This window comes from Streptomyces mauvecolor (assembly GCF_039532965.1).
GTDB lineage: Bacteria > Actinomycetota > Actinomycetes > Streptomycetales > Streptomycetaceae > Streptomyces > Streptomyces violascens.
In genome coordinates, this window is record NZ_BAAASQ010000009.1 from 224,582 (window position 1) to 447,755 (window position 223,174).

General features: G+C 71.4%; 224 protein-coding genes and 3 pseudogenes (2 of these 227 cut by a window edge). 145 read left to right on the forward strand and 82 right to left on the reverse strand.

Annotated elements, in window-relative coordinates; genetic code table 11:
• The 9 genes from ABD346_RS13465 to ABD346_RS13505 all read left to right on the forward strand — a co-directional run.
• Window positions 1-84: the 3' portion of a YkoF family thiamine-binding protein gene (locus tag ABD346_RS13465; protein WP_344374759.1), read on the forward strand. Its footprint begins 168 nt before the window's first position; 84 of the gene's 252 nt are visible here — the last part of the coding sequence; the start codon falls outside the window, past its left edge; the stop codon is at window positions 82-84.
• Complete coding sequence (locus tag ABD346_RS13470) at window positions 81-458, forward strand: helix-turn-helix domain-containing protein (RefSeq protein WP_344374760.1); 378 nt, start codon at window positions 81-83, stop codon at window positions 456-458. The genes ABD346_RS13465 and ABD346_RS13470 overlap by 4 nt, the downstream gene beginning before the upstream one ends.
• Before the next feature lie 167 nt (window positions 459-625).
• Window positions 626-1,138, forward strand: a complete 513-nt coding sequence (gene uraD, locus ABD346_RS13475; protein ID WP_344374761.1) for a 2-oxo-4-hydroxy-4-carboxy-5-ureidoimidazoline decarboxylase — start codon at window positions 626-628, stop codon at window positions 1,136-1,138.
• The gene (gene uraH, locus ABD346_RS13480; protein ID WP_344374763.1) at window positions 1,138-1,527 is read left to right on the forward strand and encodes a hydroxyisourate hydrolase; all 390 of its coding nucleotides are present in this window, start codon (window positions 1,138-1,140) and stop codon (window positions 1,525-1,527) included. Before uraD ends, uraH begins: the two co-directional genes overlap by 1 nt.
• Before the next feature lie 5 nt (window positions 1,528-1,532).
• A complete protein-coding gene (gene pucL / locus ABD346_RS13485; RefSeq protein ID WP_344374765.1) occupies window positions 1,533-2,456 on the forward strand; it encodes a factor-independent urate hydroxylase in 924 nt (307 codons plus the stop codon).
• A 68-nt stretch (window positions 2,457-2,524) separates the two neighbouring features.
• On the forward strand, window positions 2,525-3,925 hold the full coding sequence (locus ABD346_RS13490) for a nucleobase:cation symporter-2 family protein (protein ID WP_344374767.1): 1,401 nt from the start codon (window positions 2,525-2,527) through the stop codon (window positions 3,923-3,925).
• Window positions 3,926-3,981: 56 nt separating this feature from the next.
• Window positions 3,982-5,373: an 8-oxoguanine deaminase gene (locus ABD346_RS13495; protein WP_344374769.1), complete on the forward strand. Its 1,392-nt coding sequence runs from the start codon at window positions 3,982-3,984 to the stop codon at window positions 5,371-5,373.
• 191 nt (window positions 5,374-5,564) lie between these two features.
• Entirely contained in the window at window positions 5,565-5,774 is a 210-nt protein-coding gene (locus ABD346_RS13500) for a hypothetical protein (protein ID WP_344374770.1), read from the forward strand.
• An 18-nt stretch (window positions 5,775-5,792) separates the two neighbouring features.
• Window positions 5,793-7,205, forward strand: a complete 1,413-nt coding sequence (locus ABD346_RS13505) for a nucleobase:cation symporter-2 family protein (protein WP_344374772.1) — start codon at window positions 5,793-5,795, stop codon at window positions 7,203-7,205.
• A gap of 107 nt (window positions 7,206-7,312) precedes the next feature.
• Here ABD346_RS13505 and ABD346_RS13510 read toward each other — a convergent pair whose 3' ends face one another.
• Both ABD346_RS13510 and ABD346_RS13515 read right to left on the reverse strand, forming a co-directional pair.
• Entirely contained in the window at window positions 7,313-7,786 is a 474-nt protein-coding gene (locus ABD346_RS13510) for an excalibur calcium-binding domain-containing protein (RefSeq protein WP_344374773.1), read from the reverse strand.
• Between the two features lie 186 nt (window positions 7,787-7,972).
• Entirely contained in the window at window positions 7,973-8,839 is an 867-nt protein-coding gene (locus ABD346_RS13515; RefSeq protein WP_344374775.1) for a chitosanase, read from the reverse strand.
• 289 nt (window positions 8,840-9,128) lie between these two features.
• Here ABD346_RS13515 and ABD346_RS13520 point away from each other — a divergent pair, with 289 nt between their 5' ends.
• Both ABD346_RS13520 and ABD346_RS13525 read left to right on the forward strand, forming a co-directional pair.
• Window positions 9,129-9,758: a TMEM175 family protein gene (locus ABD346_RS13520; protein WP_344374776.1), complete on the forward strand. Its 630-nt coding sequence runs from the start codon at window positions 9,129-9,131 to the stop codon at window positions 9,756-9,758.
• 51 nt (window positions 9,759-9,809) lie between these two features.
• Window positions 9,810-10,649 carry a pentapeptide repeat-containing protein gene (locus tag ABD346_RS13525; protein WP_344374777.1) on the forward strand — a complete coding sequence of 280 codons (840 nt, stop codon included), beginning with the start codon at window positions 9,810-9,812 and terminating at the stop codon, window positions 10,647-10,649.
• Between the two features lie 21 nt (window positions 10,650-10,670).
• Here the strand turns inward: ABD346_RS13525 and ABD346_RS13530 are convergent, their stop codons facing one another.
• Complete coding sequence (locus ABD346_RS13530; RefSeq protein WP_344374779.1) at window positions 10,671-11,279, reverse strand: TIGR03086 family metal-binding protein; 609 nt, start codon at window positions 11,277-11,279, stop codon at window positions 10,671-10,673.
• Between the two features lie 231 nt (window positions 11,280-11,510).
• Window positions 11,511-12,713 (reverse strand): FAD-dependent monooxygenase, encoded by a 1,203-nt coding sequence (locus ABD346_RS13535; protein WP_381229995.1) that lies wholly within the window; start codon window positions 12,711-12,713, stop codon window positions 11,511-11,513.
• 158 nt (window positions 12,714-12,871) lie between these two features.
• Between ABD346_RS13535 and ABD346_RS13540 the strand changes: the two genes are divergently transcribed.
• Both ABD346_RS13540 and ABD346_RS13545 read left to right on the forward strand, forming a co-directional pair.
• The gene (locus ABD346_RS13540) at window positions 12,872-14,230 is read left to right on the forward strand and encodes a M20/M25/M40 family metallo-hydrolase (RefSeq protein WP_344374782.1); all 1,359 of its coding nucleotides are present in this window, start codon (window positions 12,872-12,874) and stop codon (window positions 14,228-14,230) included.
• Entirely contained in the window at window positions 14,227-15,846 is a 1,620-nt protein-coding gene (locus ABD346_RS13545; protein ID WP_344374783.1) for a YfcC family protein, read from the forward strand. Before ABD346_RS13540 ends, ABD346_RS13545 begins: the two co-directional genes overlap by 4 nt.
• Before the next feature lie 82 nt (window positions 15,847-15,928).
• Here the strand turns inward: ABD346_RS13545 and aceB are convergent, their stop codons facing one another.
• Together aceB and ABD346_RS13555 are read right to left on the reverse strand one after the other, a co-directional pair.
• Window positions 15,929-17,548 carry a malate synthase A gene (gene aceB / locus ABD346_RS13550; RefSeq protein ID WP_344374785.1) on the reverse strand — a complete coding sequence of 540 codons (1,620 nt, stop codon included), beginning with the start codon at window positions 17,546-17,548 and terminating at the stop codon, window positions 15,929-15,931.
• A gap of 265 nt (window positions 17,549-17,813) precedes the next feature.
• Window positions 17,814-18,428, reverse strand: a complete 615-nt coding sequence (locus ABD346_RS13555) for a nucleotidyltransferase family protein (RefSeq protein ID WP_344374786.1) — start codon at window positions 18,426-18,428, stop codon at window positions 17,814-17,816.
• Between the two features lie 153 nt (window positions 18,429-18,581).
• On the opposite strand from ABD346_RS13555, the gene ABD346_RS13560 reads away from it, so the two are divergent.
• On the forward strand, window positions 18,582-18,899 hold the full coding sequence (locus ABD346_RS13560; RefSeq protein WP_344374788.1) for a DUF5955 family protein: 318 nt from the start codon (window positions 18,582-18,584) through the stop codon (window positions 18,897-18,899).
• 58 nt (window positions 18,900-18,957) lie between these two features.
• Here the strand turns inward: ABD346_RS13560 and yczR are convergent, their stop codons facing one another.
• Window positions 18,958-20,445, reverse strand: coding sequence for a MocR-like transcription factor YczR (gene yczR, locus ABD346_RS13565; RefSeq protein WP_344374790.1), 1,488 nt, complete (start codon window positions 20,443-20,445; stop codon window positions 18,958-18,960).
• A gap of 100 nt (window positions 20,446-20,545) precedes the next feature.
• Between yczR and ABD346_RS13570 the strand changes: the two genes are divergently transcribed.
• The gene (locus ABD346_RS13570) at window positions 20,546-20,674 is read left to right on the forward strand and encodes a hypothetical protein (protein ID WP_344374792.1); all 129 of its coding nucleotides are present in this window, start codon (window positions 20,546-20,548) and stop codon (window positions 20,672-20,674) included.
• Window positions 20,671-21,162, forward strand: coding sequence for a universal stress protein (locus ABD346_RS13575; RefSeq protein ID WP_344374793.1), 492 nt, complete (start codon window positions 20,671-20,673; stop codon window positions 21,160-21,162). The genes ABD346_RS13570 and ABD346_RS13575 overlap by 4 nt, the downstream gene beginning before the upstream one ends.
• 64 nt (window positions 21,163-21,226) lie before the next feature.
• Here the strand turns inward: ABD346_RS13575 and ABD346_RS13580 are convergent, their stop codons facing one another.
• From ABD346_RS13580 to ABD346_RS13600, 5 genes are all read right to left on the reverse strand, one after another.
• Window positions 21,227-21,787: a hypothetical protein gene (locus tag ABD346_RS13580; protein ID WP_344374795.1), complete on the reverse strand. Its 561-nt coding sequence runs from the start codon at window positions 21,785-21,787 to the stop codon at window positions 21,227-21,229.
• An 8-nt stretch (window positions 21,788-21,795) separates the two neighbouring features.
• Window positions 21,796-22,605, reverse strand: a complete 810-nt coding sequence (locus tag ABD346_RS13585) for a papain-like cysteine protease family protein (RefSeq protein WP_344374796.1) — start codon at window positions 22,603-22,605, stop codon at window positions 21,796-21,798.
• Window positions 22,606-22,614: 9 nt separating this feature from the next.
• Complete coding sequence (locus ABD346_RS13590) at window positions 22,615-22,941, reverse strand: hypothetical protein (protein ID WP_053725847.1); 327 nt, start codon at window positions 22,939-22,941, stop codon at window positions 22,615-22,617.
• A gap of 109 nt (window positions 22,942-23,050) precedes the next feature.
• Entirely contained in the window at window positions 23,051-23,692 is a 642-nt protein-coding gene (locus ABD346_RS13595) for a response regulator (protein ID WP_344374798.1), read from the reverse strand.
• Window positions 23,689-24,873 carry a sensor histidine kinase gene (locus ABD346_RS13600; protein ID WP_344374799.1) on the reverse strand — a complete coding sequence of 395 codons (1,185 nt, stop codon included), beginning with the start codon at window positions 24,871-24,873 and terminating at the stop codon, window positions 23,689-23,691. The genes ABD346_RS13595 and ABD346_RS13600 overlap by 4 nt, the downstream gene beginning before the upstream one ends.
• A gap of 133 nt (window positions 24,874-25,006) precedes the next feature.
• Here ABD346_RS13600 and ABD346_RS13605 point away from each other — a divergent pair, with 133 nt between their 5' ends.
• From ABD346_RS13605 to ABD346_RS13615, 3 genes are all read left to right on the forward strand, one after another.
• On the forward strand, window positions 25,007-26,050 hold the full coding sequence (locus ABD346_RS13605; RefSeq protein ID WP_344374801.1) for an ABC transporter permease: 1,044 nt from the start codon (window positions 25,007-25,009) through the stop codon (window positions 26,048-26,050).
• Window positions 26,047-26,742: an ABC transporter ATP-binding protein gene (locus ABD346_RS13610; protein WP_344374802.1), complete on the forward strand. Its 696-nt coding sequence runs from the start codon at window positions 26,047-26,049 to the stop codon at window positions 26,740-26,742. The genes ABD346_RS13605 and ABD346_RS13610 overlap by 4 nt, the downstream gene beginning before the upstream one ends.
• A 162-nt stretch (window positions 26,743-26,904) precedes the next feature.
• Entirely contained in the window at window positions 26,905-28,554 is a 1,650-nt protein-coding gene (locus ABD346_RS13615; RefSeq protein WP_344374803.1) for an alkaline phosphatase family protein, read from the forward strand.
• Window positions 28,555-28,604: 50 nt separating this feature from the next.
• Here the strand turns inward: ABD346_RS13615 and ABD346_RS13620 are convergent, their stop codons facing one another.
• Window positions 28,605-29,408 (reverse strand): IclR family transcriptional regulator, encoded by an 804-nt coding sequence (locus ABD346_RS13620; RefSeq protein WP_344374804.1) that lies wholly within the window; start codon window positions 29,406-29,408, stop codon window positions 28,605-28,607.
• A 329-nt stretch (window positions 29,409-29,737) separates the two neighbouring features.
• Here ABD346_RS13620 and allB point away from each other — a divergent pair, with 329 nt between their 5' ends.
• Together allB and alc are read left to right on the forward strand one after the other, a co-directional pair.
• A complete protein-coding gene (gene allB, locus ABD346_RS13625; RefSeq protein WP_344374806.1) occupies window positions 29,738-31,075 on the forward strand; it encodes an allantoinase AllB in 1,338 nt (445 codons plus the stop codon).
• Window positions 31,076-31,079: 4 nt separating this feature from the next.
• Window positions 31,080-32,195 carry an allantoicase gene (gene alc, locus ABD346_RS13630; RefSeq protein ID WP_344374807.1) on the forward strand — a complete coding sequence of 372 codons (1,116 nt, stop codon included), beginning with the start codon at window positions 31,080-31,082 and terminating at the stop codon, window positions 32,193-32,195.
• Between the two features lie 104 nt (window positions 32,196-32,299).
• On the opposite strand, the gene ABD346_RS13635 is transcribed toward alc, so the two are convergent.
• On the reverse strand, window positions 32,300-33,040 hold the full coding sequence (locus tag ABD346_RS13635; RefSeq protein WP_344374808.1) for a 3-oxoacyl-ACP reductase family protein: 741 nt from the start codon (window positions 33,038-33,040) through the stop codon (window positions 32,300-32,302).
• 181 nt (window positions 33,041-33,221) lie between these two features.
• On the opposite strand from ABD346_RS13635, the gene ABD346_RS13640 reads away from it, so the two are divergent.
• The 3 genes from ABD346_RS13640 to ABD346_RS13650 all read left to right on the forward strand — a co-directional run bounded on the left by ABD346_RS13640 (window position 33,222) and on the right by ABD346_RS13650 (window position 35,848).
• Complete coding sequence (locus ABD346_RS13640; RefSeq protein WP_344374810.1) at window positions 33,222-34,049, forward strand: AIM24 family protein; 828 nt, start codon at window positions 33,222-33,224, stop codon at window positions 34,047-34,049.
• Window positions 34,050-34,151: 102 nt separating this feature from the next.
• Complete coding sequence (locus tag ABD346_RS13645; RefSeq protein WP_344374811.1) at window positions 34,152-34,781, forward strand: dihydrofolate reductase family protein; 630 nt, start codon at window positions 34,152-34,154, stop codon at window positions 34,779-34,781.
• Between the two features lie 113 nt (window positions 34,782-34,894).
• On the forward strand, window positions 34,895-35,848 hold the full coding sequence (locus tag ABD346_RS13650) for a DMT family transporter (protein WP_344375136.1): 954 nt from the start codon (window positions 34,895-34,897) through the stop codon (window positions 35,846-35,848).
• Here the strand turns inward: ABD346_RS13650 and ABD346_RS13655 are convergent, their stop codons facing one another.
• Window positions 35,849-36,055 (reverse strand): hypothetical protein, encoded by a 207-nt coding sequence (locus ABD346_RS13655; RefSeq protein ID WP_344374813.1) that lies wholly within the window; start codon window positions 36,053-36,055, stop codon window positions 35,849-35,851. It abuts the gene before it with no gap.
• A gap of 146 nt (window positions 36,056-36,201) precedes the next feature.
• On the opposite strand from ABD346_RS13655, the gene ABD346_RS13660 reads away from it, so the two are divergent.
• From ABD346_RS13660 to ABD346_RS13670, 3 genes are read left to right on the forward strand one after another with little or no spacing between them, the layout of a single operon-like run.
• Window positions 36,202-37,425: a sensor histidine kinase gene (locus tag ABD346_RS13660; protein ID WP_344374814.1), complete on the forward strand. Its 1,224-nt coding sequence runs from the start codon at window positions 36,202-36,204 to the stop codon at window positions 37,423-37,425.
• Window positions 37,422-38,099, forward strand: coding sequence for a response regulator transcription factor (locus ABD346_RS13665; protein WP_344374816.1), 678 nt, complete (start codon window positions 37,422-37,424; stop codon window positions 38,097-38,099). The genes ABD346_RS13660 and ABD346_RS13665 overlap by 4 nt, the downstream gene beginning before the upstream one ends.
• Window positions 38,100-38,124: 25 nt before the next feature.
• Window positions 38,125-39,309 carry a cytochrome P450 family protein gene (locus ABD346_RS13670; protein WP_344374817.1) on the forward strand — a complete coding sequence of 395 codons (1,185 nt, stop codon included), beginning with the start codon at window positions 38,125-38,127 and terminating at the stop codon, window positions 39,307-39,309.
• Between the two features lie 18 nt (window positions 39,310-39,327).
• Here ABD346_RS13670 and ABD346_RS13675 read toward each other — a convergent pair whose 3' ends face one another.
• Window positions 39,328-40,101, reverse strand: coding sequence for a hypothetical protein (locus ABD346_RS13675; RefSeq protein ID WP_344374818.1), 774 nt, complete (start codon window positions 40,099-40,101; stop codon window positions 39,328-39,330).
• 90 nt (window positions 40,102-40,191) lie between these two features.
• On the opposite strand from ABD346_RS13675, the gene ABD346_RS13680 reads away from it, so the two are divergent.
• The gene (locus tag ABD346_RS13680) at window positions 40,192-40,620 is read left to right on the forward strand and encodes a PaaI family thioesterase (RefSeq protein WP_344374820.1); all 429 of its coding nucleotides are present in this window, start codon (window positions 40,192-40,194) and stop codon (window positions 40,618-40,620) included.
• Window positions 40,621-40,631: 11 nt separating this feature from the next.
• Window positions 40,632-41,834, forward strand: coding sequence for a cytochrome P450 family protein (locus ABD346_RS13685; protein WP_344374822.1), 1,203 nt, complete (start codon window positions 40,632-40,634; stop codon window positions 41,832-41,834).
• 1 nt (window position 41,835) lies between these two features.
• Here ABD346_RS13685 and ABD346_RS13690 read toward each other — a convergent pair whose 3' ends face one another.
• The gene (locus ABD346_RS13690) at window positions 41,836-42,837 is read right to left on the reverse strand and encodes a Gfo/Idh/MocA family protein (protein WP_344374823.1); all 1,002 of its coding nucleotides are present in this window, start codon (window positions 42,835-42,837) and stop codon (window positions 41,836-41,838) included.
• A gap of 124 nt (window positions 42,838-42,961) precedes the next feature.
• On the opposite strand from ABD346_RS13690, the gene ABD346_RS13695 reads away from it, so the two are divergent.
• From ABD346_RS13695 to ABD346_RS13725, 7 genes are all read left to right on the forward strand, one after another.
• The gene (locus tag ABD346_RS13695; protein ID WP_344375137.1) at window positions 42,962-43,711 is read left to right on the forward strand and encodes a GntR family transcriptional regulator; all 750 of its coding nucleotides are present in this window, start codon (window positions 42,962-42,964) and stop codon (window positions 43,709-43,711) included.
• A 157-nt stretch (window positions 43,712-43,868) separates the two neighbouring features.
• Window positions 43,869-44,873 (forward strand): substrate-binding domain-containing protein, encoded by a 1,005-nt coding sequence (locus tag ABD346_RS13700; RefSeq protein ID WP_344374825.1) that lies wholly within the window; start codon window positions 43,869-43,871, stop codon window positions 44,871-44,873.
• 98 nt (window positions 44,874-44,971) lie between these two features.
• The gene (locus ABD346_RS13705; protein ID WP_381229970.1) at window positions 44,972-45,985 is read left to right on the forward strand and encodes a sugar ABC transporter substrate-binding protein; all 1,014 of its coding nucleotides are present in this window, start codon (window positions 44,972-44,974) and stop codon (window positions 45,983-45,985) included.
• Window positions 45,982-47,019, forward strand: coding sequence for an ABC transporter permease (locus ABD346_RS13710; protein WP_344374826.1), 1,038 nt, complete (start codon window positions 45,982-45,984; stop codon window positions 47,017-47,019). Before ABD346_RS13705 ends, ABD346_RS13710 begins: the two co-directional genes overlap by 4 nt.
• On the forward strand, window positions 47,016-47,858 hold the full coding sequence (locus tag ABD346_RS13715) for an ATP-binding cassette domain-containing protein (protein ID WP_344374828.1): 843 nt from the start codon (window positions 47,016-47,018) through the stop codon (window positions 47,856-47,858). Before ABD346_RS13710 ends, ABD346_RS13715 begins: the two co-directional genes overlap by 4 nt.
• A gap of 75 nt (window positions 47,859-47,933) precedes the next feature.
• Window positions 47,934-49,103 (forward strand): ROK family glucokinase, encoded by a 1,170-nt coding sequence (locus ABD346_RS13720; protein WP_344374829.1) that lies wholly within the window; start codon window positions 47,934-47,936, stop codon window positions 49,101-49,103.
• Window positions 49,103-49,690, forward strand: a complete 588-nt coding sequence (locus tag ABD346_RS13725; protein WP_344374831.1) for a hypothetical protein — start codon at window positions 49,103-49,105, stop codon at window positions 49,688-49,690. Before ABD346_RS13720 ends, ABD346_RS13725 begins: the two co-directional genes overlap by 1 nt.
• A gap of 53 nt (window positions 49,691-49,743) precedes the next feature.
• Here ABD346_RS13725 and ABD346_RS13730 read toward each other — a convergent pair whose 3' ends face one another.
• Window positions 49,744-50,556 (reverse strand): hypothetical protein, encoded by an 813-nt coding sequence (locus tag ABD346_RS13730; protein ID WP_344374832.1) that lies wholly within the window; start codon window positions 50,554-50,556, stop codon window positions 49,744-49,746.
• Window positions 50,557-50,770: 214 nt separating this feature from the next.
• Entirely contained in the window at window positions 50,771-51,229 is a 459-nt protein-coding gene (locus tag ABD346_RS13735) for a hypothetical protein (RefSeq protein ID WP_344374834.1), read from the reverse strand.
• A gap of 738 nt (window positions 51,230-51,967) precedes the next feature.
• Between ABD346_RS13735 and ABD346_RS13740 the strand changes: the two genes are divergently transcribed.
• The 11 genes from ABD346_RS13740 (at window position 51,968) to ABD346_RS13790 (ending at window position 62,491) form a co-directional block, all read left to right on the forward strand.
• Entirely contained in the window at window positions 51,968-53,125 is a 1,158-nt protein-coding gene (locus tag ABD346_RS13740) for a PLP-dependent cysteine synthase family protein (protein WP_344374835.1), read from the forward strand.
• Window positions 53,122-54,390 carry an MFS transporter gene (locus ABD346_RS13745; RefSeq protein ID WP_344374837.1) on the forward strand — a complete coding sequence of 423 codons (1,269 nt, stop codon included), beginning with the start codon at window positions 53,122-53,124 and terminating at the stop codon, window positions 54,388-54,390. Before ABD346_RS13740 ends, ABD346_RS13745 begins: the two co-directional genes overlap by 4 nt.
• Before the next feature lie 266 nt (window positions 54,391-54,656).
• Window positions 54,657-55,643 carry an MsnO8 family LLM class oxidoreductase gene (locus ABD346_RS13750; RefSeq protein WP_344374839.1) on the forward strand — a complete coding sequence of 329 codons (987 nt, stop codon included), beginning with the start codon at window positions 54,657-54,659 and terminating at the stop codon, window positions 55,641-55,643.
• A gap of 179 nt (window positions 55,644-55,822) precedes the next feature.
• Window positions 55,823-57,115 carry a bifunctional 3-oxoadipate enol-lactonase/4-carboxymuconolactone decarboxylase PcaDC gene (gene pcaDC / locus ABD346_RS13755; RefSeq protein ID WP_344375140.1) on the forward strand — a complete coding sequence of 431 codons (1,293 nt, stop codon included), beginning with the start codon at window positions 55,823-55,825 and terminating at the stop codon, window positions 57,113-57,115.
• Between the two features lie 36 nt (window positions 57,116-57,151).
• Complete coding sequence (locus ABD346_RS13760) at window positions 57,152-57,799, forward strand: MBL fold metallo-hydrolase (protein ID WP_344374840.1); 648 nt, start codon at window positions 57,152-57,154, stop codon at window positions 57,797-57,799.
• 30 nt (window positions 57,800-57,829) lie between these two features.
• Window positions 57,830-58,609 carry an exodeoxyribonuclease III gene (locus ABD346_RS13765; RefSeq protein ID WP_344374842.1) on the forward strand — a complete coding sequence of 260 codons (780 nt, stop codon included), beginning with the start codon at window positions 57,830-57,832 and terminating at the stop codon, window positions 58,607-58,609.
• Between the two features lie 82 nt (window positions 58,610-58,691).
• Window positions 58,692-59,126 carry a DUF6278 family protein gene (locus ABD346_RS13770; protein WP_189963532.1) on the forward strand — a complete coding sequence of 145 codons (435 nt, stop codon included), beginning with the start codon at window positions 58,692-58,694 and terminating at the stop codon, window positions 59,124-59,126.
• A gap of 164 nt (window positions 59,127-59,290) precedes the next feature.
• Entirely contained in the window at window positions 59,291-60,034 is a 744-nt protein-coding gene (locus ABD346_RS13775) for an amino acid ABC transporter ATP-binding protein (protein WP_344374845.1), read from the forward strand.
• Between the two features lie 18 nt (window positions 60,035-60,052).
• Window positions 60,053-60,958: a glutamate ABC transporter substrate-binding protein gene (locus tag ABD346_RS13780; RefSeq protein WP_344374847.1), complete on the forward strand. Its 906-nt coding sequence runs from the start codon at window positions 60,053-60,055 to the stop codon at window positions 60,956-60,958.
• 7 nt (window positions 60,959-60,965) lie between these two features.
• Window positions 60,966-61,610 (forward strand): amino acid ABC transporter permease, encoded by a 645-nt coding sequence (locus tag ABD346_RS13785; RefSeq protein WP_344374848.1) that lies wholly within the window; start codon window positions 60,966-60,968, stop codon window positions 61,608-61,610.
• Window positions 61,607-62,491 (forward strand): amino acid ABC transporter permease, encoded by an 885-nt coding sequence (locus ABD346_RS13790; RefSeq protein WP_344374849.1) that lies wholly within the window; start codon window positions 61,607-61,609, stop codon window positions 62,489-62,491. Before ABD346_RS13785 ends, ABD346_RS13790 begins: the two co-directional genes overlap by 4 nt.
• Before the next feature lie 55 nt (window positions 62,492-62,546).
• Here ABD346_RS13790 and ABD346_RS13795 read toward each other — a convergent pair whose 3' ends face one another.
• Entirely contained in the window at window positions 62,547-64,160 is a 1,614-nt protein-coding gene (locus ABD346_RS13795) for a CocE/NonD family hydrolase (RefSeq protein ID WP_344374851.1), read from the reverse strand.
• Window positions 64,161-64,271: 111 nt separating this feature from the next.
• On the reverse strand, window positions 64,272-65,495 hold the full coding sequence (locus tag ABD346_RS13800; protein WP_381229956.1) for a L,D-transpeptidase: 1,224 nt from the start codon (window positions 65,493-65,495) through the stop codon (window positions 64,272-64,274).
• Window positions 65,496-65,719: 224 nt separating this feature from the next.
• On the opposite strand from ABD346_RS13800, the gene ABD346_RS13805 reads away from it, so the two are divergent.
• From ABD346_RS13805 to ABD346_RS13840, 8 genes are all read left to right on the forward strand, one after another.
• The gene (locus ABD346_RS13805; protein WP_344374852.1) at window positions 65,720-66,880 is read left to right on the forward strand and encodes a lipid II:glycine glycyltransferase FemX; all 1,161 of its coding nucleotides are present in this window, start codon (window positions 65,720-65,722) and stop codon (window positions 66,878-66,880) included.
• A complete protein-coding gene (murJ, locus tag ABD346_RS13810) occupies window positions 66,877-68,547 on the forward strand; it encodes a murein biosynthesis integral membrane protein MurJ (RefSeq protein ID WP_344374853.1) in 1,671 nt (556 codons plus the stop codon). The genes ABD346_RS13805 and murJ overlap by 4 nt, the downstream gene beginning before the upstream one ends.
• 34 nt (window positions 68,548-68,581) lie before the next feature.
• On the forward strand, window positions 68,582-69,274 hold the full coding sequence (locus ABD346_RS13815) for a response regulator (protein WP_344374854.1): 693 nt from the start codon (window positions 68,582-68,584) through the stop codon (window positions 69,272-69,274).
• Entirely contained in the window at window positions 69,271-70,737 is a 1,467-nt protein-coding gene (locus ABD346_RS13820; protein WP_344374856.1) for an ATP-binding protein, read from the forward strand. The genes ABD346_RS13815 and ABD346_RS13820 overlap by 4 nt, the downstream gene beginning before the upstream one ends.
• A complete protein-coding gene (locus ABD346_RS13825) occupies window positions 70,734-71,237 on the forward strand; it encodes a hypothetical protein (RefSeq protein WP_344374857.1) in 504 nt (167 codons plus the stop codon). The genes ABD346_RS13820 and ABD346_RS13825 overlap by 4 nt, the downstream gene beginning before the upstream one ends.
• Window positions 71,238-71,382: 145 nt before the next feature.
• A complete protein-coding gene (locus ABD346_RS13830) occupies window positions 71,383-71,985 on the forward strand; it encodes a hypothetical protein (RefSeq protein WP_344374858.1) in 603 nt (200 codons plus the stop codon).
• A gap of 115 nt (window positions 71,986-72,100) precedes the next feature.
• Window positions 72,101-72,874 carry an alpha/beta fold hydrolase gene (locus ABD346_RS13835; RefSeq protein WP_344374859.1) on the forward strand — a complete coding sequence of 258 codons (774 nt, stop codon included), beginning with the start codon at window positions 72,101-72,103 and terminating at the stop codon, window positions 72,872-72,874.
• A 38-nt stretch (window positions 72,875-72,912) separates the two neighbouring features.
• Complete coding sequence (locus tag ABD346_RS13840) at window positions 72,913-74,148, forward strand: cytochrome P450 (RefSeq protein ID WP_344374861.1); 1,236 nt, start codon at window positions 72,913-72,915, stop codon at window positions 74,146-74,148.
• Here the strand turns inward: ABD346_RS13840 and ABD346_RS13845 are convergent.
• Complete coding sequence (locus ABD346_RS13845) at window positions 74,145-74,888, reverse strand: hypothetical protein (protein ID WP_344374862.1); 744 nt, start codon at window positions 74,886-74,888, stop codon at window positions 74,145-74,147. The genes ABD346_RS13840 and ABD346_RS13845 overlap by 4 nt on opposite strands.
• Window positions 74,889-74,992: 104 nt before the next feature.
• Here ABD346_RS13845 and ggt point away from each other — a divergent pair, with 104 nt between their 5' ends.
• Both ggt and ABD346_RS13855 read left to right on the forward strand, forming a co-directional pair.
• Window positions 74,993-76,807, forward strand: a complete 1,815-nt coding sequence (ggt, locus tag ABD346_RS13850; RefSeq protein WP_344374864.1) for a gamma-glutamyltransferase — start codon at window positions 74,993-74,995, stop codon at window positions 76,805-76,807.
• Between the two features lie 149 nt (window positions 76,808-76,956).
• On the forward strand, window positions 76,957-77,637 hold the full coding sequence (locus ABD346_RS13855; protein ID WP_344374865.1) for a glycoside hydrolase family 75 protein: 681 nt from the start codon (window positions 76,957-76,959) through the stop codon (window positions 77,635-77,637).
• Window positions 77,638-77,777: 140 nt separating this feature from the next.
• Here the strand turns inward: ABD346_RS13855 and map are convergent, their stop codons facing one another.
• The gene (gene map, locus ABD346_RS13860; protein WP_344374867.1) at window positions 77,778-78,545 is read right to left on the reverse strand and encodes a type I methionyl aminopeptidase; all 768 of its coding nucleotides are present in this window, start codon (window positions 78,543-78,545) and stop codon (window positions 77,778-77,780) included.
• Between the two features lie 57 nt (window positions 78,546-78,602).
• Window positions 78,603-79,772: a thiolase family protein gene (locus tag ABD346_RS13865; protein WP_344374868.1), complete on the reverse strand. Its 1,170-nt coding sequence runs from the start codon at window positions 79,770-79,772 to the stop codon at window positions 78,603-78,605.
• Between the two features lie 109 nt (window positions 79,773-79,881).
• On the opposite strand from ABD346_RS13865, the gene ABD346_RS13870 reads away from it, so the two are divergent.
• The 10 genes from ABD346_RS13870 (at window position 79,882) to ABD346_RS13915 (ending at window position 89,554) form a co-directional block, all read left to right on the forward strand.
• On the forward strand, window positions 79,882-80,397 hold the full coding sequence (locus ABD346_RS13870) for a winged helix-turn-helix transcriptional regulator (RefSeq protein ID WP_344374870.1): 516 nt from the start codon (window positions 79,882-79,884) through the stop codon (window positions 80,395-80,397).
• 81 nt (window positions 80,398-80,478) lie between these two features.
• Entirely contained in the window at window positions 80,479-80,739 is a 261-nt protein-coding gene (locus ABD346_RS13875; protein WP_344374871.1) for a helix-turn-helix domain-containing protein, read from the forward strand.
• Complete coding sequence (locus tag ABD346_RS13880; RefSeq protein WP_344374873.1) at window positions 80,736-81,257, forward strand: NUDIX hydrolase; 522 nt, start codon at window positions 80,736-80,738, stop codon at window positions 81,255-81,257. Before ABD346_RS13875 ends, ABD346_RS13880 begins: the two co-directional genes overlap by 4 nt.
• Window positions 81,258-81,384: 127 nt before the next feature.
• A complete protein-coding gene (locus ABD346_RS13885) occupies window positions 81,385-82,626 on the forward strand; it encodes an alginate lyase family protein (protein WP_344374875.1) in 1,242 nt (413 codons plus the stop codon).
• Window positions 82,627-82,710: 84 nt separating this feature from the next.
• Window positions 82,711-83,211 (forward strand): HAD family hydrolase, encoded by a 501-nt coding sequence (locus tag ABD346_RS13890; protein WP_344374876.1) that lies wholly within the window; start codon window positions 82,711-82,713, stop codon window positions 83,209-83,211.
• Window positions 83,212-83,385: 174 nt separating this feature from the next.
• Window positions 83,386-84,228: a nitrilase-related carbon-nitrogen hydrolase gene (locus ABD346_RS13895; RefSeq protein WP_189963486.1), complete on the forward strand. Its 843-nt coding sequence runs from the start codon at window positions 83,386-83,388 to the stop codon at window positions 84,226-84,228.
• Window positions 84,225-85,508, forward strand: coding sequence for an aspartate aminotransferase family protein (locus tag ABD346_RS13900; RefSeq protein ID WP_344374878.1), 1,284 nt, complete (start codon window positions 84,225-84,227; stop codon window positions 85,506-85,508). The genes ABD346_RS13895 and ABD346_RS13900 overlap by 4 nt, the downstream gene beginning before the upstream one ends.
• 47 nt (window positions 85,509-85,555) lie before the next feature.
• Window positions 85,556-86,959 (forward strand): dihydropyrimidinase, encoded by a 1,404-nt coding sequence (hydA, locus tag ABD346_RS13905; protein ID WP_344374880.1) that lies wholly within the window; start codon window positions 85,556-85,558, stop codon window positions 86,957-86,959.
• 7 nt (window positions 86,960-86,966) lie between these two features.
• Entirely contained in the window at window positions 86,967-87,965 is a 999-nt protein-coding gene (locus ABD346_RS13910) for a TIGR03842 family LLM class F420-dependent oxidoreductase (RefSeq protein ID WP_344374881.1), read from the forward strand.
• A 71-nt stretch (window positions 87,966-88,036) separates the two neighbouring features.
• A complete protein-coding gene (locus tag ABD346_RS13915) occupies window positions 88,037-89,554 on the forward strand; it encodes an NCS1 family nucleobase:cation symporter-1 (protein ID WP_344374883.1) in 1,518 nt (505 codons plus the stop codon).
• A 42-nt stretch (window positions 89,555-89,596) separates the two neighbouring features.
• Here the strand turns inward: ABD346_RS13915 and lplAB are convergent, their stop codons facing one another.
• Window positions 89,597-90,652 (reverse strand): lipoate-protein ligase LplAB, encoded by a 1,056-nt coding sequence (gene lplAB / locus ABD346_RS13920; RefSeq protein WP_344374884.1) that lies wholly within the window; start codon window positions 90,650-90,652, stop codon window positions 89,597-89,599.
• 201 nt (window positions 90,653-90,853) lie between these two features.
• On the opposite strand from lplAB, the gene ABD346_RS13925 reads away from it, so the two are divergent.
• Window positions 90,854-91,681, forward strand: coding sequence for an inositol monophosphatase family protein (locus tag ABD346_RS13925; RefSeq protein WP_344374885.1), 828 nt, complete (start codon window positions 90,854-90,856; stop codon window positions 91,679-91,681).
• A gap of 230 nt (window positions 91,682-91,911) precedes the next feature.
• Here the strand turns inward: ABD346_RS13925 and ABD346_RS13930 are convergent, their stop codons facing one another.
• Entirely contained in the window at window positions 91,912-92,730 is an 819-nt protein-coding gene (locus ABD346_RS13930; protein ID WP_344374886.1) for a nucleotidyltransferase domain-containing protein, read from the reverse strand.
• An 80-nt stretch (window positions 92,731-92,810) separates the two neighbouring features.
• Here ABD346_RS13930 and ABD346_RS13935 point away from each other — a divergent pair, with 80 nt between their 5' ends.
• The 7 genes from ABD346_RS13935 to ABD346_RS13965 all read left to right on the forward strand — a co-directional run bounded on the left by ABD346_RS13935 (window position 92,811) and on the right by ABD346_RS13965 (window position 101,010).
• Complete coding sequence (locus ABD346_RS13935) at window positions 92,811-94,235, forward strand: phytoene desaturase family protein (RefSeq protein ID WP_344374888.1); 1,425 nt, start codon at window positions 92,811-92,813, stop codon at window positions 94,233-94,235.
• Window positions 94,236-94,320: 85 nt separating this feature from the next.
• The gene (locus ABD346_RS13940; RefSeq protein WP_344374889.1) at window positions 94,321-94,848 is read left to right on the forward strand and encodes an O-acetyl-ADP-ribose deacetylase; all 528 of its coding nucleotides are present in this window, start codon (window positions 94,321-94,323) and stop codon (window positions 94,846-94,848) included.
• Between the two features lie 389 nt (window positions 94,849-95,237).
• Window positions 95,238-96,656: a family 2B encapsulin nanocompartment shell protein gene (locus tag ABD346_RS13945; protein WP_344374891.1), complete on the forward strand. Its 1,419-nt coding sequence runs from the start codon at window positions 95,238-95,240 to the stop codon at window positions 96,654-96,656.
• A 109-nt stretch (window positions 96,657-96,765) separates the two neighbouring features.
• On the forward strand, window positions 96,766-97,959 hold the full coding sequence (locus ABD346_RS13950) for a family 2 encapsulin nanocompartment cargo protein terpene cyclase (protein WP_344374893.1): 1,194 nt from the start codon (window positions 96,766-96,768) through the stop codon (window positions 97,957-97,959).
• Window positions 97,960-98,044: 85 nt separating this feature from the next.
• The gene (locus tag ABD346_RS13955; RefSeq protein WP_344374895.1) at window positions 98,045-98,902 is read left to right on the forward strand and encodes a geranyl diphosphate 2-C-methyltransferase; all 858 of its coding nucleotides are present in this window, start codon (window positions 98,045-98,047) and stop codon (window positions 98,900-98,902) included.
• A gap of 128 nt (window positions 98,903-99,030) precedes the next feature.
• Window positions 99,031-100,500: an AlkA N-terminal domain-containing protein gene (locus ABD346_RS13960; protein ID WP_344375143.1), complete on the forward strand. Its 1,470-nt coding sequence runs from the start codon at window positions 99,031-99,033 to the stop codon at window positions 100,498-100,500.
• A gap of 12 nt (window positions 100,501-100,512) precedes the next feature.
• The gene (locus ABD346_RS13965; protein ID WP_344374897.1) at window positions 100,513-101,010 is read left to right on the forward strand and encodes a methylated-DNA--[protein]-cysteine S-methyltransferase; all 498 of its coding nucleotides are present in this window, start codon (window positions 100,513-100,515) and stop codon (window positions 101,008-101,010) included.
• Between the two features lie 289 nt (window positions 101,011-101,299).
• Here the strand turns inward: ABD346_RS13965 and ABD346_RS13970 are convergent, their stop codons facing one another.
• The 4 genes from ABD346_RS13970 to ABD346_RS13985 all read right to left on the reverse strand — a co-directional run bounded on the left by ABD346_RS13970 (window position 101,300) and on the right by ABD346_RS13985 (window position 104,840).
• Entirely contained in the window at window positions 101,300-102,034 is a 735-nt protein-coding gene (locus tag ABD346_RS13970) for an SIR2 family NAD-dependent protein deacylase (RefSeq protein ID WP_344374898.1), read from the reverse strand.
• Between the two features lie 84 nt (window positions 102,035-102,118).
• Window positions 102,119-102,430 carry a hypothetical protein gene (locus ABD346_RS13975; protein WP_344374900.1) on the reverse strand — a complete coding sequence of 104 codons (312 nt, stop codon included), beginning with the start codon at window positions 102,428-102,430 and terminating at the stop codon, window positions 102,119-102,121.
• A 121-nt stretch (window positions 102,431-102,551) separates the two neighbouring features.
• Complete coding sequence (locus ABD346_RS13980; protein WP_344374901.1) at window positions 102,552-103,064, reverse strand: NUDIX domain-containing protein; 513 nt, start codon at window positions 103,062-103,064, stop codon at window positions 102,552-102,554.
• Window positions 103,065-103,115: 51 nt separating this feature from the next.
• Complete coding sequence (locus tag ABD346_RS13985) at window positions 103,116-104,840, reverse strand: BCCT family transporter (RefSeq protein WP_344374903.1); 1,725 nt, start codon at window positions 104,838-104,840, stop codon at window positions 103,116-103,118.
• 142 nt (window positions 104,841-104,982) lie between these two features.
• On the opposite strand from ABD346_RS13985, the gene ABD346_RS13990 reads away from it, so the two are divergent.
• Together ABD346_RS13990 and ABD346_RS13995 are read left to right on the forward strand one after the other, a co-directional pair.
• On the forward strand, window positions 104,983-106,137 hold the full coding sequence (locus ABD346_RS13990) for a glycerate kinase (RefSeq protein WP_344374904.1): 1,155 nt from the start codon (window positions 104,983-104,985) through the stop codon (window positions 106,135-106,137).
• Between the two features lie 140 nt (window positions 106,138-106,277).
• Window positions 106,278-107,798: an MFS transporter gene (locus ABD346_RS13995; RefSeq protein WP_344374906.1), complete on the forward strand. Its 1,521-nt coding sequence runs from the start codon at window positions 106,278-106,280 to the stop codon at window positions 107,796-107,798.
• Window positions 107,799-108,317: 519 nt separating this feature from the next.
• Here ABD346_RS13995 and pssA read toward each other — a convergent pair.
• From pssA to ABD346_RS14040, 9 genes are all read right to left on the reverse strand, one after another.
• Entirely contained in the window at window positions 108,318-109,172 is an 855-nt protein-coding gene (pssA, locus tag ABD346_RS14000) for a CDP-diacylglycerol--serine O-phosphatidyltransferase (RefSeq protein ID WP_344374908.1), read from the reverse strand.
• Window positions 109,159-109,815, reverse strand: a complete 657-nt coding sequence (locus ABD346_RS14005) for a phosphatidylserine decarboxylase (RefSeq protein WP_189963308.1) — start codon at window positions 109,813-109,815, stop codon at window positions 109,159-109,161. The genes pssA and ABD346_RS14005 overlap by 14 nt, the downstream gene beginning before the upstream one ends.
• 173 nt (window positions 109,816-109,988) lie before the next feature.
• Window positions 109,989-111,194, reverse strand: coding sequence for an acyl-CoA dehydrogenase family protein (locus ABD346_RS14010; RefSeq protein ID WP_344374911.1), 1,206 nt, complete (start codon window positions 111,192-111,194; stop codon window positions 109,989-109,991).
• Window positions 111,195-111,196: 2 nt separating this feature from the next.
• Complete coding sequence (locus ABD346_RS14015) at window positions 111,197-111,706, reverse strand: MaoC family dehydratase (RefSeq protein WP_189963304.1); 510 nt, start codon at window positions 111,704-111,706, stop codon at window positions 111,197-111,199.
• A 5-nt stretch (window positions 111,707-111,711) separates the two neighbouring features.
• Window positions 111,712-112,686 carry an HpcH/HpaI aldolase/citrate lyase family protein gene (locus ABD346_RS14020; RefSeq protein ID WP_344374912.1) on the reverse strand — a complete coding sequence of 325 codons (975 nt, stop codon included), beginning with the start codon at window positions 112,684-112,686 and terminating at the stop codon, window positions 111,712-111,714.
• Window positions 112,683-114,710, reverse strand: coding sequence for a protein meaA (locus ABD346_RS14025; protein WP_344374914.1), 2,028 nt, complete (start codon window positions 114,708-114,710; stop codon window positions 112,683-112,685). Before ABD346_RS14025 ends, ABD346_RS14020 begins: the two co-directional genes overlap by 4 nt.
• 14 nt (window positions 114,711-114,724) lie before the next feature.
• Complete coding sequence (ccrA, locus tag ABD346_RS14030) at window positions 114,725-116,062, reverse strand: crotonyl-CoA carboxylase/reductase (protein WP_344374916.1); 1,338 nt, start codon at window positions 116,060-116,062, stop codon at window positions 114,725-114,727.
• A gap of 402 nt (window positions 116,063-116,464) precedes the next feature.
• A complete protein-coding gene (locus ABD346_RS14035; protein WP_344374917.1) occupies window positions 116,465-117,271 on the reverse strand; it encodes a TetR family transcriptional regulator in 807 nt (268 codons plus the stop codon).
• 91 nt (window positions 117,272-117,362) lie between these two features.
• Window positions 117,363-119,144: a 3-hydroxyacyl-CoA dehydrogenase family protein gene (locus ABD346_RS14040; protein ID WP_344374919.1), complete on the reverse strand. Its 1,782-nt coding sequence runs from the start codon at window positions 119,142-119,144 to the stop codon at window positions 117,363-117,365.
• A gap of 401 nt (window positions 119,145-119,545) precedes the next feature.
• On the opposite strand from ABD346_RS14040, the gene ABD346_RS14045 reads away from it, so the two are divergent.
• Window positions 119,546-120,130, forward strand: a complete 585-nt coding sequence (locus ABD346_RS14045) for an adenylosuccinate lyase (RefSeq protein WP_344374920.1) — start codon at window positions 119,546-119,548, stop codon at window positions 120,128-120,130.
• A gap of 46 nt (window positions 120,131-120,176) precedes the next feature.
• Here the strand turns inward: ABD346_RS14045 and ABD346_RS14050 are convergent, their stop codons facing one another.
• The gene (locus ABD346_RS14050; protein ID WP_344374921.1) at window positions 120,177-121,214 is read right to left on the reverse strand and encodes an Rv2578c family radical SAM protein; all 1,038 of its coding nucleotides are present in this window, start codon (window positions 121,212-121,214) and stop codon (window positions 120,177-120,179) included.
• Between the two features lie 164 nt (window positions 121,215-121,378).
• Between ABD346_RS14050 and ABD346_RS14055 the strand changes: the two genes are divergently transcribed.
• The 4 genes from ABD346_RS14055 (at window position 121,379) to ABD346_RS14070 (ending at window position 127,817) form a co-directional block, all read left to right on the forward strand.
• Window positions 121,379-121,822, forward strand: coding sequence for an SRPBCC family protein (locus ABD346_RS14055; protein ID WP_344374923.1), 444 nt, complete (start codon window positions 121,379-121,381; stop codon window positions 121,820-121,822).
• 187 nt (window positions 121,823-122,009) lie between these two features.
• On the forward strand, window positions 122,010-124,388 hold the full coding sequence (locus tag ABD346_RS14060; protein WP_344374924.1) for an MFS transporter: 2,379 nt from the start codon (window positions 122,010-122,012) through the stop codon (window positions 124,386-124,388).
• Between the two features lie 134 nt (window positions 124,389-124,522).
• Window positions 124,523-126,949 carry an ATP-binding SpoIIE family protein phosphatase gene (locus tag ABD346_RS14065; RefSeq protein ID WP_344374926.1) on the forward strand — a complete coding sequence of 809 codons (2,427 nt, stop codon included), beginning with the start codon at window positions 124,523-124,525 and terminating at the stop codon, window positions 126,947-126,949.
• A 130-nt stretch (window positions 126,950-127,079) separates the two neighbouring features.
• Window positions 127,080-127,817 (forward strand): class I SAM-dependent methyltransferase, encoded by a 738-nt coding sequence (locus tag ABD346_RS14070; protein ID WP_344374927.1) that lies wholly within the window; start codon window positions 127,080-127,082, stop codon window positions 127,815-127,817.
• Between the two features lie 67 nt (window positions 127,818-127,884).
• Here ABD346_RS14070 and ABD346_RS14075 read toward each other — a convergent pair whose 3' ends face one another.
• The 4 genes from ABD346_RS14075 to ABD346_RS14090 form a co-directional block, all read right to left on the reverse strand.
• A complete protein-coding gene (locus ABD346_RS14075; RefSeq protein WP_344374929.1) occupies window positions 127,885-128,610 on the reverse strand; it encodes a VOC family protein in 726 nt (241 codons plus the stop codon).
• 198 nt (window positions 128,611-128,808) lie between these two features.
• Window positions 128,809-129,201, reverse strand: coding sequence for a response regulator (locus ABD346_RS14080; protein ID WP_344374930.1), 393 nt, complete (start codon window positions 129,199-129,201; stop codon window positions 128,809-128,811).
• A gap of 84 nt (window positions 129,202-129,285) precedes the next feature.
• Window positions 129,286-130,011, reverse strand: coding sequence for an alpha/beta hydrolase (locus ABD346_RS14085; protein WP_344374932.1), 726 nt, complete (start codon window positions 130,009-130,011; stop codon window positions 129,286-129,288).
• Window positions 130,012-130,114: 103 nt separating this feature from the next.
• Window positions 130,115-131,161, reverse strand: a complete 1,047-nt coding sequence (locus tag ABD346_RS14090) for an NAD(P)H-dependent flavin oxidoreductase (RefSeq protein WP_344374933.1) — start codon at window positions 131,159-131,161, stop codon at window positions 130,115-130,117.
• 111 nt (window positions 131,162-131,272) lie between these two features.
• Here ABD346_RS14090 and ABD346_RS14095 point away from each other — a divergent pair, with 111 nt between their 5' ends.
• Window positions 131,273-132,604, forward strand: a complete 1,332-nt coding sequence (locus ABD346_RS14095) for a hypothetical protein (RefSeq protein WP_344374935.1) — start codon at window positions 131,273-131,275, stop codon at window positions 132,602-132,604.
• A gap of 56 nt (window positions 132,605-132,660) precedes the next feature.
• On the opposite strand, the gene ABD346_RS14100 is transcribed toward ABD346_RS14095, so the two are convergent.
• The 3 genes from ABD346_RS14100 to ABD346_RS14110 form a co-directional block, all read right to left on the reverse strand.
• Window positions 132,661-133,323, reverse strand: a complete 663-nt coding sequence (locus ABD346_RS14100) for an MSMEG_1061 family FMN-dependent PPOX-type flavoprotein (protein ID WP_344374936.1) — start codon at window positions 133,321-133,323, stop codon at window positions 132,661-132,663.
• A gap of 100 nt (window positions 133,324-133,423) precedes the next feature.
• Window positions 133,424-133,633: a hypothetical protein gene (locus ABD346_RS14105; RefSeq protein WP_344374937.1), complete on the reverse strand. Its 210-nt coding sequence runs from the start codon at window positions 133,631-133,633 to the stop codon at window positions 133,424-133,426.
• 69 nt (window positions 133,634-133,702) lie between these two features.
• Entirely contained in the window at window positions 133,703-134,302 is a 600-nt protein-coding gene (locus tag ABD346_RS14110) for a flavin reductase family protein (protein ID WP_344374939.1), read from the reverse strand.
• Window positions 134,303-134,563: 261 nt separating this feature from the next.
• Between ABD346_RS14110 and ABD346_RS14115 the strand changes: the two genes are divergently transcribed.
• The 5 genes from ABD346_RS14115 to ABD346_RS14135 all read left to right on the forward strand — a co-directional run bounded on the left by ABD346_RS14115 (window position 134,564) and on the right by ABD346_RS14135 (window position 141,642).
• Window positions 134,564-135,397 (forward strand): M55 family metallopeptidase, encoded by an 834-nt coding sequence (locus tag ABD346_RS14115; protein WP_344374940.1) that lies wholly within the window; start codon window positions 134,564-134,566, stop codon window positions 135,395-135,397.
• Window positions 135,390-136,721 (forward strand): M20/M25/M40 family metallo-hydrolase, encoded by a 1,332-nt coding sequence (locus ABD346_RS14120; RefSeq protein ID WP_344374941.1) that lies wholly within the window; start codon window positions 135,390-135,392, stop codon window positions 136,719-136,721. The genes ABD346_RS14115 and ABD346_RS14120 overlap by 8 nt, the downstream gene beginning before the upstream one ends.
• Before the next feature lie 22 nt (window positions 136,722-136,743).
• Window positions 136,744-138,723, forward strand: coding sequence for a dipeptidyl-peptidase 5 (locus ABD346_RS14125; RefSeq protein ID WP_344374943.1), 1,980 nt, complete (start codon window positions 136,744-136,746; stop codon window positions 138,721-138,723).
• A complete protein-coding gene (locus tag ABD346_RS14130) occupies window positions 138,720-139,655 on the forward strand; it encodes a S66 peptidase family protein (RefSeq protein ID WP_344374944.1) in 936 nt (311 codons plus the stop codon). The genes ABD346_RS14125 and ABD346_RS14130 overlap by 4 nt, the downstream gene beginning before the upstream one ends.
• 139 nt (window positions 139,656-139,794) lie before the next feature.
• On the forward strand, window positions 139,795-141,642 hold the full coding sequence (locus tag ABD346_RS14135) for a CocE/NonD family hydrolase (protein WP_344374946.1): 1,848 nt from the start codon (window positions 139,795-139,797) through the stop codon (window positions 141,640-141,642).
• Window positions 141,643-141,648: 6 nt separating this feature from the next.
• Here ABD346_RS14135 and ABD346_RS14140 read toward each other — a convergent pair whose 3' ends face one another.
• Both ABD346_RS14140 and ABD346_RS14145 read right to left on the reverse strand, forming a co-directional pair.
• Window positions 141,649-142,755 (reverse strand): adenosine deaminase, encoded by a 1,107-nt coding sequence (locus ABD346_RS14140; RefSeq protein WP_344374948.1) that lies wholly within the window; start codon window positions 142,753-142,755, stop codon window positions 141,649-141,651.
• Window positions 142,756-142,800: 45 nt separating this feature from the next.
• The gene (locus tag ABD346_RS14145; protein ID WP_344374950.1) at window positions 142,801-143,532 is read right to left on the reverse strand and encodes a GntR family transcriptional regulator; all 732 of its coding nucleotides are present in this window, start codon (window positions 143,530-143,532) and stop codon (window positions 142,801-142,803) included.
• 177 nt (window positions 143,533-143,709) lie between these two features.
• Between ABD346_RS14145 and ABD346_RS14150 the strand changes: the two genes are divergently transcribed.
• The 3 genes from ABD346_RS14150 (at window position 143,710) to ABD346_RS14160 (ending at window position 144,818) form a co-directional block, all read left to right on the forward strand.
• Window positions 143,710-143,955 (forward strand): LapA family protein, encoded by a 246-nt coding sequence (locus ABD346_RS14150; protein ID WP_344374951.1) that lies wholly within the window; start codon window positions 143,710-143,712, stop codon window positions 143,953-143,955.
• Window positions 143,956-143,960: 5 nt separating this feature from the next.
• Entirely contained in the window at window positions 143,961-144,281 is a 321-nt protein-coding gene (locus ABD346_RS14155; RefSeq protein ID WP_344374953.1) for a hypothetical protein, read from the forward strand.
• A gap of 189 nt (window positions 144,282-144,470) precedes the next feature.
• Window positions 144,471-144,818, forward strand: coding sequence for a VOC family protein (locus tag ABD346_RS14160; RefSeq protein WP_344375145.1), 348 nt, complete (start codon window positions 144,471-144,473; stop codon window positions 144,816-144,818).
• A gap of 66 nt (window positions 144,819-144,884) precedes the next feature.
• On the opposite strand, the gene ABD346_RS14165 is transcribed toward ABD346_RS14160, so the two are convergent.
• The 3 genes from ABD346_RS14165 to ABD346_RS14175 form a co-directional block, all read right to left on the reverse strand.
• Window positions 144,885-145,427: a hypothetical protein gene (locus tag ABD346_RS14165; protein WP_344374955.1), complete on the reverse strand. Its 543-nt coding sequence runs from the start codon at window positions 145,425-145,427 to the stop codon at window positions 144,885-144,887.
• Window positions 145,424-146,356: a class I SAM-dependent methyltransferase gene (locus ABD346_RS14170; RefSeq protein ID WP_344374956.1), complete on the reverse strand. Its 933-nt coding sequence runs from the start codon at window positions 146,354-146,356 to the stop codon at window positions 145,424-145,426. The genes ABD346_RS14165 and ABD346_RS14170 overlap by 4 nt, the downstream gene beginning before the upstream one ends.
• 62 nt (window positions 146,357-146,418) lie before the next feature.
• A complete protein-coding gene (locus ABD346_RS14175; RefSeq protein WP_344374958.1) occupies window positions 146,419-146,760 on the reverse strand; it encodes a DUF6204 family protein in 342 nt (113 codons plus the stop codon).
• 159 nt (window positions 146,761-146,919) lie between these two features.
• On the opposite strand from ABD346_RS14175, the pseudogene ABD346_RS38615 reads away from it, so the two are divergent.
• Window positions 146,920-147,069 (forward strand): annotated as a pseudogene (locus ABD346_RS38615) (arginase family protein); the annotation flags it as partial.
• A gap of 255 nt (window positions 147,070-147,324) precedes the next feature.
• On the forward strand, window positions 147,325-149,292 hold the full coding sequence (locus tag ABD346_RS14185; protein WP_344374961.1) for a DUF5107 domain-containing protein: 1,968 nt from the start codon (window positions 147,325-147,327) through the stop codon (window positions 149,290-149,292).
• A 350-nt stretch (window positions 149,293-149,642) separates the two neighbouring features.
• Here ABD346_RS14185 and ABD346_RS14190 read toward each other — a convergent pair whose 3' ends face one another.
• Window positions 149,643-149,996 carry a VOC family protein gene (locus ABD346_RS14190; RefSeq protein ID WP_344374962.1) on the reverse strand — a complete coding sequence of 118 codons (354 nt, stop codon included), beginning with the start codon at window positions 149,994-149,996 and terminating at the stop codon, window positions 149,643-149,645.
• A gap of 213 nt (window positions 149,997-150,209) precedes the next feature.
• Window positions 150,210-151,043, reverse strand: coding sequence for a class I SAM-dependent methyltransferase (locus ABD346_RS14195; RefSeq protein WP_344374963.1), 834 nt, complete (start codon window positions 151,041-151,043; stop codon window positions 150,210-150,212).
• A 199-nt stretch (window positions 151,044-151,242) separates the two neighbouring features.
• Between ABD346_RS14195 and ABD346_RS14200 the strand changes: the two genes are divergently transcribed.
• The 10 genes from ABD346_RS14200 (at window position 151,243) to ABD346_RS14245 (ending at window position 156,277) form a co-directional block, all read left to right on the forward strand.
• Window positions 151,243-151,659 (forward strand): phage holin family protein, encoded by a 417-nt coding sequence (locus ABD346_RS14200; protein WP_344374965.1) that lies wholly within the window; start codon window positions 151,243-151,245, stop codon window positions 151,657-151,659.
• A 103-nt stretch (window positions 151,660-151,762) separates the two neighbouring features.
• Entirely contained in the window at window positions 151,763-152,515 is a 753-nt protein-coding gene (locus ABD346_RS14205) for an MBL fold metallo-hydrolase (RefSeq protein ID WP_344374966.1), read from the forward strand.
• A 190-nt stretch (window positions 152,516-152,705) separates the two neighbouring features.
• The gene (locus tag ABD346_RS14210; protein WP_344374968.1) at window positions 152,706-152,984 is read left to right on the forward strand and encodes a gas vesicle protein GvpO; all 279 of its coding nucleotides are present in this window, start codon (window positions 152,706-152,708) and stop codon (window positions 152,982-152,984) included.
• Between the two features lie 112 nt (window positions 152,985-153,096).
• Window positions 153,097-153,516, forward strand: coding sequence for a gas vesicle structural protein GvpA (locus ABD346_RS14215; protein WP_189963243.1), 420 nt, complete (start codon window positions 153,097-153,099; stop codon window positions 153,514-153,516).
• The gene (locus ABD346_RS14220) at window positions 153,513-154,229 is read left to right on the forward strand and encodes a GvpL/GvpF family gas vesicle protein (protein WP_344374969.1); all 717 of its coding nucleotides are present in this window, start codon (window positions 153,513-153,515) and stop codon (window positions 154,227-154,229) included. Before ABD346_RS14215 ends, ABD346_RS14220 begins: the two co-directional genes overlap by 4 nt.
• A 4-nt stretch (window positions 154,230-154,233) precedes the next feature.
• Window positions 154,234-154,488 carry a gas vesicle protein GvpG gene (locus ABD346_RS14225; protein ID WP_344374971.1) on the forward strand — a complete coding sequence of 85 codons (255 nt, stop codon included), beginning with the start codon at window positions 154,234-154,236 and terminating at the stop codon, window positions 154,486-154,488.
• Complete coding sequence (locus ABD346_RS14230; protein ID WP_344374972.1) at window positions 154,488-154,880, forward strand: gas vesicle protein; 393 nt, start codon at window positions 154,488-154,490, stop codon at window positions 154,878-154,880. The genes ABD346_RS14225 and ABD346_RS14230 overlap by 1 nt, the downstream gene beginning before the upstream one ends.
• On the forward strand, window positions 154,873-155,703 hold the full coding sequence (locus ABD346_RS14235; protein ID WP_344374973.1) for a GvpL/GvpF family gas vesicle protein: 831 nt from the start codon (window positions 154,873-154,875) through the stop codon (window positions 155,701-155,703). The genes ABD346_RS14230 and ABD346_RS14235 overlap by 8 nt, the downstream gene beginning before the upstream one ends.
• Window positions 155,700-155,924: a gas vesicle protein gene (locus tag ABD346_RS14240; RefSeq protein WP_344374975.1), complete on the forward strand. Its 225-nt coding sequence runs from the start codon at window positions 155,700-155,702 to the stop codon at window positions 155,922-155,924. Before ABD346_RS14235 ends, ABD346_RS14240 begins: the two co-directional genes overlap by 4 nt.
• A 14-nt stretch (window positions 155,925-155,938) precedes the next feature.
• Entirely contained in the window at window positions 155,939-156,277 is a 339-nt protein-coding gene (locus ABD346_RS14245) for a gas vesicle protein K (RefSeq protein ID WP_344375146.1), read from the forward strand.
• A gap of 8 nt (window positions 156,278-156,285) precedes the next feature.
• Here ABD346_RS14245 and ABD346_RS14250 read toward each other — a convergent pair whose 3' ends face one another.
• The 3 genes from ABD346_RS14250 to ABD346_RS14260 all read right to left on the reverse strand — a co-directional run bounded on the left by ABD346_RS14250 (window position 156,286) and on the right by ABD346_RS14260 (window position 158,588).
• Entirely contained in the window at window positions 156,286-156,453 is a 168-nt protein-coding gene (locus ABD346_RS14250) for a hypothetical protein (RefSeq protein WP_053728731.1), read from the reverse strand.
• A gap of 105 nt (window positions 156,454-156,558) precedes the next feature.
• Window positions 156,559-158,028 carry a bifunctional phosphatase PAP2/diacylglycerol kinase family protein gene (locus tag ABD346_RS14255; RefSeq protein WP_344374977.1) on the reverse strand — a complete coding sequence of 490 codons (1,470 nt, stop codon included), beginning with the start codon at window positions 158,026-158,028 and terminating at the stop codon, window positions 156,559-156,561.
• A 191-nt stretch (window positions 158,029-158,219) separates the two neighbouring features.
• Window positions 158,220-158,588: a CBS domain-containing protein gene (locus tag ABD346_RS14260; protein ID WP_344374978.1), complete on the reverse strand. Its 369-nt coding sequence runs from the start codon at window positions 158,586-158,588 to the stop codon at window positions 158,220-158,222.
• A gap of 311 nt (window positions 158,589-158,899) precedes the next feature.
• On the opposite strand from ABD346_RS14260, the pseudogene ABD346_RS14265 reads away from it, so the two are divergent.
• Window positions 158,900-159,688, forward strand: a pseudogene (locus ABD346_RS14265) (RNA polymerase sigma factor SigF); the annotation flags it as partial.
• Here ABD346_RS14265 and ABD346_RS14270 read toward each other — a convergent pair.
• Window positions 159,645-161,051, reverse strand: a complete 1,407-nt coding sequence (locus ABD346_RS14270) for a PAS domain-containing protein (protein ID WP_344374980.1) — start codon at window positions 161,049-161,051, stop codon at window positions 159,645-159,647. The pseudogene ABD346_RS14265 and the gene ABD346_RS14270 sit on opposite strands and share 44 nt — an antisense overlap.
• A 91-nt stretch (window positions 161,052-161,142) precedes the next feature.
• On the opposite strand from ABD346_RS14270, the gene ABD346_RS14275 reads away from it, so the two are divergent.
• Both ABD346_RS14275 and ABD346_RS14280 read left to right on the forward strand, forming a co-directional pair.
• Window positions 161,143-161,850 (forward strand): ANTAR domain-containing response regulator, encoded by a 708-nt coding sequence (locus ABD346_RS14275; RefSeq protein WP_344374981.1) that lies wholly within the window; start codon window positions 161,143-161,145, stop codon window positions 161,848-161,850.
• A 109-nt stretch (window positions 161,851-161,959) separates the two neighbouring features.
• Window positions 161,960-163,177: an aminotransferase class I/II-fold pyridoxal phosphate-dependent enzyme gene (locus ABD346_RS14280; RefSeq protein ID WP_344374982.1), complete on the forward strand. Its 1,218-nt coding sequence runs from the start codon at window positions 161,960-161,962 to the stop codon at window positions 163,175-163,177.
• Between the two features lie 60 nt (window positions 163,178-163,237).
• On the opposite strand, the gene ABD346_RS14285 is transcribed toward ABD346_RS14280, so the two are convergent.
• Together ABD346_RS14285 and ABD346_RS14290 are read right to left on the reverse strand one after the other, a co-directional pair.
• Window positions 163,238-163,873: a DedA family protein gene (locus tag ABD346_RS14285; protein WP_344375147.1), complete on the reverse strand. Its 636-nt coding sequence runs from the start codon at window positions 163,871-163,873 to the stop codon at window positions 163,238-163,240.
• A 29-nt stretch (window positions 163,874-163,902) separates the two neighbouring features.
• Window positions 163,903-164,673, reverse strand: coding sequence for an MBL fold metallo-hydrolase (locus ABD346_RS14290; RefSeq protein WP_344374983.1), 771 nt, complete (start codon window positions 164,671-164,673; stop codon window positions 163,903-163,905).
• Window positions 164,674-164,779: 106 nt separating this feature from the next.
• On the opposite strand from ABD346_RS14290, the gene ABD346_RS14295 reads away from it, so the two are divergent.
• The 9 genes from ABD346_RS14295 (at window position 164,780) to ABD346_RS14335 (ending at window position 172,353) form a co-directional block, all read left to right on the forward strand.
• Complete coding sequence (locus tag ABD346_RS14295; protein WP_308433936.1) at window positions 164,780-164,884, forward strand: NADH pyrophosphatase zinc ribbon domain-containing protein; 105 nt, start codon at window positions 164,780-164,782, stop codon at window positions 164,882-164,884.
• Window positions 164,885-164,928: 44 nt separating this feature from the next.
• Window positions 164,929-165,333, forward strand: coding sequence for a hypothetical protein (locus ABD346_RS14300; RefSeq protein ID WP_344374986.1), 405 nt, complete (start codon window positions 164,929-164,931; stop codon window positions 165,331-165,333).
• 156 nt (window positions 165,334-165,489) lie between these two features.
• Window positions 165,490-167,550, forward strand: a complete 2,061-nt coding sequence (locus tag ABD346_RS14305) for an alkaline phosphatase family protein (RefSeq protein ID WP_381230144.1) — start codon at window positions 165,490-165,492, stop codon at window positions 167,548-167,550.
• Window positions 167,551-167,619: 69 nt separating this feature from the next.
• Window positions 167,620-168,966, forward strand: coding sequence for an amino acid permease (locus ABD346_RS14310; protein ID WP_344374989.1), 1,347 nt, complete (start codon window positions 167,620-167,622; stop codon window positions 168,964-168,966).
• A 122-nt stretch (window positions 168,967-169,088) separates the two neighbouring features.
• Entirely contained in the window at window positions 169,089-170,360 is a 1,272-nt protein-coding gene (locus tag ABD346_RS14315; RefSeq protein WP_344374990.1) for an LmeA family phospholipid-binding protein, read from the forward strand.
• Between the two features lie 33 nt (window positions 170,361-170,393).
• Window positions 170,394-171,191 carry an inositol monophosphatase family protein gene (locus ABD346_RS14320; protein ID WP_344374992.1) on the forward strand — a complete coding sequence of 266 codons (798 nt, stop codon included), beginning with the start codon at window positions 170,394-170,396 and terminating at the stop codon, window positions 171,189-171,191.
• Between the two features lie 168 nt (window positions 171,192-171,359).
• On the forward strand, window positions 171,360-171,557 hold the full coding sequence (locus ABD346_RS14325) for an antitoxin (RefSeq protein WP_344374993.1): 198 nt from the start codon (window positions 171,360-171,362) through the stop codon (window positions 171,555-171,557).
• Between the two features lie 250 nt (window positions 171,558-171,807).
• Window positions 171,808-172,143, forward strand: coding sequence for a hypothetical protein (locus ABD346_RS14330; RefSeq protein ID WP_344374995.1), 336 nt, complete (start codon window positions 171,808-171,810; stop codon window positions 172,141-172,143).
• A 60-nt stretch (window positions 172,144-172,203) separates the two neighbouring features.
• The gene (locus ABD346_RS14335) at window positions 172,204-172,353 is read left to right on the forward strand and encodes a hypothetical protein (protein WP_344374996.1); all 150 of its coding nucleotides are present in this window, start codon (window positions 172,204-172,206) and stop codon (window positions 172,351-172,353) included.
• A 130-nt stretch (window positions 172,354-172,483) separates the two neighbouring features.
• Here the strand turns inward: ABD346_RS14335 and ABD346_RS14340 are convergent, their stop codons facing one another.
• Window positions 172,484-173,038, reverse strand: coding sequence for a GNAT family N-acetyltransferase (locus ABD346_RS14340; RefSeq protein ID WP_344374997.1), 555 nt, complete (start codon window positions 173,036-173,038; stop codon window positions 172,484-172,486).
• A 153-nt stretch (window positions 173,039-173,191) separates the two neighbouring features.
• The gene (locus tag ABD346_RS14345; protein ID WP_344374999.1) at window positions 173,192-173,851 is read right to left on the reverse strand and encodes a histone deacetylase; all 660 of its coding nucleotides are present in this window, start codon (window positions 173,849-173,851) and stop codon (window positions 173,192-173,194) included.
• A 129-nt stretch (window positions 173,852-173,980) separates the two neighbouring features.
• Here ABD346_RS14345 and ABD346_RS14350 point away from each other — a divergent pair, with 129 nt between their 5' ends.
• Complete coding sequence (locus ABD346_RS14350) at window positions 173,981-174,358, forward strand: nuclear transport factor 2 family protein (RefSeq protein WP_381229885.1); 378 nt, start codon at window positions 173,981-173,983, stop codon at window positions 174,356-174,358.
• Here ABD346_RS14350 and ABD346_RS14355 read toward each other — a convergent pair.
• The 3 genes from ABD346_RS14355 to ABD346_RS14365 all read right to left on the reverse strand — a co-directional run bounded on the left by ABD346_RS14355 (window position 174,348) and on the right by ABD346_RS14365 (window position 177,065).
• Window positions 174,348-175,151 (reverse strand): helix-turn-helix domain-containing protein, encoded by an 804-nt coding sequence (locus ABD346_RS14355; RefSeq protein ID WP_344375000.1) that lies wholly within the window; start codon window positions 175,149-175,151, stop codon window positions 174,348-174,350. The genes ABD346_RS14350 and ABD346_RS14355 overlap by 11 nt on opposite strands.
• Window positions 175,152-175,154: 3 nt before the next feature.
• A complete protein-coding gene (locus ABD346_RS14360; protein WP_344375001.1) occupies window positions 175,155-176,567 on the reverse strand; it encodes a glycosyltransferase family 87 protein in 1,413 nt (470 codons plus the stop codon).
• Window positions 176,568-176,675: 108 nt separating this feature from the next.
• Window positions 176,676-177,065, reverse strand: a complete 390-nt coding sequence (locus tag ABD346_RS14365) for a VOC family protein (protein WP_344375003.1) — start codon at window positions 177,063-177,065, stop codon at window positions 176,676-176,678.
• Window positions 177,066-177,271: 206 nt separating this feature from the next.
• Between ABD346_RS14365 and ABD346_RS14370 the strand changes: the two genes are divergently transcribed.
• Together ABD346_RS14370 and ABD346_RS14375 are read left to right on the forward strand one after the other, a co-directional pair.
• Window positions 177,272-178,423, forward strand: coding sequence for a molybdopterin-dependent oxidoreductase (locus tag ABD346_RS14370; protein WP_381229880.1), 1,152 nt, complete (start codon window positions 177,272-177,274; stop codon window positions 178,421-178,423).
• Entirely contained in the window at window positions 178,423-178,830 is a 408-nt protein-coding gene (locus tag ABD346_RS14375) for a hypothetical protein (protein WP_344375005.1), read from the forward strand. Before ABD346_RS14370 ends, ABD346_RS14375 begins: the two co-directional genes overlap by 1 nt.
• A 57-nt stretch (window positions 178,831-178,887) precedes the next feature.
• Here ABD346_RS14375 and ABD346_RS14380 read toward each other — a convergent pair whose 3' ends face one another.
• Complete coding sequence (locus tag ABD346_RS14380; RefSeq protein ID WP_344375007.1) at window positions 178,888-179,703, reverse strand: TrmB family transcriptional regulator; 816 nt, start codon at window positions 179,701-179,703, stop codon at window positions 178,888-178,890.
• 556 nt (window positions 179,704-180,259) lie between these two features.
• Here ABD346_RS14380 and ABD346_RS14385 point away from each other — a divergent pair.
• Window positions 180,260-182,257 carry a putative Ig domain-containing protein gene (locus tag ABD346_RS14385; protein WP_344375008.1) on the forward strand — a complete coding sequence of 666 codons (1,998 nt, stop codon included), beginning with the start codon at window positions 180,260-180,262 and terminating at the stop codon, window positions 182,255-182,257.
• A 98-nt stretch (window positions 182,258-182,355) separates the two neighbouring features.
• On the opposite strand, the gene ABD346_RS14390 is transcribed toward ABD346_RS14385, so the two are convergent.
• The 3 genes from ABD346_RS14390 to ABD346_RS14400 are packed head-to-tail and all read right to left on the reverse strand — an operon-like array spanning window position 182,356 to window position 184,492.
• Window positions 182,356-183,015 carry a class I SAM-dependent methyltransferase gene (locus tag ABD346_RS14390; RefSeq protein ID WP_344375010.1) on the reverse strand — a complete coding sequence of 220 codons (660 nt, stop codon included), beginning with the start codon at window positions 183,013-183,015 and terminating at the stop codon, window positions 182,356-182,358.
• Window positions 183,009-183,713 (reverse strand): TIGR04282 family arsenosugar biosynthesis glycosyltransferase, encoded by a 705-nt coding sequence (locus ABD346_RS14395; protein ID WP_344375011.1) that lies wholly within the window; start codon window positions 183,711-183,713, stop codon window positions 183,009-183,011. Before ABD346_RS14395 ends, ABD346_RS14390 begins: the two co-directional genes overlap by 7 nt.
• Window positions 183,710-184,492 carry a glycosyltransferase family 2 protein gene (locus ABD346_RS14400; RefSeq protein WP_381229874.1) on the reverse strand — a complete coding sequence of 261 codons (783 nt, stop codon included), beginning with the start codon at window positions 184,490-184,492 and terminating at the stop codon, window positions 183,710-183,712. The genes ABD346_RS14395 and ABD346_RS14400 overlap by 4 nt, the downstream gene beginning before the upstream one ends.
• Window positions 184,493-184,616: 124 nt before the next feature.
• Here ABD346_RS14400 and ABD346_RS14405 point away from each other — a divergent pair.
• Both ABD346_RS14405 and ABD346_RS14410 read left to right on the forward strand, forming a co-directional pair.
• Window positions 184,617-185,300 (forward strand): annotated as a pseudogene (locus ABD346_RS14405) (response regulator transcription factor); the annotation flags it as partial.
• Window positions 185,301-185,688: 388 nt separating this feature from the next.
• Window positions 185,689-186,801 (forward strand): sensor histidine kinase, encoded by a 1,113-nt coding sequence (locus ABD346_RS14410; protein ID WP_189963212.1) that lies wholly within the window; start codon window positions 185,689-185,691, stop codon window positions 186,799-186,801.
• Between the two features lie 154 nt (window positions 186,802-186,955).
• On the opposite strand, the gene ABD346_RS14415 is transcribed toward ABD346_RS14410, so the two are convergent.
• Complete coding sequence (locus tag ABD346_RS14415; protein WP_344375013.1) at window positions 186,956-187,948, reverse strand: NAD-dependent epimerase/dehydratase family protein; 993 nt, start codon at window positions 187,946-187,948, stop codon at window positions 186,956-186,958.
• Between the two features lie 80 nt (window positions 187,949-188,028).
• Here ABD346_RS14415 and ABD346_RS14420 point away from each other — a divergent pair, with 80 nt between their 5' ends.
• From ABD346_RS14420 to ABD346_RS14430, 3 genes are all read left to right on the forward strand, one after another.
• A complete protein-coding gene (locus ABD346_RS14420; protein WP_344375014.1) occupies window positions 188,029-188,340 on the forward strand; it encodes a 4a-hydroxytetrahydrobiopterin dehydratase in 312 nt (103 codons plus the stop codon).
• 22 nt (window positions 188,341-188,362) lie between these two features.
• Window positions 188,363-189,094: a class I SAM-dependent methyltransferase gene (locus ABD346_RS14425; RefSeq protein ID WP_344375016.1), complete on the forward strand. Its 732-nt coding sequence runs from the start codon at window positions 188,363-188,365 to the stop codon at window positions 189,092-189,094.
• 146 nt (window positions 189,095-189,240) lie between these two features.
• On the forward strand, window positions 189,241-189,636 hold the full coding sequence (locus tag ABD346_RS14430) for a hypothetical protein (protein ID WP_344375017.1): 396 nt from the start codon (window positions 189,241-189,243) through the stop codon (window positions 189,634-189,636).
• Between the two features lie 138 nt (window positions 189,637-189,774).
• Here the strand turns inward: ABD346_RS14430 and ABD346_RS14435 are convergent, their stop codons facing one another.
• Window positions 189,775-190,638, reverse strand: coding sequence for a Rossmann-fold NAD(P)-binding domain-containing protein (locus tag ABD346_RS14435; RefSeq protein WP_344375019.1), 864 nt, complete (start codon window positions 190,636-190,638; stop codon window positions 189,775-189,777).
• A 106-nt stretch (window positions 190,639-190,744) separates the two neighbouring features.
• On the opposite strand from ABD346_RS14435, the gene ABD346_RS14440 reads away from it, so the two are divergent.
• The gene (locus ABD346_RS14440) at window positions 190,745-191,686 is read left to right on the forward strand and encodes an AraC family transcriptional regulator (protein ID WP_344375020.1); all 942 of its coding nucleotides are present in this window, start codon (window positions 190,745-190,747) and stop codon (window positions 191,684-191,686) included.
• 62 nt (window positions 191,687-191,748) lie between these two features.
• On the opposite strand, the gene ABD346_RS14445 is transcribed toward ABD346_RS14440, so the two are convergent.
• Window positions 191,749-192,069 (reverse strand): hypothetical protein, encoded by a 321-nt coding sequence (locus ABD346_RS14445; protein WP_344375022.1) that lies wholly within the window; start codon window positions 192,067-192,069, stop codon window positions 191,749-191,751.
• 162 nt (window positions 192,070-192,231) lie between these two features.
• On the opposite strand from ABD346_RS14445, the gene ABD346_RS14450 reads away from it, so the two are divergent.
• A complete protein-coding gene (locus ABD346_RS14450) occupies window positions 192,232-192,903 on the forward strand; it encodes a TetR/AcrR family transcriptional regulator C-terminal domain-containing protein (RefSeq protein ID WP_344375023.1) in 672 nt (223 codons plus the stop codon).
• A gap of 305 nt (window positions 192,904-193,208) precedes the next feature.
• Window positions 193,209-194,279, forward strand: coding sequence for a S1 family peptidase (locus ABD346_RS14455; RefSeq protein ID WP_450319450.1), 1,071 nt, complete (start codon window positions 193,209-193,211; stop codon window positions 194,277-194,279).
• 37 nt (window positions 194,280-194,316) lie between these two features.
• On the opposite strand, the gene ABD346_RS14460 is transcribed toward ABD346_RS14455, so the two are convergent.
• The 4 genes from ABD346_RS14460 to ABD346_RS14475 all read right to left on the reverse strand — a co-directional run bounded on the left by ABD346_RS14460 (window position 194,317) and on the right by ABD346_RS14475 (window position 198,047).
• Window positions 194,317-195,015, reverse strand: coding sequence for a hypothetical protein (locus ABD346_RS14460; protein ID WP_344375026.1), 699 nt, complete (start codon window positions 195,013-195,015; stop codon window positions 194,317-194,319).
• A gap of 23 nt (window positions 195,016-195,038) precedes the next feature.
• Window positions 195,039-195,509 carry an RICIN domain-containing protein gene (locus tag ABD346_RS14465; RefSeq protein WP_344375028.1) on the reverse strand — a complete coding sequence of 157 codons (471 nt, stop codon included), beginning with the start codon at window positions 195,507-195,509 and terminating at the stop codon, window positions 195,039-195,041.
• Window positions 195,510-195,590: 81 nt separating this feature from the next.
• Window positions 195,591-196,973, reverse strand: coding sequence for a S53 family peptidase (locus ABD346_RS14470; protein WP_344375029.1), 1,383 nt, complete (start codon window positions 196,971-196,973; stop codon window positions 195,591-195,593).
• 237 nt (window positions 196,974-197,210) lie between these two features.
• Entirely contained in the window at window positions 197,211-198,047 is an 837-nt protein-coding gene (locus ABD346_RS14475) for an aldo/keto reductase (protein ID WP_344375031.1), read from the reverse strand.
• Between the two features lie 350 nt (window positions 198,048-198,397).
• Between ABD346_RS14475 and pqqA the strand changes: the two genes are divergently transcribed.
• The 12 genes from pqqA to ABD346_RS14535 all read left to right on the forward strand — a co-directional run bounded on the left by pqqA (window position 198,398) and on the right by ABD346_RS14535 (window position 211,824).
• Complete coding sequence (gene pqqA / locus ABD346_RS14480; RefSeq protein WP_344375032.1) at window positions 198,398-198,517, forward strand: pyrroloquinoline quinone precursor peptide PqqA; 120 nt, start codon at window positions 198,398-198,400, stop codon at window positions 198,515-198,517.
• 10 nt (window positions 198,518-198,527) lie between these two features.
• Entirely contained in the window at window positions 198,528-199,484 is a 957-nt protein-coding gene (gene pqqB / locus ABD346_RS14485; protein WP_344375034.1) for a pyrroloquinoline quinone biosynthesis protein PqqB, read from the forward strand.
• Window positions 199,481-200,200, forward strand: coding sequence for a pyrroloquinoline-quinone synthase PqqC (gene pqqC / locus ABD346_RS14490; protein ID WP_344375035.1), 720 nt, complete (start codon window positions 199,481-199,483; stop codon window positions 200,198-200,200). Before pqqB ends, pqqC begins: the two co-directional genes overlap by 4 nt.
• Window positions 200,197-200,511, forward strand: a complete 315-nt coding sequence (gene pqqD / locus ABD346_RS14495) for a pyrroloquinoline quinone biosynthesis peptide chaperone PqqD (protein WP_344375036.1) — start codon at window positions 200,197-200,199, stop codon at window positions 200,509-200,511. The genes pqqC and pqqD overlap by 4 nt, the downstream gene beginning before the upstream one ends.
• Window positions 200,508-201,620, forward strand: a complete 1,113-nt coding sequence (gene pqqE / locus ABD346_RS14500; protein WP_344375038.1) for a pyrroloquinoline quinone biosynthesis protein PqqE — start codon at window positions 200,508-200,510, stop codon at window positions 201,618-201,620. The genes pqqD and pqqE overlap by 4 nt, the downstream gene beginning before the upstream one ends.
• A gap of 59 nt (window positions 201,621-201,679) precedes the next feature.
• Window positions 201,680-202,894, forward strand: coding sequence for a glycoside hydrolase family 88/105 protein (locus ABD346_RS14505; protein ID WP_344375039.1), 1,215 nt, complete (start codon window positions 201,680-201,682; stop codon window positions 202,892-202,894).
• A gap of 7 nt (window positions 202,895-202,901) precedes the next feature.
• A complete protein-coding gene (locus ABD346_RS14510; RefSeq protein WP_344375040.1) occupies window positions 202,902-203,690 on the forward strand; it encodes a Tat pathway signal sequence domain protein in 789 nt (262 codons plus the stop codon).
• 25 nt (window positions 203,691-203,715) lie between these two features.
• Entirely contained in the window at window positions 203,716-205,344 is a 1,629-nt protein-coding gene (locus ABD346_RS14515) for a glycoside hydrolase family 28 protein (protein ID WP_344375042.1), read from the forward strand.
• Window positions 205,341-207,164, forward strand: coding sequence for a discoidin domain-containing protein (locus tag ABD346_RS14520; RefSeq protein ID WP_344375043.1), 1,824 nt, complete (start codon window positions 205,341-205,343; stop codon window positions 207,162-207,164). Before ABD346_RS14515 ends, ABD346_RS14520 begins: the two co-directional genes overlap by 4 nt.
• A gap of 275 nt (window positions 207,165-207,439) precedes the next feature.
• Complete coding sequence (locus ABD346_RS14525) at window positions 207,440-208,456, forward strand: chitinase (RefSeq protein ID WP_344375045.1); 1,017 nt, start codon at window positions 207,440-207,442, stop codon at window positions 208,454-208,456.
• 12 nt (window positions 208,457-208,468) lie between these two features.
• Window positions 208,469-209,734: a family 8 glycosyl hydrolase gene (locus tag ABD346_RS14530; protein ID WP_344375046.1), complete on the forward strand. Its 1,266-nt coding sequence runs from the start codon at window positions 208,469-208,471 to the stop codon at window positions 209,732-209,734.
• An 11-nt stretch (window positions 209,735-209,745) separates the two neighbouring features.
• Window positions 209,746-211,824, forward strand: coding sequence for a PQQ-dependent sugar dehydrogenase (locus ABD346_RS14535; RefSeq protein WP_344375047.1), 2,079 nt, complete (start codon window positions 209,746-209,748; stop codon window positions 211,822-211,824).
• A 114-nt stretch (window positions 211,825-211,938) separates the two neighbouring features.
• Here the strand turns inward: ABD346_RS14535 and ABD346_RS14540 are convergent, their stop codons facing one another.
• Window positions 211,939-212,337: a VOC family protein gene (locus ABD346_RS14540; RefSeq protein WP_344375049.1), complete on the reverse strand. Its 399-nt coding sequence runs from the start codon at window positions 212,335-212,337 to the stop codon at window positions 211,939-211,941.
• A 331-nt stretch (window positions 212,338-212,668) separates the two neighbouring features.
• Between ABD346_RS14540 and ABD346_RS14545 the strand changes: the two genes are divergently transcribed.
• Both ABD346_RS14545 and ABD346_RS14550 read left to right on the forward strand, forming a co-directional pair.
• Entirely contained in the window at window positions 212,669-212,980 is a 312-nt protein-coding gene (locus tag ABD346_RS14545; protein WP_344375050.1) for a hypothetical protein, read from the forward strand.
• Between the two features lie 161 nt (window positions 212,981-213,141).
• The gene (locus ABD346_RS14550; protein ID WP_344375051.1) at window positions 213,142-213,288 is read left to right on the forward strand and encodes a hypothetical protein; all 147 of its coding nucleotides are present in this window, start codon (window positions 213,142-213,144) and stop codon (window positions 213,286-213,288) included.
• Window positions 213,289-213,352: 64 nt separating this feature from the next.
• Here the strand turns inward: ABD346_RS14550 and ABD346_RS14555 are convergent, their stop codons facing one another.
• Both ABD346_RS14555 and ABD346_RS14560 read right to left on the reverse strand, forming a co-directional pair.
• Window positions 213,353-215,152, reverse strand: a complete 1,800-nt coding sequence (locus ABD346_RS14555) for an AMP-dependent synthetase/ligase (RefSeq protein ID WP_344375052.1) — start codon at window positions 215,150-215,152, stop codon at window positions 213,353-213,355.
• Between the two features lie 315 nt (window positions 215,153-215,467).
• Entirely contained in the window at window positions 215,468-217,018 is a 1,551-nt protein-coding gene (locus ABD346_RS14560; protein ID WP_344375053.1) for an MFS transporter, read from the reverse strand.
• 124 nt (window positions 217,019-217,142) lie between these two features.
• Between ABD346_RS14560 and ABD346_RS14565 the strand changes: the two genes are divergently transcribed.
• Entirely contained in the window at window positions 217,143-218,117 is a 975-nt protein-coding gene (locus ABD346_RS14565; RefSeq protein WP_344375055.1) for an Lrp/AsnC family transcriptional regulator, read from the forward strand.
• Window positions 218,118-218,176: 59 nt separating this feature from the next.
• Here ABD346_RS14565 and ABD346_RS14570 read toward each other — a convergent pair whose 3' ends face one another.
• The gene (locus tag ABD346_RS14570; protein WP_344375152.1) at window positions 218,177-219,052 is read right to left on the reverse strand and encodes a LysR family transcriptional regulator; all 876 of its coding nucleotides are present in this window, start codon (window positions 219,050-219,052) and stop codon (window positions 218,177-218,179) included.
• Window positions 219,053-219,205: 153 nt separating this feature from the next.
• On the opposite strand from ABD346_RS14570, the gene ABD346_RS14575 reads away from it, so the two are divergent.
• The gene (locus ABD346_RS14575; RefSeq protein ID WP_344375056.1) at window positions 219,206-220,261 is read left to right on the forward strand and encodes a bile acid:sodium symporter family protein; all 1,056 of its coding nucleotides are present in this window, start codon (window positions 219,206-219,208) and stop codon (window positions 220,259-220,261) included.
• 118 nt (window positions 220,262-220,379) lie between these two features.
• Here ABD346_RS14575 and ABD346_RS14580 read toward each other — a convergent pair whose 3' ends face one another.
• A complete protein-coding gene (locus tag ABD346_RS14580) occupies window positions 220,380-221,228 on the reverse strand; it encodes a helix-turn-helix transcriptional regulator (protein ID WP_344375058.1) in 849 nt (282 codons plus the stop codon).
• A gap of 139 nt (window positions 221,229-221,367) precedes the next feature.
• On the opposite strand from ABD346_RS14580, the gene ABD346_RS14585 reads away from it, so the two are divergent.
• Window positions 221,368-221,634, forward strand: a complete 267-nt coding sequence (locus tag ABD346_RS14585) for an Atu4866 domain-containing protein (RefSeq protein WP_344375059.1) — start codon at window positions 221,368-221,370, stop codon at window positions 221,632-221,634.
• Between the two features lie 121 nt (window positions 221,635-221,755).
• Here ABD346_RS14585 and ABD346_RS14590 read toward each other — a convergent pair whose 3' ends face one another.
• Window positions 221,756-222,688: a quinone oxidoreductase family protein gene (locus ABD346_RS14590; RefSeq protein WP_344375060.1), complete on the reverse strand. Its 933-nt coding sequence runs from the start codon at window positions 222,686-222,688 to the stop codon at window positions 221,756-221,758.
• Window positions 222,689-222,782: 94 nt separating this feature from the next.
• Here ABD346_RS14590 and ABD346_RS14595 point away from each other — a divergent pair, with 94 nt between their 5' ends.
• A protein-coding gene (locus ABD346_RS14595; protein ID WP_381229852.1) for a MarR family winged helix-turn-helix transcriptional regulator crosses the window boundary here: on the forward strand, window positions 222,783-223,174 show its 5' portion. It continues 172 nt past the right edge of the window; 392 of the gene's 564 nt are visible here — the first part of the coding sequence; its start codon is at window positions 222,783-222,785; its stop codon lies beyond the right edge, outside the window.

Sequence of the window (223,174 nt, forward strand, 5' to 3'; positions counted from 1 at the left end):
GACGCGCTGCTGCGCCAAGCGCTGGCGGCGGGCGCCACCCGCGTCTCGCTCCAGGTCAATGTGATCGGGGAGGGCGAGAAGTGACCGAACCCGCGGACCACCCCCTGATCCAGGCGGTCAAGCCGCTCGTCGACGCCATGGGCGCGGACATATTGCCGCCCGCCCAGGCCCTGCCCGACGACGTGGTGCTCGCCTGGGAGGGCGAGGACGTGGTGGCCGTGCGGCTGCCTCAGCTCTCCGACTCGCTGGATCACATCCTGGCCGCCATGGAGCGCCGCCACGGCATGCCGCTCGCGTCCCTGGACCGCAAAGCCAAGCAGTCCGCCGTACGGACCCTGGAGGCGCGCGGCGCCTTCTCGGTGCGACACGGCGTCGAGACGGTCGCCTCGGCCCTCGGAGTCAGCCGGTTCACCGTGTACAACTACCTGAACAGGGAAAACACCGCCAAGGATGACTGAGCGAGCACGCTCGGTGCCCATTCAGGCACCCCCCGCGCAACGAACCGCCGTCCGGACACCGGGCGGCGGTTTTTGTAACCCCAAGTTTTCAACAAAGTGTTGACGGGATGTTTCGGAGAGCGTTAGCTATCCGCAGCCCGTTCAGCACCAAGGCCACGGAGGCCGCCGTGACTACGACTTCGACGCCGGGCCTCGCCCGGTTCAACACCTCACAGGATGACGCGGCCCTCGCCGTGCTCCACGAGGTGTGCGCCAGTTCGGCGTGGGGGAGCAAGCTGCTCGCCCAGCGCCCGTACGCCACCGCAGAGGACCTCTTCACCGCCAGCGACGCCGCTCTGGCCGAGCTGGGTGTGAAGGACCTGGAAGAGGCGATGGCAGGGCACCCGCCGATCGGCCGGCCGAAGCCCGGTGACCCGACCTCCGCACGTGAACAGCGCGGAATGGCCGGGGCCTCCGAGGCCCTCAAGGCCGAGCTGCTCGAACTGAACCTGGCCTACCAGGAGAAGTTCGGCCATGTCTTCCTGATCTGCGCCACCGGTGCCACCGGCGAGCAGATGCGCGACGCGGTGAAGACCCGGATCGGCAACACCGCCGAGGAGGAGCGCGAGATCGTGCGCACCGAACTCGGGAAGATCAACCGAATCCGGCTGACCCGTCTCGTAGAAGAGGACAAGGACTGATGAGCACCGCGACCACCGCCTCGGTGTCCACGCACATCCTGGACACCAGCATCGGACGCCCCGCCGAGGGCGTCGCCATCGCGCTCGCGGCCCGCTCGGGCTCCGGCGCCGAGTGGATCTCGCTCGGCGGCTCCGCGACCGACGCGGACGGGCGCTGCAAGGACCTGCCGGCCCTGCCGGAAGGCACCACCCACGTACGACTCGACTTCGAGGTCGAGTCCTACTTCTCCAAGAAGCAAGCCGAGGCGCAGCAGGACGCCCCCCGCGTAAGGGACAGCGGTGCGTTCTTCCCGGAGGTGGCGATCACTTTCGCCGTCACCCCGGGCGAGCACTATCACGTACCGCTGCTGCTCAACCCGTTCGGCTACTCCGTTTACCGAGGGAGCTAGCAGACATGCCCACGATTCTCGGCCAGAACCAGTACGGCAAAGCAGAGAACCGCGTCGTCAAGATCACGCGGGACGGCGACACGCACCACATCAAGGACCTCAACGTCTCCGTCGCCCTGTCCGGCGACATGGAGGACGTGCACTACTCCGGCTCGAACGCCAACGTGCTCCCGACCGACACCACCAAGAACACGGTGTACGCGTTCGCCAAGGAGTACGGCATCGAGTCCGCCGAGCAGTTCGGCATCCACCTCGCGCGGCACTTCGTGACCTCGCAGGAGCCGATCAAGGTCGCGCGCATCCGCATCGAGGAATACTCGTGGGAGCGCATCGAGACCTCCGACGCCAACTCGAAGTTCATCGGCTCCGACGAGGTCAAGCACTCCTTCGTCCGCAAGGGCCAGGAGACCCGGGTCACCCAGATCACCTACGACGGTGAGAAGTGGGAGGTCATCTCGGGCCTCAAGGATCTCGTGGTGATGAACTCGACGAACTCCGAGTTCTGGGGCTACGTCAAGGACAAGTACACGACGCTCCAGGAAGCGTACGACCGCATCCTGGCGACGCAGGTCTCGGCCCGCTGGCGCTTCAGCTGGACCGATGACGAGCAGAAGGCGCCGAACTGGGAGAAGTCCTACGAGCAGGTGCGCAAGCACATGCTCCAGGCCTTCGCCGAGACGTACTCCCTCTCGCTGCAGCAGACCCTGTACCAGATGGGTTCGCGCATCATCAACAACCGGTCCGAGATCGACGAGGTTCGCTTCTCGCTGCCGAACAAGCACCACTTCCTGGTGGACCTCGAGCCGTTCGGGCTCAAGAACGACAACGAGGTCTACTTCGCGGCGGACCGTCCGTACGGTCTGATCGAGGCGACCGTCCTGCGCGACGGCGTCGAGCCGCAGATCCCGGTCGACATGACCAACCTCTGACGCGGCACTGAGCCCGCCCCCGCCCGGCCCCAGTCGGGCGGGGGCCGGCCAGACCGGAGGGACATCCCATGGCACAGCCCGCAATGGGGCCGGCAACAGCCGACGGCCCATGTACCACCCCACCTGAAGGTGCCGTGCACCCGGTGGACGAAAAGCTTCCTGCCGCGCGGCTCGTTCCCGCGGCGCTGCAGCACATCGCCGCCATGTACGCGGGCGTTGTCACCCCTCCGCTCATCATCGGCCAGGCCGTCGGCCTGGACACCGCGGGACAGACCCGTCTGATCGCGGCCAGCCTGCTCATCGCCGGGCTCGCCACTGTCCTGCAGACCCTCGGCGTCGCGAACTTCGCCGGAAACCGGCTCCCGTTCGTCAACGCCGCCTCGTCGGCCGGTATCGCGCCCATGCTCGCGATCGCCGAAACCAGCGCCAAAGGCCATCAACTCCCCGCCATCTACGGCGCGGTGATGGTCGCCGGAGTCTTCTGCCTCCTGGTGGGGCCCTTCTTCGGCCGGCTGCTGCGTTTCTTCCCGCCGCTGGTGACCGGTGTCGTGATCACGCTCATCGGCGTCACGCTGATGCCCGTACCCGTGTCCTGGGCCCAGGGCGGCGACAAGAACGCCGCCGACTTCGGGTCCATGAACCACCTGGCGCTCGCCGCCTTCACGCTCGTCGTGATCCTGCTCTTCCAGCGCTTCGCCCGCGGCTTCCTGCGTCAAGTCGCCCTGCTGCTCGGCCTGTTGATCGGCACGCTCGCGGCGATCCCCTTCGGGATGGCCGACTTCTCCGCCCTGAAGTCCGCGCCCGTCGCGGCCCTGCCGACGCCGTTCTCCTTCGGCGCCCCCGAGTTCCACCCCGCGGCCGTCCTGTCGCTGTGCATCGTGATGCTGGTCCTGATGACCGAGTCCAGCGCCGGCATGCTGGCCATCGGCGAGATCTGCGAACGCCGCACCGACGGGCGCACCATCGCCCGCGGCCTGCGCACCGACGGCATCGCCACCCTGCTCGGCCCGGTCTTCGGCGGCTTCCCGACCAGCGCGTTCGCCCAGAACGTCGGCGTCGTCTCGCTGACTCGCGTACGCAGCAGGTTCGTTGTCGCCGTCGCGGGCGGCGCCCTGCTCGTGCTCGGCGCCTTCCCCGTGCTCGGAGCCGTCGTCTCGCTGGTCCCGATGCCCGTCCTCGGCGGCGCCGGAATCGTCCTGTTCGGCTCGATCGCGGTGAGCGGTATCCGTACCCTCTCCGAGGCCGGGCTAGACGACAGCTCCAACATCATCCTGGTGGCCGTGGCACTGGGAGCGGGCATCATCCCGCTCGCCGCGCCCACCTTCTACGCCGGATTCCCCGCCTGGGCACAGACCGTGCTCGGGTCCGGCATCAGTGCGGGAGCGCTCACCGCGGTCCTGCTGAACCTTTTCTTCCACCATCTCGGCACCCGGAGCAGCGTCACCGCCCCGGTACTCAAATCCTCGTAGGGTCCTGCCGTGCCCAAGTCACATCACCGCCGCCACTGATTTGAGAAGGAAGCACCATGGCACCTTCGGCAGCCCCCCAGCGCATCGTCATCGAGAACTGTGCGATCGCCACCGTGGACGCGAATGACACCGAGTACGCCTCCGGGTACCTCGTCGTCGCCGACAACAAGATCGAGTCGATCGGAGCCGGCCAGGCCCCGAAGGGCCTGGAGAACGTGGTCCGCCGGATCGACGGCACCGGCCACCTGGTCACCCCCGGCCTGATCAACACGCACCACCACTTCTACCAGTGGATCACGCGTGGTCTGGCCACCGACCACAACCTCTTCAACTGGCTGGTCGCCCTCTACCCGACGTGGGCGCGCATCGACGAGCAGATGGGCCGCGTCGCCGCCCAGGGCTCGCTCGCGATGATGGCCCGCGGCGGTGTGACCACCGCGATGGACCACCACTATGTCTACCCGCGGAACTCGGGCGACCTGTCCGGCGCGATCATCGGCGCGGCCTCCGAGATGGGCGTGCGCTTCACCCTGGCCCGCGGCTCCATGGACCGCAGCGAGAAGGACGGCGGCCTGCCGCCGGACTTCGCCGTCGAGACCCTCGAAGGCGCGCTCGCCGCGACCGCCGAGACCGTCGACCGCTTCCACGACGCCTCCTTCGACTCGATGACCCAGGTCGCCGTCGCCCCCTGCTCGCCGTTCTCGGTCTCCACCGAACTCATGAAGCAGGGCGCCGAGCTGGCCCGCGCCAAGGGCGTACGGCTGCACACCCACGGCTCGGAGACCGTGGAGGAGGAGCAGTTCTGCAAGGAGCTGTTCGGCATGGGCCCCACCGACTACTTCGAGTCGACCGGCTGGCTCGGCAACGACGTGTGGATGGCGCACTGCGTCCACATGAACGACTCCGACATCGCCGCCTTCGCCCGCACCGGCACCGGCGTCGCCCACTGCCCGTCCTCCAACGCGCGCCTGGCCGCGGGCATCGCCCGCGTTCCCGACATGCTGAAGGCGGGCGTCCCGGTCGGCCTCGGCGTCGACGGCACCGCGTCCAACGAGTCGGGCGAGCTGCACACCGAGCTGCGCAACGCGCTCCTCATCAACCGCCTCAACGCCCAGCACCGCGAGGCCGCCCTCAACGCCCGCCAGGCGCTGCGGCTCGGCACCTACGGCGGCGCCCAGGTGCTCGGCCGCGCCGACCAGATCGGCTCCCTCGAAGCCGGCAAGCTCGCCGACTTCGTGCTGTGGAAGCTGGACACCCTGGCCCACGCCTCCATCGCCGACCCGGTCACCGCGCTCGTCTTCGGTGCCGCGGCCCCGGTCACCGCCTCGTTCGTGAACGGCAAGCAGATCGTCGAGAACAGCCGTCTCACCACGGTCGACGAGGACGCCATCGCGGTCGCGACCCGCGAGGAGGCCCAGCGCCTCGCCCGGATCGCCGCGCAGGCCTGACCCCAAGGAGTCCGGCCGAGGGGGACGGCCCTCGGCCGGTCGCCGTGGACCCGAGCGGGGTTCACGGCAGCTGGACCGGGGGGTGCGTACTACAAGGACGTACGCACCCCCCGGAACGGTGAGCGTGTCAATCCCCGCACGCATACCGTGAGTCGGCGCGAGCCGCGCCGACCGCCGGCCCTACCGGAAGCGTGATCCCCGCGCTGCCCGCACCGCCCGACACCACCGGCCATCACCCGGCCCAGCCCCAGCCGTTCGGCTCGACCCGCAACCCGATCGGTGGCACCCCGCGTCACACAGCCAGCCGTGCTGTTCGCACTGCCCTGCACCACCTGTTCCAGCTGCTCACCGCACCACACCGCACCACCTCCCTGACATCCGCGTCCACCGCCGACGTGTAACCGACCGGAGGAACCGCCGTGGCCGCACAGCCCAGGTTTCGCAACTTCGCAGTCACCCCCGCCCAGACCGGCGAGAAGCACCCGGTCGACGAGACGCTCCCCCCGCTGAAAATGTTCACCAGTGGCCTCCAGCACGTGGCCGCGATGTACGCGGGTGTGGTGGCCCCGCCCATGATCGTCGGTCCCGCTGTGGGGCTCGACACCAAGGAAACCGCTTTTCTGGTCGCCGCGAGCCTGTTCACGGCAGGGCTCGCCACCCTTCTGCAGACCCTCGGGATCTGGAAGATCGGCGCCAAGCTGCCCTTCGTGAACGGGGTTTCGTTCGCCGGGGTCACCCCGATGATCGCCATCGGCAAGGAGCACGGTCACGACGCGATCCCCGTCATCCTCGGCGGAGTCATCGTCGCAGGACTGCTCGGCTTCATAGCAGCCCCCTACTTCGGCAAGCTCGTCCGCTTCTTCCCGCCGGTCGTCACCGGAACCGTGATCACCCTGATCGGTGTCTCGCTGCTCCCGGTGGCCTTCAACTGGTCCTCCGGCGGCAACGAGAAGGCCGCCGACTACGGTTCGCTCTCCAACCTCGCACTCGCCGGGATCACCCTGGTCATCGTGCTCGCGCTGCGCAAACTACTGCGCGGCTTCATGCAGCAGATCGCGATCCTGCTCGGTCTGGTGGCGGGTTCGGCCGTCGCGATCCCGATGGGCAAGACCAGCCTGGACGCCATCAAGAACGCGGACGTCATCGGCTTCCCGACGCCGTTCCACTTCGGCGCGCCGCAGTTCGACATCGCCGCGATCGTCTCGATGTGCATCGTGATGCTGGTCTGCATGACGGAGTCCACCGCCGACATGCTGGCCCTCGGAAAGATCGTCGAGCGTCCGGCCGACCAGGAGACCATCGCGGCCGGCCTGCGCGCCGACACCCTCGGATCCGTGCTCAGCACCGTCTTCAACGGCTTCATGGCCAGCGCCTTCGCCCAGAACATCGGGCTCGTCGCGATGACCAAGGTGCGCAGCAGGTTCGTCGTCGCGACCGGCGGGCTCATCCTGATCGTCATCGGGCTCTGCCCGGTCGCGGCCTCGGTGATCTCCCTCGTGCCGCTGCCGGTGCTCGGCGGCGCGGGCATCGTGCTGTTCGGCTCGGTCGCCGCCAGCGGCATCCAGACCCTGTCGACGGCCGCCCTGGAGAAGGGCGAGAACGCGCTGATCGTGGCGGCCTCGGTCGGCATCGGCCTGATCCCGATCGCCAAGCCGGACTTCTACCACGCCTTCCCCGACAAGGCGCTGGTGGTCCTCGACTCCGGGATCTCCACCGGCTGTGTGGTCGCCATCGTCCTCAACCTGGCCTTCAACCACTTCGGCAAGAAGCGCGCCGAGGCGGAGACCGACGACGACCTTCCGTCGGCCGAACCGGCGGTCGCCCTGCACTGACCGCTCAGCCCCTTTGTCCGCGCATCACGGTGTGAGAACGGAAGGGCCGCATCCCACGGGATGCGGCCCTTCGGGGTGTTGCGCCCCCCGGCACGGCAACCCCCTCGCTACTTCTCGCAGGCGATGCCGTCCCCGTCGCGGTCCAGGTGGGCGGCGTAGCCGGGGTCGCCGCGGTGGAGCGGGGCGGCTCCGGCCGCGCGGACGGCGGCGCAGTTCTTGTAGTAGACGCTGCCTCCGCCTCCGCCACTGCTGCTACCGCCGCTGTCCCCTCCGCCGTTGCCCCCGCCGTCGTTCATCGGAGGCGGCAGGCTGGGGCCGTTCGTCCTGGGCTTGGGCTGCGGGGGGAGCTTGGGGGCCGGCGGCGTCGGGGCCGGGGGCGTCGAGGACGGCGTGGCGCTGGGGCTGGCGGACGGCGTCGGCGAAGGTGAAGTGGATGCGGGAGGCGTGACGGCCGAGGCGCTGGCCACCGGCGGCTTCACCTTCTCGGGCTTGTCGTCCTGGCAGCCGGTCGTGGTGAACGCGAGCGCACCGAGCAGGCCGGAGATGAGCAGAGTGCGGACGGCTGGGCTGGATATGCGCATGCGGCGGCTCTTTCGGGCGATCGACTGCTTGTAATGATCTGGTGAAGAGAGAGTACGGGGCGAAAAAGTATCTTTGGTTGAGTTCGGCCAACTCGGCCGAATTCGGCCGCCGTGCGGTCGGAGAACGCACGAAAAGGCGGGTACGACAGCCCTCCGCTGCCGTACCCGCCGTTCCTGCGGGGGCTGTTACCCGATGTGATACGGGTCGCCGTACACCTTCCAGTCGAGCGGGGTGTCCAGGTTCAGGTTGCCCTTCTTCAGGAAGACCCGCTGCTCGGTGTCGACGCGGCTGGTGTCGCTGTGCGCCTCCTCCTGCTTCATCGCCCAGACCCGGGCGTCCAGGAACGCGTTGAGGTACGTCGTCTCGTTGCCGCCCTGCGACGGGGGCTTCGCCTTGGCGAGTGCCTTCTTGCGGATGGAGCTGAAGCTGGTCGGGTCGCTGCCGTCGCCGTGCATCACGATGGCGTCGTAGTAGATGAACTGGCCGAGCGTGCCGACACCGTCGGACTTGCCCTGCTTGACGGCCGGGTCGAAGTACACCCGGTCCCGCTCGTCGTTCTGGGCGTCCTTGAAGGCCGTCTCCGACGCCGCGGTCTTCCAGTCCTTGGTGAAGTTCGGGTCGAGCCCCTTGTGCGAGTCGGTCCCGTTGACCTTCTCCAGGGCGGGCAGGTATTTCGCGAGGACGTTGCCGGGATTGCGGGCGGTGTACAGCTTGACCAGGTCGAGCATGTCGCCGGTGCCGGAACAGAATCCGATGATGCCGGCGGTGTAGCCGCGCCCGTCCTTGATGTCCTCGATGTACTTGTACTGAGCCTTCCAGTTCAGCGAGGAGTTCTCCGCGCTGGAGACGAGCTGCATGGCTATGTCTTTCTTCGCCGGGTCGTCGAGCCCGGTCGCGGCGGCGTTGTTCACCGTCGCATTGTCCGCTGTGGTGGTGGCCGGGTTGTCGGCGGCGTACGCCGTGACCGGAACCGCGAGGAGAGCGGTGCCGAGCAGGGCGCGTACGGCGATCTTGGTACGACGTGCGGTGGTCTTGCGGTGGGGGGTGTGCACCTGGACCTCCATGAGGAAGTTCGTCGCTCCGGTGTTCTGTTAGGAAACTTTCCTACCATTGTCGCGAAGCGGCCGTACACCCCTGCGGCACAAGGAAGTTGAAGTGGCTCTGCGGGTTTCACCGAGGCGGGCCGGCCCGATCTCGCCATGCCGGGGCACCTTCACCGTGGCGGACCTGCTGCTCTTCGCGTCGCTGGGCGACGGACCCGTCGACGCCCTGAGCGAACGACACGCGAGGACCCCACAACCGCCCTTGCAGCCGGGGCGGTTGTGGGGTTCATTTTCCCGGGTGACCGAAACCAGCCGTTCCGAGTCGAGCCGCGTCGAGGCGTTCAGCGACGGCGTCTTCGCCATCGCGATCACCCTTCTCATCCTGGAGATCAAGGTGCCGCCGCACGCGGGCGACCATCTGTGGCGGGAGCTGGGCCGCATGTGGCCCTCGTACGCGGCCTATGTGGTGAGCTTCCTGATCATCGGGATCATGTGGGTCAACCACCACACCCTGTTCAGCTATGTGGCCCGCATCGACCGCACCCTGATGTTCCTCAACCTGCTGCTCCTGATGACGGTGGTCGCCATTCCCTGGCCGGCCGCGCTGATGGCGGAGTACCTGCGGGAGCCCGGCGCCTCGCACGTCGCGGCCGTCGTCTACAGCGGCCTGATGGTCGTGATGGCCCTCAACTACCAAGCGCTGTGGTGGCACCTGACCCGTACCGGGCACCTCTTCGACGACCGGGTGGACAGCGCGGCCGCCCGCGCCACCCGTGCCAGGTTCGCGATCGGCTCGCTCGCCTACCCGGCGACCGTGGGCCTCGCCTTCGTCTCGGCCCCGCTGACGCTCGCCGCGCACGGCCTGCTCGCCGTGTACTACGGCTTCAACCAGCTCAAGGTGCCGGTCGCCGAGGCCGGGCTAGACTGACGGGCTGCCGTTGCCGCACGTCAGAAGACCAGCCAGAAGGAGTCCCGCACGTTGTCCGAGAACCACGAGGCAGCCGTCCCGGCCCCGGGTGTGACCCGCCTCACCCTCGTCTCCGACTGTGGCAACTGCTTCGGCCTGTGCTGTGTCGCCCTCGCCTACGCGGCCTCCGCCGACTTCGCGATCAACAAGCCGGCCGGGAAGCCCTGCCCCAACCTCCAGCAGGACTTCCGCTGCGGAATCCACCGCGACCTGCGGGGACGCGGCTTCCAGGGCTGCACGGTGTACGACTGCTTCGGCGCCGGCCAGAAGGTCTCCCAGGGGACCTTCGAGGGCCGCGACTGGCGTACGGCGCCGGAGACCGCCGCCTCGATGTTCGAGGTCTTCCCGGTGATGCGCCAGCTCCACGAGCTGCTCTGGTACGTCACCGAGGCGCTCGCCCTGCCGAAGGCGCGGCCCGTCCACGCCGAGCTGCGCGCCGCCCTGGAGGAGACCGAGGCGTTCACGGCTCTGGCCCCCGAGGCCCTCGCCGACCTGGACGTTCCTGCCCACCGCGACAAGGTCAACCAGCTGCTCCTCAAGGCGAGCGAGCTGGTCAGGGCCGACTTCAAGGGCAAGAAGAAGGACCGCCGCGGTGCCGACCTCATGGGCGCCAAGCTCAAGGGCGCCGACCTGCGCGGCGCGAACCTGCGGGGCGCCTTCCTGATCGCGGCGGACCTGCGCGGCGCGGACCTGCGGATGGCCGACCTGATCGGCGCGGACTTCCGCGACGCGCGGCTGTCCGGCGCCGATCTGACCGAGGCGTTCTTCCTCACCCAGGCCCAGCTCAACGCGGCGAAGGGGGACGCGACCACTCGGCTCCCGGCGTCGCTGGTGCGGCCTGCGCACTGGTAAGGATCACACCCGGCGAAGCGGTCAGCGCCCCCAGCCCGGGTCCCGCCCGCTCATGCCGATCAGGCGGTCCAGCATCGGCGCCTCGTCCGGTACGTCGACGGCCGGGCCGAACGCCTCGCCGCGCGCGGCCGGGTCGTCCTTCGACGGGGCGAGGAGCTGGTAGGAGACCTCCAGGTCGGCCGGGGCGGGCCGATATGTCTGGCCGGTGGCCCGCGCCACGTCCCAGCCGTGGACGACCAGCTCGTCGAGGGCGACGCGGCCCGCGATCGCCGCGGGGAACGTGAGGCCGCCCGCCTGGGTGTCGCCCTCCCAGGCCGCCGGATCCCGCCAGGCGTCCGCCATCGCGGCGAGGGTCTCGGGCATGGACTTGCGCCAGTCCGCGGCCAGCTCGGGCGGCCGGACACTGCCGGGGGCGGTGCTGGTCGACGGGCCGAACTCCTTGTGCGCGGCATCCTTGAAGGCGACGCCGAGGCCCGCGATGTGCGAGAGAAGATCCCGCAGCACGTACTGGGGGCAGGGTGTCGGGCTCCCCAGCTGATCGTCGCGTACGCCTTCGAGCAGGCGTGTCAGCTCGGCCGCCGCGGGGCCGAGGTCCGGGAGGGGTGCTTGGGCGTTCGTTTCGCTGCTCATGAATTCGCTGCTCATGGAAGGGAGACGGTACGGGGAACGAGAACTCATCGCCGGTTGCGCCACGAATCCGTACGGGGGTCATGGCCCGGGTGTCGCCCGGCTTCGGCGAGGGGCTCAGGTGGGGTCAACAGGGCGGAAACGAGGGGTAGTTGACCGCCCGCCCCTTGCCGTGGCCGCGGCCACCCGGCGACTTCTCGGCGCGGCCGGCCGTGGACGTTCCTTGCCGGCCCGTCAGGTGAGCTTCCGGCCGCCGAACGCGCCTGATCCGTCCGCCTGCTGCCACCACTTCTCCAGGCCGCCCTGGTCCATGGCGCTCCAGTCGGGGCTCTCCTGTACGAGTCCGAGGCCCAGGCGGCGGCCGAGGTCGACCATGCTGCGCCCGACCGTGGACCGCCGGGTGTCGTACGCGGCAAGGGCCTCGGGCCAGCTCTCGGCCGAGGCCAGCGCGGAGCCCAGGGCGGTCGCGTCCTGGAGCGCCTTCACCGCGCCTCCGCCGGTGTGCGGGCGGGCCACCGTGGCGGCGTCCCCGGCCAGGGCGAGCCGGCCGACCGCGTACCGGGGCGCGGTGAAGTCGTACATCGGCTGGATGAAGAGCTCCTCCGGCTTCGTCAGATGCATCAACTGGCCCCAGTACGGCGCGAGCCGGGTGTCCGCGATCTCCAGGGCGCAGGCGCGCAGCGCCTCGGTGAGGGTGCCGGGCGGCAGGCTGGTGGGGGAGTCGAGGGGCAGTCCGTGGCCGGCCGGCGGCGCCGCGAACAGCACCCAGTTGACCCGGTGGCCGCCCCGGCCGTCCGGGATGCGGTAGATGATCGCGTGCCCGCCCGGGAAGACGGCGTACACGCAGTCCTCCACCGGCCAGAGCCCGGGATCGGGCAGCCGCTCGACGGGGAAGGCGCCGCGCCAGGCGAGATAGCCCGCGTACTCCGGTCGCACCTCGGGGTAGGCGGCGGTGCGGACCACCGAGCGATAGCCGTCGGCGCCGATGACGAAGTCGAACCGTTCCGACCGTCCGTCGGCCGTGCTCAACTCGGCGCGGTCCGGCCCGACTTCGAGGCTCTCGATCGACGTACCCGCCCTGAATTCCACCGACTCCGGTACGCGTGCCCGTAGTTCGCGCCAGAGCGGGCCCCAGTTGTACGTGCGGAACGGGAAGGGCAGGATCCCGACGCGGCGGCCCAGCGGGGCCCCTCCGTCGCGAACGTACCAGCAGCGCCTGGCCAGTTGGATCCACGGCATCGCCGTGTCCACGTACCCGGCGGCCTCCAGTTCGGCATAGCGGTCGTTGTGCATCGCGAGTCCCACCCCGCGGTCGGCCAGCTGCCCCGCCGCCCGCTCGTACACCGTGATCCCCTCGGCGCCACCGCGGTGCGCGGCCAGTGCCGCGGCACACCCCGCGACGCTCCCGCCCACAATGGCAACTCGCCCTCCACGCATCCCCAACGCCCTCGCAGTCCTCGTCACACAGAGTGCCGGGCCTCCCCGGCCCGGCGGACGCCCCCCGCGGGATTGTCGCAGCAACCGGTGCCGGGCGCAGGAGGGCACTCGGTCGATCACGGGATGCGGCGCCGTGCCCCGCATGGTCCATTGAGCCCATGGACGCGGACCAGGACCTGCGATCGACGGTCGACGCACTGATGGACGGGCTGCGGTCAGACCTGGAACGGCTGGCCCGCATCCCCTCGATCGCCTGCCCCGGCTTCCCTCCGGAGGTGCGCCGGGCCCACGGCCTGGTCGTGGAGCTGCTGCGGGGCGCCGGCGTCGAGCACATCGAGCAGCTTGACCTGCCCGTCACGGCGCCCGTCTCCTACGCCGAGATCCCCCCGCCCACCCCAGCCGTGCTGCTCTCTGCCCACTACGACGTCCAGCCGCCGGGCGACGCGTCGCTGTGGCGCTCGCCGCCGTTCGAGCCGACCCCGGTCGAGGGCGGGCTGCGGGCCCGCGGCATCGCGGACGACAAGTCCAACATCGTCGTCCACCTCGGCATGCTCCGCGCTCACGGCGGCCGTCCGCCTACCGGCATCAAGATCGTGATCGAGGGCCAGACCGAGGGCCAGGAGGAGTACGGCAGCGCCTTCGACGACTGCCCGCCCACCGACTCCGAGTGGTTCGCCCGCGACGCCGTGATCATCGCCGACCTGGGCAACATCCGCCCCGGCTCACCCACCCTCACCACCGGCCTGCGCGGCGCGAGCGAGGTGGTCGTCGAGGTGCGCACGCCGGCCGAGGCGCGGCACAGCGGAGAGTGCGGCGGCGCCGCCCCCGACGCCCTGCCGGTCCTGCTGCACGCGCTCGCCACCCTCCACCACGCCGACGGCGATGTGGCCGTCGCCGGCCTGCGCCGCGAGGCCTGGTCCGGCACCTCCTGCGCCGACGAGGAGTTCCGCGACCTCGCGGCCGTGCGTGACGGGGTACCGCTCATCGGCACGGGCAGCCTGGGCGAGCGCCTGTGGAGCGGGCCCGCCGTCACCGGCATCGGCGTGGACGCCCCGAGCGTGGACCACGCCGCGCCCGCGCTCGTTCCGTACGCCCGGCACGAGCCGAACCCCCGCTTCCCTCCGCAGCAGGATCCGAGGGAGGCGCAGGGCGCGCTCGTCGCCCATGTGGAGGCACTGCGGCCCTTCGGAATTCCGCTCACCGTCACCCCGGGCGACGCCGGCCCCGGCTTCGAGCCCGCGACCGGTGGCCCGGCCCGTCGCGCCGTGCTCAGCGCACTGCGCGAGGGCTGGGGCGCGGAGCCCGACTTCGTGGCTAGCGGCGGCTCGATCCCGCTGGTCGACGGCCTGGCCAAGGCGGCGCCCGGCGCGGAGGTGCTGCTCTTCGGCGTGCAGGAAGGCATGTGCGCCCTGCACGCCCCGAACGAACGCGTACTCTTCTCCGAACTGCGCGGCGGGGGACTCGCGGAGGCGGCGTTCCTGCGCGGGTCTGCGGCGGCGTTCGGGGGCCGGTCATGACGACGCCGCCTCCCGCCGCGAGTCCGGGGCAGTCACCCCAAGTCCCGCCCCCGGAAACGCCGTTCGAGGATCCGGGGTCGTCGTCCAAGACCGGGGGATTCCGCTTCCCCAGCGCGCTGACGATCCTCGCGATCGTCACGGTCGCCGTGTGGATCCTGGCGTTCGTCATCCCGTCCGGCGCGTACGACCGAAACGCCGACGGGGCGCCCGTCGAGGGCACCTACCACCGGGTCGGCAACGGCCAGAGCTTCGTGGACCGCCTGAACGACCTGTTCCTCTCGCCGGTCAACGGCCTGTACGGCATCCAGGACGCGAAGTCCGGCCGGGTCGGCCCATCCATGGCCGGCGAACTGTACGGCAGCGCCGGGGTGTTCCTCTTCGTGCTCGCCATCGGCGCATTCATCACGGTGGTCTTCGCGACCGGCGCGCTCGACCGCGGCATCGGCCTTCTCGCCCACCGCCTCCGCGAGCGCGGCGCGCTGCTCATCGCGGGCGTGATGACGGTGTTCTCGGTGCTCGGCACGGTCGAGGGCTTCGCCGAGGAGACCCTCGGCTTCTACGGCCTGATCGTGCCGCTGATGCTGGCGCTCGGCTACGACCGCCTGGTCGCGACCGGCACGATCATCGTGGGCGCGGGCATCGGCGTGCTGTGCTCGACGGTCAACCCCTTCGCGACGGGAGTCGCCTCCTCGGCCGCCGGAATCTCCCTGGGTGACGGCATCGTCCTGCGCTTCGTGATGTGGGTGGTCCTGACGGCGGTGTCGATCCTGTACGTGGTCCGCTACGGGCGGCGCGTCCAGCGGGACCCGTCGAAATCCCTGACGGGCTTCCTGCCGGGGGACCTGGAACACCGGGAGGCGGAGGTACGTCCGGCGGACGGGCCGACCGGGCCGACCGAGGAGTCCCCCCGGACCGGGCCCCCGGAGCTGACCCGGACCCACAAACTGGTCCTGACCCTCCTCGCCCTCGTCTTCGCCTTCATGATCTTCTCGGTGGTGCCGTGGTCCAGCGCCCTGACGGGCAAGGCGGACGCCACTCCGTACGGCTGGGAACTGGGCTGGTCCTTCCCGCAGTTGGCGGCCCTGTTCCTGGTGGCCGCTGTCCTGGTGGGCGTCGCGGCTCGCCTCGGCGAGGCCGAACTGAGCGCGACGATCATCCGGGGCGCCGCCGATTTCATCTCTCCGGCCCTGGTCATCGTGCTCGCCCGGGGCGTCACGGTGATCATGAACAATTCGCAGATCACGGACACGGTGCTGCACTCGATCGAGGGCGTCGTGAAGGGTGCCCCGTCCGCCGTGTTCGCCGTGCTCGTCTTCGTGGTGAACCTCCCCCTGGCCTTCCTGATCCCCTCGACCTCGGGCCACGCCACCCTCGCGATGCCGATCCTGGCCCCGCTGGCCGACTTCGCGGGCGTCTCCCGTGCGGTGGTGGTGACGGCCTGGCAGGCGGCGAGCGGCTGGATGAACCTGTGGGTCCCGACAACGGCCGTCACGATCGGCGGCGTGTCCCTGGCAAAGGTCGGCTACAACAAGTACCTCCGCTTCGTGACTCCGCTGCTCGCCATCCTGTTCGTGCTGATCTGCGCGTTCGTGGCGGTGGGGGCGGCCTTCACCTAGCAGCGGCGTTCACGGGGCAATGGCTCCGCCCCCGGTGCTGTGCGGTACCGGGGGCGGAGTCAGGGGGGGGCAACTGCTGGGGTCAGCCGACCAGTTGGTCGTAGGCCGGGAGGGTCAGGAAGTCGGCGTAGTCGGCGTCCAGGGAGACCTTCAGGAGGAGGTCGTGGGCCTGCTGCCACTTGCCGGCCGCGAAGGCCTCCTCGCCGATCTCGGCGCGGATCGCCGCGAGCTCCTCGGCCGCGACCTTGCGGGCGAGCTCGGCCGTGGCCTTCTCGCCGTTCTCGAAGACGACCTCCGCGTTGATCCACTGCCAGATCTGCGAGCGCGAGATCTCGGCGGTGGCCGCGTCCTCCATCAGGTTGAAGATGGCGACCGCGCCGAGGCCGCGCAGCCACGCCTCGATGTAGCGGGTGCCTACCTGGACGGCGGAGACCAGGCCCGCGTAGGTGGGCTTGGCGTCGAGGGAGTCGATGGCGATCAGGTCGCCGGCGGCGACGGACACGTCCTCGCGCAGGCGGTCCTTCTGGTTCGGCTTGTCGCCGAGCACCGCGTCGAAGGAGGCCATCGCGATCGGGACCAGGTCGGGGTGGGCCACCCACGAGCCGTCGAAGCCGTCGCCGGCCTCGCGGTCCTTGTCGGCCTTGACCTTCTCGAAGGCGACCTTGTTCACCTCGGCGTCCCGGCGCGAGGGGATGAACGCGGCCATGCCGCCGATCGCGTGGGCCCCGCGCTTGTGGCAGGTGCGCACCAGGAGTTCGGTGTACGCCCGCATGAAGGGGGCCGTCATCGTCACCGCGTTGCGGTCCGGCAGGACGAACTTCGCGCCGCCGTCCCGGAAGTTCTTCACGATGGAGAAGAGGTAGTCCCAGCGGCCCGCGTTCAGGCCGGCCGCGTGGTCCTTGAGCTCGAAGAGGATCTCTTCCATCTCGTACGCGGCCGTGATCGTCTCGATCAGGACGGTGGCGCGGACGGTGCCCTGCGGGATGCCCACGTAGTCCTGCGCGAAGACGAAGATGTCGTTCCAGAGGCGGGCCTCCAGGTACGACTCCGTCTTCGGGAGGTAGAAGTACGGGCCCTTGCCGAGGTCGATCAGGCGCTGCGCGTTGTGGAAGAAGTACAGGCCGAAGTCGACGAGCGCGCCGGGCACCGGGCGGCCGTCGAACTGGAGGTGGCGCTCCTCCAGGTGCCAGCCGCGCGGGCGCATGACCACGGTCGCGAGCTGGTCGGCGTCCTTCAGGGCGTAGGACTTGCCCGACCTGGCGTCGGTGAAGTCGATGCGACGCTCGTAGGCGTCGATCAGGTTGAGCTGGCCAAGGACGACGTTCTCCCAGGTGGGGGCCGAGGCGTCCTCGAAGTCGGCGAGCCAGACCTTCGCGCCCGAGTTCAGGGCGTTGATGGTCATCTTGCGGTCGGTCGGACCGGTGATCTCCACACGGCGGTCGTTCAGCGCGGCCGGGGCCGGCGCGACCTTCCAGTCGGCCGCGCGGATCTCGGCGGTCTCGGGGCGGAAGTCCAGCGTGGAGGTGCGGGCGATCTCGGCGCGGCGGTCCTGGCGGCGGGTGAGGAGCTCGTCACGGCGGGCCGTGAAGTTCCGGTGCAGCTCGGCCACGAAGGCGAGGGCCGCGTCGGTGAGTACCTCCTCCTGCCGGGGCAGGGGCTCGGCATCGACGATGGCCAGCGGGGACGGCGCTGGTGCGGACATGAGCTGTCACTCCTTCGCGGGCGGTGCCCTGACGGCCGCCGGGTCGCCATGAATGGCACTCAGTGCCAGGGCTCCGAGGTACGACTGCGGGCGCCGGTTGATCTGACGGGCGCTTCTGAACAGTGGATACTAGTTTCCTCATAGTGGAAGTTCAATGGTTTGTTGATGTCGAGATTCTCCGGGTCGACAGACCATGGCGCTGGGTGCCACCCCGTTCACTCCATGCTGTCCCGGCTGTTTCCCGGGTGCTCCGTGTACTCCAGGTCTACTGGAGGCGGCCGAGGTCCGCCTCCGTGTCGATGTCGTACGGCTCCGCGATGTCCCCGCACTCGACGAGCGTGATCTCCGCCTCGTGGGCCTTCAGATAGGCGCGTGCCCCCCGGTCGCCCGTGGCGCTCGCCGCGATGTCCGCCCAGCGGTCCGCGCCGAAAAGGACCGGATGGCCCCGCTTTCCGTCGTACGAAGCCGCCGCCAGGGAATCGCCCGAACGGTGGGCGGAGAGCACCCGGGCCACCGCTTCGGGGCCGATGCCGGGCTGGTCGACCAGCGAGACGAGGGCGGCCCCCGACGCCTCGTCCGATGCGGTCAGGGCCTCGAGGCCCGCCCGGAGCGAGGAGCCCATCCCCTCCGCCCAGTCCGGGTTGTCGATGAGCACACAGCCCGCCAGGTCCGCGCGGGCCCGTACCTCCTCGGCCGCGGCGCCGAGCACCACGTACACCGTGCGGCAGCCTCCCTCGCGCAGGACCCGGACCGCGTTCTCGACGAGCGGGCGGTCGCGGTGCGGGAGCAGGGCCTTGGGGCGGCCGCCGAGCCGCCGCCCGCCGCCCGCCGCGAGCAGCAGTCCCGTGGCCTCTGCCGCATTTGTCGGTGGTTGCGTCATGCCCCCACATATACCTAATGCTTCTGTCGAATTCCGTCCGCGCAGTGGCGCACGACACACCGGATGGCGTTAACTGGCCCGCGAATCCCGGCAGTTGACCTTCGCTGCACGGGTTTTTGACACCTGCACAAGGACGTGCGTGGGGGAGGACTTTTGTTGCGAAGCGTGGAGCAGAGGGCCGTGGCCGGCAGTGGTGAGGACCCCAGAGTGAGCGAGTTGCGGGCGGCCGTGTCCCGGCTGCGCCGGGAGCTGGCCGGTCATCCGGCGGAGTTTCCCGACCGGGCCGTGGCCGAGGACGAGCTGGCGGCGCTTGACGCGATGGCCATCAGTGGCGTTCCGGAGGTGCCGCGGCTGCGCCGCTCGCTGCTGCTGATCGCGGGCTCGATCGGCTCGGTCAGCGCGCTGGCGGGCGCGGTCACCGACGTACGGAAAGCGGTCGAGTTATTCGGTGAGCCGCCGGGGCGGTACTGATCACCTGGAGGTCTTCCTGTGGCGGCTCGGCCTGAACTCCCCCAAATTCAGGCCGGGTTCACGCCACCCAGTGCGGCCGGTTCTGCTCGCCCGTGACGGCGGGCAGGCCCGCGTCCAGGGTCGCGGCAAGGCGGCGGACCGCCTCGTCCGTCCGCTCCGGTTCGTGCACGAAGGGAATGCGCAGCCGGTGTTCGTGCGTGCCGGGGTCGGCGGCGAAGCGTGAACCCGGCTGGATGTTCACGCCGTGCTCCAGGGCCGCCTGGGCCAGCGCTCCCGCGATCGGGCGGCCGAGGTCGACCCAGAGGCTGAGCCCGCCGACCGGCACCTGCCAGCGCCACTCCGGGAGATGACGGCTCAGCGAATCGGCCAGCGCGTCGCGCCGCCCGCGCAGCTCGGGCAGCCGTTTGGCCAGGACGTCGTCCATGCCGGGCAGCAGCGTCTTGGCGAGCACCTGGTCCACCAGCGAGGGCGCCAGGTCCACATGGATGCGCAGCGCGGCCAGCTCGTTGACGAGCCGGGAGCCCGCCCGCACCCAGCCGATGCGCAGCCCGCCCCAGTGGGTCTTGCTGAGCGAGCCGACCGTGACGATCTGCTCGGACTCGCCCTGGTGGGCCAGTGACACGAACGGCGCCGGGGCCGGTCCCTCCAGGGACATCTCGGCCATGGTCTCGTCGATGAGCAGCCAGGTGCCCGTGGCCCTGGCCGCGCGAAGGAGCCGGGTCCGCTGCTCGGCGCTCATCAGCGCGCCGGTCGGATTCTGGAAGTCCGGGATGAGGTAGGCGAGCCGGGGCGCGGTCTGGCGCAGGGTGCATTCGAGGAGCTCGATGTCCCAGCCGTCCTCGGTCACCGGTACGGGAGTGATCCGCAGCCCGGTGTGGCGCACCGCGTCCAGGGCGTTGGGGTAGGAGGGGCTCTCGACCAGGGCGCGGTCGCCGGGGCGGCCGAGGAGGTTCACCACCAGGGAGACCGCGGACTGGGCCCCGGTGGTGATCAGGATCTGCTCGGGCAGGGTGGGCAGCCCGCGCCGGGTGTAGCGCTCGGCGACGGCGGCCCGCAGCTCGGGCAGGCCGAGCGGGTGGTAGCCGTTGGTGGCGGCGTGGCAGGCCAATTCGGGCCCGGCCAGTTCGAAGGCGGCGGCCAGCTCGGCGGCCGGGGCGCACGGCGAGGCCATCGCCAGGTCGATGACGCCGTCCGGCGCCTGGTAGCGGGCCAGGCTGGCCGGGGTCGTGCCCTCGGGCAGCTCGGTCCAGGTGCCCGAGCCGCGCCGGCTCAGCGCGTACCCGCCCTCGCGCAGCAGGTCGTACGCCGCCGTGACGGTGGCCCGGCTGACCTCCAGGGCGGTGGCCAGCTCGCGCTCGGCGGGCAGCCGCGTGTGCAGCGGGATGCGGCCGTCGAGCAGCAGGGTGCGCACGCCCTGGGCGAGGGCGCGGTAGCCGGGGTGCGGGCCCGTGATGGCGGTGACCTGGGTGGCGAGCTGACGGCTGCCGAGCGTACGCGCGGTACTGCTGACGGTGTCCACGGAGCGGACCACGCGCATGCCTGCCATACCAACCTCCATGAATTGGCCCTGCCTTCCAGGCCAATCAGGGTACAGACTCCAGCCCTGTCAGCGCATTGGCCTGGAAGGCCGAGAAGGGTGAGTTGTCATGGAACGCGATGTGGCGGTCACGGACCGGTTCGAGCGGGAGATGCAGCGGCGTCGCGAGGAAGGCCCCCGAGGGATCTCGCTCGTCTGGTTCCGCGGGCTGCGGCTGCGCAAGGGGCGCGCGAAGTGACCGGGGGGCGGGTGGTCGTGGGCGTCAGCGGCTCGCTGGGCAGCCTCGCGGCACTGCGGGCCGCGGTCGACGAGGCCCGCAACAGCGGCCGCGCCCTGGTCGCGGTGACCACGTGGGAGCCGCCGGAGGGCGAGATCCTCTACGCACGCAACCCGGACAGCGCGTGGGCGGCGTACCACGAAAGCCTGGCGCGCGAGACGCTCGACCGGGCCGTCGAGGAGGCGCTCGGCGCACTGCCCGAGGACGTGGCCGTGCGGAAACTCGTCGTACGCGGCAAGGCGGGGCGGATGCTGTGCGCGCTCGCGGAGCGGCCCGGTGACCTGCTGGTCATCGGCGCGCGGCCCGGCGTGCGGCGCGCTCCGGTACGCCGTTACGTACAGCAGCACGCGCGCAGCGCCGTCCTCACCGCACCGGCGCCGCGCCTGTCCAGGCACACGGTGCGGGCCCTGAGGCACGCCCGGGCCGAGGACTTCGCCCTGCACGGGTGAACAGAGCAGGGGCCGGGCCGTACGGGGGACGGCCCGGCCCCCACCGGACCGTCCCCGCCCTTGGTCAGCCGCCGCCCCGGTCGTCGTCCGGAGCCAGGGCGGGCGGCGCCGACTGCGCGACCAGGCCGAGCAGTTCGTCCGCCGGATAGGTGCGTCCTGCCTCGGTGCCCGGGGGCGCGGGGGCCGCCGGGATCAGGGCGTCGGCCGCCTCCGTGTGCAGCCAGACCGCGATCAGGTGCACGGCCGGAATGTGCAGCAGCCGCACCTCGGCGTCGCCGGGGTGACCGCTCGCGGCGGCGAGCGCGGCCGCCGTGCCGGCCACGAACGGGCCGTAGCCCAGCTGGCTGAAGACGTGCTCGCCCGACGCGTCCCGTACGGTCTCGGCGAGCGCCACCGCATCGCTGCCGTGCCGGACCAGATAGCGCCAGGCGACCGGCTCCGCATCGGCCAGCGGGCCCGCGGGGCCGACGGTGTACATCAGCACCGGGTCCGCGAGGCGCAGCTCGTCCGGGGCGGCCGGCAGCAGGGTCTCGGTGCGGACCCGGCCGAGCCCGGCCAGGAGCCGGAGACCGGCCTCGGCCGCCTCGCGCGACTGCTCGGGGGGCTGTGGTGACTGCAGTGTCATGGCCGGTCCTAGCCCCTCGTGTAGTAGCTGTGCGTCCAGGTCCCGCTGCCCTGGTAGCTGGTGGCGAGGGTGTTGTACACCTGGTCGGACTTGCCGTAGATCGGGTCGTCCACGGCCACGATCGCCTGGTCCGCCGGGGCGTCCACGCCCATCGCGGTGCAGAAGTGCCCGCCGCCCGCCTTCCAGGCGATCCGGACGCACAGCGGCCGCCCCGCCTTGATCTCGCTCTCCACCTCGGCGAACTCGACCCGGTTGGTGACCATCCGGTCCAGGTGGCCGACGATGCTCAGCGGGTTGTCCAGCGGCTGCTGGCTGTTGCACGCGGTGCCGGACGCACCCGCCGGTGTGCAGCAATTGGTCTGACCCGTCTGGGAGTTGGCGACCTGGCACTGCGTCCACGTGCTGTTCGCGTTGTAGTAGAGCGCGATGCTCGTCGCGACCGCCGCCCAGCACCAGTTGGACTGGGTCTGCTTCTGCATGTTGAACGCGAGGCGCTGGTAGTCCCAGAGCCGGTAGTCCGGTTTGGCGTCCAGGACCGTGATGTCGGTGACGATGTTCAGGGGCGCGCCCCAGTCGACGGTCACCACGAACGTCACGCCGTGGTTGGGGTCGTACGGAGGCGAGTGCGGGCTGATGTTGCCGACCCGGACGCCCGCGTCACCCGTGAACCGGGGGCTGTGCTTGACGTCGTTCGGGTCCACCGAGTACTCGGACGCGGTGACCCAGACCGTCGAGTCGTGGTCGATCTCGTTCCAGTTGAAGTTCAGCACGGTACGGCCCTTGAGGCCGTGCCAGTACTGGCGCACGGTGCGTGGCATCGGACCCCCTCAGCCGTTCTGGTACTCGATGTCGACCGGCGGACCGTCCAGGACCGTGATGTCGGTGACGACGTGCAGGGGCGCGCCCCAGTCGACGTTCACGACGAAGCTGACGCCGTGGTTGGGGTCGTAGGGCGGCGCGTGGGGGCTGATGTTCTCGACGGTGATGGTCGCGGCGCCGACGAAGCGCGGGCTGTGCCGGGGGTCGTTGCCGTCCACGTTGTACTCGGACGCGGTCACCACGACCGTCGAGTCGTGGTTGATGGCGGCCCAGTTGAAGTTGAGCCTGCACCGCCCTTGCAGGTTCCACCAGTACTGGCGGCAGGTCTGGGGCATGAGGGCCTCCCTGCTGTCCGTGTCATGCCGGGGACAAGTCAGCAGCATGCCGGAACCCGGGGCGCCCGGACCCTGCCTTGCGGCCGGTGACCGCGAGGGACGGGAGCATTCAGCCCGGCTGGCGGATCAGACGGCGCGCACTCGCGGCGGCGACCGCCGCTGTGCGCGAGTCCACTCCCAACTTGGCGTAGATATGGACGAGATGGGACTTGACGGTGGCCTGGCTGAGGAACAACTGCTTGCTGATCTGCTGGTTGGAGAGCCCGTCGCCGACGAGTTGCAGCACCTCCAGCTCGCGCCGGGTCAGCGCCTCGGCGGGCGTACGCATCCGGTCCATCAGTCGGTGCGCCACGGCCGGGGCGAGCGCCGACTGGCCCGCGGCCGCGGTGCGCACCGCCGCAGCGAGCTCCTCGGGCGGGGCGTCCTTGAGCAGATAGCCCGCCGCGCCCGCCTCCACCGCGGCGAGGATGTCCGCGTCGGTGTCGTACGTCGTGAGCACCAGGACGCGCGGGGCGCCCGGCCGCGCCGTGATCTTCGCGGTCGCCTCGGCGCCGTGCATCCCGGCCCCGAACTGGAGGTCCATGAGAACGACGTCGTACGCACCGCAGGACGCGAGCTCCACGGCGCGCTCGGCGGTGGCGGCCTCCCCGGCCACCGAGAAGTCCGGCTCGGTGTCGAGGACCGCGCGCAGCCCGGCCCGCACGATGGGGTGGTCGTCGGCAAGCAGCAGCCGGATGGGAGCGGCGTTCACCGGGCACCCGCCACGGGCAGCGGCAGTGTGATCGCGACGGCCGTGCCCTGGCCCGGCGCCGACTCCACACTCAGCGTGCCGCCGAGCGACTGGGCGCGCGAGCGCATGGCCGGAAGGCCGAAGCCGCTGGTCTCCTCCTTCGGCCGCCGCCTCGCCGGGTCGAACCCGCGCCCGTCGTCGACGACGTCCAGGGCCACCGAGGTGTCCATGAAGCTGAGCGTGATCTCGGCGCGCCCCGCACCGGAGTGCTGCACGGTGTTGGCGAGCGCCGACTGCGCGATGCGCAGCAGCGCCACCTCGTACGGCGTCGGCAGCTCGACCGGGGTGCCGCTCACGCCGAACTGCACGGCCGGGCCCGGCGCCGCCGCGCACAGCCGCTCCAGGGCGCCGGACAGCGAGCCGTGTTCCAGGTCCGGCGGGGTCAGTGCCTTCACGAACCGGCGCGCCTCGGCCAGGTTGTCCTGGGCCGCCCGCCGGGCCTGCTCGACATGTTCGCGGGCCGGATCTCCCGCGGGCAGCGCGCGCTCGGCCGCGCGAAGCAGCAGCTGGATCGAGGAGAGGCCCTGGGCCAGCGTGTCGTGGATCTCGCGGGCCAGGCGCTCCCGCTCGGCAAGGGTGCCGGCCGTGCGCTCGGCCGCGGCGAGCTCGGCCCGCGTCGCCACCAGCTCGTCGATCAGCTCGCGGCGCCGCTCGCTCTCGCGGTACAGCGCGTCGTACCCGAGCACGGTGGCGACGGCGACCGCCGCTCCAAGGAGCGGCCCTATGAAGGCGCCCGGCGTGACCTGCTGCCCGTGCAGCAGGAAACTCGCGATGGCCGCGCCCGCCGTCGCGAGCACGGCGGGCAGCGCCCACCGCAGCGACAGCAGGTGGAGCAGCAGGAAGTAGAGCGGGAAGGCGGCCCACAGCGCCTCGGGGGAGAGGGCGAGCAGCGCCAGCCAGGACGCGCCGAGCGCCCCGAGCCACACCGCGGCCGCCGACGTCCCGGGCCGCACCGCGGGCAGCGCCACGCCCGCCGCGTACACCGCGGCCATCAGGACGACCGCCGCCACGACGGCCCCCGCGTGCGGCGCGCCGTCGCTGACGGCCCGTACCGCGGCGAGCGCGAGCAGCCCGCCGAGCAGCGCGTGCAGACACAGGCGCAGCAGGGCGGCGACGGGGGTGTGGGGGCGTGCGGAATCCATAGGCCTTCCAGCGTACGGGTGAGGCGGGCGGCCCCGGTCAACCGAAAGTTTGATGTGCGGATGCATCCTTCGATGCGGCGACACATGCCCGGGCGCGATGTTCCGGGCGGCTCGGGACGGAAGGCTTGGCCCCATGTTCGTCGCATGGAGAGACCTCCGGTTCGCCAAGGGCCGGTTCGCGCTGATGGGTACGGTCGTGGTGCTGATCACCCTGCTGGTGGGGCTGCTTTCCGGGCTCACCGCGGGCCTTGCCCGGGACAACACCTCGGCCGTCAGCGCCCTGCCCGCCGACCGGCTCGCCTTCGCCGCGCCACCCACCGGGCAGTCGGTGTCGTTCACCAACTCCGTCGTGCAGAGCGGCAGTTGGCACAAGTGGCGCCAGGCTCCGGGCGTGAAGGAGGCCCAGCCCATCGGTGTCTCCACGCTGAACGCCAAGGCGGGCGAGCGCACGGCCGCGGTGTCCTCGTTCGCGGTGCCGCCCGGCTCGGACCTCGCCCCGGCCGCGGTGCGCGCCGGATCCGTCGTCCTCTCCCGCGGCGCAGCCAAGGACCTGGCCGCGAAGGCGGGCGACACGGTGACCCTCGGCGGGAAGCGGCTGACCGTCTCGGCGGTGGCGGGCGAGGACTCCTACAGCCACACCCCCGTCGCCTGGACGGCGCTCGCCGACGACGCGCCCGCCACGGTCGTGGCGCTCACCCTCGACGGCGGCGCGGACCTCGCGGCCACCGACAAGGAACTCGGCACCTTGAGCCTGACGCTCTCCGACGCGCTCGCGGCGCTGCCCTCGTACAAGGCCGAGAACGGCTCGCTCCAGCTGATGCGCGGCTTCCTCTTCGTCATCTCGGCGCTGGTCGTCGGCGCGTTCTTCACCGTGTGGACGATCCAGCGCAGCGGCGACATCGCCGTACTGAAGGCGCTCGGGGCCTCGACGCCCTACCTCCTCAAGGACGCGCTCGGCCAGGCGGTCGTGATGCTGACGGTCGGCACGCTCGTCGGCACCGGGCTCGCCTCGCTCGCCGGAGGGCTCGTCGGCGGCGCCGTGCCCTTCGTGCTCGACCTCACCACGACGCTCGGGCCCGCCGCCGTCCTGATCGTCCTCGGCGTGATCGGCGCCGCCCTGTCCATCCGGCGCATCACCGCCGTCGACCCGCTGACCGCGCTCGGGAGTGCCCGATGACTGCCTCGACCCTGCTCCTCGACGACATCACACTGACCTACCCGGACGGCGAAGGCCGCCTCACCGCGCTCGACGCGGTCTCGCTCGCGGTCGACGCGGGCACCGTGACGGCCTGCGTCGGCCCCTCCGGATCCGGCAAGTCCAGCCTGCTCGCGGTCGCCGCGACCCTGGTCACCCCGGACAGCGGCCGCGTCGTCGTGGCCGGGACCGACACCGGCACGCTCGGCCCCGCCGAGAAGGCGGCGCTGCGCCGCGACCGCATCGGCATCGTCTTCCAGCAGCCCAATCTGCTGCCCTCGCTCACGGCCGCCGAGCAGCTCCAGGTGATGGCCCACCTCGCGGGCCGCGGGCCGCGCGAGGTGCGCGGGCGCGCCCTGGAACTCCTGGCCGCCGTCGGCCTCGCCGACCAGGCCCACCGCCGCCCGCACCAGCTCTCCGGCGGCCAGCGCCAGCGCGTCAACATCGCCCGCGCCCTCATGAACGACCCCGCCGTGCTCCTGGTCGACGAGCCCACCAGCGCCCTCGACCACGAGCGGGGCGCCGCGATACTCGACCTCCTGCTCACCCTCACCCGCGACCGCGGCACGGCCACCGTCCTGGTCACCCACGACCGCGCCCACCTGGAACGCATGGACGCCGTCGTGACCATGGCCGACGGTCGCCTGAGCGCGGCGCGCGCGGCAGCGGGCTGACGCCCGGGATCCGGGGCGGCACAACATTGGCCTGCGCATGGGCTGCTCCATACCGCCCGTGCGCCGGAGGTTCACCTCCGCGGCCACGGCGGTACACAGGGCGCCACTACTCATGAGCGCGCACCCCCCAAACCCCGGTTCCACCAACGTCAGGGGACACCTGTGAACCGCCCGCTCCTCCGGCTGGCCGCCACGTTCGGCGCGGCCGGCGCGCTCGCCGGAACGGCCGCGCTGCACGCCGACGCCACCCCGGCCCGCCCGCACCGAGCCGCCGCCCAGCACGTCCTGCTCATCTCCGTGGACGGACTGCACCAGGCCGACCTCGACCGGTACACCGCCGAGCACCCGCAGTCCGCGCTCGCCCGGCTCGCGCACGGCGGCGTGCAGTACACGCACGCGAGCACCACCACGCCCTCCGACTCGTTCCCCGGCATGACCGCACAGGTCACCGGCGGCGGCCCCGGCACCACCGGGGTCTACTACGACGACTCCTACGACCGCACCCTGCTCCCGGCCGGCACCACCGACTGCAAGAACACCGAGCCGGGCGCCGAGGTCGACCTCACCGAGGACCTCGACAAGGACAAGTCGGCCCTCGACGCCGGCCAGGGCCTGACCGGACTGCCCGGCAGCATCCTGAACATGACGGGCCGGCCCGCCACCCTGCTCAACCCCGCCGCGCTGCCCGTCGACCCGAAGACCTGCAAGCCACTCGCCCCGCACTCCTACCTGCGCGTCAACACCGTCTTCGACGTGGCCCGCCGGGCCGGGCTGCGCACCGCCTGGTCGGACAAGCACGCCGCGTACGACATCCTCGAAGGGCCCTCGGGGAACGGCATCCAGGACCTGTTCACGCCCGAGATCAACTCCGACGCCATCGGCTACCCCAAGGGCACCGACTGGACCAAGGACAACAAGGCCACCCAGCAGTACGACCATTACAAGGTCCAGGCCGTCCGCAACGAGATCGACGGCTACGACCACAGCCGCAGCCACCGCACCGGCACCCCGGCGGTCTTCGGCCTGAACTTCCAGTCCGTGTCGACCGCGCAGAAGCTGCCCGCATCCGACGGTCTCAAGGGCGGGTACGCGGCCAAGGGCGTGCCCGGGCCGCTGGTCGAGAAGAGCATCGACTTCGTCGACTCCGAGCTCGGCTCGCTGGTCGCCGAGCTCAAGGCCCGCCACCTCGACACGAGCACGACGATCGTCCTGTCCGCCAAGCACGGCCAGTCGCCGACCGACCCGGCCGCGCTGACCCGTATCGACGACGCGCCGCTGCTCGCCGGACTCGACGCGGCGTGGAAGAAGGCTCACCCGGGCGCCGGCGACCTCGTCGCGCACTCCGCGGACGACGACGGCGTGATGCTGTGGCTGAACGACCGCACGCAGGCCGCCGCCGACTTCGCCAAGGCCTACCTGCTGGCCAAGGACGGCACCGGCACCGACATCGACGCCAAGCCGAAGGCCTTCACCGCCAGTGGTCTGGCCAAGGCGTACGCGGGCAAGGAGGCGGCCCGTTACTTCGGTGTGCCGACCGGCGACGCCCGAGTCCCGGACGTCTTCGGCGTCGCACAGAACGGCGTCGTCTACACCGGCGGCACCAAGAAGATCGCCGAGCACGGCGGCGCGAACGCCGACGACCTCGACGTCCCGCTGGTCGTCTCCGGCGCGGGCACCCCGGCCGGGGTGCGCGAGACCGGCCGCGTCCACACGACGCAGATCGCGCCCACCATCCTGGCCCTGCTCGGCCTGGATCCGCGGGACCTGGAGGCCGTACGGCGCGAGCACACCCGCGTGCTGCCCGTGCGCTGAAACGCCGGTGGGCCCCCTGCCGCAGTCGACAGGGGGCCCACCGGGGCGGCTCAGGCCTGCGCGCCCGTGTTCGCCAGCGCCGTCGAGAGCTCCTGGGCGATGCCCTGGAGGATCGGGACGATCCGGTCCGTGGCCGCCTCGGTGACCCGGCCGGCCGGGCCCGAGATCGAAATGGCCGCCGCGGTGGGGGAGTTGGGCACCGACACCGCGAGGCAGCGCACCCCTATTTCCTGCTCGTTGTCGTCCACCGCGTACCCGGCGCGCCGCACCTGCTCCAGGGCGTCGAGGAAACCGTCCGCCGTGGTGATCGTCTTCTCCGTCGCGGCCGGCATGCCGGTACGGGCGAGCAGCGCGCGGACCTCCTCCGGCGGGGTGTGCGCGAGCAGCGCCTTGCCCACGCCCGTGGAGTGCGGCAGCACGCGGCGGCCGACCTCGGTGAACATCCGCATCGAGTGCTTGGAGGGCACCTGCGCCACGTACACGATCTCGTCGCCGTCGAGCAGCGCCATGTTCGCGGTCTCGCCGGTCTCCTCGACCAGGCGCGTCAGATACGGCCGCGCCCAGGTGCCGAGCAGACGGGAGGCCGACTCGCCGAGGCGGATCAGGCGGGGGCCGAGCGCGTACCGACGGTTGGCCTGCTGGCGTACGTAGCCGCAGGCCACCAGCGTGCGCATCAGACGGTGGATGGTCGGCAGGGGAAGGCCGCTGCTCGCGGAGAGCTCGCTGAGGCCGACCTCGCCCCCGGCGTCGGCCATCCGCTCGAGGAGATCGAAGGCGCGCTCAAGAGACTGGACTCCTCCGCTGGCGGCGGAGGGCTTGGAGGCGTCGGTGGTGCTGGCGCTTGACGTCGGCACGGCGCGTTCCTTTCGGTACTGGCAGGCGAAGGAGCAGACTATCGGGCGGTTGTCCGGCCTACCCTGGACAGGTCAGGTGTCCTGGCCGGTCAGAGCGGGTTTGTCCGTTCGTTCGCGGCACCCCGTGGCGATACCTACATTTTGCTGGGTGAAATTCTAATTCCATTCTGTGGAAACCTCCAAGACCCGCGTCCGTGTCGGCCGTCACTCGTCGGCCACTCTTGACGGCTTCGTCGACGGCGGCGCAAACTCCTTCAACAGATCGTTGAATTCCGGTGTACGGAAAAGTTCCGGAGTACGGAAGTTTCCGCTGGGAAGTGAGGGCTCGGGTGTCCGACGTCAACCTGGTACTGCGCTCGACGCGCGTCATCACCCCCGAGGGGACGCGCCCGGCGACCGTCGCCGTCGCCGACGGGAAGATCGCGGACGTACTGCCGTACGAGGCCGAGGTCCCGGCCGGCGCGCGCCTGGAGGACTTCGGTGACGACGTGCTGCTGCCCGGCATCGTCGACACCCATGTGCATGTGAACGACCCCGGCCGCACCGAGTGGGAGGGTTTCTGGACGGCCACCCGCGCGGCCGCCGCCGGAGGCATCACCACCCTCGTCGACATGCCGCTCAACTCGCTGCCGCCGACCACCACGGTCGAGAACCTGCGGGTCAAGCAGGAGGTCGCCGCGAGCAAGGCGCACATCGACACCGGCTTCTGGGGCGGCGCGCTGCCCGACAACGTCAGGGACCTGGGGCCCCTGCACGAGGCCGGCGTCTTCGGCTTCAAGGCGTTCCTCTCGCCCTCCGGTGTCGAGGAGTTCCCCGAGCTCGACCAGAAGCAGCTGGAGCGCTCGCTCGCCGAGATCGCCGGGTTCGACGGCCTGATGATCATCCACGCCGAGGACCCGCACGAGCTGGATGCCGCCCCGCACCTGACAGGGCCCAAGTACGCCGACTACCTGGCGACCCGGCCGCGCGTCTCGGAGAACACCGCGATCGAGGGCCTGATCAACGCGGCCAGGCGCGTCGGCGCCCGCGTCCACGTCCTGCACCTGTCCTCCTCGGACGCGCTGCCCCTGATCGCCGCCGCCAAGCGCGAGGGCGTCAGGCTCACCGTCGAGACCTGCCCGCACTACCTCACGCTCACCGCCGAGGAAGTCCCGGACGGGGCGAGCGAGTTCAAGTGCTGCCCGCCGATCCGCGAGGACGCCAACCGCGACCTGCTGTGGGACGCGCTGGCCGACGGCACCATCGACTGCATCGTCACCGACCACTCGCCCTCCACCGCCGACCTCAAGACCGCCGACTTCGCCACCGCCTGGGGCGGCATCTCCGGTCTCCAGCTCAGCCTCCCCGCGGTCTGGACCGAGGCCCGCAAGCGCGGCTACACCCTGGAGGACGTCGTCCGCTGGATGTCGACCGCGACCGCGAACCTGGTGGGGCTGACCCAGAAGGGCGCCATCGAGGCCGGCCGCGACGCCGACTTCGCGGTGCTCGCCCCCGACGAGACCTTCACCGTGGACCCGGCCGAACTCCAGCACCGCAACCGCGTCACCGCCTACGCCGGCAAGACGCTGCACGGTGTCGTCAAGTCGACCTGGCTGCGCGGCGAGCGCATCCAGCACGACGGCGTCATCGCCGAGCCCACCGGCCGCCTGCTCGAAAGGAACAACTGACACCGTGAGCACCCTTCCCTCCTTCACCGGTGACGCCAGCCCCTTCGGCGGCGGCGACCCGTACGCCGACTACCGCACCGCGGACTTCGGCTTCACCCAGTACGCCGACCTCGCCGACCGGCGCCTCGGCGCGGGCGTGATCGCCGCCAACGACGAGTTCTTCGCCGAGCGCGAGAACCTGCTCAAGCCCGAGGCCGCCGAGTTCGACCCCGAGCACTTCGGGCACAAGGGCAAGATCATGGACGGCTGGGAGACCCGGCGCCGCCGCGGCGTCTCGGCCGCGCAGCCGCACCCCACCGACGACGACCACGACTGGGCGCTCATCCGCCTCGGCGCGCCCGGCGTGATCCGCGGCATCGTCGTCGACACCGCCCACTTCCGCGGCAACTACCCGCAGGCCGTCTCGGTCGAGGCCACCTCGGTGGCGGGCTCCCCCTCGCCCGAGGAGCTGCTCGCCCCCGACGTGAAGTGGGTAACTCTCGTACCCCGTACGGCGGTTGGCGGCCACGCGGCCAACGGCTTCGCGGTGGACGTCGAGCAGCGCTTCACCCACCTGCGCCTCAACCAGCACCCCGACGGCGGCGTGGCCCGCCTGCGCGTCCACGGCGAGGTCGCCCCCGACCCGCGCTGGCTGGCCACGCTCGGCACCTTCGACCTCGCGGCCCTGGAGAACGGCGGCCAGGTCGAGGACGCCTCCGACCGCTTCTACTCGCCCGCCACCAACACCATCCAGCCGGGCCGCTCCCGCAAGATGGACGACGGCTGGGAGACCCGGCGCCGCCGTGACAAGGGCAACGACTGGATCCGCTACCAGCTGGCGGCCCAGTCCGAGATCCGCGCGATCGAGATCGACACGGCGTACCTGAAGGGCAACTCGGCGGGCTGGGCGGCGCTCTCGGTCCGCGACGGCGAGTCGGGCGAGTGGGCCGAGGTGCTGCCCCGCACGCGCCTGCAGCCCGACACCAACCACCGTTTCGTCCTGGACGCCCCCGCCGTGGGAACCCATGTGCGGATCGACATCTTCCCCGACGGCGGCATCTCGCGCCTGCGCCTCTTCGGCTCCCTGACCGCCGAGGGCTCGGCGCGGCTCACCGCCCGCCACCAGGAACTGGGCGGCTGACCCGGCCCGTTCCCCCAAGAACAGGGCGGCACGACACCCGCCCGCAGCCGCGAGGCACCCCGGCCCGACAGCACCGGGGTGCCTCGCGTTCTTGTGCGTGCGCGCTAGGCCGCGTAGCCGCCGTCCACCGACAGCTCCGCGCCCGTCACATACGCCGCGCCGTCACCCGCGAGGTACGTCACCATCGAGGCGACCTCGTCGGCCGTCCCGTACCGACCGAGCGAGGTCATCGCCGCCTGGTCGGCGGCCGTCGGCCCGTCCGCCGGGTTCATGTCGGTGTCGATGGGACCCGGGTGGATGACCGTCGCGTTGATCCCGCGGCCCCCGAGCTCCCGCGCCAGCGCCTTGGTGAGGCCGATGAGGGCCGACTTGCTCAGCGCGTAGAGCGTGCCGCCCGGACCCGGCACGCGCTGGGCCATGCAGGAGCCGATCGTGATGATGCGGCCGCCGCGCGGCAGGCGGGCAGCCGCGGCCTGGGAGGCGAGGAAGACACCGCGTACGTTCACCGCGAGCACCCGGTCGACATCGGCCGGGCTGAGCCGGTCGAGCGGGGCGAGAACGCCCACGCCCGCGTTGTTGACGAGGATGTCGAGGCCGCCGAAGGCCTCGGCCGTCCGCTCGACGGCGTCGGCCGCATCCGCCGACGCGCCGAGATCCGCGCGCAGGGCGAGCCCGCGCCGGCCCATCGCCTCGATCTTCGCGACGACCTCGCGGGCCGCCTCCTCGCCCTGGACGTAGGTGACGGCGACATCGGCACCCTGCTCGGCGAGCCGCAGCGCGGTGGCGGCCCCGATGCCCCGGCTGCCACCCGTGACCAGGGCCTTCTTGCCATTGAGCGCGTTCATGATGAGGTCCTTTTCGTCGGATTTTCCTGAACCGTGTTTGGTTGCGGGTTCAAGCAAAGCCGTCGCGAGGCCCCCACGCTGGCGGGCTTCGGACACCGAGTCCCCGGGATCGGAATCTGTCCCTCCGTGTCGTACCTTGACCACCGGCACCACCACCCCCGCACGCCTCAGGAGACCGGCCGTGACCCTTCAGCAAGAGATCGTCGGCAACGCCATGCAGATGGCCGTCGTGAACCTCACCCCCGGCCAGACCGTCTACTGCGAGGCCGGGAAGTTCCTCTTCAAGACCGCCAATGTGTCGATGGAGACCCGTCTTTCCGGCCCCGACCGGGGCGGCCGCGACCAGGCAGGCCAGGGCGGCGGAGGCCTGGGCGGGGGCATGGGCGGCATGCTGCGCCAGGCCATGGGCACCGCGATGCAGGTCGGCCAGCGCGCACTCGCCGGCGAATCGCTCGCCTTCCAGTACTTCACCTCCACCGGCGGCGAGGGCACGGTCGGCTTCGCGGGCGTGCTGCCCGGCGAGATGCGCGCCCTCGAACTCACCGGAAACCGCGCCTGGTTCGCCGAGAAGGACGCCTTCGTGGCCGCCGAGTCCACCGTCGACTTCGGCATCGCCTTCCAGGGCGGCCGCACCGGAATGAGCGGCGGCGAGGGCTTCATCCTGGAGAAGTTCACCGGCACCGGCACTGTGATCATCTGTGGCGCGGGCAACTTCATCGACCTCAACCCGGCGGACTTCGGCGGCCGCATCGAGGTCGACACCGGCTGCATCGTCGCCTTCGAGGAGGGCATCGAGTACGGGGTGCAGCGCATCGGCGGCCTCAACCGCCAGGGCCTGATGAACGCCGTCTTCGGCGGCGAGGGCCTCTCGCTCGCCACCCTGGAGGGCAACGGCCGCGTCATCCTCCAGTCCCTCACCATCGAAGGTCTGGCCAACGCCCTGAAGAAGGCCCAGGGCGGCGACAAGCAGGGCCCCACGGGCGGGCTCTTCTCCACCCACGCCGGATGAGGCGCGGCGCCGGGCGATGAGTTCCGGGCGAGCGCGGGGTCTCACCTGATGCGACCGGCGCGGCACGACCGCGCCGGAGCACCCCTCGGGAAGGCTCGGACCATGAAGCTCACCTTCACCTCGTTCCTCACCCTCGACGGCGTCGTCCAGGCCCCCGGCGCGCCCGAGGAAGACACCGGCAACGGGTTCACCCAGGGCGGCTGGCTGGTCCCGTTCGCCGACGACACCTCGGGCCGGTACGTCGCCGAGTGGTTCGCCGACGTCGACGCGTTCCTCCTCGGCCGGCGCACCTACGACATCTTCGCCTCGTACTGGCCGCGCGTGACCGACCCGGACAACCCGGTCGCGACCCGGCTGAACGCGTGCCCCAAGTACGTCGTCTCCAACACCCTCAAGAACCCCGAGTGGCACAACACCACCGTCATCGCGGGAGCGGAGGCCGACGTGGTCGACGAGGTCCAGGCGCTCAAGGACCGGGCGGGCGGCGAGCTCCAGGTGCACGGCAGCGGCACCCTCGCGCTGTTCCTGATGGGCCACGGCCTCATCGACGAGTACCGCCTGTGGACCTTCCCCGTCGTGCTCGGCCACGGCCGCCGCCTGTTCACCGACGGCGTCCCGCCGACCTCCTTCGAACTGGCCGACACCCGCACCACCCCCACCGGCGTCATGGTCAACAGCTATCGCCCCACCGGCCGTCCCCAGTACGGGAGTTTCGACCTCACCGACGAGTGAGGGCCGGTGTCCGGAACCGCCCTTCCGGGGCCGATCATGTACGGGTACGGTGATCGTTCCCCGTGCGAGCCGCCGACGTCTCCACACCCCCGTACCGTCTGGAGACCGGTCCCGTGTCGTCGATCGCCGTTCCCTCCGCAGGCCTCGCCCCGCGCCGCGCCTGGCTCACCGACCTGCCGGTCCTCCTCGTGGCCGTCGTCTGGGGCGCCAGCTACCTCGCCGCCAAGGACATCACCACCGCTCACACCGTGACCGCCGTCCTGGTGCTGCGCTTCGGGCTCGTCGTGCCGGTCCTGGTGGCCGCCGGATGGCGCGGCCTGCGTGCGCTGACCGCCGCCCAGTGGCGCGGCGCGGGTCTGCTCGGCCTCGTCCTCAGCGGGATCTTCCTCCTGGAGACGTACGGCGTCGTGCACACCTCGGCCACGAACGCCGGGCTCATCATCAGCCTCACCATGATCTTCACTCCGCTCGCGGAGGCCGCCGTCACCCGCCACCGAGCTCTCGGCTTCGCTCGGGCAGGGGGGACCCCCACCCGGCCGCCGCGCGCCTTCCTCGCGGCGGCCGCGCTCTCGGTGGCGGGCGTGGTCCTGCTGACCCAGGGCGGCGGCTTCACCGCACCCTCGGCGGGCGACCTCCTGATGCTGCTCGCGGCGCTCGCCCGTACCGCGCACGTCCTGTTCATGGCCCGCGTCAAGGCGGTCCAGGACGCCGACTCGCTGTCGCTGACCACCGTCCAACTGGGCGGCGCCGTCGCGGTGTTCGCGGTCCTGGCCGCCGCGCCCGGCACGGGGGACGCACCCTGGACGGTGGCCGCGGGCTTCGGTGTCCGCGAGTGGAGCGGGCTGCTGTTCCTGTCCGTGTTCTGCACGCTGTTCGCGTTCTTCGTGCAGATGTGGGCGGTCCGCCGCACCTCCCCGTCCCGCGTCAGCCTGCTGCTCGGCACCGAACCGCTGTGGGCGGCGGCCGCCGGCATCGCGCTCGGCGGCGAACGCCTGGGCGCACTCGGCCTGTTGGGTGGAGTCCTGGTCCTCGTGGGCACCAGCTGGGGCCGCCGGGCCGCGGCCTGACTACTTCTTCGCGGCCCGCTCCGACGCGATGAGCACCGCCATGCCCGCGACCGCAAGGACGATGCTCGCGAACACCTCGTGGCCCTCAAGCGCATCGGGACGGTGCACCAGTGTCCACAGGCTGAACCATCCGGTCCACTCGTGCACCAGGCCTCCGACACCCTGGAGCAGCAGAAGGAACCCGGCGACCTCCAGAAACTTCCTCATGGCCCGAGCCTGCGCCGGTCGGCCGGGCCACCGCGTCGGCCATCGGGACACCGCCCCCGCGCCCAAAGTCTGTGTCCGTACGACTTTGGTAGCGTCCCGCGCCCGCATCACGCCGCGGGCCCGCCGGGCTGCGTAACTTTGTCGACATGACACGAGCCGGACCCGAGTTCCACTGGCTGCTGCCGTCGGCGGTGGCCGACCCCGAACTGCCCGGCGACCGGGCCCGGCCGCGGCGCACCGTACGCGACTGGGTCGTCGACATCTGCGCCTTCCTGGCCGCCGCCCTCATCGGCATGCTCACGGCCGACGCCCTCGACAAGACGCCCGGCCACTCCGACACCGTCCTGCTCCTCGACCAGCTGGCGGGCGCCGCGGCCTGCTGCGCGGTGTGGCTGCGCCGGCGCCGGCCGGTGGGGCTCGCGGCGGTGCTCGCCGTGGTGTCGGTCGTCGCGCCGGTCGCCTCGGGCGGGTTCCTGGTCGCCCTGTTCAGCCTTGCCGTGCACCGGCCGTTCAAGCCCGCCGTGCTGGTGGTGGGCACCCTCGCCGTGGCGAGCTCGCTGCTCCAGCCCGTGGTCCGCCCCGACCCGACCACCAGCTTCCTCACCAACGCCGTCGTGGGCACCGTCCTGATCCTGCTGGTCACCGGATGGGGCATGCTCGTACGCTCCCGGCGCCAGCTCGTCCTGGCGCTGCGCGAGCGGGCCGCCCGCGCCGAGGCCGAGGCGGCGCTGCGGGCCGAGAACGCGCAGCGCCTCGCCCGCGAGGCCATCGCCCGCGAGATGCACGACGTGCTCGCCCACCGGCTCACCCTGCTCTCCGTGCACGCGGGCGCCCTCGAATTCCGGCCCGACGCGCCGCCCGCCCAGGTCGCCCGGGCCGCCGGTGTCATCCGGGACAGCGCACACGAGGCGCTCCAGGACCTGCGGCAGATCATCGGGGTCCTGCGCAGCCCCGGCGAGGGCGCCGACGACCGGCCCCAGCCCACGCTCGCCACCCTCGACGCGCTCGTCGCCGAATCGCGCGCGGCCGGGATGAAGGTCGCCCTGGACAGCCGCATCCCGGATGCCGGGGGCGTTCCCGCCGCCACCGGGCGCAACGCGTACCGCATCGCCCAGGAGGCCCTCACCAACGCCCGCAAACACGCGCCCGGCGCCGAGGTCACCGTCACCGTGACCGGCCGCCCCGGCGAGGGACTCACCGTCGAGGTCCGCAACCCCGCGCCCCCGGGACCCGTACCCGAGGTCCCCGGATCGGGGCAGGGGCTCATCGGGCTCACCGAACGCGCCACCCTGGCCGGCGGCCGGCTCGACCACGGGCGCGGGCCCGACGGCGGGTTCTCGGTGGTGGCCTGGCTACCGTGGCCCTCATGACCATCCGCCTGCTCATCGTCGACGACGACCCCCTGGTCCGCGCCGGACTCACCTTCATGCTCGGCGGCGCCGAGGACATCGAGATCGTCGGCGAGGCGGCCGACGGCTCCGGGGTCGGTCGGCTGGCCCGGGAACTGCGCCCGGACGTCGTCCTGATGGACATCCGCATGCCCCACGTCGACGGCCTCACCGCCACCGAGACGCTGCGCGCCCGTCCCGACGCGCCCGAGGTGATCGTCCTGACCACCTTCCACGCCGACGAACAGGTGCTGCGGGCGCTGCGCGCCGGAGCCGCCGGATTCGTCCTCAAGGACACCCCGCCCGCCGAGATCGTCGCCGCCGTACGCCAGGTCGCGAACGGCGATCCGGTCCTGTCCCCGGCCGTCATGCGGCAGTTGATGACCCAGGTGTCGACCGCGGCACCCGGCGACCGGGCATCCCGCGCCCGAGCGCGCATCGCGCAACTCGCGGAGCGCGAACGCGAGGTCGCCGTCGCCGTCGGCCGGGGCTTCTCCAACGCCGAGATCTCCGCCCGCCTGTATCTGAGCGTGCCCACCGTGAAGTCCCACGTCTCCCGCGTCCTGGCCAGGCTCGGCCTCAACAACCGGGTCCAGATCGCCCTGTTGGTGCACGACGCCGGGCTGCTCGACGATCCGGACGGCACCGTAGGCTGACCGGAACCGAACGGAGGGCGGGACCATGCCGGTTGTCGATCTGAGTCAGCACGCCGAGGAATTCAACGCCGACCCCTACCCGGTGTACGCCAAGCTGCGGGCCGACGGACCCGCCCACATGGTCCGCACCCCGGCAGGCGGGGAGACCTGGCTGATCGTCGGCCACGAGGAGGCGAAGGCCGCGCTCGCCGACCCCCGGTTCGCCAAGGACTGGCGGCCGCTCGCCGAGGAGGGCTACGTCGAACTCCCCGTCAGCTCCAACATGCTGGAGACCGACCCGCCGCAGCACACCCGGCTGCGCAAGCTGGTGGCCAGGGAGTTCACCCCGCGCCGCATCGAGGCGCTCCGCCCGCGCGTCCAGGAGGTCACCGACCGGCTCCTCGACACGATGCTGGCCGCGCCCGGCCGCACCGCCGACCTCGTCGACTCGCTCGCCTTCCCCCTCCCGATGACGGTCATCTCCGAGCTCATCGGCGTGCCCGACCTGGACCGCGAGGCCTTCCGCGTGCTGTCCAACCAGGCCGTCGCGCCGATCGAGGACGACGGAGGGGAATCGGTCCGGAAGATCGGCGAGTACCTGGCCGGGCTGATCGAGGCCAAGCGCTCCGCGAGCCCCGCCGACGACCTTCTGAGCGCCCTGATCCGCGCCCGCGACGAGGACGGTGACCAGCTGTCGCACGACGAACTCATCGGCATGGCCTTCCTGCTGCTCGTCGCGGGCCACGAGACGACCGTCAACCTGATCTCCAACGGCGTACGCGCGCTGCTGACCCACCCCGGCCAACTGGCCGCACTGCGCGCCGACTTCGACGGTCTCATCGACGGCGCCGTCGAGGAGATGCTCCGCTACGACGGCCCGGTCGAGACGGCCACCTATCGCTTCACCAAGGAGCCCGTGCTCGTCGGCGACACCCTCATCCCGGCCGGCGCCCCCGTCCTGATCGCCCTCGCCTCGGCCGGCCGCGACCCGCTGCGCCACGCCGACCCGGACCGCTTCGACATCCGCCGCACCCCGCAGAGTCACCTCGCCTTCGGCCACGGCATCCACTTCTGCCTGGGCGCCCCGCTCGCCCGCATGGAGGGCCGGATCGCGGTCCGCAGCCTCCTGGAACGCGCCCCGGACCTCCAACTGGCAGCAGAAACAAGCGAGTTCGAGTGGCTGCCGGGCATGCTCATCCGGGGCGTACGCCACCTGCCGGTGCGCTGGTGACGCGCACGCGCCGGTGACTCACGCCTTGCGCGCGGCCGCCGCCCGCTTGCGGTGCTCGCCGCGCAGCACGAGCGAGGGCCACTCGTCCCCGTACGCCCCGCAGGCGCAGACCGACCACAGCGACCACTGCTGCGGCACCGAGTAGTACGGCACGAGCACCCTGGCCGTCCGCAGCCGCGACAGCTTCACCGGAACGAGCGCGGGCAGGACGTCCGGCGTCTGGCCGGCCAGGATCGCGCGGCGGCAGGACGGGCAGGCCGGGCGCCGGTCGGCCGCCGCCTCGCGCGGCCCGGTGCGGCGCCGCGCCTCCTTGCGGTGCTGCTTGCGGACGGGGGAGTGGGTGTCCTCGGCCGCCGTGTGCAGCGGGTTGTAGAAGCAGCGCCGGGCGGCCTTGGGCACCGGCTGCCCGGCCGCCCGGGCGCGGACCGCCGCGAACCGTTCGAGCGCTCGGTCGGCGAGCACCGCCGCGGCCGCGAGGTCGGGCAGATCGGCCGCCTCGTCGAGCAGCTTGCCCGCGGCCTGGAACGCGTCGAAGGCCCAGGCGCAGTCGCCCTCGGCCCGCGGATCGGACCCGGCGTGTTCGGCCGGCCCGCTTGAGGACAGAGGCAGTTCGGCCGTCCGCAGCACATCGCCCACCGCGGTCACCCGCTCCGACACCAGCCGGTCGAGCCGCTCGCGGGCCGTCGCCCACTCGTCGAGGACCAGCTGCTGCTGCTCCTTCGACAGCTCCCCGGGCCGCTGCACGGGCACGGCGGGGCGCAGCCTGTCCAAGAACCACCAACGCCTCAGCACCCTTGCCTCCCTCGCTCCGACCAGGGTAGAAGCCTCGTAAGCTACTGGAGAGTTAGGGTGTGGCCGATCGCTCGACGAGAGGTGCAGGGCATGGGGGAACTCGATCTCGAATCGGCCCGCGGGACGCTGGCGAGCCAGCCGTTCAGCCGGCTCCTCGACGCGCGGATCACCGCGTTCGGCGACGGCGGGGCGGTCCTGGAGCTGGACATCCGCGAGGAGCTCCTCCAGCAGAACGGCTTCGTGCACGGCGGAGTCCTGGCCTACGCGGCCGACAACGCCCTCACCTTCGCGGCCGGGACCGCGCTCGGCTCCGCCGTCCTCACCAGCGGCTTCTCCATCCAGTACGTGCGTCCGGCCACCGGCCGCACCCTGGTCGCCCGCGCCACGGTGGTGCACGGCGGGCGCCGCCAGGCCACGGTCCGCTGCGACCTGTTCACCCGGGACGGCGACGGCGGGGAAAAGCTGTGCGCGGTGGCCCAGGGCACCGTACTGTCCGCCGTATCCACCGGACCGTCCTGAAGGGACACGCGTTGACCAGCGACGTCATAGTCGATCTCGCCGCACTGGGCGAGGACTTCACCCGCGACCCCTACCCCGTGTACGCCGGGCTGCGGGCGCAGGGCCCCGTGCACCGCATCCGGATGCCCGAGGGGGCCGACGCCTGGCTCGTCGTCGGGTACGAGGCCGGGCGGGCCACGCTCGCCGACGACCGGCTCTCCAAGGAGTGGCGCAGGGCCGCGCCCGGCCTCGGGGTGCAGGCGGTCTCGCCCGCGCCCACCATGCTGAGCTCCGACGCGCCCGCCCACACCCGGCTGCGCAAGCTGGTGACGCGGCACTTCACGCCCCGCCGGGTCGACGAACTCGCCCCGCGCGTCCAGGAGATGACCGACGGCTTCGTCGACGCGATGCTGGCCGCCCCGGACCGCAGGGCCGACCTCGTCGAGGCGCTGTCCTTCCCGCTGCCGATAACGGTCATCTGCGAACTGATCGGCGTGCCCACGCTCGACCAGGACCAGTTCCGCCAGTGGTCCAACATCTCCGTCTCGGCGCCCGCACTCGAAGACCGGCTCGCCGCCGCGAAGGCGATCGACGGGTACCTGAGACGCCTGCTGGACGAGAAGCGCGCCGAGCCCGGCGACGACCTGATCAGCGCGCTGATCCAGGCCGTCGACGACGAGGACGGCGACCATCTGTCCGGCCCCGAACTCCTCGGCATGGCCTGGCTGCTGCTGGTCGCGGGCCACGAGACCACCGTCAACCTCATCTCCAACGGCATGCTCGCCCTGCTGTCCCACCCCGAGCAGCTGGCCGCCCTGCGCGCCGACTTCGACGGGCTCATCGACAACGCCGTCGAGGAGATGCTGCGCTACGACGGCCCCGTGGAGACGCCGACGTACCGCTTCACCAAGGATCCGGTCGAGATCGGCGGCACCCTCATTCCCGGCGGCGGTCAGCTGGTCCTCGTCGCCCTGGCCGACGCCAACCGCGACCCGGCGCGCTTCGAGGACCCGCACGCCTTCGACATCCGGCGCGACGCCCGTGGCCACGTCGCCTTCGGCCACGGCATCCACTACTGCCTGGGCGCCCCGCTGGCCCGCCTGGAGGCCCGGATCGCGGTCCGTACGCTGCTCGACCGCTGCCCGGACCTGACCCTGGACATCCACCCGGCGGCCATCCAGTGGCGTACGGGGATGCTGGTGCGGGGGCCGGAGACGCTGCCGGTCAGGTGGTAGCTCAGCCCGCCGGGATCTCCGCCACCGGCACCACCCGCCGCTCCCGGCGCGACACCTCGCACGCCTCCGCGATGCGCAGCGCGTGCAGGGCGTCGCGGCCGTCGCAGGGGTTCGGCGCCTCGCCCCGTACGAGCCGGACGAAGGCGTCCAGTTCGGCCTCGTAGGCCGGGGCGAAGCGTTCCAGGAAGCCGGGCCACGGCTTGTCGGGGCGGCCGGGACCGTGCGGTTCGGCCGAGGTCAGCGGGGTGCGGTCGTCCAGGCCGACCGCGAACTGGTCCTGCTCTCCGGCCAGTTCGAGCCGCACGTCGTAACCCGCCCCGTTGCAGCGGGCGGCCGTCGCCGTGGCCAGGGTGCCGTCGTCCAGGGTGAGGACGACGGCCGCCGTGTCGACGTCACCGGCCGCGCGGAACATCGCGGGCCCCGCGTCCGAGCCCATCGCGTACACCTCGGTGACCTCGCGGCCGGTCACCCAGCGCACGATGTCGAAGTCGTGGACCAGGCAGTCTCGGTAGAGCCCGCCGGAGAGCGGCAGATAGGCGGCGGGCGGCGGCGCCGGGTCGGAGGTGACGGCCCGCACGGTGTGCAGCCGGCCGAGCCGCCCCGAGCGCACGAGCTCCCGGGCGCGCCGGTAGCCCGCGTCGAAGCGGCGCATGAAGCCGAGCTGGAGCTCGGTGCCCGCAGCCTCGACGGCGCGGAGGGCCTCCAGGGTGCCCGGCACGTCCAGGGCGACCGGTTTCTCGCAGAAGGCGGGCAGTCCGGCGTGCGCGGCGGCCGTGATGAGCCCGGCGTGCGCGGAGGTCGCCGAGGCGATCACCACCGCGTCGACCCCCGAGAACGCGTCCGCCACCGTGGCCGCCGCCGTCGCGCCGGTCAGCGCGGCCACCTCGGCGGCGCGCGCGGCGTCGGTGTCCGCGACCACCAGGTGCTCGACCCCGGGATGCCGGGCGAGGATTCCCGCGTGGAATGAGCCGATCCGTCCCGTTCCGATCAGTCCGATACGCATGGGCACACCGTGGCCGGGGAGACTCGTCCTGTCAAGAGTTTGTCCTGACAATCGAACCTCTGGACTTCCCGTCAACATCCCGGCGCATTACGCTCGCTCCGTGCCCAAGCAGCCCAGACCAGCGATGGACTTCCCCAAGCCGCTCCAGCTCAGCGTGGACCGGACCAGCCCGGTCCCGCTCTACTTCCAGCTCTCGCAGCAGCTGGAGGCGGCCATCGAGAAGGGCACCCTCACGCCCGGCAGCCTCCTCGGCAACGAGATCGACCTGGCGAACCGGCTCGGCCTGTCCCGCCCCACGGTCCGCCAGGCCATCCAGGCCCTGGTCGACAAAGGCCTCCTGGTCCGGCGCCGGGGGGTGGGCACCCAGGTCGTGCACAGCCAGGTCAAGCGCCCGCTCGAACTGAGCAGCCTGTACGACGACCTGGAGGCGGCCGGCCAGAAGCCCGCCACCACCGTGCTTCGCAACACCTTCGAGCCGGCCACCGCCGAGGTCGCCGCTGCCCTCGGGGTGCCCGAGGGCAGCGACGTACACCTGGTGGAGCGGCTGCGGTACGCGCACGGCGAGCCCATGGCGCGGCTGCGCAACCACCTGCCGACCGGGCTGCTCCCGCTGGACACGGAGTACCTGGAGGGCACCGGCCTGTACCGGCTGATGCGGGGTGCGGGCATCACGCTGCACAGCGCGCGCCAGACGGTGGGGGCGCGGGCGGCCACTGCGCAGGAGGCGGACCTCCTCACCGAGACCGAGGGCGCGCCGCTGCTCACCATGGAGCGCACCACCTTCGACGACACCGGCCGGGCCGTCGAGTTCGGCTCGCACATCTACCGGGCCTCGCGCTACTCCTTCGAGTTCCAGCTGCTCGTACGCCCGTGAGAGCTGCTCGTACGCCCGTGGGATACGCCCTTGAGGGGCGCAGGCGACCCGGAGCGCTCCTGAGTAAGAATGTTCGGACAAAGTATTGACGGTGTCGCGGAACCGCCGCTAGAACTCACGTGCCGCAACCGGGCGGCCGGGACAGAAGGCGGACCCCATGCACTCACCCCGCACGGCAACCACGGCGGCCGTGGCCGTCGCCGTACTGGCGCTCGCGCTCGGCGGCTGCAGCAGTTCGGGGGGCAAGAGCTCCGAGGACCAGGGTTCCGGATCGCCGGGCGGCGGCAAAGGCGTGAACACCCCCCGCCTCAAGATCGCGATGGTGACCCACTCCGGCCAGGGCGACACCTTCTGGGACATCGTCCAGAGCGGTGCGAAACAGGCCGCTGCCAAGGACAACGTCGACTTCCTGTACTCGGCCGACAAGGAGGGGCAGCAGCAGGCGCAGCTGGTGCAGGCGGCCATCGACCAGAAGGTGGACGGGCTGATCGTCACGCTCGCCAAGCCCGAGGCGGTCAAGGATGTCGTCAAGAAGGCCGTGGCGGCGGGGATACCCGTCGTCACGATCAACTCCGGCGCCGACTACTCGAAGGAGGTCGGCGCGCTCGGCCACATCGGCCAGGACGAGGGCGTGGCCGGTGAGGCGGTCGGCGACGAGCTCAACAAGCGGGGCAGGAAGAAGGCCCTGTGTGTCATCCACGAGCAGGGCAACGTCTCCCTGGAGCAGCGCTGCGCGGGAGTGAAGAAGACCTTCCGGGGCAGCGTGGAGAACCTCGATGTCGACGGCACCAACACGCCCGCGTCCACCTCCTCCATCGAGGCCAAGCTCCAGTCGGCCAAGGACATCGACTCGGTCGTCACCCTCGGCGCGCCGATGGCGGCCGCCGCGGTCAAGGCGAAGGGCGACGCGAACAGCTCCGCCGAGATCGACACCTTCGACCTGAACGCGGCCGTGATCAAGCAGTTCAAGGCCAAGGAGATCGGCTTCGCCGTCGACCAGCAGCCCTACCTCCAGGGCTATCTCGCCGTCGACGAGCTGTGGCTGAACAAGACCAACGGGGACGTGATCGGCGGCGGCCGGCCGGTCCTGACCGGACCCGCGATCGTCACCGAGAAGGACGTGCCGACGCTGGAGAAGTACACCGCCCGCGGTACCCGATGATCGCCCGGCGACCCGGCGTGACCCATACTTGGGCGGCCGGGGCAGGCCTGAACCAGCCCCGGAGGCACCCGGTGGTACAGCAAGAAGGGCACGGCGTCGTGGCAAGGGTTCGGACAGGGGTACGCGTCATGGGCGCGGTGCTGGCAGCGGTGCTCGGGGCCTCCTTGGCGGGGTGCAGCAGCACCGGCGGCAAGCGCGCCGAGGACGCGCGCAAGTCCGCGCAGGCCCAGGGCAGGGCCGCGGTGGACACGCCCCGCTGGAAGATCGCGATGGTCACCCACTCGGGCGACGGCGACACGTTCTGGGACATCGTCCAGAACGGTGCCAAGCAGGCCGCCGTCAAGGACAACATCGACTTCCTCTACTCGCACAGCGACCAGGGGCAGCAGCAGGCGCAGTTCGTGCAGGCCGCCATCGACCAGAAGGTCGACGGCCTCATCGTCACGCTCGCCAAGCCCGACGCCCTCAAAGACGTCGTCGCCAAGGCCGAGAAGGCCGGCATCCCGGTGATCACCGTGAACTCGGGCTCGGAGAAGTCCAAGGAGTTCGGGGCGCTCACCCACATCGGCCAGGACGAGACCATCGCGGGCGAGGCGGTCGGCGACGAGCTCACCAAGCGGGGCAGGAAGAAGGCCCTGTGCGTCCTGCACGAGCAGGGCAACGTCGGCCACGAGCAGCGCTGCGCGGGCACCAAGAAGACGTTCAAGGGCGAGGTCCAGAACCTCTACGTCACCGGCACCAACATGCCCGACGTGCAGTCCTCCATCGAGGCCAAGCTCCAGGCCGACCCGTCCATCGACGCGGTGGTCACCCTCGGCGCGCCCTTCGCGGACACGGCCGTCAAGGCCAAGCAGTCGGCGGGCAGCTCCGCCGAGATCGACACCTTCGACCTCAACGCCAAGGTGGCCACGGCCCTGGAGGCCGGCACGCTCGGCTTCGCCGTCGACCAGCAGCCCTACCTCCAGGGCTACGAGGCGGTGGACCTGCTGTGGCTCTACAAGTACAACGCCGACGTCCTCGGCGGCGGGCTCCCGGTCCTGACCGGGCCGCAGATCATCACCAAGGACCAGGCCGCCAAGCTGGAGGAGTACACGAAGCGGGGGACCCGATGAGCGCGACAGACATCGCCGAGGACGAACGGCTGCTGCGCCGCTCCGTCTGGCGCAAGATCATCGGCCGTCCCGAACTCGGCTCGGTGGTCGGCGCCGGCGCCGTCTTCCTCTTCTTCTCGGTCGTCGCCGGAAGCTTCCTGCAGCCCTCCAGCCTCTCCACGGTCCTGTACGCGGCCTCGACGATCGGCATCATGGCGGTGCCGGTCGCGCTGCTGATGATCGGCGGCGAGTTCGACCTGTCGGCCGGTGTCCTGGTGACGACCTCGGCCCTGGTCTCCTCGATGTTCAGCTACCAGATGACGGCGAACGTCTGGGTGGGTGTGGGCGTCTCGCTCCTGGTCACCCTCGCCATCGGCGCCTTCAACGGCTTCATGCTGACCCGCACCAAACTCCCGAGCTTCATCATCACGCTCGGTACCTTCCTGATGCTGACCGGCCTCAACCTCGGCTTCACCAAGCTGATCAGCGGCACGGTCTCGACGAAGTCCATCGCCGACATGGAGGGCTTCGAATCGGCGAAGAAGCTCTTCGCCTCCCAGCTGACCATCGGCTCCGTCGACCTGAAGGTCACCATCCTGTGGTGGTTCGCGCTGGTCGCGGTCGCCACCTGGATCCTGCTGCGGACCCGCTTCGGCAACTGGATCTTCGCGGTCGGCGGCGAGGCGGACGCGGCCCGCGCGGTCGGCGTACCGGTCTTCAAGACGAAGATCGGCCTCTACATGGGCGTCGCGTTCGCGGCCTGGGTCTCCGGCCAGCACCTGCTGTTCTCGTTCGACGTGGTGCAGTCCGGCGAGGGCGTCGGCAACGAGCTGATCTACATCATCGCGGCCGTCATCGGCGGCTGCCTGATCACCGGCGGCTACGGCTCGGCGATCGGCTCGGCCGTGGGCGCCTTCATCTTCGGCATGACCAGCAAGGGCATCGTGTACGCGGAGTGGAACCCGGACTGGTTCAAGTTCTTCCTCGGAGCGATGCTCCTGCTCGCCACCCTCCTCAACGCGTGGGTGCGCAAGCGGGCGGAGGCGACAGCATGACGACCACACCGGACAGGACGGCCGAGCGGACGGCGCTCGTCGAGCTCGACGACGTCAGCAAGTACTACGGCAACATCCGCGCCCTGGAAGGCGTCTCCCTGGAGGTGCACGCCGGGGAGATCACCTGCGTACTGGGCGACAACGGAGCCGGCAAGTCCACCCTCATCAAGATCATCGCGGGGCTGCACCGGCACGACGCCGGGGGATTCCGCATCGAGGGCGAGGACGTCTCCCTCAACAACCCCCGCGAGGCCCTGGACCGCGGCATCGCCACCGTCTACCAGGACCTGGCCGTCGTCCCGCTGATGCCGGTCTGGCGCAACTTCTTCCTCGGCTCCGAGCCCACCAAGGGCAAGGGCCCCTTCAAGCGCCTCGACGTCGAGAAGATGCGCGCCACCACCCGCGCGGAGCTGCTCCGCATGGGCATCGACCTGCGCGACGTCGACCAGCCGATCGGCACCCTGTCCGGCGGCGAGCGCCAGTGCGTCGCCATCGCTCGCGCCGTCTACTTCGGCGCCAAGGTCCTCGTCCTCGACGAGCCGACCGCGGCGCTCGGCGTGAAGCAGTCCGGTGTCGTCCTGAAGTACGTGGCGGCCGCCCGGGACGCCGGGCTCGGCGTGGTTCTCATCACGCACAACCCGCACCACGCCTACCTCGTCGGCGACCGTTTCGTGCTGCTCAAGCGCGGCACGATGACCGGCAGCCACCTGCGCTCCGACATCACCCTGGACGAGCTCACCCGCCAGATGGCGGGCGGCAGCGAGCTCGAAGAGCTCAGCCACGAACTCCAGCGGGCCCCCGCCCCCGGCCACCTCGGCGGCCCGGCCGACAAGGAGTGAGCGGGCCGCCCCGGGCCACCGGGGCGGCCCCCGGCGCACGGTCCGCCACCCCCAGGGGTGGCAGAATCGGCCCCGATGACCACGTACCGCGACTTCGCCCTAGCCCACCGGGGTTCCGCCCGGGCCACCGTGCTGCGCACCGTAGGCACCCGGGAACGCCGCTCGCACCTGACGGCTCCCCGGGTCCCCACCGTCGGCATCGACATCGGCGGTACGAAGGTGATGGCCGGCGTCGTGGACGCGGACGGGAACATCCTGGAGAAGCTCCGCACGGAGACCCCGGACAAGTCCAAGAGCCCCAAGGTCGTCGAGGACACCATCACCGAGCTGGTCCTCGACCTCTCCGACCGGCACGACGTGCACGCGGTCGGCATCGGCGCGGCCGGCTGGGTCGACGCCGACCGCTCCACCATCCTGTTCGCCCCGCACCTCGCCTGGCGCAACGAGCCGCTGCGCGACGCCCTCCAGGCCCGCCTCGCGGTGCCGGTCATGGTCGACAACGACGCCAACACCGCCGCCTGGGCCGAGTGGCGCTTCGGCGCGGGCCGCGGCGAGGACCACCTGGTCATGATCACCCTGGGCACCGGGATCGGCGGCGCCATCCTGGAGGACGGGCAGGTCAAGCGCGGCAAGTACGGCGTGGCCGGCGAGTTCGGCCATATGCAGGTCGTGCCGGGCGGACACCGCTGCGCCTGCGGGAACCGCGGCTGCTGGGAGCAGTACAGCTCGGGCAACGCCCTGGTCCGCGAGGCCCGCGAGCTCGCCACGGCCGACTCCCCGGTGGCGTACAACATCATCGAGCGGGTCGGCGGGAACATCCCCGAGATCACCGGGCCGCTCATCACCGAGCTGGCCCGCGAGGGCGACGCCATGTGCGTCGAACTGCTCCAGGACATCGGCCAGTGGCTCGGCGTCGGCATCGCCAATCTGGCGGCCGCGCTCGATCCCTCCTGCTTCGTCATCGGCGGGGGCGTCAGCGCCGCCGACGACCTCCTGATCGCCCCCGCCAGGGACGCCTTCAAGCGCCACCTCACCGGCCGCGGCTACCGCCCCGAGGCGCGGATCGCCAAGGCCCAGCTGGGCCCCGAAGCGGGAATGGTCGGCGCCGCCGACCTCGCCCGCCTGGTGGCCCGCCGCTTCCGCCGGGCCAACCGCCGCCGCGTCGAGCGCTACGAGCGGTACGCCAAGGCCGCCGAAGCCGTCCGCAGGACGGGCACCACCCGCACCACCCAGGGATCCGACTGATGACACCGTCCGACCGTCCCGCGGTGCCGCGCCAGTCCCCGCCGCCGGACGAGAAGCCCCCGGAGACCCGTCGGCACATGATCAGGCGGCGCTGGATCACCGCGGTGATCATCGTGCTGCTCATCGGGGTGCCCGCCGGGTATCTGGCGATCTCCGCCGAGCAGAGCCGCACCAGCGGCCGCGACAAGGAGTCCGAGGCCTCGGCGCACGGCCTCCAGAACGACTGGCCGTCCAAGACCCAGCGGCGCATCTACGACGTGCCCGTCCCGGGCGACGCGGTCTCCGTCGCCTACTACGAGACGAACAGCTGGAAGGTCAGCAAGCTGTACGTCCAGTTCAAGACCAGTGCGGCGGGCCTCGCGGAGTTCATGAAGGACGGCGGCACCAGCACGGCCGCGCTCAAGCCCGGCGACGTGACGATCGCCCCCGAGGACGCCCTGAAGGTGGGCTGGACCTTCCCGGCGGGCCACGACTGGGCGGGCACCACCCACGCCCAGAAGGACCCGCTCCCCACCCAGAACATCACCGTCGACGAGACGGACCCGGACAAGCCGGTGGTTTTCGTGGTATCCACGGCGACCCCCTGACCCCACCCGGTGTCACGCCGGGGCACCGCCTGTCAGCGGCGCCCCGGCGCGGATCAGCCGACGTTCAACGTCACCGCGGCGGTGTGCAGCTCCCCACCGGTCCGGAATTGCAGGAACAGCCGCCAGTTGCCGGCCGTGGGCAGTTCGGCGTCGAAGGACAGTTCCGGCCCGCCGCGGTCGCCGTTGACCCTGGTGGTCGGGTGCAGGTGGGCGAACGCGACGTCGCCCTCGTGGAAAGCGGTCAGGTGTGCGTAGGTGTCCAGATAGGGCTGGAGGTCGGTGACGGGCTTGCCGCCCTTGGTGACGGTGACGGTCAGCGGGTGCGTCATGCCGGCTGTCGGGGCGCCCTGGACGGTGACCGTGTAGCCGTCGGTCTCGGTGGACTTGGCGGCTGGGGGCAGCGGGGTCGTCGTCTCGGTTCCGGGGATGGTGACGGTGCGGCTGAGGACGAACGCCGTGCCCCTGCCGGAACCGCTGTCAGGCGTGAAGGAGGTGAACATCCGCCAGGAGCCGGGCGTGAGAGAGGCCAGGTCTGCGGTCCAGACGCCGTCGGCGGCCATGGTGGGGTGGAGGTGCTGGAAGCCGGTCAGGTCCGAGCGGATGGCGTAGAAGTGCATGCGCTGGGTCTGGTCGACGGCGAAGCGCGTGACCGGCTTGCGGTCCGGGCCGGTGATCGCGAACCGGTAGGCGGCTCGCGTGCCTGCCGCCAGGGTCATGTCCTGGCTGGTGAGTCGGTAGCCGTCCTTGGTGTCGGACAGGCCGTTGCCGGACGCCGTGTGGTCCATGCCGGGCATGTCTCCCATGGAGGGTGACGCCTTCATCGAGGAGGGCGCGGACGGCTTGGCGCCGTGGGCCGTGCCGGGCATCGAGGAGCTGTCGGAGGAACCGCAAGCGGCCGACGTCAGGGCGAGTGAGGTGACGACAGCGGCCGCGGTGAGAGCACGGCGGCGTGCGGGACGGGAGGAAGGGAACACGATGGTGGTCTTTCCGGGTGGGCGCACCACGCCGGGCGGGCGCGCGGAGGCGATCAGGTCACGTCGCCGGCCCCGGGGAGGACACCCGGGTTCCGGCGCGGCCTGGTCAGGTCCGCGCGATACACACCTGGAGCAGCAGACTTCGCCCGCCCGGGGGCGGTGGTCCGCGCCGCCCCGCCGGGCCCGCGGCTGGAGACCGGCCGGCAAGGAACAGACCGGCCATCACCGTGATGACGGCCGCCAGGGCGGCCATCGGCCGGGGGATTCCGTCCCGGGCGGGCGTCGAGAGGCACGTCTCCCCACCCATCGCCGCCGTGCCTGAAGCCCGCTGCACGCCGGTGTGTGTCATCACCGGCGCCGCCGCGGACTCTGCCGCAGCGGAACTGGCGGACGCCGACGAAGTCGTGGCGAGGCCGTCGCGCATCCCTGTGGGCGCGGACATCACGCCGTGGCATCCTTCGGCGGCGGTGGCGGGAGCCCCGTGCATGAGGAACAGCCCGAACAGGACGGCGCACAGCACGAGCAGCCGGGACACTCCCGGCCTCCGCGCCCGTCTGCGGTCCATCGCTGCCTGGCGTCCTTCACGTTCGTACGAATGGTGCGGTACGAGCCAGACGATACCCCCACCGGGTTTCCCCGACCCGCCATCCCCCGGTCCAAGCGCGGAGCCGGCGGTGCGGCTCCGGCGCCAGGCTGGCTGAAACCCAGCCCGCCTTACGGGCACCTTATGTAGCGACATGCATACCCTGTGTGTCGTGTCGGTGTGGAAGGTGCTCCGGAGGCGGCAGTCGTCGGTCTGGGCCACAGTGGTTCTCGCTGTGGTCGTGGCCGGGCTGGTGCATGTCCTGGGGTGCGCGCACGGGCCGCAGAACGTCGGTGCCGGCGGGGTGGATTCCCTCCTCAGTGCGACGTCCGTTCCCCTGGAACACTCCTCGGCGAAGCAGCCGCACGATACGGAACATGCGGAGTGTGCCGGGGTTGACGCGCCAGGCTGGGTTCCCGGGACTGCGGTGGCGACTCCGGGCGTCGGTGCTGCGACGCAGGCCGTCGAGTGCGCGTCGGTCCGGCAGTCGGCGCCGCCGGTCGTGGTGCCACGGGCCGTGCCGGGGCAGGGGCGGGCTCTGGCGGCGCTCGGGGTGTGGCGGACCTGACGGGGCCTGCTCCGCGCGCATGGACCGGCTCACGGGAGTGTGCCGTCTCCGCCTCGCGTGCGGTGCTCTGCGCTGTCGGTAGACCTCGCATTTCTAGCGACGCGTCCCACCTGTCCGCGCTGCGGAACAGGGGGGCGCGGGAGAGCCACGCGATGAACACCTTTCCCATGACGCCACCGCCTGCTGCGCCGGCGCAGCTGCTGTCCGCGCCGTCCCTGCCCGCCCGGACCCCCGCGGGGCTGGTGGGTGACACACCGAGCCTGTGGATCGGCGAGCCTTTCACGTCCGTCGGCCGGGGCTTCTGGGCCAAGCTCGAAGGCCACAATCCGGGCGGGATCAAAGACCGTACGGCGCTGTACATGGTCGCCCGTGCCCGCGAGCGCGGTGAACTGCTGCCGGGAGCACGGATCGTGGAGTCCACCTCCGGCACCCTCGGGCTCGGCCTGGCCCTGGCCGGGGTCGCCTTCGGGCATCCGGTCACGGTGGTCACCGACCCCGGCATGGAGCCGTTGATGACCGGTCTGCTCACCGCCCATGGCACGGACATCCAGGTCGTGGCGGAGCCGCATCCGGTCGGTGGCTGGCAGCAGGCCCGCCGGACACGGGTCGAGGAACTGCTCACGCTCCATCAGGACGCCTGGTGCCCGGACCAGTACAACAACCCCGACAACGTGGCCGCCTACGCGCCGCTGGCCCACGAACTCGTCGCCCAGCTCGGGCGGATCGACACGCTGGTGGTCAGCGTGGGCACCGGCGGACACTCGGCCGGGATCGGTGCCGTGCTGCGCGGTTTCTTCCCCTCGCTGCGGATCGTCGGGGTCGACACCTGCGGCTCGACCATCTTCGGCCAGCCCGCGGGGCCCCGGCTCATGCGGGGGCTGGGCAGCAGCATCTACCCGCGCAACGTCGACTACGAGCTGTTCGACGAGGTGCACTGGGTCGCTGCCGGTGAGGCGGTCTGGGCCGCCCGGGCGCTGGCTCGTTGCCGGTACGCGAGCGGGGGATGGAGTGTGGGCGCGGTCGCCCTGGTGGCCCGCCACATCGCCGCTGTGTCCCCGGCGGAGGAGAAGACCGCCGCGGTGTTTCCCGACGGCCCGCAGCGCTACATCGGCACCGTCTTCGACGACGTCTGGTGCCGTCAGCACGACCTGCTCGGCTGCGTACCCGCCGAGGTGCCCGACGAGATCGGCCATCCCCAGGAGCGCACCGTGTCCCGGTGGACGAAGTGCGCGACCGTGCTGGACCCGGCCCCGGCGGCTTCAAGCCGGCCCGAGCCGGGCAGCCTCGGCCTGACGGGAGTCGCCCGGTGAAAACCCTGTGGGCCGCCACCCGCTCATTCCCGCCCGCCGTCCGGCTGTTGATGGCCAATCAGTTCGCCATCAACCTCGCCTTCTACATGCTGATGCCCTACCTCGCCGCTCACCTCTCCGGCGATCTGGGCCTGGCAGCCTGGGCGGTCGGCCTGGTGCTGGGCGTACGCAATCTCTCCCAGCAGGGCATGTTCCTCATCGGCGGCACGATCGCCGACCGCTACGGCTACAAGGCGCCCATCCTGGCCGGATGCCTGCTGCGTACCGGCGGGTTCGCCCTGCTGGGCTGGGTGAACAGCCTGCCCGCGCTGATCGTCGCCTCGGCGGCTACCGGCTTCGCCGGTGCGCTGTTCAACCCGGCCGTCCGCGCCTACCTGGCCGCCGGCGCCGGGGAACGCAGGGTAGAGGCCTTCGCCACGTTCAACGTCTACTACCAGGGCGGGATGCTGCTCGGTCCGCTGGTCGGACTGGCCCTGCTGGCCGTCGACTTCCGGCTCGTGTGCACGGTGGCGGCCGCGATCTTCGCCGGGCTGACGGTGCTGCAGTGGCGGGCCCTGCCGGCCAGGGGCGGCACCGCGGACGCGGGGGAGAGCGGCCCGTCCGGGGTACTGGCCCAGTGGCGCACGGTGGTGGCCAACCGTCCGTTCCTGCTGTTCTCCTGCGCCATGATCGGCTCCTACGTCCTTACTTTCCAGCTCTACCTGGCCCTGCCGCTCGCCGCGGGCGACGGGTTCGGGGCGGCCGGGACGAAGGCCACCAGCGTGCTCTTCGTCGTCTCGGCCGCCGTCGCGGTCCTCGGGCAGTTGCGGCTGACGGGCTGGGCCCGCGAACGCTGGAGCCCCCAGCAGGCACTGGTACGCGGCCTCGTAGTGATGGGAGCGGCCTTCGTTCCGCCGGCCGTGATCTCCGGCGCAGGCGGGCGCACGGCACAGCCCGTGCTGCTGACCGCGCTGATCGTGACGGTGGTCGGCCTGGCCGCCGCCGGCGCGGTGGTCTACCCCTTCGAGATGGACACCGTGGTCTCCCTGTCGGGGAACCGCCTGGTCGCCACGCACTACGGCCTGTACAACACCGTCTCCGGCCTGGGGATCACGCTGGGCAATCTGGCCACGGGCGCCCTGTGGGACGCGGCCCAGCGCCATGACGCACGCTGGCTGGCATGGAGCGCGCTGGCCGCCACCGGCATGGCCTGCGCCGGTGCGGTGTTCGCGCTCGCCCGCACCGGGCGCCTCGTCGGTCCTGACGCGCAGCCGGTGCCGGTCTGAGCGGCTGCGGGGCAGGGGGGAGGTCCGTACGTGCCCGGCCCCCTCCAGGCGCAACCGCTCTCGCTTCTCCTCACAGCCCCGGGGCCCACGGACGGAGTCGGCCTCGTGTCCGGAGGGCAGTGGGATGCGGCGGCCGATGCGGTCGGCAGGCGTGGCGATCTCGGGTCGGAGGCAACTGACGCACAGACCTCACCCGGCGGCCCGAGCACCGTGGTGGAGACCACCGCGCCTGAGGTGAACACCGATGCCGTCTCTATGCTGACGGCATGATCGATGTGCCGATTTCAGCGCTGGAAGTCGCGGTGGTCGAGTCAGGGACCCGCGGCGTGGAGACCCTGCGCGACACCGCTGCCTTCGCTCGCAGCCTCGAACTGCTGGGGTACCACCGGATCTGGTACGCGGAGCACCACCATTCGCCCGCGATCGGCGCGTTCCCGCCCGTGGTGCTGATCGCTCATGCGGCGGCCTCGACCTCGGCCATCCGGCTGGGGTCGGGCGGAGTGCTGGCGCCCAACCACGCGCCCATCACGCTGGCGGAGCAGTTCGGAACACTGGCGGCGTTGCACCCGGACCGCATCGACCTGGGTATCGGCCGCGGCCCCGGCACCTTCGACGAGGCGACCGCGCGGGAACTGCGCCGTGGAGCCGGACCGGCGACGGACGCGCAGTACCAGGACGACGTCGCTGCGATCCTGTCCTTCCTGGTCGACGAAGTGGCACTCGGCCCGCTGCCGGAGCCGTGGCTGCTGTGCTCCAGTACCGCAGGTGCCGCCCTCGCCGCGCGACTCGGCCTGCCGATCGCCGTCGCCCACCACATCCAGCCCGACAACACCTTCACAGTGCTGGAGCGCTACCGCGCGTCGTTCGTCCCGTCCCGCTGGTGCGAGCGGCCCCGCGTTGTGGTGTGCGTGGAGACGATATGCGCGGAAACAGAGGAGGAAGCGGCGTGGCGAGCCGGGCCCATGGACGTCGTCAAGGCCGGGCTGCTCAAAGGCCTGAGCGAGATTCCCTTCCCCACCCCCGCGGATGCCGCCACTCATCCGTTCACGGCGGAGGAGCGCCAGGCGCTTGCCGGTTTCCGCGCACAGCAGGCGTGCGGGACGCCCGAGGCCGTCGTACGCCGACTCGCGCAACTGGCCACCGAGACCGGAGCAGACGAACTCATGCTGACCACACCTGTCTACGACCTCGACGCCCGCGTGCGCTCCTACGGCCTCATCAAGAAGCACTGCGAGACCACGAAAGCACCGTGACGACCGCGCCAAACCGTCCGTCCCGCCCCGCGCGCCGCATCGAGGAGGGCAGGACCGGACGCGAGCTCGTCCACTGCCTCAAGCGCCAGGCGGCCCCGAGATGTCTTCCACCTGCTCGGACGGCTACGGCCAGGACCCCGCTCACAGGGGCCGGCGTGACTGATGAGAGGGTCGGGCAGGTGAGCGAGACACCGAAGAACACCCTGCAATACCGCTCTGACGGGCCAGAAGACGCTCCCGTACTGGTTCTGGGCCCCTCACTGGGTACCACATGGCACATGTGGGACCGCCAGATACCCGAGCTGGCAGGCAGCTGGCGGGTCGTCCGGTTCGATCTGCCGGGCCACGGCGGCGCCCCCGCCCAGCCGGCCCACTCCATAGCCGAGCTCGGCGACCGGCTGATCGCCACCCTCGACGGCCTCGGCGTCCAGCGCTTCGGCTACGCGGGCTGTTCCGTCGGCGGGGCGATCGGCGCCGATCTGGCGCTGCGCCACCCGCACCGCGTCGCCTCGCTGGCCCTGGTCGCGGCCTCTCCCCGGTTCGGCACCGCCGACGAGTTCCGCCAGCGCGGTGTGATCGTCCGCGCCAACGGCATGGACCCGATGGCCCGCTCCGCGCCCGAGCGCTGGTTCACCCCCGCCTACGCCGCCGCCCAGCCCGCGATCGTGGAGTGGGCCGTACAGATGGTCCGCACCACCGACCCGGCCTGCTACATCGCGGCCTGCGAGGCGCTCGCCGCCTTCGACATCCGCGGCGAGCTCGGCAGCATCACCGCCCCCACGCTCGCCCTGGTCGGTGCCGAGGACCGGGTGACCGGGCCCGGCGACGCGCGCACCCTGGTCGCGGGCATACCCGGCGCCGGCCTTGCCGTGGTGCCGGGTGCGTCCCATCTCGCCCCGGTCGAGCAGCCGACCGCCGTCACCGATCTCCTCGTACGCCACTTCTCCACGGCCTGGCAGGCCGCGCCCGATTCGACTACGGGGCTGACCGCGATTCCGACGCCGCCCGCCATGCCCCTGCCGGTGGCCCCGGCAGTGCCCGAGGCTCCGGCGGAGGAGGCACCCCCCGCGCCCGTCGAGCCGGCCGTGACCCCGGACGCGTACGAGCTCGGGATGAAGATCCGGCGCGAAGTCCTGGGAGATGCCCATGTGGACGCCGAGACGGCCGGCGCCGACGCCTTCGGCACGGACTTCGACGAGCTCACCACCCGCCACGCCTGGGGCGAGGTGTGGGCGCGCGGCGGCCTCGACCGGCGGACCCGGGCCGCGGTGGCCCTCGCCGCGCTCGCCACGGGCGGCCACCTGGACGACCTCGCGGCCCACACCCGCGCCGCGCTGCGCGCCGGGCTCACCCCGGACGAGATCAAGGAAGTGCTGCTCCAGACCGGCGTGTACTGCGGCGTGCCCGCGGCGAACGCCGCGTTCCGGGTCGCCGGCGCGGTCATCCGGGAGGAGACCACCCCGCGCGGATGACCTGATTCCGCGCCTGAGCGCGGTGCCGGGAGCAGGATGGGGGCCATGAACCTGAAGCTGACCAAGAAGACCCACGCCTGCGTCCAGCTGGAGAAGGACGGCCGCACCCTCGTCATCGACCCGGGTACGTTCAGCGAGAGCGACGCGGCGCTCGGTGCCGACGCGATCCTGGTCACCCACGAGCACCTCGACCACTTCAACGAGGAGCGGCTGCGGACCGGCCTCGAAGCCAACCCCGCCGCCGAGATCTGGACCCTGCGCAGTGTCGCGGAGCAGATCTCGGCGGCCTTTCCCGGCCGCGTCCACACGGTCGGCCACGGCGACGCGTTCAGCGCGGCCGGCTTCGACATCCAGGTGCACGGCGAGCTGCACGCCGTGATCCACCCGGACATCCCGCGCATCACCAACATCGGCTTCCTGGTGGACGGTTCGGTCTTCCACCCCGGCGACGCCCTCACCGTCCCCGACCACGCCGTGGACACCCTGATGCTTCCCGTGATGGCCCCCTGGAACAAGATCTCCGAGGTCATCGACTACGTGCGCGAGGTCAAGCCGCGCCGTGCCATCGACATCCACGACGCCCTGCTCACCGACCTCGCCCGGCCCATCTACGACTCGCAGATCGGCGGCCTCGGCGGCGCCGACCACGCGCGTCTGACGCCCGGGGACTCGACGCAGCTGTGAGTGTCACAGCCGGGCGGTAGGTTGGGATCCATGCGCATCGCCACCTGGAACGTCAACTCGATCACCGCCCGGCTGCCCCGCCTGCTGGCCTGGCTGGAGAGCACCGGCACGGACGTGCTGTGCATCCAGGAGACCAAGACCACCGCCGAGGGCTTCCCCGCCGCCGAGCTGCGCGAGCTCGGCTACGAGTCCGCGGTCAACGCCACCGGCCGGTGGAACGGGGTGGCCCTGGTCTCCCGCGTCGGCCTCGATGACGTCGTGCGCGGCCTGCCCGGCGGCCCCGACTACGAGGGGACCGAGGAGCCGCGCGCGATCTCCGCGACCTGCGGCGGCGTCCGCCTCTGGTCGGTCTACGTGCCCAACGGCCGCGAGGTCGAGCACGACCACTACGCGTACAAGCTGACCTGGTTCGAGGCCCTCAAGGCGGCCGTCGCCGACGACGCCGCGGGGCAGCGCCCGTTCGCGGTGCTCGGCGACTTCAACGTGGCGCCGACCGACGAGGACGTCTACGACCCGGCGGTCTTCGAGGGCCTCACCCATGTCACCCCCGCCGAGCGTGCCGCGCTCGCCGCCCTGCGCGAGGCGGGCCTGTCCGACGTGGTGCCCCGCCCGCTCAAGTACGACCGTCCCTACACGTACTGGGACTACCGCCAGCTGGCGTTCCCCAAGAACCGGGGCATGCGCATCGACCTGGTGTACGGGAACGAGCCGTTCGCCAAGGCCGTCAAGGACAGCTATGTGGACCGCGAGGAGCGCAAGGGCAAGGGCGCGTCCGACCACGCGCCGGTCGTGGTGGACCTGGAGGTCTGAGCGCCGCGGGTCATCCCGGGGTTGACGTGGCACCCCGCGTGCCTGGTAGTGCAACTGAGCCTCGAATGGGAGTCTGGATCGTATGAACTTCCTCCAGAACTGGCGAAAGCGGCACACAACGGCGCCCGGGGTGGCGGTCTACGGGGCCGTCCGGGAAGACCCGGAGGGCGTCGCGGAGCTGCTCTCGCAGTGCGAGCTGCTGCGCACCAGAGCCTGGGAGAACAAGCTCGAACTCGACGACTCCCCGACATCGTTGGAGGCCCTCGACCAGCTGCCCCCGCGCTGGCGCGAGGACCCGGAGGAGCTTCCCTGGCTCGGCAATGACGCCGGCCTGTACCTGGGCACCGTCATCGTGCGCACCGTCCCGGGTGCGAGCTGGGACGTGTGGCCCAGCGGCCAGCCGGTGGTGCGGCTCGCCTCAGGCCGCGAGATCGACGTCGTGGACGCGGGTCTCACCTGGGCCGCGACGGGCGCTCCCGAACTGTTCCAGGTGTACGCCGAGGCCTCGGAGGCCTGATCGGCGCCGCCCCGGGCGTCCCGTGGGCCGCCCCTGGGTGCCCCGTGATCCCATGCGGTCAAAATACGCTTTATGCCCTATTTATGCGTGTCGAGATGAAGTGCCCTACCGGGCTGGATAGTTTGCGCTGACCTCGACACAGCGATGAGTGGGCAGGACAGCGTATGGCCGTCGATCCGTTGATCGAGCTGCGTGACGTCAACAAGCACTACGGGACGCTGCACGTCCTCCAGAACATCAACCTCACCGTCGGGCGCGGGGAGGTGGTGGTGGTCATCGGCCCGTCCGGCTCGGGCAAATCGACGCTCTGCCGGACGATGAACCGGCTGGAGACGATCGAGTCCGGCTCGATCGCCATCGACGGACGGCCCCTCCCCGAGGAGGGCAAGGGCCTCGCCCAGCTCCGCGCCGAAGTGGGCATGGTCTTCCAGTCGTTCAACCTCTTCGCGCACAAGACCGTCCTCGCCAATGTCTCGCTGGCCCAGATCAAGGTCCGGGGCCGCAAGAAGGAGGACGCCGACAAGCGCTCCCACGAGCTCCTGGACCGGGTCGGCCTCGCCTCCCAGGCGGAGAAGCTCCCCGCCCAGCTCTCCGGCGGCCAGCAGCAGCGCGTGGCCATCGCCCGCGCCCTGGCCATGGACCCCAAGGTCATGCTCTTCGACGAGCCCACCTCCGCGCTCGACCCCGAGATGATCAACGAGGTGCTCGAAGTCATGCAGCAGCTCGCCCGCGACGGCATGACCATGGTCGTCGTCACCCACGAGATGGGCTTCGCCCGCTCCGCCGCCAACCGCGTCGTGTTCATGGCGGACGGCCGCATCATCGAGGACCGCACCCCCGACGACTTCTTCACCAACCCGCAGAGCGACCGGGCCAAGGACTTCCTCTCCAAGATCCTCAAGCACTGAGCGGGGGTGTACGCAACGATGATCGCCACACGACGCGCGCTCGCCGCCCTGTTCCTCGCCCTGGCCGTGGCCGGCTGCGGCAAGTCCGGCAGCCCGCCGGTGAAGGGCCCGAAGGCCGAACTGCTGCCGCGCTACACGGTGGCCAAGGACATCAGCCTCCCCGGGTCCCCGGTGTGGCGGCGGGCGAAGAGCCGCGGCCACCTGATCGTCGGCGCCAAGGAGGACCAGCCCTACCTCGGCGAGAAGGACCCGGCCACCGGCGTCTACACCGGCTTCGACATCGAGATCGCCAAGATGATGTCCGCGTCCCTCGGCTTCGACCCGAAGACCATCGAGTTCAAGACGATCGCCTCGGCGAACCGCGAAACCGCCCTGCAGAACGGCCAGATCGACTACTACGTCGGCACCTACACCATCAACGCCAACCGCAAGAAGCTCGTCGGCTTCGCGGGCCCGTACTACATGGCCGGTCAGGGCCTCCTGGTCCGCAAGGACGAGGAAAACCTCACCGCGCCCCAGGACTTCGACGGCAAGCGGGTCTGCTCCGCCGCCGGATCGACCCCGTACCAGCGGATGCAGAAGGACTACCCGAAGGTCGACATGGTCGCCTACGACACGTACTCCGTGTGCGTGGACAACCTGCTCACCTTCCAGGTCGCCGCGGTCACCACCGACGACACCATCCTGAGCGGCTACGCGGCCAAGGTGCCCGACGAACTCAAGGTCGTCGGCAAGCCGTTCTCGAAGGAGCCGTACGGCGTGGGCGTGCCCAAGAGCGACAACACGCTGCGGTTCGCGCTCGACGACGCCATCGAGGCCCACGAGAAGAACGGCGACTGGAAGAAGGCGTACGCCGCGACGCTCGGCCTGTCCGGGCGCCCCGCCGCCCCCGCCCCGCCCATCGACCGCTACCCGGCGAGCTGAGGCCGCAATGGACGTACTCACCAAGAACTTCTCGCTGTACGGCAAGGGCTTCCTCGGCACCGTCGAACTCACCGTCTACGCCTCGGTCCTGGCGCTCGCGCTCGGCTTCGTCATGGCGTCCTGCCGGGTCTCGCCGGTCGGCTCGTTCCGGGTGCTCGGCACGGTGTGGGTGACCGTGCTGCGCAACACCCCGCTGACGCTGCTGTTCTTCGCCGTGCTGCTCGGCCTGCCGCGCTTCGGACTTGTGCTGCCCTTCCAGCTCTTCGCGGTGATCGCGCTCGGCTGCTACACCTCGTCCTTCATCTGCGAGGCGCTGCGCTCCGGCATCAACACCGTGCCCAAGGGGCAGGGCGAGGCGGCCAGAAGCCTCGGGATGACCTTCGGGCAGACCCTGTCCACGGTGGTGCTTCCGCAGGCATTCCGGTCCGTGATCCCGCCGATCGGCTCCACCTTGATCGCACTCGCGAAGAACTCCGCGATCGCCGGGGCATTCAGCGTCACCGAACTCCTCGGCACGTACAAGACGTTGAGCGAGCTCGGCTACAACATCATCTGGACCTTCGTCTGGATCGCGATCGGCTACCTGATCATCACCCTCTTCATCAGCGCCGTCTTCAACATCCTCGAAAAGCGCTGGGGAGTCGCCCGATGACCGCGCAACTGGCCAAGGAATCCACCGCTCTCTACGACTTCCCGGGACCCAGGACCCAGCAGCGGCACCTGGTCTACGGGATCATTTCGACGGCCCTGATCCTCGCCCTGGTCGGCTGGGTCGTCTATCTCCTCTTCGACACCAACCAGTTCACCTCCGCGAAGTGGTCGCCGTTCGAGTACAAGGGCATCCAGGAGCTGCTGCTCCGCGGGCTCGGCAACACGCTGCGGGCCTTCGCGTTCGCCTCGGTGTTCTCCATCGCGCTCGGCGCGGTCCTCGCCACCGGACGGCTCTCCGACCACCGGCCGCTGCGCTGGCTCGCGACCCTGCTCGTCGAGTTCTTCCGCGCGATGCCGGTCCTCGTGATGATCTTCTTCATCTTCGTGGCACTGAAGGTGCAGCCGCTGCCCGCCCTGGTGGCCGGGCTCACGCTCTACAACGGCTCGGTGCTCGCCGAGGTCTTCAGAACCGGCGTCAACTCCGTGGAACGCGGCCAGAAGGAGGCGGCATTCTCACTCGGCATGCGCAAGACGCAGGTCATGACGTACGTGCTGGTCCCGCAGGGGATCCGGGCGATGCTGCCGACCATCATCAGCCAGCTGGTGGTCGCCCTGAAGGACACCTCGCTCGGCTACCTGATCACCTATGAGGAGTTCCTGCACGCGGGGAAACTCATCGCATCGAATCTCGACTACGATTTGCCGTTCATCCCCGTGGTGATGGTGATCTCGCCGATCTACATCGGGATGTGCATGCTGCTCTCCTGGTTCGCCACCTGGATGGCCAGGAGACAGAAGCGCAATCCCAAGACGGAGGCCGTGGACGTCGCACCGGCTGAACCAGGGACGCTGCTGGCGAGGGGGGTCCCCCCTGGACATTAAGTCCTTGGGGGAGCAGTAGCTGAGGGGCAAGAGCCCGCCCGGCAGCAGCCGGTGATCACTTCTCGCGGAGAGGGACCGTCAGACTGGACGGGTCTGACGCGGGCGAGGAGAAGGTCAGCTGCGCGCCGAGCGGGTTGTGCTCGATGTAGAGCGGGTCGACGGTGTCCACCACCAGTGCCAGATGATGGCCGGCCGGAACGTCGTACGACGTGGAGAACAGCTCCAGGTCGACGGGGAACGGCTTGCCGGGCGTCTGTCCGTGGAAGGTGAAGGGGGCGTTGCTGACCAGCTTGCCGAGGCCGAGCGGGCCCACGTCGTAGAGGTATGCGACGAGGGTGCCGCTCTCCTTGGTCGAGGTGAGCGTGGTGTGCAGCTTGGCGGTTCCCCGGATCCTGCGGTCCTCGCCGTACGCCGGGGACTGCCACACCGCCGCGAACGAGCGCGGAAGCAGCGGGATCGACGCCATCGGCGGCAGCTTCGCGAACTGGTCCAGGATGCTGGACAGGAAGATGATCCCGCCGTCGGCGCCCGAGTCGACGTTCGCCCAGATCTTCTGCGTGCCGTTCAGCGCCAGCTTCTCCTTGGCCGCGCCGACCGCCTGCCAGCTGGGGTAGCCCTCGTAGGAGCCGTCCGTACGTGACTTGAGCTGGACCGGCTGCTCCTTGTCGATGCCGTTGTCGGCGCCCTTGAGGTAGTGGTCGAACCAGCGGTGGGCGTCGCTCCACACGTCGTTGGGCAGCCCGAGCAGGCCGGTCGCCTCGGCGGTGGCGTGGTCGCCGGGGCGCAGTTCCAGGCGCTTGGGGCCGGTGAGCTTCGAGAAGAAGTCGGCGTACTGGTTGGGCGGGAAGAGGCTGTCGCCCCAGGCGTTGCCCAGCATGAGGGCGGCGCCGTTCTTGTTGATCTGGTCCAGATAGGTCGCGGGGGAGCGCTTGTGGCCCCAGTCGATCATGTCCTGTTCCTTGGACAGGTCGGAGCCGAGGAACTCCTTGAGGATCTGGTTCAGTTCGGCGCTCGGACGGCCGGTGACCTGGCCCGCGGCGCCCAGCAGGGCGGCGGCCTGAAGGTGCTGGGTGCGGCCGCCGTAGATGGACTGGATGAGGTCGGCCCAGCCACTCATCGCCACAACTGCCTTGATCCGCTTGTCGTGTCCGGCCGCGAGCAGGCTGATGCCCGCGCCGTACGAGACGCCGGCCATGCCGATCCGCGCGGGGTCGGAGGGGGTGTGGGCGAGCGCCCAGTCGATCACCGAGGAGGCGTCGGCGACGTCCGGCGGGCCCGCCACCTCGATGTTTCCGCCCGAGAGCCAGAAACCCCGCGAGGTGTAACTGACCACCGTGTAACCCGCGTCGGCGAGCTTCTGGGCCTGGGCGAGGTACTCGATCTGCGGCATGCCCCAGCTGGTGGGGAAGACGATCAGCGGGTACCTGTCGCCGTCCTTGGCCCCGGCCGGCGTGAACACATTGCCCTTGAGGGTGATCCCGCCGGAGCCGGGGATGTCGTAGAACTTCAGGCTGCTGCCACTGCTCGCCGAGGCGGTGGCCGCGGCTCTCGCGGGCGCCGCCTCGGCCGCGGGGGCGAGGCCGAAGGCGGCCCCGGCGAACAGGGCCGCGGCGGTGAGAGCCGCGGCCGTGGCCTTGGACGGCCGGCCGGACAGGTGGTGGGGGGCCATGAATCGCTCCTCGCTCGCGCCGGTGCAAAGTGACCCGACGGTAACCGCGAGGGCTTACCTGGGGTAACTGGTCGGTAAGTTACGCGAGGGTAACGATTATTGGACGGGGTGTCAGTTGCCGGTGGTGCCTGTGTTGCCCGTGAGCGCGCTCTTGGCCTTCCAGGCGTCGTACGACAGATTCCACTCGCCGTAGCCGTTGTTGAGGGCCTGGGTGCCCTTCGCGTCGTCGCCGGTGATCTCGAACGGGTCGCCCACCTGGACGGAGTCGTACACGAACTTGGCGTCGGCGTCGCTCATGCCGATGCAGCCCGAGCTCTTGTTGGCGGAGCCGAAGTAGCCGGAGTTCCACGGCGCGGCGTGCGCGTACATGCCCGACCAGGTCAGCCGCATCGAGTAGTCGACCATCTTGTTGTACGAGCTGCCGAGGCCGACCGTCTCCGAGTTCATGTTGATCGTCCCCTCCTTCGCCATGAGGACGGTCTTGCCGCGCCAGGACGCCTTGTCGCCGCCGGGGGTGCCGGCCGACATCGCGATGTCCTTCACCAACTGGCCGTCGCGGAAGAGCTTGAGGCGGTGGTTGTCGAGGTCGACCTTGATGAGCTGGTTCTTGCCGACGGTGAAGCCGGTCTTGTAGTCCTTGGTGAACCAGCCGCCCGAGGGGCCCGAGTCCACGCCGTTCAGGTTGGCCTCCAGGGTCACCTTCGTGCCGGGCTTCCAGTAGTCCTTGGGGCGCCAGTCGATGCGGGACTTGCCGGAGTAGTCCTCCATCCACCCCCAGGAACCCTCGGTGTTGTCGGAGGTCGTCACCTTCAGCTGCTTCTCCACCGCGGCCTTGTTCTTCACCGGGTGGTCGAACACGATCGAGAGCGGCTGGCCGATGCCGACCGTGGAGTCCTTGCCGGGCGCCAGGCTCAGCTTGTTCTCCTTCTCGGGGGCCGCGGTCGCGAAGTCGGCCTTCGCGGATCCGCCCTTGTCGTCCTTGGCCTCGATCGCGTACGACGCGCCGGGCGCGGCGACGCGGTCCGAGGTCCAGGTCTTGCCGTCGGCGGATATCTTCCCGTCGAGCTTGCCGCCCTTGGCGTCGGTGACCGTGACGCTCTGGAGCCTGCCATCGGCGAGCGTCACCTTCACCGGCTCGCCGGCCTTCGCCTGCTTGCCCGTCAGATTCACCGAAATCTCGGTCTTCTTGTCGGACTTGAGATCGGACTTCGCGTCACCGGACGAGGAATTGCCGCCGCCGCAGGCGGTCAGTGCCGCGGCGAGCAACGCCGTTCCGGTTATGGCGGCCAGGCGGACCGGTCGGCGAGGCAGGGTGTGACGGCGTATGCGGCTCAACTGGAAAACCTCCGTTGTAAATGCTTTTCCGTAGGTGAGAGTCACCAGCTGGACTTTAGGTTGCAGCGCGTGCCGGGAAACTCTCCATTCGTTGTGTGACGAGGACCGCAGCACCATGGTCATGGTCCCGTCACATTCGTAGTGCGGGGCGGTCACGGACCGCTGTGAGCATCCTGTGCATCCCCGACGGGCCGACGGCGGGGCGCACTTGGGAGGCCACAGACGTGTCCGCACTGCTGGTGACCGGTGACCGCGACCAGGACGCCGGGGTCCGCGGTCTCACCGCCGCCGAGTACCGCGCCTTTCTCGCGGGACGCGCCGACGTCAGCTTTCTGCAATGTCCCTCGTGGGCCGAGGTGAAGGACCAATGGTTCTCGGAAAGGGTCGGATGGTCCCTTGACAACGGTGAATTGGCCGGGGCTGCCCAGATCCTCTACCGGCAATTCCCCGGCACCCGGAAATACTTCGCCTACCTTCCGGAAGGCCCGGTGGCCGACTGGGCCGACCCGGAAATGGACCGCTGGCTTCAGCCGTTGCTGCGCCACCTGCGCCGGGCGGGCGCCTTCGCGGTACGGATCGGGCCCACGCCCGCCTACCGCCGCTGGGACGCCGCCCGCCTGAAGGCGTCCACCGGAGCCGGCCGCAGGATCGGCGACGTCCTGGCCACCGAGGTCGACCCGCTCGGCTCCGCCGTCGCGGAACGCCTGCGGACCCGCGGCTGGAAGCGGTGCGGAGGGGACGACGACGGCGACGCGGACGCCCAGCCCCGCCACGTCTTCCGGCTGCCCCTGGCCGGCCGCAGCACCGACGAGCTGTGGGCCGGGCTCAACCAGGAGTGGCGGCGCAACGTCCGCACCGCCGACCGGGCCGGGGTGCAGGTCGTCGCCGGGGGAGCGCGGGACCTCCCCGAGTTCTACCGGCTGCTGAGGATCACCGAGGAGCGCGACGGATTCCGGCTCGGCCGTTCGCTCGCGTACTACGAGCAGCAGTACGCGGCCCTGAACGCCGAACAGCCCGGCCGGATGCGGCTCTGCCTCGCCGTCCACCAGGGCGAGGTGCTCGCCGCGCACACCATGATCACGGTGGGCCGGCGGGTGTGGTACCAGACCGGTGCCTCCGCGGACCACCGCCGCGAGGTCCGCCCCAGCAACGCGCTCCAGTGGCAGATGATCCAGGACGCCCAAGCGCTGGGCGCCGAGGTGTACGACATGCGCGGGGTACCCTCCACTCTTGACCCGCGGGACCGGCCCTTCGGCCTCCTGCGCTGGAAACTCGGCACCGGAGGACAGGTCGTCGAGACGCTGGGGGAGTGGGAGACATCCATGGGCGGGACCACCAACAACGCGCTGTACCGCGCCTTCCAGGCGTACCTGGCCCGCCGATGACCGCGCCCGCCACGCAGCCCGCGGACAAGAGCGCCGAGAGCGCCGAGAGCGCCGAGCGTGCCGAGAGCTCCGGCCTGCTGCGCAGCAGCGCGCTGATGGCGGCGGGCTCGATCGTCTCGCGCGCGACCGGCTTCGTACGCTCCGCGGTGATCGCGGCAGCGCTCGGCGTCGGGCTGCTCGGCGACGGCTACGCGGTCGCCAACAACGTCCCCAACATCCTCTACATGCTCCTCATCGGCGGCACCCTCAACGCGGTCTTCGTGCCGGAGCTGGTGCGCGCCGCCAAGGAGCACGCCGACGGGGGCGCGGCCTACACCGACCGGCTGATGACCGCCTGCACCACCGCGCTGGTCGCTCTCACGGCACTCGCGGTGTTCGCCGCGCCGTGGATCGTCGGCGCGTACACCGACTACACCGGTGCCCAGGCCGACCTCACGATCGCGCTCGCCCGCTACTGCCTGCCGCAGATCCTCTTCTACGGCCTGTTCACCCTGTTCGGCCAGGTCCTCAACGCGCGCGGCCGGTTCGGCGCCATGATGTGGACGCCGGTGCTCAACAACCTTGTCGTCATCGGGGTGTTCGGGCTCTACCTCGCCCTGGCCGCGTCCGGCGGGGGCACGCTCAGCGCGGGCGACGCCCGGCTGCTCGGCTGGGGCACCACCGCCGGCATCGCCGTGCAGGCCCTCGCCCTCGTCCCCTCGCTGCGCTCGGCCGGGTTCCGCTGGCGGCCCCGGTTCGACTGGCGCGGCAGCGGGCTCGGCCGGCCGCTGAAGTCGGCGGGCTGGGCGGTGCTGCTCGTCGTCTCCAACCAGCTCGCGTACTGGGTGGTGACCCGGCTCGCCACCATCGCGGGGGCCCAGGCCGTGGCAGAGGGCGTCGGCGGAGCGGGATACACCGCGTACACCAACGCGTATGTGCTCTGGATGGTGCCGCACGGCATCGTCACCGTGTCCCTGATCACCGCGCTGATGCCGCGGATGAGCCGGGCCTCGGCGGACGGCGACCTCGCGGCGGTGCGCGCGGACCTCTCGTACGGGCTGCGGACATGTGCCGCGGTGATCGTCCCCGCGGCCTGCGCGCTGTTCGCGCTCGCGCCCTGGATCCTCGGCTCGGTCTACGAGTACGGCAGGACGGGCGCCGGCGACATCACGGTGATGGCGGGCATGCTCATGGCGTTCGCGCCGGGCCTGATCGCGCTGTCGGGGCAGTACGTCCTGTCCCGCGGCTTCTACGCGCTCGGCGACACCCGCACCCCGTTCCTGCTCAACCTCGTCATCGCCGGGGTGAACGCGGGCCTCACCGTCGTCGCCTATGTGGTGCTGCCCGCGCGCTGGGCGGTGACCGGCATCGCCGGGGCCTACACCGCGGCCCTCTTCGCGGGGCTCGCGGTCACCGCGTACTCCCTGAACCGCAAGCTCGGTGGCGGCCCGCTGCTCCGCTCCCCGGCGCTGCTGGCGCACCTGCGGCTGCTCCTGGGGTGTGTGCCCGCGGCCGCGCTCGGCTACGCGGCGGCCCGCGCGGCCGACCCGCTCGGCAGTGTCGCGGCGGCCGGCGCCGGAGCCGTCACGCTCGCCCTCGCCCTCGCCGTGCTGGCCCGGCCGCTCGGCCTCACCGACATCAACGCCGTGATCGCCAAGGTCCGCGGCGGCCGCCGCCGAACCCGGTGACGGGACAAAAGAGACGGTTGGGATACTGACCTCCATGCCACGCGTGCTTCTCATAGAAGACGACCCCTCCGTGCGCGAAGGGGTCGAGCTCGGGCTGCGCAGGCGCGGCCACGAGGTGCTGGCCGCCGGAACCGGCGAGGCCGGACTCGGCTCGCTCAAGACCTTCCTGCCCGACCTCGTGCTGCTCGACCTGATGCTGCCCGGCATGAACGGCGTGCAGGTCTGCCGCCGGATACGCGAGACCAGCCAGCTGCCGATCATCATGCTCACGGCGCGCGGCGACGACTTCGACGTGGTGGTCGGGCTCGAAGCGGGCGCCGACGACTACATCGTCAAGCCCGCCCGCACCGAGGTCATCGAGGCCCGCATCCGGGCGGTACTGCGCCGTCTCGCCGACCCCGCCACCGCCCGCCCGGGCCCCGAGTTCCACGGTGAGCTCGCTCTCGACCGGGCGGGCCTGACCGCCGCCAAGAACGGGGAGCGCCTCCCGCTCGCCCCCTCCGAACTCAAACTCCTGCTGCACCTCGCGGCCTCGCCCGAGCAGGTCTTCAGCCGCCAGCAGCTCCTCGAATCGGTGTGGGAGCACAGCTACCACGGCGACGCCCGCCTGGTCGACGCCTGCGTACGGCGGCTGCGGCAGAAGCTCGGCGACACCTCGGGCCCCGACGGCGGCCCCCGCTACATCCAGACCGTGCGCGGCTTCGGCTACCGGTTCGGGCCCCTGTGAGACTCCCCGTCCGCCGGGCCCTGCGCCTCGGCCTGCGCACCCGGCTGATCGCCGCGTTCCTGCTGGTGGCCGCGGTCAGCGCGGTCACCACCGCGGCCCTCACCTACCAGTCGGCCCGCTCCGCCATCCTCCAGCAGACCCAGGACCAGGCCGTCGAGCAGTTCCGCGAGCAGATAGCCAACCAGCACTTCGGGCTGCCCCCTTCCACCGCGGCGCTGAAGGAGGTCAGCCAGACGCTGGCCAGGGCGGGCAAGCCGCGCCCCTGGATCGTGTTCGCCGAGTACGGCAGCCTGCGCGCGTCCTCGACCATGCGGCCCACCTCGACCGTGATCAGCGACGACCTGCGCAGCCGGACCCATGCCAACACGCACGCCTCGTTCCAGCGGGTGGTCCAGGACGGCACCCCGTATCTGACCATCGGCATGCCGGTGATGTTCGACCAGTACGGCCACCAGCAGCGCAGCGGGGTCTACCTGTATGCCGTGATGGACCTCAGGCCGGAGGGCGTCACCATCCAGGCCATGGTCTCGGCGGCCAAGAACGGGGCGCTGCCCGCCCTCGCCGTCGCCGTGGTCCCCGCTCTGCTCGCCGCGCGCAGCGTGCTGCGGCCGGTGCGCGATCTGCGGCGGGCCGCGAGCAGCATGGGCAAGGGCCGGCTCGACACCCGTATCGAGGTCAAGGGATCGGATGAACTCGCCGATCTGGCCTGGACGTTCAACGAGTCGGCGGAGGAACTGGAGCGCTCGGTCGAGGAGCTCCAGAAGGCCGAGGCGCGGGCCAGGCGGTTCGCCTCCGACGTCTCGCACGAGCTGCGCACCCCGCTGGCCGGCATGCTCGCCGTGACCGAGGTGCTCGACGAGGACGCGGACGGGCTCGACCCGGACACGGCGCGCGCGGTGCGCCTCATCTCGGCCGAGACCGGCAAGCTCGCCACCCTCGTCGAGGACCTGATGGAGATCTCCCGCTTCGACGCCAAGGCCGCCGAGCTCAACGCCGACGAGGTCGATGTCGCCGAGACCATCCGCAAGACCCTCCAGAGGCGCCGCTGGGAGGACCGCGTCGTCGCTCAACTCCCGGACGGCGTACGGGCGATGATCGATCCGCGGCGCTTCGACATCGTGGTGGCCAACCTCGTCGGCAACGCCCTGCGGCACGGCTCGGAGCCGGTGACCGTACGGCTGTGTCCGGGTTCCGGCGACGGGCCGCTGGTGGTGGAGGTCGCCGACAGCGGGCCCGGCATCGAGGCGGCCGTCCTTCCGCACATCTTCGACCGCTTCTTCAAGGCGGACGCGGCCCGTACCCGCTCGGCGGGCAGCGGCCTCGGTCTCGCGATCACGATGGAGAACGTACGGCTGCACGGCGGCACGGTGAGCGCGGCGAACGGCCTGGACGGCGGCGCCGTCTTCAGGGTCGAGCTGCCCACCGGCCTGCCCGCGGCCGCACCCGCGGAGGCGGTGCGATGAGGCCCAGGACCACCGGGCCCCGGGCACTGGCCGCGCTCGCCCTGCTCCCGGCCGGACTCCTCGCGGCGGGCTGCGGCATCCAGTCCACCGACGTCATCGCGGTGGGCGGACCCGCGAGCGCCCAGGCCGTCCCGCCCGACGCGGAATCCGGCGGGACGGTGCTCTTCTTCGCGGGACCGGACGGGCTGATGCCCGTGCTGCGGTCCGTCCGCTCAGGGCCGCAGCTCTCGCTCCTCTTCGCGGGGCCCACGAAGGCGGAGGCGGCCGCCGGGATCCGTACGGAACTGCCACCGAGCCGGGGCGCGGCGAAGATGAGCCTGGCGCGGGGCATGGTGACGGTCGCGCTCGACCAGGACGTCGCGGGGCTCACGCCGCTCGCCCAGCAGCAGATCGCCTGCACCGTGCTGCAGTCGGTGGCGCCGGGTACGGACCTGAAGGTGACGATCACCGGCACCGACGACCACAGCTCCCTCAGCCCCCTCGCCTGCCCGGCCGGATAAGGCGCCGGGCCGCGAAGGAGCCGGGCCGGAGAAAGGCGCCGGGCCCGACAAAGGTGCCGGCACGGTCCCGGGCTGTTGACTTCAATTCAGTAAACCCATGGGTAACACTCTGGCGTCCGGGCCGCCGGCAGACCAAGCTCTGCGTGTGGAGAATTCAGCCAGCGCAACGCACCCCGGGGCCGCCCCGATCGTCCTGCGGCTGCGGCGCACCCTGATCTGGGTCCCGCTCGCCGCGATCGCCGTGGCCGTGATCTGGTGCATCGCCGCCGCCTCCGTCTTCGACGGGCCGAACAGCGGCTTCGCGGGCCCCGTGATGGCCGTGTCGGGCGTGGCCGTCCTGGTCGCCGCGGCCACCTTCGCGGGCTACCTGCTGCGCCCGCTGCAACTCGACGTGGACGCCGACGCGCTCACCGTGCGCCTGCCGACCTGGCTGGCCGGCCGCATCGACTGGGACGACATCACCGCCGTGACCGCGGTCGCCGTACGGACCGGCCACAAGGTGCGCCGCTTCCTCGTCGTCGACCTGCGCTCACCCGCGCTGCCCTACATCAGCCGCCCGCGCTCCATGTACCGGCGCCTGGCGCCCGTCCTCGGCCGCGCGAAGGGCGCGCACGGGCTCTGCTTCGAGGAGCAGATCTTCGACTTCGACGCGGCCGGACTGCTCGACGCGGTGCGGGGGTCCGCACCCGCCGAGGTCGCCGTCGAGAACCGCACGGTGGAACCGGCCGAGAGTCCCTGGGAGTTCTGACCGGCTTCTTGCCAGGTGGCAGGGCGAGCGCCACCGTGTACGCGTACGTCTCGCGCGCCGACAGCACCACCAGCGAGCCGTACGCCGACGACCGCTGCCCGGAATCGGAGTGCCCATGGCCGGATTCACACTGCCCCACACCCTCCACGGCGACGGCGCCCACCGGGTCGTCGCCGTGCACGGCTGGCTCGCCGACCGCGGCGACTACGCCGCCGTGCTGCCCGACCTGGACGCCGCCGCCTTCACCTACGCCTTCGTCGACCTGCGCGGCTACGGCGAGGCCAGAGACGCCACCGGCGCGTTCACCACGAGCGAGGGAGCGGAGGACGTCCTGGCGCTCGCCGACCGGCTCGGCTGGCACCGGTTCTCGCTGATCGGCCACTCGATGGGCGGCGCCGTCGTCCAGCGCGTCCTGGCCGCGGCCCCCGACCGGGTGCGCCGCATGGTCGGCATATCGCCGGTCCCGGCGAGCGGCATGCCCATGGACGAGGCGACCCGCGACCTGTTCACCGGGGCCGCCGAGCACCCCGCCAACCGCCGCGCCATCATCGACCTCACCACCGGCGGCAACCGCCCCGACGCCTGGCTGGACCGGATGACCCGGCGCTCGGTGGACCGCAGCGACCCCAAGGCGTTCCGCGCCTGGCTCGACTCCTGGTCCGGCGAGGACTTCCACGAGGAGACCGAGGGCTCCCCGGTACCCGCGCTCGCGGTGACCGGCGCGCTCGACCCGGCCCTGGGCGCCCAGTTCCTGCGCGCCACGTGGCTGCGCTGGTACCCGGCCGGCCAGCTCGTCGAACTGCCCCACGCCGGGCACCACGCCATGGACGAGGCGCCGCTCGACCTGATCCGCACCGTCGAGGACTTCCTGCGGGCCGACCATGTCTGACACGCCCGCTGCCCTCGGCAGGCCCCATCATGCCCACCATGGCTGCTGACACCCCCGACGTCTTCGACCCCCGCCTGTACGCGGCCGGGCCGCCGCACCCCGCCTACCGCGAGCTGCGCGACCACCACCCGGTCGCGTGGCAGGAGGAGCCCGAGGTGCTCGGCTGGCCGGCCGGCCCCGGCTTCTGGGCGGTCACCCGCCACGCGGACGTCGTACGGGTCCTCAAGGACGCGGGCACCTTCTCCTCGGCGCTCGGCGCGACCCAGATCCGCGACCCCGACCCGGCCGACCTGCCGTTCATCCGCCGCATGATGCTCAACCAGGACCCTCCGCGGCACGGAAGGCTGCGCCGCCTGGTCAGCCGTGCCTTCACGCCCGGCCGGATCGACCGCTTCGAGGCGCTGGCCCGCGAGCGGGCCCGCGCCCTGCTCGCCGGGGCCCGCGACGGCGCCGAGGACGGCGTGGCCGACCTGGTCGCCGACGTCACCGACGACTACGCGCTGCTCAACCTCACCGACCTCCTCGGGGTGCCGCCGGGCGACCGGGGCCTCCTCCTGGAGTGGACCGAGCGCGTCATCGCCTACCAGGACCCGGACGAGCCGCCGGTGCCCGGCCCCGACGGGCGGCCGGTCAACCCGCGCTCGCCCGCGATGCTGGCCGAGATGTTCGCGTACGCCCAGGAGCTCGCCGCGTACAAGCGCGAGCGCCCCGCCGACGACATCATGACCTCGCTCGCCCACTGCGAACTCGCCGACGCCGAGCTGGAGATGTTCTTCTTCCTGCTGACGGTGGCGGGCAACGACACGGTACGCAGCGCGGCCCCGGGCGGCCTGCTCGCGCTGGCCGAACACCCGGATGAGCAACGGAAATTGACCCATGGTCAGGTATCTGTGGAGGCAGCCGTCGAGGAACTCCTGCGATGGCATCCGCCGGTGCTGAGCTTCAGACGCACCGCCGACCGGGCCACCGTCCTGGCCGGGCGGCCCGTCGCGGCCGGCGACAAGGTCGTCGTCTTCCACGCCTCCGCCAACCACGACGAGCGTGTCTTCGCCGACCCGCACCGCCTGGACCTCGCCCGCAGCCCGAACCCGCACGTCTCGTTCGGCGACGGCCCGCACGTCTGCCTCGGCGCGCACTTCGCCCGGCTGCAACTCAGGGTGCTGCACGAGGAGGCGCTGCGCATCCTGCCCCGCACCGAACTCGCGGCCCCGCCGCACCGGCTCGTCTCCAACTTCATCAACGGCATCAAGTCCCTGCCACTGAAGGTGGGTTAACCGCCTGCCCGGTGCGAGGTACGGATCACCGGGGCCGGCTCCTGGGCCACCCGGGTCACATCGGCGACGAGCTCCACCACATCGGGCCCGTACGCATGCGAGTTGACGACCTTCAGGAGCAGGCAGAACGAATGGTTGCCGTGCTTGCGGGCGAGCTTCTCGCAATTGCGGGCGAGATAGCGAGTGGCGGCCTGGTTGGTGATCGCGGACTGGCCGCAGAACAGGAACACAGGGCGGGAGTCCGGGCCCGGTGTGACCCGGGCCAGGATCACGTACTCGCAGACGCCATTCTCAAGCCGGTAGCGCTCGGAGCCGATCTGGAAGGCGCCGCGGTCGGGGCTCGGCTCGGAGTCCACGTTCATCTTCACGCCGGGCAGGAGCGAGGCGAGGTGGGCCCCCATCCGCCGATTTGAATAGGGCCCGCCGAGGCAGAACTCGGTGCGCTCGCCGAAGCCCTGCTGGGCGAGATCGTGCTGGATGATCTGGGCGTGTGCTCCGCAGTCCTTGATGAGCGAGGAGAGTTCGAGGAGTGCGAAGACGTCGAATCGGTGCACCGCGACCTCGTGCCCTGCGGCCCGGTTGACGACAAGGAGGCACTCCGAGTGGTCGGGCAGCCCGAAAAAGGCCTGCTTGCGGCGGAGTCTGCGCTTCCAGAGGTAGTTCCGGGTGACCCAGCCCAGGGCGGCGCTTATGCCCGCCGCCACCACGCCGAGCACGATGTTGCGTACGTCGTCATTCATGGGCGGGCATGCTAGCGGGACTTCGCGCTCACGTTCGACATGCCCATGACGCGAACCCCGGCCCGGCGCTACGCTGCGCGGACGTTCGCCAACGGGAGGTATGCATGCGTCGTCCTGCTGCCCGCACCCTGTCCCTCCTCGCCGCGGCGGCCGCCGTCGCGGCCTCGGTCGCCGCCGCCCCGCCCACGACGGCCGCGCCGCCCGGCCGGACCCCGGCCAAGGTGCCGGAGGCGGTCGGCTACGGGGGAGCGGTCTCCAGCGTGGACGCCGACGCGTCCGCCGCCGGCCTCGAAGTCCTGAAGAACGGCGGCAACGCGGTGGACGCGGCCGTCGCCACCGCGGCCGCACTCGGCGTCACCGAGCCGTACTCCTCGGGCATCGGCGGGGGCGGCTACTTCGTCTACTACGACGCCGCCTCCCGCTCCGTGCACACCCTCGACGGCCGCGAGACCGCGCCCGCATCCGCCACGTCCTCGCTGTTCGTGGAGAACGGCAAACCACTGCCCTTCGCGGACGCCGTGACCAGCGGGCTCGGCGTCGGCACCCCGGGCACCGCGGCCACCTGGGACCGTGCTCTGGACGCGTGGGGCAGCAAGTCGCTGCGTACGCTCCTGAAGCCCGCGGAGCGCCTCGCGCGCGACGGGTTCACCGTCGACGACACCTTCCGCTCGCAGACCGAGGGCAACCAGGCCCGGTTCGCCGACTTCCCCGACACCGCCAAGCTGTTTCTGCCGGGCGGCCAGCTCCCGGTGGTCGGCTCGACCTTCAAGAATCCCGATCTGGCACGCACCTACGAGGAGTTGGGCCGCGAGGGTGTTGACGCGGTCTACCGGGGTGACCTCGGCGACGACATCGTCAAGACCGTCCGCAAGCCGCCCGTCGACCCCAAGTCGACCCGCAAGGTGCGCAGCGGCGACCTCACCGAGAAGGACCTGCGCGCGTACGAGGCGAAGCTCCAGGCTCCCACCAAGGTCGACTACCGCGGGCTCGACGTCTACGGCATGGCCCCCTCCACCTCCGGCGGCACGACGGTCGGCGAGGCGCTCAACATCCTGGAGAACACCGACCTGTCGAAGGCCTCGGACGTGCAGTTCCTGCACCACTACATCGAGGCCAGCCGGATCGCGTTCGCGGACCGGGGCCGCTGGGTCGGCGACACGGACTTCGAGAACGTGCCGGTCAAGGGCCTGCTCTCGCAGCGCTTCGCCGACTCGCGAGCCTGCCTGATCAAGGACGACGCGGCGCTGACCAGCCCCCTCGCACCCGGCGACCCGCGCCACCCCGCGGCGTGCAGGACGTCGGGCCCGGCGGCCCCGACCACGTACGAGGGCGACAACACCACGCATCTGACGGTCGCCGACAAGTGGGGCAACGTCGTCGCGTACACGCTCACCATCGAGCAGACCGGCGGCAGCGCCATCACCGTGCCCGGCCGGGGCTTCCTGCTCAACAACGAGCTGACGGACTTCTCCTTCGTCCCGGCCAACCCGGCCGTCCACGACCCGAACCTGCCGGGTCCGGGCAAGCGGCCGCGCTCCTCCATCTCGCCGACGATCGTGCTCGACCGGCACGACAAGCCGGTGCTCGCGCTCGGCTCGCCGGGCGGCGCGACCATCATCACCACCGTCCTCCAGACGCTGATCAACCATCTGGACCGGGGGATGCCGCTGGTCGACGCGATCGCGGCACCGCGTGCCAGCCAGCGCAACGCGGCCCGGACCGAGCTCGAACCCGCCCTCTACGGCAGCCCCTTGAGGGCCCGCCTTGAGGCGCTCGGCCACTCGTTCTCGCTGAACCCCGAGATCGGGGCGGCGACCGGGGTGCAGCGCCTGCCGGACGGGCGCTGGCTCGCCGCGGCCGAGAAGGTGCGGCGGGGCGGCGGCTCGGCGCTGGTGGTCCATCCGAGTGGAAAGCAGTAGCCCCGGCTGACGCCGCCGGTGAGGCCCATGGTCCCGTCCTGAACGGCCGGGAACCATGGGCCTCTTGTTGCGCGGGGTCGGCGATCTTGGTTGGCGGCAGCTCTCGTGCGCAATAGCTAAGGAAACGTTTCTGACAGAAGGGTTCCCGGGTGCGTACCAGAAGGCTCGCCCTCGCCGCGGCATCCGGCGCCGCCCTGCTCGCCGCGGCAACGTTCCCCGTCACCGCGCCTGCCTCGGCGGCCGAAGGCCCGACCGGAGCGGCCGAACTCCTCGCCAAGGTGGAGACCTGTTCCCAGATTTCCCGCGGCAAATACAGGCAGGACCCCTCGGCCGCGGCCGACGTGCCGGTCTGCGGCATGGACGGCGCCGTGTTCTGGAAGGCCGGACTGGGCATCGACTGCGACGGCCAGATCACCCCGGCCTGCAACAAGGACACGGACCCCTGGTTCCAGTCCGACACCCGCTTCCACCAGTCGAACGGCCTGCCGCTCAGCGCGGAGAAGCTGTCGTACGTGGTGGTGCCGAGCGCCGGCTCGATCTGGAACTACGCCTCGGCCGGCATCAAGGGCGGCGGTGTCGTCGCCGTCATCTACCGCAACAAGGTCGAGTACGCCGTCGTGGGCGACACGGGCCCGAGCAACACCATCGGCGAGGCGTCGTACGCCACGGCCAAGGCGCTCGGCATGGACCCCAACCCGAAGACGGGCGGCGCGGACTCCGGCGTCACGTACATCCTGTTCAAGAACTCCCAGTCGAAGCCGATCGAAAGCCACAGCGCGGCAAGAAGCCTGGGCCACGACCTGACCCAGCAGTTCCTGGCCAACAACTAGCCCAGCCTTTGGGCCGGGCGCGGCTCTGTGCCCTCAAGGGGCGCGGTCCTGTATCGATGTGCGGCTCCGCCGCGTGGGCGCGACGGGCCACACCCGGCCCGCCCCCGACCAACAGCACGCGGAAGCGAAGAGCCCGCCCGCTAGGGCAGGGTGAGGATGCGAGGCCCCGCATCGGTGACGGCGACCGTGTGCTCGGCATGGGCGGCCCGAGCCCCGCTCAGGCTGCGCAGAGTCCACCCGTCGGCCGCCGGATAGTACGCATCGCTCCCGTCGGCGATCAGCATCGGCTCGATCGCCAGCACCATCCCGTGCCGCAGCACCATGCCCCGCCCGGCCCGCCCCTCGTTGGGCACGGCCGGGTCCTCGTGCATGTGGCGGCCGATGCCGTGCCCGCCGAACCCGTCCGGGATGCCGTAACCCGCGCCCCGGCAGACCGTTCCGATCGCGTGCGCGATGTCGCCGATGCGGTTGCCGACGACCGCCGCCGCGATTCCCGCGTCCAGCGCCCGGAACGCCGTCTCGACGAGCCGTACGTCCTCGGGCCGGGCCCGGCCGACGGTGAAGCTGATCGCCGAATCCCCGGCCCAGCCGTCCAGAAGCGCCCCGAAGTCGACGCTCACCAGGTCGCCGTCGCGCAGCCGGTAGCCGTCCGGGATGCCGTGCACGATCGCGTCGTTGACGGAGATGCACGCCGTGGCCGGGAAGGGGACCGGCGCGAACTCGGGGTGATAGTCGAGGAACGGCGACGTGGCGCCCGCCTTGAACAGGATCTCCCGCGCGGCGGCGTCGAGTTCGGTGAGGCTGACGCCGACGTCGGCCGCCTCCCGCGCCGCCGCCAGGGCCTGGCCCACCACGCGGCCGGCCTCGCGCATCGCATCCATCTGAGCGTTACTCTTGATCTTCACCATTCCAATTACTATACCGGTATTTGAATGGGGTGAGTGCGCGGGCCCCTGCGGGTCACCTCAAATCGCTTCCAGGATCGTCGCGTTGGCAAGGCCGCCCGCCTCGCACATGGTCTGGAGCGCATAGCGCGCCCCGCGCTCCCGCATCGCGTGCACCAGCGTGGTCATCAGACGGGTGCCGCTCGCGCCGAGCGGGTGGCCGAGCGCGATCGCGCCGCCGTGCACGTTCACCTTCGCCGGGTCGGCGCCGGTCTCCTGCTGCCAGGCCAGGACCACGCTGGCGAACGCCTCGTTGACCTCGAACAGGTCGATGTCGCCGAGGCCGAGCCCCGCCCTGCGGAGCACCTTCTCCGTCGCCGGGACGACGCCGGTCAGCATGAGGACCGGGTCGGAGCCGGTCACGGCGAAGCTGTGCAGCCGGGCGACCGGGCGCAGCCCGAGCCGGGCGGCCGTCTCGCTGGAGGTGATCAGGACGGCCGACGCCCCGTCGTTGGTCGGGCTGCTGTTGCCGGCCGTCACCGACCAGTCGATCTGGGGGAAGCGCTCGGCGAAGGCCGGGTCCACGAAGGACGGCTTGAGCCCGGCGAGGATCTCGGGGGTGGTGGCCGGGCGTACGGACTCGTCCCGTGTGAGGCCCGCGATCGGCGCGGTCTCCGCCGCGAACAGGCCGCTCTCCCAGGCGTGCGCGGCCTTCTGGTGCGAGGCGGTGGCGAACTCGTCCATCTGTTCCCGCCCGATCGACCACTTGGCGGCGATGAGCTCGGCGCTGATCCCCTGCGGGACGAGCCCGTCGGGGAAGCGCGCGGCCACCCCCGGCCCGAACGGGTCCTTCCCGGCGGGCACGTTGGACCACATCGGCACCCGGCTCATCGACTCGACGCCACAGGCCACGACCAGGTCGTAGGCGCCGGAGATCACGCCCTGGGCGGCGAAGTGCACCGCCTGCTGGGAGGACCCGCACTGCCGGTCGACCGTCGTCGCGGGCACGGAGTCCGGGAACCCGGCCGACAGCCAGGCGTACCGGGTGGTGTTCATGGCCTGCTCGCCGACCTGGTCGACGGTGCCGCCGATGACGTCGTCGACGAGCGCCGGGTCGATGCCGCTGCGCTCCACCAGGGTGCGCAGGGTGTGGGCGAGCAGCTCGACCGGATGGGTCCCCGACAGGGCCCCGCCCGGCTTTTCCTTGCCGATCGGTGTGCGTACGGCTTCCACGATCACGGCGTCACGCATGATGCGCTCCCTCGGCTCTACTCGTGAGTAGGTTGGAAAACTGGACTCACTGTAACTCCGTGAGTAGGAAAATCCAACGGACTGGGTCCGGCTCGATTACCGTGGCCCCATGAACGTGTCCGAGCAGCCCCAGCAGAAGCCCGAGCCGTCGCGTACCGCGCGGGGCAAGAACCCCCGGCCCTGCTCGATCGCCGACGCGCTCTCGGTGGTCGGCGAGAAGTACTCCCTGCTCGTGTTGCGCGAGGTCTTCTTCGGTGTGCACCGCTTCGACTCGATCGCCAAGAACACCGGCGCCCCCCGCGACATCCTCACCACCCGGCTGCGCACCCTCGTGGACGCCGGTGTCCTGGAGCGCACCCTCTACAGCGAGCGCCCGGCCCGCTACGAGTACCGCGCGACCCCGGCGGGCCAGGAGCTCCGCCCGGTCCTCCTGATGCTCATGAACTGGGGCGACCGCCACCTCGCCGAGGTCCCGCCGACGGTGTGGCGCCACAAGTGCGGCGCGGACCTGGAGCCCGCGGTGACGTGCCGGGACTGCGGCGAAGAGGTCCACCGCAGGGACATGACCGTCCGGTTCGAGGTACCGGGCTGGTCGGAGCAGGGGCCCGACGACGAGCGCCCTTGAGGGGGCGGGGCTGTGACAGCCCAGTCACCCCGGCCCGCGGACGACTCACCGCACCGGCACGCGAGCGCCTAGAATCCCAGAATGGTCCGCACCCCCCTGACCCCCGCAGAGCGGCAACGCGGTGAACGGCTCGGCCGGTTGCTCCGCTCGGCGCGGGGCGAGCGCAGCATGACGGAGATCGCGGCCGCGGCGGGCCTCTCCGCCGAGACCCTCCGCAAGATCGAGACGGGCCGCGCCCCGACCCCCGCGTTCTTCACGGTGGCCGCCCTGGCCTCGGTCCTCGGCCTGTCCATGGACGACATCGTGAGCGACTGCGAGATGCCGCCCGCGGTGGCCGCGTGAACCCGCCGAAGCCCCGCACGCCGAGGCAGGCGGCCCGTACCGTCGTCCGGGACCCGCTGGGCGCGGTGTTCCTCCTGCGGTACGACAACGAAGAGGTCGGCCCCCACTGGGCGATGCCCGGCGGCGGCCTCGACCCGGGGGAGTCCCCGCGCGAAGGCGCCCGCCGCGAGCTGCGCGAGGAGACCGGCTGGACCGATCTGGAACCGGGCCCGCTGCTGTGCACCTGGACCCACGACTTCACCCGCGCCGGAATCCCCGTCCGCCAGCACGAACACATCTACCTCGCCGACGCCCCCGGACCCCGCCGCGAGCTCGGTCCCGACGTCGCGGCCGATCACCTCGCGGACGGCATCCTCGACGTGCGCTGGTGGACCCCCCGGGAACTGCGCGACACGGACGAGCAGATCTGGCCTCCCCGGCTGCACGACCTCCTCGACGGCTGGTCGCCCGGCGATCGCCCCGCCGACCTGGGACACGTCCCGGTCCGGGGCCGGCCGGACATCGCCGGCCGAGGCTGAACCCACGCGGAGACAGCCGGCCGCACCTCGCACGGACGGGTCGCCGCGTCCTGGAGAGGGGCCTCGGCGCTGCCTGTTCGGCGCAACAGATCCTGCGCGGATGGGTGCCCGGGGCGACCGTTGGAGCGTGGCCAATCCGTCGCAGTCCCCTCGGCGCCGCCGCCGTCCCGTGCTGGTGGCCGCGTTCGCCGCGCTCGCGCTGCTCGCCTCCTGTGCGCCCGGCCCGCACGTCTCTTCCGCCTCCGCCGCGGGCCACGCGAACCCCGCGGCGCCGGTCTTCCATCACCCCGGCGTCGTAGTCGGCAGGAGCCAGCTCGACACGATGCGGGCGAAGGTGCGGGCCGGCCAGGAGCCGTGGAGCTCGGCGTACGAGCAGATGCGGACCAGTCGTTACGGCTCGCTCGCCTACACCCCGCACCCCGCCGAGGTCGTCCCGTGCCCGCCGGACGCGGGGCCGCCCGCCTGTCTCGACGAACGCGAGGACGCCATCGCCGCGTACACCCAGGCGCTGCTGTGGACCGTCAACGGCAACGAGGCGCACGCCAGGAAGGCCGTCGAGATCATGGACGGCTGGGCCGAGGTGATCAAGCAGCACACCGAGGGCAACGCCGATCTCCAGACCGCCTGGGCGGGCTCGACCTGGGCACGCGCCGCCGACATCGTGCACGCGGGCTATCCGCAGTGGCAGGGCCCGGCCGTGCAGCGCTTCAAGCGGATGCTGCGCCAGGCGTATCTGCCCGCCGTGACCGCCAAAGTCCCCGATTACAACGGGAACTGGGAACTCGCGATGACGGACGCGGCCGTAGGCATCGCCGTGTTCGTCGAGGACGACAAGGTCTTCAGGGAAGCCCTGGACCGCTACCGGGCGCGGCTCCCCGCCTACTTCTACCTCGCCTCGGACGGCAAGCTGCCCAGGCCGCCGCCCGGTGGCTCGATGAACACCCCGGACCGGCTCGCGACGTACTGGTTCGGCCAGCGCACGTACAAGGACGGGCTCGGCCAGGAGACCTGCCGCAACTTCATGCACATCGGGTACGCCCTCGCCGCCTCCGGCCACATCGCCGAGACCGCCTGGCAGCAGGGCGTCGACCTGTACGGGCCGACGGCCCGACGGCTGAAGGAGGCCCTGGAGTTCCACGCCCGCTACCAGCTGGGCGCCGAGGCCCCGGACTGGTTGTGCGGCGGCAAGGTCCAGCGGACCATGGGCCCGGACGTCGAGGTCCTGCTCAACCACCTCCAGAACCGGCTGCACCTGACGCTGCCCGAGACGCGGAAACTCGCCGAACAGCAGCGCCCCGGCGGCACCGACGACCTCTTCGTCGCCTGGGAGACGCTGACCCACGCGCTGAATCCGGGAACGGCCGGGTAGGACGGGCAGGTTTCCGGACGAGTTCAACAGAACGTTGAAGAATGGGGATTGAGCCGAGCGGTGGGCTGGGCATGGTCCGTAGCAATGGACACGACCCGCCGCCTCCGGCCCGACGACCGCCCGCAGCGGCCCACCGCCGCCGCCTTCTTCGACGTGGAGGGCACCCTGCTCGCCGCGCCGGACCTGGCCGGTGCCACCGGGCCGCTCGGCCGGCTGTGGCACCCCCCGGTCCTCGCGGCGCTGCACGGCCACGCGGCACTCGGCCACCTCGTCGTGCTCGTCTCGCCCGCGAGCGCCGCCGCACTCGAACCGGTCGTCCAGCACCTCGCCCCCGACGCCGTGCTCTGCTCCCGCCCGCGAGCCCCCATGATCGGCCAGGGCAAGGGGTACGCGGCGCGCGCCCTGCTGCGCGAACACGCCATCCTGGCCGCCCGCTGCTACGCGTACGCGGACGAGGCCGCGGACCTGCCGCTGCTCGCCGAGGTCGGCCACCCCGTGGTGGTCGGCGACGACCCGGTCCTGCTGCGGCACGCCCGGCGCGGCAACTGGCGCCGCCTCCCGGCCGCCGAGCCCCGGCCTAGGTGACGCGGCGTCAGGTCCGTGGATCCGTCCACCCGGGGTTGACCTGTGGCGCCGCAATTAGCCTCGCCGTAACTGCGATGGTCTTGCCACGGTGCGTGACGCGCCTTACGGTCTCATCCACACACGGATCTACGCGTGTGGATTTGGCTGGCTGACGACCCGTCGAAGGAGCAGCTCATGGCCAATGTCGTGCGCGCCGCACTGGTTCAGGCGACCTGGACCGGCGACACCGATTCCATGATCGCCAAACATGAGGAACACGCCCGCGAGGCAGCCCGGCAGGGTGCGAAGATCATCGGTTTTCAGGAGGTCTTCAACGCCCCCTACTTCTGCCAGGTGCAGGAGGCCGAGCACTACCGCTGGGCCGAACCCGTCCCGGACGGCCCGACCGTCACCCGGATGAAGGAACTCGCCCGCGAGACCGGGATGGTCATCGTCGTCCCGGTGTTCGAGATCGAGGGCGAGGGCTTCTACTACAACACCGCCGCCGTCATCGACGCCGACGGCAGCTACCTCGGCAAGTACCGCAAGCACCACATCCCCCAGGTCAAGGGCTTCTGGGAGAAGTACTACTTCAAACCGGGCAACCTCGGCTGGCCGGTCTTCGACACGGCTGTCGGCAAGGTCGGCGTATACATCTGCTACGACCGCCACTTCCCGGAGGGCTGGCGCCAACTCGGCCTGAACGGCGCGCAGTTGGTCTACAACCCGTCGGCCACCTCACGCGGCCTCTCCGCGTACCTGTGGCAGCTGGAGCAGCCCGCCTCGGCCGTCGCCAACGAGTACTTCATCGCCGCGATCAACCGGGTCGGCCGCGAGGAGTACGGCGACAACGACTTCTACGGGACGAGTTACTTCGTCGACCCGCGTGGGCAGTTCGTCGGCGAGGTCGCCAGCGACAAGGAGGAGGAACTCCTGGTCAGGGACCTCGACTTCGGTCTCATCGAGGAAGTGCGCCAGCAGTGGGCGTTCTACCGCGACCGCCGCCCCGACGCCTACGAAGGCCTGGTGAAGCCGTGACCCGCCGCCTCCACGACCGCCACCGCGCCGTCCTGCCGGACTGGCTCGCGCTCTACTACAAGCAGCCCGTCGAGATCACCCACGGCGAGGGCCGGCACGTCTGGGACGCCGACGGGAACAAGTACCTCGACTTCTTCGGCGGCATCCTCACCACGATGACCGCGCACGCCCTGCCCGAGGTCACCAAGGCCGTCGCCGAGCAGGCCGGCCGGATCATCCACACCTCGACCCTCTACCTCAACCGGCAGATGGTCGAACTCGCCGAGCGCATCGCCCAGTTGTCCGGCATCCCCGACGCCCGGGTCTTCTTCACCACCTCCGGCACCGAGGCCAACGACACCGCGCTGCTGCTCGCGACCGCGTACCGCAATTCCAACCAGATCCTCGCGATGCGCAACAGCTACCACGGCCGCTCGTTCAGCGCGGTGGGCATCACCGGCAACCACGCCTGGTCCCCGACCAGCCTCTCGCCGCTCCAGACGCTGTACGTGCACGGAGGCGTCCGCGCCCGAGGCCCGTACGCGCACCTCAGCGACAGCCAGTTCATCGAGGCCTGCGTCGCCGACCTCGAAGACCTGCTCGGCCACACCCGTAACGTGGCCGCGCTGATCGCCGAACCCATCCAGGGTGTCGGCGGCTTCACCTCGCCGCCCGACGGCCTGTACGCCGCGTTCCGCGAGGTCCTCGACCGGCACGGCATCCTGTGGATCACCGACGAGGTGCAGACCGGCTGGGGCCGCACCGGCGACCACTTCTGGGGCTGGCAGGCACACGCGCAGAGCGGCCCGCCCGACCTGCTCACCTTCGCCAAGGGCATCGGCAACGGCATGTCCATCGGAGGCGTCGTCGCCCGCGCCGAGGTCATGAACTGCCTTGACTCCAACTCCATTTCGACCTTCGGCGGCTCCCCGGTCACCATGGCGGCCGGCCTCGCCAACCTCACCTACCTCCTCGAACACGACCTCCAGGGCAACGCCCGCCGGGTCGGCGGCCTGCTCATCGAGCGGCTGCGCGCGATCGGCGCCCAGCTCCCCGTCGTCCGCGAGGTACGCGGCCGGGGCCTGATGGCCGGCATCGAACTGGTCAGGCCCGGCACCGACGAGGCCGACCCCGAAGCCGCCGCAGCCGTCCTCGAAGCCGCCCGCGAAGGCGGCCTCCTCATCGGCAAGGGCGGCGGCCACGACACCAGCGTGCTGCGCATCGCACCACCCCTCACGCTCACCGTCGCGGAGGCCGAGGAGGGCGCCGCGATCCTCGAACGCGCCCTGCGCACCGTGTAGTTCACGTAACTCAAGCACTTGTACGTGTACGAAAGGGAGCTCCACCCATGAGTACCCGCACCCTCATCCGCGGCGGTCTGGTCATCACCGCCGCCGACGAGACGCACGCCGATGTACTGATCGAGGACGGCCGGATCGCCGCCATAGCGGCACACGGCTCGGCCGTGGCCCAGGGATGGACCGCGGACCGCACCCTCGACGCCACCGGCAAGTATGTGATCCCGGGCGGCGTCGACGCCCACACCCACATGGAACTGCCCTTCGGCGGCACCTTCGCCTCCGACACCTTCGAGACCGGCACCCGCGCCGCCGCCTGGGGCGGCACCACCACCATCGTCGACTTCGCGGTGCAGTCGCGGGGCCAGGCCCTGCGGGCCGGGCTCGACGCCTGGTACGCCAAGGCGGACGGCCAGTGCGCCATCGACTACGGCTTCCACATGATCCTCTCCGACGTCGACGAGTCGTCGCTCAAGGAGATGGACCTGCTGGTCGCGGAGGGCATCACCTCCTTCAAGCTGTTCATGGCGTACCCGGGCGTCTTCTACAGCGACGACGGGCAGATCCTGCGCGCGATGCAGCGCTCCGCCGCCAACGGCGGGCTGATCATGATGCACGCCGAGAACGGCATCGCCATCGACGTCCTGGTCGAACAGGCCCTCGCGCGCGGCGAGACCGACCCCCGCTACCACGGCGAGGTCCGCAAGGCCCTCCTCGAGGCCGAGGCCACCCACCGCGCGATCCAGCTCGCCCGGGTCGCGGGCGCTCCGCTCTACGTCGTGCACGTGTCGGCCGAGGAGGCGCTCGCCGAACTGGCCGGCGCCCGCGACAAGGGGCTCCCCGTCTTCGGCGAGACCTGCCCGCAGTACCTCTTCCTGTCCACCGACAACCTCGCCGAGCCGGACTTCGAGGGTGCCAAGTACGTCTGCTCAACTCCCTTGCGCCCCAAGGAACACCAGGCCGCGCTGTGGCGGGGCCTGCGCACCAACGACCTCCAGGTGGTGTCCACCGACCACTGCCCGTTCTGCTTCACGGGACAGAAGGAGCTCGGCCGGGGCGACTTCTCCAAGATCCCCAACGGGCTGCCCGGCGTCGAGAACCGGATGGACCTGCTGCACCAGGCGGTCCTCGACGGGCACATCTCGCGCCGCCGCTGGATCGAGATCGCCTGTGCGTCCCCGGCCCGGATGTTCGGCCTCTACCCGCAGAAGGGCACCATCGCGCCGGGCACCGACGCCGACGTCGTCATCTACGATCCGCACGCCGAGCAGGTCATCTCCGCCGAGACGCACCACATGAACGTGGACTACTCGGCGTACGAGGGCAGGCGGGTCACCGGCCGCGTCGAGACGGTCCTCTCGCGGGGCGAACCCGTCATCCACGACCGGCAGTTCACCGGACGGGCCGGACACGGCTGCTACGTACCGCGCGCCACCTGTCAGTACCTCGGCTAGGAGCACCATGGACTTCGGACTCGTCCTGCAGACCGATCCGCCCGCCTCGGCCGTCGTCGGCCTGATGCGGCGCGCGGAACGCAACGGCTTCCGCTACGGCTGGACCTTCGACTCGGCGGTGCTCTGGCAGGAGCCCTTCGTGATCTACAGCCGCATCCTGGAACACACCACGAAAATGACCGTCGGCCCGATGGTCACCAACCCCGGCACCCGCACCTGGGAGGTCACCGCCTCCACCTTCGCCACCCTGAACGACATGTACGGCAACCGCACGGTCTGCGGCATCGGGCGCGGCGACTCGGCCATGCGCGTGGCGGGCCGCAAGCCCAACACGCTGGCCCGGCTCGGCGAGGCGATGGACGTCATCCGCGATCTCGCCGAGGGCCGTGAGGCCGACGTCGACGGGCAGCGCCTGAGGCTGCCCTGGGTGAAGAACGGCAAGCTGCCCGTCTGGATGGCGGCGTACGGCCCCAAGGCGCTCGCGCTCGCGGGGGAGAAGGCCGACGGCTTCATCCTCCAGCTCGCCGACCCGTTCCTCACCGAGTGGATGGTGAAGGCGGTCCGCAAGGCCGCCGCCGACGCGGGCCGCGACCCCGCCTCCATCACGATCTGCGTCGCCGCACCCGCCTACGTCGGCGACGACCTGCCGCACGCCCGCGAGCAGTGCCGCTGGTTCGGCGGCATGGTCGGCAACCACGTCGCCGACCTCGTGTCCCGCTACGGCGAACACTCCGGCCTCGTCCCCGAAGCGCTCACCGAGTACATCAAGGCGCGCCAGGGCTACGACTACAGCCACCACGGCCGTACCGGCAACCCGGACACCGCCTTCGTACCCGACGAGATCGTCGACCGCTTCTGCCTGCTCGGCCCGCCCCAGGCCCACATCGAGAAGCTGAAGGCGCTGCGGGAGCTGGGCGTCGACCAGTTCGCCCTGTACGCCATGCACGACGCCCGCGAGGCAGCCATCGACGCGTACGGCCGGCACGTCATCCCCGCCCTGCGCTGACGTACCGCCAACTTCCTCCCCCGCACGGCCCGTTCGCCCCTCACCGCCCTCCCCGAACGAATGGCCTGCCCATGACCGACACCACCGCCATACCCGCCACGGCCGGCCCCCAGGAGGGCCGGTTCGCCAACGAGGACCTGCGGCCGGTACCGCCCGAGGGGCGCACCTGGACGACGTACAACTTCGCCGCCCTGTGGGTCGGCATGGCCCACAACATCCCCTCCTGGACGCTTGCTTCCGGTCTGGTCGCGCTCGGCATGGACTGGAAGCAGGCGGTCTTCACCATCGCCCTGGCCAACCTGATCGTCCTGGTGCCGATGCTCCTGACCGGGCACGCGGGGCCCAAGTACGGGATCCCGTTTCCCATTCTTGCCCGCGCGTCCTTCGGGCTGCGCGGCGCCAACCTTCCCGCGATGATCCGGGCCGCCGTCGCCTGCTGCTGGTTCGGCATCCAGACCTGGATCGGCGGCCAGGGCATCTTCGTACTGCTCGGCAAGATCTTCGGCGGCTGGGCGGACGTGGCGTCGATCGGCGGCCGGCCCTGGACCTTGTGGCTCTGCTTCGTTCTCTTCTGGGCGCTCGAACTCGCCATCATCCACCGGGGGATGGAGACCCTGCGCCGCTTCGAGAACTGGGCGGCGCCGTTTGTGATCGTCGGCGCGCTGGTCCTGCTGGTCTGGATCGCGCACAAGGCGGGCGGCTTCGGCCCGCTCCTCGACCAGCCCTCCAAGCACGGCTGGGGGCCCGGCTTCTGGCCCGTCTTCTTCCCGTCCCTCATGGGCATGATCGGCTTCTGGGCGACGCTTTCGCTGAACATCCCGGACTTCACCCGCTTCGGCAAGGGCCAGCGGGCCCAGGTCTGGGGCCAGACGCTCGGTCTGCCCACCACCATGACAGCGTTCGCACTCCTGTCGGTCCTGGTCACCTCCGGCTCGCAGGCGGTGTACGGGGTGCCGATCTGGAGCCCGGTCGACCTGGTGGCCAAGACGGACAACGTCTTCGGCCTGCTGTTCGCGCTGCTGACGGTCCTGGTAGCGACGATTTCAGTGAATATCGCGGCAAATGTGGTGTCTCCGGCGTACGACCTGGCGAATCTCGCCCCCAAACACATCAACTTCCGCCGGGGAGCGCTCATTACGGGCGTGGTCGGCGTGCTGATCTTCCCCTGGAAGCTGACGTCGACGCCCGAGCTGTACATCTTCACCTGGCTCGGCGTGGTGGGCGGGCTGCTCGGCACGGTCGCCGGGATCCTGATCGCCGACTACTGGGTGGTGCGCCGCACGGTCCTTGACGTGGCCGACCTGTACCGGCCGGGCGGCCGCTACTGGTACACGGGCGGCTGGAACTGGCGGGCGGTGGCCGCGTTCCTGGCCGGCGGGCTGCTCGCGATCGGCGGCTCGTACTCCACGCTCGACGACAAGGGCGCCAAGGCGGGCCCGTTCCCCACGGACGGCCTGATCCCGTTCCTGAAACCGCTCGCGGACTACGGCTGGGCGGTGGGTCTCGGCTCGGCGCTGCTGCTGTACGTCGTGCTGTCGGCGGGGACGCGCCGTCAGTCCTCGGGGCCCGGCTCCCAGCCGGGCGCGTAGCCGTCGACCGCCCGCCGCCGGGCCTCGGACCGCCCGGCAGGGTTACGGCACGCGCGCCGTCCATTCCTCGCTGCTGAACTTGCTCGCCGCCAGCTCGCGGGCCCGGGCCATCTCCTCGTCGGTGACCTTGCCCTCGGACAGACCGTACCGGGAACGGAACGAAGCGATCATCCGCTCGATGACGGCCTCGCGCGGCAGCCCGGTCTGCCGCCGCAGCGGGTCGACGCGCTTCTTCGCGCTCTTGGTGCCCTTGTCGGACAGCTTCTCCTTGCCGATGCGCAGCACGTCCAGCATCTTGTCCGCGTCGATGTCGTACGCCATCGTCACGTGGTGCAGCACCGCGCCGTCGTCCGCGACCATCCGCTTCTGCGCCGCGCCCGCGATCTTGCCGGCCTCGGTCGCGATGTCATTGAGCGGCTGGTACCAGGCCTTGACGCCCATGTCGCCGAGCGCGCCCAGGACCCAGTCGTCTAGATAGGCGTAGCTGTCCGCGAAGGACAGGCCCTGCACGAGGGCGTCGGGCACGGAAAGGGAGTACGTGATCGTGTTCCCGGGCTCGATGAACATGGCGCCCCCACCGGAAATCCGGCGCACGACCGTGATGCCGTGGCGCTCGGCGCCCTCCGGGTCGACCTCGTTGCGCAGCGACTGGAAGCTGCCGATGACCACGGCGGGCGCGCCCCACTCCCACACCCGCAGGGTGGGCGGCCGGCGCCCGGCGGCGACCTCGGCGGTGATGACCTCGTCGAGTGCCATGTGCAGCGCGGGCGACTGCGGGGCCTCGTGGATCAGCTGCCAGTCGTAGTCGTTCCAGTCGGTGGCGTGGGCGAGCGCCCGGCGCACGGCGACCGCCACGCCCTCCGAGGTCAGCCCGTACATGGTGGTGCCGGGCGGCAGGGCCGCGTCGATCCGCGCCGCGAGCCCGGCCGCGTCGGTGTCGGCGGGCGCGCCTTCCAGGGCCCCGTTGATCGCCAGGATCGCCTCGTCGGGTTCGAGAAAGAAGTCCCCCGCGACCGTCACGTCCCGCAGGACCCCGTCGCGGCTGTCGAGGTCCACCACGACGAGCTTGCCGCCGGGAACCTTGTATTCACCGTGCACCGATTTGCCTCCATCTGCTCCGAGCGGGCTCAACGGTAATCGGGTGGGGGGTATTCCGGGGCGGGTGGCCTCACAGGGGCGGACAGGGAGCAGGACCCGGGCTCGATCAAGGCTGGGGCGTTCACGTCGAAGCCGTGTGGTGTTGGCCGGGGGTTCGGACGGGGCTCGCTGATTGTCAGTGGCGCGTGCTTTGCTGGACGCATGATCGACGAAGGTTTTCTCGCAGGTGACATGGCAGCGGTGGAAGAGGCGGTCCGCAAGGCGGCCGCCGCCGAGATCATGCCGCGCTTCCGGCAGCTCGCCGCGCACGAGATCGTCGAGAAGAACGGCCCGCACGACCTGGTGACCGTGGCAGACCGGCTCGCGGAGGAGCATCTGACCGCGTCCCTCACCGCGATACTTCCGGGCTCCGTCGTGGTCGGCGAGGAGGCCGTGCACGCGGACCCGGCGGTGTACGACGCGCTGCGCGGCGACGCGCCGGTGTGGATCGTCGACCCGGTGGACGGCACCCGCCAGTTCGTCCGCGGCGAAGCCGGATTCTGCACGCTGGTCGCCCTCGCCCACCGGGGCGAGCTGCTCGCGTCCTGGACGTACGCGCCGGCTCTCGACGAGATGGCCGTGGCGATACGGGGCCGGGGCGCCACCCTCAACGGCGAGCCGCTGCACGCCGGTTCACCCGACCCCGGCGCGATTCTCGAGGTCGCCACGTCCCACCCGGACTACACGACGCCCGAGCAGAAGCGGGCCCTCCTCGGCCTGCGCACCGAGGGAGTCCAGCCGCGTCCGTGCGGCTCGGCCGGTCTCGAATACCTGGCGATAGCCCGCGGCGAGCTCGACGCGCTCGCCTTCTCGTGGGAGTACGCGTGGGACCACGCGGCGGGTCTGCTCCTGGTCGCCGAGGCGGGCGGCGCCCAGACCACGATCGCGGGTGAGCCGTTCCGGATCGCTGGGGGGAACGCGCTTCCCTTCACCGCGGCCCGGGATGCCGCTACGGCGGAGCGGATGCGGGGGCTGCTGGCGGGGGAGTGAGCCGCCCGGGCCTTCCGGGGGCCCGCCCCCTGCCCGGCGGCTCTCGGCTGCGGGCCGTGCCGGGCTGGTCGCGCAGTTCCCCGCGCCCCTGAACAGGACCGTCCTGGGCGGGGTGCCCGTGCAGGCATCCCCGGCCTGTCATGGGGCCCGTGGCCCTTACGACCTTGGGGGAGTTTGAGGACGAGCGCCCTTGAGGCGCCGACGGGGTCCGGGGCGGAGCCGCGGGGCGGTCAGGACAGTGCCGCTCGTACCTCGCTCACCAGCGTCGCCGCCAGCTCCACTGCCCCGGTGTCGAGGCCGGTCAGTGCCGCTGTCGCGCGCTCGGCGAAGTCCCGCGGGGCCGCCGGAAGGGCCGCCGCCGAGGCCAGCGCTCCCTTTTCGTTCAGGAGCCAGCTCCGGTGGTGGGCGTGCAACGACTGGGCCAGGATGCCGACCGCTCGGGACAGGCAGAGCGAGACGTGCAGTGGGTCGCCCGACCCGGCCGACTTGCGGGCGACCGTCACCGAGAACTCCGCCTCCCAGGACGCCGCGACCAGTGCCTCCCGCAACGGCTCCGGATAGTCCCGTACCGCCCTCTGAAGGTCCGTCAACTCGCTCTGGGGGTCGGCCAGTACGCGACCGAGGGCGACCTCGCCGGGGTACGTGGGCGACCAGAAGCCGAGCGGGTGGCCGGGCTGCACGCCGACCTCGTACCGGCCCTCCCGGCAGTCCGCCCAGACGCGCTCCACACGGTCGAGGTCGCGCAGGATCCAGTCGACCGCGACGCCGTCGAGCGTCAGCCAGGCCCCGCCGTTCACCCAGGGCCCCCAGCCGCCGGGCCCGGCCACCTCCACCCGGGCGCCCGTGGTCTCTTCGGCCAGCCGGGCTAGGGCGGAAACGTCCAGGTCACCGCGGTAATAGAGGCCCAGGTCCCAGTCGGAGTCCGGCCGGTGCGTACCGCGGGCGCGGCTGCCGCCGAGGGCGACGGCCCGCACCCCGGGCACCTCGGTGAGCCGCTCGGCGACTGCGGAAATACGGTGGCTGAAGGCGGTGTCCGCGTGCGAGTTCACCGGCCGGACGCTACCCCGGGCGGGATTGTCGGTGCACCGGAATATCCTGGGGGTCCTGGCCGTGGCGTGAGGAGTCCGAGGTGCCGTCGATGCTCGATGCCGTCGTCGTGGGGGCGGGACCCAACGGGCTGACCGCTGCGGTCGAACTGGCCAGAAGAGGCTTGCGCGTTGAGGTCTTCGAGGCCAAGGACACCGTGGGAGGCGGCGCCAGGACCGAGGAGCTCACCCTCCCCGGCTTCCGCCACGACCCGTGTTCCGCGGTCCACCCCCTGGGCATCGGCTCGCCCGCCTTCCGGAACATGCCGCTCGACCGGTACGGCCTGCAATGGCTGCACCCCGAGCTGCCGATGGCGCACCCCTTCGACGACGGCACGGCCGCCGTCCTGTCCCGCTCGGTCTCCGAGACCGCGGCCTCCTTCGGACCGCGCGACGCCGGCACGTACCGCCGCCTGCTCGCCCCCTACCTCGGCAAGTGGGATGTCCTGGCACGGGACTTCATGTCGCTGCCGCTGACCGCGCTGCCGCGCGACCCGATCGGCCTCGCCCGGTTCGGGACGGTGGGCCTGCCGCCGTACAGCTGGCTGATGCGGCGCTTCCGGGACGACCGGGCGCGGGCCCTGATGGCCGGGCTCGTCGCCCATGTCATCGCCCCGCTCGACGGTCTGGCCACGGGCGGCGTCGGGATGCTCTTCGCGCTGGCCGCGCACGAGAACGGCTGGCCGCTGCCGCGCGGCGGCTCCCAGTCGATCTCCGACGCCCTCACCGCGTACCTGCGTGAGCTGGGCGGCGCCGTCCACACCGGGTTCGAGGTCAAGCGGCTCGACGATCTGCCGCCGGCCCGCACCTACCTCTTCGACACCTCGCCCACCGCGCTCGCCCGGATCGCCGGCCTGGGCCGCGCGTACGACGGCTACAAGTACGGCGCCGCCGTCTTCAAGATCGATTACGCCCTGGACGGGCCCGTGCCCTGGACGGCGCAGGAGCCCCGGCGCGCCGGGACCGTCCAGATCGGCCCCTCCAGCCGCGACATCGCCACCGCCCTGACCCAGGCCTCCGGCGGCACGGCTCCCGACACCCCCTTCCTGATCACGGCCCAGCCCAGCCTCGTCGACCCGTCCCGCGCGCCCGAGGGCAAGCACGTGTTCTGGGCGTACGGGCACGTCCCCAACGGGTGGGAGGGCGACTTCACGGACGCCATCGAGCGGCAGATCGAGCGGTTCGCCCCCGGCTTCCGCGACCGGATCCTCGCCCGCGCGACCGCGGGCCCGCCCCAACTCGCCGAGCGCAACGCCAACTACGTGGGCGGCGACATCGCCTGCGGCGCGGCCCGCGGCATCCAGCTGCTGCTCCGCCCGAAGATCTCCCTGTTCCCGTACGCGACCCGCCACCCGTCGGTGTTCCTGTGCTCGTCGGCGGCGTGGCCGGGCCCGGGGGTGCACGGCATGTCGGGCCACAATGCGGCGAAGGCGGTATGGCGAGCGCTGCGGAAGGCCGACCAGCGATGACAATGGCTGGGGCGGCGGCCGTGCTGATGCGTGGCCACCGCACGCCGCCGCCCGTGTACCGAACCCTGCGGAAGGCCGACCAGCGATGACATCGACCCGGGCCGAGATCGTCCTCGTACGCGGTGACATCACCGAGCAGACCGTGGACGTCATCGTCAACGCAGCCAACTCCTCACTCCTCGGCGGCGGCGGGGTTGACGGCGCGATCCACCGGCGCGGCGGCCCCGCCATCCTGGACGACTGCCGCAAGCTCCGGGCCTCGCGGTACGGCAAAGGCCTGGCGACCGGGCAGGCGGTCGCCACCACGGCCGGGCGACTGCACGCCGGCCATGTGATCCACACCGTGGGCCCGGTCTGGTCGAAGACCGAGGACCGGAGCGCGCTGCTCGCCTCCTGCTACGAGCAGTCCCTCGCGCTCGCGAAAGAGCTGGGCGCCGAGACCATCGCCTTCCCGGCGATCTCGACGGGCATCTACGGCTGGCCGATCGGCAACGGGGCCGAGATCGCGATCCGCGTGGCCCGCGAGCACGGTGGCGCTCCGCTGCGCGAGATCCGTTTCGTGCTGTTCGACGAGACGGCGTACCAGGCGTTTGCGCAGGTCCTGGGCGGCTGAGAGGCCGAGCTCGGCAGAGCCGCCGCGCCGACTTCCGATGTGACCGGATCCGCTCAGGGAGCTGAGCCCGACCGCGCGATATCGGCCACCTCGCCCACCGGGTTCTTGTGAGCCCGCCGCTGTCACGCCCCCACGAACCGGCTTGATCAAAGCACCGTATGTCGTTGTATCCCGGTCGAGTTGATCGCTGCGCTCCGGTGGCAGGGCGCCGAGGTGGGCCGCAGAAGCCCTGCCGCCCCGCTGGCGGAAATGCGTCGACATGTCGTCACTCGTTTCGACCAACATCATTACCCGCTGGTTCACTTGCCCGGCAGGAGCCTCTCGCCACCCGATCGGGTGAATCCGTGGGCTCCTTCTTTGGCGCATGCGCCCCGACGGAAGGGACCAGGATGTCGACCGCTGCGTACCGGCAACAGCCCGAGCAGCCGACGGGCCGGGCACAGCTCAGCCTGGGGATCGCCGCCGCGCGGAACCTGGCGACCACCACCAAGACCGTCCCGCAGATGCAGGGCGTCAGCTCCCGGTGGCTGCTGCGCATGCTGCCCTGGGTGGAGGTGAAGGGCGGCGCGTACCGCGTCAACCGGCGCCTGGTGTACGAGGTCGGCGACGGCCGGGTCACCTTCGTCCAGGAGGGAACCGCGGTCCGGGTCGTCCCCGCTGAGCTGGGCGAACTGCCGCTCCTTCGCGGCTTCGACGACGACGAGGCGCTGCGCGCGCTCGCCGACCGGTGCCGGCAGCAGCAGTACGGTCCCGGCCAGGTGATCGCCGAACAGGGCGGGGCCGTCGACCACGTCTATCTGGTCGTGCACGGCAAGGTGGAGAAGGCCGGCACCGGACCGTACGGCGAGGCGACCCGGCGCGGCGTGCTGTCCGACGGCGGGTTCTTCGGCGGCCAGGCGGTCGCCGAGGAGCCGGGGGAGTGGGAGTTCACGGCACGCGCGATGACGGCGTGCACGGTGCTGGCCCTGCCCCGGGCCGCGTACGAGGAAGTGGCCGGGCGGAACGAGCAGTTGCGGGACCACGTCCGTCGGCGCCAGGACGAGAAGGCAAGGCCGCAGAACAAGAAGGGCGAGGCGAACATAGCCCTCGCCTCCGGCCACACCGGCGAGCCGGTCCTTCCGGGAACCTTCGTCGACTACGAACTGACGCCCCGCGAATACGAGTTGAGCGTGGCCCAGACGATCCTGCGGGTGCACAGCCGGGTCGCCGACCTGTACAACGACCCGATGGACCAGGTCGAGCAGCAACTGCGGCTGACCATCGAGGCGCTGCGGGAGCGGCAGGAGTCGGAGCTCGTCAACAACCCCGAGTTCGGGCTGCTGCACAACGCCGACCACAGCCAGCGCATCTCCACCCACTCCGGCCCGCCCACCCCGGACGACATGGACGAGCTGCTCAGCATGCGGCGCGGCACCAAGGCGTTCTTCGCGCATCCCCGCGCCATCTCCGCGTTCGCCCGCGAATGCAACAAGCGGGGCCTCTCGTTCGACAGTGCCGATGTGGGCGGCCACGCCGTTCCCGCCTGGCGGGGCGTGCCGATCCTGCCCTGCGGCAAGATCCCCGTCTCCGACGAGGGAACCTCCGCCATCCTCGCGATGCGCCTGGGCGAGGCCGAGGAAGGGGTGGTCGGCCTGCGCCAGACCGGTATCCCCGACGAGTACGAGCCGGGCCTCAACGTGCGGTTCATGGGCATCAACGACCAGGCCCTGATCTCCTACCTGGTCAGCACGTACTACTCGGCCGCGGTCCTCGTGCCCGACGCGCTGGGTGTCCTCGAAAGCGTCGAGGTCTTCCACAGCCCGTCCTGACGACAGGCCGTCCTGACGACAGGCCGCCCTGATGCAGCGTCAGCCCGTACCGGGAAGGCGCAGCCGCCCTGACGAAGACGTCGACCAGCGCGAACGGAGAGCAGAACCCGTGTCACAGCTGTCCCGGATGACCGCGCCCACGGCCCGCCACCACACGGCGCGGCTCGTGGCCGGGCTCCTCGGCCATCGCCAGGAACACGCCGCTCCGAAGGTGCTGCCCGCAACCGCCCCGCGCCCGGCGGGCACCGCGACACCCCTGCCCACGGGGCCGACCGGTCTCGGCACGTCCGCCGCCCGCATCGCCGCGAAGAAGGCGGCCGCCGGCAGCGCGGAAGCGCGCGCCACCGGAGTCCCCGAGCTGTACTGCCCGCCCGCGATGCGGGACGACCCGGCGCTCGGCCAGGAGGTGAACGACCGCCTGGTGAGCTGGGCCGAAGAGGCCGGCCTCTATGCCGGACGGCTCGACCGCGTACGCGCGGCGGACTTCGGACGGCTCATGATGCTGGCCCACCCCGACACCGACGACCCGGACCGGCTCCTCGCCGCCGCCCGGTGCGCGCTGGCGGAGTGGGCCACGGACGACTACTACTGCGACGACGAGACCATGGGGTCCCGGACCGAACTCCTCGGCTCGCAGCTCGGTCTCGCCCACGCGGCCCTCGACCCCGCCCACCTCCCGGCCCGTTACGCGTCCGGGTGGGAAGCGGACCTGGGCGCCGACCCCGTACGGGTCGCCCTGCGCTCGGCGCTCCACCACCTGGCCGGATATGCCGACTCCGCCCAGCTGGCCCGGCTCCGGCACGAGGTCGCCGTCCTGTTCGTCGGCTACGGACAGGAGGGTTCCTGGCGCTCCCGGGGCCACATGCCCACCGTCCGCGAATATCTGGCGCACCGTCAGATCAACAGCTTCCTGCCGTGCATCGCCCTGGTCGATGTGGTGAGCGGCCATCCGCTGACGGCCTCCGAGTACGCCGATCCCCGGGTCCGCCGCGCCGTGACGATGGCGGGCACGGCCGGCACGCTCGTCAACGACCTGTACTCGATGACCAAGGAACACCAGTCCTCGGGCGTGGAGTTCAACCTGCCGACCGTGATCGCCGAGGAAGAGCGGTGCTCGCCGGGCGAGGCGGTGGAGCGGAGCGTGGAGATCCACGACGAGCTGGTGCGCACCTACGAGACGGAGGCCGCGGCCCTCGCCGTCACCGGATCGCCCCAGCTGCGCCACTTCCTCGCGGGGGTGTGGGCCTGGCTCGGCGGCAACCGCGAATGGCACAGCGGCAGCCTCCGCTACAACGACGCCTGAGCCCCCCTCCACCTCGTCGCCACCCTCCGCGGCCACCCGACTCTTGTCCCCCCGCGGTACGACCGCACCCAAGTAAGGAGCCTCCATGACCACCACCCCAGCCCCCGCCGGCGTGCTGCGCACCGCCTACCAGAAGGCCGTCGCGGAGTACTGGAACAACGAGCAGGACCCGGTCAACCTGCGCCTGGGCGATGTCGACGGCCTCTACCACCACCACTACGGGCTCGGCGAGTACGACCCCTCCGTCCTGGAGGGCCCGCAGGAGACCCGCGACGCTCGCATCGTCGAGGAGCTGCACCGCCTGGAGTCGGCGCAGGCCGACGTCCTCCTCGACCACCTCGGCCCCGTCGCCCCCGGCCAGCGCCTCCTGGACGCCGGATGCGGCCGGGGCGGCAGCAGCATCATGGCCAACGCGCGCTTCGGCTGCCAGGTCGACGGCGTCTCCATCTCCCAGTCCCAGGTCGACTTCGCCAACGGCCAGGCCCGCAAGCGAGGCGTGGACGGCAAGGTGCGCTACCACTTCGGCAACATGCTCGACACGGGCTTCCCGACCGGCGCCTTCCAGGGGATCTGGAACAACGAGTCCACCATGTACGTGGATCTCTTCGAGCTCTTCTCCGAGCACGCCCGCCAGCTGGCCTTCGGCGGCCGCTACGTCGTCATCACGGGCTGCTACAACGACGTCACCGGCGGCCGCTCCAAGGCGGTCAGCCGCATCGACGAGCACTACACCTGCAACATCCACCCCCGCAGCGCCTACTTCAAGGCGATGGCCGCCAACGGTCTCGTTCCGATCAACGTCGTCGACCTCACCGCCGACGCAATCCCGTACTGGGAGCTGCGTGCCCAGTCCTCCCTGGCCACCGGCGTAGAGGACCCCTTCCTGACGGCGTACCGCGAGGGCAGCTTCCACTACCTGCTGATCGCCGCCGACCGCATCTGATCCAGCGGCGCGGGCGACCGGGGGCTTCCCCCGCCCCTGGCCCCGCGAGGTCGATGTCGGATTTTCGCCAGCCGGGGCGGGGGGCCGTGCCCGATGCTTGACACATGCCCACCGTCGCTCCCGCCCCGATGCACACCGACACCGAGCGCTGCGTACGCGCCGTCCAGTCCAAGGACGCGCGCTTCGACGGCTGGTTCTTCACCGCCGTCCTGACCACCCGCATCTACTGTCGGCCCAGCTGCCCGGTCGTGCCGCCGAAGGTCGAGAACATGACCTTCTACCCCAGCGCGGCCGCCTGCCAGCAGGCCGGATTCCGGGCCTGCAAGCGGTGCCGCCCCGACACCACGCCCGGCTCGCCGGAGTGGAACGCCCGCGCCGACACCGTCGCCCGCGCCATGCGCCTCATCCGGGACGGAGTCGTGGACCGCGAAGGCGTCCCCGGGCTCGCGGCCCGGCTCGGCTACAGCGCCCGCCAGATCGAGCGCCAGCTGCTCGCCGAGCTCGGCGCGGGCCCCCTCGCCCTGGCCCGCGCCCAGCGCGCCCAGACCGCGCGGCTGCTCATCGAGACGACCCCGCTGCCGATGGCCGAGGTCGCCTTCGCCGCCGGGTTCTCCTCGATCCGCACCTTCAACGACACCGTCCGCGAGGTGTTCGCGCTGGCCCCGACCGAGCTGCGGGCCCGCGCCGCGCGAGGCATCGCCCGCCAGACACCGGGCGCGATCACCCTGAGGCTGCCCTTCCGCGCCCCGCTCACCCCGGACAACCTCTTCGGCCACCTCGCCGCGACGGGCGTGCCCGGCGTCGAGGAGTGGCGCGACGGCTCGTTCCGCCGCACGCTGTCCCTGCCGTACGGGCACGGCATCGCGGAGCTCACCCCGCAGCCCGAGCACATCGGATGCGTGCTGCACCTCACCGACCTGCGCGACCTCACCATCGCCATCAGCCGCTGCCGCTGGATGCTCGACCTGGACGCCGACCCCGTCGCCGTGGACGACCGCCTGCGCACCGATCCGCTGCTCGCGCCGCTGGTCGACAAGGCGCCGGGGCGCCGGGTGCCGCGTACGGTCGACGCCGCGGAATTCGCGGTGCGGGCGGTGCTCGGCCAGCAGGTATCGACGGCCGCCGCCCGCACCCACGCGGCGCGTCTCGTCGTCGCCCACGGCCAGGCCGTCGACGACCCGGCGGGCGGTCTCACCCACCTCTTCCCGACGCCGGCCCGGCTGGCGGAGATCGACCCGGAGACGCTGGCCCTGCCGCGCAGCCGCCGCACCACCCTCACCACGCTGGTGGCCGCGCTCGCCGACGGCACCCTCAAACTCGGCATCGACAGCGACTGGGACCTGGCCAGGGCCCAGCTCATGGAGCTGCCAGGCTTCGGGCCCTGGACCGTCGAGGCGATCGCGATGCGGGCCCTCGGCGACCCGGACGCCTTCCTGCCCACCGACCTCGGCATGCGCCGCGCCGCCCAGAACCTGGGCCTGCCCTCCACCCCCGCCGCCCTCACTGCGCGCGCCGCCGCCTGGCGACCCTGGCGGTCCTACGCCGTCCAGTACCTCTGGGCGACGGAAGCCCATGCCATCAACCACCTTCCCGCCTGAGGGAGTTCAGCCGTGCACACCACCCACACCGTCATCGACAGTCCCTACGGCCCGCTCACCCTGGTCGCCACGGACGGCGTCCTCAGCCACCTCTACATGGAAGGCCAGCGCCACCGGCCCCCGCAGGAGACCTTCGGCGAGCGGGACGAGGACGGCCCGTTCCCGGAAGTCATCCGCCAACTGGCGGCGTACTTCGCCGCCGAACTGACCGAGTTCAAGCTGGACTTGAACCTCCAGGGCACCCCGTTCCAGCAGCGCGTCTGGCACCAGCTCCAGCAGATCCCGTACGGCGAGACCCGCTCCTACGGCGAGCTGGCCGAAGCCCTCGGCAACCCGAACGCGTCGCGCGCGGTGGGCCTCGCCAACGGCAAGAACCCGGTAGGCATCATCGTCCCCTGCCACCGGGTGATCGGCGCGAACGGCAGCCTGACCGGCTACGGCGGCGGACTCGACCGCAAGCAGCGGCTGCTGGCCTTCGAGCGGGGTGAGGGGGAGGACGCGCTCTTCTAGGGCGAGGTGAGGGAACGCCCTGTCGATTACCCGGGAGGTAATCGCTGTGGGCGGTCGGGGCGGCCGAGAATGTGATCACTCCGCGTCGACGCGCGGACTCCGAACGGAGGTCGGCCATGTCTTCGAGCACGCCCGCGATCACCCGCTCCGCGGTGGAGGAGCTACTGCGCCGGATCGGGGAGGGAGACGCCGAGTGTCCTCGCGGGTGCACCGGTGGCGGATCCACGGGGAGCGCTGACGTCGGGTAGTTGTGTGCGAGGCGCTGGTCACCCCCGCCCCCGTTCCTCCTTCACAGGGACAACTGACCGAGCCCCCGCAGGAGTTGGGGCAGTGCGGTGCCGATCGGCTCGCGTACGATCTCGTCGGCCAGCGCGTCGTACGGGGTCGGATCGGCGTTCACGATGATCAGCCGGGCGCCTCCGTCCGCCGCGATCCCCGCGAGGGAGGCGGCCGGCTGGACCTGGAGCGTCGTGCCGACCGCGATGAAGACCTGGCACGCCTTGGCGATCGTCATCGCCTGGGCGAGCACCTCGGGGTCGAGCCGCTCGCCGAACATGACGGTCGCCGCCTTGAGGATGCCCCCGCACACCGTACACGGCGGATCCGCCTCGCCCGCCGCCACCCGCGCCAGCGCCTCGTCCATCGAGGACCGTGCGTGGCAGCGGGTGCAGTTCACCGCCCGCGCGGTGCCGTGGAGTTCGAGGACCTTGCGCTCCGGGAAACCCGCGCGCTGCTGCAGCCCGTCGATGTTCTGAGTGATCACCCGAACCGGCACGCCGGACTTCTCGAACTCGGCGACCGCCCGGTGCGCGGCGTTCGGCTCGGCCTGGACGGCGGGGCTGTCCCGGCGCATCAGCCAGGACCGGCGCCGGATCTCCGGATCGGCCATGTAGAAGTCGTACGTCACCAGCTTCTCGGCGTCGGGATCGCGCCGCCACAGACCGTTCGGCCCGCGGTAGTCGGGGATCCCCGAATCGGTGGAGAGGCCGGCACCGGACAGAATCGCGACGAGTGGCTTGCTCATGCCGGGAGCGTAGGGGGGCTCCGGGGAAGGGAGCGAACGGATTTCGGCACGCCCCTTCCGGGCGCGGGGCCCCGCTGGGGCCACCTACCCGCCCACCCCCCACCGCACCGCGCCGACCAACCCCAGCACCACAACCGGGCACGCCCACCACCATGGCACCGCCCGCCGCACCGACGGGGCGAGCCACATCGCTGCCGATCCGGCGGCCGCGCCGATCGTGAACACACACGACAGCACGATCGCGGCGTACGCGCTGTCGTCCCACGTGCCGGACGGGCGGATGGTCAGGGCCGTCCAGCAGAAGTACGCCGCTATGAGGGTGAGCAGGGTGAGGGGGACGGCGATGAGCACGCGGAGGAGGCCGCCGTCGTCGTCCGCGGGGACAGGGGTGGTCATGGGCGCGGTGCGGTCCTTGCATCGTTCCGGAGGTTCGGAGTTTCGGAGGTTTGGACGTTCGGAGGTCCGGGAGGGGGCTTCAGGGGATCCCGCGGCGCCCCCTCCGGGAGCGGAAGGCCGCTCACACCACGCGGTGGCCGTTCTCCAGCTCCACCGTCCCGCGCCCCTCCAACAGGACGTCCAGCGCGGCCAGTACGCGGTGGCCCAGGGCGCCGGGCAGGTGGGCGAGGAGGTCTTCGCGGGGGACCAGGCGCCAGGAGAGGAGTTCCTCCTCCTGGAGCCGGATCGCCTGCAGGCGGTCCTCGTCGAGCACCCCGCCGTCGTAGACGTACGCCACGATCGGCGGGCGCGCCTTGCCGTGCGCCCAGTCCACCGCGAGCAGGCGGCCCAATCGCACGTCGAGGCCGATCTCTTCGAGGGTCTCGCGGCGGGCCGCCCCGCGCGGGGTCTCGTCGGTGTCGGACTCCACGGTGCCGCCGGGCAGCGCCCAGCCTTCGCGGTAGTTGGGCTCGACGAGCAGCACCCGGTTCTCGGCGTCCAGGAACAGCGCGGCGGCTCCGGAGAGTACGCGGGGGAGTCCGGCGATGTAGGCGGCGTAGTCGTTGTCGGCGGCTGTGGCGTTGTCGGTCGTCATGAGGTGAAGGGTAGGGGGCCTGGTCAGGGGGCTGCCTCGGCGTAGTGGGGCTCATCCCCGCTGGGCCTGCGGCGGGCCCGAACCGTCTTCACCCGTACGGGACTTGGCGGCCCGGCGCAGTCGGTAGTGCCGGGCGGCGCCCTGCTCGGTGATCGCGTCGCCGACCATCGCCCGTACCGCGTCGCCCAGACCGTGCAGGGCGCCGTGGCGGGACGGCCCCGCGCCCGGGTCCTCGCGCAGTTCCTTCACCAGGGACCAGCACAGGCCCAGCATCACCAGGACGAAGGGGAGTGCGACCAGGATCGTCGCCGTCTGGAGGGACTTGAGGCCGCCCGCGACGAGCAGGACCGCCGCGACGGCCGCCATCAGCACGCCCCACATCACCACGAGCCAGGTCGGCGGGTGGAGCGACCCCCGGCTGGTGAGCGAGCCCATCACCAGCGACGCCGAGTCGGCGCTGGTGATGAAGTACGTCATGACCAGGGCCATCGCGATGTACGAGGTGACCGTGCCGATCGGCAGCGCGTCCAGCATCGCGAAGAGCGAGGCCTCGGCGCCGTCCTTCACCGCGCCGGCGAGGTCGGCCGCGCCGGTGGAAGCGAGCCGGATCGCCGTGCCGCCCATGACGCAGAACCAGATCACCGTCGCGCCGCTGGGCACGAGCAGCACCCCGATGAGGAACTCGCGGATCGTACGGCCGCGGGAGATCCTGGCGATGAACGTGCCGACGAACGGTGCCCAGGACAGCCACCAGGCCCAGTAGAAGACCGTCCACGCGCCGAGCCACACCCGGTCCGTGAAGGCGCCGGTGCGGCTGGCCATCGGGAGCAGGTCGTGCAGATAGCCGCCGATCGAGGCCGGGATGGTGTCGAGGACGTAGACGGTCGGGCCGAGCAGGAAGACGAAGAGCATCAGCACCGCGGCGAGCACGATGTTGATGGTGGACAGCCACTTCACGCCCTTGTGCAGGCCCGAGAAGGCGGAGAGTACGAAGGCCGCCGACAGCGAGGCGATGATGACGAGCTGGGTGGTTTGGGAGTTGTTGACGTCCGAGGTGATGTCCAGGCCTTCTGCGACCTGGAGCGCGCCGAGGCCGAGGCTCGTCGCGGTGCCGAAGACGGTCGCGAAGACGGCGAGCAGATCGATGCACTTGCCGGGCCAGGCATCTGCCCGGCGTTCCCCGATGAGCGGCACGAACGCGGAGGACAGCCGGTTGCCCCGCTCCTTGCGGAACCCGGCGTAGGCGAGCGCGAGCCCCGCGATGCCGTAGATCGCCCAGGGGGTGAGCGTCCAGTGGAAGAAGGAGTACTCCAGGGCGGTGCGCGCGGCATCGCCCGTGCCGGGCTGAGCGCCGGTCGCCGGGGGCGGGCTCAGGAAATGGGTGAGCGGTTCGCCGACCCCGTAGAACATGAGGCCGATGCCCATGCCGGCGCTGAACATCATCGCGATCCAGGCCAGGTTGGTGAACTCCGGCTCGGAGTCGTCGGCGCCCAGCCTGATCCGCCCGTACCGGCTGATCGCGAGGACCACGCACAGCACCAGGAAGACGTCGGCGGCGACCACGAAGAGCCAGGCGAAGTTGTCCAGGACCCAGGCCAGCGCCGTCGAGGAGGCGCTGTCGAACGAGCTCTTGCCGAGCGCCGCCCAGCCGACCACGGCCACCACCGCGAGCACACCGATCGTGATCACGGTGTGGTCGGGGGAGGGGGCGGCGGCCGGGGGAGAACCGCCCGACGGGGCGCCGGAGCCGGAATGATCGATCGAATCCATCCTCATGTCGGCCCACTATGGTGTGGAATCTATGCATTTTGTGGGGTGGCGCGCCGTCCGTGGACCCTGGCAGCTATGGGCAGGTGCGCGCCGGGCGGATAGGGTCTGAAGCGGCGCGACTGCCTGTTCGAAAGCAAGGGATAGCAAGGTGACGGACGGCGCAGTTTTGGAGACCGCCCGCGTACTCGTGGCGGCGGACAAGTTCAAGGGCTCGCTCACGGCCGTACAGGTCGCGGAGCGGGTGACGGCCGGGCTGCGGAGGGTCGTCCCGGATCTGCGGGTGGAGACCCTGCCGGTCGCCGACGGCGGCGACGGCACGGTCGCGGCCGCGGTGGCGGCCGGATTCGAGCGCCGCGAGGTCCGGGTCACCGGCCCCGTCGGCACCCCGGTGACCGCCGCGTACGCGGTACGCGACGGTGTGGCCGTGGTCGAGATGGCGGAGGCCTCCGGGCTCCAGCACCTTCCCGAGGGCGTCTTCGCGGCGCTCACCGCCACCACGTACGGCTCCGGCGAGCTGCTGCTCGCGGCCCTCGACGCGGGCGCGCGGACCATCGTGTTCGGCGTCGGCGGCAGCGCGACGACCGACGGCGGCGCCGGCATGCTGGCCGCGCTCGGCGCCCGCTTCCTGGACGCCGCGGGCGAGCCCGTCGGCCCCGGCGGCGGCGCCCTCGCGGGCCTCGCCACGGCCGACTTCTCGGGCCTCGACGCCCGCTTCAAGGACGTGGAACTCGTCCTCGCCAGCGACGTCGACAACCCGCTGACCGGCCCGAAGGGCGCCCCCGCGGTCTACGGCCCGCAGAAGGGCGCATCGCCCGAGGACGTGGCGACCCTGGACGCGGCCCTGGCCCACTACGCCAAGGTCCTCGAAGGCGTGCTCGGCGCGAAGGCCGCCGAGGCCGCGCTCGCCCCGGGCGCCGGTGCGGCCGGCGGCATCGGCTACGGCGCCCTTGTCGCCCTCGACGCCGCGTTCCGGCCCGGCATCGAGGTCATGCTGGACGTGCTGGGCTTCGCGCCCGCGCTGGCCCGGGCCACCCTGGTGATCACCGGCGAGGGCTCGCTCGACGAGCAGACCCTGCACGGCAAGGCCCCGGCGGGCGTCGCCGCGGCGGCCCGTGCGGCCGGTATCGAGGTCGTCGCGGTGTGCGGCCGCCTCCTGCTCCAGCCGGGGCAGCTCGGCGAGGCGGGCATCCGCCGCGCCTACGCGCTGACCGAGCTGGAGCCGGACCCGCCCCGGTGCATGGCCAACGCGGGTCCCCTCCTGGAGCAGGTCGCCCAGAACATCGCGCGCGACTTCCTGCGGTAGCCCGTCGTACGAGAACGGCCCCCGTCGCACATCGCGGCGGGGGCCGTTCTGTCGTTCCCCGAAGCCGTGCGGGAGCCACGCGCATGCACGTCTCCATCCCATATGAGACACTGGTGTCTCATTCGATACTGGAGTGTGTCATGACGCCGCCCCTCGACCCCCGGCGCTGGGTCGTCCTCGCGATCCTTTCCGGCAGCCTGCTGCTGATCGCCATGGACACCACGATCCTGAACGTCGCCTTCCCCTCGCTGGTCAGCGACCTGCAGCCCAGCTCCGTGCAGCAGCTGTGGATCATCGACGTCTACGCGCTCGCGCTCTCCGGACTGCTGGTTACGGCCGGTGCGCTCGGCGATCGCTGGGGGCGCAAGCGGCTGCTGCTCGCCGGTTTCGCGATCTTCGCGCTCGCCTCGCTGATGGCGGTCTTCGCGACCGAGGCCTGGCAGGTCATCGCCGCCCGGGCGCTCCTCGGCGTCGGCGGCGCGGCGATCATGCCGTCGACCCTGTCGATCCTGCGCGATGTCTTCACCGACGCCCGCGAACGCGCCCTCGCGTACGCCGTGTGGGCCGCCGTCTTCGGTGGCGGCATGGCGCTCGGGCCGGTGGTCGGCGGGCTGCTCGTCGAGCAGAACGGCTGGCAGTCCGCGTTCCTGATCAACATCCCGGTCGCCCTGGTGATCATCGCGTTCGGCGCCTGGATGCTGCCCGAGTCCCGACAGCCGCGGGAGGGCCGCTGGGACTGGTGGGGCGTGGGCCAGTCCATCGTCGGCATGCTCGCTCTGGCCGGCGGCATCAAGCAGCTCGGCAAGGGCGGTCCCACCGACCCCATCGCCTGGACGCTTCTCGTGGTGGCCGCCGTCGCGCTGACCGTCTTCGTCCGCCGCCAGCTGCGGCTGCCCCAGCCGCTGCTGCACGTGAGGCTGTTCACCAACCGCTCGTTCAGCATCGCCGCCGCATCGATCTTCCTCGGGATGATCGCGCTCGGCTCGGCGCTGTTCCTGGTGACCCAGTGGTTCCAGTACGGCCAGGGCTACAGCCCGCTGGAGGCCGGCATCCGGCTGCTGCCCGCGCCGCTCGGTCTGGTCGTCACCTCGCTTGTGACCCCGGTCCTGATGCACCGGCTGCCGATCCGGCACGTCATCGGCGGCGGGCTGCTCCTGATGACCGCGGGCCTCGCGCTGCCGTGGCTGTTCCAGCAGTCCGGGCCGCTGGCCTACCCCGGGATCGCCGTGGCGCTCGGCGTGCTCGGCTGCGGTGTCGGCGTCGCGACCACGGCCGCGTCGGTGACCCTGATGGCCTCCACCCCGAAGGAGCACGTCAGCGGGGCGGCAGCCGTCGAGGAGACCTGCTACGAACTGGGCGCGGCCATGGGCGTCGCCATCCTCGGCAGCGTCGCGGCGACCCTGTACCGGACGCATCTGCCGGAGCTCGACCTTGACGGGGCCGCCACGGCGTCCGTACGGGACTCGGTCGGCGAGGCGGCCCATGTGGCCGGGGAGATCGGCGGACCGGCCGGGGCGCTGCTCCTGGAGAAGGCGTCCTCGGCGTTCACCTCGGGCATGACACCGACGTTCCTGCTCGCAGCGGCCCTGCCGCTGGCCGCGGCCGCGCTGGCCTGGGCGAAGATCCCGGTCGACCTCCGCCCCACGGAAAACGCCCACTGACCCCCGCCGCCTCGCCCCGCCCCGGGCCCCGAGCACCCCGGGCGCGGGCCGGGCAGGCCCGTTTCTCGCACAGTTCCCCGCGCCCTCACCCCCCGGTCGGGTGCGGGCCGTGGTCGCTTTTCGCGCAGTTCCCCGCGCCCCTGAGACCCGCCTTCGTCCGCGGGCTCAACTCGCGTCTCGCGCAGTTCCCCGCGCCCTTGACGGGACTCGTGCCGAGCGGATCGCGCAGTCCCCCGCGCCCCTGAAACCCGCCTGCGTCCGCGGGCCGTACTTGCGTCTCGCGCAGTTCCCCGCGCCCCTTGGCCGCGCCGGTGCTGGGGCGCCTACAGCCCGTCCGGCGTTTGAGGACGAGCGCCCTCAAGGCGCGATCGGGGGTGTGGGGGCGGAGCCCCCGCCGGTTCCGGACGGGAGGCACACCCCGCAGCCGAACACCCAGCACGCCCCCGCGGACGCGGAAAGGCATACGGAAAGGGGCCCCGGGTTCAAGAACCCGGGGCCCCTTTCCAGCACCGTGAGGAACTACGGCAGCTGCGCCGCACGCGCCTCGCGGCGGTTGTCGCGGAAGGTGTTCACCCGGCGGGCCGTCGCGAAGAGGGGGATCGTGGCGGCCAGGACGATCTGCAGCGCACAGCCGGTCTGGAGCAGCATCTGACCGCCCGGAGCGTCGAACGCCCACGCCGCGAGCAGACCCATCGCACCGATGATCCAGCTGAGCATCGCCACCGCGAGGATGCCCCGCGGCTTGGGGTACTCGACCCGGCTCACCATCAGCCAGGCGACTCCTATGACGGCGAGCAGCGTCGGGACGAACGGCAGCTCCAGCAGGACGATCGAGACGACCGTCAGGGCGCCGAAGGGGCTCGGCATGCCCTGGAACATGCCGTCCTTCATCGTCACGCAACTGAAGCGCGCGAGTCTCAGCACCACGGCGAGCAGCACCGTGATCGCGGCGACCGCGGCGACCCGCTGGTGGGCGTCGTCCGCGACCATGCCGTACACGAGCACGAAGTAGGCCGGGGCGAGCCCGAAGCTGATCAGGTCGGACAGGTTGTCCAGCTCGGCACCCATCGGGGAGCTGCGCAGCTTGCGGGCGACCAGACCGTCACACAGGTCGAAGATCGCCGCGAGCAGCATCAGGATCACGGCGGTCGCGGCGGAGTGCCGCGCCATGCCGGTCTCCTGGCTGCCGGAGAGGTGCGGGATGAGGATGCCCGTGGTGGTGAAGTACACCGCCATGAATCCGCACGTGGCGTTGCCGAGCGTGAGCGTGTCCGCTATCGACAGGCGCAGTGACAGCGGCATCTCCTCGACGTCGTCCTCGGACTCCGTCTCGGGGACCCAGCCGGCCTGCGTCTCGGGATCAATCACGGTCAATTCGAGTCACCCCCGCCGTGGTGGCCTGCCCGACCTCGACCGCGACCTCGACACCCTCGGGGAGGTAGATGTCGACCCGCGAGCCGAAGCGGATCAGGCCGATGCGCTCGCCCTGCTCCACCTTGGTGCCCTGGGGGACGTACGGCACGATGCGCCGCGCGACCGCGCCGGCGATCTGCACCATCTCGATGTCGCCGAGCTCGGTGTCGAAGTGCCAGACAACGCGCTCGTTGTTCTCGCTCTCCTTGTTGAACGCCGGAACGAAGCCACCGGGGATGTGCTCCACCGAGGTCACCGTGCCCGCGAGGGGCGCGCGGTTGACGTGGACGTTCAGCGGGCTCATGAAGATCGCGACGCGGGTCCGTCCGTCCTTCCACGGCATGATGCTCTGCACCACACCGTCGGCGGGGGAGATGACCCGCCCCTGCGTGATCTCACGCTCGGGGTCGCGGAAGAACCACAGCATGCCCGCCGCGAGGGCGGTGGTGGGGACGGCCACGATCGCGGCGCCCTTGGAGCGGCGCGAGCGGGCCAGGCTGAGGGCTGCGGTGGCGACGGTCGGCAGAAGCCACGGCGATGCTCCGCGAGCAAGGCGTCCCTTGAGGAAGCCGTCGCGTGGTGCAGAGGTTTGGCTGTGGGGCATGGATGACCTTCGTAGCGGATGATGCCGCGCTGGCAACGGGGGACGGCGGCAGGTTTACCGGCGATGGTATCGGTTGCGAGCCGCAACTGGGCAAGCCAGAAGCCGAGTCGGCGGCCGGAAGACGATGACAGGGTGTGATGTTCTTCGCGGCCAAACCGACTCAAAAGCGACAATCAACCCTGGAACCGGTACTCCTCAAGAAGTCGGCGGCCAATGATCATTTTCTGGATCTCGGCGGTACCTTCACCGATGAGCAGCATCGGCGCCTCGCGGTACAGGCGCTCGATCTCGTACTCCTTGGAGAAGCCGTAGCCGCCGTGGATGCGGAAGGCGTCTTCCACCACCTCCTTGCAGTACTCGGAGGCGAGGTACTTCGCCATCCCTGCTTCGAGGTCGTTTCGTTCCCCGGAGTCCTTTTTGCGTGCTGCGTTCACCATCATCGCATGGGCGGCTTCGACCTTGGTAGCCATCTCGGCGAGCTTGAACTGAATCGCCTGGTGCTGGGCGATCGGCTTGCCGAAAGTGTGCCTTTGCTGGGCATACGAGACACCGAGCTCAAATGCACGCTGAGCGACTCCGCAGCCACGGGCGGCGACATTGACGCGGCCGACCTCGACGCCGTCCATCATTTGGTAAAACCCTCGGCCGGTGACCCCGCCGAGGACCCGATTGGCCGGAATGCGCAGTCCGTCCATGACCAGTTCGGTCGTGTCGACGCCCTTGTAGCCCATCTTGTCGATCTTGCCGGGGATGGTCAGGCCGGGGCGGACCTCGCCGAAGCCCGGCTCCTTCTCCACCAGGAAGGTCGTCATCGACTTGTGGGGCGCGGTGCCCTCGGGGTGTCCTTCGTCACTCCGGCACAGAACGGCCACCAGTGATGACGTTCCGCCGTTGGTCAGCCACATCTTCTGGCCGTTCAGGACGTACTCCTCGCCGTCCTTGACGCCCTTCGACGTGATCGCCGACACGTCCGAGCCGAGCGCCGGCTCCGACATCGAGAACGCGCCGCGCACCTCGCCCAGCGCCATCCGCGGCAGGAAGGTGTCCTTCTGTTCCTGGGTGCCGTGCTGCTTGAGCATGTACGCGACGATGAAGTGCGTGTTGATGATGCCGGACACCGACATCCAGCCACGCGCTATCTCCTCGACGCACAGTGCGTAGGTGAGCAGCGACTCCCCGAGGCCGCCGTACTCCTCGGGAATCATCAGGCCGAACAGGCCCAACTCCTTGAGCCCCTCGACGATCTGCGTCGGGTACTCGTCCTTGTGCTCCAGCTGGGTCGCGACCGGAATGATCTCCTTGTCGACGAAGTCCCGCACGGTGGCCAGGATTTCCTGCTGGACGTCGGTCAGACCGGCGGTCTGCGCGAGACGGGCCATGGCTAGTTCTTCTCCCGCAACTCGGGGCGGCCGGGCTGTTCGCCGCCGCGCTCCTTGATGTACGTCTCGGTCGGCACCATCACCTTGCGGCGGAAGACGCAGACCAGAGTGCCGTCCTGCTTGTAGCCCTTGGTCTCGACGTAGACGATCCCGCGGTCGTTCTTCGACTTCGAGGGGGTCTTGTCGAGGACCGTCGTCTCGCCGTAGATCGTGTCGCCGTGGAAGGTCGGCGCCACGTGCCGCAGCGACTCGATCTCCAGGTTGGCGATCGCCTTGCCGGAGACGTCCGGCACGCTCATGCCGAGCAGGAGCGAGTAGATGTAGTTGCCCACGACGACGTTCTTGCCGAAGTCGGTCGTGTTCTCCGCATAGTTGGTGTCCATGTGGAGCGGGTGATGGTTCATGGTGAGCAGACAGAAGAGGTGGTCGTCGTACTCGGTGACCGTCTTTCCGGGCCAGTGCTTGTAGACGGCTCCGACTTCGAACTCTTCGTAGGTGCGGCCGAACTGCATGATTCTTACGCCTCCGGGGCTTCGAACGTCGTGGTGCGCTGCATGCCGGCGGCCCGGCCCTTGCCGGAGATGACCAGCGCCATCTTGCGGCTGGCCTCGTCGATCATCTCGTCGCCGAGCATCGCCGAGCCCTTCTTGCCGCCTGCCTCGGAGGTGCACCACTCGTAGGCGTCGAGGATCATCTCGGCGTGGTCGAAGTCCTCCTGCGAGGGCGAGAAGATCTCGTTCGACGCCTCGACCTGGCCCGGGTGCAGCACCCACTTGCCGTCGAAGCCGAGGGCGGCCGCACGCTTGGCCACCTCGCGGTAGCCGTCCACGTTGCGGATCTGGAGGTAGGGGCCGTCGATCGCCTGGAGGTCGTTGGCGCGCGCGGCCATCAGGATCTTCATGAGGATGTAGTGGTACGCGTCGGCGCCGTACCCGGGCGGCTGCTCGCCCACGACGAGGGACTTCATGTTGATGGAGGCCATGAAGTCGGCCGGGCCGAAGATGATCGTCTCGGTACGCGGCGAGGCCTCCGCGATCGCGTTGACGTTGTTCAGGCCGCGCGCGTTCTCGATCTGCGCCTCGATGCCGATCTTGCCGACCTCGAAGCCCATCGTCTTCTCGATCTGGGTGAGCAGCAGGTCCAGGGCCACGACCTGGTCGGCCGTCTGCACCTTCGGCAGCATGATGCAGTCGAGGTTCTGGCCGGCGCCCTCCACGACGGTGACGACGTCGCGGTACGTCCACTCGGTCGTCCAGTCGTTCACGCGCACGACTCGCGTCTTGCCCGTCCAGTCGCCCTCGTTGAGGAACTTGACGATGGTGTGCCGCGCCTCGGGCTTGGCGAGCGGGGCGCAGGCGTCCTCCAGGTCGAGGAAGACCTGGTCGGCGGGCAGGCCCTGGGCCTTCTCCAGGAAGCGGGGGTTCGACCCGGGGACCGCGAGGCAGGAGCGGCGCGGACGGAGACGGTTGACCGGGGTGACAGGGGTGCTCATGCGGGGACCTCCAACGGGTCGAGCTTGTTCGCTTTCCGGATCTCGTCGACGATACGGCCGATGATCTCCGTGATACCGAAGTCCTTAGGGGTGAAAACGGCGGCAACGCCCGCCTTGCGCAACTCCTCGGCATCCGCGGGCGGAATGATCCCGCCCGCGATCACCGGAATGTCGGGCGCGCCCGCCTCGCGCAGCCGCACCAGGACGTCCGGGACGAGTTCGGCGTGCGAGCCGGACAGGATGGACAGGCCCACACAGTGCACGTCCTCGGCGAGGGCGGCGCTCACGATCTGCTCGGGGGTCAGCCGGATGCCCTGGTAGACCACCTCGAACCCGGCGTCGCGCGCCCGCACCGCGATCTGCTCGGCGCCGTTGGAGTGCCCGTCCAGGCCCGGCTTGCCGACCAGCAGGCGCAGCCGCCCGGAGCCCAGGTCCGAGGCCGTCCGCGCCACCTTCTCGCGGACCAGAGCCAGCGGCGTGCCCTCCTCGGCGGTGACCGCGACCGGCGCGGAGGAGACGCCCGTGGGCGCCCGGAACTCGCCGAACACCTCGCGCAGCGCCTCGGACCACTCGCCGGTGGTGACCCCGGAGCGCACGCACTCCAGCGTCGCCTCCATGAGGTTCCCGGTGCCCTGGGCGGCCTCCTTCAGCTTCTCCAGCGCCTTGCAGGGCCGCGGGTGGTTGAAGGGCGGCTGGTAGCGGGTGTCGCGCCAGTTCTTGAGCGAGGCGACGACGCGGGCCTCGACGGCCGGGTCGACCGTCATGATCGCGCCGTCCAGGTCCGCGGTGAGCGGGCTCGGCTCGGTCGCCTGGTAGCAGTTGACGCCGACGATCTTCTCGTCACCGGCCTCGATGCGGGCCCGGCGCTCGGCGTGCGAGGAGACGAGCTGCGACTTGAGGTAGCCCGACTCGACGGCGGCGAGCGCCCCGCCCATCTCCTGGATGCGGTCGATCTCGGCGAGGCACTCCTCGACGAGGGTGTCCACCTTGGCCTCGATGACGTGGGACCCGGCGAAGATGTCCTCGTACTCGAGCAGATCGCTCTCGTGCGCCAGAACCTGCTGGATGCGCAGCGACCACTGCTGGTCCCAGGGGCGGGGAAGGCCCAACGCCTCGTTCCAGGCGGGGAGTTGGACCGCGCGGGCGCGGGCGTCCTTCGAGAGCGTGACGGCCAGCATTTCGAGCACGATCCGCTGGACGTTGTTCTCCGGCTGGGCCTCGGTCAGGCCGAGCGAGTTGACCTGGACGCCGTAGCGGAAGCGGCGCTGCTTGGCGTCCTCGATCCCGTACCGCTCCCGAGTGATCCTGTCCCAGATACGGCCGAAGGCGCGCATCTTGCACATCTCCTCGATGAAGCGGACGCCCGCGTTCACGAAGAAGGAGATGCGCGCCACGACATCGCCCTTGCGGTCCTCCGGGATCTGGCCCGACGCGAACACCGAGTCCAGGACGGCGATCGCGGTGGACATCGCGTACGCGATCTCCTGGACCGGGGTGGCTCCCGCCTCCTGCAGGTGGTAGCTGCAGATGTTGATCGGGTTCCACTTGGGGATGTTGTTGACGGTGTAGCAGATCATGTCGGTCGTCAGCCGCAGCGAAGGGCCCGGCGGGAAGACGTGCGTCCCGCGCGAGAGGTACTCCTTCACGATGTCGTTCTGGGTGGTGCCCTGGAGCTTGGTGATGTCCGCGCCCTGCTCCTCGGCGACCACCTGGTACATGGCGAGCAGCCACATGGCGGTGGCGTTGATCGTCATCGAGGTGTTCATCTGCTCCAGGGGGATGTCCTGGAACAGCCGCCGCATGTCACCGAGATGGGACACCGGGACCCCGACCCGGCCGACCTCGCCGCGGGCGAGGATGTGGTCGGGGTCGTATCCGGTCTGCGTCGGAAGGTCGAACGCGACCGACAGACCTGTCTGACCCTTGGCCAGGTTGTTGCGGTAGAGCTCGTTGGACGCCTCGGCGGTCGAGTGACCGGCGTACGTCCGCATGAGCCACGGCCGATCCTTCTGACGCTCTGTCATGAGTGTTTCCCGGCTCAGATGTTGCGGAAGCGGTTGATGGCGTCGATGTGCTTCTCGCGCAGCTCGGGGTCGCTGACGCCGAGGCCCTCGCGGGGGGCGAGCGCGAGCACGCCGACCTTGCCCTGGTGGAGGTTGCGGTGCACGTCGTAGGCGGCCTGCCCGGTGTCCTCCAGGGAGTACACCTTGGAGAGCGTCGGGTGGATCTTGCCCTTGGCCACCAGGCGGTTGGCCTCCCACGCCTCGCGGTAGTTGGCGAAGTGCGAGCCGATGATGCGCTTCAGGGACATCCACAGGTAGCGGTTGTCGTACTCGTGCATGTAGCCCGAGGTCGAGGCGCACGTGGTGATGGTGCCGCCCTTGCGCGTGACGTAGACGCTCGCGCCGAAGGTCTCGCGGCCGGGGTGCTCGAAGACGATGTCGATGTCCTCGCCGCCGGTGAACTCGCGGATGCGCTTGCCGAAGCGCTTCCACTCCTTCGGGTCCTGGGTCTGCTCGTCCTTCCAGAACTTGTAGCCCTCGGCGTTGCGGTCGATGACCGCCTCGGCGCCCATGGCCCGGCAGATGTCCGCCTTCTCGGGGCTGGAGACGACACAGATCGGGTTGGCGCCGCCCGCGAGCGCGAACTGCGTCGCGTAGGAGCCGAGTCCGCCGCTGGCGCCCCAGATCAGGACGTTGTCGCCCTGCTTCATGCCGGCGCCGTTGCGGGAGACCAGCTGGCGGTACGCGGTCGAGTTGACCAGACCGGGAGCGGCGGCCTCCTCCCAGCTCAGGTGCCGCGGCTTGGGCATGAGCTGGTTGGACTTGACGAGCGCGATCTCGGCGAGGCCGCCGAAGTTGGTCTCGAAGCCCCAGATGCGCTGCTCGGGGTCGAGCATCGTGTCGTTGTGGCCGTCGGAGCTCTCCAGCTCGACCGACAGGCAGTGCGCGACGACCTCGTCGCCCGGCTGCCAGGCGTTGACGCCGGGGCCGGTGCGCAGCACGACGCCCGCGAGGTCCGAGCCGATGATGTGGTACGGCAGGTCATGGCGCTTGGTGAGCTCGCTGAGCCGGCCGTAGCGCTCCAGGAAGTTGAAGGTGGAGACCGGCTCGAAGATCGAGGTCCAGACCGAGTTGTAGTTGACCGAGGAGGCCATGACGGCCACCAGGGCCTCGCCCGGGCCGAGTTCGGGGATCGGCACCTCGTCCAGGTGGATCGACTTGCGCGGGTCCTTGTCGCGGGTGCTGAGCCCGGCGAACATCTCCGCCTCGTCCTTGTGCACGGTGATCGCGCGGTACGACTCGGGGAGCGGCAGAGCGGCGAAGTCGGCGGAGGTGGACTCCGACGACTGGATCGCGTCCAGGATTTCCTTCACGGTGTTGCCTCCGGCGAAGCGCCCGACAGGGGGCGTTGAGGGTCTTCGGGGGTGGTGCTGTGGAGGTGTGCCGTCGGTTCGGCGGTGTGGTTCAGATACGGCAGCGCCTGGTGGGCGCGGGAGGGTTGCCTGTGACGCAGGCGTCCGGGCGCACTCGCCAGTGGTGGCTTGTGGGGACAGCCGGCGTACGAGGTTGCTCTGCACGCCGGCCGCCCGGACAACATCAACGTATGGCACCCGGTGCCAAGTGACAAGACACTGCGTGCCAAGAGTTTCTCTCAATTGCGGATTGACCTGCGCAGATGAGCGATGATCGATCGTTGCAGGTCAGGGCCGCGGTCCCCGCATACGCCGGTGGCCGCATCCCTGCGTGAGGGATGCGGCCACCGGGGTGTGTGAGGGCTACTTGGTTCTGAGGGCGTGCTTGATGGTCTGCATGATCTCGTCGAGCGGCGCATCCGTGCGGGCGACCGCGACCAGGACCTCGTCGCTGGTCGAGACGGAGGCGGCGGCCGGCTTCGGCTTGGCCGTGCGGCCCGCTCCTATGCCGGAGCCGAAGGTCTCCCGCACGATCGAGAAGGCGTGGTCGAGCTGGGTCTCCACATCACCCTGGCCGCCGGCCCGCAGCCAGCGGCGCAGTACGTGGTTGTGCGCGGTGACGACCGCGGACGCCGCGACCTCGGCGAGCAGCGGGTCGTCGTTCCCCGGCTGGTGGTCGTGCTCGTCGAAGTGGCCGAGCAGATAGCGGGTGAAGAGGCGCTCGTAGCGGGCGACCGAGGCGATCTCGGCCTCGCGCAGCGTCGGCACCTCGCGGGTCAGCTTGTAGCGGGCCACGGACACCGTGGGGGAGCCCGCGTACATCTTCATGACCTCTTTGATGCCCCGGCACACCGTGTCGAGCGGGTGCTCGTGCGGGGGCGCGGCGTTCAGGACCGCCTCGGCCCGCACCAGGGTGTCGTCGTGGTCGGGGAAGATCGCCTCTTCCTTGGAGCGGAAGTGGCGGAAGAAGGTGCGCCGGGCCACCCCGGCCCGGGCCGCGATCTCGTCGACGGTGGTGGCCTCGTACCCCTTCGCGGAGAACAGGTCCATCGCCGCGGCCGCCAGCTCCCGGCGCATTTTGAGCCGCTGGGCGGCCGCCCGGCTGCCCGCGGCACTTTCCGGGGCGTCGGGCACAGCGTTCGTACGGGAGGACCTGGCTGGCTGGGGCATGGACCGAACGTACTGCATATTTGCAGGAAGTCGCGCCCACGGGGGCGAGCTGCCCGGAGGTTGCAGCAGCCCGCCCCACCCTGCTTCCGGATCAGCGCCGGGCATACTCGCGGAATCCGCGGCCCGTCTTGCGGCCCAGGCAGCCGGCCGCGACGAGGTGTTCGAGCAGCGGCGCCGGCGCCAGGCCGGGGTCGCGGAACTCGGCGTGCAGCACCTTCTCGATGGCCAGCGAGACGTCCAGGCCCACCACGTCGAGCAGTTCGAACGGGCCCATCGGGTAGCCGCCGCCGAGCTTCATCGCGGCGTCGATGTCGTCCAGGGTCGCGTAGTGCTCCTGGACCATCTTGATCGCGTTGTTGAGGTACGGGAAGAGCAGCGCGTTGACGATGAACCCGGCGCGGTCGCCGCAGTCCACCGGGTGCTTGCGGATCTTCGCGGTGACCTCGCGGACGGTGGCGTGCACCTCGTCGGAGGTGAGCACCGTGCGGACCACCTCGACCAGCTTCATCGCCGGAGCCGGGTTGAAGAAGTGCATGCCGATGACGTCCTGCGGGCGCGAGGTGGCGCGGGCGCAGGCGACGACGGGCAGCGAGGACGTGGTGGTGGCGAGCACCGCGCCCGGCTTGCAGATCTTGTCCAGGGTCGCGAAGAGCTGCTGCTTGACCTCCAGGTCCTCGGCGACCGCCTCGACCGCGAGGTCCACCTCGGCGAAGGCCTCCAGGGCGCCCGCCGCCGTGATGCGGTTCAGGGTCTCCTCGCGCGCCTCGGCGGTGAGCCGGCCCTTGTCGACGGAGCGCGAAAGCGACTTGCCGATACGGGACTTGGCGGTCTCCGCCTTCTCCAGGCTGCGGGCCGCGAGCACCACGTGGTACCCGGCCTTGGCGAAGACCTCCGCGATGCCGGACGCCATGGTGCCCGAGCCGGCCACGCCGACCGAGCGGATCTCACGGCCGCCGCCCGCGCCCGCGATGGCGCTCGGCGTCTGGGCGTCGGTCGCCACGACCGAGCTGCCCTCGCCCTCGTACGTGTAGAAGCCGCGGCCCTTCTTGCGGCCGGTGAGCCCGGCCTCGGCGAGCTGGCCGAGGATCGGGGCGGGCGCGTGCAGGCGGTCCTGGGACGAGGCGTACATGGCCTCCAGGACGGTCCGCGCGGTGTCGATGCCGATCAGGTCGAGCAGTTCGAGCGGGCCCATAGGCAGGCCGCAGCCCAGCTTCATCGCGGCGTCGATGTCCTCGCGCGAGGCGTACTTCGACTCGTACATCGCGGCGGCCTGGTTCAGGTAGCCGAAGAGCAGCCCGTCGGCGACGAAGCCGGGGCGGTCGCCGACCGCGACGGGCTCCTTGCCGAGGTCGAGGGCGAGCGCGGTGACCGCGTCGACGGCCGGGGGAGCGGTGAGCACGGACGAGACGATCTCGACGAGCTTCATGGCGGGCGCCGGGTTGAAGAAGTGCAGGCCGAGCACGCGCTCGGGGTGCGCGGAGTCGGCGGCGAGCCGGGTCACCGAGAGTGCGTTGGTGCCGGTCGCCAGGATCGCGGTGGGCGCGACGATGGCGTCGAGCGCGTGGAAGACCTGGCTCTTGAGCTCGTACGACTCGGGCACGACCTCGATGACGAGCTCGGCCTCGGCCGCGGCCTGGAGGTCGGTGAAGGTACGGAACCGGGCGAGGATGTCGCTCCGCTCCTGCGGGGTGATCCGCTCGCGGGACACCGCGCGGGCCGTGGACGCTTCGAGCGAGGCCACGGCCTGGCGGGCGGCGCGCTCGCTGATGTCGATGCCGATGACCTCGCGGCCGGCGCGGGCCAGGACTTCGGCGATGCCGGTGCCCATCGTGCCGAGGCCGACCACGGCGACAGTGTTCAGGGGGATGTCCATCACGGGACTCCAGGGATGAGTGACGACTGAGAGAGGGCGCACGCGACCGGCATCAGGGGGCGCTCGGATACGCCAACGGGCGCACGGCGTGCGGGAGTTGTGTCGTGGTGCCAAGGGCCGACGGCCCTGTCCCGGGGCGCGTCGTACAGAACTGCCGAACCGACAAGCACTCGCGGCGGCTGCGTCACCAGGCCACCGGAGTCGGCGGGGGTTACCCGCTCACTTGAGGTTAACCGGCGAGTAACGAGCGCGCCAGCCCTCCGTCGCGTCCAACCGGTGTGATCTGGCTCGCGCCCGTTCTGCGGAGGACGTGTGGTTACTGGCCACTTCACCCGCTTTCCGGACTTTGCATCCGATCATCCTCGGGGTGCCAACGCCCTTGCGCCACTACCCTTTTGGGCATGGATGAGGAGTTCAGGTCGCTCGCGGACCGGGTGCGCGCCGAGACCGGGGGGTCGGCGGCGTACGAGCGGCTGATCGCCTGCGCCGACCGCGACGAGCTCGCGGCGGTGCTCACCGAGCCCGAACGCCCGCTCTGGGCGCGGGAGGTCGCGGCGTTCCGGCTCGGCGTCGCGGGGGACCGCCGGGCCTTCGAGGCGCTGATCCTGCTGCTCAACCACCGCGACCCGGAGCGCTGCGTGAGCGCCGCGTACGCGCTGGCCAGGCTCGGCGACCCGCGCACCGCGCGCGCGGCGGCGGCCCTGGCCACCAACGAACTGCGCACCGCCTACGCCCTGCACCCGGTCCGCCTGCTCACCGCGCTGCGGGCCCCGGAATCCGTACCGGCCCTGATCAAGACCCTGCGCCCGCTGCTCTCCCCGCACAGCCCGTACTGGCGCGTGGCCCAGGCCTGCATCGAGGGCCTGGGCGAGCTGGGCGACAAGCAGGCCGCCGACGTCCTGACCGAGGCCCTGGCCCACCCCCGCCTCGCCCGCTCGGCGGCGTGGGCGCTGCGCCGGATCGAGGCGGGGCGGGGCCGGGGCTAGCCCCGGCGCCCCGATCTCGCGACGGACCGGCCGGCTGGAGGCCGGGTCAGAGCAACGTCAGCTGGGTCGGCTCCGGTTGGGCCGGCTCCGGCGTGGCCGGTATGCGGCGGGCCGTGCCGCGGTGGGCCGGGCCGATGCCGAATTCCGTGGCCAGCTCGTGGACCTGGCCCGTGATCCGGCGCTGGTACCACTTCGGGGCGTACGCGCCCTCCGCGTACAGGCGCTCGTACCGCCGCACCAGATGGGGGTGGTGCTGCCCCAGCCACGCCATGAACCACTCGCGCGCGCCCGGCCGCAGGTGGAGCACCAGCGGCGTCACCGAGGTGGCGCCCGAGGCGGCGATCGCGCGGACGGTGGCGCGCAGCTGGTCGGGGTGGTCGCCGAGGAAGGGGATCACGGGGGCCATCAGGACTCCGCAGCCGATGCCGTGCTCGGTGAGCGTACGGACGGCGTCGAGACGGCGGTCCGGTGCGGGTGTGCCCGGCTCGACCGTGCGCCACAGCTCCTGGTCGAGGAAGCCGACCGAGACCGAGATGCCCACCTCGGTCACCGCGGCCGCCTCCTTGAGCAGCTCCAGATCGCGCAGGATGAGCGTGCCCTTGGTGAGGATGGAGAACGGGTTCGCGTGGTCGCGCAGGGCCTCGATGATGCCCGGCATCAGGCGGTAGCGGCCTTCGGCCCGCTGGTAGCAGTCGACGTTGGTGCCCATCGCGATGTGCGCGCCCTGCCAGCGGCGCGAGGCGAGGTGGGCCCGGAGCAGCTCCGGCGCGTTGACCTTCACCACGATCTGCGAGTCGAATCCGAGGCCGGTGTCCAGATCCAGATAGCTGTGCGTCTTGCGTGCGAAGCAGTACACGCATGCGTGCGAGCAGCCGCGATACGGGTTGACGGTCCACTCGAACGGCATCCGTGAGGCGCCCGGGACCCGGTTGACGATCGAGCGGGCCCGGACCTCGTGGAAGGTGATCCCGCGGAACTCGGGGGTGTCGAACGTCCGGGTCGTCACCGCGTCCGCGGAGAAGAGGGCGGCCGTGCGGGCCGGGCCGGACGGGGCGTCGTCATCGGCGAGATTCTCCCAGCGCATGAACGCCTCCTTTGCTCCCGTGGGCCTTGTTCGGTCACTCCCACCCCTGAATAGAACACATGTTCCCTTCTTGATCGCAACCCGGATTGTGACGTCGGACCCCGAGGTGGTTGGCTTGGCCCACCCCCCGAAACCCCGGAAACACAAGTGCTGGAGGAAGTGCCATGGCGCAGGTCGAGGCCACGACGGAGCGGATCGTCGCGGCGGATCCGGAGACCGTGTTCGACACGCTGGCCGACTACAAGGACGGACGCCCCAAGCTTCTGCCGGAGCACTTCAGCGAGTACCAGGTCTGCGAGGGCGGCGACGGCGAGGGCACCCTCGTCCACTGGAAGCTCCAGGCCACCAGCAAGCGCGTCCGCGACTGCCTCCTGGAGGTCACCGAGCCGACCGACGGACAGCTCGTCGAGAAGGACCGCAACTCCTCCATGGTCACCACCTGGACGGTCACGCCCGCGGGCGAGGGCCGCTCCAAGGTCGTCGTCAGCACCGTGTGGAACGGCGCCGGAGGCATCGGCGGATTCTTCGAAAGGACCTTTGCGCCCAAGGGACTTGGCCGCATCTACGACGCCATGCTCGCCAAACTGGCCGAAGAAGTGGAGAAGTAGCCCGCGCGACCCTCCCCTGCGGTCACCGGTTCGGGTGGATTTCCGTTCCGGCCCGTAGTGCGCCGTAGGGGCTCCCGCCAGCGCTTAAGCCCCCGGCGTGCGCCTCCCGCTCCGCTCGTCTCGGTTGCCCCGGTTGTCGCGTAATGCGAGAAATGGTCGGCGCAAGCGCGACGAGGGGAGCAGTTTCGTGGGCGGGATCACTCTGGTGAAGGACGAGCGGGCCGCCGAGCCCGCTCCGGTCCCGGCGGACCGACTCCCGGTGCAACAGGCGCCGTTGACGCCCCGCCGGGTGCGCATGGTCTTCCTCGGGCTGATGCTCACCCTGCTGCTCGCGGCGCTCGACCAGATGATCGTCGCGACCGCGCTGCCGAAGATCGTCGGCGATCTGCACGGCCTCGACAAGGTCTCCTGGGCCGTCACCGCCTACCTCCTCGCCTCCACCATCGGCCTGCCGATCTACGGCAAGCTCGGCGACCAGTTCGGCCGCAAACCCGTCTTCCAGTTCGCGATCGTCGTGTTCGTCGCCGGCTCGGCCCTGGCCGGCTGGTCGCGCACGATGGACGAGCTCATCGCCTTCCGCGCGGTCCAGGGCATCGGCGGCGGCGGGCTCATGATCGGTGTGCAGGCGATCATCGCGGACATCGTGCCGCCCCGGCAGCGCGGCCGCTTCATGGGCCTGATCGGCGCCGTCTTCGGACTCGCCTCGGTCGCCGGGCCGCTGCTCGGCGGCTTCTTCACCGACCACGCCTCCTGGCGCTGGTGCTTCTACATCAACGTGCCGTTCGGCCTGGTCACCCTGGCCGTCATCACCGCCGTACTGAAACTGCCCCGGCCTCGCGTCCGGCCCCGCCTCGACGTGCTCGGCATGCTGCTGCTCGCCGCGGCCTCGACCTGTGTGGTCCTGCTGACCAGTTGGGGCGGCACGGAGTACGCCTGGGATTCGCGGCAGATCCTCGGGCTCGCCGCGGGCGCTGCCGGAACGACCCTGCTGTTCCTCGTCGTCGAGAACTTCGCGGCCGAACCCGTCATCCCCCTGCGGCTGTTCCGCGACTCGATCTTCAACGTTTCCGGGCTCGTCGGCGCGGTCATCGGCGTCGCCCTCTTCGGCGCCGCGAGCTATCTGCCGACGTTCCTGCAGATGGTCGACGGGGCCAGCGCCACCGAGTCCGGGCTGCTCGTGCTGCCCATGATGGGCGGCATCGTCGCCGCCTCGATCGTCTCCGGCCAGCTCATCAGCCGCACCGGGCACTACAAGATCTACCCGATCCTCGGCGGCGCGGTCTCCGCCCTCGGCATGTGGCTGCTCTCCAAGCTCGGCACCGACACGCCGCGGCTCGACTACAGCATCTGGATGGCCGTGCTCGGCGCGGGCATCGGCCTCGTCATGCCGGTCCTCGTCCTGGCCGTGCAGAACGCCGTCGACCCCGCCGACCTCGGCACCGCCACCAGCGCCAACAACTACTTCCGGCAGATCGGCGGCAGCGTGGGCGCCGCCGTCTTCGGCACCCTGTTCACCAACCGCCTCGCCCACGCGCTCACCGAGCGGCTGCCGGCCGGAGTCCGCCTGCCCGACCCCGAGTCGATCACCCCGCAACTGGTGCACGCCATGCCGCCCGCGCTGCGCGACGGCTACATCCGGGCATACGCCGACGCCATGCCGCGGATCTTCCTGTACCTCGTGCCGGTGCTCGTGCTCGGCTTCGTCCTCGCATTCCTTCTCAAGGAGAAACCGCTGGTGTCCCAGAACGCCCCCGCAGCCGAGACCGCGCCCCTGCCCCACGCCCGCACCGCCAACTCCGGCTGCGCCAGCGGCGTCCCGGTCTGCGGAACGGTCCAGCACCACGACGGATCCACCGTGCCGCGCGCCGCCCTCACCCTCGTCGACGTACGGGGCCGGCAGGTCGGCCGCGGGGCCAGCGGCGCCGACGGGCGCTACGCGCTCAGCGTGCCCGGCGCCGGATCGTACGTCCTGATCGCCGCGGCCGGCGGCCACCAGCCACAGGCCGTCGCCGTGACCGTCGGCGAACGCCCCGTCGACCTCGACGTGGTGCTCGGCGGCGCCGGACGCCTCGCCGGCAGCGTCGTCACCGCCGACGGCAGCCCCGTACGGGACGCCGCCGTCACCCTCACCGATGTACGCGGCGAAGTCGTCGCCTCCACCCGCAGCGGCCGCGAAGGAGCCTATGTGATGGGCGAGTTGGTGGCGGGGGAGTACACCCTGGCCGCCAGCGCACCCGCCTTCCGGCCCGCCGCCCTGCCGGTCACCGTGCAGGCGTCCCGCGAGACCCGGCAGGACATCGAACTCGCGGGCGGGGCCGTCCTGCGCGGCACCGTGCGGGCCGGCGGCGGGCGGCCCGTGGAGGACGCGCGGGTGACGCTCCTCGACGCCGCGGGCAACGTCGTGGACACCCTCACCACGGGCCCCGACGGCACCTTCCGCTTCGTCGACCTGTCCTCCGGCGAGTACACGGTCATCGCGGCGGGCTATCCGCCGGTCGCCACGGTCCTGCAGGTCGCGGGCGGCGGACGGACCGAGCGGGATCTCCAACTCGGCCACGAGGACTGACCTTTCGTCAATGAGGGGGCCGGTTTCGCGCGGGCGTGCGCCTATTCACGGGTTGCCTCCCGCGCGGCCCCGAAATGGCCGTACGGTGGTGGTACAGCCGCCGATTCTCGCGGCGGGGAAGGAGCCTCCCACCCATGGACAGTGGTACTCCGCCGAAGCTGCCGCAGCAGTTCGCCGTGGCCGGCCGGATCCCGCTTGCCGTGATCGTCGTGGACGGCGACGGCCTCGTGTCGCACTGGTCCTCCGGTGCGCGCAGGCTGTTCGGTCCCGGCAAGGAGGACGCGGTCGGCAGGCCCGCCGCCGATCTGCTCCCCGTCTCCGGCGCGCTGGAGCAACGCTTCGACGACTACGACGTGTTCGACGAGTTCGGCCCCGGCCTCGACGGCCCGCTGACCGGACGCACCTCCTACCCCACCGCGGGCCGGGCCGCCCTCAACGAGCCCGGCCGGGAACGTACCGACGTGCTGTGGTGGGCCTACCCGCTCGTCGGACCAGGGCCCGAGCGGCTCCTGGTGCTCGCCGCGGACGCGGCCCAATTGCACCGGGAGGCCGGCGACGACGGCGGCTCCATCGAGCGGATAGCGCCCGGCTTCGCGCTGCACACCGACTTCCCCGGCTCCGACGAACTGGCCCGCAGGCTGCCCGAGATCCTGCCCAGCATGAGCGTCGGCGAGAGCTCCCGGATCGTCTCCCAGGTCCTCGAACTCGGCTATCCCGTGCTGGAGTTCAGCCAGCACGACCGTGTGCCCGTCACGCCCGACTGGGGAGTGCCCCGGCGCGCCGAACAGCGGCCCGCCCGGCGCCGCCACCCCATGGGGCCCGTGGCGCGGACGCAGCCGCCCTCGCCCGAGTTCGCCGCCGACCTCGAATACGCGGCGGTGCGCGAGCGGCTCGAATTCCTCAACGACGTCAGCGGCCGCATCGGATCCTCGCTCGACCTGTCCCGCACCATCCAGGAAGTCAGCGCCGCCGTAGTGCCGCGCTTCACCGACGTGGCGGGCACCTATCTGCGCGAGCAGGTCATCGCGGGCGAGGGCTTCCCCGACGGGCCGCCCGACGAGCGGACCCTGTGGCACCGGGTCGCCCTGGAGCACGTCGACGAGCCGGGCCGCTGGGACGACGTGGTGCCGGTCGGCGAGTCCATGCCGTTCCCCGCGCACACGCCGTTCTTCCAGTGCATGACGTCCGGCGACCCCGTCCTCGTGCCGAGGATCAGCGAGCAGATGGGCACCGCCATCGCCTCGCAGTTCGAGAAGCGCGACATCCGGCCGCTCATCAACGGACGCTCGATGCTGGTCGTTCCGCTGAAGGCGCGCAACGTGGTACTCGGCTTCATGATCCTGCTGCGGCACGCCGAGCGCGCCGAGTTCAACGACATGGACCGCGTCACCGGAGCCGAACTGGCCGCGCGCGCCGGGCTCGTGCTCGACAACGCCCGCATGTACACCTACCAGGAGAGCGTCGCCGACACCCTCCAGGACTCGATGCTGCCGCAGGTCACCCCGCGCATGGCGGGCTGCGACACAGCCACCCGCTATCTGCCCGGCACCCTGCTCGGCCGGGTCGGCGGCGACTGGTTCGACTCGATCAAACTGCCCGGCTCGCGGACCGCCCTGGTGGTCGGCGACGTCATGGGCCACGGCCTCAACTCGGCCGCGATGATGGGCCAGTTGCGTACGGCCGTGCAGACCATGGCCGCGCTCGACCTGCCGCCCGACCAGCTCCTGCGCAGCCTCGACGACCTGGCCCAGCGCCTGGGCGAGCACTACCTCGCCACCTGCCTGTACGCCGTGTACGACCCCATCAGGGGCGAGCTGCTCATGGCGAACGCGGGCCATGTGCCGCCGGTGATCGTACGGTCGGCGGACGGCCGCAGCGAGCTCCTCGAACTGCCCACCGGGGCCCCGATCGGCGTCGGCGGAGTGCCGTTCGAGACGGCCCGCATCCGGGTCGAGCCCGGCGACCGGCTCGTCATGTGCACCGACGGGCTCGTCGAGGTGCGCGGCGAGGACATAGGCGTCGGCCTCGCCACGCTCTGCGAGTTCGCCGCGCACCCGGCGGCCTCGATGGACGATGCCTGCGACACGATCATCCGCGCCCTCAACACCCGCGGCGGCCGCAAGGACGACGTGGCCCTGCTCATGGCGCGACTCAACGGCATCACCCGCGAGGACGTCGCCGAGTGGCGGCTCGACGCCGACCCGCGAGAGGTCGGCCGGGCCCGCCGCCTGGTGCGCGAACAGCTCGCGCACTGGAGCCTCTCCGACGTCGCGGAAACGGTCGAGCTCTTGGTCAGCGAGGTCGTCACCAACGGCATCCGGCACACGCACGGCCACCAGGTCGAACTCCGCCTGGTGCGGGCCGAGGCGCTCCTGTGCGAGGTGGTCGACGACGACCACACCCTGCCGACGCTGCTCAGCGCGGGCCCGCGCGACGAGGCGGGCCGGGGCCTGCGTGTGGTCAGCGCGCTCGCCCGGGAGTGGGGCACCAGCCGCACCGGCAACGGCAAGACCGTCTGGTTCGACGTGGCGCTGCCGCACACGGGGCGCCGGGCGCGCTGACACCCGGGCCGCGTGCTGGGAACTCCCGCCGGTCGAACGGCAGGTGAAGGTATGCGCCGGGTGCTTGTCCGGGTGCGCCCGGCGCGGTAGACCGATCTTGACACTGTGCGTGCAGCCTGGGGAGTCGGTCATGAGCGTGACAAGTCGGTACAAGGACGCCTGGGAGGGGTTCTGGCGCGAGGCGCCGGACGAGCAGGGCGCGGTCTTCTGGGACGCGGAACCGGCTCTCACCGCGGCCCGCCACCTGGCCCACTTCGCCGCCCGCATCGACCGCCCCGACCTGCCCCTGGTGGACCTCGGCTGCGGCAACGGCACCCAGACCCGCTATCTCGCGGCCCGCTACCCGAAGGTGACCGGCGTCGACCTCTCGCTCGCCGCCGTCGAGCACGCCCGGAGCCAGGACCCGGACGGCGAGGCCGAGTTCGAGCAGCTCGACGCCGCCGACACCAAGGCCGTCGACGAGCTGCACACCCGCCTCGGCGACGCCAACGTCTACGTACGCGGCGTCCTGCACCAGTGCGAGGCGGCCGACCGCCGGCCCGTCGCCGACGCCATCGCGACGCTGCTCGGCACGGACGGACGGGCCTTCGTGGTGGAGCTCGCCGAGGCCGCGAAGCCGGTCCTGATGGGTCTGGCCCAGAGCCCGGCGGGGCCGCCGCCCAAGCTCCGCCCGGTCTTCGCCCACGGCATCGCGCCGGGCGAGCTCTCCGACGCCGCCCTGGTGGAGCTGCTCACCACCGCGGGCCTGACCGTGCTCGCCGAGGGCGAACTCCCGCTCACCACCACGGAGTACACCGCCGACGGCCGGCGCATCGAGCTGCCGTCCAGATGGCTGGTGGCCGGCCCGGCAGGCAGCGAGGGCTCGTAGGCCCCCTGATCCCAAGGGAATTGACCGGCACTCGTCCTGCGCCACCGCCTGCGGCGCGCAGGACGAGTCAGCGCGCGGTGTCGCTGAGGGTGAAGGTGGCTCCGTCGGGGTCTTTGAGGCGGACCCAGGTGCCGGTGGCGGAGATGCCGTCGGCGAGGACCGTGGCGCCGTGGGCAAGGGCCTTCTCCGCGTGGCCGTGGGGGTCCTCGACGGCGAAGTGGGTGTGCCAGTGGGGGCGCAGGCTGGGGTCGGGGGCGGCTTCGACGGCGCCGGAGGTGAGGCGGGCGACGATGTGCCCGGCGTGGCGCAGGACGACTTCCTCGTGTTCGTACTGGACGTCGCAGCAGCCGGGCCGGTCGCAGGCCCAGTCGAGGACCTCGCCGTAGAAGATCGCCGCGTCGAAGGCGTTGCGGGTGTGCAGCCGGGTCCAGGTGGGGGCGCGGTCGCGCCAGGATTCCCAGTTCGAGAGGAGCGGGCCCTGCCAGATCCCGAAGACGGCTCCGTCCCGGTCGGCCGCCAGCGCCCCGCGCCCGGTGTGCAGGGCGACCGGCCCGACCGCGACCGTGGCGCCCCGCTCGCGGATGCGCGCCGCGGTGACGTCGGCGTCCTCGACGGCGAAGTACGGCGTCCACGCGACGGCCACCTGGAGTGACGGCGCCAGCGCTCCGATCCCGGCGACGGGAACCCCGTCCGCCAGGGCGACCCGGAACTCCTCACCGAGCGACCCGGTCCGGAACGTCCAGCCCATGGCCGCGCCGTAGAAGTCGAGCGCGGCATCCAGGTCGCGGGCCATGAGGCTCACCCAGCACGGAGCCCCGCACACGGCGGCGCTCGAGTCGGCGGCCGGCCGCGGATCCGCGGCGGTATCGGGATTACTCGGTGACGGCGTCACTGAAACCCTCGCTCTCAGGAATTTCGGCATACCGGCACATAGACCCCACCATTGTCCCGCCCTCGGCCCCCGCTCGCATGTGGAGCCGTCCAGTGCCGGTCATTGGTCGGGGTCGCAGCTCTCCCTGCGCCGCCCGATCGTGATCAGGGCGGCCATGAGGGCGTCGTGATCGTCCCGGGCCGCCACGTGGACGGCGCCCTCCTCAAGGACGGCGTGCAGCTCCGGGAGCCCGGCGGTGGCGGGCGTCGTCCGCAGGACCACACCGCTCGGCGGCGTCAGCGAGCGCAGCCCCATGAACAGGGCGGCCGGATCGCTGTCCCCGTCCATGCTGGGGTCGAGGACGGTGACGTCGGGCAGCAGGACATGCGCCTGGGCCAGGGCGAGCCGGGGGCTCGGGGTGTGCGAGATGACGCGGAAGTGGCGGTTCTGATGAATGCGCTCGCTCAGTACGGCCGCTTCCTCGTCGGTGGCTACCAGCAGGACGGTCATCACGCTTCCAGCATGGCCGCACGGGCGGGTAAGAGCCACGCGGGGCCTCCGGGGGCCGCTGCCGCGAGCGACGCGGGCCCCCGGCCGTCAGGCGTGCGCCGCCTCGGCGACGATCCGGGCCGTCTCCCGCCCGGCCCGCAGGGCATCGGCGCCGGTGGCGGGCACGCAGTGGCCGAGCCCGGGGTCGTACGAGGTCATGACGATCCCCGCGTGATCGGTGTCCGCCTCGTGCAGGCGAGCGGTCCAGGGCCGCTTCTCCAGCGCGGCGAGGAAGTCGCGGGAGTGGCGGGACTCGACCACCGTGTCCGCCGTGCCGTGGACCAGGACGACGGGCACCTCGGACGCGGCCGCCTCCGCCAGGTCGTCCAGGGGGACGGTGCCCGTGCTGCGGGCGGGGCGCCCGTACAGACCGGCGATGCCGACGACCGCCTTCGGGAGCCGGCCGTCCATGAGGTCCGGCCGCAGCGCGGTGCCGATCGCGGCGCCCGCCCCCATCGACCAGCCCGCCACCACGAGCTGCTCCGGGTCGGCGCCGAAGGAGGCGGCGTTCTCGCGCACGTACCGCAGCGACGCCACGAGGTGCGCGCGGCCGCCGTCGGGGGCGTCCGAGCGCCAGTCCGGCACGAACACGGTCGGCCCGTGCGAGGCCGTCTCCTCGGCGAGGGCGCCGACCTCGAACCGCGTGTCGGGGCCGATGCCATGCCAGAGCAGCACGGCCGGGCTGGGCGCCGGGGCGCCCTCGGGGCGGTACACGTCGAGGAGTCGGGGCGCCGACCCGTCCACCGCGGTGTACGGGACTGTGCTGATCGGCATGGCGGTCCTTGGGCTGAGTGGCGCTGAAACGACCTTCACCGTAACGCTGTTCGTACGGCGAGCGGGTCCCCGGGGTCGGCCGGGAACCCGCCGGCCGACGGTTTCAGCGCTGCGCCGCGAGGGTCTCCTCCCAGAGCGCGCGGGTGATCTCGGCGGCCGGAGCGCTGCGTGCGAGACGGTGGCGCGCCCCGGCCCACAGGTGCAGCCGTTCGGCGTCCCCGGCCCCGGCGGCCGCCGAACGCAGCGCGCGGGTCAGGTGGTGCACGTGCGGGTACGCGCTGGGGGCCGCGGCGTCGTAGGCGTCGATGAAGTGGTTGCGCAGGGCGCGGGCCGGGCGCCCGGAGAAGGCCCGGGTGACGGCCGTCGTCGTGAAGCGCGCATCGACGAGGGCGTCCTGGTGCGTACGCGAGGCGCCCGATTCCTCCGCGCGCAGATAGAGGGTGCCGAGCTGGGCCGCACACGCCCCGGCGCCCAGCACGGCGGCCACGTCCGCGCCCGTGCCGAGCCCGCCGGCGGCGATGAGTGGCAGCTGTACGCGGGCGCGCACCGAGGCCAGCAGATCGAGCAGCGGTACGTCCTGCGGTCGCGCCGCGATGTCGTGCGTGGCGCGGTGGCCGCCCGCCAACGGGCCCTGGACGCAGAGCGAGTCCACGCCGACGGCCTCCGCCGCCACGGCCTCGGCGAGCGTGGTGACCGTGGCCACGAGATGGCTGCCCGCCCGCTGCAGGGCCTCCGCGATCCCGGGCGCGGGCAGCCCGAAGGTGAAGGAGACGAGAGGCGCGGGCTCGCTCAGGAGCACCTCGATCTTCTCCTCCCATCCGTCGTCGTCGGCCCCGGTGCCGGGCAAGGGCAGCGTGAGCCCGAACCGCTCGGCCTCGCCGCGCAGTTGCTCGCGGTACGCGCCGACGGCGTCGACGGCGCTCGGATCCGGGACACCCGGCACGAAGAGATTGACGCCGAACGGCCGCGAGGTCAGCTCACGGGTGCGGACGAGCTGCTCCCGCATGCCCTGCGCGCTGCGGTATCCGGCGGCCAGGAACCCGAGGCCCCCGGCACTGTTGACGGCTGCGACCAGCTCCGGGGTGGAGGCGCCGCCCGCCATGGGCGACTGGACGATCGGAACGGCTAACTCGTCGAGGCGGAAGAACATGCGGACTGCTCCGGGGCGTTGAGGGGTGTGGGGGGTGTGGTGCGGGTGCGGTGTCTCCACGAACTATGTGATGCCTACACGCAGCTGACGGTGATGATCCGTCAGGAAAGTGTGATCCATCAGACAGCCGCAGGCCCGCGGTTGTGGGGCGGTCGGTGCCCGCCGGGCCCGCGCGGCTCCCGCCGCGAATGGCTCGAACTCGTCGCCGCCGTGCCCGGGGCAGGCCCGGTCCGGGACGGCGACGCATGCCGCGGCCCGCACGCGCGGACCCGCATCCTGGCGATCGACGAGGCACCGTACGGGCCGACCGGATACGGTGCTGCTGTGCTGATCAAGGGGGAGGACCCGGGGACGGCGCTGCTACTGGCGGCCGCTCCGGCGAACAAGGGCCGTCTCATCGACGCGGCGTCGGTCCTGCCGGGCCTGGCCGCGGTCGCCCCGGGCGTGCTGGCCGGTACCGGCGCGGCCACCGTCGTGGAGCTCGCCGACCCGGTGGACCCGCAGACCGTGCTGACCCGGATCCGCGCCGCGGCCGCGGCGCCCGGCCCGCTGTTCCTGTACCTGGCGGGCCAGTTGCACGTGGACGCCAGACAGCAGCAGATCCATGTCGCGCTCGCCCGCACCACCCAGGCGACCGTGCGCTACACCGGCCTTCCGTGGGCCTGGCTGGCGCACGAGTTCCAGGTGCGCGGGCCCGGCACGACCACGGTCGTCGTCGATCTGGCCGCCACCGCGTCGGCCTGGCAGCGGCTGCGTCAGGAGGGCCTCGCCCTCGGCCACGGCGTCCGCCTGTACGGACGGGTCACCGCACCCGCACCACGCCGGAAGATCGCCAGCCCCGACTATCTGAAGGTGTACGCCGAGGTGTGGCGCGGCGGCGCCCAGCCGTCCCTCACCGAGCTCCACGCGTACGCGGCGGACCGGGTGGGCCCCGGCGACGCGCTGTATCTGGCCATGGACGGAGTGCCCGCCGACCCCCTGCCCCAGCAGTTCGTACCGGCCGCCGCGGCCGACCCGCATCCGGCGATACTGGCCGCCGCCGGCGCGGGACGCCACGGTGAGGCGGCCTCCATGGCGGCGATGTGGGAGAGCGAGGCGCTGCGTGCGTACGGGCCGGGCTCACTTGAGGCGATCCACTGGCTGGAGGTCCGCGCCGACCTCGCCCGGCTCGCCGGGGAACCGGCCCGGTCCTGCGAGTGGTGGATGGCCTGTGCGCAGGCGCGGCTGGCCCGCGGGCAGACCACCGACGACACCGACGTGCAGGGCGCGGTCGACCGCGCGCACCACCAGTGGGAGCAGCTCCGCGACCCGGACCGCGCCCGCTCCCTCGCCCCGGCCCTGGTCACTCTGCGCCGTCAGGTGCCGGGCCTCCAGCGCGGCGCACTGGAGGCCGTGCAGCGCCGCCTGGAGCAGCTGCACGCGGTGCCGGCCACCGGGCGCTGAGCGGGTTCGGGTGAACCCAGCTGCCGACTGCCGGTCCAGCGGCCGCGGGCCGGCCCCTACTCGTACCGGTACTTCAGCGAGTCCGCCTCCGCCTGCTCGATGTCGGCGATCGTCAGCTCCGGCATCCGCAGCTGGGCCAGCGTCACCTCGGCCGAGGCGGGCTGGGCGTCCGCGGGCAGCCACTCCTGCGGCTTCCAGGCCGCGCTGCGCAGCAGCGACTTGGGGCAGTGCGGGTAGACCTCCTCGATGCCCAGGACCAGCGCACTGGCCGGCGGCTTGCCCACGGCGGTCAGCTGCGATAGCAGCTCCGGGCGGGTGGAGACACAGGCCCGGCCGTTCACCCTGAGCGTCGTGGTGCGCCCCGGGACGACGAACAGCAGTCCGGCCCGTCCGGTGGCGATGACGTTCTGCAAGGTGTCAAGACGCTTGTTGCCGGTGGCGTCGGGTATCGCCAGCGTCCGTTCGTCCAGGACGGCGACGAACCCGGCGGGGCCGCCGCGCGGGGAGACGTCACAGTTGCCCTCGGCGTCCGCGCTGGCGATCAGGACCAGGGACGAGCAGCCGATCAACCGCCGGGTCTGGTCGGTGAGTTCGGTCATCTGCTTGCGCACGGCCGCGGCGCCGGGGAGTTCGTACGTCCGGCGCAGCGCGTCCAGATCGGGCACGGCGTCGTGGCTGAGCGAGTCGAAGGTGCTGCCGGCAAGGGATGTCGTCGTCATGCCTCCGACCCTAAAGGCCGACCTGTGACCGACCTCGGTCGGCCTGCGGGGGCATGGGGCGTGGAGGCGGGCGCGCGCGTGCGACCGGCCCGCTCTCCTGTCACCCGTGGGCCCGGAAGGACGCACGGACCTGGCCGAGCCGCCGCCGGAACCGGCGCAGCCGCTCCTCCCAGCGCCCCGCAAGGCGCCCGGCCGTCCAGATGCGGCCTGCCAGGCGGGCCGCCCAGCCCGCCTGCCGGGCCCGGGCCCGGGCGCGCACCGCGCCGCGCCGCGGGGCCGGGCGGGGGCTCGCTGCTCCTGCTCTGCCCATGAACCCAGGGTGGTCCGCCCGCCCGGCCACCGCACGCCGAGCGCCCGGTGACGCGCCGCGTACCGAAGGTCAGGCGCCCCCGGTGTACGGCACGCGGCCGAGCTCGCGCGGCTCGGCGAGGGTGCCCCACTCGTCCTTGCCGAGCCGGGACAGCGGCCGCAGCCGGGTTATCTCGGGGTGGCCGTCGACCATGACGTCGTCGGAGACCACCGCGTGCACGACACGCCCGAACACGACCGTCGAGTCGCCGATCCCGAGCGTGCTGTGCAGCTCGCACTCCAGCGCCACCGGCGACAGAGCCACCCGCGGCGGCTTCACGCGCAGGCTCGGCTCGGTCGCGAGGCCCGCCTGATCGAACTCGCTGACCCCGGGCGGGAAGTTGGTCGCCGTGTCGTTGATCTGCGCATGCAGCGGCTCGGGCGCGAAGTTGACCACGAACTGCCCGGTTGCCTCGACATTGCGGAGCGAGTCCTTGCGTCCCACCGAGGTGAACTGGACGACGGGCGGCGCGACGGAGGAAATGGTGAAGAACGAGTGCGGCGCGAGGTTGGGGGTGCCGTCGCCGTCCACCGTCGACACCCAGGCGATGGGCCGCGGCACCACGGTGGCGGTGAGCAGACGGTAGAACTCGACGCGGGACATGGCGGCGGGATCGAAGTCAATACGCATGCGGCCAGTATCCATTGGCTCCTTCCGTCGCCCGGGGGAGACCGCCGGGCATGCGCCGGAGCCAGGGCGGCCACGCCCGGACGAGGTACTTCAGTCGGCCAACTCGGTTCCTGAGACGGGTGGTCGGGGAAACGCGCCGTGTGCGCGAGCGATGCGGGGACACGGCCCCGCCGGCCCCCGTACCGGGCGTCACAGGTATGGACCTCTGGTGTCCGCCCGGTCCCTGGCCTGGGTATGGGGTGACAGGTACCGTGGGGCGCCATGAAGATCCTCATCAGTGCGGACATGGAAGGCGCCACCGGAGTCACCTGGCCGGCCGATGTGCTGCCGGGAACGCCGCAGTGGGAGCGCTGCCGGGGCATGTTCACCTCGGATGTGAACGCGGCCGTGCTCGGTTTCTTCGACGGGGGCGCCGACGAGGTGCTCATCAACGAGGCGCACTGGTCCATGCGCAATCTGCTGCTGGAGCGGCTCGACGAGCGGGCCCAGATGCTCACCGGCAAGCACAAGTCGCTGTCCATGGTGGAGGGCATCCAGCACGGCGACGTCGACGGGATCGCCTTCGTCGGCTACCACACGGGCGCCGGCGCGCAGGGCGTGCTCGCCCACACCTACCTCGCCAACTCCATCACCGGGGTGTGGCTGAACGGCGCCCGCGCGAGCGAGGGGCTGCTCAACGCCCATGTCGTCGCCGAGTACGGGGTGCCGGTGGTGCTGGTCACCGGCGACGACCTCACCTGCGCCGATGCCGAGGGCTATGCGCCGGACGCCCGCAAGGTGGCCGTCAAGGACCATGTCTCGCGGTACGCGGCGGTCTGCCGCACCCCCGCGCGTACCGCCGGGGACATCAGGGCGGCGGCGAAGGAGGCCGCGGCCCTCGCGCGCAGGGCCGCGCCCGTGGACGGCGGGCCGTTCACCGTGGACATCGAGTTCGACGCCGAGCACCTCGCGGACGCGGCCACTGTGGTGCCCGGCGTGGCGCGTACGGGTGAACGGCGGGTCTCCTACACCAGTCTGACGATGTATGAGGGCATTCGCACCTTCAAGGCGGTCACGACGATCGTCTCGTCCGCGGTGGAGGAGCAATATGGCTGAGGTGGAGACAGCCGATCAGGCGGCGCTCGACGAGGTGGTGGCCTTCACCTCCGAGCTCATCCGGATCGACACCAGCAACCGGGGCGGCGGCGACTGCCGGGAGCGTCCCGCCGCCGAGTACGCCGCCGAGCGCCTCGCCGGAGCGGGCCTCGAACCTCTCATGCTGGAGCGCACCCGGGGACGTACCAACGTGGTCGCCCGGATCGAGGGCAGTGACCCCTCGGCCGACGCCCTCCTCGTGCACGGCCACCTCGACGTGGTGCCCGCCGAGGCCGACGACTGGAGCGTGCACCCCTTCTCGGGCGAGGTCCGGGACGGGGTGGTGTGGGGCCGGGGCGCCGTCGACATGAAGAACATGGACGCGATGGTCCTCGCCGTCGTACGTGCCTGGGCCCGGCACGGGGTGCGGCCCCGGCGGGACATCGTCATCGCCTACACCGCCGACGAGGAGGCCAGCGCCGTCGACGGCTCGGGCTTCCTCGCCGACCACCACCCCGAGCTGTTCGAGGGATGCACGGAGGGCATCAGCGAGTCGGGCGGCGTCACCTTCCACGCCGGGCAGGGCATGGAGATCTACCCGATCGGCGCGGGGGAGCGCGGCACCGCCTGGCTGCGGCTCACCGCGCACGGCCGCGCGGGCCACGGCTCCAAGGTGAACCACCACAACGCGGTCAGCCGGCTCGCCTCGGCCATCGCCCGCATCGGCGAGCACGAATGGCCGGTCAGGATCACCCCCACGGTCCGCGCGAGCCTCCTCGAACTCGCCGCCCTGCACGGCATCGACGCCGACCCGGACGCCGAGGGCTTCGACGCCGACGAACTGCTCGGCAAGCTCGGCCCGGCCGCCGCCCTGGTCGAGCCGGTGATCCGCAACAGCGCCAACCCGACGATGCTGGAGGCCGGTTACAAGGTCAACGTCATCCCGGGGCACGCCACCGCCTATGTCGACGGGCGCATCGTGCCGGGCGGCGAGGCCGAGTTCCGTACCACGATGGACGGTCTGACCGGGCCCGACGTCGACTGGGACTTCCACCACGGCGAGGTCGCGCTCCAGGCGCCGTTCGACTCACCGACGTACCTCAAACTGAAGGCCGCCGTCGAGCGGTTTGCGCCGGAAGGCCATGTGGTGCCGTACTGCATGTCGGGCGGTACCGACGCCAAGCAGTTCTCGCGGCTCGGCATCACCGGCTACGGCTTCGCCCCGCTGCGGATGCCGGCGGGGCTCGACTACCAGGCGCTGTTCCACGGCGTCGACGAACGGGTGCCCGTGGACGCGCTGCACTTCGGCGTCCGGGTCCTCGACCACTACCTGCGGTCCGCATAGCCCCCGAGGGAGAGTTGCCACGATGGTGCCCACCGCGCCCTACGGAAGCTGGCCGTCGCCGATCGACGCGGCCCTCGCCGCCGCCCACGACGGCTACCCCGACTACGTCGGGGTGGTCGGCGACGACCTGTGGTGGACGGAGGCGCGCCCCGCCGAGGGCGGCAGGCGGGTCCTGGTGCGCCGCCGCCCCGAGGGCGAGGCACAGCAGGTCCTGCCCGAACCGTGGAACGTGCGCAGCCGGGTCATGGAGTACGGCGGCCGCCCCTGGGACGGCGCCGACCGCGCGGCAAAGGGCCCGCTCGTCGTCTTCGTGCACTTCGACGACCAGCGCCTCTACGCGTACGAGCCGAACGCGACCGCCGCGCCCAGGCCGCTCACCCCGCTGTCCCCGGTCGGCGGGGGCCTGCGCTGGGTCGACCCCCGGATCGACCTCGACCGGGGCGAGGTGTGGTGCGTCCTGGAGGAGTTCACCGGCGAGGGACCCACCGACGTACGGCGTGTGATCGCCGCCGTGCCGCTGGACGGATCGGCGGCCGAACACCGGGGATCCGTAAGGGAGTTGAGCGACGGGCGGCACCGCTTCGTCACCGGGCCGCGGCTCTCGCCCGACGGACGGCGGGCCGCGTGGATCGGCTGGGACCACCCCCGGATGCCGTGGGACGGCACCGAGCTCGTCCTCGCCGACGTCGGCGAGGACGGCGCCTTGCGCCGGGCCCGCACGCTCGCGGGCGGCCCCGAGGAATCCATCGCGCAGGCCGACTGGGCCGCCGACGGGCAGCTTCTCTTCGCCTCCGACCGCAGCGGCTGGTGGAACCTGTACCGCGCGGAGCCCGGGACGGGGGAGGCGGTCGCGCTCTGCCCCCGCGAGGAGGAGTTCGCGGGACCGCTCTGGCAGGTCGGGCGGCGCTGGTTCCAGCCCCTGGACAGCGGCCTCGTCGCCGTCGTGCACGGCCGGGGCGCCACCACGCTCGGCATACTCGACCCCGAGAGCGGCGAGCTCGTCGACGCCGCGGGTCCCTGGACCCAGTGGAACCCGACGCTCGCCGCCCATGGCAGCCGCGTCGTGGGCGTCGCCGCGAGCCCGCGCACCGCCTACGAACTCGTCGAACTCGACACCGCCACCGGCCGTGCCCGAGTGATCGGCTGCGGCCACGACGACGCGGTCGACCCCGCGTACTACCCCGAGCCGCTGATCCGCACCTACACCGGACCCGGCGGCCGGGACATCCACGCCCACGTCTACCCGCCGCACAGCCCCGACCGGATCGCCCCCGCCGACGAACTGCCGCCCTATGTGATCTGGGCCCACGGAGGCCCCACCAGCAATGTGTCCCTCGTGCTCGACCTGGAGACCGCCTACTTCACCTCGCGCGGCATCGGCGTCGTCAAGGTCGACTACGGGGGCTCCACGGGGTATGGGCGCGCCTACCGCAACCGGCTGCGCGAACAGTGGGGCGTCGTCGACGTCGAGGACTGCGCCGCCGTGGCCCGCGCCCTGGCCGACGAGGGCACCGCCGACCCGCGCCGCCTCGCGATCCGCGGCGGCAGCGCGGGCGGCTGGACCACGGCCGCCTCTCTCGCCGCGACCGACGTGTACGCCTGCGGCACGGTCAGCTACCCCGTCCTCGACCTCGCGGCCTGGCTCGACGTCACCCACGACTTCGAATCGCAGTACCTGGAAAGCCTCGTCGGCCCCTACGCCGAACTGCCCGGCCGCTACCGCGAACGCTCGCCCGCCCAGCACGCCGACGGCATCACCGCCCCGTTCCTGCTGCTCCAGGGCCTGGACGACGCGATCTGCCCGCCCGCGCAGTGCGAGCACCTCCTGGAGAAGATGACCGGCCGCGGCATCCCGCACGCCTACCTCACCTTCGAGGGCGAGGGCCACGGCTTCCGCCGCGCCGACACGATGATCCGCGCCCTGGAGGCCGAGTTCTCGCTGTACGCCCAGGTGTTCGCGATCGACCGCACCGACATCCCCCTCCTGGAGCTCACCAAGTGACCGCAACCGAGCTCACCCGCCCGCCCCGGCTGCGCCCCGGCTCCAGGATCGCGGTGGTGGCCCCCAGCGGGCCCCTCGTCGAGGAACGCCTCCAGGCCGGGCTCGACGTGCTGCGCGGCTGGGACCTCGACCCGGTCGTCACGCCCCAACTGACCGACAGACACCCGGAGTTCAGGTACCTGGCGGGCGAGGACGAGACGCGGGCGCGCGACTTCCAGCGGGCCTGGTGCGACCCGACCATCGACGCGGTGATGTGCGCCCGCGGCGGCTACGGCGTCCAGCGCATGGTCGACCTCCTGGACTGGAACGCGCTGCGGGCGGCCGGCCCCAAGGTGCTCATCGGCTACAGCGACGTGACCGCCCTGCACGAGGCGTTCGCCGTCCGCCTGGGCCTGGCCACCCTGTACGGCCCGATGGCCTCCACGCTCGCCTTCGCCAAGAACGCCACCACCCAGGAGTCCCTGCGCACCACCCTGTTCGAGCCGGAGGCCGCGATGACCCTCGGCCTGCCGGGCGCCCGCGCGCTGATCCCCGGCCGGGCCCGCGGCGTCACCGTCGGCGGCTGCGTGTCCCTGCTCGCCGCGGACCTCGCCACCCCGCACGGCCGCCGGTCCGCCGCGGGCGGTCTGCTCCTGATCGAAGACATCGGCGAGGAGGACTACCGTCTGGACCGGGTGCTGACCCAACTCCTGCGCGCGCACTGGCTGGACGGCGTCACCGGCGTGGCCCTCGGCTCCTGGCTGGAGTGCGGCCCGTACGAGGAGAGGGTGCGCCCGGTACTCCACGACCGCCTGGCCCGTCTGGGCGTACCGGTGGTGGAAAACCTGGGCTTCGGCCACTGCGAGGCGTCGCTGACGATGCCGCTGGGGGTGCGGGCGGTTCTGGACGCGGACGGGGGCGCGATCACCCTGGAGAGGCCCGCGCTGGCCTGAGCCGTGAGGGGCGCGGGGCTGTGGCATCGTGCGGCTCCGCCGGGGGCGCGACTCAGGCGCAGCGCGCCCGCAGTCAACCCGCGACACGTCAACCCGCCTGTGTCGCAGCCGTTGACGCGGAACTTTAACGTGTCACAGCATGAGGGCGCCCCGGGCCCGCCAAGACGTAGGCCCGCTCGCCGTGGAGGACGCCGTGACCCGTCGCCGTACCGTGCCCAGAGTCCGCAAACCGCTGGCGACCGCGCTCGGCGCCGCACTCGCCGTACCGCTGCTCGCGGCCGCACCGGCCACCGCCGCCGCGCCGCAGGGTGCGGCCCCGGGCCAAGTGACCGTCACCGCACTGCGGTTCACGGTCACGGTCGGCGGCCGTACCTGCGCCGTCGACGCCGACCTCTACCGCCCGGCCGGGGTCGACAAGGCGCACCCGGCACCGGCCGTGCTCACCACCAACGGCTTCGGCGGCAGTAAGTCGGACGGTACGACCGACGCCACCGGCAGGGCGTTCGCCACCCGCGGCTACGTCACGCTCGCCTACTCGGGGCTCGGCTTCGGCACGTCGGGCTGCCTCATCTCCCTTGACGACCCCGGGATCGACGGCCGTGCCGCATCCCGGCTCATCGACTTCCTGGGCGGGACCCGTGCCGCCGACGACGGCACGCGCATCGACTACGTCACCAAGGACCGTCCGGGCGACCCGCGCGTCGGCATGATCGGCGGCTCGTACGGCGGCGCCATCCAGATGGCCACGGCCGCCGTCGACCACCGCGTCGACGCCCTCGTCCCGATGATCACCTGGAACGACCTGACGTACGCCCTCGACCCCAACAACGCGGCCGACCGCACGGTGCCCGGCGCCTTCAAATGGCAGTGGACCAACGGGTTCTACCTCATCGGCGAGAGCCAGCCCATCACGCTGCCGAACCTCGACCCGTCCCGCTGGGGCTCGCTCGGCTGTGTGCACTTCGTGCCCGGCGCCTGCGACACCATCGGACTGCTCAACTCCGGCAGCTACCCGGCCGCCGCCACCGCCGCGATGCAGCGCTACGCCCGCAGTGTCTCGCCGGCCGGCTACCTCGACCGCATCAAGGCGCCCACCCTGCTCGTCCAGGGGCAGACCGACACCCTGTTCAACCTCAACGAGGCGACGGCGACGTACAACGCGCTGAAGGACAACGGCACCACGACCAGGATGATCTGGCAGTCCTGGGGCCACAGCGGCGGCCAGGCGCCCGGTGAACTCAACATGACCCAGGGCAATTTGGAATCCAGCTACACCGGTCGGCGCATCCTGGCCTGGTTCGACCGCTACCTGCGCAAGCAGAAGAACGCCGACACCGGCCCGGCCTTCGCCTACTACCGCGACTGGCGGAGCGGCTACGGGGAGGCAGCCGAGCCGCCCCCGCTCACGCAGAAGGTGTACCTCTCCGGCGACGGCAAGCTCGTCGGCGACCGGGCGAAGGTGGCGGCCGGCAGCCGCTCCTACACCAACCGGCTCGTCCCGACGAGTCATTCGGAGAGTTCGCTGGCCGGCACGATCGGCCTGCCCGACCCCGCCCCGTACGACACCGCGGGCACCTTCCTCGGCTGGGACACCGACCCACTGAAGGCGCCCGTCGACGTGGTCGGCGCGGCGAAGGCCACCCTCAGGGTCTCCTCGCCGGCGACCGAGCGGGTGCAGAACTCGGGCAACGCCGCCGACAAGCTGGTCCTCTTCGCCAAGCTGTACGACGTGGCGCCCGACGGCACCAAGACGCTGGTGCGCCGCCTGATCGCACCGGTGCGGGTGCCGGATGTCACCAAGCCGTTCACCGTCGCCCTGCCCGGCATCGCGCACCGCTACGAGGCCGGGCACCGCATCGAGTTCGTGGTCGCCGCGAGCGACGACTCCTACCTCGGCAACAAGGGCATCAAGCCGGTGACGGTCGTGAGCGCCCCCGGCGACACGGGGACGCTCCAGCTGCCCGTCGTCAGAGGCAGGGTGAACTGACCGACGTCATGAGCGGGGGGTCGAACCGACCTGCGCGTAGCCGGGACGCACGATCTCGTCGATGATGCGACGGCGTTCCGGCAGCGGCAGGAACGCCGCCTCGACCGCGGCGACGGTGAACTCCTCGAAGACCTCCGGGCCGTAGCCGAAGGCGTCCGCCATGTGCTGGAACTCCTCGCTCATGGTCGTGCCGGACACCAGACGGTTGTCGGTGTTCAGCGTGACCGTGAAGCCGAGCCGGCGCAGCTCGTCGATCGGGTGCTTCTCGTACGAGACCGCGGCGCCGGTCTGGAGGTTGGAGGTGGGGCAGACCTCCAGGGCGATCCGGTTGTCCCGGACGTACGCGGCCAGGTGGCCGAGCGTGCCGTCCGCAGCGATGTCGTCGGTGATGCGGACGCCGTGCCCGATGCGCTCGGCGCCGCACACCTGGACCGCCTCGTGGACGGACTCGGCGCCCACGGCCTCGCCGGCGTGGATGGTGATGTGGCAGTTGTGGCGCTTGAGGTGCTGGAAGGCGGGCAGGTGCTCGGCCGGCGGGTTGCCGATCTCGCCGCCCGCGATGTCGAAGCCCGCCACCCCGCGGTCGCGGTGGGCGACGGTGAGTTCGGCTATCTCCAGGGAGCGGCGGGTGTGCCGCATGCCGGTGAGCAGCGCGCGGACGGTGATCTTCCCGCCGGTGCGGCGCTCGCCCTCGCGCAGGCCCTCGTTGACGGCGTCCACGACCTCGTCGAGGGTCAGGCCGGCTTCCAGGTGCTGCTCGGGCGCGTAGCGCACCTCCGCGTAGACGACCCCGTCGTCCGCCAGGTCCTCGGCGCACTCGGCCGCGATACGGTGCAGCGCCTCACGGGTCTGCATCACCGCGCAGGTGTGGGCGAAGGTCTCCAGGTAGCGCTCCAGGGAGCCGGAGTCCGCGGCGTCGCGGAACCACACCGCGAGCTCGGCCGGGTCCTCGGTCGGCAGGCCGGCGTACCCGCAGGCGCGGGCCAGCTCGACGATGGTGGCGGGGCGCAGGCCACCGTCGAGGTGGTCGTGGAGGACGGCCTTCGGGGCGCGGCGGATCCACTCGGCGGGGGTGACCGGAGCGGTGGCGGCAGAGTTGTCTGACAAGTGCATGAGGCGGGAGTGTACAGCGTGTCGCGCCCGTGTCCTGCGGGGGTGTCAGCAGGACTGGAGCACCGCCAGCGCGGGCGCGCCCGTCGGCAGCATGTGCTTGGCGGCCATGACGGGGGTGCCGTCGACCCGTACGACCTGGGTGATCAGGACGGCCGGGGTGTCCGCCGGGCGGTCGAGCTGCTCACCCCTGCGCCGGCCGAGCAGCGTCGCGCTGACCCCGCTGTGCGCGGTGAGCGGGACGCCCCGCGAGGCCTCGGCGAGCACGGTGAGCATCGAGACGGCGGGTTCGGCGGACAGGGCCTCTCCGAACGCGGGGTGCAGCCTGCTGAGCACGTCCTCGGGGGCCGCCCACTCATGGCTGAGGGCGACCGCGAGCGACTCGCCGACCAGCACGGACTCCCAGAACCGCAGCTCCGACCCGGCGGGCGCGAGCAGGTGCTGGGCGGTGAAGTCGGTGGGCTCCTCGCGGCTGCGCAGCAGGGCCTTCACCCGGACCGGGCCGAGCAGGTCGTCGAGCGGCTGGAGCTGTTCGAAGCCGCGCCGCGGCGGCCGGTCGTTGACGGTCCGGCCCACCCCGCGCCGTACCGACAGCAGCCCGTCCTCCTGGAGCAGGAGCAGCGCCTCGCGCAGCGCGGGCCGGCTCACCCCGAGCGCGCCCGCGAGCTTCGGCTCCGAGGGCAGGGTGGAGCCCGGGGGATAGGTGCCGTCGTGGATGGCGTCCGCGATGCGCTCGTACAGCGCGACGACCGGCCTGCGCTGCTGCCCGCTCATGGCCATGAACCTGCTCCTCCGTATGCCGGAGCTCCAGCATGACGCGGTACGCACTTGTCTGACAAGGCGGCCCCGGGCCATGGGGGGCTCACCCGTACGGCCCGCCCCACCGCACCCCGTGGCGGGGCATCCGTCAACCTGGGCGGAAGGGAGCGACGGCAGCACCAGCGGAAGGGCCGGGTCATGAGCCCCAGGGACGAGTCGAGCAGCACGAGGGGCAGAACGGGCGGCCCGTTCACACCGGCCAGGATCGCGATCCTCGCCCTCGCCGTCCTGGCGCTCGTCTTCATCTTCGAGAACACCCGACAGGTCACGATCCGCCTGCTGATCCCCGAGGTGTCGATGCCCCTGTACTTGGCGCTGCTCGCGGTGTTCGTGGTGGGGCTGTGCTGCGGCGGCTACTTCATGAGGAGACGGGGCGGCAGGTGATGCGCATGCGGACGCGCGCCGCGACGGTGACGGCGACTCTGCTCCTGGCGACAGGCGCCGGGCCGGGCACCGCCCTGGCCGAAGGGGCAGCGGCCCCGCGGCGGATGCCGGCGTTCACCGGCAAGGGCCTGGTCCAGGTCTTCAACAAGCTGGGCGCGAGAACGAAGCTGGACGTCCAGGACATCGGAGGCGCACACCGCACGGTGCTGTGGCCCTTCAACTGGAAGGTCTGCGCCCAGACCCCGGCAGCGGGCGCGCCCCTGGCCGGGCACATCAGGGTCGGCATCGGGGTGGTGAAGAAGACGGAGCGATGCCCCAAGCGGTGAGGTGCCACCCCGGACGAGGCCGAACGGCCAGGACGGTGTGGCCTCCGGGCCCGCGGCCCTCGCAGTCCAGTCGCACAGCAGGGAGTACCAGCACCGCCATGGACGTTCTCTTCGTCGCGAGCGTGGCGGCGGGTCGTCGCCGACCCGCCGCTGAGCCGCCGGCTGTTCATCGAGGCTCTTGGTCTCCCGCTGGAGGGGGAGGGCAACGGCTATTACTCCAGCGGGAACATCCCCGGCAGCAAGCACTTCGGTCTGTGGCCGCTCTCGGAGGCGGCCGAGGCATGCTTCGGCACGCCCGAGTGGCCCGCGGGCCGGGTGGTCCCGCAGGCGTCGATCGAGTTCGAGGTGGCGAACGCGGAAGCCGTCACGGCTGCCGGTGCCGAGCTCGAGCGCGCGGGCTTCGAGATGGTGCACGAGGCCCGCACCGAACCGTGGGGCCAGACGGTGGCCAGACTCCTCACGACGGACGGCCTGATCGTCGGGATCTCGTACGCCCCCGCACTGCACGACGTGCCGAACGGCCAACACCCCGGTTGAGCCCCGGCGGCCGGGGGGTCGGCACAGGAGACGCGGGCCGGGCGAATGCCCCAGGTGCGGGATCGGCTAGGCGGGGCTCACCCGGCCCAGGGGTTCCGGGAGCGGTGGCGCGGCGTACCACCGCCGGTGTACCAGCGGCTCTACGCACAGGACCGCCGCTCCCGCGACCGTTCCCACGAGAAGGGCCGTCCAGCCGCCGTCGGCAAGGGCGTTCAGGCAGGCGAGGGTCACGACGAGGGGGCGCATCAAGGTCAGCGGGCCCAGGCCCATGACCATGGCGAGCGTGCTGGCCCGGAACGGCAGGACGAAGTAGGCGGTCAGGGAGAGGGCGACGGCGGCCGCGTACAGCGTGAGCGGGAGGAGGAAGGCGGTGCCGCCTGTGCTCAAGGCGGCGTACGTGCGGGCCCGGTCGTCGGCGGACAGCAGCACGCCGAGTGCCGTGAGTACGGGCACGAGCAGCAGGGCCGCGCCCACGGCCAGGCCGCGCGCCGCCGCCCGGGCGACGGCGCGGGCCTTGCGGATCCTGGCGTCCCGTCCGGCGAAGGCGCGGAAACCGCTGAACGCCGCGTCGATCAGGCCGAGCGCGGACAGCGGCAGGGCCGGGTTCATCGCGCGGCCCCGGCGAGCTGCTCGGGGCCCACGAGCCGGCGCGAGGCGCGGCCGAGGGCCAGCCGCAGGGGTGCCTCCAGCTGCGGGCGGATGCCGAGGACCGGGCGCAGGGTGGTGCAGAAGGGGTTCGCCAGGCCCCGGGGTTCGTACAGCAAGGGGCGGATGCCGGGCACAGCCGCCGCGCGCATCAGCGTCGCGTCGCCGTGGGCGCGCAGCGCGGAGACGACACCGTCGTGGCGGCCCAGCGGGTGACGCATCCGGGCGCGGTGGAAGACCCAGGCGCCGATGGGCGCGAGCCGGGTGGCGGCGATGTCGTAGTGGCAGAAGGCGAGCGCGGGCGAGGCCGCCTGCGCCCGGAAGAACTCCGCCAGGGCGGGGCCGCGGAAATGGTGCAGCACACCGGTGGAGACGAACACGGTGGCGGCTTCCGGCAGGTCGAAGGCGTTGCCGTGGACGAAGCGGCAGGCCAGCCCCTCCTCCCGGGCCAGCCGGTCCGCTTCGTCGACCAGGGCGGCGTCGAGGTCGACCCCGACGAGTTCGACGTCCGGGCCGAGCGCGCCGGTGGCGGCGAGCCGGCGGACGAGATAGCCGAGCCCGCAGCCGACGTCGACCAGCCGCAACGGCCCGGCGTGCCCGCTCGCGCGGATGGCGGTGAACAGCGGACCCAGCACATGTGCCAGGCGCTCGCCGATGCGCAGTTCCTCGCTGAGCCTCTGCAGTTCGGTGTGCACCCCGACCATCAGCCGGTCCACGGCGGCCGGGTCGAGAACGCCGTCCGGGCCGGCCGGCAGCGCGGCGACGATACGGGCCCCGCGCCGGTCACCGCTCTCGATGAGCCGCCGCACCACGGCGGCCCGGGCGACCGGCAGACGCGTTCCGCCGACCGGGTCCGTGACGGTGATCAGGTCGGATATCTCAAGAAGGGGCACGGCCGGAACCCTAACCGCTCCTCTTCGCGCCGCTGACCTCGACAGGGCCCGTCGGAATCGGCCTAGCGTCGCCCACCCTTGTAATTGATCTTCATCGTGTCGAGGTCCGTCACCGTCGACCGCAGATCGCGGAACCCATGACCCAGCGCCCCCAGCGCGGTCTCCGCCCTGTCCTCGGCGATCGCCGCGGCCATCTCCTCGCCGTCGGCGGCGTCCGACACGACGGTGTAGCGCCACGAGAAGTGCTTCAGCACCCGGTCATAGGTGAGCGAGCCCTCCTCGGTGAAGGACATCGCGGTCAGGCCGTGATCGTCGACCTCCGCGAGCAGCCTCGCGCGCGAATCCTCGCTCAGTCCGTCCCACACGCCGCGCACGATGACCCGGTAGGTGTGCTGCTCGCTCATGTCCTGCTGTCCTTCCGTACCGTATGTCCGGATTTCCGGACGTCCGTTGCGGGTTGATCGTCGCCCACCGGGCGGAACGTGTCGATCGATATACCGCCGAGCCCCCGGCCGTCCCCCGGACTCCCTTGAAGCCGCCTCCCCGCCCCCGATCATGGCCGCATGCGACGTCTCGTGGTCATCGACGCCCCCTCCAGCCTCGGCCTGCGCCCGCCGGCCCCCGGCACCGTGCCCGGCTGCTACAAGCTCGCCGGAGCCATGCGGGAACGGGGCATCGTGCGGCGGCTCGGCGCGTACGAGGGCGGGCTGCTGCCCGATGAACTGGGCCCACTGTTGCGGGAGTTGGTGCAGTCCGAGCGGTGCGTCGGGTTCAACCTCACGATCTACGACCCCGATCTGGACCCGGACGGCACGGCGGGCGCGCTGCTCGCCGACCTCGTCGTGGGCGCCTTTGCGCAATCCTGAGCGGGGGTTCCCTGGCCGTTGTCAGTGGCGGGGTGTTCCATGGTCATCGGGGGATCGGCCGAAAAGGGCTGCCGACGCCCCGTACGAGGGAGTGAGGTTGCCTTGGCCACGACCGTGCGACGTGCCGTACTGACCCTGCCCGGCGCCCCGTTGGGCGAGCCGAACCCCCTGCCCGCGCTGCGTCCGCGCGACGAGGCGCACCGGCTCGACGAGCGGACCCGCGAAGGCCTGCCCCGGGACATGGCCCGCCAGATCGGGTACGAGCCGCTGGAGACGCTGCTGCCCGTCCGGGTCCTCGACGGCTACGGGAGAGAGCGGGGCCCGGTCGAGCTGGACACGATCGTGATCGAGAACGACCGGCTGCGCGTCACCGTCCTGCCGGGCCTCGGCGGCCGCGTCCACTCCCTGTTCCACAAGCCGACCGGCCGCGAACTGCTCTACACCAACCCGGTGTTCCAGCCCGCCGACTTCGCGCTCAACGGCGCCTGGTTCTCCGGCGGCATCGAGTGGAACATAGGAGCCACCGGCCACACCACGCTCTCCTGCGCCCCCGTCCACGCGGCCCTCGTCCCCGCCCCGGGCGGCGGCGAGATGGTGCGCCTGTGGGAGTGGGAGCGGCTGCGCGACCTCCCCTTCCAGGTAGACCTCTGGCTCCCGGACGGCTCCGACTTCCTGTACGTGGGTGTCCGCATCCGCAATCCCCACGAGAAGACGGCGCCCGTCTACTGGTGGTCCAACATCGCCGTCGAGGAGGGCGAGCGCACCCGTGTCCTCGCCCCGGCCGACGAGGCCTGGCACTTCGGGTACGACCACACCCTGCGCCGGGTGCCGGTGCCCGCGTGGGAGGGCACCGACCGGACGTACCCGCTGCGCAGCGAGTTCCCCGCCGACTACTTCTACGAGGTCCCCGACGGCGCACGCCGCTGGATCGCCTCGCTCGACGAGCGCGGCCACGGCCTCGTGCAGACCTCCACGGACACCCTGCGCGGCCGCAAGCTGTTCCTGTGGGGCTCGGGGCGCGGCGGCCGCCGCTGGCAGGAGTGGCTGACCGAGCCGGGGACCGTCGGGTACGCCGAAATGCAGGCGGGCCTCGCCCGCACCCAGCTGGAGCACGTGCCGCTCGACCCGGGCGCCGAGTTCGCCTGGCTGGAGGCGTACGGGCCGCTGTCCGCCGACCCGGCGCTCGTGCACGGCGCCGACTGGGCGGCCGCCCGCGCCGAGACCGAGGGCAGCCTGGCGCGGGCCCTGCCGCGCGCCACGGTGGAGGAGGCGTACGCCGCCTGGCGCCCGTTCGCCGACACCGAGCCGGGCGAGAGCCTGGCCACCGGATCGGGCTGGGGCGCCCTCGAAGTCCTGCGTACGGGAGCGAAGCTGCCCGGCACCCCGTTTCCCGAACTGACACTCACTCAGGAGCAGCGCCCCTGGCTGGAGTTGCTGCACAACGGAGTGCTCCCGGAGCCGCGCAAGGTGGCCCCGCCCGGCCCGACGCTGGTCTCCCCGCACTGGCGGGACATGCTGGAGACCGCGCCGGCCGACCCGCTCACCGAGTACCACCTCGGCGTCGCCCAGTGGCATGCGGGCGACCACGCCCAGGCGGTGCGCAGCTGGGAGCGCGGCCTCCCGCTCGCCCCGTCCCGCTGGCCGCTGCTGCGCTGCCTCGCCGTCGCCGACCAGCTGTCCGGCAACGCCAGCCGCGCCGCCGACCGCTATGCCGAGGCGTACGGCGACTTCTGCGAGGAGCGCAGGGACGGCGGGCCGTGGACGGCGGCCGACGCCGCACTCGGCCGCGAGGCGATCGAGGCGCTGCTCGCCGCGGACCGCCCCGCGGACGCCCGGGCGATATGGGACCGGCTGCGCCCCGCCGTCCGCGAGCGCGGCCGCTTCCGGCTCGTCGAGGCCCAGCTCCTCCTCGCGGAGGGCGAGCCGGACGCCGCCCGCGCCCTGTTCGACGCGGGCTTCGAGGTCGCCGACCTGCGCGAGGGCGCGGAAACCCTGAACGAGGTGTGGGCCCGCCTCACCGACGCCCCGCTCCCGGACCGGTACGACTACCGGATGCGCCCCGGGGAGTAGGCAGAGCCCCCCGGACAGGGGGTTTCGGCCCGCCGGCGTGACCGTTCGACCGGGCTTCGATTTGCCGACCGAAATGCGTCGGTCGACACTCGCCGGCCACCGGGTCGCCGCGCTGCGCGGCCACAGCGTCGACGCCACGCATCCGCCCACCCGACGGGCAGGCATCTCGTCGAGGCGGGGGAGCCCGCGGCAGCCGTCGTCGTCATCGAGCCGGAGGAGGCCGCCGCGACCGCCGCCGAACTGGCTCCGGCCCGCGCGACGGTGGCCCACGCGGTGATCCGCGACCCGGCGGGCTGAGAGCCCGGGTCCGAACCGGCCCGGGCCTGCGGCGTCCGCGCGGGGCCCGCGGTTCAGTACGCCGGTTTGCGGTCGACGTACTCGAAGACCGAGCCGTCGGGGTGGGCCGCGATCAGATTGCGGCCGACCGGTGTCGCGACCGGGCCCGCGATGATGCGGGCGCCGGCCGCGGTCAGGGTGGTGTGAGCGTCGTCGACGTCCTTGACGGCCACGGTCGCCGCCACCTTCCGCAGCACTTCGAGCTCCGCCTCGGGGCCGCTCATCAGCAGGAAGGCGCCGACGGCGGCGACGGACACGCCCCCGCGGTCGAAGCGGAGCGCCTGACTGCCGGTGACGCGCTCGTAGAAGACGATCGCGCTCTCCAGGTCGTCGACGCAGATGCGCAGCGTGGTCCCTAGAATCTCCATGCCCCGAAGCCTAGTTGGCGGAGATCGCCCGCGGCAGGCGATCCGGCGGCCCAGGCGGCGGGCCGACGGGCCGCGGCACGCGTCTGCGGGGTCACCCCCCTGCCGGGTCGTGGGCGCCGCCGTCGCCGGGTCGCGTCGGGCCCCCGGCCGTCCCGCCCCGAGTGGTCGGCTCGCCGTAAGGGGCGGTCGTGGCTTCCCGGACAGCCTGTTCGCTCACACGCGGCAGAGGATCTCGCCGTGCGGCACCATGAACCAGGCGTCGTCCCGGCGGCCCCACTCCCGCCATGCCTCGGAGATCGCGGTCAGTTCGTCCGCCGTGGCGTGCCCGCCGTCGACGGCCAGTTCCGCGTACGAGGAGGCGACCGTACGGTCGGCCCACAGCCCGCTCCACCACGCGCGCTCCTCCTCGGTGGCGAAGCACCAGGTGCTCGCGGAGGCCCCGATGTCCGTGTAACCGGCCTCCAACGCCCAGGACTTGAGCCGCCGCCCGGCATCCGGCTCGCCCCCGTTGGCGCGGGCCACCCGGTGGTACAGCTCCAGCCATTCGTCCAGTGCGGGCGCCTCGGGGAACCAGGTGAACGCGCCGTAGTCGCTGTCGCGCACCGCGACGATCCCGCCGGGCTTGGTGACCCGGCGCATCTCGCGCAGCGCCTGCACCGGATCGCCGACGTGCTGCAGCACCTGATGGGCGTGCACGACGCAGAACGTGTCGTCCGGAAAATCCAGCGCGTGGACGTCCGCCACCGCGAACGACATGTTTCCCAGGCCGCGTCCGGTCGCGTACGCGCGGGCCTGCTCGACGATGCCCGGCGCGTGGTCGACCGCCGTCACATGGCCGTCCGGTACGAGCGCGGCCAGATCGGCGGAGATGGTGCCGGGCCCGCAGCCGATGTCCAGGACCCGCATGTGCGGCTTGAGCTCACCGACGAGGTACGCCGCCGAGTTGGCGGCGGTCCGCCAGGTGTGCGAGCGCAGCACGGACTCGTGATGGCCGTGGGTGTAGACGGCGGTCTCGCCCGGCGTGGCCGGGGACGTCTCCTGCGACATGAGCGACTCCCTCTCCGAGAACTGAAGGGTGAACTGCCCTGGTGGTGAGCCCACTTTAGAGCGGGCACCCAGATAATGAGATGCCCGTCTTGCAATGTGGACCATTCCGCGAGACTCACCCCCCCGTCGAGGAGCGGACCCCATCGCCCCTCGCCGAAGCTCCGCACATCCAGCGGTGCGCTCTGGGTACTCGCCCCGCATGGAAACGAACCTGCCGAACCTGACGGAGCAGCTCTCCCAGGTCGTCCGGGACGCCATCAAGGACGAGCTGCGCGAACAGACGAGGAAGCAGCGCCGGGCCGCGCGCATGTACGCGGGAGCCGGGGCGGCCGCGCTCTACGGCGGTGCCGCGCTCACCGCGTTCCTGCTGCTCGCCCTCGCGATGGCGGTGCCCTACTGGGCGGCCGCGCTGATCATCGCCGTGCTGCTGCTCGGGGCCGCCGTGCTGCTGAGCCGGGGCGCCCGCGGCGGCCGGGGCGCACCCGCCGATCCGCTGTCCCGGACGCTGGAGCCCGGCGTGCCGCCCGGCGCCCCCGTCATCCCGCCGATGGTCCCGCCGGGCGCCCCCGAACCGCCGCGAGGCCCGCTCGGCGCACCCCACGACACGAGCCGCTGACCACCGGGGAAGGCGGGCGCGGTGGCCGTCCGCGCAAGGGAACAAAGGCGCCGCCCGCGCTCGTTGTCTCCCCGCCAAGCTGTGATCGACTCGGGAGGGAATCATGAGCGACCTCGCCATCCAGTACGTGGGCGGCCCCACCGCCGTCATCGAGATGGGCGGAGTGCGGCTGGTGACCGACCCCACCTTCGACGCCCCCGGCGACTATCCGATGGGTGACCGCAAGCTCGTCAAGAGCGCGGGGCCCGGCCTCGGTGCCGAGGAGGTCGGCGCCGCCGACCTGGTGCTGCTCTCGCACGACCAGCACCCCGACAACCTCGACCGGGCCGGCCGCGACTACCTCGACCGCGTCCCCGTCGTGCTCTCCACCGCCGCCGCGCACAGCAGGCTCGGCGACCGCGTCACGGTGCTGCCCAACTGGGAGACGTACCGCAGCGGGCGGTTGAGCATCACCGGCGTGCCCGCGCTGCACGGCCCCGACGGCTGCGAGCCCGTGGTCGGCGAGGTCACCGGCTTCGTGCTGCATGGGGACGGCCTGCCCACGGTGTACGTGAGCGGTGACAACGCCTCCCTCGGCCATGTGCGCAGCATCGCCGACCGCTTCGGGCCCGTCGAGGTGGCCGTACTGTTCGCGGGCGGCGCCCGCACCCCGCTGCTCGACGCCTACCTCACGCTGTCCAGCGCGGACGCCGCGGAGGCCGCCGCGATCCTGGGCGCCCGGCACGTCGTACCGCTGCACTTCGAGCACTGGGCCCACTTCAGCCAGGGCCCCGACACCCTCGTCGAGGCGTTCGGCGCGGCCGGGCTCACCGAGCGGCTGCACCTGCTCAAGCCGGCCGGACGCTTCACGCTCTGACCGCCCCGGAGGCTGTCGTACCGCCGCACTCGTAACACCCCCCGCGCCCGGCGGGCGGCACCGTACTCACGGTGCCGCCCAGCCGGGCGTCGCTGTGCCACGCCGCGCGCCACCCCGAGCGCCCGGCCGGCCCGCGCGGGTTTGATCCGCCCCGCCGTGGCTACCCGGAAGGCCTACCACGCGAGGTGACATGGCCAACAAACCGGAGAACCCCAGCGCGGTGGACGTCCTGCGGGGCGCCCGCGCCCAGCTGTCCGAACTCATCGGCATGCCCGCCGAATCCGTCTCGTCCTTCGAACGCGCCGACAACGGCTGGCAGTTGAGGATCGAGGTCCTCGAACTCGCCCGGGTCCCGGACACGATGAGCCTGCTCGCCTCCTACGAGGTCGAACTCGACGCGCAGGGCGGACTCACCGGCTACCGGCGGCTGCACAGGTACGAACGCGGCCGCGCCGACAAGAACGCCTGAGCCCCGCCCGCGCACAGGGACGCCCAAGTGGCAGCGGCGCAAGGAGCGGAAGCCGTAGGACGACTACCCGGCAACAAGCCAACAAGCCCACAGACAAGGAGGGCCGGACACCATGACGGTTGTCCCGGCACAGCAAGGCGGCAGCGGCGGCACCAGCGGCCTCTACGACGTACTGGAGCTCGTGCTCGACCGAGGGCTCGTGATCGACGCGTTCGTGCGTGTCTCCCTCGTCGGCATCGAGATCCTGAAGATCGACATACGCGTCGTGGTCGCCAGCGTCGACACCTATCTGCGGTTCGCCGAGGCGTGCAACCGCCTCGACCTGGAGGCGGGCCCGCACCGCAGCCCCGGACTGCCCGACCTGGTCGGCGAGATCACCGAGTCCGGCGCCCGCGGCAAGTCCAAGGGAGCGCTCTCGGGCGCCGCGCAGACCATCTCCGACGCCTTCAAGGAGGCCCGTGAGGAGAGCGAGCCGGAGCCGAGGCCCCGGGCCCGGCGCACCGCGTCGCGCCGGAAGGAGGAGCAGGAATGACCACGTACGTCTACGGCATCGCCCGCCGCGACCACGGCCGGCTGCCGGAGCGGATGGGCGGCATCGGCGACCCGCCGCGCCCGGTCCGCACGGTCGAACAGGGCGATCTGGTGGCACTGGTCAGCGACGCGCCGCAGGAGCTCAGGCCCAAGCGGCGCGATCTGCTCGCCCACCAGAACGTCCTCGCCGAGGCGGGCGCGGGCGGACCCGTGCTGCCCATGCGGTTCGGCGGGGTCTCGCCCGACGACGACGCCGTGAGGGCCGTGCTCGCCGAACACGAGAAACGCTATTTGGAGCGGCTCGAAGCGCTCGACGGCAAGGTCGAGTACAACGTGAAGGCCACGCACGACGAAGAGGCCGTGCTCCATCAAGTCCTGGCGGAGAACGCCGAGTTGAGGGCGATGAGCGACGCCAACCGGAAGGCCGGCGGCGGTACGTACGAACAGAAGCTGCGGCTCGGCGAACGCATCGCCGCCGCCGTGCAGCAGCGCGAGGCGACCGACGCCGTCATGGTGGAGCGCGCCCTTGAGGGCACCTCCGAGGAGCGGAGCCCCGGGCCGCAGTCCACCGGCTGGCTGGCCAACATCTCCTTCCTCGTGACGCGCGAGCACACCGCCGAGTTCGTCGCAGCCGTGGACACCCTGCGCGAGCGCGCCCCCCACCTGGTCCTCCAGGTCCACGGCCCGCTGCCGCCCTACAGCTTCACGGGGTGAGCGCGTGGGTCTCCTGAAAGAGCTGCTGCTGCTTCCCGCGGCGCCCGTCCGGGGCACCTTCTGGGTGCTCGGCCAGGTGGCCGCGGAGGCGGAGCGGCAGTACTACGACCCCGCGACCGTGCGACGCGAACTCGCCGTGCTGGAACAGCGGTTGACGGACGGTGACATAGACGAGACGGAATTCGACCGCCGCGAGGACGAGCTCCTCGACCGCCTCGAACACCCCACCCGCGCCGCCGCCGATCCCCGGAGGAACTGATGGCGAGCCCGGCCCGATTTCCCGACGCCTACCCGCCCGACGGCAGCGGTGCGAACCTCGCCGACATTCTCGAACGCGTCCTCGACAAGGGAATAGTCATAGCCGGGGACATTCGCATCAACCTTCTCGACATCGAACTCCTCACCATCAAATTGCGGCTCATCGTCGCCTCCATCGACAAGGCGAAGGAAATGGGAATCGACTGGTGGGAGGACGACCCCGCACTCTCCACCGGCGCCCGCCGCCGCGAACTGGCCAGGGAGAACGACGAGTTGAAGGAGAGGATCGCCGCACTCGAATCGGCACGGAACGCCGAGGCGGCGGAGGGAGCGGTCCGGGAGAAAAGGGCGGCGAGCTCTGAGAAGGAACAAGGTGCGGTGACCGATGAATGACGTTCGTGCACATGAAGACGAGCTGTTGTACGTATATGCCGTGACGCGGCCCTTTGCCGCCGCGCTCCCCGAAGGGGTGCGCGGGCTCGACGGGGAGCCGCCCGGCCTGATCGAGCACCGCGGCCTGTGTGCCGCGGTGAGCCGCGTCCCCGCCAAGGACTTCGACGCCGTCCCGCTCCGCGCCCACCTGGAGGACCTGGACTGGCTCGGCCGCACCGCCCGCACCCACGAGGCGGTGGTCGCGGCGCTCGCCGCGGTCACGTGCCCCGTGCCGCTCCGGCTCGCCACCGTGTGCCGCGACGAGAGCGGGGTGCGGCGGCTGCTCGACTCCGGCCGCGCCCGCTTCGTACCGGCCGTCGAACGGCTCTCCGGGCGCATCGAGTGGGGCATCAAGGTGTACGCCCAGGCCGAACAACCGTCTCCTGCGAGGGAGTTGGACGCACAGGAACCGAGGGCGGCCACCGGGCGGGACTACCTGCGTCGACGCCTGGGCGAGCGCCAGTCCCGTGACGAGATCCGGCGGCGGGCCGAAGCGCTCTCCCGCGCCATGCACGCGGAACTCTGCGAGCGGGCCGAGGCCGGGCGGCTGCACCGGCCGCAGGACGCGCGCCTGTCCGGCCGGCCCGGCGAGAACGTGCTCAACGCCGCCTACCTGGTGCCCCTCGACCGGAGCGAGGACTTCGTCGCGGCTGTACGGGACTTCGTTCCGCACAGCGAGGGCGTGCGGGTGGAGCTGACCGGGCCCTGGGCCCCCTACTCGTTCGCGGGCGGGCCGGACGACGGGCATGGCCAAGAAGGCCAAGAAGGCCGGGAGGAGCGGTGAGCGGCGACGGCGCAGCGCTCGCGCAGCGCGAGGTCGCCCTGGTGGACCTGCTCGACCGGCTGCTCGCCGGCGGCGTGGTCATCACGGGCGACCTCACGCTGCGGATCGCGGACGTGGACCTCGTACGCATCGACCTGAACGCGCTGGTGAGTTCGGTCGGGGCCGGAGTGCCGTCCCCGTTCGACGAGTTCGAGTACGAGGAGTCCGAGGAGCCGGTATGACGGACAGGGCGGATATGACCGACGTGGTGAACGGCAAGCACCCCTACGGGCACAGGAGCGAGAGCGGCGGACCCCGGCGTCGGGTGGAACTCGACCCCGACGCCGTCGAGCGGGATCTCGCGCGGCTGGTCCTGACCGTCGTGGAACTTTTGCGTCAGTTGATGGAGCGTCAGGCCCTGCGCCGCGTCGAGACCGGCGAACTCACCGAGGACCAGGAGGAGCGGATCGGGCTCACGCTCATGCTCCTGGAAAACAGGATGAGCGAGCTGAGGTCGACATTCGGGCTGCGCCCGGAAGATCTCAACATCGACCTCGGCCCGCTCGGCCCCCTGCTTCCGAGGGAGAGTTCCTGAACCTTTCGCTACCACCTGTACCAGCGCGACCGGCCGGACGTCGTCGTCGAACGCATCAGGAATCCGAGCAGCCACACGACGAGCACGATGATCGCGATCCACCAGAGAATCTTGACCGCGAATCCGAGACCGAACAGAAGAAGTGCGAGAAGCAGGACGAGAAGAATCGGGACCATGATGTGTACCTCCTTGCTACCGAGTTCCCCGGAATTCCGTTCCTAAGCCGGGAGTTGAGCCTGACGCTCTGTACCGCCTTTTCGTCGTTCGGGCCGCAGGTGAGTTCAAGGGCGGACCTGCGGCCGGTACACCGTCAATGCCTCCGGAAGCTTGTCCAGAGTCAACTCCCGTGGAGCTGCGGCCACTTCACCGTCGTAGGCCAGCGACGTGCCGGGTGCAAGGCCCGGGATCCTGAGGCGGGCCATCCTGCGCGAGGTGTGGACGGGGGAGCGGTGCAGCGGGCCCGCCAGGGCGGCGGCGAGAAGGCGGAGACCGGGCAGCCGGCCGCCGCGTACCGCGCGTACGTCCAGCAGGCCGTCCGCGAGGTCGAAGCGGCGCGCGGGGGCCGGGCCCAGGCGCTGGTAGACGCAGTTGCCCGCGAACAGCAGCCACAGCGCGGGGCGGCTTCCCCCGGGATCGGCCCTCAACGGCCTTTCCCCGCGCAGCACTTCGTAAGAGCCGAGGATGCCCGCGGCCCAGCTGCCGATGCGCGGTGACCAGCGTTCCCGCACCCGTACGAGCTCCGGATAGACGCCCAGGCTGAACGTGTTGAGGAAGTACCCGGCGTCCGCACCGTCCGGGCCGGGCCGGAACCGGCCGAGGTCCACCCGTACCGCGTCGCCCGAGGCCAGCGCCCGGCAGGTGTCCTGGACCTCCTCGATGCCGAGGTCGAGGGCGAAGTGGTTGAGGGTGCCGCCGGGGAACACGGCCAGCGGCACTTCGAGGCGGGCGGCGACGGACGCTGCCAGGTTGACGGTGCCGTCGCCGCCGCACACCCCGAGCACCCGGCCGCGGCCGGCCGCCTTCTCCAGGGTGGCAGGCAGGTCGTCGGGGTCGCACTCGACGACCTCGGCGAGCGGGAGAGCCGCGCGCACCAGCGCGGCCTTCGCGAGCGCGGTGCCGGACGCCCGGTTGGCGACCACCACCAGGTCCTGCCCGGCGGGCAGCGCGGGCGCGTCGGCGTGCGGGCGGCCGGGCGGCGGAAGCTGGGTGCGGGTCGGCACGAGCCCGCGTACGGCGAGGGCGGCGCCCACCCCGAGGGCCGCGCCCGCCACCACGTCGCCCGGGTAGTGCACCCCGGTGTACACGCGGGACGCCGCCACCGAGAAGCCCACCGGGGCGAGGGCCGCGCCCCACGCCCGGGACTCCAGGGCGACGCCGGTCACGAAGGCAGCGGCGGACGCGGCGTGGCCGGAGGGGAACGACGTGGTGATCGGGCGGCGCTTCAACTGGCGCACCAACGGCACCGCGTCGAGCAGCGGGCGGGCCCGGCGTACGGAGCGCTTGGCCACGGTGTTCACCGTCAGCGAGGCCAGCGCCAGCGAGGCGACGCCGCGCAGCGCCGCCCGGCGGGCCCGGGGTGAACGGGTCGCGCCCATCGCGGTGGCCGCCGCGAACCAGAGCGCGCCGTGGTTGGCGGCCCGGCTCAGCCGCGGCAGCACGGTCTCTGCGGCCGGCCAGTGCCGGGTGGCGGCGAAGTGGAACAGCGCCCGGTCGTGGGCGCCGAGTCGCTTGTGCCAGGTGGAGTGCGTCATGGTCCGCGAGTACCCGGCCGCCCCCAGCCCAACCGGGCCCCACCTGGGATCGGTTGCCCGGCAGGGCGATTTCACGCTCCTTCGAGGCGCCCCGCGTGCCGCCTCGGGAAGCGCGGTTGTCGGGTGCGGGCCGCATGCGGCCGGTCGCGCAGTTCCCCGCGCCCCAAGGGCATGACGGTGTCCCGGGTGTCCTAGTGACCCGTCACATCCCCCAGGGTCACCATGCCGAGCGGCCGCCCCTCCGCCACCACCGGCAGCCGCCGCACCGCGTGGCGGCGCATCAGGGTCACCGCCGTCGCCACCTCGTCGTCCGGGCCCACACACACCGGCGGGCGCGTGCACACCGCCTGGGCGCTGACGGTCAGCGGATCGACCCCTTCGGCGACCGCCCGCAAGGTGATGTCCCGGTCGGTGAGCACCCCGATGACCCGGCCGGCCCGGGTGACCAGCACGTTCCCGATGTCCTGGGCCCGCATGAGCTGAGCCGCCTCCACCAGTGAGGCATCGGGCGGCACGGCGGTGACGCCCGCCGTCATCACTTCCCGCACGAAACGTGCCATGGCTGCGCGCCCCGATTCTCTTGATCCGTAGGGGTCTGTGGGGATCCGCAGGTTCGGTCGGCCTTCCTCGTCTTCCCCCGGTCTCCGCATCCTGGACCGGGTACCGGGGTCCCGCCCCGGGAAACACCCTTTCCGCGCCGTTCGGCGAACGCGCACGTTTGGCCCCGCAGGGTCCGGGCAGGCGAACCTCGTGCTTCGGACCGGAGGCACGTCCGTGGGAGCGGCTGTCCGCTCCGGGCGTGCCACGCTGCCCGGCCGGGCTCCCTCGGTGACAACCATCCGCCGCACCGTTTCAGGGAGCTGGATCGCATATGCGTACCAACACCACGGCGAAGCACAAGCACCCGCACGACGACGCACCCAGGACCGCCGCCGCCTTCGAGCGGCTCGCAGCACTGCCCGAGGGGCCCGAACGGGACGCCCTGCGCCAGGACCTCGTCCGCGCCTGGCTGCCCATGTCCGAGCGGCTAGCGGGACGTTTCCGCAACCGGGGCGAGGCCCTTGAGGACCTCCGTCAGGTCGCGGCCCTCGGCCTGGTCAAGGCCGTCGACCGGTACGACCCCTCCCGCGGCGCCGCGTTCGAGAGCTACGCCGTGCCGACAATCACGGGCGAGATCAAGCGCCACTTCCGCGACCACATGTGGACGCTCCATGTGCCGCGCCGCGTCCAGGACTTGAGGAGCCGGGTGCGGGTCGCGAGCCAGGAACTCGCGGCGAGCGCCGGGTCCCCCCGGCCGACCGTGGCGGAGCTCGCCGCGCACACCGGGATGACCGAGGAAGAGGTCAAGGCCGGCCTTGAGGCCATCGACAGCTTCAGCGCGCTCTCCCTCGACGCCGAACTCCCGGGCGGCGAGGACGGATACACCCTGAGCGACTCCCTGGGCAGCGCCGACCCGGCCCTCGACACCGTGATCGACCGCGAGGCGGTCAAGCCCGGCCTGAGCTGCTTGCCCGAGCGCGAACGGAAGATCCTCTACATGCGGTTCTTCCGGGACATGACCCAGAGCCGGATCGCCGAGGACCTCGGCATCTCGCAGATGCACGTGTCGCGGCTGATCACGCGCTGCTGCAGCCGTCTGCGGGACCAGGCCCTGCGGGATCCGCACGAAGATCACCGTCGGCCGTCGGGGCCGGCTGCCGCGGCTGCGCGGGACGAGGCCGCGGCGGGCGCGGATCCGCTGACGGGTGAGCGCTCCCGCTCGAAGCCGGACGAGCGGACGAGGGCGAAGCTGAGGGCGGCGGCTCCGCAGCGGGCGACGCGGCCGCGCAGGACTCCGCGGACGGATCAACTGCCGTGCAAGGAGCGGAATCTGTCGGCTCGTCAGGAACGCGGTCAGGAGCCGGACGCCGCATAGCGAGCGCGATGTGGCGGGACATCACGTCCATGGCCTGTCCCTCCGCCATCGAGAAGGGGCGGGCCGCTCGGGTGCGGAACAGGGTGAGCACCCCCGTCACCGGCCCCGGCGCGCCCAGCGGCACACACATCAGCGACGACACCTCGGCGCGGGCGAGCACCGGGGTGCCCGAGGGGTCGCGGCCGAAGCCCTCGATGTCCTCGGGCTGCACCTGGAGCGCCCCGTTCCCGGCCCGTGCCGCCTCCAGGACCAACGGGCAGCTCGCCGGGTCCTGGCCGGCCACCGCGTGCAGGAGCGGGGCCGCGGCCGGGTCCGGCGGGCCGAGGGCCACCGTGCGCCGCAGCGCGCCGTCGACGAGGTCGGCCACGATCCAGTCGGCGAACCGCCCGCAGAGCACGCGCGCGGCCGCGGAGAGCACCGACTCCCTTTCCCCGGGCGGCAGTTGGAGCAGGGTGGACGCCATGAGGTCGACCAGGTCCATGAGCTCGGCGTGCCGGGTCGTCTCGGTGAGGTCGGGGACCTCCGGCGGCGGGGGAGCGGCGGCCGAGCCCCGGGCGCTGCCCGCCTGGAACACCACCAGCACCGCGGGCTGCGGCTCGTCCGGCGGGCGCAGTGCCGTCAGGGTCGCCAGCAGGGGCTCCTCCGGGCGCTGTTGGAGACGGACGGTGAGCCCGCGGTCGCCCTCGCCCCGGGCCACCGCGGCGGCCTGCGAGCGGAACGCCGCCCGGTCGCCCGGCGTGAGCAGCGCGGCGAGCGGCCGCCCGGTGGCGTACCCGGCGCGCACCCCGGTGAGGCCGGTCGCCGCGAAGTTCAGCCGGCGTACGACGGTCTCGCGGTCGACCAGAGCGACCGGCAGCGGAAGCCGCTGGAACAGGGCCTTGAGGAGCTGCCGTTCCTGCCGCTCTACGGGCGAGGGCGCCCCGGCGGCGGCCAGGATCTGCTCGTAGCGCGGCCACAACTGCTCGGCCACGTGCTGGAGTTCGAACAGCGCCGCGTCCAGAACCGTCAACTGCTCACCGACCGGGCGGGCGCGCGCGGTGCGCAGCTCGCCCACCCGTCTGACGAAATCCGCCAGTTCCTCGCCGAAGTCGTCCTCGGTCTGCGTCATGGGAGAAAGCTAACCCGTCGGACCGGTGCCGGGAGCCCTGCCGTTTCGGGGGTCCCGGACCGGGAAGCCGCAGGACGAGGAGGTCTTTCCGATGCTGCCCGAGCCGGAACACCAGGAACCCGAGACGACCAGCACCGCCCGGCGGCTCTCCCTGCTCGCCGAACAGTCCGTGCGCTGTGCACCGGCCTGCTGCGGGGCGGTCGCGACGATAACGGACAGCGGGCCCGAACGCCGTGTCACCGCCACCCACCCCGACCTCGCGTCGCTCGCCTCCGTCCAGCTCGCCTGCGGCGACGGGCCGATCCCGAGCGCGCTGGACGCGGGGGAACCCGTGGACACCGAGGACCTGTTGACGGAGGACCGCTGGCCCGGCTATCGCGCCCTCGCCCTCGAATCGGGCGTACGCTCCTGCGTCACCCTCCCCTTCCGCAGGTCCGGAATCGAGGTCACGGTCAGCCTCTACGGCTACCGCCCCGGCTCCCTGGAACACCTCGTGTGCGGCCCGGTGGGCATCCTGGCCAAGGAGACCACCACCGGCCTGCTCCGCGACCGCCGCTACCGCGCGGCGCTCGCCGAGGTCGAACAACTGGAGACGGCCCTGCGCTCCCGCCCGGTCATCGACCAGGCGAGCGGCATCGTGATGCACGTCCTGGCCTGCGAGGCGAACACCGCCTTCGGCATCCTGCGCACCATCTCGCAGCGCACCAACCGCAAACTCGCCGACGTCGCCGAGGCGGTCGTCCGCGCGAAGGGCCGAGGCCTGGAATCCGAACTCTCGGCCCTGGCGGGCGACGGCTGACCCGCACAGCCCCTCCCGGCCGCCCGCACAAGCGGCGCCCCGGCCCAAACCTCCGTATAAAGGCATGAAAGGCATGGCCCGTGCCGGACAGGGCCCGAGGAGGAACGGGATGCAGGGGACGGTCGGTGAAGGGCGCGGGCCCGTGCGGTACGGGCCGCCCGCGCCCGGGTCCGGGCTGCCCGTGCTTCCCGAGCTCGCCGCGGTGCTCGCGGGCGGCGCGGGGCGCACCGAAGCCGAGCCGCCCGGCGGCGGGGCCGCACTGCGCGAGGCGGCCTGCGGGTACTGGCTGCGGCGCGGGCTGCCCACCGCGCCGGAGCGGGTCGTCGCCGCGCCCGGCGCCCAGGCGCTCCTGATCGCGCTGCTCGGTGCGTACGGGGGTGACGTGCTCATGCCCCGGCCTTGCCCGGCGTGGTGGACCCCGCAGGCGCGGCTGCTCGGGCGGCCCGCCTACCACGTGCCCACCCCGGCCGAGTGCGGTGGCGTGCCCGATCCCTACGCCCTGCTCGAAACCGTTCGCCGGGTGCGGGCCGAGGGCGGCCGGCCCCGGCTGCTGCTGCTCTGCGTCGCCGACGATCCCACCGCGACCGTGGCGCCGCCCGAGACCGTACGGGAGGCCTGCGAGGCGGCCGTCGGCGAGGGGCTGCACATCGTCAGCGACGAGACCTGGCGGGACACCGTGCACCGCCCGCACGAGACAGTGCCGATCAGCCCCGCCGAGATGTGCCCCGGCGAGGTGACCGTCCTGGCCGATCTCGGCGGTGCCTTCACCCCGCCCGGCTGGCCCGCCGCCGTCGCCCGCTTCCCCGACACCGCGGCCGACGTCCCGCGCCGGGCCCGCTGCCTGGACATCCTCGCCGCGCTCGGCGCGGCCGTGGCCGCGCCCATCGCCGCGGCCGCCGCCCTCGCCCTCACCGAACCGGCCCCCGTCGTCGAGCGCACCCGCCGGGCCGCCGCCCTGCACGCCCGTGTCGCGGCCGCCGCCCACCACGCCGTGCTCGACGCCGGCGCCATGGCCCGGCTCCCGCAGGCCGGCCGCCATCTCTACGCCGACCTCGGCCCGTTCCGCACCCGCCTCGCGGCCCAGGGCGTCACCGACTCCATGGAACTGGAGGACTACCTCACCGCCCGCCTCGCCGCCCCCGCCCCCGGCGGCCACCGCTTCGGCGACGAACTCGGCGCCCTGCGCGTCCGCCTCGCCACCGGACCGCTGCTCGGCTCGACGGACGAGCAGCGCCTGGACGCCCTCGACGCGGCCGACCCCCTCCAACTCCCGCACGTACACGAGGAGTTGAGCCGCTTCGCATCGGTGCTCGCCGAACTGCGCTGACCCTCCGGGACGTCCGCACCGACATGCCGGCGAAGGTGTGAGAGCGCCCTTTGGCACCCCTCAGCCGCCCGAGCCGCCCTCAGCCATCCGTCCCCGCCGCACCCGCCGCCACCCCGCGGGCGCGCCGCTGATCAGCAGGGTCAGGGCGACGGCCACCACCACGCCCTTCCACGGCTCGTCGAAGAGGGAGCCGCCGAGGATGCCGATCAGGCCGTACGCACCCGCCCAGGCGAGGCACGCCGGGATGTCGCCGCGTACGAACGTCCGCAGCGGCATCCGGCCGAGCAGGCAGGCCAGCATCACCGGGATCCGCCCGGCCGGCACCAGGCGGGACAGGACGAGCACGACCACCCCGTGGTCGTTGAGCTTGCGCCGGGCCTGCTCCAGGTGGTCCGGCGCCGCCCGGCCGCGCAGCGCCGCGAGCCACCGCGAGCCGTTCTTGGAGCGCACCCCGCGCTGCCCGAGCCAGTACAGCGCGACATCGCCCAGGAACGCGGCCAGCGCGCCCACCCCGAACACGAGCAGCAGCGAGAACCAGGCGGTCTGGTGGAAGGCCACCACCGCGGCCGTCGACACCAGCGCCCCCGTGGGCACCACCGGCACCAGCGCCCCCAGGATCACGAGCACGAACAGGGTCGGGTAGCCGACGGCCTGCTGGGTCGTCTCCGGCGTCACCGCCGAGGCCATCTCCAGCATCCGGCCCGCGACAGCCGCCCGGCCCGCGATCACTGCCCGGCCTCCAGTCGTACGCTCTCGCCGTGCCCGAGCCGGTGCACGGCCGCCTTCGGGGCGAGCCGGGCCGCATGCCGTACGAACTCCTCGCCCGGGGCGTGGAACTCGTGCGGCCGCACGCCGTCCATGCCGATCGGCCAGTACGTCCCGTAGTGCACCGGCACCGCCGAGAGCGCTCCCAGAACGGCCAGCGCCTGGGCCGCGCGCCCCGCGTCGAGATGGCCGAGCCCCAGGCGCGGACCCCAGCCGCCGACCGGGAGCAGCGCGACATCCACCGGCCCCACGGCGTCCGCCATGTCCTCGAACAGGCCGGTGTCCCCGGCGAAGTAGGTGCGGGCCCCGCCCTCGACGACGTAGCCGAGCGCGGGGGAGCGGTGCGGTCCCATCGGCAGCCTGCGCCCGTCGTGCCGGGCGGGCACGGCCCGTACCCGCAGGGCCCCGACCTCGACGGTGTCGCCGGCCCGCACCTCGGTGATGCGCAGGCCGAGCCTGCCGAGCCCCGGCACGGCTCGCGAGGCCCCGGCCGGCGCGATCAGCCGGGTGCCGGGCGCGAGCCGCGCGAGCGAGGGCACGTGCAGATGGTCCGCGTGCAGATGCGAGACGAGCACCGCGTCCGCCACCGCCGCCTCGGGCGGCGGCAGCGCGCCCCGGCGCCGCCGCAGATGCGCGAGTCGGCGCGCGAAGAGCGGATCGGTCAGCAGCCGCACTCCGGACTCCTCGATCGTGCAGGTGGCATGACCCCACCAGGTGACCTCCACCGGCACGACATCCTCTCCCCGGCTCGACGATGGTTGATGACGAGCCTAAATCTCCACGCGCGCAAACCACGGGTCGCGGGGTAGGCATCCCGCACCAGAGGGGAGGCGCGCCGTGACCATGCACGCCGAGCAGTGTCCGCGCTGCGGAGGAGTCCTTGCGGTGAGCCAGGACGGCTGGAAGATCTGCCACTCCTGCGGCTACTCCTCACCGCCGTGAACGGGGAGTAGGGTCGGCCCCGACAGCTCATGCAGGGGGACGGTATGGACGACGTACGTGTGGCCGCGATCGCCAGCCTGACCCCGCTCGAAGAACTCGATCTCGATCCCTTCCTGGTGGACACCCGCAGCCAGCACGAGATGTGCGCGAAGTGGGCCGCGGGGCGCGGCTACGTAGTCACCAGGCAGTTGCTTTTCTACGGTCTGCGTCCGGACCACGTCGGCCTCTGGGCGGATGTGGACGCGGGCCTCGTCGACGTGTTCGTCGCGCCCAACGAGCGTGTTCTGGCAAGGGCGTTGACGTCCGTGCCGGACTTCTCCGCCGAGTGCGCGCGGCGCGGTGTGCGGCTGGAGACGGCCGGGCTCGACGAGCCCGCCTACGACGCCACGAAGAAGGCTCGCATCCACCGCCGCCTCTCGATGCCCACCGCCGGATACGACGGCTGCTGAGGGCCGCTGCCCGCACGACGCCACGGGCCCTTTGCACCCTTATGGCAGGGTGGAGAGGGAACGGCAAGGCGAAAGGCGGGCGGCGTGGGGCGATGGCGGACGACGGGCAGCGCCCTGCTGCGGGTGATCGTCGTGTGGGTCGTCTCGACGCTCACCATGATGCTGCTCGCGGGCATCCTGCCCGACTTCAAGCTCACCTCCGACAACGGCGACAGCATCACCCGGGTCGCGCTCACCGCGGCCTGGGGAGCGGGCGCGTTCGGCCTGCTCGGCGCGCTGGTGTGGCCCCTGGTGGTGCGGGCGTTCCTGCTGGTGCCCGCGCTCGTCCTCGGCCTGCTGGTGTTCTTCCTGAACGGCTCGCTCCTGCTGATCGCGCTCCGCCTGATCCCGACCGGCCGGGGCGCGGCCGAGCCCGAGACCGCGGTGATCGTCGCCGCCGTGATGTCGGCGGTGGCCTCGGCGACCTCGACCGCGCTGGCCGTACGCGACGACGACGCCTACCGGCGCCGCCTCTCCCGGCTCGCCGACCGCCGCCGGCGCAGACGCGGCGAAGGCCCGGTGCCGCGGCCGCCGGGCATCGTCTTCCTCCAGCTCGACGGCGTCGGCGAACGTGTGCTGCGCGACGCCGTCGACGCGGGCCTCATGCCCACCGTCGCCACCTGGCTGAAGGGCACGCACCGGCTCACCCCGTGGCGTACCGACTGGTCGAGCCAGACCGGCGCCAGCCAGCTCGGCATCCTGCACGGCTCGACCTTCGACGTGCCGGCCTTCCGCTGGTACGAGAAGGAGAGCGGCGAGGTCATGGTCTCCAACCGGCCCGCCTCCGCCGTCGAACTGCAGCGCCGGGCCGTCGAGCGCACCGGCGACGGAGGGCTTCTCACTCTCGACGGAGCCAGCCGCGGCAACCTGTTCTCGGGCGGCGCCGACCAGGTCGCCCTGGTCCTGACCGTGGCCGCCCGGCGCGGCCGCCGCAATCGCTCCCGCGCCGGATACTTCGCCTACTTCTCCGACCCCGCCAACGCGGTCCGCACCGCGCTCTCGTTCGTCGCCGAGGCCGGCCGCGAGATCGCCCAGTCGACCCGGGCCAGGATCCGCAAGGAGACCCCGCGCATCAAACGCGGCGGCCTCTACCCCTTCATCCGCGCCTTCGCGACGGTCGTGGAGCGGGACGTGGTCGTCGCCGCCGTCATGGGCGACATGCTCGCCGGGCGCACCGCCGTCTACGCCGACCTCGTCGCCTACGACGAGGTCGCCCACCACTCGGGACCGCGGGGCAGGGACACCGATCAGGTCCTCGGGCGCCTGGACCGTTCCCTCGCCCTGATCGCGGGCGCCGCCCAGCACGCCCCGCGCGGCTACCGGATCGTGCTCCTGTCCGACCACGGCCAGAGCCCCGGCGAGACCTTCGAGGGCGCGTACGGACTGACCCTGAAGGATCTCGTACGGGCCGGCTGCGGGCTGCCCGTGCCGCGCCGGGCCCGCCGCACCCGCAGCGGCGCGGAGGCGAGATACGCGGTGCGGGTCGCGCTGCACCGCCCCGTCGAGGAGACGCTGGAAGAGGGGACGCACCGGCCGGGGCCCGGCTCCGATCCGGTCGTGCTCGCCTCCGGCAACCTCGGCCTGATCTCCTTCCCCGACACCCAGGGCCGCATGACCCGCGAGCAGATCGACCGCCGTCACCCGGCGCTCCTGCCGACCCTGGCGAGCCACCCCGGCATCGGCTTCCTCCTCGTACGCAGCCAGGAGCACGGAGCGGTGGTGCTCGGCGGTGGAGGCACCGAGGTGCCGTTGGCCCAACTCGTCGACGGGGAGGGCCCGTTGAAGGGGTTCGGGCGCGGTGCGGCCGACGCGGTGCGCCGCACGGACACCTTCCCGCACACCGCCGACATCATGGTCAACTCGATGTACGACCCGGCCACCGGCCAGGTGCACGCCTTCGAGGAGCAGATCGGCTCGCACGGCGGACTCGGCGGCGAGCAGTCCCACCCGTTCCTGCTCTCCCCGCTCGACCTCACCGAACCGGTGCCACGCGGCGGGGAACTCGTCGGCGCGGAACAGGTGCACCACGTCCTGCGCCGCTGGCTGCGCGAGGGCCAGGGTCCGCAGGTCCCGGTGGGTGCCGAGGCTCTGGCCGGGGTGGAGAAATCGCCGTCGACAGACCGACCGGAAGGATCATTTCCGGTTGGCGGCCTCGCCCGACAGGACAAAACCAGCTGATTTTGTGCGGTGCCCCACGTACCCGACCATGGTCAGGTTTGTCCCGTACGAGAGGCGCCCCCACCCACCATGACCATGCAAGAAACCCAGAGCAAGCACGCCCGGCAATTCGGCCTGCCGGTCGCGACCGCCCTGGTCATGGGCAACATCATCGGCGGCGGAATCTTCCTGCTGCCCGCCTCGGTCGCCCCGTTCGGCACGATCAGCCTGGTCGCGTTCGCCGTCCTCACCGCCGGTGCGATCGCGCTCGCCCTCGTCTTCGGCCGGCTCGCCGAGCGCCACCCGCAGACCGGCGGCCCGTACGTGTACGCCCGCGAGGCCTTCGGCGACTTCGCCGGGTTCCTGGCCGCCTGGTCCTACTGGATCACCACCTGGGTCTCGAACGCGGCCCTCGCGGTCGCCGCCGTCGGCTACCTCGACGTGCTCATACCCGTCCACGCGTCCAAGGCGGCGACCATCACCGCGGCCCTGCTGCTCCAGTGGCTCCCGGCCCTCGCCAACCTCGCGGGCACCCGGTACGTGGGCGCGGTCCAACTCGTGGCCACCGTCCTGAAGTTCGCCCCGCTGCTCCTGGTCGCCGTCGGCGGCCTCTTCTTCTTCGACCCCGCCAACCTCGGCCCCTTCCAGGCCGGTGGCCAGTCCGGGCTCGGCGCGATATCCGCCTCCGCCGCGATCCTGCTGTTCAGCTACCTCGGCGTCGAGTCCGCCGCCGTCAGCGCGGGCGAGGTCCGCGACCCGCGCCGCAACGTCGGCCGCGCCACCATCCTGGGCACCATGGGCGCCGCCGTGATCTACCTCCTGGGCACGCTCTCCGTCTTCGGCACCGTCCCGCACGACAGGCTCGTCAGCTCCACCGCCCCCTTCACGGACGCCGTGAACTCCATGTTCGGCGGCACCTGGGGCGGCACCGCGGTCGCCCTCGCCGCCCTCGTCTCCATGGTCGGCGCCCTCAACGGCTGGACCCTGCTGAGCGCCCAGACCCCGTACGCCGCCGCCCGGGACGGCCTCTTCCCGCAGGTGTTCGGGAAGAAGAAGCGCGGCGTCCCGACGGTGGGTGTCCTGGTCACCGCCGTCCTCGCCTCGCTCCTGACGGTCTACAACTACACGGCCGGATCCAAGGGCGTCTTCGAGATCCTGGTCCTGGTGACCACGTTCACGGCGACCGTGCCCTACCTCCTGTCGACCGCCGCGCAGATCTACTTCCTCGCCTCCGGCCAGGGGGAGCGCGTGCACCGTTCCCGCCTGGTCCGCGACGCGGTCCTGGCCGTGCTCGCCTTCGGCTTCTCGATGTGGCTGGTGGCCGGTTCCGGGTACGAGGCGGTCTACCAGGGCGTGCTGTTCCTCTTCGCGGGCGTCCTCGTGTACGCGTGGATGGCGGCGCGCAAGCAGCACGCCCAGGAGAGGACCGCCGCCTGACGTGTTGTTCGCCACCTCGGGCGCCGCGTGGAGGCCAAGGAGGCGTCAGGGTTCGGGCCATTCAGGACGTACTGCCGGTAGCGGGTTGCGTACGAGTGGATCATGTGTGGTGGGATGAGGTGATGCGAACCCCCACACGCATGCACGCTCGCTACCGCAACCCCTACGACGAACTCGCGGCCCTGGCCGACCCCGAGCCCGACCCCCACCCGGCCGAGGAGCCCTGGACCGACCCCGGTTACGCCACCGAGGAGATACCGGAAGCGATACCGGCCGAGGCGCCCTCGGGCCTGGTGGACGCCGACCCCGACCACGGCTTCTGGTCCCGGCCGCAGCGCCGCCGCGCCCGGCGCCGCCGCCGGAGCCGGGGCAGCCTCCTAGCGGCCGTGCCCCGCGCGGGCAAACTGCTCGTCGCCCTGGTGGTGGGCGCCGGATTCCTCGTCCTCGCGGACCGCTGCGCGGCGATGTACGCCGAGAAGAAGGCGCAGCAGGCGATCCAGAACGACCTCCATCTCGCCGCCGCGCCCCAGGTGGACATCCACGGCTTCCCCTTCCTCACCCAGGTCCTGGACAAGCACCTGGAACGCGTGGACGTCACCGTGCCCCACGTGCCCGCCGACCGCGTGTCCCTCGCGAAAGTGCAGGCCAGCGCGCGCAGCATCGAGCTGACGGGCCATCTGCCGAGCGACATCAGCGGCGCGGTCGTCGGCAACCTGAACGGTGAGATCACCCTCTCCTTCGACGACCTCAACCGCGAACTCGCCGCATCCCAGGTCAAGTTCAGCCGCCGCGGCGACAACTCGGTGGGTGCCGACGGCAAGTTGAGCATCGCCGGGCAGGAGCTGCACGTCAGCGCGGAGGCCCAGCTGCGCCTCGTCAGCAGCCAGGGCCTGTCCACCGACATCGACGGCATGAGCCTCGACATGCCCGGCATCGCCACCTACCGCCCGGGCCGCGACCGGGGCCTGACCCTGCACCGCGAGACCGCCGAACTCATCAGCCGGGACACGGCCCGGGTGAAGGCGCTCCTTTCGGTACCGGCGGTGGTGAAGCGGCTCGGAGTGCCGGACAAGGACGTGGAGCTGGCGCTGAAGAACGAGGCGAAGCTCCACGAACTGGTGGGCACCCCCCGTTTCATCGACCAGCTGATGCGGGTCAACCTCGTGGACGTGGTGGCGGACCACCCCTGGCTCCTCTCCAAGGTGGGCATCGACCCGAAGCTGATCACCGGCCTGATAGCGATGCGCCCGCCGGAGCTCTCCGACCGCCTGTCCTTCTCGTTCACGCTGCCGAAGGAGGCGAGGGACCTGCAACTGCGCGGCGTACACGTCGAGAAGAACGGCATCGTGGCGACGGTCTCGGGGATGGGGCTCGCGGTGGGCAAGGGCCACTGACGCCGTCGCGCAGGCACCGATACCCTGCGCGCCATGATCAACTCATCTGGACGTTCCGGCGACGCCGAGGTCGCCACGGCAGCGGCAGCCGCCGGCGCGGACGTGGTGCGCACCCTGTACGGGCAGCGGCTCGCCCGCATCGACAAGGGTGCCGGGGACTTCGCCACCGCCGCCGATGTGGCGGCGGAGAAGGCGATCCTCGACGTCATCGGCGCCGCCCGCCCCGACGACGCGGTGCTCGGCGAGGAGGGCGGGCGGCAAGGGGGCGCCGACGCGGAGCGCCAGTGGCTGGTGGATCCCTTGTGCGGCACGCTGAACTACGCCGTGGCCAGCATGCTCGTGGCCGTCAATGTGGCGCTGCGCGACGGGGCGGCGGCGGTGGCCGACCCGTTCGGCGGCGAGGTCTTCTGCACCGACGGGGAGACGGCCTCGGTACGGAGTGAGGGGGCCGATGCTCCCTTGGTGCCCACGCCCGCCACGCGCCTGGTGGACGTCAACCTGGATCCGCCGTTCCCGAACGCGCCCGGGTTCCGTGCCACCGACCTCCTTGCCCACCCCGGCTTCGTCGCCCGGTTCCGGCCGAGGGTGGTGTCCACGACACTGGCGCTGGCCTGGGTCGCGGCCGGCAAGCGAGCCGCGTATGTCACCGACGGCGGTGATCTCTCGGACAGCGTGCACTTCGCCGCCGGTATCGCCCTGTGCCGGGCGGCCGGCTGTGTGGTCACGGGCATCGACGGCGCCCCGGTCGGCCCGCGGGGCCGCGGCCTCGTGGCGGCGGCCGATGCGGAGACCCACGAGTTGCTGATGGCGATGATCCGCAGCCGGGGGTAGCGATGTGTGCCGTCCGCCGAGGCGGCCATGCGGCGCGTGGAGGGGCCGGGGCACGCGGACCGGCGCCGCCAACGCCCCTGTCCGCCCCCGGCCCGGCCCGCGTCTGGGGGTGCGAACCCGGGCGAATGCGCGGATGCTGGGTGTGCCAGCATCCGCAAGGAGGCAGATATGTCGATGCTCGACAAGCTCAAGGGCCTGCTCAAGGGCCACGAGGACACCGCGCGGCAGGGCGTGGAAAAGGCGGGCGACGCCTTCGACGCCAAGACCGGCAACAAGTACCAGAGCCAGGTCGACATGGCCCAGCAGAAGATCAACGAGCAGCTGGGCACCCAGGAGCGGCCGCAGGACCCCCCTCCGCAGAGCTAGATCCCCAGAGGCGGATCCCCGGAGCGACATCCCGGACGGGAACCCGAGAGCTGGATCCCGCACGGCCGTGACCACGACTCCGCCCTCACCGGTTCTCCGAGGACCGGGGGCGAGGGCGGGTACGTGGTGTTCGGCGGGCGACCGGGCTCCCTGTGCCGGTTCGGAGTGATATGTCAAGAGGAGTCACCCGGTAGAGCGGATCTGCCGGGCTTTCGGCACGTAACGGGCATAGCTGGGCAGAGCTGTCCTCGTGCCGTCCGCCTCCCTCGCCGCCCTGCGCCGCACCCTCGTGGTGCTGTCGGTGCTCTGCGCGCTGTTCGGGGCGGTGCCCGGAGTGCCGGCGTGCGAGGGGCGGACGGTGGACGCGGCCGCGGTGTCGGCGGCCCCCGAGCCGTCCGACGAGGGCGTCCAGGACGCGGCCGACGCGGTACTTCCCGTACAGCCGGTCCGGCTTGCGCGGCCGGTCCGCCCGCCGGTGTTCGACATGCCGCGGCCGGAATCCGTGTCGCCGCCCTCCGCTTCGTACGACCACGCCCGTCGGCCTGCTGAGGCGACGGGCGTTCGCTGTGTGGTGCTGCGCTGCTGACCGTTCCGCACGGAACCGGATCAGTCAGTCGACTCCCTTACGCAGCAAGGTGGTTCAGCCATGCCCATCGATCCGTTCGCGGCGCTCAACGCCATGATCCGAGCCGAGGCCGCCCGTGTCCGGCCCGCCGGGACCGGTACGCCGAAGAAGGGAATGAAGAAGACCGAGGGACAGGAGGAGCGCCCGAAGGAGGAGCGCCCAACGCGCTAGAACCCGAGGTGGGCGCCCGGATTCTCCCGGGCGCCCACCGCCATCAGCACTCGAAGTCCCGCCCCGCGCCCGGATCGGGGCCGTACGGCGGAACGGCCGCGCGTACGGGGTGTGGTGTCCCTGATCCGGGTCAGACCGCGTCGCGCACGTGGACGTGCCCGTCCCTGGGGTAGGGCGGGTAGGCGGGCAGGATCCGGTCGAGGCGGTAGCCGGTCTCCTCGGCGACGCGGCACGAGGCGAGGTTGTCGATCTGGTGGATCAGTTGGAGGCGGCGAAGACCGTCGCCCGCGAAGGCGTCGAAGGCCCACGTCGAGAGCGCTTCCAGGGCGCGCGGGGCCACCCCCTGGCCGCGGGCGTGGGCCAAGGTCCAGTAGCCGACCTCGCCGATTTCGCGGCCGTCGTCGCCCCACCTGAGGGAGACGTCGCACAACAACGTGCCGTATCCACCGTCGAGTTGAGCCTCGCAGACCGCGAAGCTGAACTGCTTTCCGGTCTCTCCGCCCTCCCACTGCCGCTCCAGCCACCGCAGCGCGTCCTCGGAGGTCTTCATGGGGCTGGTCGTCCAGCGGGCTATGTCGGGGTCGCTGTAGGCCTCGATCACCGCATCGGCGTCGTCCGGCAGCCAGGGCCGCAGCACAAGCCCGCCCGCCGTCGCCGTCGCCTCCACCCGCAGAGTCACCGTCATCCCTGTCCTCCTCGAAAACGCGGTCCGTTGCGCCTGCCGCATGCGTAAGAGTACGGAGGCGGGGCGAGCGGCATCCGAAGGGGGCCGATCCTCCCAACTGGCTCGCCAGAGGTGATTGTTGAGCAACTGTCCGGCTCGCCGATGCGGACGGCGTCAGTCCGCGAGGAGTTCCGCGACGGCCCGCGCCGTCCACGGGCCCGCCGCGCCCGGGCAGTCCGCCAAGTAGGCGGTGACCACGTCCTCGTCCCAAATACCCGCTTCCAGCAGCCCCCTGGCCAGGTGCCCGAGGTAGGCGGCCGAGGGCGCCGTCCAGGCGACCTCGGCCATCCGCCAGGGGGCGGTGAACGTGAGGACGGGCCGGCCGTCGAGCCGGCCCGTACAGATCAGGGTTTCGTACCGCCCGTCGCCCAGCACCGCCCGTCCCGTGCTCAGCACCTCGCCGAGGTCGAGGTCCGCGCCGGGGGCCCGGTACATCTCCTGCGCCGCGATGTCGGCGAACTGGCCCGCCGAGACCAGGTGGGCGCGGCCGAGCACGTGGCCGTCCGCGTCGGGATCGTAGAAGGCCCGGCCGCCCCGCCAGACCGGCGACCGGGTCGCGAAGTAGAGCGCCCCGCGGAGCTCCACCGGCGCGGACGCGGCGGGCGGCCGACGGTCCCGGCACCCCGGGTGCGTCCGGGCCGCGCCCGGCGGCCGGCCGCCCTCGATGTAGTGGGCGAGCCGGTCGCGAAGCATGTTGGAGCCGTACGAGGCGTACCAGACCATCCCGTCCGGCCCGTGCACGGCCGAGCTGTCGCCCACCACATCAACCTCCATTACCTGTGCGGTAATCGCGCCCCTCGCCGTCCCCCGGCAGAGTTGGGGACATCGGGACCCGGGCGGCGCACTCCGGCCGGGTCCCGGGATTCTGACTAGGCGTCACATACTTCACGGAGGCTGATTTCCATGTCCGAGAACCGCTACGAGACCGCCGTCGCCCGCTACTTCGAGGCGTGGAACGCCGGCTCGGCCGAGGGTATCGCCAAGGCCGTCGCCGCGGCGTGGACCGAGGACGGGTCCTACACCGACCCGCTCGCGGAGGTCGCCGGCCGCGAAGCGGTCGCAGCCGTGATCGCCGGAGCGCACGCCCAGTTCCCGGGGTTCGAGTTCCGGCTGCTCGGCGCGGTCGACGGTCACCACGACGTCGCCCGCTTCGGGTGGGAGCTGGTGTCGGTCGCCGACGGCTCGGCCCCGGTCGCCGGGTTCGACGTGATCGCCCTCGCCGAGGACGGCCGCATCCGCTCCGTCGCCGGGTTCCTGGACCGCGTACCGGCTACGGCATGAGGGACTGAAGGTACTTCGCCGTTTCCGGGTCGGCCGGCAGGAACGTCTCGATGGCCAGCTCGGAGACGGTGACGTCCATCGGCGTGTTGAACGTGGCGATGGTCGATATGAAGGACAGGACCGTCCCCGCGTGCTCGATGCGCAGCGGCAGCGCGAAGGGGAACACCGGGTGGGCTCCGGTGTCGCCGGGCTCCGCGCCGGCCGGCACGGGGTGGGCCGCGACCTCCTCGTACAGCGCGCGCAGGGTGTCGCTGCGCAGCAGCGCGATCTGCCGTTCCATCTGTTCCAGGAGGTGGCCGCGCCACTGCGCCAGGTTGCGGATGCGCGGGGCGAGGCCCTCGGGGTGGAGGGTGAGCCGCATCGCGTTCACCGGCGGTGTCAGCAGATGCCCGGCCACACCTTCGAGCAGCATCTCTATGCCCCGGTTCGCGGCGAGCACCGTGTATGTCGCGTCGACCATCAGCGCGGGGTAGGGGTCGTACGCCTGGAGCAGCCGCTCCATCCCCTCGCGCAGGGAGCTCATCGACGGGTCGTCGAGCGGAGTCTGTGCGTAGTGCGGGGCGTAACCGGCCGCCAGGAGCAGGGCGTTGCGCTCGCGGACCGGCACGTCCAGGTGCTCGGCGAGGCGCAGGACCATCTCCTCGCTCGGCCGGGACCTGCCGGTCTCGATGAAGCTGATGTGCCGGGCCGACGAGTCGGCGCGCAGCGCGAGCTCCAGCTGGCTGATCCGGCGCTGCTCGCGCCAGCCGCGCAGCATCGGCCCTACTCCCGTTTCCAGTGCGGCAGTTGTCATAGCTCAGACATTAACCCGCGCCTGTGACAACGCCTCCGAGCGGCCCGCATCCTGTCCCTTGCGGCGGCGCCGGAGTACCCAGGCCGCGAGGACCGCGCCCGCCGCGACCCCGTACGCCGTCGTCGGTACGGGAAAGTCCGGCGCGGCCGGAGTCGTCACATACGCGGCCGCCCCCGCAGCGGCGACGGTGAGCCACTCCCACCGCCCGTCGAGCGCCACGAGGGCGACCAGGAGCAGCGCGTACCAGGAGTAGCCCGGCGTGAGCAGCAGGAAGGACCAGCCGAGCAGCAACAGACCGCCCGACCAGGGGCGTTCGGGGTTTCCGCGGCGCATCACGTACGCGGTCACCGCGATCAGGACGGCGAGTGCGACCGGCAGCGACCAGTTGTCGGGCAGCACCAGGCGGAGCAGAGCGAAACGGCCCCGCGCGGAAGGATCGTCGTACCCCTCCTCCTCGGTGTATCCGCCGAGGTAGCCGAACACCGAGGAGTGGGAGGTGAGCGCGTACGGGAGGTAGGAGAGCGCGATCATGCCTGCCGTCGACAAGAGTACGGTGACCGGCCGCCGGCGCAGGACCGCGGGCAGGACCACGGCGGGCAGTAGCTTGACCGCGACGCCCGCGCCGATCAGTGCCCCGCCCGCTGCGGCACGCAGCCGCCCGATCGCGGGACGTCCCGTCAGCGCGCCGAGCCCCACGACGGTCAACAGCACGGCCAGGACGTCGATATGGGCGTTGTTGACCGCCTCCAGAGGCACGGCCGGACACCACGCCCAGTACGCGACGGCCGGCACCGGGCCCGAAGCCCCGTCCGGGCCGCGCCGCCGCACGATCCTCATGAGCCCCAGTGTGGTACCCACCGCGAACAGCGCGCCGCCGGTCTGCAACGGCTTCAGGCGGGCGGAACGGGGCGCGATCTCATCCACCACCAGGTAGTACGCCTCGGCGACGGGCGGGTAAATGGTGTGGACGGACGGCCTGTTGAGCAGGGTGCAGCCGCCGTCCACCGGGGCGTGGTCCGGCAGCGCGCACTGCGCCGGATCCGTCGGGAACAGCCAGCGGTCGCGCAGTCCGGCCAGCTCGCGGTCGGCCGGAGCGTGGTCGTACGGGGAGATCCCGGCCGCCTGCACCCGGCCGTCCCAGGCGTACCGGTAGGCGTCCGTGCTCGTGCGCGGGGGAGCGAGGAGGCCGGTCGCGGCCACGGCGATCCCGCCCGCGACGATCAGCGCGGCCTGGTGGCGGACCGGCACCCTGCGCACCGACCAGGCAGCCGCGGCGAACAGCAGCCAGGCCGCCGCGTACCACCAGGAGAGCCCGCCCGGGTCGGTGGCATAGCCGTCGCGGAGGACGGTGAGGGCGATGACGACGGTCAGCGCGGCGAGCAGGGCGGCGGTGCATGCGGTACGTCCATGGGTCACCCCGCGAGCCTCGCACCTTCGCACCGCTGCGGACGGCAGGCCGCCCCCGCCGTCCGCGAACCGTAAGGTTCTGCCGGGCGCGCGGGGGCGGATTACTCGGCTACCGGATTACTGCCAGCCGCCGTAGGGAACGGTCAGCAGTTCCAGCCAGTGCCCCGACGGGTCGGGGAAATAGACCCCGCGGCCGCCGTCGTTGTGATTGATCTCGTTGGGGTGCTGGCGGTGCGGATCCGCGAAGAACGGAAGCTTCAGATCCGTGATCTTCTGGAATGCCGCATCGAATTCTTCCTCGGACACGAGGAATGCGTAATGCTGCGCGGGGATATCGGTGCCCTCGGGCACCGTGGCGAAGTCGAGAGTGACGCCGTTGCTGGTCGTGACGGGGATGAAAGGTCCCCATTCCTTGCCGACCTCAAGGCCGAGCATGTCGCCGAGGAATTCGGCGGACACCCGGTTGTCGTGGGAAGCGACGATGGTGTGATTCAACTGTACTGACACGGTGGAATGCCTCCAACAGGCATCTCACAGACACCTCCATGTCTCACCCGGCCGGTGACCGACACGCGATGCTGCCCAAAGATCCTAACCACATGCCCGGGCCCCTGTCACGGTATTGATTGCGTCATCGCATTCCCGCACCGGACGGCGGCGTTCGCGAACCGTAAGGTGTTCAGCCGTCCCGAACGGGGGTCTGCCGGGGTGGGATGGGAGGCATGAAGCCACGACTTCCCGCAGTGCGGCCGCCCGTCTTCAAGGGCCGACTGCACGACGCACGTACGGCGACCTCCATCGGCCGCCTGCTGGGTGTCGCGATCGCGATCTGCTTCGGCACGGGACTGATCAGCCACTACCTCCAGCACCCGCCCGGATGGCTGGCGGACTACTTGCCCAGCAGGCCCAGCTGGGGCTACCGGCTCACCCAGGGCCTGCACGTCGCGTCCGGCATCGCCGCGATCCCGCTGCTGCTCGCCAAGCTGTGGACGGTGTACCCGAGGCTGTTCGCGTGGCCGCCGGTGCGGTCCGTACGCCATGCGCTGGAGCGCCTCTCGGTCGCGGTCCTCGTCGCCGGCGCTGTCTTCGAGCTCCTCACGGGACTGCTGAACACGGTGCAGTGGTACCCGTGGCCGTTCAGCTTCGTCCCCGTGCATTTCGCCGTGGCGTGGCTGCTCGCCGGAGCGCTGACGCTCCATGTGGCCGTCAAGTACCCGGAAATCAAAGAGCATTGGAGCCGGAAGTCGACCGGCACTCTGGCACTGCCCGCAGCCGACGGACCCGACCGGCGCTCCTTCCTGACCGGTGTGACGGCTGCCGTCGGCGCGGTCACCCTCACCACCGTCGGCCAGTCCTTCACCCCGTTGAAGTCCTTCGACGTCCTCGCGCCGCGCCACCCCGACCACGGGCCCCAGAGCCTCCCCGTCAACAAGACCGCGGCGGCCGCCGGAGTGGGCCGAGTCGACGCATCCACCTACCTGTTGACGGTGGACGGCCCCCGCCCCTACACCCTCACCCTCGCCGAACTGTCCGCGCTCGCCCGGCACGCATCCGTCCTGCCCATCGCCTGCGTCGAAGGCTGGAGCAAGTCCGCGCGCTGGACCGGCGTACGCATGACCGACCTGCTGCGCCGGGCCGGCGCGCCGCCGGACGCACGGGTGCGGGTCACCTCGCTGGAGAAGTACGGCTCGTACCGGGTGATGGAGATGGGCCGCGAGTACGCCCACGATCCGCTCACGCTGCTCGCCCTCACGCTCAACGGGCAGACCCTCACGCCCGACCACGGCTACCCCGCCCGCATCATCGCGCCGAACCGCCCCGGCGTGCTGCAGACGAAGTGGGTCACCCGCCTGGAGGTGCTGTGATGCGCACGGCGGTGGGTGCGGCGGGAGTCGCGCTGATGGCGTTCGGCGCACTGTTGCTGTGGGGCCAGAGCACCCACTGGGACGTGCTGATCTGGCTGGCCGGGGCCGTCGTCCTGCACGACGGGGTGATCGCGCCGCTGGTCCTCGGCGTGGGGTTCCTGGTCGGCGGCCTGAAGCACCGCGGCCTGGTGCGCGGCGCCCTGCTGGCCGCGGGCTGCCTCACCCTGGTCGCCCTCCCGGTGCTGCTCCGCCCCCTCCCGACGGCCAACTCCTCGGTGCTGCCGCTGGATTACGTACGGGGTCTGCTGATCTCCCTCGCGGCGGTGGCCGTGCTGGCGGTGCTGCTGGGCGCGGGGCGCTGGGCCTGGGGGAGGGCGAACAGGGCGGACGATCCGGAGAGCCGATGACGATCCGGAGGGCTGACGCGGGAACGGGGGGTTCTCCGCCGTTCCCGGTCCCCTCGGTCAGTCCCCCGCCGCCCGCATCGGCTCCGCCGCCTCCCACACGCTCTGGAACGCGAGGCGCAGGCAGGCCGCGAGTGCCGGATGCTCGATGTACAGGGCGGTCGTCGAGCCCGTCCCCGCCACCGGATCCGGCATGTCGCACAGCACCAGAGAGGCGTCCGCGATGACCAGTTTGAGCGGCAGCCGCTGGGTGAAGCGGGCCTCCTCGCCCGCCTCGGCGAAGCGCCGCACGTTCTCCAGGACCTCCTCGTCGGCCAGCGCGTCGTGCGTGTACACCGCCCGCACCGTGCCCTTGGCCCGCCGAAGCCGCCTGGTCGCCTTGATCCCGGACGTGTTGGCGGCCGGGGCCACGAACGGCGGCATGCAGAACGTGAGCAGCTCGGAGTCGGCCTGCTCCTGGATGTCCGCGAAGCGCTCGGCGATCTGCCGCTGGTCGCGCAGCACCTCGATGTAGTCGAGCGGATCGGTGTGCGCCCGCCCGTCCGCCCACAGCGGGAGCAGGAGCGAAGTGAGACCCGTCGACACCTTCTCCAGGCGTTCCAGAGACTCCCTCTGACGGTTCATCAGGCGCGTCACGGCGAGCTCCGGGGCGACCGCGGCGAACGTGGCGACGCGCCCGCGGTGGGCCACCGCGAGCTGGGCGCGGACCAGGCCGTCGAGGACGTCGTAGATGCGCTGCCGGGGCACCTCGGCCTCCCGTGCCACCTGCGCCGCGGTGTAGGAGTCGCGCCGGACGAGAGCGAGGTAGACGCGTGCCTCGTAGCGGGAGAGGCCCAGCTCGACCAGGTCGCTGACCGACCCCTCATCCGGCTCCATGCGCATCCCCGTCCGACTCCATGTACGTCCTCCTCGGCTCCGCTGCCCGCCACCGTATACACGTACACCCGGCTCTGAGCAGCCCTGTGATCCTTTGGGAATTCCCCGGCGGGCGCGATCGGTGATCCATCCCTTTTCGAGGGCAAGGCTTTGCCTGGGGCTTGCCAAAGGCTGTTGTCGGCCCCGTCGGCCGTCGCTACCTTCATCCCTGCCACCACTTGAGCGGGTGGCAGTTTTCGCGAGGTGCCACTGTCATGCACTGATCAGGCTAGGCCGCACTCGCCGATCACGTGCACCCACGTACTGCCGAACGTGCCGCACGTACCGCCGATCGCACACATGCATCGCCGCTCGCAGCGCACCCCCGCGGCACACGCAGCACACGTACCGCTGGACGTGCCGCACACGCACCGCCGATCACCCCGCACGGACACCGCCGAACGTTCGCACATGTTCTGCCGCACGCGCCGGATCCGCCCTGCCGCTCACCGAGCTCCATCCCCGCACCTCCGCTCGCCCCGATCCGGCGAACCGACCCCCCATGGAGGGCAGTTCCTTGTACTCGAAGAGACCCTTCGGCCTCCCCGGATTCACCCGTCGGGCTGCCACCGCCGCGCTGTCCGCGGCGGCCCTGGTCACCGGTGGACTCATCGCCGTGGCCCCGTCCGTAAGTGCCGCCACTCAGGCCGACAGTGCTCAGCCCGCCAACACCCAGCGGCTGTGCGCCCAGCCGACCAAGGCGGGCGTGATGTCCTGCCTGGCCCTGGCCCGCACCGATGTGCAGCACCACCTCGGCATATCCACGGCCGCCGCCCCCTCCGGCTACGGCCCCAGCGACCTGCAGAGCGCCTACGCCCTGCCGTCGAACGCGGGCGCCGGTACCACCGTGGCCATCGTGGACGCCCAGGACGACCCCAACGCCGAGTCGGACCTGGCCACCTACCGCTCGCAGTACGGACTGCCCGCCTGCACCACCGCCAACGGCTGCTTCAAGAAGGTCGACCAGAACGGCGGCACCAACTACCCGACCGCGGACTCGGGTTGGGCCGGCGAGATCTCGCTCGACGTCGACATGGTCAGCGCCGTCTGCCCGCAGTGCCACATCCTGCTCGTCGAGGCCAACTCGGCGACCATGGAGGACCTCGGCGCTTCCGTGAACCGCGCGGTCACCATGGGCGCCAAGTACGTCTCCAACAGCTACGGCGGCAGCGAGGACTCCACCGACCCCAGCTCCGACGCCTCCTACTTCAACCACCCCGGCGTCGCCATCACCGTCTCCTCCGGTGACAGCGGCTACGGCGTCGAGTACCCGGCCGCCTCCCAGTACGTGACCTCCGTGGGCGGCACCTCGCTCAGCCGCGCGAGCAACAGCCGCGGCTGGTCCGAGTCGGTCTGGGGCACCAGCTCCGGCGGCCAGGGCGCGGGCTCGGGCTGCTCGGCCTACGACCCGAAGCCGTCCTGGCAGACGGACACCGGCTGCGCCAAGCGCACCGTCGCCGACGTCTCCGCGGTCGCCGACCCCGCCACCGGCCTCGCGGTGTACGACAGTTACCAGGCCAGCGGCTGGAACGTGTACGGCGGCACCAGCGCCTCCTCGCCCATCATCGCGAGCGTGTACGCCCTCGCCGGCACCCCCGCCGCGGGCACCAACCCGGCGTCCTACCCGTACGCCCACACCGGCTCGCTGAACGACGTCACCTCCGGCGCCAACGGCAGCTGCAGCCCCGCCTACCTGTGCAAGGCAGGCGCCGGCTACGACGGCCCGACCGGCCTCGGCACCCCGAACGGCACCGCGGCCTTCACCGGCGGCACCAGCACCGGCAACACCGTCTCGGTGACCAACCCGGGCAATCAGTCGACGCAGGTCAACACGGCGGCCTCGCTCCAGATCCACGCCACCGACTCCGACAGCGGCCAGTCGCTGACCTACAGCGCCACCGGTCTCCCGGCCGGCCTGTCCATCAACGCCTCGACCGGCCTGATCTCCGGCACCCCGACCACCGTCGGGTCCTCCAGCGTGACGGTGACCGCCAAGGACACCACCAACGCCAGCGGTTCGACGTCCTTCACCTGGAACGTCACCTCCACGGGCGGCAACTGCACCCCGGCCCAGCTGCTCGGCAACCCCGGCTTCGAGACCGGCAGCGCCGCACCCTGGTCGGCGACCGCGGGCGTCATCGACAACTCCAGCGGCGAGGCCGCGCACTCCGGCTCGTGGAAGGCCTGGCTCGACGGCTACGGCACCAGCCACACCGACTCGCTCTCCCAGTCGGTGAGCATCCCGGCCGGCTGCCACGCCACCCTCACCTACTACCTGCACATCGACACCAAGGAGACGACCGGCTCCACCGCCTACGACAAGCTGACGGTGACCGCCGGTTCGACCACTCTGGCGAGCTACTCCAACCTCAACAAGAACACCGGCTTCGCGCAGAAGTCCTTCGACCTCTCCTCGTTCGCGGGGCAGACGGTGACCCTCAAGTTCAACGGTGTGGAGGACAGCAGCCTGGCCACGTCGTTCGTCGTCGACGACACAGCGGTCAACGTGAGCTGACCTGAGCACGCGAAGGGCGGGGCGGGGTTCATCCCCTGCCCCGCCCTTCGGCGCGTCCCCGTCCTCCTCCACTCGGGCGGACACGCCCTCCAGCGGCTCTACCGGCGCCGAAGGGCGACGAACGGGCGGCCCGCCGCGGTCCAGCGACCGGCCGGACGCCAGCCCAGCGGCCGGGCGCAGGACAGCAGCGCGTTGGTGCCGAGCCGCGCCCAGGGGAAGTCACCACCCGCCGCACCACTGGCATCGGCGACCCGTACCCGGATCCGCTCGTCGATCTCGTACGGTGCCGTCTCGGCCAGCAACAGGCCGCCGGGGACGACGAGTTGGGCCACGCGGGCGAGCAGCGCCGCCGGGTCGCCGCCGATGCCCACGTTCCCGTCGACGAGCAGCGCGGTGTCCCAGCGCCCCTCGCCCGGCAGCCGGTCGAAGACCGAGCGGCACAGCGCGCTGCCGCCCCAGTCCCGGGTGCGGCGGACTGCTTCGGGGCTCACGTCGACGCCGAGCGCGGCGATCCCCTCGGCGGCGAGGGCCGCCACCAGGCGACCGGGCCCGCAGCCGATGTCCAGGACCGCGCCCCGGCAGCGGCGCAGCACCGTACGGTCGGCCAAGTCCGGCTCCGCACACCAGCGTTCGACCTCCAGCGGCAGCAGCCAGCCGTCGGGCCTGCGCAGGAACAGCGGGCCGCGCCCGGAGCGGAGCGCATCGGTATAGGGGTCGGCGTGCCAGGCGGCCGGGGCGGCGGAGAGCGCTCTCACCATGCGCGGGGCCCGGCGGTGAGGGAGCCGGCCGTCGGAGGCTGGGCGGCGGGGGGCCGAATCGCCGGGGTTCCGGCTGCCAGGGACCGGGCGAAGCGGCCGTGCGGGGCCTCGGCCGCGACCAGCTGGGCGTCGTGCGCGGTGTCCACATCCCGCAGTCGGGCCAGCTCACGCACCGTGAGCCCGGCGTCGTACAGCCGCTGCCGCTGCACGCGTCCGGTCTCGGCCACCGACATCGGCACCCCGAGCAGCAGCGACGGGTCGGGCTCGGTGAGGCCGAGGGCCCAGAACCCGCCGTCCTCGGCCGGTCCGAACCACGCGTCGCCCGGACCGGGGTCCGCCAGCGCGGGTGCGAGCAGTGCCGGGCTCACCTGCGGCGTGTCCATGCCGATCAGCAGCGCGGGCCCGGTGCACGCCGCGAACGCCGCCGCGATCCGCTCGTCCAGGCCGCCCGCACACTGCGGCACCACCTCGAAGCCCTGCGGAAGCCATGACCCCGGCTCGCCGTCGAGTACGAGAAGCCTTCTGCGTACGGGGGTGGCGAGGACCGCGTCCAGGGTGTCGGCGAGCGACGCCTCGGCGATCCGGGCCGCCTCCTCGGGGGTGTACGGCGGGGTGAGCCGCGTCTTGACCCGGCCGGGCACGGGCGCCTTCGCCAGGACGATCAGCGTTGTACCGGATACGGCCGCGGCACCGCTCATCGCGCCACCGCCGACGTGCGCGCCGCCACGGGCGGCTCGGCAAGGACCTTGCGCATGTCGTGCACCGCCTGCCAGGTGCCCCGCCACGTCCCGGTGACCTTCGACTTCCCGGTGCGCGGCCGGTACGGCACCTCGTGCTCGGCCACCTGCCAGCCCGCGTCCGCCGCGCGCACCACCATCTGGAGCGGGTAGCCGCTGCGCCGGTCGGTCAGGCCGAGCCCGAGCAGAGCCTCGCGGCGCGCGGCCCGCAGCGGCCCCAGGTCGTGCAGGCGCAGCCCGGTGCGGCGCCGCAGCATCCGCGCGAGCGCCAGGTTCCCGGCCCGCGCGTGCAGCGGCCAGGCGCCGAGACCCTGCGGCCGCCGCCGGCCGAGCACCAGGTCGGCGGCGCCGGACGCCACCTCCCGTACATAGGGGACGAGCTCGCCCGGATCGAGGGAGGCGTCGCAGTCGCAGAAGCAGACGTACTCGGCCTCGGCCGCGAGCAGCCCGGCGTGGCAGGCCGCGCCGAAGCCGCGGCGGGGTTCGTACACGACGGTCGCGCCCAGCGAGCGTGCCACCTCGGGCGAGCCGTCCGACGAGCCGTTGTCGACCACGACGGCCCGCCAGCCGTCCGGGATCCGGGCCAGCACCCAGGGCAGCGCCTCGGCCTCGTCGAGGCAGGGCAGCACGACGTCCACGGTCACCGAGGCCGGTCCCGGAAGGTCTGCGGACGGGGACTGTCGCGGCGACGGGGACGGGGGCGGGGACGCGGGCGGTGGAGCGGAAGGGGATTCAGTCACGTCCTCACCGTACGAATCCAAAGCGGACAAAACGGATATCAGGTTCTTACGAAACGCGGACATCGCCCGCCCGGGGCCCACCCGGCGCAGACGGACGCCCCCGGGCGGTGCGACGCTGGATTCCATGCACAGCACCGAGAGCCGCATCCTGGTCGTCGACGACGATCCGACCGTCGCCGAGGTCGTCACCGGCTACCTGGAACGCGCGGGCCACACCGTCGACCTCGCCGCCGACGGCCCCGCCGCCCTGCGCGCGGCCACGCGGCGCCGCCCCGACCTGGTGGTACTCGACCTGATGCTGCCCGGCATGGACGGCCTGGAGGTGTGCCGCCGACTGCGCGCCACGGCCCCGATACCGGTGATCATGCTGACCGCGCGGGGCGACGAGGACGACCGCATCCTCGGCCTGGAGATAGGCGCGGACGACTATGTGACCAAGCCCTTCAGCCCGCGCGAACTCGTCCTCCGCGTCGAATCCGTGCTGCGCCGCGCCCGCACCGCCACCGCCCGCCCGGGCCCGCGCATGTCCCGCTCGGGCATCGCCCTCGACCCGGCCGCCCGCACCGCCTCGAAGGACGGCAACGAACTGGCCCTGACATTGAGGGAGTTCGACCTCCTCGCCTACCTCCTGGCCCGCCCCGGCGAGGCCATCTCCCGCGAGCGCCTGATGCACGAGGTGTGGGGCTGGGAGTTCGGCGACCTGTCCACGGTCACCGTCCACGTCCGCCGCCTACGCGGCAAGATCGAAACGGATCCGGCGAAGCCTGTGCTGATTCGTACGGTGTGGGGGGTGGGGTACCGGTTCGAGACGGAGAGTGAGGGCGAGGGGACGGCGGAGGGCAGCGCTGCCGCGGCACATGGTGCGGGGGTGGCAGCACATGGTGCTGAGCCATATAGGGGTCGGCCACATGGGGCTGAGCTCTATGGGACTGAGCCACATGTGGCGGGCCGCCAGCAGGATGGCGCCGAGCCGTATGGAGCCGAGCTTCATGGGCTCGGGCTACATGGTGCCCAGCCACATGGGCGCGAGCCACACGGCGCCCAGCCACATGGGCTCGGGCCACATGGTGCCCAGCCACTTGGGCGCGAGCCACATGGTGCCCAGTCACATGAGCCAGGGCCACATAGTGCCCAGCCCTATGGTGCCGAGCCCAGCGGCACCGGGGCGGACGCAGCCGTCCGCCGCGGAGGCGACCATGGGTGACGTTCTGCTCATCGCCCTGTACGCCTTCCTCGGTGCCGCGGCAGCCGGGCTCGGTGGGGCACTCGCCCTGCGCCTCCTGCGGCACCGTTCGCTCACCGCGTCCGTGGCCGTCGTCGCGGCCGTCGCGGTCATCGCGATGCTGGCCGGCACGCTCGCCGTCGCCTGGGCCATGCTCCTGAACTCCCACGACCTGACGGTGGTGACCGTGGTCGTCGCCATGGCCGCCGTCGCCTCACTGGCCACCGCGCTGCTGCTCGGCCGCAGGGTCGTGGCCAGCAGCCGCCGCCTCGCCCTGGCCGCCCGCTCGTTCGGCGACGGTGGAAGCTTCGACGCCCCCACGGGGCCCGCAACCGCCGAACTCGCCGCGCTGAGCCGGGAGTTGGCGGCCACCAGCGCGAAGCTGACCGAGTCGCGCGAGCGGGAGCGGGCCCTGGAAACCTCGCGGCGCGAACTCGTCGCCTGGATCTCGCACGACCTGCGCACCCCGCTCGCCGGGCTCCGCGCGATGGCCGAGGCCCTCGAAGACGGCATGGCCAAGGACCCGGACCGCTACTTCCGCCAGATCAGAACCGAGGTCGAGCGCCTCAACTCCATGGTCGGCGACCTCTTCGAACTCTCCCGCATCCACGCGGGAGCGCTCTCCCTCAACCCCGCCCGCATGTCCGTCCACGACCTGATCGGCGACGCGCTGGCGGGCGCGGACCCGCTGGCCCGCGAACACGGGGTACGCCTCGTGGGAGAGCGCGTCGACGCGGTGCCGGTCGAGGTGGACGGCAAGGAGATGACCCGGGTCCTCGCGAACCTCCTGGTCAACGCCATCCGGCACACCCCGGCCGACGGCACGGTCGCGGTCGCCGCCGAGGACCGGGACGGCGCGGTCACGCTCTCCGTCACCGACGGCTGCGGCGGCATCGCCGAGGACGACCTGCCCCGCGTCTTCGATACCGGCTGGCGCGGTACCGAGGCACGCACCCCGCCCGGGGGCGCGGGCCTCGGCCTCGCGATCGTCCGAGGCATCGTGGAGGCCCACTCGGGCCGCGCGGAAGTCCGCAACGTGGCAGGCGGCTGCCGCTTCGAGCTGACCCTGCCGGTCGCCCCGGCGTAGGCGCCCCACGGGGCGCGGGGCTGTGACGTCGTGCGGCTCCGCCGCGTGAGCGCGACCAGTTACGACGGCCCGCAGCCGAAAGCCGGGAGAGAGGGGGCCGGGCAAGCGCCCCGGCCCCTTCCGCGCCCTGGGCCACTCACACATGGGCGGCTGCCTACCCCGTAGCGAACTCCGCCATCCCCTCCGCGAACCCCACGACCGGCTTCCAGCCGAGTTCGCTCCGCAGCCGCGCCGAGTCCGCCGTGATGTGCCGTACGTCGCCGAGCCGGTACTCGCCCGTCACCACCGGAGCGGGACCCCCGTGCGCCGAGGCGAGCGCCCGGGCCATCTCGCCCACGGTGTGCGGGGTGCCGCTCCCCGTGTTGTAGGCGGTGAGCGCGCCGGGCGGGCGGCTTGAGAGCGCTTCCAGCGCCACCACATTCGCCTCCGCCACATCCCGTACGTGCACGAAGTCCCGGCGCTGGCGGCCGTCCTCGAAGACCCGGGGCGCCTCGCCGCGCGCCAGCGACGAGCGGAAGAACGAGGCCACCCCCGCATAGGGCGTGTCCCGGGGCATCCCCGGCCCGTACACGTTGTGGTAGCGCAGCGACACCGCCCGCCCGCCCGTCGACCGGGCCCAGGCGGCGGCCAGATGCTCCTGCGCCAGCTTGGTCGTGGCGTACACATTGCGGGGGTCGACCGGGGCGTCCTCCGCGACAAGGCCAGGACTCAACTCGGCTTCGCAGCGCGGGCACGGGGGCTCGAACCGCCCCGCGTCGAGCCACTCGGCCGGCCGGGGCCCCGGGCGTACGACCCCGTGCTCGGGGCACTCGTAGCGGCCCTCGCCGTAGACCACCATCGACCCCGCGAGGACCAGTTCCCGTACCCCCGCGTCGGCCATCGCGGTCAGGAGCACCGCCGTGCCGAGGTCGTTGCAGCTCACATAGGCGGGGGCGTCGGCGAACCCGGTGCCGAGTCCGACCATCGCCGCCTGGTGGCACACCGCGTCCACCCCGACCAGCGCCGCGGCGACGACATCCGGATCCCGGACGTCGTCCCCCGGACGGACCGCCCGGTCCAGGACGAGCGGCTCATGGCCGTGTGCGGCAAGGGCTGTGACAATGTGCGAGCCGATGAAGCCCGCGCCTCCCGTGACAAGTACACGCATAGAGGAGACGCTACGGATGTGGAGCCTCCGCGTCACCGCTCCACCCCGTCATGTCACCACCCCGTAAGGAGTATCTCGACATGCCCGTTGAGCCACTGTCGCAGAAGGACATCGAGGACCGGTTGCGCGAGCTGCCCGGCTGGTCGCTTTCGGACGACCACGACCGGATCTCCCGCAGCTTCCGGCTCGCCAACCACTTCGCCGCGACGGCCATGGTGGTCCATGTGGCGCAGATCCAGGAGGAGCTCGGCCACCACAGCGACCTCACCCTCGGCTACAACACGGTCTCCCTGTCCGTGAACACCCACGACGCGGGCGGCGCCCTCACCGCCCTGGACTTCCAACTCGCCCACCGCGTAGAGGAGATCGCCCCCGGCCACGGCGCGGGGTGACCACGCTCGTACAGTGATCCGCATGCTGGACTACAACGCGGAGGCGGCCCATTACGATGCCACGCGCGGCGGCGTGCCCCGGGCCGAGGCGGCCGCCGACGCCGTCCTCCGACTCGTTCCCGACACCGCCCGCACCCTGCTCGACATGGGATGCGGCACCGGTTCGGTCACCCAGCGCCTGAACCGGCCGGGCCTGCGCGTGCACGGGGCCGATGCCTCGTACGGCATGGCGAGCATCGCCGCAGAGCGCGTCGGCCGCCGGATCGTCCTCGCCGATGTGCACCGACTTCCCTTCCGGGCAGGGGCGTTGGATGCGGTGACCGCGGTGTGGCTGCTGCACCTGGGCCGGATCACGCCACGGTTCATCGTGGCCGAGGTGGCGCGCGTACTGAAGCCGGGCGGAGTGTTCATCACCACCGTGGACAAGGACGCCGCGCACGACGTCGGCTCCGACATCGACGCCCTGCTCACCCCGCACCGCACCGGCATCCCCTCCGACCGGGCCGACCTGATCGAGTCGTACGCCGCCCGGCACGGCCTGACCCCGGTGGCCGAGGCCCGCTTCACCGGACACGGCCAGGGCCGCACCCCACTCGCCGCCGCGGACGCCGTCCGGCAGGGCCGTTTCGCCTCCTGGTTCAGCCTGACGGGCCCGCCCGCAGAGGAACTGGCCGCCGCCCTGGCAGCCCTGCCGGACCCGCACCGGCCCCGGGCGGACCCCGAGTACCGGCTGCTCGCCCTGCGGAAGGGGTGAGAGTGCTCTCGCGTCAACCATTGGGCCGAACGAGTAACAGAGAGTAACTTCCGCGCAGTGGTCGCAGTTCTGTGTCCATGTGGGGCGGCACCATGTGTGAAACGGGCCCCTCACACTGAGTCCACCTCCACACCAGGAGCACCACTGTGATCAAGAAGGTTCTGGCCGGCGCGGCGTTCGCCACCGCCGCCATGATGGCTGTCGCCGCTCCGGCGTCGGCGCACACCAACGGTCCCGAGGCCGAGAGCAGCACCACCAACGCTCACGACAGCATCCGCGCTGCCCGTGCCGGGTCGGGCCCGACCACGAGTGGCACCGGCGGTGCCACGGACTTCGCAACCCGCAACGGCAACACCGCGATCGCCGGTGACGCGGGTGGCATCCTCAACACCTACGGTGCCCCGCTCATCAACATCGACGCTCGCTGCCTGGTGCCGCTGCCGGAGGGCGAGGGCATCGGCGGACACCTGCTCGGCGGCCCGAAGGCGGCCTGCAATGTCGCGCCCGTCGACCAGTTCCAGGCTCCGCAGAAGCTCCTCTGACCGCAGAGGCTTCGCTGACCGTCTCCGGTGACCCCCGATGAGAGCGCCTCTCGTCGGGGGTCACCCTTTGACGGAACCGGCAGCTCGGCGCGGGTGGGCCGACCCCCGTCCGCCCCGCCGGCGCCGAACCCGGCCGGGTCATACGTGCCAGTCGCCCGCCGCTGCCGCCCGACGCGCGAAGTCGGCGAAGTCGCGGGGCTCGCGGCCCAGAACGCGCTTCACACCGTCCGTCGTGGAGGCGTTGTGGCCGTCGAGCAGCATGCCGAACAGCCCGGCCAGCCACTCGGCGTCCGGCCCGGGCAGGCCGTACTGGGTGAGCAACTCCGCGTACTCGGCGCCCGACACCGGCGCATAGCGGATCTCGCGGCCGGTCGCGCGCGAGAGCTGGGCGGTGACCTCCGCGAAGGTGAGCAGGCGCGGGCCCGTCAGCTCGTACGTCTGTCCGGCGTGGCCGTCCTCGGTGAGTGCGGCGACCACGACATCCGCCAGGTCGTCGGCGTCGACCCACGGTTCGGCGGTGTCTCCGGCCGGGAAGGCCACCGTTCCCGCCAGCACGCCTTCGACCATCGCGCCCTCGCTGAAGTTCTGCGCGAAGAACGCGGCACGGAGCACGGTGAGGTCCGGGCACGCCTCACGGAGAGCGCTCTCGGCGCGGGCCGCCTCCGGCTCGCCCCGGCCCGAGAGCAGCACGACCCGGCGCACCCCGTTCGCCGCCGCGAGCCGGCCGAACCGGCGCATCGCGTCCACCGCGCCCGGCGCCGCGAGGTCGGGGTAGTAGGCCACATACGCGGCGTACGCGCCACATAGTGCGGCGCCCCATGTGGAGTCGTCCGCCCAGTCGAAGCGGACCTCACCGGTCCGCGACCCCGACCGGACCGGCACCCCGCGAGCGGTCAGCCGCTCGACCACCCGGTGCCCCGTCTTGCCCGTGCCGCTGGTCACCAGGACCGTTTGCTGCGTCAACTGGCCTGTCCGCTGCGCGTCTTGCGTCGTGTTCGTCATGCGTCCAGCGTCGCCGGACGACCCTGGACTCTCCATGCGCCAGGGGCCAGTCCCCATACGCGTTCGTCTACGCCTCGTGCCGCCCGCCGCGTTCTACGCTGGCCCGATGGACGCACTCGCCGGACTGCTCGACGGACCGCGGGCCAGAGGGGCCTTTCTGCTGCGCATGGTGATGGAACCCCCGTGGTCCGTACGGATCGAGGACCGCGCGCCGATCTGCCTGATGTCGATGACGGCGGGCGAGGCCTGGATCGTGCCCGACCACGGCGAGGCCGTGCACATCGCCCCCGGCGACATCGTCGTCGTGCGCGGCCCCGACCCGTACACCGTCACGCACGCACCGGAGCTCGCGCCGTTCGCCCTGATCGGCCCCGGCGAGACCTGCACCACCCTGCGCGGAGAACCGCTCTCCGACTTCATGGACCTCGGCGTACGCACCTGGGGCAACGCCCCCGACGGCTCGGCCACCATGCTGGTGGGCACCTATCTGATGGAGGGCGAGATCAGCGGACGGCTGCTCGACGCACTGCCGCCGGTGCTGCTCCTGACCGCGCGGGAGTGGAACTGCTCGCTCATGCCGCTGCTCGACGACGAGATCTCCCGCGACGAGCCCGGCCAGAGCGTCGTCCTGGACCGGCTGCTCGATCTGCTGCTCATCGCGGTGCTGCGCTCGTGGTTCTCGCGCCCCGGCGCGGACGCGCCCGCCTGGTACCGGGCGATGGGTGATCCGGTGGTCGGCCCCGGGCTGCGGCTGCTGCAGAACAGCCCCGCGCATCCCTGGACGGTGGCGTCGCTCGCCGCGAAGTGCGGGGTCTCCCGAGCGGGATTCGCGCGCCGCTTCACCGAGTTGGTGGGGGAGCCGCCGATGGCGTACCTGACCGGCTGGCGCCTGGCTCTGGCCGCCGACCGCCTGCGCGAGTCGGACGCCACCATCGAGGCCATCGCCCGCCAGGTCGGCTACGGCGGGGCGTTCGCACTGAGCGCCGCCTTCAAGCGCGTCCGCGGCATCAGCCCCCAGGAGCACCGGGCTCTGGGCACAACCGGCTGAACGTCCGGCCTGTCTCGCGGCGGTTCGCGAGTACCGCCCGGGGTGCAGGCGTGAGAGCGCTCTCACGCCCGGACGATCTGCGAGAGGTCGTCGTCGCCGACCACCTGGAACACCCCTCCGCCGAGCGAAGGGCCGACCAGGCCGGCGAGCCGGTCCATCCGGCGCTGTTCGCTCGCGGCGATGCGCTCCATCCATGAGGGGATGTCCGCCGGGCCGGCGTCGATCAGGGCACAGGTCAGGATCTCCTGCGGGTCGTCGAGGCTGAGCGCGCTCAGCACGCGCCGAGGGTCGCCGGGGAAGGTCTCGTCGGGCAGCCAGGCCTTGCGGAAGGCGGCGTAGTCGACTCCGTCGTTGAGGCGGCGCAGCGAAGTGCCGATCAGCATGGTGAACCTCCGGTAGGGGTGGCGTGGTTGGGCCGTGCGGCGGGGGTGGAGCGGCCGGGCGGCGGTTGGACAACGCTCGATTCTTACGTTGTAAGTTTCGTGCTGGAGATAGAGTGCCCTTACGGCGTAAGAATCGTCAAGCGGCTCGAACAGGAGAATCTGATGGCGGACCGGCGTGCGCGGCCCAAGGCGGGACTCAGCCGCGACAAGGTGCTGGACGCGGCGCTGGACTTCGTCGACCGCGAAGGCGTCGCCGCGCTCACCATGCGCAAGCTCGGCACCGAACTCGGCGTGGAGGCTATGACGCTCTATCATCATGTGGGAAACAAGGGGGAGTTGCTCGACAGTCTGGTCGGCCGTGTGGTGCACCGGGCCGCCGCCGGGCTGCCGCAGGACGCCGTGGATTCACCCGGGGCCGCCGGCGACTGGACCGCGTGGGCCCGCGCCTTCGCCTCCCGGCTGCGGGCCGAACTCCTGCGTCACCCGGGTGTGCTTCCGCTCATCGCCACCCGCCCGCTGAGCTCCGCCGACGATCTGGACCTGATGGAGGAGTGGCTCACCGCCCTGACGGGCGCGGGGCTCGGGCTCGGCCGCGCGATGGACGTCATCAACGCCCTCGCCGCGTTCACCGTCGGCCACACCCTCGCCGAGGCCGGCCGCACCCCGGGGGAGCGTGCGGATGCCCCCGATCTGGACGACGTGGCCCCGGACCCGGCGCGCTTTCCCCTGCTCGCCGAGGTGACGGCCACCCGCGCAGGTCTCGACTTCGCCGAACGCTTCGACCGCACCGTGGACTTCATCCTGGCCGGCTACCGGGACATGCGGCAGGAATGATCCATCCGCTGCCTCATCGGTCCCGTCCCGCCTCAACCCTCTTACGAACCGATCCGGTTCCTTCACGACCGGCTCGCATTCCTCCGCGTACCACCCCTGCTCGCTCTCAAATGCCCCCAACTCCCTTACGTAGCAAGTGAGTTCGTTGCTTGCTGTGCATCGCTGAGGGTACGGATACTCGACGCGGCGAGTTGGCACGGACGCCGGCGCATGCCGGGATCCCGGTCGTCGCGTCCTGGTCATCGCGCCCGACGGGCCCGGCGAACACCCGTGGCCGGGCTCAACCCCCCACAGGAGGTTTCGAGTTGAAGCAGCGATGGATGTCAGGCCGACGTGCGGCCACCGCCGCGGCGGGAGCCCTGGCGCTCGGCGCGACCCTGACGATGCAGAGCGCCGACGCAGCCCCCGCACCGACCGCCGCCCCGCAGTCCGCCGCATCGGCGGGGCAGCTGGCACACCGGATCGACACCACTCTCGCGGGCCGCACGGCAGGCTCGTACTACGACGCCCAGAGCAAGAGGCTCGTCGTGAACGTGCTCGACGCCGCGACCGCCGACAGCGTCCGCACGGCAGGCGCCGAGGCCCGTACCGTCAAGCATTCCCTGAGCCAACTCAACGCATCCCGGCAGGAGTTGAAGGCCAAGGCGTCGATACCGGGCACCTCCTGGTCGATGGACCCGGTCAGCAACACGATGGTCGTCAAGGCCGACCGCACTGTCACCGGTGACCGCCTCGCTCAGCTCAACAAGGTGGTCCAAGGCCTCGGCGACACGGTCACCCTCAAGAGAACGGCCGGACGCTTCCAGCCGCTCATCGCGGGCGGCGACGCGATCTGGGGCAGCAACGCCCGCTGCTCGCTCGGCTTCAACGTCACGGTCGGCGGGCAGCCGTACTTCCTGACCGCCGGGCACTGCGGCAACGCGGTCTCCAGCTGGTCGGACCAGCAGGGCGGGTCGCAGATCGCGGTCACCGAGGCCTCCACGTTCCCCGGCCACGACTACGCGCTCGTCCGCTACACCAGCGACATCGACCACCCGAGCGCGGTCGACCTGTACAACGGTTCCTCCCAGCCGATCAGCGGCGCCCGCGAGGCCACCGTCGGCGAGCAGGTCCAGCGCAGCGGCTCCACCACCGGCGTCCAGGGCGGCCAGGTCACCGGCCTGAACGCCACCGTGACGTACGAGGAGGGCCAGGTCGACGGCCTGATCGACACCACCGTCTGCGCCGAGCCCGGCGACAGCGGCGGCTCCCTCTTCGACGGCAGCACGGCGCTCGGCCTCACCTCCGGCGGCAGCGGCGACTGCTCCTCGGGCGGCGAGACCTTCTTCCAGCCCGTACCGGAAGCGCTCCAGGCGTACGGGGCGCAGATCGGCTGAGGCACCACCTGCGCGTGCGTTCCGGCCGGGCAGGGACTCAGGCGTCGCCCGTCAGCAGGTGCTGGGGCACCGACCGGAACGTCCAGGTGCCGGCCCGGCGCGTGAGGACCCACACCAGGTCGAAGCGGTCGGGCCACTCCCGAGGGACTCCGCCGGCCCGGGAAGCGCCCAGCGCTTCGACGATCGGCGGGATCCTGGAGTGCTCCCAGCAGATGAGCACCGGGGCCGTCGCCGCGAGAGCGGCGGCGGCCAGCTCTTCTTCCCTGCCCTCGGCGAACTCGGTGTTCACCCGCACATGGAGAGCCTCGGCGAGCGGCGTCACCGTCTGCCGCATCCGATGGGCGCCGGCGTCCGGCCCCTGGTCCGCGGCGGCGTAGATGGTGGCGGGGCGGGGGAGCGGCGCCGAGCCGGAACTGGCAGGGGAAGCAGCGCCGTTGGGGACGAAGAGCCGGGGCAGCGCGTGAGAGCGCTCCCAGCCGCGCTCGGTCAGCGACTTCTTGTCCTGCTTGCCGGCTTCGTCGAACCCGGGATCACCGGAGTCCGGCTTCTCGCCATGCCTGATGATCATGATCGTGGTGTCACGCCCGGGGTCGGACGGGGCGGGGCCCGTCGGGGCGGAACCCTTCGACGCGGACTTCTTGCCGTGGCCCGAGCCGCAGCCCGCCGCCACGACCGGCGCGGCCAGCGCCAGGCCCAGCAGCACGGCCCGCCGGTCCGGCCCATTCCTCCGGTTCACCTTCGTACCCCTCCTTGAACCGCTCACCCGACTACCGGCTCCAACTCCCACCACTGCCCAGGGGAGTCGGTGTCCTCCCACTGCTGCACGTTCGCACCGTCCTCGGCCGAACCGTCGGCGACTTCCAGGAGCAGACCGCTGATGTAACTGACCAGGGTGACCCGTCCGGGCACGTCCAAGTGCCGTTCCACGAGCCACTCCTGGGCCCCGAAGTTGTTGGCCTTCCACTGCTGGACGTTGGCGCCGTTCTCGGTGGAGGCGTTGGCGACGTCGAGCCGCTTGCCGCTGTTGACGTTCACCAGATGGTAGAGCCCGCCGCCGCTGTGCACGGGGGAGATGTGCCACTGCTGCGCCGTGGAACCGCTCTCCTTGCCCTGCTGCACATTGGCCCCGCTGCCCCTGGCGCCCCCGTACACCTCCAGGAGCAGCCCGCTGGCCACGTTGCGTACGAGGTAGCGGCCTTCGGGCAGGGCGGGGTTCTGGGTGTCGTTCATGATCTCGAAGGATACGGTCATGACAACGCCGCCGCCCGGAGGAATCGGGCGGCGGCATGGTCACGCGATGGTGCGGTGCCGTCAGTGGTGGCGGCTCTCGCGGGCCAGCGCGGTCACGAAGTGGGCCGCGTCGATGGTGCCGACGCCGGTCGCCATGTCGTAGCCGTTCACCGCGGTGTAGCCGGTGACGCCCTGGTAGCTGTTGTTCGTGCCGTCGTTGACGTCGACGAGGCCGGAGCTCGGCTTGTAGCCCTGGTGCTTGTACAGCGAGTACAGCGCGTCGTTGATGTTGCCGAGGCGGTGGCCTGCGGCCTGGTCGGCGAGGGCGACGATGCCGGAGAACAGGGGGCTCGCCTCGCTCGTACCGCCGGACACGTCCCACCCCACGGCGGTCGGGTCGTAGCTGGAGTACACCCAGGCCCCGCCATTGACCGCGGCGGCCATCGAGATGTCCGGGGTGCCGCGGCGGTTGCCGACGATGCCGCGCACGCCGTTCTGGAAGGACGGGCGCTCGAAGACGTGCGACTGACCGCCGCCGCCCGAGCCGTTGTCGTTGTACACGCTCTCGGGGCTGAGGCGGTTGCCCTTGTCGTCGAGGTGCAGCTGGGTGCCGCCGATCGACGTGACCAGCGGGTCGGACGAGGGCCAGGAGTTGACGCGCTCCTTGTAGTAGCCGCTGCCGTCCGCGGTGTTGTCGGTGGCGCCGCCGTCACCGGACGAGGCGAGCACGGTCACCCCGTGGGCAGCCGCGTCCTTGAACGCGTACCGCAGGTTCTTGATGCTGGAGAAGTCGCCCTTGTCGAAGCCCGGGAACGTGTTCTCCGTGGCGCCGAAGCTCTGGGTGATGACATCGCCGATGCCGTGGTCGATGAGGTGCTTCTCGGCGTCCATCATCTCGGGCAGGCCGGTGACGCCCTCGGTCTCGGCGACCGCGGTCTCGACCAGGATGATCTTCGCGTCCGGCGCGACGGCGTGGGCCATCTCGACGTCGAGCGTGGACTCACCGGCCCAGCCGGTCATGTCCTTGTTCTTGGGGTCCCACTTGGGAACGTTGCCCCACTTGACCACGTCGACCTTGCTGCTGGGAATGCCGTACTGCTTGCTGTACACGTCCAGGTCGTGCTGGATCGTCGGCGAGCCGAAGGAGTCCACGATCACGATCGTGCGGCCCTTGCCGGTGATGCCCGCCTTGTAGAGCGGGTTCAGGTTGTACGCCTGGCGGTACTGCAGCGGTCCGTAGCAGGCGATCTTCCACTTGGCCTGGCACTGCTCGGTGCTGAGCGGGCCGCTGGTCGAGTGGGCGAGGTGCTGCCCGGTGATGGCCGGGACGGGCTTTACCTGCGGGACGGCAGGTGCGGCGGTGGCGGACCCGGACAGCGGGGTGGCTATCACCGCGGCGGCGGCAAGGGCGGTGGCCCCGACTGTCGCTGCTGCGGTACGAGTCCGGGGGCGGGCTATGCGCATGAATGCTCCCTGAGTGGGGTGAAGCCGCGCGGGGCGGTCTTCGCGATCCCATCGGGAAGGTCATGGGCAGGACAAGAGGATTTGTCGCTTGATGCCGAACGCTTTGCCTGGGTGGTGCACTTGAATGAACATTCTTGGTTGGTCCCTGACCAACCAAAGTCAATAAGCGACAAAAGGGGCGCCGTCCGACCGGGTCGGACGGCGCCCCTTTCCTCAGGCGCTGGTCAGCGTGTGTGATCAGGCGCCGAGGTTGAACTCCGCCGGGTTCGGCCCCAGGCGCTTGCCCTCGTCCAGTGCGGCGAGCGCGGCCAGGTCGTCCGCGTCGAGCTCGAAGTCGAAGACGTCGATGTTCTCCTTGATCCGCGACGGCGTCACGGACTTCGGGATCACGACGTTGCCGATCTGGAGGTGCCAGCGCAGCACCACCTGGGCCGCGGTGCGGCCGTGCTTCTGCGCGATCGCGACCACGGTCGGAACTTCGAGGAGCCCCCGGCCCGAACCGAGCGGCGACCAGGCCTCGGTCGCGATGGAGTGCTTGGCGTGCAGCGCGCGCGCCTCGGCCTGGGCGAGCTGCGGGTGCAGCTCGATCTGGTTGACGGCCGGGACCACCGAGGTCTCGCCGAGCAGCCGCTCCAGGTGCACCGGCTGGAAGTTGGAGACGCCGATCGCCTTGGCCCGGCCGTCCGCGTAGATCTTCTCGAAGGCCGCGTACGTGTCGACGTAGGCGTCCTTCGCCGGCACCGGCCAGTGGATCAGGTACAGGTCGACGTAGTCCAGGCCCAGCTTGTCCAGCGAGGCGTCGAACGCCCGCAGGGTCGAGTCGTACCCCTGCTCCGAGTTCCACAGCTTCGTCGTGACGAAGAGGTCTTCGCGGGCGACCCCCGAGGCCGCGACGGCCTTGCCGGTGCCCCGCTCGTTGTCGTAGATCGCGGCGGTGTCGATGCTCCGGTACCCGGACTCGATGGCGGTGGCGACCGCCTTCGTGGCCTCGTCGTCCGGCACCTGCCAGACACCGAAACCGAGCTGCGGCATCTCGACGCCGTTGTTGAGGGTGATGGAGGGGACCTTGCTCACGAGCGGTCGATCCTTACGTCGTCGGTTGGTACTCCCATGGTCAACGAACGAGCGGAGCAACGCATTCCCAACGCGCCCACTCGATCGCACCTGACCTGCGGTTCAGTACCGTTCCTGACTCACCGTTCAGGAACGCGGGATGCGCGGCTCACGATGAATGGCCGATACAGCTCCGACCTTCTCGGTCCGAACCATTGACCATGCCCCGACAAGACGCGACGCTATGGCACATAACTGAACGGCAGACACTCATGTGAACAACGTGTCGGCCCGGCTCAGCCAACTGCTCATGCGTGCGCCACACACCGTTCACTCCTGAACCCCACCTCTCAGGAAGGCAGGTACGCCCCATGAAGGACACGCGGGAAACATCGGAGGAAACGGCGCCCGTCGTGGCCTGGGAGACCCCCGAGTACACGGTCGTCGAGACCGCGCTCGAAGTCACCGGCTACTTCCACGCCGACCGGTAGGCGCCGCGTCATGCTGCTGCAGGTGCTCGGCACCGCGGCGGGTGGCGGAGTCCCGCAGTGGAACTGCGCGTGTCCCGGCTGTGCCGGGGCACGCGCCCACCCGGGGCGCCGCCGCCGGCACGCCTCCCTCGCTGTGAGGTCGGGCGGCCCCGGATCCCGCTGGCACGTCGTCAACGCCGGTCCCGACATCGCCGACCAGATCGAATCCGCTCCCGCCCTGCTGCCCGGCCCGGGATCGCGCGAGACCCCGGTCGCCGGAGTGATCCTCACGGACGCCGAACTCGACCACACCCTCGGCATCGCCCGGCTCCGCGAGGCGGACGGCCTCGTGGTCCGGGCCACCGCACCCGTACGTGACGCACTCCTCGACCGGCTGCGGCTGGGGGATGTGCTCAGCCCCTACACGGCCATCGAGTGGCGCGAACTGAGCGAGAAACCGGAAGCGCTGTCGACGGCTGGGGCTGTGGGGCGTGGTGGGCTGGACGACCGGCTGAACGCGCTCTCGACCCCCGGCCCCATCCAGGTCAGCGCCATCCCCGTCTCCGCCAAACGACCCCGATACGCGGCCGGTCCCGGACCCGGCGACCCCGCCTGGTCGGTCGCGCTCCGCCTGTACGAACCGGCCACCGGCGCCACGGCCGTCTATGCCCCCGCGATCGCCACCTGGTCCGACGCGCTCGACGAAGCGGTGCGGAGCGCCGACGTCGTCATCGTCGACGGCACGTTCTGGGACGACGACGAGCCCGTACGCGGCGGGATCTCGACCCGTACGGCGACCGCGATGGGCCATCTGCCCATCGCCGGGCCGCACGGCACCTCCCGCCGCCTCGGCGCACTCCCCGGCCGCTGCCTCTACACCCACCTCAACAACACCAACCCCCTCAACGACCCCGCGGCCGCCCAGCACGCACGGCTCGCCGAACGCGGCCTGGAAGTCGCCGCGGAGCGGATGGTGATCGAACTGTGAGTGACTCCCAACTCCCGTGGACCGACGGTGAGTTCGAGCGAGAGCTGCGTGCCGTGGTCGAGCAGCGCTACCACGACCGGCACCCCTTCAACATCCGCATGCACAAGGGCGAGCTCGACCGCGAGGAACTGCGGCGCTGGATCCTGAACCGCTTCCACTACCAGCGGAACATCCCCGTCAAGGATGCCCACATCCTCGCCAAGTTCGACGAGCCGCACCTGCGCAGGATGTGGCTGCGCCGCATCCAGGACCACGACGGACCGACCCACGGCACGGGCGGCATCGAACGCTGGCTCCGGCTCGGCGAGGCCGCCGGAATCACCCGCGAACGCATGTGGTCCGGCGCCGAGGTCCTGCCCGGAGTCCGCCTGGCCGTCGACGGCTACGTCAACTTCTGCCGGCTCAACCCGGCCCTGGACGCGGTCGCCGCCTCCCTCACGGAACTCTCCGCGCCCGGCATCATGCGCACCCGCATCGACGCCTTCCGGGACCACTACGACTGGATCGAGCCCGCCGGTCTGGAGTACTTCCGCACCCGTATGGAACAGGGCGGCCGCGACAGCGCCGAAGCCCTGCTCCTGATCAGCGGCTGGACCCGCACCCGGGCGGAGCAAGAACGCTGTGTGGCCGCCCTCGCCTTCAAGTGCGACGTCCTGTGGTCACTGCTCGACGCGGTCGAGCTGGGTGGGTGCGGGGGAGCGGGGGGCGTCGGATGACCGTCACCCGCACCCCGGGTTCCCACCCGCAGGCCGCCTCGGCACCCACGCCCGACCCCGCCTGGCGGCCCGCGCTCGCCCGTCATGTGCTGCTGCGGCACGACCGGGTGCGGGGAGCCGATCTGCTCGTGCTGCCCGAGCGGGTGGTGGTGCTGCACGGCCCGGCGGGCGGCATCGTGCGGCTCTGCGACGGTGAGCGCGATGTGCGGGGGATCGTCGAGGAGCTGGCCGCGCGCCATCCGGAGGCGCCCGTCGCCGCCGAAGTCCCGTTGTTCCTCGGCAGGTTGCGTGAGGAGGGCTGGCTGCGATGACTCCCGTCGAACCACCCTGGGCGCTGCTCGCCGAGCTGACCCACGGCTGCCCGCTGCACTGTGCCTACTGCTCCAACCCGGTGGAACTGGTCCGCCGCAACCGTGAGCTCGATACGGAGACCTGGTGCCAAGTGATGGGCCAGGCAGGAAGGTTGGGGGTCGTCCAGACCCACATCTCGGGCGGCGAACCGCTGCTGAGGCCCGACCTGCCGCAGATCGTCGCGGCTGCCGACGCGGCCGGCATTCACACCCAGCTCGTCACCAGCGGCATCGGCCTGGACGCGGCCCGCCTCGGCGCACTCACCGACGCCGGGCTGCGTTCCGTACAGCTGTCCGTGCAGCATTCCGACGCGCAGGCGTCGGACCGGATCGCCGGGCGGCGCCGCTCCTTCGCCGACAAGGCGCGGGCCGCCGCCGTCGTCCGGGAGGCGGGGCTGCCGCTGGGCCTCAATGTCGTCCTGCACCGCGACAACCTCGACGCGCTGGATGCGATCGTCGGGCTGGGCCTCGACTGGGGAGCCGACCGCATCGAGCTCGCCAACGCCCAGTTCTACGGATGGGCTCTGCTCAATCGCAATCAACTCCTGCCGTCCATAGGTCAGTTGGAGTGCGCGCGGGAGTCCGTCGAGGCGTGGAGGACGAGGCTCGGCGGGCGTACCGAACTCGTGTGGGTGGTGCCCGACTACTTCGACGGCACGGCGAAGCCCTGTATGGGCGGCTGGGGCGCGGTCTCGCTGACCGTCGCCCCGGACGGCACCGTACTGCCGTGCCCGGCGGCCGCCGCGCTGCCCGGGCTCGATCCGCTCACCGTGCGAGAGCGTTCTCTGGAGTGGATCTGGCGGGATTCGCCCGCCTTCAACGCCTATCGCGGCACCGGCTGGATGGCCGACCCCTGCCGCTCCTGCGAACGCCGCGACATCGACTTCGGGGGCTGCCGCTGCCAGGCGTACGCCCTCACCGGCGACGCGGCCCGCACCGACCCGGCCTGCCGACTCGCCCCCGACCACCCACTCCTGCGCGGCATTGTCTCCGAGGGCGCTCTCGGCGCGCCGAGCCCAGCCGTACCCCGGTCCTTCCGCACGGCCGCCGGCCGCGGCGGCCGAGTCTGAACACGAGCCCGCCCCCCGTACCGGCGCCCGCACCTCCCCCTGAGGAAATTGAGGTGACCATGACCAGATCTCCGGTCCGTCCGCTGCACAGCACCCGAAACCGCCGCCCCCGCAAGCGCCCAGTCACCCTGCTCGCCGCACTCCTCACCGTCGCCGGTCTCACCCTCGGGGCCACCGCTCCCGCGACCGCATCGCAGCCCCGGGACGCCAAGGCCACCGACTGGTCGGCCGCCATGACCCAATCGACGCTGGCCCGCTTCACCCCGACATCCATCGGCGGCTGGTCGTACCCGGTCGGCCTGTATCTCTACGGCCAGTACGAGGTGTACCAGCGCACCCACGACGCCACGTTGCTGTCCTTCATCAAGAGCTACGTCGACCGGTTCGTCGACAGCTTGGGCAGCATCAATCAGAGCTTCAACAGCCTCGACAGCATGCAGGCCGGACGGCTCCTGGTCGTCCTGCACCACGAGACCGGGCAGGACCGCTACCGGATCGCCGCACAGAAGATCCGCAACCGGCTGAACACCTATCCGCGCACGTCCGACGGCGGATTCTGGCACGCCGACTCCAGCAGCCGGGCCCATCAACTCTGGGCGGACGGTGTCTACATGGTCAACCCGTTCCTCGTCGAGTACGGCAAGGAGTTCAACGACTCCGCTCACACCAACGACGAGGCCGCCAGACAACTGGCCGTCTATGGCAGCCACTTGCAGGTGGCCAACGGACTGCTCAAGCACGCGTACGACGAGTCACGCACCCAGAGCTGGGCCGACCCCACCACCGGGCTGGCCCCCGAACACTGGTGCCGGGCCATCGGCTGGTACTCGATGGCTGTCGTCAACGTCCTGGACGCCATCCCCGCCGGCCACCCGCGCCGAGCCCAACTCCTCACCTACCTGCGGAACTTGGCAAGCGGTCTTGAGCACTACCAGGACCCGAAGACCGGTCGCTGGTTCCAGGTCGTCGACAAGGGGGCCAAGTCCGACAACTGGACCGAGACCTCGTGCTCCAGCATGTTCACCTACGCCCTCGACCGATCCGTCCAGCAGGGCTACATCGACCCGCACTTCGAGGCCGTAGCCCAACGCGGCTACCAAGGTGTGCTCGCCAAGATCTCGCTGGGCTCGGACGGCCGGACCAACCTCACCGACATCTCCATCGGCACCAACGTCGGCGACTACTCCTACTACGTCGGGCGCACCCGGGCCACCAACGACTTCCACGGCCTGGGCGCCTTCCTGATCATGAACGAACAGCTCAGGCCGAGGTGACTCACCGATGACTCCCACCCGCAGGACCCTGCTCACGGCCGCGCTGGGCGGCGCCGCGGCGTCCGGATTGCCCGGCGCGGGCGCACATGCCGCGCCCCCGCAGCAGAAATGGCAGCAGAAGTGGGCGCCGTCGGCGGCCGCCGACGGGCTCAAGGCCTTCGAGACGATCGAGGACGACCGGGCGAACTCACACCCGGCCGGCCACCCCCACATCCTCCCCGAGGGCAACAACTTCCGCTTCACCATGCACACCGTCGACCGGGACACCATGAACGACCGGCAGCGCCAGGAGGTCACCGGGCTCCGCAACGGCGGCTCGTACCTGAAGTGGCTGCCCGGCCAGACCTGGCGACTCACGTACTCCATGTTCATCCCGAGCTCTCTGAAGGCCACCACCACCTTCACCCACATCATGCAGATGAAGCAGCCCGGCAACGGCACCTCGCCGATCGTCGTGCAGTCGCTGCGCCGGGTGAACGGGATGCAGACCATCGAGCTCCAACTCCCCGTCAGCGGGACCCTCATAGGCCGCACCGCCCTCGACCCACTCCACGACAAGTGGACCGACGTCGACTTCCAGATCAAGGTCGGTGACAAGACCGCGGGCTCGGTGCGCTGGATCCTCAAGAGCGGCGGCACCACCGTCATCGACAAGTCGGCGACCGGCGTCGACACCTTCCTCGCGGACCGGGTCCGCCCGAAGTGGGGCATCTACCGATCCCTGGGCGACACCTCCGGGTCCCTGCAGAACACCTATCTCCTGCTGACCGATCTGCGCGGCTACCAGCTCATCTGACCACCCATCAGGGGGAGACACCTGCATGCGCCCCTACATGAAGAGAAGGCCCACGCTCGTGGGGCTGCTCCTTGCCGGGTTACTGGCACTGGTGCAACCCACCACCACCGCACTCGCCGCACCATCCGCAACCCGTCCCGCGTCACCGAGTCAACCACCCGCATCCACACCCGAGTTCAACGTCAAGGACTACGGCGCCAAGGGAAACGGCTCCGCCAATGACAGCCCCGCCGTCGACAGGGCCATCAGCGCGGCCAACGCCGCGGGCGGCGGAACCGTGCGGTTCCCCTCCGGCACGTACAAGTCGCAGAACACCCTCCACATGAGGTCCGATGTCACCCTGCAACTCGACTCCGGGGCCATCCTGAAGGGCTCGAACGCCGGCAAGTACGACGCACCCGAGCCCAACTCGTACGACCAGTACCAGGACTACGGGCACAGTCACTTCCACAACGCGATGATCTACGGCGACCGGCTGACCAACATCGGCTTCACCGGATCCGGCGTCATCGACGGCGGCGGCAACCTCATCACCGGCAATCCCAAGTCCGGCCAGGCCGACAAGATCCTGTCGCTGACCCGCTGCGACGGGCTCACCCTGGGCGGCGGCATCACTTTGCGCCGGGGCGGCCACTTCGCCGCTCTCATCAACGGCTGCACACACGTGACCTCGGACCACCTCACCATCGACACGGCGAGCGACCGCGACGGCTGGAACATCATCAGCACGACACATGTCACCATCACCCACGCCACCATCGCGGCCAACGACGACGCCCTCGTCTTCAAGAGCGACTACGCACTCGGAGCCAAGCTGGCGAATGGTCATGTGACCGTCCACGACAGCAAGTTGTCGGCGAAGTGCTGCAATGCCCTGATGTTCGGCTCGGAGACCTGCGGCGACTTCACCGACTACCAGTTCCAGGGCATCGCCATCAACGGCGCCGACAAGTCCGGGCTCGGCATGGTGTCGATGGACGGCGCCGACATCAGTGACGTCCACTACCGCGACATCACCATGACCGACGTGCACTCGCCGATCATGCTGAAGACCGGGACCAGAAAACGCTGCGGCAACAGTCCGGGTGTGGGCCACATCTCCGGCATCACGTACGACAACATCACGGCGACCGGCAGCAGCCCGTCGTTCTCGCCGACCCTGTGGGGTGAGTCCGGCACGCACCACATCGACGGGGTGACGTTCACCAACGTCCACCTGACCCTGCCGGGCGGCAACGCCACCATGTCCACCGCTCTGCCCGGCAACAACGCGACGGACTACAACCCGAATTCCATCGGCACCCGGCCCGCCTACGGCTGGTACCTCCACAACGCCGACCACGTCACCTTCACCGACAGTTCGGTGCGGTTCGCCGCCGACGACGGGCGGCCCGCGGTCATCGCCAACGGCGGCGGCCCGGTCACGTTCACCCGCTTCACCGTCCAGCGCGGCGCCAAGAGCCCGTACGACCTGGGCTTCCAGAACATGACGGGCGGCTACTGCGTCGCCGACAGCACGAACTCCACCGGCGGCGCCCTGCGCATCAGCGGCACCGGCTCCACCCCGTCCTGCGGCGCGCGGGAAGCCGCTGCCGGAGCACCTCGCGCCGCCATCCGCGCGGCTCACCTCGACCACCCGGAGGGACCGGCATGAGAGCGCTCTCGGCCAGGCGCGGCCGCCCGACCACAAGACTCCTGCTCGTGGTGGCCCTGATACTCGGCGCACTGGCGCTGCAGGCCCCCGCGCGCGCCGATCTGCAGAACCCGCGCCAGGACTTCCTGCGCGCCTCCACCTCCGGGCTCTTCCTGCACTGGGGCGAGCGCACGGCCCCCGCCCACACCAGCTGCTCCGCCTGGGAGTCCGACGTCACGGCCGGCGGCTGGAACCCCGACTACTGGGTGAACGAGGCGCGGAAGCTGCACGCCCAGTACCTCGTCCTCGCCACCTTCCACAGCCGCCTCGGCTACGCCCGGCCGTGGCCATCCAAGATCCCTGGCAGCTGCTCGACCCGGCGCGACTTCCTGGGCGAGCTGATCGAGGCCGCCAAGGCCAAGGGCCTCACAACCATCCTGTACATGACGGACGACCCGCAGTGGCACGCCGACGGAGGCCATGAGTGGCTCGACTCGGCCGGCTACTCGGCCTACAAGGGCAGCAAGGTCGACCTGACCACCCGGGACGGCTTCGGGCAGTTCAGTTACGACAACTTCTTCGAGGTCATGGACCGCTACCCGGACCTCGGCGGCTTCTGGATCGACAACGACAACGACTACTGGCTCAGCCACAACCTCTACCAGCAGATCTACCAGAAACGCCCCGCCTACACGATCAGCAACAACAACGAAGACACGCCGATCATGGACATGATCAGCAATGAGCAGAAGACGGGCATGACGCCGTCGTACGACTACCCGCAGGCGCTCTACACCGCGCAACCGCGCCTGACCGAGGCCGACTTCAAGCTGCCGTCCACCGGAGCCTGGTGGTACGACGGCTCGAACCCGGCCGTGGACAAGAAGCTCACCCTCGGACGGCTGATCACCAACGCCGGCTCGTCGGTGAAGGCCCTCATGGCGGAAACGGCCCAGGTGAACGGCAAGTTCCCGTCGAACCAGGCTTCGTTCAACGACTTCGCGGACGGCTACCTCGCGCCGATCTGGCTGTCCCTGCACGGCGTCGAGGGCGGCGGCTACCTGTACGGCGGCCTCAAACCGGGGTTCTGGAACGACGGCGCGCAGGGTGTCACCACCATCAGCAAGACCGACCCGAACCTCCAGTACATCCATGTCATCACCCCGCCCAGCGGCTCCACCCTCAGGCTGCGCGACAACGGCTACCAGGTGACCGGAGTGACCAACCTCCGTACGGGCGCGGCGATTGCGTACACCCAGTCCGGCGGCACGCTCAGCCTCACGGGTCTGTCCGGATGGGACCCTTACGACACGGTCCTGAAGGTGATCACGAGGGGGCGCACCGGGATCATCGACCCGGCCGGCTACACCATGAGCGCCTCGGCCTCGGCGAGCGGGCATGGTGCGGCGGCTGCCGGGGACGGTGACTACCTCACATACTGGGACAGCAACAGGACCCTCCCGGTGCGGCTCGACTTCACCCTGGGAACGGCGAAGACCGTCCGCTATCTCGGCATCAACCAGCGTGAGGACTCGGTGAGTTACGCGCGCTCCGACACCGAGCAGTCGGCGCGGATCAAGGGCTACAAGGTGTACGTCAGTGCGGACGGCAAGAACTGGGGGAGCCCGGTGAAGTCCGGCACCCTGCCGAGCGCGCGGGGGGTCGCCTTCATCGACATCCCGGCCGTCTCCACCGGACACGTCCGCCTGGAGGTGACGAGCACGTACGCGGCCTCGACGGACACCGCTCGCTACAAGCGGCTGCGGATCGACGAGGCATGGCTCGGGAGCGCTTACGCGTCACCTGGACTCGCCCGCACCCCTGGCCCGCACCGGAGCTGAGAGAGCCCGCCCTCCGGGCCTCAACTCATGTACGGGTAAAGCGATTTGGTCCCGTGCGAGTCATTGACACCAGGCGCTCCAGGCGCTGCGATGCAGTGATGGTTAGGAAGCTTTCCTAACGCGGTGGCTTGCGGGGCCCGGAGCGGCTCCGCAACCCCGTGGTCCCCAGTGGCCCCGCGCGCACCCCCCTCAAGCAATCCCCAGCACCCCAGCGCCCGAGCTCTCCAGCACCCATTTCCCCCAGGCCCCATAAGCCCCACGGAAGGAAACCCCCCGTGCACACTGTCGTACCCCCGCGCCGTCTCACCGCGGCCCTCGCCGGCGCAGGCTGTCTGCTCCTGCCCCTGATCGCCGCCGTCCCCCAGGCCAGTGCGGCCGATGCCCCACAGGCGGCCGCCGCGTCCGGCGCCATGGCGGTCGCCCCGTACGAGTACCTCGGCTGGGGCAATCCGCAGAAGCCCACCGACGTCATGGCGGCCACCGGCGTCAAGTGGTTCACGCTCGCCTTCGTCCTGTCCGACGGCGGCTGCAACCCGAAGTGGGACGGCTCGCGCGCGCTCACCGGCGGATCCGACGAGAGCGCGATCAAGTCGATCCGCGGCGCGGGCGGCGACGTGGTCGTCTCCGTCGGCGGCTGGAGCGGCAACAAGCTCGGCGAGAAGTGCTCCAGCGCCTCGGCGCTCGCGGGCGCTTACCAGAAGGTGATCAACGCGTACCACCTGAAGGCACTCGACATCGACATCGAGGACACCGAGTTCTCGAACGCCACCGTGCGGCAGCGGGTGGTGAGCGCGCTGAAGATCGTCAAGACCGACAACCCGGGCATCGTCACCTACGTGACCATGGGGACCACACCGAACGGCCCCGACGCCAACGGCAAGGACCTGATCAAGAAGGGGGCGGCCGCCGGGCTCGCCAACGACGGCTGGACGATCATGCCGTTCGACTTCGGCAGCCACAGCGGGTCGATGGGCTCGGCCACGGTGGGCGCTCTCGAAGGCCTGAAGGCCGCGGTGAAGAGCGCCTACGGTTACAGCGACGACGCCGCCTACCGCCACATCGGCGTGTCCTCCATGAACGGCAAGACCGACGAGTCCGACGAGACCGTCACCACCGGCGACTTCCAGACCATGCTCGGCTACGCCAAGCAGCACCACATAGCGCGCTTCACGTTCTGGGCGGTCAACCGCGACCGGCAGTGCTCCGGGGGCGGGAGTGCCGGCGACTCGTGCAGCGGGGTCGGCCAGTCCCCGTACGCCTTCACCAAAATCGTCTCCCAGTACGCGGGCTGAGGGCGGGCCGACATGACGCATCAGCAGCGCAGGCGAGCGCTCTCGGCCCTTGCCGCCACGGCGGGCCTCGTGGCGGGCGCCCTGGCGGCCGCACCGCACGCGACCGCCGCACCGAGCGGCCCCGCCATCCCCTTCGGAAGCCATCAGATCCCCTATGCGGAAGGGGTACTGAAGCCGTCCGGCAGCCCATCGGCGATCGATCGACAAGTAATCGACAAGTACAAGGCGTGGAAGGCCGCGTTCGTGAAGCAGAACTGCGGCAACGGCTGGTACGAGACGCTCTCGCCGGACGCCGACCACCCCTATGTGGGGGAGGGCCAGGGATACGGCATGGTGGTCACCGCGTTGATGGCGGGCGCCGACAACGATGCCAGGAAGATCTTCGACGGCATGGTCAAGTACGTCCTCGCCCACCCCTCGTCCAACAACTCCGGTCTGCTCGCCGCCGAACAGGACAAGTCCTGCAAGAGCATCGACGGCTCGGACTCGGCGACCGACGGCGACCTCGACGTCGCCTACGGGCTGCTGCTCGCCGACAGGCAGTGGGGCAGCTCGGGGACGTACGACTACAAGAGTCTGGCCGTCAAGCACATCAATGCCATCAAGAAGAGCGAGGTGAATCCCACCACGCATCTGATGCTGCTCGGCGACTGGTCGACTCCGGGTGAGTCGCACTACTGGATCTCGCGCTCCTCGGACTGGATGGCCGATCACTTCCGGGCCTTCAAGACGGCTACGGGCGACGGAACGTGGGACACCGTGCGTGCGGCGCATCAGAAGGTGATCACCTCTCAGCAGTCCAAGTACGCGGCGAATACCGGCCTGTTGGCCGACTTCGTCGTCAGCACCAACAGCACGCCCAAGCCCGCCCCGGGCAAGGTGCTCGAATCCGCCAACGACGGCGACTACGGCTGGAACGCCTGCCGCGACGCGTGGCGGATCGGCGCGGACGCGGTGACCGGTGGGGATGCCGCCTCGCTCGCTTCCGCGCGCAAGCTCAACGGCTGGATCAAGAGCAAGACCGGCGGCGACCCCGGCAAGATCGTCACCGGCTACCACCTCGACGGCTCGGCGTTCGACAGCGGCAAGGACATGGCCTTCACCGCGCCGTTCGCCGTCGCCGCGCTCACCGACCCCGGCTCCCAGGCCTGGCTCGACGCGCTCTGGAGCAAGCTGGCCGCCTCCCCGGTCGATCCGAAGCTCTACTACGGCGCCAGCGTGCAGCTCCAGTCCATGATCGTGGCATCCGGCAACTACTGGGTGCCGCAAGGTTCCTGACGGAGGATCATATGCGTCTCGCAACACCCCCACGCCCTGCGAGAGGCCGGGCCCGGAAGGTGGCCGCGGCCGCCGTGCTGCTGCTGTGCGCGGGCCTGGTGCAGGCGGCGCCGCAGCAGGCCAACGCCGCGTCCACCCGCTACGAGGCCGAGAGCGGCACCCGCTCGGCCGGCAGCACCGTCGACACCAACCACAAAAACTACTCCGGCAGCGGATTCGTCAACTCCAACAATGCCATCGGCGCCTATGTCGAGGTCACCGTCAACGCGGCCGCCGCGGGCAACGCCACCATCGCCATCCGCTACGCCAACGGCACGGGAGCCAACCGTCCCGCCGACGTGTCGGTCAACGGCACGGTCGTATCCTCCGCCCGCCCCTTCGACGCCACGACGAACTGGGACACATGGGCCGACTCCACCCTGACGGTGGCGGTCAAGGCGGGCAGCAACAAGATCCGCCTCGCCTCGACCACCGCCGACGGCCTCGCCAACATCGACTACATCGACTTCGGGGCATCGGGCGGCGACACCCAGGCCCCCACCCGGCCCGCGGCACCCACCTGTTCGGCGGTCACCGAGAGCGCCCTCACGCTGAGCTGGGGAGCCTCCACCGACAACGTGGGCGTCGCGAAGTACGACGTCTACGAGCACGGCAACAAGATCAATGAGGTGGACGGTAGCCTCACTTCCGACCATCTCACCGGGCTCACCCCCCACACCACCTACAACCTGACGGTGCTCGCCCGCGACGCGGCCGGCAATGTCTCGCAGGCCAGCCCCGCGATCGACTGCACCACCTCACCCAGCACCGACACCACCCCGCCCACCAAGCCCGGCACCCTCACCTCGTCCAACGTCACGGCCAACAGCGTGGACCTGACGTGGGGCGCCGCCACCGACGACAAGGGTGTCACCTCCTACGAGGTGCGCAGCGGTGACAACGTCTACAAGACGGTCACCGGCAACCCGCCCGGCACCAGCACCACCCTGACCGGCCTCGCCTGCGACAGCCCGTACTCGCTGACCGTCGTCGCCAAGGACGCGGGCGGCAACGCATCGCCGGCCAGCAACGCGGTGTCCTTCACCACGGCCACCTGCCGGACCGACGGCGGAGTCCCGTCCTCCATCACCACGCTCTCCAGCGACTGGACCATTCCATGGGGGACTTACTGGATGCCGGACGGCTCCAGCGCGCTGGTCACCGAGCGGGACAGCTTCAAGGTGTACAAGGTGACACCGAACGGGACCAGGACGCAGGTGGGAAGCGTCCCCAACGCCGTCACCACCGACGGTGAGGGCGGCCTGCTCGGCGTCGCCGTCGACCCCAAGTGGGCCACCAACCACTATGTGTACTTCATGCACACCGCGGCGGAAGGCAACCGCGTCGTGCGCATGACGTACAACGGGAGTGCTCTCAGCAGCTACACCGTGCTGCTCCAGGGGATCAAGAAGAACCGGTACCACAACGGCGGGCGCCTCGCCTTCGGTCCCGACGGCTATCTGTACGCCTCGACCGGCGAGGCCCAGACGCCGAGCCTCGCCCAGGACAAGAACTCCCTCAACGGCAAGATCCTGCGCATGACCACGGACGGCAGGCCGGCCCCGGGCAACCCGTTCAACAACTACGTCTACAGCTACGGGCACCGCAACCCGCAGGGCCTCGCGTTCGACCGCAACGGCCGTCTGTGGGAGGCCGAGTTCGGCGACAGCAAGAAGGACGAGCTGAACCTCATCAAGCCGGGTGCCAACTACGGGTGGCCGACGTGCGAGGGTTCGTGCAGCACGGCCGGAATGACCAACCCGAAGGCCAGCTGGCCCACCGGCCAGGCCTCGCCCAGCGGCATCGCGATCGTCCGCAACGTCGTCTACATGGCGGCTCTCAAGGGCGAGCGTCTCTGGCGCATCCCGATCACGGGTGACACGGAGAACGTGGGCACACCGACGGCGTACTACGTGGGCTCCTACGGCCGGCTGCGTACGGTCACCAAGGTGCCGGGGGAGGACGCGTTCTGGCTCTCGACCACGAATGGTGACAACAACGGGTCGGGGGAAGCGGGCTCGGACAAGATCTTCAAGGTGCTGGTCAAGTAGGCTTGGCTGTAAGGGAGTTGACTGGAATCGGCTGGCCGCTGGTGTGCAGGGGGAGTCACCCCCAGTGCACCAGCGGCGCTGTTCCGCACGCGGCGCGTGTGCTCTGCCGGTCGGTCAGCTGTTGCGGGTTCCGCCACCGCGCTGGCGCAGCGAGATGCGGTTGCCGTCGGGATCCACGGCCTCGATGCGGACGCCGAACGGGTAGTCCTCCGGCTCGGGCAGGTCGAAGACGACACCGCGGTCGCGCAGCACCTTGAAGTCGGCGCGCAGGTCGTCCGATTCGAGGATGACCGGCCCGGGCGTGGCACCCGGCTCGACGGGCTGACCCGCGGAGGCCGGGTGCGACCACAGGATGAACTCGAACCCACCCCCGGGAGCACCCACGGTGAGGAAGCGTCCGTCGGGCCCCGGAAAGTCGAGCCGCTTCTCCAGGCCCAGCTTCTCCGTGTAGAAGTCGAGGGCGCGGTCCTGGTCGGTGACGTAGATGGTCACGTACATGACGTTGGTCAGCATGGTGTCGTTCCCTTCGCTCGGCGGACCCACCGGGCGGGTCGATGCCCGTATCGGTCTCTGTGTCTCACCGCACTGACACGGCCCGTCGGACGGGTGTGACGGGGGAGGGGAGATTCCCTCACCCCGCCCCGGACAAGCCAACTCCACATACCCCGGGCCATGTTGAGCAGGCGTGCGCTCACCACACAGGACAGGGGGCGAGAGGTGTCCCGCCGTGAGCCGACACGACACATGCCAGGGCAAAGGTCCCAGATTGCCGCGATTTTTATATATATCTTCACGCTGAGCAATCAACCCAGGGCTTCGCGCCCAGGTAGGAAAGGGCCAAACCATGCGCAAGTTTCAGCGCGCTGCCGTCCTAGTAGCAGCGGTTACGGGGCTGTCCGCCCTCGGTGTCGGAGTCAGCTTCGCCGATGGCTACGACGCCCCCGCCCCCGCCCCCGGCTATGACGCCCCCGCACCGGGCTATGACGCACCTGCACCGGGCTATGACGCACCCGCGCCCGCCCCGGCCCCCGCCCCGGTCTACCCGCGGGCCGTCGCGGTCGCCACCTCGCAGGCCAACGCCGTGGCTTATGGAGGCGGCACCGCTGTGGCCAGCTCGCAGGCCAACGCGGTGGCCACGTACGGCGGCATGCAGTAGACCCAGCCGCACTACGCCCCAAGGGCGACTCTCTGTATGTATGCCGGTTGTCGGCAGTTGCTGCATGCCCCGTTGCGCGTCTGCGTCGGGGCATGCAGTGCTCATGCCCCGGCTCGGAGCAGCGTGGGCCGGTACTGGTACCGGCCTCGTGAGGAGTAACTGTGAAGCGTCGTGTCGCCGCCGTCTTGGCCGTGGTTGTCGCCGGACTGATGCTGTTCCCGCTGCCGGCCGCGGCTCAGGACGACCCAGGCCGCCATGCCGAGAGCAACGACTGGAACATCCCGCTCACCAACATCGGCATTCTGTAGCACCGAAACATCGGCTCGTCATAGCGCCGAGTGCGCCCGGCTTCACCCCGGCCGGTGTGCCCCTTCACCGGTACAGCGCGTCCACCTCGACCTCGTACGCGTTCTCGATCGCCCGGCGCTTCAGCTTCAGGGACGGGGTGAGGAGGCCGTGTTCCTCGGTGAACTGGTGGGCCAGTATCCGGAACGTGCGGATCGACTCCGCCTGGGAGACCAGGGTGTTGGCGGCCACCACCGCGCGGCGTACCTCGGTCTCCAGATCCGGGTCGCGTACGAGCTCGGAGGGGGTGAGCGGGGGCTTGCCGCGCATGGCGAGCCAGTGGTCCACGCCCTCCTGGTCGAGGGTGACGAGGGCCGCGATGTAGGGGCGGTCGTTGCCGACCACGATGCACTGGGCGACCAGGGGATGGGCTCGCACCCGTTCCTCCAGGGCGATCGGCGACACACTCTTGCCGCCCGAGGTCACCAGGATCTCCTTCTTGCGCCCGGTGATGGTGAGGTAGCCGTCCTCGTCGAGCGCCCCGATGTCCCCGGTGGCCAGCCAGCCCTCGCGCAGCACGGCCTCGGTGGCCTTCGGCTCGTTGAGGTAGCCGGAGAACACCTGCCCGCCGTGGATCCACACTTCTCCGTCGTCGGCGATGTGCACGGTGGTGCCGGGGATGGGCTGTCCGACCGTGCCGTAACGGGTGCGCTCGGGGGGATTGGCGGTCGCGGCGGCGGTCGACTCGGTCAGGCCGTAGCCCTCATAGATCGTCACGCCCGCGCCCTCGAAGAACAGGCCGAGCCGGCGGCCCATACTGGAGCCGCCCGACATGGCGTGCCGCACCCGCCCGCCCATCGCCTCCCGGACCTTGCCGTACACCGTTTTCTCGAAGAACTGGTGCTGCATCCGCAGCGCCGCCGAGGGGCCGGGCCCGAGGCCGAAGGCCTTCTGCTCCAGGGCCTCCGCATACTTGACCGCGATGTCGACGGACTTGTCGAACGGCCCCGTCTTCCCGTCCGCCTCGGCCCTGCGGCGGGCCGCGTTGAAGACCTTCTCGAAGATGTACGGGACCGCGAGGATGAAGGAGGGCCGGAAGGACTGCAGGTCGGGCAGGAGCGCGGATGCGGAGAGGGCGGGCTGGTGGCCCAGTTTCACCCGGCCCCGGATCGCGGCGACCTCCACCATGCGGCCAAAAACATGGGCCAGCGGCAGGAACAGCAGCGTGGACGCCTCGTCGCCGGGGCGGGAGTGGAACACCGGCTCCCAGCGGGAGATCAGCATGTCCGTCTCGAACATGAAGTTGGCGTGGGTGATCACACACCCTTTGGGGCGTCCTGTGGTGCCCGAGGTATAGATGACGGTCGCCACCGACTCCGGTGTCACGGCCCGGCGATGCCGGTGGACCACCTCGTCGTCGATGGACTCACCGATTCTGAGCAGTTCTTCCAGCGCCCCGGTGTCCAGCTGCCACAGGCGTTTGAGGTGGGGGAGGCGGTCGACGACCGAGCCGATCGTCATCGAGTGGTCCTCGTGCTCCACCACACACGCGGTGACCTCGGAGTCGTGCAGCATCCAGAAGACCTGCTCGGCGGAGGACGTCGGGTAGATCGGCACCGGCTGGGCCCCGATCGTCCACAGGGCGAAGTCGAAGAGCGTCCATTCATAGCGGGTGCGCGCCATGACGGCGACCCGGTCCCCGAACCGCACCCCGTCCGCGATCAACCCCTTGGCCAGCGCGAACACTTGGTCCCGGAACGCGGCGGCGGTCACGTCCTGCCATGTGCCGGAGTCGTCCTTGCGGCAGAGGGCGACGCGGTGGGGGTCGTCCAGGGCATGGTCGAAGACCGCGTCCGCCAGCCCGCCGACCTGAGGCGCCGTCGCCATGGGTGGGACCGTGAACTCGCGCAATGACCTGCCTCCCTCCGGGGTGTGGCCACTCCCGGTGGCGCTCCGCACAGCGCGGTGACCGTACCTCACGGGGAGTTTCGGTGACAGGGGTCTCCTGCAAGTCGAGACGGACGGTGTCTTCACAGGTCAGCGCCCGAAACGGGCCCACATGGGGACCGCTCGGGCGCATTGCTGACTCAAAGGTGGGTTCTGCGGAAGGCAATCTCCACGGAATCTGTACGCTCCGGTCACCCTCGGCCCACGGCTGTGCGGGGTTTGGTCCGGACCACGCTCCGGCGCCGCGTGCCGCGCCTACACGGTTTCTGCCACCGGCATGTGCTCCCGCCCCAGGTCCCGGCTGCCCTCGGCGGGCTGGTCACGCCGAGCGCGTACGAGGGCGAGCACCAGCACGCCGGCCACGATCCCGGCCGCTCCCGCGACCACCGCCACCATGTTCAAGCCGGACGCGAAGGCGGCGCGCACCATGTGGTCGAGCGCTGTGTGGCCGGACCCCATGTGATCGGAGCCCGTGTGGTTGGACGCCATGTGCTCGGATGCCGTGCCGCGCAGTGACCCGGCGCCGCCGCCCGCCACGGTGTGTGCCGCCGCCCCCAGAGTGTCCTGCATCCGGGAGGTCAGCACCGTGCCGAGGACGGCGACGCCCAGCGCGTACCCGAGCTGGCGGAACGTGTTGACCGCGCCGCCCGCCATCCCCGCCCGGGCCGGCGGCACCGCGGCAAGCGCCGCGCCACCGAGCCCCGGCGAGACCAGGCCCGTACCGACACCGACCAGCGCGAGCCCCGGCATCAGCGCGGGCCAGCTTGAACCGGCGTCCAGGACCGCCATGCAGAACCCGCCGATCCCGACGAGCAGCAGCCCGCCGCCGATCACGAACCTGGCCGGCACCACGTGGAGCAGCCGTCCTCCAACTGCCGCCACCACAAAGGAAGTTCCGGCAAGCGGAAGCAGTACCAGGCTGCCGCGGAGCGGGCTCATGCCGAGCACGGTCTGCAACCAGATCGAGAGGTACGGGACGGCCCCGAACGCCGCGATGCTGAAACCGAAGGCCCCCAGCAGCACACCTGCCAGAGCAGGCCTGCGCAGCAGCGCCATGTCGAGCAGGGGGTGTGCGGCCCTTCGCTCCATCACCGCGAACACGAGCAGAGAGAGCACGGCGAGGCCATAGGCACCCAGCGTGGACGCCGACGTCCAGCCCACATCGCCCGCCCGCACCGTCGCATACGTCGCCGCACCCGCGAAGCAGGCGAACGCCGCCGTGCCCGCCCAGTCGACCCGCCGGCCCGGCGCCCCCTTCGACTCCGGTACGACGCGCAGGGTGAGCCACACCGACGCCACACTCACCGGCAGGTTGACGAAGAAGATCCACCGCCAGCCGGGCTCCTCGGTGAGCAGCCCGCCGATGACCGGGCCGACCGCCGCGGCGCCGCCACTGACCGCACCCCACATACCCAGCGCCACAGAGCGCTGCTTGCCCTGGTACACAGTGCCGAGCAACGGCAGTGTGGTGGCGAACATGGCGGCGGCACCCATACCCTGCACCGCTCGGGCCGCCACCAGGAGCCCGGCGTTCGAGGCGAGCCCACAGCCCAGCGAGGCGAGCGCGAACACCACCGTCCCCGCCACATGGACCCGTCGCCGGCCCAGCACATCGGCCGCGGCGCCCGCGCCCAGCAGCAGCGCGGCCAGTGCTAGCGCGTACACATCGATCACCCACTGCAGATCACTGAGCGAGGCGTGCAGCGCCCGCGCCATGTCCGGCAGCGCCACCACCACGATCGAGACGTCCAGCAACAACATGAACGTCCCCAGGCACACCGCTGTCAGCGGCCCCCATATACGCATGTCCTCAACTCCCCGAGATCTTCCGGTCGGTGCGTGTACCTCCGTACGATCGGTGATCACCGGACGATCAGGACGCTCGGCGGCACGAGTCCGCCGGAATTCGACAGGAGAGCGGCTTCAGCGCATGGAATCCCACAGTCTCGACGAGCTCGACCGACAGCTCCTCCATGCGCTGGAGCGCGACGGGCGAGCCGCGTTCAGCCGGATCGCCGCCGTACTCGGCGTCTCCGACCAGACGATCGCCCGCCGCTACCGCAGGCTGTGCGCCGATGTCGGCCTGAAGGTCGTCGCGGTCCGCGACAGCCAGCGGTTCGGCCAGGATCAGTGGATGCTGCGGCTTCGCTGCACCCCGGACAGCGCGGAGGCCATCGCGACCGCGCTGGCCCGCCGGCCCGACACCGCATGGATCGCGCTGGCCGCGGGCGGCACCGAGGTGATCTGCATGACCCGGCCGCGCAGCGACGGCGAACGCGACGAGCTGATGCTGGGCAAGCTGCCGCGCACCCAGCGCATCGTCGAGATCCGCGCCTACCAGATGCTGCACACGTTCTTCGGGGGCCGCCGCGGCTGGCTCATGAAGTCCGGCGCGCTCAGCGAGGCGCAGGCCGCCGAGCTCAGCCCGGACCTGCCGCGGCCCGATGTCCCGGTCCGCATCGCACCGGAGGACGAGCCCCTCGTCCGGGCCCTGGAACGGGACGGCCGTGCCACCTGTCCCGAGCTCCAACTCGCCACAGGGCGCTCGGAGTCGGCGGTCAAACGCAGGCTCGCCGCGCTGCTCGCCTCGCGCGCCCTGTACATCGACGTCGAGTACCGGCCGGAACTCATCGGCTTCCCGGTCGGCACCACGCTGTGGATCACGGCCGCGCCCGCCGCGCTGCACAGCGTCGGCGAAGCCATCGCCCGCCATCCCGAGGCCGCGTTCGTCTCCGCCTCCGCCGGCCCTTCCAACCTGGTCGCGACGGTCCTGACCCGCAGCACGGCCGAGCTCTACGCCTACCTCAGCGGCCCGCTCGGCACCCTCGACGGCATCCAGCACATCGAGACGACGACGAAGCTGCGCCGCATCAAACAGCTCAGCGTTCCGGCGCCGACCCGCTAGCGCGCAGAGCCCGTGTGCGGACACCGCCCGGACCGCGGACGGCATGCGCACACAGGCGCTCAGCCCGTCCGGCGCCCCGCGTGCAGCCGGTCGCCGCCCGCCAGGATCGCCGAGGCCAGCGCGCCTGCCGCCTCCTGTGCGGCCGAGCCCCGCCGGTTGTGCAGCAGCACGAAGTCCACCCCGCCGAGCTCCGGAAGGCCCGCGCGGGCCGGGAGCGGGTCGAGGCCGGGCGGGATCAGGCCGCGGGTGTGGGCCATCACGCCGAGGCCTGCCCGGGCCGCCGCGATCAGGCCGCTGAGGCTGCCGCTCGTACAGGCGATGCGCCAGGAACGCCCGTGTTCCTCCAGGACTTCGAGCGCCCGCGCCCGGGTGATGCCGGGCGGTGGGAAAAGGATCAGCGGGATGGGCCGCTCGGTGTCGAGTCGCAGGCCGGGAGCCCCGATCCAGCACAGCTCGTCCGTCCACACCAGCTCGCCGTGGTTGTCGCCGGGCCGACGCTTGGCGAGCACCAGGTCGAGGCGGCCCGCTTCGAGCCGCCGGTGCAGGGTGCCGGACAGCTCGACGGTCAGCTCCAGGTCGACCTCGGGGTGGTCGCGGCGGAACGACTGGAGGATCTCCGGGAGCCTCGTCAGGACGAAGTCCTCGGAGGCGCCGAATCGCAGCCGGCCCCGCAGCCGCGTTCCGGTGAAGTAGTTGGCGGCCCGCTCGTGCGCGGCCAGGATCGTCCCCGCGAAGCCGAGCATCGCCTCGCCGTCCTCCGTCAGTCGCACGCTGTGCGTGTCCCGGCTGAACAGCTGCCGTCCGGCCGCCTCCTCCAGGCGGCGGACGTGCTGGCTCACCGTCGACTGCCGCAGCCCGAGCCTCCGCGCGGCCTGCGTGAAGTTCAGGGTCTGGGCGACGGCGAGAAAAGTCCGGAGCTGGTTCGCGTCGTACATGCCGCCCACGGTAGCGCTGCTCATCGCGGAACGTGATGACAGTGAGAGTGGTGTACGGGATTCCCGATCGGGCGGAAGAGGAGGACCATCGAGAGGGCACGATCCGGGCCCGCACGCCATCGGACACACATAAACGCACCGTAAGTGGAGCACATGAGCCGCCGCACCCCGAAGCTGCCGTCCTGGCTGCCGGTCGACCCGTACATACTGGCGCTGCTCGGGACGGTGGGAATCGCGGCCCTGCTCCCGGCCTCCGGGCCGGCCGCCCACGTCGCGAGCGGCGCCTCGACCGGAGCCGTCGCGCTCCTCTTCTTCCTGTACGGGGCCCGCCTCTCGACCCGCGAGGCGATGGACGGACTGCGCCACTGGCGGCTCCACCTCACCGTCCTGGCCTGCACGTTCGTGGCGTTCCCGCTGCTCGGTCTGGCGGCGAAGGGGCTCGTCCCGTTCGTCCTGACGCCGGACCTCTACAACGGCCTGCTCTTCCTCTGCCTCGTGCCCTCCACGATTCAGTCGTCGATCGCGTTCACCTCGATCGCCCGCGGCAACGTACCCGCCGCGATCTGCGCGGGCTCCTTCTCCAGCATCGCCGGAATCCTGTTCACCCCGCTGCTCGCGGCCGGCCTGCTGGGCAACAGCGGAGGCGGCTTCTCCGCGGACTCGCTCCTGAAGATCGTCCTGCAACTCCTGGTGCCGTTCCTGGCCGGCCAGTTCCTGCGGCGCTGGGTCGGCGGGTTCCTCGTCCGGAACAAGAAGGTGCTCTCGTACGTCGACCGGGGCTCGATCCTGCTGGTCGTCTACAGCGCGTTCAGCGAGGGCATGGTCCGCGGCATCTGGCACCAGGTCAGCGCGGCCAGGCTCGGCGCGCTGCTCGCCGTCGAGGCCGTGCTGCTTGCCGCGATGCTCGCGCTGACCTGGTACGGGGCGAAGCGGCTCGGCTTCGGCCGGGGCGACCGGATCGCGATCCAGTTCGCCGGCTCGAAGAAGAGCCTGGCGGCCGGCCTCCCCATGGCAAGCGTCCTGTTCGGCCCCCAGGCCTCACTGGCGGTGCTGCCCCTGATGCTGTTCCACCAGATGCAGCTGATGGTCTGCGCGGTGATCGCCAAGCGCCGAGCCCGGGACGGGGCGCCCGGGCACCAGCGGGATGATCAAGAAACCTCGGTGGCGGAACTGGCCCAGGCCTCGCCACGAGTCAGCCGCCCCACCTGATCCTCGCCGGTCTCGGCGGGGGCGAGGGGTTCGTTGGCCCGGCGGAGATACTCGCTGAAGCCGAGACGGGCCGGGACGGCGCGGCCGGCGAGGGTGGATCGCGAGGCGGGGAGGCCGGTCAGTGGTGGGGCCCCGGGGCGGGGCGGTGTCGGGTGGCGTGGACGGAACCGAGCAGCTTCAAGGACTGGGCGCTGGGACTGCCCGGTTCGGCGTGGTAGATGACGAGTTGCTGGCCGGGTGCTTCGCGTACGTCGAAGGCCTGGTAGGTGAGAGCGAGGGGGCCGACGTCCGGGTGGAGGAGGTGTTTGGCGTCCTGGGTCTTGCCGCCCACGGTGTGGGCGTTCCAGAGGCGGGTGAACTCCGCGCTGTGCTCGGTCAGGGTGCGGACGAGTTCGCGCAGCCGTGGGTGGTCCGGGTCAAATCCGGCTGCCTCGCGAAGGTTGGCGACGGTGGCCCGCGCCGCCCGGTCCCAGCCCGGGTAGAAGGTGCGGCCCGCGGGGTCGAGGAACGTCATGCGGGCCAAGTTGTCCGCCGGCTCGAACGGGGCGTAGAGGGCATCGGCCAGGGCGTTCACGGCGAGGAGGTCCAGGGTCCGGCTCATGACGAACGCCGGAGTGTCCGGGTAACCGTCCATCAGCCGGCGCAGCGCCGGGCCGACCCGTTCGGCGGTGTGGACGGAGAGCCGGTCGTTCGGGGTGGCTCCGGCCAGCCGGAACACGTGCGCGCGGGCGTCCGCGTCGAGGCGCAGCGCACGGCTGAGCGCGTCGACCACCTGGGGTGAGGGATTGCGCTCACGGCCCTGTTCCAGGCGGGTGTAGTAGTCGGCGTTCACTCCGGCCAGGACCGCCACCTCCTCGCGGCGCAGCCCGGCGACTCTCCGGGTCCCATAGCTCGCCATGCCGATGTCCTCCGGCCGCAGGCCCGCGCGGCGTGCGCGCAGGAAGTCCCCCAGGTGGTTGTCGTCCATGCGGTCAGGCTAGGCGGCCGGCCCGGTGTGCTGCCCGGGTGTGCCGCACCCAGGCAGCACGCGTCCTGGTCGATGACCGCTGACCTGCCCAGACTCGGTGGAGCGGGAAGCACCGCACCTGCGAGGAGAGGAGTCCGCCATGGCCGGGACCGTTGAGGGCGACCACATCGACGTGGTCGGGATGTGGGTGACCGCGGACGGCCACATCCGCCAGGAGCTGCTGCCGGACGGCCGCTACGACGAAGCCCGCGGCGGGCGGCGCAGCGCGTACACCGGCCGGTACACGGTGACCGGCAGCCACCTGGACTACGTCGACGACACCGGGTTCACCGCCACGGGCGACATCCGGGACGGAGTGCTCCATCACGAGCACCTCGTGCTCCGCCGGGAGCAGGAGTCGTCGTAGTCCCGTCGGCCAGTCCCCTTGGACGGCAGGGGGCCAGGGCGACCGGCAGCGGGTGGCTGAGCTGCCGCAGTGATGTGACAGGTAGTCAGGTGACGGGGGTGGCCCGGCAACCCCTTCGCCGTCACGCCCGCCCCGTAACCAGCACCACCTTCCCGAGGTTGCGGCGGGACTCGATCAGCTCGTGGGCCCGGGCCGCGTCGGCGAGCGGCAGCTCGGCCGCGACGGAGGTTCGCAGCTTCCCCGCGGCGTGCAGCTCCCACAGTTCGCCGAGCCAACGGGCGTACAGCGCGGGCTTGGTGCGGGCGATGACGGCCATCTGGAAGCCGATGACGGACTTGCCGCCCACGAGCAGGTCGTACGCCTCGATGGTGCCGCCGCCCGAGCTGAACGCGACGAGGCGCCCGCCCGGTGAAAGCGCTCTCACGGCCGGGGTGAGGAGCTGGCCGCCGACCGCGTCGATCACGACGTCGACCGGCTCGCCCCAGGACGCGTCCCCGTACAGGACGACCTCGTCGGCCCCCAACTCCCGTACGAAAGCCGCCTTTTCGGCGGATCCGACCGCGGCCACGACCCGTGTCGCGCCGCCCGCCTTCGCGAGCTGCAGGGCCATCGCGCCGATCGCACTCGCGGCGGCCGTGACCAGAACGGACTCGCCGGGCTCGGGGCGTGCGGATTCGTAGGCGCCGCGTGCCACCAGGCCGCTGCGGACCAGGGCGATGGCGTCCACGGCGGTGGCATGGGCGGGGATGTGCGAGGTCATCGCCGGGTGGAGGACGGCCTGTTCGGCATAGCCGTAGGAGAAGCAGAGCCCGGTCACCCGGTCGCCGACGGCGAACCCGGTGGCGCCCTCGCCGAGCGCGGCCACCGTGCCGGCGACCTCGCCGCCCAGTGGAATCGGCTCGCTGCCCTCGCGGACCTTGCGTACGGACGGCAGGGTCACGCCGATCGCCTCGACGTCGATCAACAGCTCGCCCGGCCCGGGCACGGGTGCTGCGACGTCCTCGACGAACAGGACTTCGGGACCGCCGTTGACTTCGTATCGGACGCGACGCATGGCACCCTCCGGGTGGGGAATTCGTTGGGAGTCCCAACGATAGACATCATTTGGATCGTTGGGAAGTCCAATGTTTTGGGGTTAGGCTGTGCACATGGCTCGCACGACTGGTGGGACTCGGACGGCCGAGAGCGCGCTCGGCCCGGTACCGGCAAGTGGCGTCTGTGCCGACGGCGGCGGGCTTGACGCGGCGCTTTCCGGGCCCTCCGCCGACGGGCCCGAGGCGCCGGCCCTCCCTCCGCTCCAGCACATCCAGTCGCTGCCGAGCTGGCTGATCGGCCGGGTCGCGGCGCGCGGTCGGGGCCTGGTCGCCGAGGCGCTGGCGGAGCAGGGCGTGAAGATGATGCATCACGCGGTGCTGGCCGCGGTGTCCGAACTCGGCCCGATCGCGCAGGCCGACCTCGGCCGCAGGCTGGCCATCGACCCCAAGGACCTGGTCGGCATCCTCAATGACCTCCAGGCCGACGGCCTCACCGTCCGCGAGCC

Excerpts from the sequence above, each read along its gene's own strand:
- ABD346_RS14280 (WP_344374982.1), top strand. The coding sequence starts at position 161,960 with ATGCAGGGGACGGTCGGTGAAGGGCGCGGGCCCGTGCGGTACGGGCCG.
- ABD346_RS14570 (WP_344375152.1), bottom strand. The coding sequence starts at position 219,052 with ATGTACGACGCGAACCAGCTCCGGACTTTTCTCGCCGTCGCCCAGACC.
- ABD346_RS14425 (WP_344375016.1), top strand. The coding sequence starts at position 188,363 with ATGCTGGACTACAACGCGGAGGCGGCCCATTACGATGCCACGCGCGGC.
- ABD346_RS14590 (WP_344375060.1), bottom strand. The coding sequence starts at position 222,688 with ATGCGTCGCGTCCGATACGAAGTCAACGGCGGTCCCGAAGTCCTGTTC.
- map (WP_344374867.1), bottom strand. The coding sequence starts at position 78,545 with ATGGTGAAGATCAAGAGTAACGCTCAGATGGATGCGATGCGCGAGGCC.
- ABD346_RS14335 (WP_344374996.1), top strand. The coding sequence starts at position 172,204 with ATGCCCATCGATCCGTTCGCGGCGCTCAACGCCATGATCCGAGCCGAG.
- murJ (WP_344374853.1), top strand. The coding sequence starts at position 66,877 with ATGACCGCGCCCGCCACGCAGCCCGCGGACAAGAGCGCCGAGAGCGCC.
- ABD346_RS13940 (WP_344374889.1), top strand. The coding sequence starts at position 94,321 with ATGACATCGACCCGGGCCGAGATCGTCCTCGTACGCGGTGACATCACC.
- ABD346_RS14305 (WP_381230144.1), top strand. The coding sequence starts at position 165,490 with ATGATGCTGCTCGCGGGCATCCTGCCCGACTTCAAGCTCACCTCCGAC.
- ABD346_RS13780 (WP_344374847.1), top strand. The coding sequence starts at position 60,053 with ATGATCGCCACACGACGCGCGCTCGCCGCCCTGTTCCTCGCCCTGGCC.
- ABD346_RS14285 (WP_344375147.1), bottom strand. The coding sequence starts at position 163,873 with ATGCTGGAGATGGCCTCGGCGGTGACGCCGGAGACGACCCAGCAGGCC.
- pqqE (WP_344375038.1), top strand. The coding sequence starts at position 200,508 with ATGACTCCCGTCGAACCACCCTGGGCGCTGCTCGCCGAGCTGACCCAC.
- ABD346_RS14300 (WP_344374986.1), top strand. The coding sequence starts at position 164,929 with ATGGACGACGTACGTGTGGCCGCGATCGCCAGCCTGACCCCGCTCGAA.
- ABD346_RS13870 (WP_344374870.1), top strand. The coding sequence starts at position 79,882 with ATGAACGTGTCCGAGCAGCCCCAGCAGAAGCCCGAGCCGTCGCGTACC.
- ABD346_RS14515 (WP_344375042.1), top strand. The coding sequence starts at position 203,716 with ATGCGCCCCTACATGAAGAGAAGGCCCACGCTCGTGGGGCTGCTCCTT.
- ABD346_RS14415 (WP_344375013.1), bottom strand. The coding sequence starts at position 187,948 with ATGCGTGTACTTGTCACGGGAGGCGCGGGCTTCATCGGCTCGCACATT.
- ABD346_RS14120 (WP_344374941.1), top strand. The coding sequence starts at position 135,390 with ATGGCTGAGGTGGAGACAGCCGATCAGGCGGCGCTCGACGAGGTGGTG.
- ABD346_RS14260 (WP_344374978.1), bottom strand. The coding sequence starts at position 158,588 with ATGGCACGTTTCGTGCGGGAAGTGATGACGGCGGGCGTCACCGCCGTG.
- pqqA (WP_344375032.1), top strand. The coding sequence starts at position 198,398 with ATGAAGGACACGCGGGAAACATCGGAGGAAACGGCGCCCGTCGTGGCC.
- ABD346_RS14465 (WP_344375028.1), bottom strand. The coding sequence starts at position 195,509 with ATGAACGACACCCAGAACCCCGCCCTGCCCGAAGGCCGCTACCTCGTA.
- ABD346_RS13785 (WP_344374848.1), top strand. The coding sequence starts at position 60,966 with ATGGACGTACTCACCAAGAACTTCTCGCTGTACGGCAAGGGCTTCCTC.
- ABD346_RS14090 (WP_344374933.1), bottom strand. The coding sequence starts at position 131,161 with ATGTTCTTCCGCCTCGACGAGTTAGCCGTTCCGATCGTCCAGTCGCCC.
- ABD346_RS14545 (WP_344375050.1), top strand. The coding sequence starts at position 212,669 with ATGCGCAAGTTTCAGCGCGCTGCCGTCCTAGTAGCAGCGGTTACGGGG.
- ABD346_RS14450 (WP_344375023.1), top strand. The coding sequence starts at position 192,232 with ATGGCGGACCGGCGTGCGCGGCCCAAGGCGGGACTCAGCCGCGACAAG.
- ABD346_RS13605 (WP_344374801.1), top strand. The coding sequence starts at position 25,007 with ATGTTCGTCGCATGGAGAGACCTCCGGTTCGCCAAGGGCCGGTTCGCG.
- ABD346_RS14230 (WP_344374972.1), top strand. The coding sequence starts at position 154,488 with ATGGCGAGCCCGGCCCGATTTCCCGACGCCTACCCGCCCGACGGCAGC.
- ABD346_RS14075 (WP_344374929.1), bottom strand. The coding sequence starts at position 128,610 with ATGGCCCGCGACCTGGATGCCGCGCTCGACTTCTACGGCGCGGCCATG.
- ABD346_RS13585 (WP_344374796.1), bottom strand. The coding sequence starts at position 22,605 with ATGCCACGCACCGTGCGCCAGTACTGGCACGGCCTCAAGGGCCGTACC.
- ABD346_RS13540 (WP_344374782.1), top strand. The coding sequence starts at position 12,872 with ATGGACGCGGACCAGGACCTGCGATCGACGGTCGACGCACTGATGGAC.
- ABD346_RS14220 (WP_344374969.1), top strand. The coding sequence starts at position 153,513 with ATGACCACGTACGTCTACGGCATCGCCCGCCGCGACCACGGCCGGCTG.
- ABD346_RS14250 (WP_053728731.1), bottom strand. The coding sequence starts at position 156,453 with ATGGTCCCGATTCTTCTCGTCCTGCTTCTCGCACTTCTTCTGTTCGGT.
- ABD346_RS13720 (WP_344374829.1), top strand. The coding sequence starts at position 47,934 with ATGACCACGTACCGCGACTTCGCCCTAGCCCACCGGGGTTCCGCCCGG.
- ABD346_RS14445 (WP_344375022.1), bottom strand. The coding sequence starts at position 192,069 with ATGCTGATCGGCACTTCGCTGCGCCGCCTCAACGACGGAGTCGACTAC.
- ABD346_RS13795 (WP_344374851.1), bottom strand. The coding sequence starts at position 64,160 with ATGGCCCCCCACCACCTGTCCGGCCGGCCGTCCAAGGCCACGGCCGCG.
- ABD346_RS14380 (WP_344375007.1), bottom strand. The coding sequence starts at position 179,703 with ATGGAGCCGGATGAGGGGTCGGTCAGCGACCTGGTCGAGCTGGGCCTC.
- ABD346_RS14310 (WP_344374989.1), top strand. The coding sequence starts at position 167,620 with ATGACCATGCAAGAAACCCAGAGCAAGCACGCCCGGCAATTCGGCCTG.
- ABD346_RS14070 (WP_344374927.1), top strand. The coding sequence starts at position 127,080 with ATGAGCGTGACAAGTCGGTACAAGGACGCCTGGGAGGGGTTCTGGCGC.
- ABD346_RS14025 (WP_344374914.1), bottom strand. The coding sequence starts at position 114,710 with ATGACAGAGCGTCAGAAGGATCGGCCGTGGCTCATGCGGACGTACGCC.
- ABD346_RS14165 (WP_344374955.1), bottom strand. The coding sequence starts at position 145,427 with ATGAACCCGGCCCTGCCGCTGTCCGCGCTCGGCCTGATCGACGCGGCG.
- ABD346_RS13955 (WP_344374895.1), top strand. The coding sequence starts at position 98,045 with ATGACCACCACCCCAGCCCCCGCCGGCGTGCTGCGCACCGCCTACCAG.
- ABD346_RS13690 (WP_344374823.1), bottom strand. The coding sequence starts at position 42,837 with ATGCGTATCGGACTGATCGGAACGGGACGGATCGGCTCATTCCACGCG.
- ABD346_RS13645 (WP_344374811.1), top strand. The coding sequence starts at position 34,152 with ATGAAGCTCACCTTCACCTCGTTCCTCACCCTCGACGGCGTCGTCCAG.
- ABD346_RS14110 (WP_344374939.1), bottom strand. The coding sequence starts at position 134,302 with ATGCGTATTGACTTCGATCCCGCCGCCATGTCCCGCGTCGAGTTCTAC.
- ABD346_RS14050 (WP_344374921.1), bottom strand. The coding sequence starts at position 121,214 with ATGCGCTGGGAGAATCTCGCCGATGACGACGCCCCGTCCGGCCCGGCC.
- ABD346_RS13590 (WP_053725847.1), bottom strand. The coding sequence starts at position 22,941 with ATGCCCCAGACCTGCCGCCAGTACTGGTGGAACCTGCAAGGGCGGTGC.
- ABD346_RS13570 (WP_344374792.1), top strand. The coding sequence starts at position 20,546 with ATGGAACGCGATGTGGCGGTCACGGACCGGTTCGAGCGGGAGATGCAG.
- ABD346_RS14105 (WP_344374937.1), bottom strand. The coding sequence starts at position 133,633 with ATGGGCAGAGCAGGAGCAGCGAGCCCCCGCCCGGCCCCGCGGCGCGGC.
- ABD346_RS14020 (WP_344374912.1), bottom strand. The coding sequence starts at position 112,686 with ATGAGCACCCCTGTCACCCCGGTCAACCGTCTCCGTCCGCGCCGCTCC.
- ABD346_RS13555 (WP_344374786.1), bottom strand. The coding sequence starts at position 18,428 with ATGACGCAACCACCGACAAATGCGGCAGAGGCCACGGGACTGCTGCTC.
- uraH (WP_344374763.1), top strand. The coding sequence starts at position 1,138 with ATGAGCACCGCGACCACCGCCTCGGTGTCCACGCACATCCTGGACACC.
- ABD346_RS14175 (WP_344374958.1), bottom strand. The coding sequence starts at position 146,760 with ATGAGCGAGCAGCACACCTACCGGGTCATCGTGCGCGGCGTGTGGGAC.
- pqqD (WP_344375036.1), top strand. The coding sequence starts at position 200,197 with ATGACCGTCACCCGCACCCCGGGTTCCCACCCGCAGGCCGCCTCGGCA.
- ABD346_RS14350 (WP_381229885.1), top strand. The coding sequence starts at position 173,981 with ATGTCCGAGAACCGCTACGAGACCGCCGTCGCCCGCTACTTCGAGGCG.
- ABD346_RS14370 (WP_381229880.1), top strand. The coding sequence starts at position 177,272 with ATGGGAGGCATGAAGCCACGACTTCCCGCAGTGCGGCCGCCCGTCTTC.
- ABD346_RS14010 (WP_344374911.1), bottom strand. The coding sequence starts at position 111,194 with ATGGCCCGTCTCGCGCAGACCGCCGGTCTGACCGACGTCCAGCAGGAA.
- ABD346_RS13710 (WP_344374826.1), top strand. The coding sequence starts at position 45,982 with ATGAGCGCGACAGACATCGCCGAGGACGAACGGCTGCTGCGCCGCTCC.
- ABD346_RS14205 (WP_344374966.1), top strand. The coding sequence starts at position 151,763 with ATGAGCGACCTCGCCATCCAGTACGTGGGCGGCCCCACCGCCGTCATC.
- aceB (WP_344374785.1), bottom strand. The coding sequence starts at position 17,548 with ATGTCCGCACCAGCGCCGTCCCCGCTGGCCATCGTCGATGCCGAGCCC.
- ABD346_RS13655 (WP_344374813.1), bottom strand. The coding sequence starts at position 36,055 with ATGAGGAAGTTTCTGGAGGTCGCCGGGTTCCTTCTGCTGCTCCAGGGT.
- ABD346_RS14035 (WP_344374917.1), bottom strand. The coding sequence starts at position 117,271 with ATGCCCCAGCCAGCCAGGTCCTCCCGTACGAACGCTGTGCCCGACGCC.
- ABD346_RS13760 (WP_344374840.1), top strand. The coding sequence starts at position 57,152 with ATGGGGGCCATGAACCTGAAGCTGACCAAGAAGACCCACGCCTGCGTC.
- ABD346_RS13735 (WP_344374834.1), bottom strand. The coding sequence starts at position 51,229 with ATGGACCGCAGACGGGCGCGGAGGCCGGGAGTGTCCCGGCTGCTCGTG.
- ABD346_RS13770 (WP_189963532.1), top strand. The coding sequence starts at position 58,692 with ATGAACTTCCTCCAGAACTGGCGAAAGCGGCACACAACGGCGCCCGGG.
- ABD346_RS14395 (WP_344375011.1), bottom strand. The coding sequence starts at position 183,713 with ATGAGCGGTGCCGCGGCCGTATCCGGTACAACGCTGATCGTCCTGGCG.
- ABD346_RS14210 (WP_344374968.1), top strand. The coding sequence starts at position 152,706 with ATGGCCAACAAACCGGAGAACCCCAGCGCGGTGGACGTCCTGCGGGGC.
- hydA (WP_344374880.1), top strand. The coding sequence starts at position 85,556 with ATGAGTACCCGCACCCTCATCCGCGGCGGTCTGGTCATCACCGCCGCC.
- ABD346_RS14555 (WP_344375052.1), bottom strand. The coding sequence starts at position 215,152 with ATGGCGACGGCGCCTCAGGTCGGCGGGCTGGCGGACGCGGTCTTCGAC.
- ABD346_RS14270 (WP_344374980.1), bottom strand. The coding sequence starts at position 161,051 with ATGACGCAGACCGAGGACGACTTCGGCGAGGAACTGGCGGATTTCGTC.
- ABD346_RS13970 (WP_344374898.1), bottom strand. The coding sequence starts at position 102,034 with ATGAGCAAGCCACTCGTCGCGATTCTGTCCGGTGCCGGCCTCTCCACC.
- ABD346_RS13495 (WP_344374769.1), top strand. The coding sequence starts at position 3,982 with ATGGCACCTTCGGCAGCCCCCCAGCGCATCGTCATCGAGAACTGTGCG.
- ABD346_RS14565 (WP_344375055.1), top strand. The coding sequence starts at position 217,143 with ATGGAATCCCACAGTCTCGACGAGCTCGACCGACAGCTCCTCCATGCG.
- ABD346_RS14150 (WP_344374951.1), top strand. The coding sequence starts at position 143,710 with ATGAGCCCCAGGGACGAGTCGAGCAGCACGAGGGGCAGAACGGGCGGC.
- ABD346_RS14575 (WP_344375056.1), top strand. The coding sequence starts at position 219,206 with ATGAGCCGCCGCACCCCGAAGCTGCCGTCCTGGCTGCCGGTCGACCCG.
- ABD346_RS14345 (WP_344374999.1), bottom strand. The coding sequence starts at position 173,851 with ATGGAGGTTGATGTGGTGGGCGACAGCTCGGCCGTGCACGGGCCGGAC.
- ABD346_RS14275 (WP_344374981.1), top strand. The coding sequence starts at position 161,143 with ATGCTGCCCGAGCCGGAACACCAGGAACCCGAGACGACCAGCACCGCC.
- ABD346_RS14085 (WP_344374932.1), bottom strand. The coding sequence starts at position 130,011 with ATGCCGATCAGCACAGTCCCGTACACCGCGGTGGACGGGTCGGCGCCC.
- ABD346_RS13490 (WP_344374767.1), top strand. The coding sequence starts at position 2,525 with ATGGCACAGCCCGCAATGGGGCCGGCAACAGCCGACGGCCCATGTACC.
- ABD346_RS14325 (WP_344374993.1), top strand. The coding sequence starts at position 171,360 with ATGTCGATGCTCGACAAGCTCAAGGGCCTGCTCAAGGGCCACGAGGAC.
- ABD346_RS14520 (WP_344375043.1), top strand. The coding sequence starts at position 205,341 with ATGAGAGCGCTCTCGGCCAGGCGCGGCCGCCCGACCACAAGACTCCTG.
- ABD346_RS13945 (WP_344374891.1), top strand. The coding sequence starts at position 95,238 with ATGTCGACCGCTGCGTACCGGCAACAGCCCGAGCAGCCGACGGGCCGG.
- ABD346_RS13960 (WP_344375143.1), top strand. The coding sequence starts at position 99,031 with ATGCACACCGACACCGAGCGCTGCGTACGCGCCGTCCAGTCCAAGGAC.
- ABD346_RS14140 (WP_344374948.1), bottom strand. The coding sequence starts at position 142,755 with ATGCACTTGTCAGACAACTCTGCCGCCACCGCTCCGGTCACCCCCGCC.
- ABD346_RS13700 (WP_344374825.1), top strand. The coding sequence starts at position 43,869 with ATGCACTCACCCCGCACGGCAACCACGGCGGCCGTGGCCGTCGCCGTA.
- ABD346_RS14420 (WP_344375014.1), top strand. The coding sequence starts at position 188,029 with ATGCCCGTTGAGCCACTGTCGCAGAAGGACATCGAGGACCGGTTGCGC.
- ABD346_RS14585 (WP_344375059.1), top strand. The coding sequence starts at position 221,368 with ATGGCCGGGACCGTTGAGGGCGACCACATCGACGTGGTCGGGATGTGG.
- ABD346_RS14470 (WP_344375029.1), bottom strand. The coding sequence starts at position 196,973 with ATGCGCATAGCCCGCCCCCGGACTCGTACCGCAGCAGCGACAGTCGGG.
- ABD346_RS14535 (WP_344375047.1), top strand. The coding sequence starts at position 209,746 with ATGCGTCTCGCAACACCCCCACGCCCTGCGAGAGGCCGGGCCCGGAAG.
- ABD346_RS13825 (WP_344374857.1), top strand. The coding sequence starts at position 70,734 with ATGAGGCCCAGGACCACCGGGCCCCGGGCACTGGCCGCGCTCGCCCTG.
- ABD346_RS14135 (WP_344374946.1), top strand. The coding sequence starts at position 139,795 with ATGAGGGCGCCCCGGGCCCGCCAAGACGTAGGCCCGCTCGCCGTGGAG.
- ABD346_RS14200 (WP_344374965.1), top strand. The coding sequence starts at position 151,243 with ATGGAAACGAACCTGCCGAACCTGACGGAGCAGCTCTCCCAGGTCGTC.
- ABD346_RS14390 (WP_344375010.1), bottom strand. The coding sequence starts at position 183,015 with ATGGTGAGAGCGCTCTCCGCCGCCCCGGCCGCCTGGCACGCCGACCCC.
- ABD346_RS13985 (WP_344374903.1), bottom strand. The coding sequence starts at position 104,840 with ATGAGGATGGATTCGATCGATCATTCCGGCTCCGGCGCCCCGTCGGGC.
- ABD346_RS14190 (WP_344374962.1), bottom strand. The coding sequence starts at position 149,996 with ATGGAGATTCTAGGGACCACGCTGCGCATCTGCGTCGACGACCTGGAG.
- ABD346_RS14245 (WP_344375146.1), top strand. The coding sequence starts at position 155,939 with ATGACCGACGTGGTGAACGGCAAGCACCCCTACGGGCACAGGAGCGAG.
- ABD346_RS13535 (WP_381229995.1), bottom strand. The coding sequence starts at position 12,713 with ATGCGTGGAGGGCGAGTTGCCATTGTGGGCGGGAGCGTCGCGGGGTGT.
- ABD346_RS14375 (WP_344375005.1), top strand. The coding sequence starts at position 178,423 with ATGCGCACGGCGGTGGGTGCGGCGGGAGTCGCGCTGATGGCGTTCGGC.
- ABD346_RS14440 (WP_344375020.1), top strand. The coding sequence starts at position 190,745 with ATGGACGCACTCGCCGGACTGCTCGACGGACCGCGGGCCAGAGGGGCC.
- ABD346_RS14055 (WP_344374923.1), top strand. The coding sequence starts at position 121,379 with ATGGCGCAGGTCGAGGCCACGACGGAGCGGATCGTCGCGGCGGATCCG.
- ABD346_RS13600 (WP_344374799.1), bottom strand. The coding sequence starts at position 24,873 with ATGGATTCCGCACGCCCCCACACCCCCGTCGCCGCCCTGCTGCGCCTG.
- ABD346_RS13680 (WP_344374820.1), top strand. The coding sequence starts at position 40,192 with ATGGGGGAACTCGATCTCGAATCGGCCCGCGGGACGCTGGCGAGCCAG.
- ABD346_RS14530 (WP_344375046.1), top strand. The coding sequence starts at position 208,469 with ATGACGCATCAGCAGCGCAGGCGAGCGCTCTCGGCCCTTGCCGCCACG.
- ABD346_RS13635 (WP_344374808.1), bottom strand. The coding sequence starts at position 33,040 with ATGAACGCGCTCAATGGCAAGAAGGCCCTGGTCACGGGTGGCAGCCGG.
- ABD346_RS14195 (WP_344374963.1), bottom strand. The coding sequence starts at position 151,043 with ATGTCGCAGGAGACGTCCCCGGCCACGCCGGGCGAGACCGCCGTCTAC.
- ABD346_RS13715 (WP_344374828.1), top strand. The coding sequence starts at position 47,016 with ATGACGACCACACCGGACAGGACGGCCGAGCGGACGGCGCTCGTCGAG.
- ABD346_RS14015 (WP_189963304.1), bottom strand. The coding sequence starts at position 111,706 with ATGCAGTTCGGCCGCACCTACGAAGAGTTCGAAGTCGGAGCCGTCTAC.
- ABD346_RS14040 (WP_344374919.1), bottom strand. The coding sequence starts at position 119,144 with ATGGACATCCCCCTGAACACTGTCGCCGTGGTCGGCCTCGGCACGATG.
- ABD346_RS14510 (WP_344375040.1), top strand. The coding sequence starts at position 202,902 with ATGACTCCCACCCGCAGGACCCTGCTCACGGCCGCGCTGGGCGGCGCC.
- ABD346_RS14435 (WP_344375019.1), bottom strand. The coding sequence starts at position 190,638 with ATGACGAACACGACGCAAGACGCGCAGCGGACAGGCCAGTTGACGCAG.
- ABD346_RS14005 (WP_189963308.1), bottom strand. The coding sequence starts at position 109,815 with ATGCCCCACAGCCAAACCTCTGCACCACGCGACGGCTTCCTCAAGGGA.
- ABD346_RS13665 (WP_344374816.1), top strand. The coding sequence starts at position 37,422 with ATGACCATCCGCCTGCTCATCGTCGACGACGACCCCCTGGTCCGCGCC.
- ABD346_RS13910 (WP_344374881.1), top strand. The coding sequence starts at position 86,967 with ATGGACTTCGGACTCGTCCTGCAGACCGATCCGCCCGCCTCGGCCGTC.
- ABD346_RS13725 (WP_344374831.1), top strand. The coding sequence starts at position 49,103 with ATGACACCGTCCGACCGTCCCGCGGTGCCGCGCCAGTCCCCGCCGCCG.
- ABD346_RS13975 (WP_344374900.1), bottom strand. The coding sequence starts at position 102,430 with ATGACCACCCCTGTCCCCGCGGACGACGACGGCGGCCTCCTCCGCGTG.
- ABD346_RS13775 (WP_344374845.1), top strand. The coding sequence starts at position 59,291 with ATGGCCGTCGATCCGTTGATCGAGCTGCGTGACGTCAACAAGCACTAC.
- ABD346_RS14255 (WP_344374977.1), bottom strand. The coding sequence starts at position 158,028 with ATGACGCACTCCACCTGGCACAAGCGACTCGGCGCCCACGACCGGGCG.
- pqqB (WP_344375034.1), top strand. The coding sequence starts at position 198,528 with ATGCTGCTGCAGGTGCTCGGCACCGCGGCGGGTGGCGGAGTCCCGCAG.
- ABD346_RS14355 (WP_344375000.1), bottom strand. The coding sequence starts at position 175,151 with ATGACAACTGCCGCACTGGAAACGGGAGTAGGGCCGATGCTGCGCGGC.
- ABD346_RS14505 (WP_344375039.1), top strand. The coding sequence starts at position 201,680 with ATGACCAGATCTCCGGTCCGTCCGCTGCACAGCACCCGAAACCGCCGC.
- ABD346_RS13740 (WP_344374835.1), top strand. The coding sequence starts at position 51,968 with ATGAACACCTTTCCCATGACGCCACCGCCTGCTGCGCCGGCGCAGCTG.
- ABD346_RS14410 (WP_189963212.1), top strand. The coding sequence starts at position 185,689 with ATGGGTGACGTTCTGCTCATCGCCCTGTACGCCTTCCTCGGTGCCGCG.
- ABD346_RS14315 (WP_344374990.1), top strand. The coding sequence starts at position 169,089 with ATGCGAACCCCCACACGCATGCACGCTCGCTACCGCAACCCCTACGAC.
- ABD346_RS14045 (WP_344374920.1), top strand. The coding sequence starts at position 119,546 with ATGGATGAGGAGTTCAGGTCGCTCGCGGACCGGGTGCGCGCCGAGACC.
- ABD346_RS13580 (WP_344374795.1), bottom strand. The coding sequence starts at position 21,787 with ATGACACTGCAGTCACCACAGCCCCCCGAGCAGTCGCGCGAGGCGGCC.
- pucL (WP_344374765.1), top strand. The coding sequence starts at position 1,533 with ATGCCCACGATTCTCGGCCAGAACCAGTACGGCAAAGCAGAGAACCGC.
- ABD346_RS13890 (WP_344374876.1), top strand. The coding sequence starts at position 82,711 with ATGGACACGACCCGCCGCCTCCGGCCCGACGACCGCCCGCAGCGGCCC.
- ABD346_RS13765 (WP_344374842.1), top strand. The coding sequence starts at position 57,830 with ATGCGCATCGCCACCTGGAACGTCAACTCGATCACCGCCCGGCTGCCC.
- ABD346_RS14320 (WP_344374992.1), top strand. The coding sequence starts at position 170,394 with ATGATCAACTCATCTGGACGTTCCGGCGACGCCGAGGTCGCCACGGCA.
- ABD346_RS14155 (WP_344374953.1), top strand. The coding sequence starts at position 143,961 with ATGCGGACGCGCGCCGCGACGGTGACGGCGACTCTGCTCCTGGCGACA.
- ABD346_RS13610 (WP_344374802.1), top strand. The coding sequence starts at position 26,047 with ATGACTGCCTCGACCCTGCTCCTCGACGACATCACACTGACCTACCCG.
- ABD346_RS13840 (WP_344374861.1), top strand. The coding sequence starts at position 72,913 with ATGGCTGCTGACACCCCCGACGTCTTCGACCCCCGCCTGTACGCGGCC.
- ABD346_RS13895 (WP_189963486.1), top strand. The coding sequence starts at position 83,386 with ATGGCCAATGTCGTGCGCGCCGCACTGGTTCAGGCGACCTGGACCGGC.
- ABD346_RS13995 (WP_344374906.1), top strand. The coding sequence starts at position 106,278 with ATGACGCCGCCCCTCGACCCCCGGCGCTGGGTCGTCCTCGCGATCCTT.
- ABD346_RS14235 (WP_344374973.1), top strand. The coding sequence starts at position 154,873 with ATGAATGACGTTCGTGCACATGAAGACGAGCTGTTGTACGTATATGCC.
- ABD346_RS13695 (WP_344375137.1), top strand. The coding sequence starts at position 42,962 with ATGGACTTCCCCAAGCCGCTCCAGCTCAGCGTGGACCGGACCAGCCCG.
- ABD346_RS13510 (WP_344374773.1), bottom strand. The coding sequence starts at position 7,786 with ATGCGCATATCCAGCCCAGCCGTCCGCACTCTGCTCATCTCCGGCCTG.
- ABD346_RS13865 (WP_344374868.1), bottom strand. The coding sequence starts at position 79,772 with ATGCGTGACGCCGTGATCGTGGAAGCCGTACGCACACCGATCGGCAAG.
- ABD346_RS13670 (WP_344374817.1), top strand. The coding sequence starts at position 38,125 with ATGCCGGTTGTCGATCTGAGTCAGCACGCCGAGGAATTCAACGCCGAC.
- yczR (WP_344374790.1), bottom strand. The coding sequence starts at position 20,445 with ATGGCAGGCATGCGCGTGGTCCGCTCCGTGGACACCGTCAGCAGTACC.
- ABD346_RS14145 (WP_344374950.1), bottom strand. The coding sequence starts at position 143,532 with ATGGCCATGAGCGGGCAGCAGCGCAGGCCGGTCGTCGCGCTGTACGAG.
- ABD346_RS13915 (WP_344374883.1), top strand. The coding sequence starts at position 88,037 with ATGACCGACACCACCGCCATACCCGCCACGGCCGGCCCCCAGGAGGGC.
- ABD346_RS13815 (WP_344374854.1), top strand. The coding sequence starts at position 68,582 with ATGCCACGCGTGCTTCTCATAGAAGACGACCCCTCCGTGCGCGAAGGG.
- ABD346_RS14540 (WP_344375049.1), bottom strand. The coding sequence starts at position 212,337 with ATGCTGACCAACGTCATGTACGTGACCATCTACGTCACCGACCAGGAC.
- ABD346_RS14215 (WP_189963243.1), top strand. The coding sequence starts at position 153,097 with ATGACGGTTGTCCCGGCACAGCAAGGCGGCAGCGGCGGCACCAGCGGC.
- ABD346_RS14580 (WP_344375058.1), bottom strand. The coding sequence starts at position 221,228 with ATGGACGACAACCACCTGGGGGACTTCCTGCGCGCACGCCGCGCGGGC.
- ABD346_RS13530 (WP_344374779.1), bottom strand. The coding sequence starts at position 11,279 with ATGAGCAGCGAAACGAACGCCCAAGCACCCCTCCCGGACCTCGGCCCC.
- ABD346_RS14125 (WP_344374943.1), top strand. The coding sequence starts at position 136,744 with ATGGTGCCCACCGCGCCCTACGGAAGCTGGCCGTCGCCGATCGACGCG.
- ABD346_RS14560 (WP_344375053.1), bottom strand. The coding sequence starts at position 217,018 with ATGCGTATATGGGGGCCGCTGACAGCGGTGTGCCTGGGGACGTTCATG.
- ABD346_RS13545 (WP_344374783.1), top strand. The coding sequence starts at position 14,227 with ATGACGACGCCGCCTCCCGCCGCGAGTCCGGGGCAGTCACCCCAAGTC.
- ABD346_RS13875 (WP_344374871.1), top strand. The coding sequence starts at position 80,479 with ATGGTCCGCACCCCCCTGACCCCCGCAGAGCGGCAACGCGGTGAACGG.
- ABD346_RS13790 (WP_344374849.1), top strand. The coding sequence starts at position 61,607 with ATGACCGCGCAACTGGCCAAGGAATCCACCGCTCTCTACGACTTCCCG.
- ABD346_RS14065 (WP_344374926.1), top strand. The coding sequence starts at position 124,523 with ATGGACAGTGGTACTCCGCCGAAGCTGCCGCAGCAGTTCGCCGTGGCC.
- ABD346_RS13835 (WP_344374859.1), top strand. The coding sequence starts at position 72,101 with ATGGCCGGATTCACACTGCCCCACACCCTCCACGGCGACGGCGCCCAC.
- ABD346_RS13660 (WP_344374814.1), top strand. The coding sequence starts at position 36,202 with ATGACACGAGCCGGACCCGAGTTCCACTGGCTGCTGCCGTCGGCGGTG.
- ABD346_RS14340 (WP_344374997.1), bottom strand. The coding sequence starts at position 173,038 with ATGACGGTGACTCTGCGGGTGGAGGCGACGGCGACGGCGGGCGGGCTT.
- ABD346_RS13750 (WP_344374839.1), top strand. The coding sequence starts at position 54,657 with ATGATCGATGTGCCGATTTCAGCGCTGGAAGTCGCGGTGGTCGAGTCA.
- ABD346_RS13980 (WP_344374901.1), bottom strand. The coding sequence starts at position 103,064 with ATGACGACCGACAACGCCACAGCCGCCGACAACGACTACGCCGCCTAC.
- ABD346_RS14115 (WP_344374940.1), top strand. The coding sequence starts at position 134,564 with ATGAAGATCCTCATCAGTGCGGACATGGAAGGCGCCACCGGAGTCACC.
- ABD346_RS14100 (WP_344374936.1), bottom strand. The coding sequence starts at position 133,323 with ATGACGACGACATCCCTTGCCGGCAGCACCTTCGACTCGCTCAGCCAC.
- ABD346_RS13845 (WP_344374862.1), bottom strand. The coding sequence starts at position 74,888 with ATGAATGACGACGTACGCAACATCGTGCTCGGCGTGGTGGCGGCGGGC.
- ggt (WP_344374864.1), top strand. The coding sequence starts at position 74,993 with ATGCGTCGTCCTGCTGCCCGCACCCTGTCCCTCCTCGCCGCGGCGGCC.
- ABD346_RS13730 (WP_344374832.1), bottom strand. The coding sequence starts at position 50,556 with ATGCCCGGCACGGCCCACGGCGCCAAGCCGTCCGCGCCCTCCTCGATG.
- ABD346_RS13925 (WP_344374885.1), top strand. The coding sequence starts at position 90,854 with ATGATCGACGAAGGTTTTCTCGCAGGTGACATGGCAGCGGTGGAAGAG.